Origin of the sequence: Mycobacterium sp. AMU20-3851 (genome assembly GCF_043974665.1) — a bacterium.
In the GTDB taxonomy this organism is placed as follows: domain Bacteria; phylum Actinomycetota; class Actinomycetes; order Mycobacteriales; family Mycobacteriaceae; genus Mycobacterium.
In genome coordinates this window covers 2,621,292-2,844,906 of record NZ_CP146371.1, presented here as the reverse complement: position 1 = coordinate 2,844,906, position 223,615 = coordinate 2,621,292, and the positions used below count along the sequence as shown (strand labels likewise).

237 protein-coding genes (2 of these 237 only partly in view) are annotated in these 223,615 nt (G+C 67.6%); 128 read left to right on the top strand and 109 right to left on the bottom strand.

The annotated features are described in order from the left end of the window. Together V4U86_RS13690 and V4U86_RS13685 are read left to right on the top strand one after the other, a co-directional pair. On the top strand, window positions 1-423 hold the end of the coding sequence (locus tag V4U86_RS13690) for a phosphotransferase (protein WP_395311732.1). Its footprint begins 1,584 nt before the window's first position; 423 of the gene's 2,007 nt are visible here — the last part of the coding sequence; its start codon lies beyond the left edge, outside the window; its stop codon occupies window positions 421-423. Window positions 424-521: 98 nt separating this feature from the next. Next, window positions 522-848 carry a YnfA family protein gene (locus V4U86_RS13685; RefSeq protein ID WP_395312038.1) on the top strand — a complete coding sequence of 109 codons (327 nt, stop codon included), beginning with the start codon at window positions 522-524 and terminating at the stop codon, window positions 846-848. Window positions 849-859: 11 nt separating this feature from the next. Here V4U86_RS13685 and V4U86_RS13680 read toward each other — a convergent pair whose 3' ends face one another. Next, window positions 860-1,738, bottom strand: coding sequence for an SCO6745 family protein (locus V4U86_RS13680; protein WP_395311731.1), 879 nt, complete (start codon window positions 1,736-1,738; stop codon window positions 860-862). Window positions 1,739-1,746: 8 nt separating this feature from the next. Continuing rightward, entirely contained in the window at window positions 1,747-2,460 is a 714-nt protein-coding gene (locus V4U86_RS13675; RefSeq protein ID WP_395311730.1) for a FadR/GntR family transcriptional regulator, read from the bottom strand. A 121-nt stretch (window positions 2,461-2,581) separates the two neighbouring features. Here V4U86_RS13675 and V4U86_RS13670 point away from each other — a divergent pair, with 121 nt between their 5' ends. After that, window positions 2,582-3,082, top strand: coding sequence for a gluconokinase (locus tag V4U86_RS13670; RefSeq protein WP_395311729.1), 501 nt, complete (start codon window positions 2,582-2,584; stop codon window positions 3,080-3,082). A 14-nt stretch (window positions 3,083-3,096) separates the two neighbouring features. Further along, window positions 3,097-4,494: a GntP family permease gene (locus V4U86_RS13665; protein ID WP_395312037.1), complete on the top strand. Its 1,398-nt coding sequence runs from the start codon at window positions 3,097-3,099 to the stop codon at window positions 4,492-4,494. On the opposite strand, the gene V4U86_RS13660 is transcribed toward V4U86_RS13665, so the two are convergent. The 3 genes from V4U86_RS13660 to V4U86_RS13650 all read right to left on the bottom strand — a co-directional run bounded on the left by V4U86_RS13660 (window position 4,487) and on the right by V4U86_RS13650 (window position 7,458). Beyond that, entirely contained in the window at window positions 4,487-4,951 is a 465-nt protein-coding gene (locus V4U86_RS13660; protein ID WP_395311728.1) for an RDD family protein, read from the bottom strand. The genes V4U86_RS13665 and V4U86_RS13660 overlap by 8 nt on opposite strands. 56 nt (window positions 4,952-5,007) lie before the next feature. After that, entirely contained in the window at window positions 5,008-6,264 is a 1,257-nt protein-coding gene (locus tag V4U86_RS13655) for a TetR/AcrR family transcriptional regulator (RefSeq protein WP_395311727.1), read from the bottom strand. Window positions 6,265-6,327: 63 nt separating this feature from the next. After that, window positions 6,328-7,458, bottom strand: a complete 1,131-nt coding sequence (locus tag V4U86_RS13650) for an NAD(P)H-dependent amine dehydrogenase family protein (protein WP_395311726.1) — start codon at window positions 7,456-7,458, stop codon at window positions 6,328-6,330. Window positions 7,459-7,772: 314 nt separating this feature from the next. Here V4U86_RS13650 and V4U86_RS13645 point away from each other — a divergent pair, with 314 nt between their 5' ends. The 7 genes from V4U86_RS13645 to V4U86_RS13615 are packed head-to-tail and all read left to right on the top strand — an operon-like array spanning window position 7,773 to window position 15,443. Next, window positions 7,773-8,963: an MCE family protein gene (locus tag V4U86_RS13645; RefSeq protein ID WP_395311725.1), complete on the top strand. Its 1,191-nt coding sequence runs from the start codon at window positions 7,773-7,775 to the stop codon at window positions 8,961-8,963. Further along, window positions 8,960-9,976: an MCE family protein gene (locus tag V4U86_RS13640; RefSeq protein WP_395311724.1), complete on the top strand. Its 1,017-nt coding sequence runs from the start codon at window positions 8,960-8,962 to the stop codon at window positions 9,974-9,976. Before V4U86_RS13645 ends, V4U86_RS13640 begins: the two co-directional genes overlap by 4 nt. Beyond that, the gene (locus V4U86_RS13635; protein ID WP_395311723.1) at window positions 9,976-11,061 is read left to right on the top strand and encodes an MCE family protein; all 1,086 of its coding nucleotides are present in this window, start codon (window positions 9,976-9,978) and stop codon (window positions 11,059-11,061) included. The genes V4U86_RS13640 and V4U86_RS13635 overlap by 1 nt, the downstream gene beginning before the upstream one ends. Further along, entirely contained in the window at window positions 11,058-12,341 is a 1,284-nt protein-coding gene (locus V4U86_RS13630) for an MCE family protein (protein WP_395311722.1), read from the top strand. The genes V4U86_RS13635 and V4U86_RS13630 overlap by 4 nt, the downstream gene beginning before the upstream one ends. Then, on the top strand, window positions 12,338-13,477 hold the full coding sequence (locus V4U86_RS13625; protein ID WP_395311721.1) for an MCE family protein: 1,140 nt from the start codon (window positions 12,338-12,340) through the stop codon (window positions 13,475-13,477). The genes V4U86_RS13630 and V4U86_RS13625 overlap by 4 nt, the downstream gene beginning before the upstream one ends. After that, window positions 13,477-14,955 carry an MCE family protein gene (locus V4U86_RS13620; RefSeq protein ID WP_395311720.1) on the top strand — a complete coding sequence of 493 codons (1,479 nt, stop codon included), beginning with the start codon at window positions 13,477-13,479 and terminating at the stop codon, window positions 14,953-14,955. Before V4U86_RS13625 ends, V4U86_RS13620 begins: the two co-directional genes overlap by 1 nt. A gap of 8 nt (window positions 14,956-14,963) precedes the next feature. Beyond that, window positions 14,964-15,443, top strand: coding sequence for a hypothetical protein (locus V4U86_RS13615; RefSeq protein ID WP_395311719.1), 480 nt, complete (start codon window positions 14,964-14,966; stop codon window positions 15,441-15,443). On the opposite strand, the gene V4U86_RS13610 is transcribed toward V4U86_RS13615, so the two are convergent. From V4U86_RS13610 to V4U86_RS13595, 4 genes are all read right to left on the bottom strand, one after another. Beyond that, window positions 15,440-16,699: a TetR/AcrR family transcriptional regulator gene (locus V4U86_RS13610; RefSeq protein ID WP_395311718.1), complete on the bottom strand. Its 1,260-nt coding sequence runs from the start codon at window positions 16,697-16,699 to the stop codon at window positions 15,440-15,442. The two genes, V4U86_RS13615 and V4U86_RS13610, sit on opposite strands and share 4 nt — an antisense overlap. A gap of 90 nt (window positions 16,700-16,789) precedes the next feature. Beyond that, on the bottom strand, window positions 16,790-17,896 hold the full coding sequence (locus V4U86_RS13605; protein ID WP_395311717.1) for an acyl-CoA dehydrogenase family protein: 1,107 nt from the start codon (window positions 17,894-17,896) through the stop codon (window positions 16,790-16,792). A gap of 13 nt (window positions 17,897-17,909) precedes the next feature. Beyond that, window positions 17,910-19,061, bottom strand: a complete 1,152-nt coding sequence (locus V4U86_RS13600) for an acyl-CoA dehydrogenase family protein (protein WP_395311716.1) — start codon at window positions 19,059-19,061, stop codon at window positions 17,910-17,912. Between the two features lie 89 nt (window positions 19,062-19,150). Beyond that, on the bottom strand, window positions 19,151-20,005 hold the full coding sequence (locus V4U86_RS13595; protein WP_395311715.1) for a helix-turn-helix domain-containing protein: 855 nt from the start codon (window positions 20,003-20,005) through the stop codon (window positions 19,151-19,153). A gap of 74 nt (window positions 20,006-20,079) precedes the next feature. Between V4U86_RS13595 and V4U86_RS13590 the strand changes: the two genes are divergently transcribed. The 4 genes from V4U86_RS13590 to V4U86_RS13575 are packed head-to-tail and all read left to right on the top strand — an operon-like array spanning window position 20,080 to window position 23,033. Further along, window positions 20,080-21,135: a zinc-binding dehydrogenase gene (locus tag V4U86_RS13590; protein WP_395311714.1), complete on the top strand. Its 1,056-nt coding sequence runs from the start codon at window positions 20,080-20,082 to the stop codon at window positions 21,133-21,135. Beyond that, on the top strand, window positions 21,132-21,551 hold the full coding sequence (locus V4U86_RS13585) for a nuclear transport factor 2 family protein (protein ID WP_395311713.1): 420 nt from the start codon (window positions 21,132-21,134) through the stop codon (window positions 21,549-21,551). The genes V4U86_RS13590 and V4U86_RS13585 overlap by 4 nt, the downstream gene beginning before the upstream one ends. Window position 21,552: 1 nt before the next feature. Continuing rightward, entirely contained in the window at window positions 21,553-22,359 is an 807-nt protein-coding gene (locus tag V4U86_RS13580) for an SDR family NAD(P)-dependent oxidoreductase (protein ID WP_395311712.1), read from the top strand. 20 nt (window positions 22,360-22,379) lie between these two features. Beyond that, window positions 22,380-23,033 carry a nitroreductase family protein gene (locus V4U86_RS13575; protein WP_395311711.1) on the top strand — a complete coding sequence of 218 codons (654 nt, stop codon included), beginning with the start codon at window positions 22,380-22,382 and terminating at the stop codon, window positions 23,031-23,033. Here V4U86_RS13575 and V4U86_RS13570 read toward each other — a convergent pair. Further along, window positions 22,950-25,829 carry an RND family transporter gene (locus V4U86_RS13570; RefSeq protein WP_395311710.1) on the bottom strand — a complete coding sequence of 960 codons (2,880 nt, stop codon included), beginning with the start codon at window positions 25,827-25,829 and terminating at the stop codon, window positions 22,950-22,952. The two genes, V4U86_RS13575 and V4U86_RS13570, sit on opposite strands and share 84 nt — an antisense overlap. Before the next feature lie 134 nt (window positions 25,830-25,963). Here V4U86_RS13570 and V4U86_RS13565 point away from each other — a divergent pair, with 134 nt between their 5' ends. The 4 genes from V4U86_RS13565 (at window position 25,964) to V4U86_RS13550 (ending at window position 29,651) form a co-directional block, all read left to right on the top strand. Beyond that, window positions 25,964-27,181 (top strand): sensor histidine kinase, encoded by a 1,218-nt coding sequence (locus V4U86_RS13565; protein WP_395311709.1) that lies wholly within the window; start codon window positions 25,964-25,966, stop codon window positions 27,179-27,181. Further along, on the top strand, window positions 27,178-27,867 hold the full coding sequence (locus V4U86_RS13560) for a response regulator (protein WP_395311708.1): 690 nt from the start codon (window positions 27,178-27,180) through the stop codon (window positions 27,865-27,867). Before V4U86_RS13565 ends, V4U86_RS13560 begins: the two co-directional genes overlap by 4 nt. Before the next feature lie 43 nt (window positions 27,868-27,910). Next, a complete protein-coding gene (locus V4U86_RS13555; protein WP_395311707.1) occupies window positions 27,911-28,723 on the top strand; it encodes an acyl-CoA thioesterase domain-containing protein in 813 nt (270 codons plus the stop codon). A 61-nt stretch (window positions 28,724-28,784) separates the two neighbouring features. Further along, entirely contained in the window at window positions 28,785-29,651 is an 867-nt protein-coding gene (locus V4U86_RS13550) for an EamA family transporter (RefSeq protein WP_395311706.1), read from the top strand. Between the two features lie 3 nt (window positions 29,652-29,654). On the opposite strand, the gene V4U86_RS13545 is transcribed toward V4U86_RS13550, so the two are convergent. From V4U86_RS13545 to V4U86_RS13530, 4 genes are read right to left on the bottom strand one after another with little or no spacing between them, the layout of a single operon-like run. Further along, a complete protein-coding gene (locus V4U86_RS13545) occupies window positions 29,655-30,500 on the bottom strand; it encodes an ABC transporter permease (protein ID WP_395311705.1) in 846 nt (281 codons plus the stop codon). After that, window positions 30,497-31,372: an ABC transporter permease gene (locus V4U86_RS13540; protein ID WP_395311704.1), complete on the bottom strand. Its 876-nt coding sequence runs from the start codon at window positions 31,370-31,372 to the stop codon at window positions 30,497-30,499. The genes V4U86_RS13545 and V4U86_RS13540 overlap by 4 nt, the downstream gene beginning before the upstream one ends. A 31-nt stretch (window positions 31,373-31,403) precedes the next feature. Beyond that, window positions 31,404-32,582, bottom strand: coding sequence for a polyamine ABC transporter substrate-binding protein (locus V4U86_RS13535; protein WP_395311703.1), 1,179 nt, complete (start codon window positions 32,580-32,582; stop codon window positions 31,404-31,406). Between the two features lie 54 nt (window positions 32,583-32,636). Continuing rightward, entirely contained in the window at window positions 32,637-33,770 is a 1,134-nt protein-coding gene (locus tag V4U86_RS13530; RefSeq protein WP_395312036.1) for an ABC transporter ATP-binding protein, read from the bottom strand. 338 nt (window positions 33,771-34,108) lie between these two features. Here V4U86_RS13530 and V4U86_RS13525 point away from each other — a divergent pair, with 338 nt between their 5' ends. Then, on the top strand, window positions 34,109-35,515 hold the full coding sequence (locus tag V4U86_RS13525; protein ID WP_395311702.1) for a purine-cytosine permease family protein: 1,407 nt from the start codon (window positions 34,109-34,111) through the stop codon (window positions 35,513-35,515). Here the strand turns inward: V4U86_RS13525 and V4U86_RS13520 are convergent. From V4U86_RS13520 to sigJ, 5 genes are read right to left on the bottom strand one after another with little or no spacing between them, the layout of a single operon-like run. Continuing rightward, window positions 35,512-36,663: an epoxide hydrolase family protein gene (locus V4U86_RS13520; protein ID WP_395311701.1), complete on the bottom strand. Its 1,152-nt coding sequence runs from the start codon at window positions 36,661-36,663 to the stop codon at window positions 35,512-35,514. The two genes, V4U86_RS13525 and V4U86_RS13520, sit on opposite strands and share 4 nt — an antisense overlap. Before the next feature lie 4 nt (window positions 36,664-36,667). Continuing rightward, on the bottom strand, window positions 36,668-38,131 hold the full coding sequence (locus V4U86_RS13515; RefSeq protein WP_395311700.1) for an adenylate/guanylate cyclase domain-containing protein: 1,464 nt from the start codon (window positions 38,129-38,131) through the stop codon (window positions 36,668-36,670). Continuing rightward, a complete protein-coding gene (locus V4U86_RS13510; protein ID WP_395311699.1) occupies window positions 38,118-38,735 on the bottom strand; it encodes a hypothetical protein in 618 nt (205 codons plus the stop codon). The genes V4U86_RS13515 and V4U86_RS13510 overlap by 14 nt, the downstream gene beginning before the upstream one ends. Before the next feature lie 36 nt (window positions 38,736-38,771). After that, window positions 38,772-39,227, bottom strand: coding sequence for an SRPBCC family protein (locus V4U86_RS13505; RefSeq protein ID WP_395311698.1), 456 nt, complete (start codon window positions 39,225-39,227; stop codon window positions 38,772-38,774). Between the two features lie 14 nt (window positions 39,228-39,241). Next, on the bottom strand, window positions 39,242-40,135 hold the full coding sequence (gene sigJ, locus V4U86_RS13500; protein ID WP_395311697.1) for an RNA polymerase sigma factor SigJ: 894 nt from the start codon (window positions 40,133-40,135) through the stop codon (window positions 39,242-39,244). A 162-nt stretch (window positions 40,136-40,297) separates the two neighbouring features. Here sigJ and V4U86_RS13495 point away from each other — a divergent pair, with 162 nt between their 5' ends. Then, window positions 40,298-41,749: an LLM class flavin-dependent oxidoreductase gene (locus V4U86_RS13495; protein WP_395311696.1), complete on the top strand. Its 1,452-nt coding sequence runs from the start codon at window positions 40,298-40,300 to the stop codon at window positions 41,747-41,749. Between the two features lie 4 nt (window positions 41,750-41,753). Beyond that, window positions 41,754-42,212: a GNAT family N-acetyltransferase gene (locus V4U86_RS13490; RefSeq protein ID WP_395311695.1), complete on the top strand. Its 459-nt coding sequence runs from the start codon at window positions 41,754-41,756 to the stop codon at window positions 42,210-42,212. An 89-nt stretch (window positions 42,213-42,301) separates the two neighbouring features. Here V4U86_RS13490 and V4U86_RS13485 read toward each other — a convergent pair whose 3' ends face one another. Further along, complete coding sequence (locus V4U86_RS13485) at window positions 42,302-42,727, bottom strand: tautomerase family protein (protein ID WP_395311694.1); 426 nt, start codon at window positions 42,725-42,727, stop codon at window positions 42,302-42,304. Window positions 42,728-42,753: 26 nt separating this feature from the next. Beyond that, entirely contained in the window at window positions 42,754-43,455 is a 702-nt protein-coding gene (locus V4U86_RS13480) for an SDR family oxidoreductase (RefSeq protein ID WP_395311693.1), read from the bottom strand. Window positions 43,456-43,550: 95 nt separating this feature from the next. Between V4U86_RS13480 and V4U86_RS13475 the strand changes: the two genes are divergently transcribed. Further along, a complete protein-coding gene (locus tag V4U86_RS13475) occupies window positions 43,551-44,018 on the top strand; it encodes a winged helix-turn-helix transcriptional regulator (RefSeq protein ID WP_395312035.1) in 468 nt (155 codons plus the stop codon). A 27-nt stretch (window positions 44,019-44,045) separates the two neighbouring features. Beyond that, window positions 44,046-45,614, top strand: a complete 1,569-nt coding sequence (locus V4U86_RS13470) for a hypothetical protein (protein WP_395311692.1) — start codon at window positions 44,046-44,048, stop codon at window positions 45,612-45,614. 1 nt (window position 45,615) lies between these two features. Here V4U86_RS13470 and V4U86_RS13465 read toward each other — a convergent pair whose 3' ends face one another. Continuing rightward, window positions 45,616-46,491: a universal stress protein gene (locus tag V4U86_RS13465; RefSeq protein WP_395311691.1), complete on the bottom strand. Its 876-nt coding sequence runs from the start codon at window positions 46,489-46,491 to the stop codon at window positions 45,616-45,618. 142 nt (window positions 46,492-46,633) lie between these two features. Continuing rightward, window positions 46,634-48,376 (bottom strand): GAF domain-containing protein, encoded by a 1,743-nt coding sequence (locus tag V4U86_RS13460; RefSeq protein ID WP_425590835.1) that lies wholly within the window; start codon window positions 48,374-48,376, stop codon window positions 46,634-46,636. Window positions 48,377-48,457: 81 nt separating this feature from the next. On the opposite strand from V4U86_RS13460, the gene V4U86_RS13455 reads away from it, so the two are divergent. After that, window positions 48,458-49,342: a universal stress protein gene (locus tag V4U86_RS13455; RefSeq protein WP_395311689.1), complete on the top strand. Its 885-nt coding sequence runs from the start codon at window positions 48,458-48,460 to the stop codon at window positions 49,340-49,342. Between the two features lies 1 nt (window position 49,343). Here V4U86_RS13455 and V4U86_RS13450 read toward each other — a convergent pair whose 3' ends face one another. Further along, on the bottom strand, window positions 49,344-50,585 hold the full coding sequence (locus V4U86_RS13450) for an MFS transporter (RefSeq protein ID WP_395311688.1): 1,242 nt from the start codon (window positions 50,583-50,585) through the stop codon (window positions 49,344-49,346). Window positions 50,586-50,699: 114 nt separating this feature from the next. On the opposite strand from V4U86_RS13450, the gene V4U86_RS13445 reads away from it, so the two are divergent. The 3 genes from V4U86_RS13445 (at window position 50,700) to V4U86_RS13435 (ending at window position 54,103) form a co-directional block, all read left to right on the top strand. Then, window positions 50,700-51,782, top strand: coding sequence for an NAD(P)H-dependent amine dehydrogenase family protein (locus V4U86_RS13445; RefSeq protein WP_395311687.1), 1,083 nt, complete (start codon window positions 50,700-50,702; stop codon window positions 51,780-51,782). Between the two features lie 171 nt (window positions 51,783-51,953). After that, on the top strand, window positions 51,954-53,228 hold the full coding sequence (locus tag V4U86_RS13440) for a cytochrome P450 (protein WP_395311686.1): 1,275 nt from the start codon (window positions 51,954-51,956) through the stop codon (window positions 53,226-53,228). Next, entirely contained in the window at window positions 53,225-54,103 is an 879-nt protein-coding gene (locus tag V4U86_RS13435) for a mycofactocin-coupled SDR family oxidoreductase (protein ID WP_395311685.1), read from the top strand. Before V4U86_RS13440 ends, V4U86_RS13435 begins: the two co-directional genes overlap by 4 nt. A gap of 24 nt (window positions 54,104-54,127) precedes the next feature. On the opposite strand, the gene V4U86_RS13430 is transcribed toward V4U86_RS13435, so the two are convergent. Further along, on the bottom strand, window positions 54,128-55,099 hold the full coding sequence (locus tag V4U86_RS13430) for an IS481 family transposase (RefSeq protein WP_395311684.1): 972 nt from the start codon (window positions 55,097-55,099) through the stop codon (window positions 54,128-54,130). A 100-nt stretch (window positions 55,100-55,199) separates the two neighbouring features. Further along, window positions 55,200-55,859: a TetR/AcrR family transcriptional regulator gene (locus V4U86_RS13425; protein WP_395311683.1), complete on the bottom strand. Its 660-nt coding sequence runs from the start codon at window positions 55,857-55,859 to the stop codon at window positions 55,200-55,202. 87 nt (window positions 55,860-55,946) lie between these two features. Here V4U86_RS13425 and V4U86_RS13420 point away from each other — a divergent pair, with 87 nt between their 5' ends. From V4U86_RS13420 to V4U86_RS13410, 3 genes are all read left to right on the top strand, one after another. After that, the gene (locus V4U86_RS13420) at window positions 55,947-56,072 is read left to right on the top strand and encodes a hypothetical protein (RefSeq protein ID WP_395311682.1); all 126 of its coding nucleotides are present in this window, start codon (window positions 55,947-55,949) and stop codon (window positions 56,070-56,072) included. Continuing rightward, window positions 56,069-56,857, top strand: coding sequence for a spirocyclase AveC family protein (locus V4U86_RS13415; RefSeq protein WP_395311681.1), 789 nt, complete (start codon window positions 56,069-56,071; stop codon window positions 56,855-56,857). The genes V4U86_RS13420 and V4U86_RS13415 overlap by 4 nt, the downstream gene beginning before the upstream one ends. Window positions 56,858-56,980: 123 nt before the next feature. Continuing rightward, a complete protein-coding gene (locus V4U86_RS13410) occupies window positions 56,981-58,090 on the top strand; it encodes a cytochrome P450 (protein WP_395312034.1) in 1,110 nt (369 codons plus the stop codon). On the opposite strand, the gene V4U86_RS13405 is transcribed toward V4U86_RS13410, so the two are convergent. Continuing rightward, on the bottom strand, window positions 58,070-58,531 hold the full coding sequence (locus tag V4U86_RS13405; protein WP_395311680.1) for an SRPBCC family protein: 462 nt from the start codon (window positions 58,529-58,531) through the stop codon (window positions 58,070-58,072). The genes V4U86_RS13410 and V4U86_RS13405 overlap by 21 nt on opposite strands. A gap of 69 nt (window positions 58,532-58,600) precedes the next feature. Next, window positions 58,601-59,950, bottom strand: a complete 1,350-nt coding sequence (locus V4U86_RS13400; protein ID WP_395311679.1) for a cryptochrome/photolyase family protein — start codon at window positions 59,948-59,950, stop codon at window positions 58,601-58,603. Window positions 59,951-60,092: 142 nt separating this feature from the next. Between V4U86_RS13400 and V4U86_RS13395 the strand changes: the two genes are divergently transcribed. After that, complete coding sequence (locus V4U86_RS13395) at window positions 60,093-61,778, top strand: DUF222 domain-containing protein (RefSeq protein WP_395311678.1); 1,686 nt, start codon at window positions 60,093-60,095, stop codon at window positions 61,776-61,778. On the opposite strand, the gene V4U86_RS13390 is transcribed toward V4U86_RS13395, so the two are convergent. Together V4U86_RS13390 and V4U86_RS13385 are read right to left on the bottom strand one after the other, a co-directional pair. After that, window positions 61,759-62,793: a nitronate monooxygenase gene (locus tag V4U86_RS13390; protein WP_395311677.1), complete on the bottom strand. Its 1,035-nt coding sequence runs from the start codon at window positions 62,791-62,793 to the stop codon at window positions 61,759-61,761. The two genes, V4U86_RS13395 and V4U86_RS13390, sit on opposite strands and share 20 nt — an antisense overlap. Window positions 62,794-62,910: 117 nt before the next feature. Beyond that, window positions 62,911-63,603, bottom strand: a complete 693-nt coding sequence (locus V4U86_RS13385; RefSeq protein ID WP_395312033.1) for a cutinase family protein — start codon at window positions 63,601-63,603, stop codon at window positions 62,911-62,913. A gap of 264 nt (window positions 63,604-63,867) precedes the next feature. On the opposite strand from V4U86_RS13385, the gene V4U86_RS13380 reads away from it, so the two are divergent. From V4U86_RS13380 to V4U86_RS13330, 11 genes are all read left to right on the top strand, one after another. After that, window positions 63,868-65,556, top strand: coding sequence for a nitric oxide reductase activation protein NorD (locus V4U86_RS13380; RefSeq protein ID WP_395311676.1), 1,689 nt, complete (start codon window positions 63,868-63,870; stop codon window positions 65,554-65,556). 78 nt (window positions 65,557-65,634) lie between these two features. After that, entirely contained in the window at window positions 65,635-66,456 is an 822-nt protein-coding gene (locus V4U86_RS13375) for a CbbQ/NirQ/NorQ/GpvN family protein (protein WP_395311675.1), read from the top strand. A gap of 105 nt (window positions 66,457-66,561) precedes the next feature. Then, window positions 66,562-67,683: an ABC transporter substrate-binding protein gene (locus tag V4U86_RS13370; RefSeq protein WP_395311674.1), complete on the top strand. Its 1,122-nt coding sequence runs from the start codon at window positions 66,562-66,564 to the stop codon at window positions 67,681-67,683. Then, on the top strand, window positions 67,680-68,828 hold the full coding sequence (locus V4U86_RS13365) for a spirocyclase AveC family protein (RefSeq protein WP_395311673.1): 1,149 nt from the start codon (window positions 67,680-67,682) through the stop codon (window positions 68,826-68,828). The genes V4U86_RS13370 and V4U86_RS13365 overlap by 4 nt, the downstream gene beginning before the upstream one ends. Next, complete coding sequence (locus V4U86_RS13360) at window positions 68,825-69,835, top strand: SDR family oxidoreductase (RefSeq protein WP_395311672.1); 1,011 nt, start codon at window positions 68,825-68,827, stop codon at window positions 69,833-69,835. Before V4U86_RS13365 ends, V4U86_RS13360 begins: the two co-directional genes overlap by 4 nt. Then, the gene (locus V4U86_RS13355) at window positions 69,828-71,312 is read left to right on the top strand and encodes an aldehyde dehydrogenase family protein (protein ID WP_395311671.1); all 1,485 of its coding nucleotides are present in this window, start codon (window positions 69,828-69,830) and stop codon (window positions 71,310-71,312) included. Before V4U86_RS13360 ends, V4U86_RS13355 begins: the two co-directional genes overlap by 8 nt. An 11-nt stretch (window positions 71,313-71,323) precedes the next feature. Next, window positions 71,324-72,538, top strand: coding sequence for a cytochrome P450 (locus V4U86_RS13350; protein ID WP_395311670.1), 1,215 nt, complete (start codon window positions 71,324-71,326; stop codon window positions 72,536-72,538). A 37-nt stretch (window positions 72,539-72,575) separates the two neighbouring features. Next, window positions 72,576-73,370: a bifunctional hydroxymethylpyrimidine kinase/phosphomethylpyrimidine kinase gene (gene thiD, locus V4U86_RS13345; RefSeq protein WP_395311669.1), complete on the top strand. Its 795-nt coding sequence runs from the start codon at window positions 72,576-72,578 to the stop codon at window positions 73,368-73,370. Window positions 73,371-73,470: 100 nt separating this feature from the next. Then, window positions 73,471-74,544: an alpha/beta fold hydrolase gene (locus V4U86_RS13340; protein WP_395311668.1), complete on the top strand. Its 1,074-nt coding sequence runs from the start codon at window positions 73,471-73,473 to the stop codon at window positions 74,542-74,544. Window positions 74,545-74,626: 82 nt separating this feature from the next. Next, window positions 74,627-75,928, top strand: a complete 1,302-nt coding sequence (locus V4U86_RS13335) for a TrpB-like pyridoxal phosphate-dependent enzyme (RefSeq protein WP_395311667.1) — start codon at window positions 74,627-74,629, stop codon at window positions 75,926-75,928. Between the two features lie 57 nt (window positions 75,929-75,985). Further along, on the top strand, window positions 75,986-76,525 hold the full coding sequence (locus tag V4U86_RS13330) for a hypothetical protein (RefSeq protein ID WP_395312032.1): 540 nt from the start codon (window positions 75,986-75,988) through the stop codon (window positions 76,523-76,525). Window positions 76,526-76,603: 78 nt separating this feature from the next. Here the strand turns inward: V4U86_RS13330 and allB are convergent, their stop codons facing one another. Then, a complete protein-coding gene (gene allB, locus V4U86_RS13325; RefSeq protein ID WP_395311666.1) occupies window positions 76,604-77,968 on the bottom strand; it encodes an allantoinase AllB in 1,365 nt (454 codons plus the stop codon). Window positions 77,969-78,190: 222 nt separating this feature from the next. Between allB and V4U86_RS13320 the strand changes: the two genes are divergently transcribed. Next, the gene (locus tag V4U86_RS13320) at window positions 78,191-79,699 is read left to right on the top strand and encodes an NCS1 family nucleobase:cation symporter-1 (RefSeq protein WP_395311665.1); all 1,509 of its coding nucleotides are present in this window, start codon (window positions 78,191-78,193) and stop codon (window positions 79,697-79,699) included. A gap of 7 nt (window positions 79,700-79,706) precedes the next feature. Beyond that, a complete protein-coding gene (locus V4U86_RS13315; RefSeq protein ID WP_395311664.1) occupies window positions 79,707-80,429 on the top strand; it encodes an aspartate/glutamate racemase family protein in 723 nt (240 codons plus the stop codon). A 55-nt stretch (window positions 80,430-80,484) separates the two neighbouring features. Here V4U86_RS13315 and V4U86_RS13310 read toward each other — a convergent pair whose 3' ends face one another. After that, a complete protein-coding gene (locus V4U86_RS13310) occupies window positions 80,485-81,300 on the bottom strand; it encodes a bifunctional allantoicase/(S)-ureidoglycine aminohydrolase (protein ID WP_395312031.1) in 816 nt (271 codons plus the stop codon). An 8-nt stretch (window positions 81,301-81,308) separates the two neighbouring features. Then, window positions 81,309-82,586 carry a DUF6986 family protein gene (locus tag V4U86_RS13305; protein ID WP_395311663.1) on the bottom strand — a complete coding sequence of 426 codons (1,278 nt, stop codon included), beginning with the start codon at window positions 82,584-82,586 and terminating at the stop codon, window positions 81,309-81,311. Window positions 82,587-82,762: 176 nt separating this feature from the next. Here V4U86_RS13305 and V4U86_RS13300 point away from each other — a divergent pair, with 176 nt between their 5' ends. Next, window positions 82,763-83,524: an IclR family transcriptional regulator gene (locus V4U86_RS13300; RefSeq protein ID WP_395311662.1), complete on the top strand. Its 762-nt coding sequence runs from the start codon at window positions 82,763-82,765 to the stop codon at window positions 83,522-83,524. A gap of 7 nt (window positions 83,525-83,531) precedes the next feature. Here V4U86_RS13300 and V4U86_RS13295 read toward each other — a convergent pair whose 3' ends face one another. Beyond that, window positions 83,532-84,164, bottom strand: coding sequence for a PepSY domain-containing protein (locus tag V4U86_RS13295; RefSeq protein ID WP_395311661.1), 633 nt, complete (start codon window positions 84,162-84,164; stop codon window positions 83,532-83,534). 663 nt (window positions 84,165-84,827) lie between these two features. Here V4U86_RS13295 and V4U86_RS13290 point away from each other — a divergent pair. After that, a complete protein-coding gene (locus V4U86_RS13290) occupies window positions 84,828-85,310 on the top strand; it encodes an endonuclease VII domain-containing protein (protein ID WP_395311660.1) in 483 nt (160 codons plus the stop codon). A 175-nt stretch (window positions 85,311-85,485) separates the two neighbouring features. Next, window positions 85,486-85,695, top strand: coding sequence for a hypothetical protein (locus V4U86_RS13285; RefSeq protein WP_395311659.1), 210 nt, complete (start codon window positions 85,486-85,488; stop codon window positions 85,693-85,695). A gap of 8 nt (window positions 85,696-85,703) precedes the next feature. On the opposite strand, the gene V4U86_RS13280 is transcribed toward V4U86_RS13285, so the two are convergent. Then, window positions 85,704-86,012, bottom strand: coding sequence for a hypothetical protein (locus V4U86_RS13280; protein ID WP_395311658.1), 309 nt, complete (start codon window positions 86,010-86,012; stop codon window positions 85,704-85,706). A 387-nt stretch (window positions 86,013-86,399) separates the two neighbouring features. Here V4U86_RS13280 and V4U86_RS13275 point away from each other — a divergent pair, with 387 nt between their 5' ends. Next, a complete protein-coding gene (locus V4U86_RS13275; RefSeq protein ID WP_395311657.1) occupies window positions 86,400-86,726 on the top strand; it encodes a hypothetical protein in 327 nt (108 codons plus the stop codon). Between the two features lie 86 nt (window positions 86,727-86,812). Then, the gene (locus V4U86_RS13270) at window positions 86,813-87,046 is read left to right on the top strand and encodes a hypothetical protein (protein WP_395311656.1); all 234 of its coding nucleotides are present in this window, start codon (window positions 86,813-86,815) and stop codon (window positions 87,044-87,046) included. 44 nt (window positions 87,047-87,090) lie between these two features. Here V4U86_RS13270 and V4U86_RS13265 read toward each other — a convergent pair whose 3' ends face one another. After that, window positions 87,091-87,741, bottom strand: a complete 651-nt coding sequence (locus V4U86_RS13265; protein WP_395311655.1) for a TIGR03086 family metal-binding protein — start codon at window positions 87,739-87,741, stop codon at window positions 87,091-87,093. A 107-nt stretch (window positions 87,742-87,848) separates the two neighbouring features. Beyond that, window positions 87,849-88,820 (bottom strand): IS481 family transposase, encoded by a 972-nt coding sequence (locus V4U86_RS13260; protein WP_395310371.1) that lies wholly within the window; start codon window positions 88,818-88,820, stop codon window positions 87,849-87,851. A gap of 109 nt (window positions 88,821-88,929) precedes the next feature. Between V4U86_RS13260 and V4U86_RS13255 the strand changes: the two genes are divergently transcribed. The 9 genes from V4U86_RS13255 to V4U86_RS13215 all read left to right on the top strand — a co-directional run bounded on the left by V4U86_RS13255 (window position 88,930) and on the right by V4U86_RS13215 (window position 96,011). Then, window positions 88,930-89,853: a helix-turn-helix transcriptional regulator gene (locus V4U86_RS13255; protein WP_395312030.1), complete on the top strand. Its 924-nt coding sequence runs from the start codon at window positions 88,930-88,932 to the stop codon at window positions 89,851-89,853. A gap of 88 nt (window positions 89,854-89,941) precedes the next feature. Beyond that, a complete protein-coding gene (locus V4U86_RS13250; protein ID WP_395311654.1) occupies window positions 89,942-90,751 on the top strand; it encodes an LLM class F420-dependent oxidoreductase in 810 nt (269 codons plus the stop codon). Between the two features lie 102 nt (window positions 90,752-90,853). After that, window positions 90,854-92,530, top strand: coding sequence for a GMC family oxidoreductase (locus tag V4U86_RS13245; RefSeq protein ID WP_425590834.1), 1,677 nt, complete (start codon window positions 90,854-90,856; stop codon window positions 92,528-92,530). Window positions 92,531-92,607: 77 nt separating this feature from the next. Continuing rightward, entirely contained in the window at window positions 92,608-93,018 is a 411-nt protein-coding gene (locus tag V4U86_RS13240) for a nuclear transport factor 2 family protein (RefSeq protein ID WP_395311652.1), read from the top strand. 201 nt (window positions 93,019-93,219) lie between these two features. Beyond that, entirely contained in the window at window positions 93,220-93,975 is a 756-nt protein-coding gene (locus V4U86_RS13235; RefSeq protein WP_395311651.1) for a cysteine hydrolase, read from the top strand. After that, a complete protein-coding gene (locus V4U86_RS13230; protein WP_395312029.1) occupies window positions 93,975-94,658 on the top strand; it encodes an AmiS/UreI family transporter in 684 nt (227 codons plus the stop codon). Before V4U86_RS13235 ends, V4U86_RS13230 begins: the two co-directional genes overlap by 1 nt. A 51-nt stretch (window positions 94,659-94,709) precedes the next feature. Then, entirely contained in the window at window positions 94,710-95,162 is a 453-nt protein-coding gene (locus V4U86_RS13225) for an MOSC domain-containing protein (protein ID WP_395311650.1), read from the top strand. A 39-nt stretch (window positions 95,163-95,201) separates the two neighbouring features. Next, complete coding sequence (locus tag V4U86_RS13220; protein WP_395311649.1) at window positions 95,202-95,531, top strand: ArsR/SmtB family transcription factor; 330 nt, start codon at window positions 95,202-95,204, stop codon at window positions 95,529-95,531. 6 nt (window positions 95,532-95,537) lie between these two features. After that, entirely contained in the window at window positions 95,538-96,011 is a 474-nt protein-coding gene (locus tag V4U86_RS13215; protein WP_395311648.1) for an SRPBCC domain-containing protein, read from the top strand. 59 nt (window positions 96,012-96,070) lie between these two features. On the opposite strand, the gene V4U86_RS13210 is transcribed toward V4U86_RS13215, so the two are convergent. Next, window positions 96,071-97,027 carry a TauD/TfdA dioxygenase family protein gene (locus V4U86_RS13210; RefSeq protein WP_395311647.1) on the bottom strand — a complete coding sequence of 319 codons (957 nt, stop codon included), beginning with the start codon at window positions 97,025-97,027 and terminating at the stop codon, window positions 96,071-96,073. 79 nt (window positions 97,028-97,106) lie between these two features. Here V4U86_RS13210 and V4U86_RS13205 point away from each other — a divergent pair, with 79 nt between their 5' ends. The 8 genes from V4U86_RS13205 to V4U86_RS13170 all read left to right on the top strand — a co-directional run bounded on the left by V4U86_RS13205 (window position 97,107) and on the right by V4U86_RS13170 (window position 103,927). Next, the gene (locus tag V4U86_RS13205) at window positions 97,107-97,829 is read left to right on the top strand and encodes an IclR family transcriptional regulator (RefSeq protein ID WP_395311646.1); all 723 of its coding nucleotides are present in this window, start codon (window positions 97,107-97,109) and stop codon (window positions 97,827-97,829) included. 254 nt (window positions 97,830-98,083) lie between these two features. After that, window positions 98,084-99,043, top strand: coding sequence for an ABC transporter substrate-binding protein (locus V4U86_RS13200; protein ID WP_395311645.1), 960 nt, complete (start codon window positions 98,084-98,086; stop codon window positions 99,041-99,043). Next, window positions 99,022-99,900: an ABC transporter permease gene (locus V4U86_RS13195; protein ID WP_395311644.1), complete on the top strand. Its 879-nt coding sequence runs from the start codon at window positions 99,022-99,024 to the stop codon at window positions 99,898-99,900. Before V4U86_RS13200 ends, V4U86_RS13195 begins: the two co-directional genes overlap by 22 nt. After that, window positions 99,897-100,634, top strand: a complete 738-nt coding sequence (locus V4U86_RS13190; RefSeq protein ID WP_395311643.1) for an ABC transporter ATP-binding protein — start codon at window positions 99,897-99,899, stop codon at window positions 100,632-100,634. The genes V4U86_RS13195 and V4U86_RS13190 overlap by 4 nt, the downstream gene beginning before the upstream one ends. Further along, complete coding sequence (locus tag V4U86_RS13185) at window positions 100,618-102,219, top strand: FAD-dependent oxidoreductase (RefSeq protein WP_395311642.1); 1,602 nt, start codon at window positions 100,618-100,620, stop codon at window positions 102,217-102,219. The genes V4U86_RS13190 and V4U86_RS13185 overlap by 17 nt, the downstream gene beginning before the upstream one ends. Further along, window positions 102,216-102,623, top strand: coding sequence for a 4Fe-4S dicluster domain-containing protein (locus tag V4U86_RS13180; RefSeq protein WP_395311641.1), 408 nt, complete (start codon window positions 102,216-102,218; stop codon window positions 102,621-102,623). Before V4U86_RS13185 ends, V4U86_RS13180 begins: the two co-directional genes overlap by 4 nt. A gap of 31 nt (window positions 102,624-102,654) precedes the next feature. Then, the gene (locus V4U86_RS13175) at window positions 102,655-103,053 is read left to right on the top strand and encodes a type II toxin-antitoxin system VapC family toxin (protein ID WP_395311640.1); all 399 of its coding nucleotides are present in this window, start codon (window positions 102,655-102,657) and stop codon (window positions 103,051-103,053) included. Between the two features lie 40 nt (window positions 103,054-103,093). Next, on the top strand, window positions 103,094-103,927 hold the full coding sequence (locus V4U86_RS13170; protein ID WP_395311639.1) for a lysophospholipid acyltransferase family protein: 834 nt from the start codon (window positions 103,094-103,096) through the stop codon (window positions 103,925-103,927). 17 nt (window positions 103,928-103,944) lie between these two features. Here V4U86_RS13170 and V4U86_RS13165 read toward each other — a convergent pair whose 3' ends face one another. Next, window positions 103,945-104,409, bottom strand: a complete 465-nt coding sequence (locus tag V4U86_RS13165; protein WP_395311638.1) for an SRPBCC family protein — start codon at window positions 104,407-104,409, stop codon at window positions 103,945-103,947. Between the two features lie 180 nt (window positions 104,410-104,589). On the opposite strand from V4U86_RS13165, the gene V4U86_RS13160 reads away from it, so the two are divergent. Continuing rightward, entirely contained in the window at window positions 104,590-104,889 is a 300-nt protein-coding gene (locus tag V4U86_RS13160; protein ID WP_395311637.1) for a thiamine-binding protein, read from the top strand. A gap of 4 nt (window positions 104,890-104,893) precedes the next feature. Here V4U86_RS13160 and V4U86_RS13155 read toward each other — a convergent pair whose 3' ends face one another. The 4 genes from V4U86_RS13155 to V4U86_RS13140 all read right to left on the bottom strand — a co-directional run bounded on the left by V4U86_RS13155 (window position 104,894) and on the right by V4U86_RS13140 (window position 110,679). Further along, the gene (locus V4U86_RS13155; protein WP_395311636.1) at window positions 104,894-106,255 is read right to left on the bottom strand and encodes an alpha/beta hydrolase-fold protein; all 1,362 of its coding nucleotides are present in this window, start codon (window positions 106,253-106,255) and stop codon (window positions 104,894-104,896) included. A gap of 74 nt (window positions 106,256-106,329) precedes the next feature. Then, window positions 106,330-107,214, bottom strand: a complete 885-nt coding sequence (locus tag V4U86_RS13150; protein WP_395311635.1) for a universal stress protein — start codon at window positions 107,212-107,214, stop codon at window positions 106,330-106,332. After that, window positions 107,211-109,043 (bottom strand): amino acid permease, encoded by a 1,833-nt coding sequence (locus V4U86_RS13145; RefSeq protein WP_395311634.1) that lies wholly within the window; start codon window positions 109,041-109,043, stop codon window positions 107,211-107,213. Before V4U86_RS13145 ends, V4U86_RS13150 begins: the two co-directional genes overlap by 4 nt. A gap of 403 nt (window positions 109,044-109,446) precedes the next feature. Further along, window positions 109,447-110,679, bottom strand: a complete 1,233-nt coding sequence (locus V4U86_RS13140; RefSeq protein ID WP_395311633.1) for an oxygenase MpaB family protein — start codon at window positions 110,677-110,679, stop codon at window positions 109,447-109,449. 96 nt (window positions 110,680-110,775) lie between these two features. On the opposite strand from V4U86_RS13140, the gene V4U86_RS13135 reads away from it, so the two are divergent. Then, complete coding sequence (locus V4U86_RS13135; protein WP_395311632.1) at window positions 110,776-111,657, top strand: sialate O-acetylesterase; 882 nt, start codon at window positions 110,776-110,778, stop codon at window positions 111,655-111,657. Between the two features lies 1 nt (window position 111,658). Here the strand turns inward: V4U86_RS13135 and V4U86_RS13130 are convergent, their stop codons facing one another. Together V4U86_RS13130 and V4U86_RS13125 are read right to left on the bottom strand one after the other, a co-directional pair. Further along, window positions 111,659-111,952: a hypothetical protein gene (locus V4U86_RS13130; protein ID WP_395311631.1), complete on the bottom strand. Its 294-nt coding sequence runs from the start codon at window positions 111,950-111,952 to the stop codon at window positions 111,659-111,661. A gap of 23 nt (window positions 111,953-111,975) precedes the next feature. Continuing rightward, window positions 111,976-112,818 (bottom strand): alpha/beta fold hydrolase, encoded by an 843-nt coding sequence (locus tag V4U86_RS13125; RefSeq protein ID WP_395311630.1) that lies wholly within the window; start codon window positions 112,816-112,818, stop codon window positions 111,976-111,978. 154 nt (window positions 112,819-112,972) lie between these two features. Here V4U86_RS13125 and V4U86_RS13120 point away from each other — a divergent pair, with 154 nt between their 5' ends. Then, the gene (locus V4U86_RS13120) at window positions 112,973-113,443 is read left to right on the top strand and encodes a hypothetical protein (RefSeq protein WP_395311629.1); all 471 of its coding nucleotides are present in this window, start codon (window positions 112,973-112,975) and stop codon (window positions 113,441-113,443) included. A gap of 79 nt (window positions 113,444-113,522) precedes the next feature. Here V4U86_RS13120 and katG read toward each other — a convergent pair whose 3' ends face one another. The 6 genes from katG to V4U86_RS13090 form a co-directional block, all read right to left on the bottom strand. Beyond that, window positions 113,523-115,763, bottom strand: a complete 2,241-nt coding sequence (gene katG / locus V4U86_RS13115) for a catalase/peroxidase HPI (protein WP_395311628.1) — start codon at window positions 115,761-115,763, stop codon at window positions 113,523-113,525. A 42-nt stretch (window positions 115,764-115,805) separates the two neighbouring features. Beyond that, the gene (locus tag V4U86_RS13110) at window positions 115,806-116,237 is read right to left on the bottom strand and encodes a Fur family transcriptional regulator (RefSeq protein ID WP_395311627.1); all 432 of its coding nucleotides are present in this window, start codon (window positions 116,235-116,237) and stop codon (window positions 115,806-115,808) included. A 216-nt stretch (window positions 116,238-116,453) separates the two neighbouring features. Beyond that, window positions 116,454-117,038, bottom strand: a complete 585-nt coding sequence (locus V4U86_RS13105) for a hemerythrin domain-containing protein (protein WP_395311626.1) — start codon at window positions 117,036-117,038, stop codon at window positions 116,454-116,456. 27 nt (window positions 117,039-117,065) lie between these two features. Continuing rightward, window positions 117,066-117,959, bottom strand: a complete 894-nt coding sequence (locus V4U86_RS13100; protein WP_395311625.1) for a manganese catalase family protein — start codon at window positions 117,957-117,959, stop codon at window positions 117,066-117,068. A gap of 223 nt (window positions 117,960-118,182) precedes the next feature. After that, complete coding sequence (locus tag V4U86_RS13095) at window positions 118,183-118,611, bottom strand: type II toxin-antitoxin system Rv0910 family toxin (RefSeq protein WP_395311624.1); 429 nt, start codon at window positions 118,609-118,611, stop codon at window positions 118,183-118,185. 113 nt (window positions 118,612-118,724) lie between these two features. Beyond that, on the bottom strand, window positions 118,725-119,474 hold the full coding sequence (locus tag V4U86_RS13090; RefSeq protein WP_395311623.1) for a TetR/AcrR family transcriptional regulator: 750 nt from the start codon (window positions 119,472-119,474) through the stop codon (window positions 118,725-118,727). Window positions 119,475-119,546: 72 nt separating this feature from the next. Here V4U86_RS13090 and V4U86_RS13085 point away from each other — a divergent pair, with 72 nt between their 5' ends. Continuing rightward, entirely contained in the window at window positions 119,547-120,164 is a 618-nt protein-coding gene (locus V4U86_RS13085) for a DUF5701 family protein (RefSeq protein ID WP_395311622.1), read from the top strand. On the opposite strand, the gene V4U86_RS13080 is transcribed toward V4U86_RS13085, so the two are convergent. After that, entirely contained in the window at window positions 120,157-120,372 is a 216-nt protein-coding gene (locus V4U86_RS13080) for a hypothetical protein (RefSeq protein ID WP_395311621.1), read from the bottom strand. The genes V4U86_RS13085 and V4U86_RS13080 overlap by 8 nt on opposite strands. Window positions 120,373-120,533: 161 nt before the next feature. On the opposite strand from V4U86_RS13080, the gene V4U86_RS13075 reads away from it, so the two are divergent. Beyond that, entirely contained in the window at window positions 120,534-121,166 is a 633-nt protein-coding gene (locus V4U86_RS13075) for an FKBP-type peptidyl-prolyl cis-trans isomerase (RefSeq protein ID WP_395311620.1), read from the top strand. Window positions 121,167-121,234: 68 nt separating this feature from the next. Here the strand turns inward: V4U86_RS13075 and V4U86_RS13070 are convergent, their stop codons facing one another. Beyond that, the gene (locus V4U86_RS13070) at window positions 121,235-121,909 is read right to left on the bottom strand and encodes a Crp/Fnr family transcriptional regulator (protein ID WP_395311619.1); all 675 of its coding nucleotides are present in this window, start codon (window positions 121,907-121,909) and stop codon (window positions 121,235-121,237) included. Between the two features lie 269 nt (window positions 121,910-122,178). Here V4U86_RS13070 and V4U86_RS13065 point away from each other — a divergent pair, with 269 nt between their 5' ends. From V4U86_RS13065 to V4U86_RS13055, 3 genes are all read left to right on the top strand, one after another. After that, on the top strand, window positions 122,179-122,859 hold the full coding sequence (locus tag V4U86_RS13065; protein ID WP_395311618.1) for a cutinase family protein: 681 nt from the start codon (window positions 122,179-122,181) through the stop codon (window positions 122,857-122,859). 77 nt (window positions 122,860-122,936) lie between these two features. Further along, a complete protein-coding gene (locus V4U86_RS13060) occupies window positions 122,937-123,608 on the top strand; it encodes a nitroreductase (protein ID WP_395311617.1) in 672 nt (223 codons plus the stop codon). A gap of 116 nt (window positions 123,609-123,724) precedes the next feature. Next, window positions 123,725-124,456 (top strand): cutinase family protein, encoded by a 732-nt coding sequence (locus V4U86_RS13055; RefSeq protein ID WP_395311616.1) that lies wholly within the window; start codon window positions 123,725-123,727, stop codon window positions 124,454-124,456. A gap of 11 nt (window positions 124,457-124,467) precedes the next feature. Here V4U86_RS13055 and V4U86_RS13050 read toward each other — a convergent pair whose 3' ends face one another. Next, the gene (locus V4U86_RS13050) at window positions 124,468-124,743 is read right to left on the bottom strand and encodes a putative quinol monooxygenase (RefSeq protein WP_395311615.1); all 276 of its coding nucleotides are present in this window, start codon (window positions 124,741-124,743) and stop codon (window positions 124,468-124,470) included. A gap of 172 nt (window positions 124,744-124,915) precedes the next feature. Here V4U86_RS13050 and V4U86_RS13045 point away from each other — a divergent pair, with 172 nt between their 5' ends. Together V4U86_RS13045 and V4U86_RS13040 are read left to right on the top strand one after the other, a co-directional pair. Beyond that, window positions 124,916-125,626: a cutinase family protein gene (locus V4U86_RS13045; protein ID WP_395311614.1), complete on the top strand. Its 711-nt coding sequence runs from the start codon at window positions 124,916-124,918 to the stop codon at window positions 125,624-125,626. 48 nt (window positions 125,627-125,674) lie between these two features. Beyond that, entirely contained in the window at window positions 125,675-126,040 is a 366-nt protein-coding gene (locus V4U86_RS13040) for an RNA-binding S4 domain-containing protein (protein ID WP_395311613.1), read from the top strand. Between the two features lie 18 nt (window positions 126,041-126,058). Here V4U86_RS13040 and V4U86_RS13035 read toward each other — a convergent pair whose 3' ends face one another. The 6 genes from V4U86_RS13035 to V4U86_RS13010 form a co-directional block, all read right to left on the bottom strand. Then, window positions 126,059-126,727 carry a hypothetical protein gene (locus tag V4U86_RS13035; RefSeq protein WP_395311612.1) on the bottom strand — a complete coding sequence of 223 codons (669 nt, stop codon included), beginning with the start codon at window positions 126,725-126,727 and terminating at the stop codon, window positions 126,059-126,061. A gap of 52 nt (window positions 126,728-126,779) precedes the next feature. Then, the gene (locus V4U86_RS13030; protein ID WP_395311611.1) at window positions 126,780-128,387 is read right to left on the bottom strand and encodes a threonine/serine ThrE exporter family protein; all 1,608 of its coding nucleotides are present in this window, start codon (window positions 128,385-128,387) and stop codon (window positions 126,780-126,782) included. A gap of 82 nt (window positions 128,388-128,469) precedes the next feature. Next, window positions 128,470-129,114 carry a dihydrofolate reductase family protein gene (locus V4U86_RS13025; RefSeq protein WP_395311610.1) on the bottom strand — a complete coding sequence of 215 codons (645 nt, stop codon included), beginning with the start codon at window positions 129,112-129,114 and terminating at the stop codon, window positions 128,470-128,472. Window positions 129,115-129,263: 149 nt separating this feature from the next. After that, window positions 129,264-129,467: a cold-shock protein gene (locus V4U86_RS13020; RefSeq protein WP_073855253.1), complete on the bottom strand. Its 204-nt coding sequence runs from the start codon at window positions 129,465-129,467 to the stop codon at window positions 129,264-129,266. 262 nt (window positions 129,468-129,729) lie between these two features. Beyond that, complete coding sequence (locus V4U86_RS13015; RefSeq protein ID WP_395311609.1) at window positions 129,730-130,179, bottom strand: SRPBCC family protein; 450 nt, start codon at window positions 130,177-130,179, stop codon at window positions 129,730-129,732. Next, window positions 130,169-130,507 (bottom strand): ArsR/SmtB family transcription factor, encoded by a 339-nt coding sequence (locus V4U86_RS13010; RefSeq protein ID WP_395311608.1) that lies wholly within the window; start codon window positions 130,505-130,507, stop codon window positions 130,169-130,171. The genes V4U86_RS13015 and V4U86_RS13010 overlap by 11 nt, the downstream gene beginning before the upstream one ends. Window positions 130,508-130,620: 113 nt before the next feature. Between V4U86_RS13010 and V4U86_RS13005 the strand changes: the two genes are divergently transcribed. Both V4U86_RS13005 and V4U86_RS13000 read left to right on the top strand, forming a co-directional pair. Further along, a complete protein-coding gene (locus tag V4U86_RS13005) occupies window positions 130,621-131,301 on the top strand; it encodes a DUF899 domain-containing protein (RefSeq protein ID WP_395311607.1) in 681 nt (226 codons plus the stop codon). 30 nt (window positions 131,302-131,331) lie between these two features. Next, window positions 131,332-132,900 carry a class I adenylate-forming enzyme family protein gene (locus V4U86_RS13000; RefSeq protein ID WP_395311606.1) on the top strand — a complete coding sequence of 523 codons (1,569 nt, stop codon included), beginning with the start codon at window positions 131,332-131,334 and terminating at the stop codon, window positions 132,898-132,900. 5 nt (window positions 132,901-132,905) lie between these two features. On the opposite strand, the gene V4U86_RS12995 is transcribed toward V4U86_RS13000, so the two are convergent. Then, window positions 132,906-133,274 (bottom strand): NYN domain-containing protein, encoded by a 369-nt coding sequence (locus V4U86_RS12995; protein ID WP_395311605.1) that lies wholly within the window; start codon window positions 133,272-133,274, stop codon window positions 132,906-132,908. Window positions 133,275-133,342: 68 nt separating this feature from the next. On the opposite strand from V4U86_RS12995, the gene V4U86_RS12990 reads away from it, so the two are divergent. Further along, entirely contained in the window at window positions 133,343-133,906 is a 564-nt protein-coding gene (locus V4U86_RS12990; protein ID WP_395311604.1) for a DUF4334 domain-containing protein, read from the top strand. Window positions 133,907-133,912: 6 nt separating this feature from the next. Here the strand turns inward: V4U86_RS12990 and V4U86_RS12985 are convergent, their stop codons facing one another. The 3 genes from V4U86_RS12985 to tpx form a co-directional block, all read right to left on the bottom strand. Further along, the gene (locus V4U86_RS12985; protein ID WP_395311603.1) at window positions 133,913-134,746 is read right to left on the bottom strand and encodes an SAM-dependent methyltransferase; all 834 of its coding nucleotides are present in this window, start codon (window positions 134,744-134,746) and stop codon (window positions 133,913-133,915) included. Window positions 134,747-134,758: 12 nt separating this feature from the next. Further along, window positions 134,759-135,385 (bottom strand): NlpC/P60 family peptidoglycan-binding protein RipD, encoded by a 627-nt coding sequence (ripD, locus tag V4U86_RS12980; RefSeq protein ID WP_395312028.1) that lies wholly within the window; start codon window positions 135,383-135,385, stop codon window positions 134,759-134,761. Between the two features lie 259 nt (window positions 135,386-135,644). Beyond that, a complete protein-coding gene (tpx, locus tag V4U86_RS12975; RefSeq protein ID WP_395311602.1) occupies window positions 135,645-136,139 on the bottom strand; it encodes a thiol peroxidase in 495 nt (164 codons plus the stop codon). A 74-nt stretch (window positions 136,140-136,213) separates the two neighbouring features. Here tpx and V4U86_RS12970 point away from each other — a divergent pair, with 74 nt between their 5' ends. Then, a complete protein-coding gene (locus V4U86_RS12970; protein ID WP_395311601.1) occupies window positions 136,214-137,107 on the top strand; it encodes an aminoglycoside phosphotransferase family protein in 894 nt (297 codons plus the stop codon). Window position 137,108: 1 nt separating this feature from the next. Here V4U86_RS12970 and V4U86_RS12965 read toward each other — a convergent pair whose 3' ends face one another. The 3 genes from V4U86_RS12965 to V4U86_RS12955 are packed head-to-tail and all read right to left on the bottom strand — an operon-like array spanning window position 137,109 to window position 140,509. After that, window positions 137,109-138,359, bottom strand: a complete 1,251-nt coding sequence (locus V4U86_RS12965; protein ID WP_395311600.1) for a cytochrome P450 — start codon at window positions 138,357-138,359, stop codon at window positions 137,109-137,111. 4 nt (window positions 138,360-138,363) lie between these two features. Further along, a complete protein-coding gene (locus V4U86_RS12960) occupies window positions 138,364-139,323 on the bottom strand; it encodes an o-succinylbenzoate synthase (protein WP_395311599.1) in 960 nt (319 codons plus the stop codon). Between the two features lie 43 nt (window positions 139,324-139,366). After that, entirely contained in the window at window positions 139,367-140,509 is a 1,143-nt protein-coding gene (locus V4U86_RS12955) for an alkaline phosphatase family protein (RefSeq protein WP_395311598.1), read from the bottom strand. A gap of 43 nt (window positions 140,510-140,552) precedes the next feature. On the opposite strand from V4U86_RS12955, the gene V4U86_RS12950 reads away from it, so the two are divergent. Then, a complete protein-coding gene (locus tag V4U86_RS12950; RefSeq protein ID WP_395311597.1) occupies window positions 140,553-141,212 on the top strand; it encodes an MOSC domain-containing protein in 660 nt (219 codons plus the stop codon). 2 nt (window positions 141,213-141,214) lie between these two features. Here the strand turns inward: V4U86_RS12950 and V4U86_RS12945 are convergent, their stop codons facing one another. The 3 genes from V4U86_RS12945 to V4U86_RS12935 all read right to left on the bottom strand — a co-directional run bounded on the left by V4U86_RS12945 (window position 141,215) and on the right by V4U86_RS12935 (window position 143,901). Then, a complete protein-coding gene (locus V4U86_RS12945; RefSeq protein ID WP_395311596.1) occupies window positions 141,215-141,898 on the bottom strand; it encodes an Rv0518 family GDSL lipase in 684 nt (227 codons plus the stop codon). A gap of 76 nt (window positions 141,899-141,974) precedes the next feature. After that, complete coding sequence (locus V4U86_RS12940) at window positions 141,975-143,162, bottom strand: acyltransferase family protein (RefSeq protein ID WP_395311595.1); 1,188 nt, start codon at window positions 143,160-143,162, stop codon at window positions 141,975-141,977. A 157-nt stretch (window positions 143,163-143,319) separates the two neighbouring features. Continuing rightward, window positions 143,320-143,901, bottom strand: coding sequence for a hypothetical protein (locus V4U86_RS12935; protein ID WP_395311594.1), 582 nt, complete (start codon window positions 143,899-143,901; stop codon window positions 143,320-143,322). A gap of 412 nt (window positions 143,902-144,313) precedes the next feature. On the opposite strand from V4U86_RS12935, the gene V4U86_RS12930 reads away from it, so the two are divergent. From V4U86_RS12930 to V4U86_RS12910, 5 genes are all read left to right on the top strand, one after another. Next, complete coding sequence (locus tag V4U86_RS12930) at window positions 144,314-144,745, top strand: MmpS family transport accessory protein (RefSeq protein ID WP_395311593.1); 432 nt, start codon at window positions 144,314-144,316, stop codon at window positions 144,743-144,745. A 61-nt stretch (window positions 144,746-144,806) separates the two neighbouring features. After that, on the top strand, window positions 144,807-147,713 hold the full coding sequence (locus V4U86_RS12925) for an RND family transporter (RefSeq protein WP_395311592.1): 2,907 nt from the start codon (window positions 144,807-144,809) through the stop codon (window positions 147,711-147,713). 7 nt (window positions 147,714-147,720) lie between these two features. Further along, entirely contained in the window at window positions 147,721-148,044 is a 324-nt protein-coding gene (locus V4U86_RS12920; RefSeq protein ID WP_395308833.1) for a DUF732 domain-containing protein, read from the top strand. An 11-nt stretch (window positions 148,045-148,055) separates the two neighbouring features. Beyond that, window positions 148,056-148,493: a DUF5078 domain-containing protein gene (locus V4U86_RS12915; protein ID WP_395311591.1), complete on the top strand. Its 438-nt coding sequence runs from the start codon at window positions 148,056-148,058 to the stop codon at window positions 148,491-148,493. A 403-nt stretch (window positions 148,494-148,896) separates the two neighbouring features. Continuing rightward, the gene (locus V4U86_RS12910) at window positions 148,897-149,502 is read left to right on the top strand and encodes a peptidoglycan endopeptidase (protein WP_395311590.1); all 606 of its coding nucleotides are present in this window, start codon (window positions 148,897-148,899) and stop codon (window positions 149,500-149,502) included. 3 nt (window positions 149,503-149,505) lie between these two features. Here the strand turns inward: V4U86_RS12910 and V4U86_RS12905 are convergent, their stop codons facing one another. Beyond that, window positions 149,506-150,744 (bottom strand): MFS transporter, encoded by a 1,239-nt coding sequence (locus tag V4U86_RS12905; RefSeq protein ID WP_395311589.1) that lies wholly within the window; start codon window positions 150,742-150,744, stop codon window positions 149,506-149,508. 46 nt (window positions 150,745-150,790) lie between these two features. On the opposite strand from V4U86_RS12905, the gene V4U86_RS12900 reads away from it, so the two are divergent. Further along, the gene (locus tag V4U86_RS12900; protein WP_395311588.1) at window positions 150,791-151,468 is read left to right on the top strand and encodes a FadR/GntR family transcriptional regulator; all 678 of its coding nucleotides are present in this window, start codon (window positions 150,791-150,793) and stop codon (window positions 151,466-151,468) included. Between the two features lie 5 nt (window positions 151,469-151,473). On the opposite strand, the gene V4U86_RS12895 is transcribed toward V4U86_RS12900, so the two are convergent. After that, complete coding sequence (locus V4U86_RS12895; RefSeq protein ID WP_395311587.1) at window positions 151,474-151,752, bottom strand: hypothetical protein; 279 nt, start codon at window positions 151,750-151,752, stop codon at window positions 151,474-151,476. A gap of 467 nt (window positions 151,753-152,219) precedes the next feature. Here V4U86_RS12895 and yaaA point away from each other — a divergent pair, with 467 nt between their 5' ends. From yaaA to V4U86_RS12875, 4 genes are all read left to right on the top strand, one after another. Beyond that, window positions 152,220-152,966, top strand: coding sequence for a peroxide stress protein YaaA (gene yaaA / locus V4U86_RS12890; RefSeq protein WP_395311586.1), 747 nt, complete (start codon window positions 152,220-152,222; stop codon window positions 152,964-152,966). Window positions 152,967-153,059: 93 nt separating this feature from the next. Next, window positions 153,060-154,202 carry an esterase family protein gene (locus tag V4U86_RS12885; RefSeq protein ID WP_395311585.1) on the top strand — a complete coding sequence of 381 codons (1,143 nt, stop codon included), beginning with the start codon at window positions 153,060-153,062 and terminating at the stop codon, window positions 154,200-154,202. Window positions 154,203-154,245: 43 nt separating this feature from the next. Next, window positions 154,246-155,616: a WS/DGAT/MGAT family O-acyltransferase gene (locus tag V4U86_RS12880; protein WP_395311584.1), complete on the top strand. Its 1,371-nt coding sequence runs from the start codon at window positions 154,246-154,248 to the stop codon at window positions 155,614-155,616. Window positions 155,617-155,941: 325 nt separating this feature from the next. Continuing rightward, the gene (locus tag V4U86_RS12875; RefSeq protein ID WP_395311583.1) at window positions 155,942-157,000 is read left to right on the top strand and encodes a hypothetical protein; all 1,059 of its coding nucleotides are present in this window, start codon (window positions 155,942-155,944) and stop codon (window positions 156,998-157,000) included. A gap of 6 nt (window positions 157,001-157,006) precedes the next feature. Here V4U86_RS12875 and V4U86_RS12870 read toward each other — a convergent pair whose 3' ends face one another. Further along, window positions 157,007-157,663: a GNAT family N-acetyltransferase gene (locus V4U86_RS12870; RefSeq protein ID WP_395311582.1), complete on the bottom strand. Its 657-nt coding sequence runs from the start codon at window positions 157,661-157,663 to the stop codon at window positions 157,007-157,009. A 56-nt stretch (window positions 157,664-157,719) separates the two neighbouring features. Next, a complete protein-coding gene (locus V4U86_RS12865; RefSeq protein ID WP_395311581.1) occupies window positions 157,720-158,982 on the bottom strand; it encodes an amidohydrolase family protein in 1,263 nt (420 codons plus the stop codon). Window positions 158,983-159,006: 24 nt separating this feature from the next. On the opposite strand from V4U86_RS12865, the gene V4U86_RS12860 reads away from it, so the two are divergent. Further along, on the top strand, window positions 159,007-159,864 hold the full coding sequence (locus tag V4U86_RS12860; RefSeq protein WP_395311580.1) for an AraC family transcriptional regulator: 858 nt from the start codon (window positions 159,007-159,009) through the stop codon (window positions 159,862-159,864). Here V4U86_RS12860 and V4U86_RS12855 read toward each other — a convergent pair whose 3' ends face one another. Beyond that, window positions 159,865-160,503, bottom strand: a complete 639-nt coding sequence (locus V4U86_RS12855; protein WP_395311579.1) for a TetR/AcrR family transcriptional regulator — start codon at window positions 160,501-160,503, stop codon at window positions 159,865-159,867. It lies immediately after the preceding gene. A gap of 110 nt (window positions 160,504-160,613) precedes the next feature. On the opposite strand from V4U86_RS12855, the gene V4U86_RS12850 reads away from it, so the two are divergent. Beyond that, complete coding sequence (locus V4U86_RS12850) at window positions 160,614-160,880, top strand: WhiB family transcriptional regulator (protein WP_395311578.1); 267 nt, start codon at window positions 160,614-160,616, stop codon at window positions 160,878-160,880. Window positions 160,881-160,921: 41 nt separating this feature from the next. On the opposite strand, the gene V4U86_RS12845 is transcribed toward V4U86_RS12850, so the two are convergent. Continuing rightward, on the bottom strand, window positions 160,922-161,302 hold the full coding sequence (locus V4U86_RS12845; RefSeq protein ID WP_395311577.1) for a nuclear transport factor 2 family protein: 381 nt from the start codon (window positions 161,300-161,302) through the stop codon (window positions 160,922-160,924). Window positions 161,303-161,427: 125 nt separating this feature from the next. On the opposite strand from V4U86_RS12845, the gene V4U86_RS12840 reads away from it, so the two are divergent. The 3 genes from V4U86_RS12840 to V4U86_RS12830 are packed head-to-tail and all read left to right on the top strand — an operon-like array spanning window position 161,428 to window position 164,212. Continuing rightward, window positions 161,428-162,348, top strand: coding sequence for an alpha/beta fold hydrolase (locus V4U86_RS12840; RefSeq protein WP_395311576.1), 921 nt, complete (start codon window positions 161,428-161,430; stop codon window positions 162,346-162,348). Between the two features lie 44 nt (window positions 162,349-162,392). Beyond that, complete coding sequence (locus tag V4U86_RS12835; RefSeq protein WP_395311575.1) at window positions 162,393-163,253, top strand: LLM class F420-dependent oxidoreductase; 861 nt, start codon at window positions 162,393-162,395, stop codon at window positions 163,251-163,253. Between the two features lie 20 nt (window positions 163,254-163,273). Next, entirely contained in the window at window positions 163,274-164,212 is a 939-nt protein-coding gene (locus V4U86_RS12830) for an LLM class flavin-dependent oxidoreductase (RefSeq protein ID WP_395311574.1), read from the top strand. Here the strand turns inward: V4U86_RS12830 and V4U86_RS12825 are convergent. From V4U86_RS12825 to V4U86_RS12815, 3 genes are all read right to left on the bottom strand, one after another. After that, a complete protein-coding gene (locus V4U86_RS12825) occupies window positions 164,209-165,495 on the bottom strand; it encodes a competence/damage-inducible protein A (protein WP_395311573.1) in 1,287 nt (428 codons plus the stop codon). The genes V4U86_RS12830 and V4U86_RS12825 overlap by 4 nt on opposite strands. A 25-nt stretch (window positions 165,496-165,520) precedes the next feature. Beyond that, entirely contained in the window at window positions 165,521-165,745 is a 225-nt protein-coding gene (locus V4U86_RS12820; protein WP_395311572.1) for a hypothetical protein, read from the bottom strand. A 93-nt stretch (window positions 165,746-165,838) separates the two neighbouring features. Continuing rightward, a complete protein-coding gene (locus tag V4U86_RS12815; RefSeq protein WP_395311571.1) occupies window positions 165,839-166,582 on the bottom strand; it encodes a glucose 1-dehydrogenase in 744 nt (247 codons plus the stop codon). A gap of 104 nt (window positions 166,583-166,686) precedes the next feature. On the opposite strand from V4U86_RS12815, the gene V4U86_RS12810 reads away from it, so the two are divergent. Then, the gene (locus V4U86_RS12810) at window positions 166,687-167,757 is read left to right on the top strand and encodes an NAD(P)H-dependent amine dehydrogenase family protein (protein WP_395311570.1); all 1,071 of its coding nucleotides are present in this window, start codon (window positions 166,687-166,689) and stop codon (window positions 167,755-167,757) included. On the opposite strand, the gene fmdA is transcribed toward V4U86_RS12810, so the two are convergent. Then, entirely contained in the window at window positions 167,750-169,006 is a 1,257-nt protein-coding gene (gene fmdA / locus V4U86_RS12805) for a formamidase (RefSeq protein ID WP_395311569.1), read from the bottom strand. The two genes, V4U86_RS12810 and fmdA, sit on opposite strands and share 8 nt — an antisense overlap. A 45-nt stretch (window positions 169,007-169,051) precedes the next feature. On the opposite strand from fmdA, the gene V4U86_RS12800 reads away from it, so the two are divergent. Then, a complete protein-coding gene (locus tag V4U86_RS12800) occupies window positions 169,052-169,207 on the top strand; it encodes a hypothetical protein (RefSeq protein WP_395311568.1) in 156 nt (51 codons plus the stop codon). Window positions 169,208-169,483: 276 nt separating this feature from the next. Here V4U86_RS12800 and V4U86_RS12795 read toward each other — a convergent pair whose 3' ends face one another. From V4U86_RS12795 to V4U86_RS12760, 8 genes are read right to left on the bottom strand one after another with little or no spacing between them, the layout of a single operon-like run. Further along, window positions 169,484-170,695 carry a PucR family transcriptional regulator gene (locus V4U86_RS12795; protein ID WP_395311567.1) on the bottom strand — a complete coding sequence of 404 codons (1,212 nt, stop codon included), beginning with the start codon at window positions 170,693-170,695 and terminating at the stop codon, window positions 169,484-169,486. Window positions 170,696-170,752: 57 nt separating this feature from the next. Next, window positions 170,753-171,703 (bottom strand): PDR/VanB family oxidoreductase, encoded by a 951-nt coding sequence (locus V4U86_RS12790; RefSeq protein ID WP_395311566.1) that lies wholly within the window; start codon window positions 171,701-171,703, stop codon window positions 170,753-170,755. Between the two features lie 4 nt (window positions 171,704-171,707). Then, the gene (locus tag V4U86_RS12785; protein WP_395311565.1) at window positions 171,708-172,757 is read right to left on the bottom strand and encodes a Rieske 2Fe-2S domain-containing protein; all 1,050 of its coding nucleotides are present in this window, start codon (window positions 172,755-172,757) and stop codon (window positions 171,708-171,710) included. Then, window positions 172,754-173,650 carry a polysaccharide deacetylase family protein gene (locus V4U86_RS12780; RefSeq protein WP_395311564.1) on the bottom strand — a complete coding sequence of 299 codons (897 nt, stop codon included), beginning with the start codon at window positions 173,648-173,650 and terminating at the stop codon, window positions 172,754-172,756. The genes V4U86_RS12785 and V4U86_RS12780 overlap by 4 nt, the downstream gene beginning before the upstream one ends. Continuing rightward, window positions 173,647-174,606, bottom strand: a complete 960-nt coding sequence (speB, locus tag V4U86_RS12775; protein WP_395311563.1) for an agmatinase — start codon at window positions 174,604-174,606, stop codon at window positions 173,647-173,649. The genes V4U86_RS12780 and speB overlap by 4 nt, the downstream gene beginning before the upstream one ends. A gap of 12 nt (window positions 174,607-174,618) precedes the next feature. Next, window positions 174,619-175,323 carry an SDR family NAD(P)-dependent oxidoreductase gene (locus tag V4U86_RS12770; protein WP_395311562.1) on the bottom strand — a complete coding sequence of 235 codons (705 nt, stop codon included), beginning with the start codon at window positions 175,321-175,323 and terminating at the stop codon, window positions 174,619-174,621. Beyond that, on the bottom strand, window positions 175,323-176,024 hold the full coding sequence (locus tag V4U86_RS12765; protein ID WP_395311561.1) for an SDR family NAD(P)-dependent oxidoreductase: 702 nt from the start codon (window positions 176,022-176,024) through the stop codon (window positions 175,323-175,325). The genes V4U86_RS12770 and V4U86_RS12765 overlap by 1 nt, the downstream gene beginning before the upstream one ends. Continuing rightward, complete coding sequence (locus tag V4U86_RS12760) at window positions 176,021-177,481, bottom strand: APC family permease (RefSeq protein ID WP_425590833.1); 1,461 nt, start codon at window positions 177,479-177,481, stop codon at window positions 176,021-176,023. The genes V4U86_RS12765 and V4U86_RS12760 overlap by 4 nt, the downstream gene beginning before the upstream one ends. A 218-nt stretch (window positions 177,482-177,699) precedes the next feature. Here V4U86_RS12760 and V4U86_RS12755 point away from each other — a divergent pair, with 218 nt between their 5' ends. Both V4U86_RS12755 and V4U86_RS12750 read left to right on the top strand, forming a co-directional pair. Continuing rightward, a complete protein-coding gene (locus V4U86_RS12755) occupies window positions 177,700-178,803 on the top strand; it encodes a polyprenyl synthetase family protein (RefSeq protein ID WP_395311559.1) in 1,104 nt (367 codons plus the stop codon). 31 nt (window positions 178,804-178,834) lie between these two features. Beyond that, complete coding sequence (locus V4U86_RS12750) at window positions 178,835-179,584, top strand: HAD family hydrolase (protein ID WP_395311558.1); 750 nt, start codon at window positions 178,835-178,837, stop codon at window positions 179,582-179,584. Here the strand turns inward: V4U86_RS12750 and V4U86_RS12745 are convergent. After that, window positions 179,526-179,726 (bottom strand): (2Fe-2S)-binding protein, encoded by a 201-nt coding sequence (locus tag V4U86_RS12745; RefSeq protein WP_395311557.1) that lies wholly within the window; start codon window positions 179,724-179,726, stop codon window positions 179,526-179,528. The genes V4U86_RS12750 and V4U86_RS12745 overlap by 59 nt on opposite strands. Then, the gene (locus V4U86_RS12740) at window positions 179,726-180,346 is read right to left on the bottom strand and encodes a fatty-acid--CoA ligase (RefSeq protein ID WP_395311556.1); all 621 of its coding nucleotides are present in this window, start codon (window positions 180,344-180,346) and stop codon (window positions 179,726-179,728) included. The genes V4U86_RS12745 and V4U86_RS12740 overlap by 1 nt, the downstream gene beginning before the upstream one ends. 195 nt (window positions 180,347-180,541) lie before the next feature. Between V4U86_RS12740 and V4U86_RS12735 the strand changes: the two genes are divergently transcribed. Then, the gene (locus V4U86_RS12735; protein WP_395311555.1) at window positions 180,542-181,675 is read left to right on the top strand and encodes a nitronate monooxygenase; all 1,134 of its coding nucleotides are present in this window, start codon (window positions 180,542-180,544) and stop codon (window positions 181,673-181,675) included. A 76-nt stretch (window positions 181,676-181,751) separates the two neighbouring features. Here V4U86_RS12735 and V4U86_RS12730 read toward each other — a convergent pair whose 3' ends face one another. After that, entirely contained in the window at window positions 181,752-182,243 is a 492-nt protein-coding gene (locus V4U86_RS12730) for a hypothetical protein (RefSeq protein WP_395311554.1), read from the bottom strand. A gap of 166 nt (window positions 182,244-182,409) precedes the next feature. Between V4U86_RS12730 and V4U86_RS12725 the strand changes: the two genes are divergently transcribed. Continuing rightward, window positions 182,410-183,666 carry a cytochrome P450 gene (locus V4U86_RS12725; protein ID WP_395311553.1) on the top strand — a complete coding sequence of 419 codons (1,257 nt, stop codon included), beginning with the start codon at window positions 182,410-182,412 and terminating at the stop codon, window positions 183,664-183,666. Here V4U86_RS12725 and V4U86_RS12720 read toward each other — a convergent pair. After that, a complete protein-coding gene (locus V4U86_RS12720; RefSeq protein WP_395311552.1) occupies window positions 183,611-183,967 on the bottom strand; it encodes a hypothetical protein in 357 nt (118 codons plus the stop codon). The genes V4U86_RS12725 and V4U86_RS12720 overlap by 56 nt on opposite strands. Window positions 183,968-184,094: 127 nt before the next feature. Between V4U86_RS12720 and V4U86_RS12715 the strand changes: the two genes are divergently transcribed. From V4U86_RS12715 to V4U86_RS12705, 3 genes are all read left to right on the top strand, one after another. After that, window positions 184,095-184,838, top strand: a complete 744-nt coding sequence (locus tag V4U86_RS12715; RefSeq protein ID WP_395312027.1) for a helix-turn-helix domain-containing protein — start codon at window positions 184,095-184,097, stop codon at window positions 184,836-184,838. Between the two features lie 55 nt (window positions 184,839-184,893). Next, on the top strand, window positions 184,894-185,514 hold the full coding sequence (locus V4U86_RS12710) for a peroxidase-related enzyme (RefSeq protein WP_395311551.1): 621 nt from the start codon (window positions 184,894-184,896) through the stop codon (window positions 185,512-185,514). A 498-nt stretch (window positions 185,515-186,012) separates the two neighbouring features. Continuing rightward, entirely contained in the window at window positions 186,013-188,622 is a 2,610-nt protein-coding gene (locus V4U86_RS12705) for a DUF4236 domain-containing protein (RefSeq protein WP_395311550.1), read from the top strand. A 394-nt stretch (window positions 188,623-189,016) separates the two neighbouring features. Here the strand turns inward: V4U86_RS12705 and V4U86_RS12700 are convergent, their stop codons facing one another. Continuing rightward, entirely contained in the window at window positions 189,017-189,235 is a 219-nt protein-coding gene (locus V4U86_RS12700) for a hypothetical protein (RefSeq protein WP_395311549.1), read from the bottom strand. Window positions 189,236-189,401: 166 nt separating this feature from the next. Here V4U86_RS12700 and V4U86_RS12695 point away from each other — a divergent pair, with 166 nt between their 5' ends. From V4U86_RS12695 to V4U86_RS12685, 3 genes are all read left to right on the top strand, one after another. Next, window positions 189,402-189,818 carry a hypothetical protein gene (locus V4U86_RS12695; protein ID WP_395311548.1) on the top strand — a complete coding sequence of 139 codons (417 nt, stop codon included), beginning with the start codon at window positions 189,402-189,404 and terminating at the stop codon, window positions 189,816-189,818. Between the two features lie 288 nt (window positions 189,819-190,106). Then, window positions 190,107-190,829, top strand: a complete 723-nt coding sequence (locus V4U86_RS12690) for a FadR/GntR family transcriptional regulator (protein WP_395311547.1) — start codon at window positions 190,107-190,109, stop codon at window positions 190,827-190,829. Next, window positions 190,826-191,473, top strand: a complete 648-nt coding sequence (locus tag V4U86_RS12685) for a sterol desaturase family protein (protein ID WP_395311546.1) — start codon at window positions 190,826-190,828, stop codon at window positions 191,471-191,473. The genes V4U86_RS12690 and V4U86_RS12685 overlap by 4 nt, the downstream gene beginning before the upstream one ends. Window positions 191,474-191,488: 15 nt before the next feature. On the opposite strand, the gene V4U86_RS12680 is transcribed toward V4U86_RS12685, so the two are convergent. After that, window positions 191,489-192,214, bottom strand: coding sequence for a L,D-transpeptidase (locus V4U86_RS12680; RefSeq protein WP_395312026.1), 726 nt, complete (start codon window positions 192,212-192,214; stop codon window positions 191,489-191,491). Window positions 192,215-192,340: 126 nt separating this feature from the next. Beyond that, the gene (locus V4U86_RS12675; protein ID WP_395311545.1) at window positions 192,341-193,618 is read right to left on the bottom strand and encodes a DUF7159 family protein; all 1,278 of its coding nucleotides are present in this window, start codon (window positions 193,616-193,618) and stop codon (window positions 192,341-192,343) included. 266 nt (window positions 193,619-193,884) lie between these two features. On the opposite strand from V4U86_RS12675, the gene V4U86_RS12670 reads away from it, so the two are divergent. Both V4U86_RS12670 and V4U86_RS12665 read left to right on the top strand, forming a co-directional pair. Then, entirely contained in the window at window positions 193,885-195,363 is a 1,479-nt protein-coding gene (locus V4U86_RS12670; protein WP_395311544.1) for a peptide MFS transporter, read from the top strand. A 154-nt stretch (window positions 195,364-195,517) separates the two neighbouring features. After that, complete coding sequence (locus V4U86_RS12665; RefSeq protein WP_395311543.1) at window positions 195,518-195,742, top strand: hypothetical protein; 225 nt, start codon at window positions 195,518-195,520, stop codon at window positions 195,740-195,742. Here V4U86_RS12665 and V4U86_RS12660 read toward each other — a convergent pair. Beyond that, window positions 195,707-196,696 (bottom strand): threonine ammonia-lyase, encoded by a 990-nt coding sequence (locus tag V4U86_RS12660; RefSeq protein WP_395311542.1) that lies wholly within the window; start codon window positions 196,694-196,696, stop codon window positions 195,707-195,709. The genes V4U86_RS12665 and V4U86_RS12660 overlap by 36 nt on opposite strands. Before the next feature lie 107 nt (window positions 196,697-196,803). Here V4U86_RS12660 and V4U86_RS12655 point away from each other — a divergent pair, with 107 nt between their 5' ends. Continuing rightward, complete coding sequence (locus tag V4U86_RS12655; protein WP_395312025.1) at window positions 196,804-197,211, top strand: acyl-CoA thioesterase; 408 nt, start codon at window positions 196,804-196,806, stop codon at window positions 197,209-197,211. 13 nt (window positions 197,212-197,224) lie between these two features. Here the strand turns inward: V4U86_RS12655 and V4U86_RS12650 are convergent, their stop codons facing one another. Next, on the bottom strand, window positions 197,225-198,115 hold the full coding sequence (locus V4U86_RS12650) for a cyclopropane mycolic acid synthase family methyltransferase (RefSeq protein ID WP_395311541.1): 891 nt from the start codon (window positions 198,113-198,115) through the stop codon (window positions 197,225-197,227). Window positions 198,116-198,374: 259 nt separating this feature from the next. Here V4U86_RS12650 and V4U86_RS12645 point away from each other — a divergent pair, with 259 nt between their 5' ends. After that, window positions 198,375-198,797 carry a DUF6188 family protein gene (locus V4U86_RS12645; RefSeq protein ID WP_395311540.1) on the top strand — a complete coding sequence of 141 codons (423 nt, stop codon included), beginning with the start codon at window positions 198,375-198,377 and terminating at the stop codon, window positions 198,795-198,797. A gap of 51 nt (window positions 198,798-198,848) precedes the next feature. Next, window positions 198,849-200,132 carry a cytochrome P450 gene (locus tag V4U86_RS12640; RefSeq protein ID WP_395311539.1) on the top strand — a complete coding sequence of 428 codons (1,284 nt, stop codon included), beginning with the start codon at window positions 198,849-198,851 and terminating at the stop codon, window positions 200,130-200,132. On the opposite strand, the gene V4U86_RS12635 is transcribed toward V4U86_RS12640, so the two are convergent. Further along, window positions 200,129-201,427: an FAD-dependent oxidoreductase gene (locus V4U86_RS12635; RefSeq protein WP_395311538.1), complete on the bottom strand. Its 1,299-nt coding sequence runs from the start codon at window positions 201,425-201,427 to the stop codon at window positions 200,129-200,131. The two genes, V4U86_RS12640 and V4U86_RS12635, sit on opposite strands and share 4 nt — an antisense overlap. 59 nt (window positions 201,428-201,486) lie before the next feature. Between V4U86_RS12635 and V4U86_RS12630 the strand changes: the two genes are divergently transcribed. Continuing rightward, complete coding sequence (locus V4U86_RS12630; RefSeq protein ID WP_395311537.1) at window positions 201,487-202,137, top strand: TetR/AcrR family transcriptional regulator; 651 nt, start codon at window positions 201,487-201,489, stop codon at window positions 202,135-202,137. Here the strand turns inward: V4U86_RS12630 and V4U86_RS12625 are convergent. Continuing rightward, window positions 202,128-203,567, bottom strand: a complete 1,440-nt coding sequence (locus V4U86_RS12625) for an APC family permease (RefSeq protein ID WP_395311536.1) — start codon at window positions 203,565-203,567, stop codon at window positions 202,128-202,130. The genes V4U86_RS12630 and V4U86_RS12625 overlap by 10 nt on opposite strands. 172 nt (window positions 203,568-203,739) lie before the next feature. Here V4U86_RS12625 and V4U86_RS12620 point away from each other — a divergent pair, with 172 nt between their 5' ends. Then, window positions 203,740-204,492: a MetQ/NlpA family ABC transporter substrate-binding protein gene (locus tag V4U86_RS12620; RefSeq protein WP_395311535.1), complete on the top strand. Its 753-nt coding sequence runs from the start codon at window positions 203,740-203,742 to the stop codon at window positions 204,490-204,492. A gap of 61 nt (window positions 204,493-204,553) precedes the next feature. Next, window positions 204,554-205,126 carry a winged helix-turn-helix domain-containing protein gene (locus V4U86_RS12615; protein ID WP_395311534.1) on the top strand — a complete coding sequence of 191 codons (573 nt, stop codon included), beginning with the start codon at window positions 204,554-204,556 and terminating at the stop codon, window positions 205,124-205,126. A 4-nt stretch (window positions 205,127-205,130) separates the two neighbouring features. Here V4U86_RS12615 and V4U86_RS12610 read toward each other — a convergent pair whose 3' ends face one another. Both V4U86_RS12610 and V4U86_RS12605 read right to left on the bottom strand, forming a co-directional pair. Then, complete coding sequence (locus V4U86_RS12610; protein WP_395311533.1) at window positions 205,131-205,526, bottom strand: hypothetical protein; 396 nt, start codon at window positions 205,524-205,526, stop codon at window positions 205,131-205,133. Between the two features lie 56 nt (window positions 205,527-205,582). After that, the gene (locus V4U86_RS12605) at window positions 205,583-206,689 is read right to left on the bottom strand and encodes a glycosyltransferase (RefSeq protein ID WP_395311532.1); all 1,107 of its coding nucleotides are present in this window, start codon (window positions 206,687-206,689) and stop codon (window positions 205,583-205,585) included. Between the two features lie 136 nt (window positions 206,690-206,825). Between V4U86_RS12605 and V4U86_RS12600 the strand changes: the two genes are divergently transcribed. Next, window positions 206,826-207,752 carry an SDR family oxidoreductase gene (locus V4U86_RS12600; RefSeq protein ID WP_395311531.1) on the top strand — a complete coding sequence of 309 codons (927 nt, stop codon included), beginning with the start codon at window positions 206,826-206,828 and terminating at the stop codon, window positions 207,750-207,752. Between the two features lie 6 nt (window positions 207,753-207,758). Here the strand turns inward: V4U86_RS12600 and V4U86_RS12595 are convergent, their stop codons facing one another. Then, window positions 207,759-208,676 (bottom strand): dienelactone hydrolase family protein, encoded by a 918-nt coding sequence (locus V4U86_RS12595; RefSeq protein ID WP_395311530.1) that lies wholly within the window; start codon window positions 208,674-208,676, stop codon window positions 207,759-207,761. A gap of 104 nt (window positions 208,677-208,780) precedes the next feature. On the opposite strand from V4U86_RS12595, the gene V4U86_RS12590 reads away from it, so the two are divergent. From V4U86_RS12590 to V4U86_RS12570, 5 genes are all read left to right on the top strand, one after another. Then, window positions 208,781-210,568, top strand: a complete 1,788-nt coding sequence (locus V4U86_RS12590) for an N-acyl-D-amino-acid deacylase family protein (RefSeq protein WP_395311529.1) — start codon at window positions 208,781-208,783, stop codon at window positions 210,566-210,568. After that, complete coding sequence (locus V4U86_RS12585) at window positions 210,558-211,001, top strand: nuclear transport factor 2 family protein (protein WP_395311528.1); 444 nt, start codon at window positions 210,558-210,560, stop codon at window positions 210,999-211,001. Before V4U86_RS12590 ends, V4U86_RS12585 begins: the two co-directional genes overlap by 11 nt. Window positions 211,002-211,044: 43 nt before the next feature. Beyond that, window positions 211,045-212,388, top strand: a complete 1,344-nt coding sequence (locus V4U86_RS12580; RefSeq protein ID WP_395311527.1) for a cytochrome P450 — start codon at window positions 211,045-211,047, stop codon at window positions 212,386-212,388. A gap of 86 nt (window positions 212,389-212,474) precedes the next feature. Next, window positions 212,475-212,981: a protein disulfide oxidoreductase gene (locus V4U86_RS12575; RefSeq protein WP_395311526.1), complete on the top strand. Its 507-nt coding sequence runs from the start codon at window positions 212,475-212,477 to the stop codon at window positions 212,979-212,981. Then, window positions 212,982-213,836, top strand: a complete 855-nt coding sequence (locus V4U86_RS12570; protein ID WP_395311525.1) for a cytochrome c biogenesis CcdA family protein — start codon at window positions 212,982-212,984, stop codon at window positions 213,834-213,836. Here V4U86_RS12570 and V4U86_RS12565 read toward each other — a convergent pair. The 4 genes from V4U86_RS12565 to bfr form a co-directional block, all read right to left on the bottom strand. Beyond that, complete coding sequence (locus V4U86_RS12565) at window positions 213,805-214,242, bottom strand: hypothetical protein (protein ID WP_395311524.1); 438 nt, start codon at window positions 214,240-214,242, stop codon at window positions 213,805-213,807. The genes V4U86_RS12570 and V4U86_RS12565 overlap by 32 nt on opposite strands. 10 nt (window positions 214,243-214,252) lie before the next feature. After that, entirely contained in the window at window positions 214,253-214,735 is a 483-nt protein-coding gene (locus tag V4U86_RS12560) for a carboxymuconolactone decarboxylase family protein (RefSeq protein ID WP_395311523.1), read from the bottom strand. A 41-nt stretch (window positions 214,736-214,776) separates the two neighbouring features. Next, window positions 214,777-216,825 (bottom strand): MDR family MFS transporter, encoded by a 2,049-nt coding sequence (locus tag V4U86_RS12555; protein ID WP_395312024.1) that lies wholly within the window; start codon window positions 216,823-216,825, stop codon window positions 214,777-214,779. Window positions 216,826-216,975: 150 nt separating this feature from the next. Further along, window positions 216,976-217,455 carry a bacterioferritin gene (gene bfr, locus V4U86_RS12550; protein WP_395311522.1) on the bottom strand — a complete coding sequence of 160 codons (480 nt, stop codon included), beginning with the start codon at window positions 217,453-217,455 and terminating at the stop codon, window positions 216,976-216,978. A 263-nt stretch (window positions 217,456-217,718) separates the two neighbouring features. On the opposite strand from bfr, the gene V4U86_RS12545 reads away from it, so the two are divergent. Together V4U86_RS12545 and V4U86_RS12540 are read left to right on the top strand one after the other, a co-directional pair. After that, entirely contained in the window at window positions 217,719-217,916 is a 198-nt protein-coding gene (locus V4U86_RS12545; protein ID WP_395311521.1) for a hypothetical protein, read from the top strand. A 4-nt stretch (window positions 217,917-217,920) separates the two neighbouring features. Then, window positions 217,921-218,112 (top strand): (2Fe-2S)-binding protein, encoded by a 192-nt coding sequence (locus V4U86_RS12540; protein WP_395311520.1) that lies wholly within the window; start codon window positions 217,921-217,923, stop codon window positions 218,110-218,112. Between the two features lie 4 nt (window positions 218,113-218,116). On the opposite strand, the gene V4U86_RS12535 is transcribed toward V4U86_RS12540, so the two are convergent. Together V4U86_RS12535 and V4U86_RS12530 are read right to left on the bottom strand one after the other, a co-directional pair. Then, window positions 218,117-218,872: an enoyl-CoA hydratase/isomerase family protein gene (locus V4U86_RS12535; protein ID WP_395311519.1), complete on the bottom strand. Its 756-nt coding sequence runs from the start codon at window positions 218,870-218,872 to the stop codon at window positions 218,117-218,119. Next, entirely contained in the window at window positions 218,869-219,579 is a 711-nt protein-coding gene (locus V4U86_RS12530) for a hypothetical protein (protein ID WP_395311518.1), read from the bottom strand. Before V4U86_RS12530 ends, V4U86_RS12535 begins: the two co-directional genes overlap by 4 nt. Before the next feature lie 96 nt (window positions 219,580-219,675). On the opposite strand from V4U86_RS12530, the gene V4U86_RS12525 reads away from it, so the two are divergent. Further along, the gene (locus V4U86_RS12525; RefSeq protein WP_395311517.1) at window positions 219,676-221,676 is read left to right on the top strand and encodes an FUSC family protein; all 2,001 of its coding nucleotides are present in this window, start codon (window positions 219,676-219,678) and stop codon (window positions 221,674-221,676) included. A gap of 3 nt (window positions 221,677-221,679) precedes the next feature. Here the strand turns inward: V4U86_RS12525 and V4U86_RS12520 are convergent, their stop codons facing one another. Next, complete coding sequence (locus tag V4U86_RS12520) at window positions 221,680-222,303, bottom strand: PaaI family thioesterase (protein WP_395311516.1); 624 nt, start codon at window positions 222,301-222,303, stop codon at window positions 221,680-221,682. A gap of 123 nt (window positions 222,304-222,426) precedes the next feature. On the opposite strand from V4U86_RS12520, the gene V4U86_RS12515 reads away from it, so the two are divergent. Then, window positions 222,427-223,038, top strand: coding sequence for a TetR/AcrR family transcriptional regulator (locus V4U86_RS12515; RefSeq protein WP_395311515.1), 612 nt, complete (start codon window positions 222,427-222,429; stop codon window positions 223,036-223,038). A 1-nt stretch (window position 223,039) separates the two neighbouring features. Further along, window positions 223,040-223,615 carry the 5' portion of a hypothetical protein gene (locus V4U86_RS12510; RefSeq protein WP_395311514.1) on the top strand. Its footprint extends 480 nt past the window's final position, so only the first 576 of its 1,056 coding nucleotides appear in the window; it begins with the start codon at window positions 223,040-223,042; the stop codon falls past the right edge of the window.

Below are 223,615 nucleotides of genomic sequence, written 5' to 3'. Positions count from 1 at the left end.
CCGCTCAACGCGGTGCCCGGTCAACGCGATCACTCCTGGGGCGTGCGGGACTGGTGGGCCATGGAGTGGACGTGGAGTGCGCTGCACCTCGATGACGGCACCCACCTGCACGGGGTGGACATCCGCATCCCCGGTGTGCCGCCGATCGGGATCGGTTACCTCCAGCAGGAGGGGCAGCCGCTGGTCGAGCTCACCGCGGTCACCGCGGAAAACGCCTTCGCCGCCGACGATCTGCCGGCCGCGGCCGCGCTGACGATGGCGCCCGTCGAGGTTCGGGTGGACACCACTGAGATCCTGGGACACGCGCCGGTGCTGCTCACCTCCATCGACGGCCGGGTCAGCCGGTTTCCCCGGGCCTGGGCGAAGGTCAGCACCGCCGACGGCCGTACCGGTGTCGGCTGGCTGGAGTGGAACCGCAACTAGCCGGCTCCCCTCCTTTCTCGGCGAGTGTGCGTGTCTGCGGGGGACACGCCGCACGCCTACCCGATTTCACGCACGCTCACGGCAGGCTGGTGCGCGTGATGGTGCTCAAGTCGACCTTGCTGTTCGTCCTCGCCGCGGTCCTGGAGATCGGGGGAGCCTGGCTGGTGTGGCAGGGAGTGCGCGAACACCGGGGCTGGCTGTTCGCGGGTGCGGGCGTGATCGCGCTCGGCGCATACGGTTTCGTCGCCGCGTTCCAGCCGGACGCGAACTTCGGCAGGGTGCTCGCCGCGTACGGCGGTGTCTTCGTGGCCGGTTCGCTGATCTGGGGCATGGTCGCCGACGGGTTCCGACCGGACCGCTGGGACATCTCCGGCGCACTGGTCTGCCTGCTGGGGGTGGCGCTGATCATGTACGCACCCCGGTAGCCGGGGATCGTTCAGCGGCGGTCGTTGTCCAGGTCGCTGCGGTCCAGGCCCATCGGGGTGCTCGCCGGGACGTCACCCGCCGCCACCACCAACCGGGTCAGCGGGGTGAGCGTGCCGAACAGGGTGTCCAGGTCCGCGTCGTCGAGCTCGTCGAACGCGGACAGCGCCAGTCGATCTGTGGCCTCCTCGATCTCCGCTTTGAGCGCGGCCCCGGCGGGGGTGAGCGCCCCGGCACCGTCGAGCAGGCCGCGGTCGGCAAGTTCGGCGACATGGCGCTGCCACTGTTCCTCGTCGTAGTCGCGGCTGCGCATGATCATCTCCCGGGGCACCCGGTCGGCGGCCGCATGCAGGACGTTGGATTGGCGGCCACTGATCCCGAACACGTTGAGTGCGGCGATGTGTCCGTCGCCGCGCTGCTCCCGCAGCAGGGTGCTGGCGTGCCACAGCCGGGCGAGCGGCTCATCCGGCCAGGGCAGGGCCAGGTTCGCGGCGAACAGGGGCCGGCCCTCGGCCGGGACGTTGCGCGCCGCCCGGGCCAGCAGTTCGGCCGCGGTGGCGATCGCGTCGGTGTCGGTGAACCCGTAGCGGCGCAGGGCGGCCACCGCGGAGTCCTCCCGAACCCGCAGGACGGTGTCCGGGGCGGCGATCTCCCAGGCCGCGGGCAGTGCCTTGGCGACGCGCCACGGCGCGAAGTTGTAGAACACCGCCGAGACCACTTCAGGCGCCACCGCCCCCAGCGGCGCGGACCGCGCGGCGAAATAGCCCATCCAGAATCCGCGGTAGCCCAGGTCGTCGAGGGCGCTGCGCGCCTCGGGCGCGAAATAGGTCACCGCGTGCACGGGCTCGAGCCGGTCGAAGAGGCGACGGGCAATGGATGTGGGTCGGCTCATGCCGACAGTCAATCACTGTCGCCGTCGTCGGCGACCGCCGAGGCGGCCTCGTCGATGATCGACCGCATGGCGCGCTCGGCGCCGTCTGCGTCACGCAGCCGGATGGCCCGGGCCACCTCGTCGTGCAGGGCGATGGCGGCCGGGTTGGGCGCGGCGGGCATCATCCCGTGATGAGTGCGGCCGGTGAGCACCTCGGCCACCACCGCGTAGAGCGCCCGGAACATCTCGTTGCCGCTGGCTTCCAGCAGCGTGCGGTGAAAGATCTTGTCCGCCTGTAGGTATGACTCCAGATCCCCGGAGCGTCCGTGCATCACCATGTCCGACACGGCCGCGGCCATGATGCGGCATTGGTGGGGGTCGGCCCGCCGGGCCGCCAATGCCGCCGCAGCAGGCTCGAATCCACGGCGCAGTTCGGAGAGCGAGACGAGTTGGGCGGCGCGATCTCCGGAATCCAATCGCCAGCGGATCAGCCTGGGATCGAAGACATTCCACTTATCGGATGGCTGGATGGTGATGCCCACCCGACGCCGCGAGGCCACCATGCCCATGGACTCCAGGACGCGCACGGCCTCGCGCGCGACGCTGCGGGAGACGTCGTGCTCGGCGCTGACGTGCTCCAGGTTTATCACCTGCCCGGCGGGGTACCTGCCCGACACCACGGCGGTGCCCAGCGCGGTCAGCACGTTCTCGTGCAGTGCGCTGACATTGGGCGTGGATGACACGGATACATCCTGTCATAGCTCGTCGCCACCACATATGAGCAGATTTTTTCGTGATCTGCTTGCAATAATATGACGATTGATGCACGCTATGTGAGGCCAGACACATGGAGGCGGTAGCAAGATGACGGCACCAATCGTGGTGATGGGCGTTTCCGGTTCCGGAAAATCGACCGTCGGGGCGGCACTTGCCCAACGGGTCCGGGTTCCGTTCGCCGACGCCGACGACTTCCACCCGCCGGCGAACATCGCGAAGATGACCGCCGGTGAGCCGCTCGACGACGACGACCGGCACCCCTGGCTGGAGGCGATCGGCGAGTGGCTGGCCGAGCGCTGCGCCACCGGCGGGGTGATGAGTTGCTCGGCACTCAAACACCGGTACCGCGATCAACTGCGCCGGCATTGCCCATCCGTGCGGTTCCTGCACCTGAGCGGCACCCCCGAGATCATCGGGGCCCGTCAAGCCAGCCGGCCCGGGCACTTCATGCCGGCCTCGCTGCTCGCCTCGCAGTTCGAAACCCTCGAACCGCTGGCCCCCGATGAGTCCGGACTGACGATCGATGTCGGCCAGAGCATCGATTCCATCGTCAACGAGTACGTCTCCCGCGCCGGACTGGAGTCCTGATGAGCAACCTCACGATGCCCACCGGCGTCACCCTGCTGGCCGAACCGCCGAAGCTGGTCGAGCCGGTCGCGTCCACGCCGCATCTGATGCTCGCCTTCCTCGCGGGCATCGCCGTGATCATCGTGCTGATCACCGTCGTGAAGCTGCACCCGTTCCTGGGACTGATCTTCGGGGCGGTCACCGTGGGGGCGGTGGCCGGCGAGGAGTTCGCGACCGTGCTGACCTCCTTCTCCAACGGCTTCGGCAAGACCGCCGCCAGCGTCGGCATACTCATCGCGCTGGGCGCCATGTTCGCCAAGTTGCTGGCCGATTCCGGGGGCGCCGACGAGATCGTGGACACCATCGTCGGGCGCGCCTCGCCGCGGATGCTGCCGTGGGCGATGGCGCTGGTCGGCGCCATCATCGGGCTGCCGATGTTCTTCGAGATCGGCCTGGTGCTGCTCATGCCCGTCATCTACCTGGTCGCGCGCCGGTCCGGACTGTCCCTGATCACCATCGGAATCCCGGCCCTGGCAGGCCTTTCCGCGATGCACGGTTTCGTCCCGCCGCATCCGGGCCCGCTCGCCGCCATCGGGTACCTCGGCGCGGACCTCGGGGTCACCCTGGCTCTCGGTGTCGCCGTGGCCATTCCGACCATCGTCGTCGCCGGTCCACTGTTCGGGAAGCTGGCCGGAAAGTGGGTGGTGGTCGGCGCACCGGACACCTTCGCCGCCGACGAATGGGCCGAGGGGGAGCAGCGCCGCCGGCCGTCGTTCGCTATCACGCTGTTCAGCGTGCTGCTGCCGGTCGTGCTCATGCTCGGCAAGGCGCTCGTCGACATCTTCATCGAGGACGAGGGGCAGTGGTTCCGGCTGATCTTCGACACCCTGGGCACACCGTTGATCGCTCTGCTCATCGCCGTGATCGTCGGCATGCTGACCCTCGGCCTCGGCGGCGGCATGAGCCGCGACGAGATCACCAAGTGCGTCGAGTCCGGCCTCCCTCCGGTGGCCGGGATCATCTTGATCGTGGCCGCCGGCGGTGGGTTCAAGGAGGTGCTGGTCGACACCGGTATCGGTACCGCACTCAAGAATCTGGCCGAAGGCACCAACATCTCGGTGCTGTTGCTGGCCTGGGGCCTCGCTGTGGCGATCAGGCTGGCCACCGGGTCGGCGACCGTCGCGACCATCACCGCCTCGTCGTTGATGATCGGCCTGATCGAGGGGATGAGTTCCGGCGAAGTGTCACTGGTGGTGCTGGCCGTCGGTGCGGGCTCGCTGTTCTTCTCTCACGTCAACGACGCCGGATTCTGGTTGGTCAAGGAGTACTTCAAGCTCACCGTCGGTCAGACCATCAAGACCTGGTCGATCATGGAGACCGTACTTTCGGTGTCCGGCCTCGTGGTGGTCCTGGTGCTCGATCTGTTCATCTGAGAACCTGGGTGCCGCCGGCGAGTTCATCGTGCTTGCCCTGTTTGCTCGCACTGCCGCTGATGGTCACCGCGATGACCAGGATGGCGATGACCCCGAGCAGGCCGCCGATCAACGGGACGATCGGCAGCAAGGTGAACACGTTGCGGATCGCCGACTCCCGCAGCGTGGGCTTCGCCCCGCCGGGACCGTGCACGGACAACCCGAGGATCTTCTTGCCCGGGGTCGAGCCCTGGGCGACCTCGAAGGCGACGAAGTAGACGAAGGTGAGCAGCCCGGTGAACAGGCCGGTCACCCAGATGTTGGACAACGTGTCGGTGAAGAACGCCAACACGAACGCGACGATGCCGACGAGGACGCCGTCGATGACACGGGCGAAGAAGCGGCGGGCGAGGCCACCGGGCTTCCCGCCGGTTGCGCTGTAGGTACTCGGGTACGGATCGAATCCACCGGTGCTCATGCCTGCGAACTTACCCGTGCGGCCAATGCCGGTATGGGGTGAAACCCGGGCGGATCTCAAATCCGCCGGGCGATTCCGCGCAGCACGGTGTCCCGTGCCAGCCTCAGTGCGGCAGCGGTGCCGATGCCGGCGATGATGTTGCCCGGCACCCAGAGCACGTCCATCACGCACCGGGCCAACACATCCAGCGGGGCGGCATCGATCCGCAGATCACCCGCCCGGGCACCGGCGGCCAACAGTTGTTCCAGTTGCTCCATCCGACTGGCGAACGCATAACCGGGATTCGGACTGTCCGGCGGCGACTGGCGCATCCAGGCCAGTTGGATCTTCCACTCATCCGGGAACTGTTCGACGGCATTGATGAAGATCCAGCTGATGGCGTCCAGCTTCTGCACCGCGGTGGACTCCGAGCCCATCACCGCGACCGAAGCCGTGACGGTCTTCTCGCCGAAATCCCGCATGATGGAGGCGAGCAGTTGGTCCTTCGATCCGATGATCCGGTAGACGGTGGCCGGATTCAGGCCCGCCTCGGTCGCGATATCGCGAATGGTGGCGACTTCGAACCCTTTGCGGCCGAAGACGGTACGTGCCGCGTTACGGACGTGGGCGGCCTTGTCGCCGCGCGCTGTCAGCCCGTCTGCGGACCAGCCGGCGATCACCTCGTCGGCCGCAGCCAGCGCCGGTGAGCCGTCGAGCTCGGCATCGCTGCCGCTTCGGGCCGCCAAGCCGGTCAACATGATGCCGCACAGTGCCTCGGCCACCTTGTCGGCCTCGGCGTCCCTGCGGATGACATCGAGGCCGACGTGCAACATGGACTGGCAGATGCGGTCGGCAACCACGGCCAGGTCCAGATCGGACCGCACGTAGCCGCTCCACCGTCCCGCGCGCAACGTCTGGACCATCGCGTCCTGCAGCGATTTCGGGGGATGGCGGAGCATCTCGACCAGGACCGGGCTTTCCGTCGGTGCCTCGTAGAACGACATCTGCAAGGCAGCCCGGTTGCGCACCGCGCAGCGCGCGATGTCGGCACCCAACTCGACGACCCGGTCCTTCACCGTGGCCGAATCATGCGCATCGAGCCGGGTCAGGCCGAGCTCGCCCGCGCGGGTCAGATCGGCGTGGTACCGCCGCACGAGTTCGGCCAGCAGATCGTCCCGAGATTCGAAATGGTGGTACAGACTACCGGTGAGAATGCCTGCGGCACTGGCAATCTCCTGCAGCGAGGTGCGCAGGCCCGAGGAGGCGATCAGCGTCTCTGCGGTCTGCAGGATCTCCGCGCGCCGGGAACTCTCGGCGGGCTGCTCAATCGCCACGCCACCTCCACGGCCATCGTCCCGTCGGCACCGACAGGCTGAACTTTGCGAACGCAAAGGTTATCAAATGTCGGATGCCGTCTCCTCCAGCGAGCAGCACGTTATTTCGAAGACATGCCGCGGCAGGGTGTTCGGCATGTCCAGGCAGGTGAGCAGCCCGGCCTTCGCCTCGATGACGTAGGGGACGGCGTTGACCACCCGCATGGCCGTCGCCGCCATCGCGGCGCGCCCGGCACCGTGTCCTTCGGCCTCGCCGAGGGTCATCTCGCAGTGGATGTCGGGATCACCGTCGATGTCGACGCGATAGGTGGCATCGGTCTGGGAGGCGGGCCAGTTCGGCGCCACATCGCGGGACATCCGGATGATGTGCACCAGCACAATGGCTTCCCGTCCGTCGATCACCCCGGCCGCACGGGTACGCACCGCGCCACACGTTCCCGCCTCGATGGTGCCGAACGCGACCTCGATATCGCGGTCGGTCGGCTCGCGGTCCAAGGTGCCCCGGATCTCCTCGATCTGGGCGCCAAGTCCCTCGGCGATCAACCGGATCGGTGCGTTCCAGGCCAGCTCGATGAATCCCGGGGTCTTCAGCATCGGTTCGAAATCGAGCCTGCGGCCGAAACCCATGCCGTCCATCATGACGTCGGCCACCGGGTAGTGATCGTTGAGCGAGATCTCGGTCGCGGTGACGGTGCGGATCTTCTTCGATTGGGTGGACAACAGCAGGGCCAGCTGGTCGGAGCCGAAACCGGGGAACACCCCGGACACGTACAGCGAGGCGTCGCCCTCGCGCGCGGCGGCATCCAGCCGGTCACGCCAGTCGGGCAGGAAATAGGACGGTGGGTACAGCAGACTGGTCGAGGTCGTCGACACCACGTTGATGCCGGCGGCGAGCAGCCGCTCGTAGTCCGGCAGGGCACCGGCGTCACGTTCCGGTCCGCTGGCGGCGTAGACGACGCAGTCCGGCCGCAGCGCGATGAGCGCGTCGGCGTCCCGCGTCGCCGCAAGCCCGACGGGCGGGCCGCCGGCCAACTCGCCCGCATCGCGGCCGTCCTTGTCCGGGTTGTGCACCCACACGCCGACCAGCTCGAGGTCGGGTCTGTTCAGCACCGCGTCGACGGCGATCGCGCCGACCCCGCCGGTCGACCACACCACCACCCGCTTCGGTACCGGCTGCACAGGCGTCACACCCACGCCAACTCCTCACGGTCGACCTCGGAGAGTCTCGCGACTATAACCTAACTTTTGTTGCACAACCCCCGAACCGCGCAGTAGCAGGACAGTCCGGCGGTCGGCCGTGAAAGTCGCTGACACTGTAGTCAAACCTATTCTTTCCGGCCGCCGGCTCTTGACCGTCGAACAATGCGGGCTGTAGCTTCCGAATCAAACATTAGGTTGTAGACCACGAGCTCCCCGGACGCCCGGGCGGCGGGGGGACTTTGTGCTCGGCGCGCGCTGGGCCGTGGCTGCACCTGCTGGCCTGACGTCGTTCACCGGGAGGGGTGGTCGTGGCGAACCTGACGGCGCGGTCGCTCGCCGGGCTGGGAACGATCGTCGCGTCGGCCGCGGTCGCCACGCTGGCAGGGATCGCGTTCCGCGGTGACTTCGAGGACTCGGTGCCGGTCACCGTGGTGTCCCCGCGGGCCGGCCTGGTGATGAATCCCGACGCCAAGGTGCAGTTCCACGGGGTTCAGGTGGGCACGGTGGCCGCCATCGAGGATCGGGCCGACGGACAGGCGGTGCTACACCTGGCCATGGATCCGGCGCGGCTGCCGGCCATTCCCGCCAATGCCATCGCCGACATCGCCGCCACCACCGTCTTCGGCGCCAAGTCGGTGCAACTGCGACTGCCGCCGGACCCATCGCAACAGTCCATGCGTCCGGGACAGGTACTCGATGCCCGGCAGGTGATGATCGAGATCAACACCGTGTTCGAACAATTGGTGTCGGTGCTCTCGACCATCCAACCGGAGAAACTGAACCAGACGCTGGGGGCGATCGCGGCGGCCACCGGCGGTAACGGCGGTCAGGTCGGACAGATGCTGGTGGATCTGAATTCCTTCCTGCACCAGATGAATCCACGCATCGACACGATCAACCGGCACTTGGAAACCCTGCCGCCGGTGTTGAGGTCCTACGCGGACGCGGCAACCGATCTGCTCACCGTCACCGATGACGCCACCGTGATCGGGCGGACCATGGTGGATGAGGAACAGAACCTCGACGCCATGCTGCTCGGCGCCATCGGCCTTGCCGACGTCGGTGATCAGGTACTGCGGGACAGCCGTCAACCCCTGACCGACACCGTGAAGTTCCTGGTGTCCACCACCGATCTGACCAACCGGTACAACGAAGCCCTGCGCTGCGCGCTCAAGGGCATCACGTTGATGTCGACGAATCCGCCCCTGAACGAACCGGGTGTGGACATCCTGGCCGGATTCATGTGGAGCCAGGAACGGTATCGATACCCGGAGAACATCCCGAAAGTGGCCGCCACCGGCGGACCGCAGTGCACCGACCTGCCCGATGTGCCGTACCAGAAGGTGCCGCCGTTCGTCGTCACCGATGTGGGGGCCAATCCGTGGAAGTACAACAATCCCGGGATCGTGCTCAACGCCGATGGGCTCAAACAGATCCTGTTCGGTGGCCCCAAGGACGGCCCGCCCCGTAACAGCGCACAGATCGGCCAGCCCGGATGATGCGGCTGGGCATCAAGTTCACGGTGTTCGCCGCGGTGATGACGCTGCTGACCGCTGCGCTGTTCTTCATCTTCGGTCAGTACCGGACAGGTTCCACCCATACCTACACCGCGGTGTTCGAGAACGTCTCGCACCTCAAACCCGGTGAATCCGTGCGCTTCTCCGGGGTCCGGGTAGGCACCGTCTCCGACGTGCGCATGCAGGCCGACAAGACGGTATTGGTGTCCTTCTCCACAGACCGCGACGTGGTGATGACCGACGGGACGCGCGCCGAGGTGCGCTATCTCAACCTGGTCGGCGACCGGTTCCTGGAGATCGTCGATGAACCCGGATCGACCAGGCTGCTGCCGCCCGGTGCCCGGATCCCCGTGCACCGCACATCCCCGGCGCTGGATCTCGACCTGCTGCTCGGCGGCCTCAAACCCGTTGTGCAGGGCCTTGATCCCGAAGACATCAATGCCCTCACCGGGTCACTCATCCAGGTCGTGCAGGGTCAGGGACCGACGATGGAGTCGTTGATGAGCAACTCCGCGACGTTCGTGCACACGATGGCCGACCGTAGCGCGACGATCCAGCAGTTGATCGACAGCCTGCGCCGCACCCTGGGCACCCTGACCGAGCAGGGCGCGGACTTCACCGCGGCCATCGACCGGCTGGAGCAGTTCATCAGCGGCTTGGCAGCCGAACGGGAGCCAGTGGGCGCCGCCATCGACGCCCTCAACGCCGGTACCGCCTCGCTGGCCGATCTGCTCGGACGGGCCCGCGGGCCGCTGGCCGGGACCCTCGACCAGGTCAACCGACTGGCACCCGCACTCGAGGGGCAGAAGGGTCTCCTCGACGACGCACTGCAGAAGGCACCTGAGAACTACCGAAAGCTGATCCGGATCGGCTCCTACGGAAGCTTCGTCAACTACTACATCTGCTCGTTGGCGGTCCGGGTCACCGACCTGCAGGGCCGGACCGCCGTCTTCCCGGTGTTCAAGCAGGAACAGGGCAGGTGTGTGGAGCCCTGATGCTGAAATACCGAGGTCCCAAGCTGATCCGCGCCGGCATCATGGGCGCGATCCTGATCGCACTGGTCGTCGCCGTGGGTCTGCAGCCGCAGCTACTCATCAACTGGGCGACCACCGTGCGCTATCAGGCCGTGTTCGCCGACGCGGCCGGACTGGTGGTCGGCAACGAGGTGGCGGTGTCCGGGATGGACGTCGGCACGGTCTCGGATATCGAACTGGGCACCGACGGCGCACTGGTCACCTTCAGCGCCGATGCGACAATGCAATTCGGCTCCGAAACCACCGCCCATATCCGGACCGGTACGCTGCTCGGGCAACGCGAACTCACGCTGACGTCCGCGGGGTCGGGGACCCTGCGCCCGATGTCGACGATTCCGCGATCACGGACATTCACCCCGTACACGCTGACCGAGGCCGTCGGGGAGTTGGCCACCAACACCGCCGGCACCGACACCGCCGCGGTCAACCAGTCACTGGACACGCTGTCGGCCACCATCGACCAGATCGCCCCGCAGCTGGGACCCACCTTCGACGGTCTGACCCGTATCTCCCAGACGATGAATCGACGCGACGAGGCATTGGGGGACCTGCTGCGCAGCGGCAACGCCGTCACCGAGATCCTGGCCGAGCGCAGCCAGCAGGTGAACACCATGATCCTCAACACCGACGACCTGGTCGAGGTGCTGGCCGAGCGGCGTTGGGCGATCGTGGAATTGCTGTCCCATGTATCGGCGGTGTCCCGGGAACTGGCCGGGGTGATCGCCGACAACGAGCAGGAGCTCGCGCCGTCGCTGGCCAAACTGAACGCCGTCAGCGCGGTGCTGGAAAAGAACCGGGACAACATCGCGCTGGCGTTGCCCCGGCTGGCGAAGTTCCAGATCACGCTGGGGGAGACCGTCGCCAACGGCCCGTATTACAGCGCCTACATCCCCAACCTGGATCTGCCGCCACTGCTGCAGCCGTTCCTGGACTACGCGTTCGGCTTCCGCCGCGGCGTGAACGCCGGGCAGCCACCCGACAATGCCGGGCCGCGTGCCGAGTTCCCCTTCCCGTACAACGGCATACCGGAGAAGCCACACCCATGACAGCCCAGCGACGCAATCGCCTCATCCTGGGCGGCATCGCCGTCCTGGCCGTGCTGCTGGCGGCTGCCGGTCATCTGCTCAGCCACAGCCACTTCGGGTCCAAGACCGTCAGTGCCATCTTCGAAACGGCCACCGGCATCTATCCCGGCGACCAGGTGCGGGTGGCGGGCGTCCCGGTCGGCACCATCACCTCGATGGAAGCCGAGGGTACCCAGGTCCGGATCGTGATGGCCGTCGACGACGATGTGGCGGTCCCGGCGGAGGCCGGCGCCATCGTGGTGGCCGAGAACCTGGTCTCGTCCCGCTTCGTGCAGCTCGCCCCGCTGTACACCAACGGGCCGACGCTGCAGGACGGCGCCGTCATCCCGCGCAGCCGCACGGCGGTGCCGGTGGAGTGGGACGAGGTCAAGACCCAGTTGAACCGGCTGGCCGCCGATCTGGGCCCGCAGGCCGACGTGTCCACCACATCGGTCGGCCGGTTCATCGACAGCGCAGCGGACGCGCTGGACGGCAACGGGGCGAAGCTGCGCCAGACGATCTCCGAGCTATCCGGAGCGGCAAAGATATTCGCCGACGGCAGCGGGGACCTGGTGGGTACGGTGCAGAATCTACAGGCCTTCGTCTCCGCGCTGCGCGACAGCAGCGAGCAGATCGTCGCGTTCGAGGACCGGTTGGCCACGCTGACCGCCGCCGTCGACGGCAGCCGCGGCGACCTCGACGCCGCACTGACCGACCTGTCCGAGGTGATCGACGATGTGCAGCGGTTCGTCCGGGACAGCAGCGACGAGACCGCCGAGCAGGTGCAGCGGCTGGCGAATGTCACCCAGAACCTGGTGGATCACCGGATGGACCTGGAACAGGTCCTGCACGTGACGCCCACCTCACTGGCCAACGCCTACAACATGTTCGACCCGCGCACCGGCGGTGCCAGCGGCGTGTTCGTGCTGAACAACATGTCCGATCCGGTGAGTTTCGTCTGCGGCATGACGGGTGCGCTGGAGAACGTCACCGCACCGGAGAGCGCCAAGTTGTGCTCGCAGACACTCGGGCCCGCGTTGCGGACGATGAACTTCAACTATCTGCCGTTCCCGTTCAGTCCCTTCCTCACCGCGGCGCCGTCGCCCGGCAAGCTGATCTACACCGAGCCCAAACTCGCACCGGGTGGCGATCTCGGCCCGCCCGCGGCACCGGTGCCCTCGGTGTCCGCCTACACTGGGGCGCCCGGGGACCCGCCGGCGACGTTGGAGGACCTGCTGTTCCCGGGGGTGCCCACACCATGAGACGACTGTGCGTGCTCGCCGTCACGGTGATGGTGGCCGTGCCCGGCTGTGCGTTCAGCGGGGTGAACTCGCTGCCGCTGCCCGGCACCGTCGGCCGCGGCGACAATGCGTTCAGGTACTCGGTCGACCTGGCCAACGTCGGTACCCTGGAATCCAATTCGCCGGTGATGATCGACGATGTGGTGGTCGGCACCGTCGACCGGATCAGGGTGCAGGACCGGCACGCCCAGGCCGACATCTCGGTGCGGCACGGTGTCGTCGTACCGGCCAACACCGTGGTCAGCGTGGGACAGACCAGCCTGCTGGGATCGATGCACCTGCAGTTGGGTGCCCCGGTGGGGCAGGACCCACAGGGACAGCTTCCCGACGGTGCGGTGATCCCGCTGGACCGGTCCCGGAGCTACCCGAGCACCGAACAGACCCTGGCCGCCCTGTCCGCGGTGGTCAACCCCGGCGGGCTCGGCCAGATCGGCTCCATCATCCACGATGTGAACAATCTGTTCGCCAACCGGCAGGGTGAGATCCGGGAACTCGTCGGCCAGATGGACACCTTCGTTGGCAACCTGAATATCCAGCGGGACAACATCATCACGACCATCACCGAACTCGACCGGTTCGCCGCGACATTGGCCGGAAACGACGAGGTCATCCGCCGGGCGCTACGCGAGATCCCGGTCGCACTCGACGTGCTGAACCGGCAGCGCCCCAATCTGGTGGGCGCCCTGACCCGCCTCGGGGTCTTCAGCGACACGGCCACCGCGGTGATCGCAGACACCAAGGACTACCTGGTGCGCAATCTGGAGAACCTCGGGCCGACGCTGGCAGCCATCGCCGATGTCGGTCCGGAACTGGGCCGCACGATAGCCTTCGCCACCGTCTTTCCCATGGGCCAGAACCTGATCGACCGTGGCATCCACGGCGACTACATGAACCTGTTCGTCACCGTCGACCTCACCCACAACCGGCTCAAGCGGGGTCTGTTCGCCGGCACCCGATTCGGTGACGAGAACGCGCCGCTGGTCCCCGCCCCCGGCGACCCCGGTTATGACGCCTTCTACACCAACAATCCGATGGGCTCGCCGGTGGGACAACCGCCCAATCCATCGCCGTGGCCGACGTCCGAAGGCGGTGGCTGATGCTCACCCGGTTCGTGCGCACCCAGCTGATCATCTTCACCATCGCCTCGGTGGTCGGGCTGTCGGTCATGCTGGTGCAGTACCTGCAGGCGCCGATGCTGCTCGGACTCAACCGCATCACGGTCACCCTCAAATTGCCCAGTTCCGGCGGGCTGTACCGGTTCGCCAACGTCACCTACCGCGGTATCCAGATCGGCAAGGTGACCGAGATGAACGTCGACCGCCATGGCGCGATCGCCACGCTGTCGCTGGACCGGGAGCCCCGGATCCCGGCCGATGTCCAGGCCCAGGTGCGCAGCGTGTCCGCCGTCGGCGAGCAGTATGTCGATCTCCGACCGCTCACGGACCAGGGGCCCTACCTGGGAGACGGGTCCGTCATCGACCGGCCCGACACCACGGTGCCGCAGCAGGTGGCGCCGATGATGGAGCGACTCGACGCACTGGTCGGCAGCATCCCCAAGGACAAACTCTCTGAATTGCTCGACGAATCGTTCGAGGCGTTCGACGGTGCCGGGCCACAGCTGCGATCCCTGCTGGATTCCTCGGCCCGGATCACCGGCGACCTCGACGGCGCCGGATCGGATATGGCCGGGCTGATCGACGACGCTGTGCCGCTGGTGGACAGCCAACGTCGGAGTACCGACTCGTTGAGCTCCTTGTCGCAGAGCCTGGCCGGCGTCACAGATGAACTCAGGGCCAACGACGCCGAGTTCCGCCGCATCGCGGCCAGTGCACCGCAGACCACCCGAGATGTCACGCATCTGCTCGAACAGGTCAAGCCGACGTTGCCGGTGCTGCTGGCCAACCTGTCCACCATCGGCCAGATCGGGGTGACCTACCGCCCGGGCCTGGAACAGATGCTGGTTCTGCTGCCGCCGCTGGTGGCCTACTACCAGGCCTCGGCGCCCGGACAGAACCCGACGGGCATCGCGATCGGCGACTTTCGGATCTCGGTCAGCGATCCTCCGGCCTGCACGGTGGGCTTCCTGCCGCCCACGGCGTGGCGCAGCCCGGCCGATACCACCACCGTCGATACGCCGGACGGCATGTACTGCAAGCTGCCGCAGGATTCGCCGATCGCGGTGCGCGGGGCGCGCAACACCCCGTGCATGGGTGTGCCCGGGAAATACGCTCCGACGGTGCAGGAGTGCTATAGCGACAAGCCCTTCACGCCGCTGGCCATGCGCCAGCACGCACTCGGGCCGTACCCGTTCGACCCGAATCTGATCGCCCAGGGCATCGCACCGGACGACCGCGCGACCGACGATGACCGTCTCTACGCCCCGGTGCAGGGCACCGCCCCGCCGCCGCCCGTGCCGCCCGCCCCGCCGCCACCGGTGGCGTTCGCGCACTACGATCCGGTCACCGGGCGGTTCGCCACACCGGACGGTCAGGTGTCCGCGCAGACCGATCTGGTGGCTCCGGTGCCGGCCGGGGACTGGAAGCAGCTGATTCTGCCCGGTGGAGGCGCACCGTGAAGTATGCGTTGAGTTCTTTCGCCACAGTCCTTTTCGCGGCGCTGGTGGCGGCGCCGCCGAGCATAGCCGACAACGAGGGGACCGCCGTCAACGGGCGTTTCACCGCGGTGTCAGACGGGAAATGGTCCAAGACCAACGAGACCTATCGTGATCAGACGACCCTGACGGAGACCTGGACGATCACGTCGACCTGCCATACCGCCTACGACTGCACCGGGCAGATCGTCAGTGATCGGGGTTGGACGGCCGAATTGCGTTACCTGAGCGGTCATTGGCGGGCCCGCCACACGGTGCCGAACTGGGTGCCCTGCGCCGACGGCACCTTCGCACCGGGACGCCAAGACCTCGCCTTCTGGCCGGCCCGCACCAACGACTACAACGCATCCGTGCTGACCGGCTGGAACGAGACCGTCGGACCGAGCGGGGCGTGCGGGATCAACAGGGCGGTGACGATCCGAATGCCGTTGCAGCTGACCAGGATCGACTAATCTCGCACGGCCACACCACGGATCACCGTGTCCCGGGAGTGGGTGAGCGCACGGTCGGGCCCCAGTTCCCGCAGGATGTTCTCCGGGATCCACTGCACACCGATGACACCGCGGGCCAGCAGTTCGGCGTTCGGGCTGTCCACCCGGATCTCCCCGGAACGGATCCCTTCGGAGAGCATCGTCTTCATCTGCCGCACCCGGGTCGAGAACGACCATCCAGGGTCGGCGACATCGGGTGGGGACTGCCGCATCCAGGCCAGCTGGATCCGGAACTCGTCCGGGAACTGGTCCAGCGCATTGATGTTGAGCCAGCTGAGCGCGTCCAGCTTCTCCAGCGGCGTGGAGTCCGTGCGCAACACCTCGCTCCAGCCACCGCCCACCTTGTGGCCGAAGGCGAGCATGATCGACATCAGCAGCTCATCCTTGGAGCCGATGATCCGGTATACGGTCCCGGTGCCCATTCCGGCCGCCGACGCAATGTCGCGAATGGTGGTCATCTCGTATCCACGCCTACCGAACTCGCTGCGCGCGACGGCGCGGACGTGAGCGGCCTTGTCGCTGCCGGCCGGCTCGGCGTTCTCCGACCAGCTCTTGACCACCTCATCGGCGGCGGCATAGGCGGCCGAACGATCCAGGTGCGCGTCGGTGAGCTCGTGGCTGGCCAAGCCATGCAGGTGGATGCGGCACAGGAGGCCGGCCACCTGATCGCTGCTGCCCTTGTGCCGGATCACGTCGAGCCCGACGTGCAGCATGCTCTGGCAGATCCGGTCGGCCAGCGTCGGTAGGTCCATCTCGGGCCGGATGAAACCGCTCCACCGGCCCGCGCGCAGCAGCTGCAGCATGGCGGACTGGATCCCGGCCGGCCGCTGCTTGGTCAGCTCGATCAGCTCGGGGTCCGAACTGGGGCCTTCGTAGAACGACATCTGCAACGCGGCGCGGTGGGCCACCGCGCACCGGGCGATGGCCCGGCCCAGGCCGACGATCTGTTCCTCGATCGGACGCGGATCGGGGGAATCGAGTCCACGCAGCGCCTGCTCGCCGACGAGGTCCAGCGCCGCGTGATAGCGCCGGATCAGTTCGACGAGGATGGCTTCCTTGGATTCGAAATGGTGGTACAGGCTGCCGGCGAGGATTCCTGCCGCATCCGCGATCTGCTGTAGCGACGTCCGCAGCCCCGATTCGGCGATGACGTCGTTGGCGGTGCGCAGAATCTCGATCCGGCGGGTGTCCGGGGAGTCTGACGATTGGTCGATCATCAACTCCCTGCTCTCGTGTCCGAACCCGATAGGAATACCGATTCTACGACCACGCCTCGCGGCGGCGGGGCATTGCGTATCCCAGGCGCGCTACCCGAGGGCCCCGCTCCTTTCCGTCCGGCAGCCGGCCACCAGCGCGGCACCGACCTGCTCGGCGTACGGCTCGCCGCTGCCGAGGAAACCCGAGAAGCCCAGCAGCCGCCTCAGGTACAGATGTGCATCGTGCTCCCAGGTGTAGCCGATCCCGCCGAACACCTGGATCGCGGTATCGCCCACACCGGCCAGCCGGGCACCGAAGGCTTTGATCCGGGCTGCCGCCATTCGCCGCCCGGTGTCATCGGCCTCGTCGGCCGCCCACAGCGCCCGCAGCACGCCACCGCGGCCCAGCTCGACGGTCTGGAACATGTCGACACACAGCTGCTGGACCGCCTGGAAACTGCCGATGGGCCGGCCGAATTGGCACCGGTTCTTGGCGTACTCGATGGTCATCTCCAGTAGGGCCTGCGCGGCACCGAGTGCGTCTGCGGCCGCCAGCGCCAGCACGTCGTCGCGCAACGCGGCCACGGCCTCGTCCCCGGCAGTGCCCAGTCGCTGCCCCGGGACGTCGTCGAAGTTCGCCCGGAAAGCCTTGCGGGTCAGGTCGATTGCCGGCACCGCTGAGAGCTGCAGGCGCGCTGCCGGCGTGGAATACAAATCCCAGCCGCAGGATTCGGGGGACAGAACAAGCACCACGTCCGCGGCGCCCGCATCGGTGAGCCCGTCGATCTCTCCCCGCAGCAGCACCTCCTGGCCGGCGCCGGTGGCCACCGGCCCGGGACCGGTCAGCGGCCCCACGGTCGCGATGGTCGATCCGCCGGCGATCCCGGCGAGTAGTTCGGCGGCGCGATCCTCAAGACCGAACCGGGCCAGCGCGCGGGCCGCGGCGGCGCAGGACAACCAGGGCCCGGGGTACACGGCGGATCCGAGTGCCTCTGCGACGATGCCGGCCTCGACCATCGTCGCACCCGTCCCGCCGTTCTCCGGCGCCACCAGCAGACCGGTCGCGCCGAGCCCGGCCAGCCCCTGCCACACCGGACCGGTGCCGCCCCGCGGGTCATCGAGGTACTGCCGCGCGTGATCGGCCCCGGCCTTGTCCGCCAGGAATCCCCGGACCGTCTCCGCCAATGCCGTCTGCTCGGCGCTGTATTCCAGGTTCACAGGTCGCTCCGGATCATCGGCGGGGGAGTCCGAGCAGTCGCGCGGTGATGTTGGTGTTGATCTGGGTGGTACCGCCGGCGATGCTCAGCGCATGGGAGGTCAGTCGGTAGTCGGCCCACCGTCCGTCGGCACCCGTGTCGCCGAGTAGGTCATAGCCGAGTGCCGCCAGATCCTGTCCGATCTGCGCCCACACCGTCTTCGCCAGGCTGGCGGTGCCGAATCCGTCCCGGCCGTGCCTGGTCGCCGAAATCGAACGCTGGCACAGGGTTTCCAGATAGCTGATACGCATCTCGAGGTCCCCCAGGCGGCGCAGGAGCGCGGGATCGGACAGGTCGTGGCCCGCGGCGTCCAGGTCTGCGACCAGGTCGGTGAGTCTGGTCTGCATCTCGGCGTACAGCCTTGCCGCCCCGGCACGTTCGTGCGACAACGTGGTGGTCGCCACCTGCCACCCTTCGTTGAGCCCGCCGAGCAGTGCGCTTGCCGGGACCCGGACGTCGGTGAAGAAGATCTCCGCGAAGTCGGCGTCACCGTTGAGGGTGACCAGGGGGCGGGCCTGCACTCCGGGTAGCGACAGGTCGACGATCAGGCAGGAGATGCCCTGATGCTTGGGAACATCCGGGTCCGTACGCACATACAGCTGACACCAGCGAGCGCGGTGGCCCAAGGATGTCCAGACCTTCTGGCCGTTGATGACGAAGTCGTCACCGTCGGCGACGGCGCGGGTCCGCAACGAAGCCAGATCCGAACCCGCCTCCGGTTCGGACATGCCCTGGCACCAGATGTCGTCGGCCCGGAGCATGCGGGGGAGCAGTTCGAGCTTCTGCCGCTCGGAACCGTACTGCATGAGTGCGGGCGCGATGTTGTTGATGCCGATCACGTTGAGCGGGTGCGGCACTCGCGCCCACGTGGTTTCCTCGGCGTAGACCAACTGTTCGAGGATCCCCGCGCCGCGCCCACCGTATTCTGTCGGCCACGAGACGGCCGCCCAGCGCGCGTCCGCCATCTGGGCGTTCCAGGCTCGCATGGTTTCGAAGGCATCGTCGGAGCGGCCGTAGTTCCGGGCCGCGGCCAGGATCTCCTCGGTCAGGTGACCGGCCAGCCACTCCCGCAGTTCCTTGCGGAGCTGCTCGGTGTGCGCCGGGTAGTTGAAACCGAATGAATCCAAGGGGCTTCCGTCTCGAACGTAGCTTCGCTTCCGGCTGGACTCTACGGTGGAACAGATATTTGGTCAACCGCGTCGGCCGGCGGGCCGGCTCAGCGACCCGCGGCCACGCCCGCCGCCTCCTCGACCAGGCGCGCGCCGATGCTCTGCAGCTCGGCGGTCGGCAGTGTGCGCAACGGATGCACGGCGATGATCAGCGAAACCCGCGTGCGCCGATCGAGCACAGGGGCGGAGATCGTTGCCACCGGCCGGGTCTCGCCTCCCGCCAGGGGCCCGATGGTGGTGAACTCGACCAGCAGGCGGTCCATCAGATGCCGCACCGAGTCGGGCAGATCCGTGGCACCGCCCATCAGTTTGGCCGCCTCCGCCAACGCCGGCGTCGTCGAATCGATGTCGAAGCCACGCGCACGGGTATCCGCGAGCACCCGGTGAAGTCGTCGGGTGAGTTCGGGATCCGATGCCGCGGCACGGGCGATCCAGGCCCGCTGCTCCTCGGCGGTGTCCCAGGCGGCGAAGGCCACGCCGAATGGCGGGGCGTAGGGGATGCGGTCGCCGGGCACGCTGGCCGCCCCACCGTCGAATGCGGTGATCACCAGACTGTCGCCGACCCGCTCGAGCACGGAGGCCGGGTAGCCGACGTCCGCGGACACCCGCCGTATCGCCGCCTTGGCCGCGGCGATCACCGGACGCGCCCCGTCGACGTGCGCCGCCACCAGCGTCAGCGACGGCCCCAGCGTGTAGGTCTTGTCGATCGGGTCCCGGCTGACCCAGCCGCGGTCGAAGAGCGTCTTGAGGATGGAATGCGCGGTGGCCTGCGTCAGCCCGAGTTCGCGGGTGATGTCGGAGAACCGCAGTGCGGACCCGCCGGGGCGGCCCAGCAGTTCGATGATGTCGAGCGCACGTGCCGTCGGCGCCGATGTCGATCCGCGAATGTGTTGACTCCTCACAGCGCTGCCGCCTACCGTGACGTCAGATACTCGAGAGTATCTCTCGAATATTCGATAACAGCAAGGAGGGGCCCATGCGCGCTGTACTGCTGAGGAACGGGCGGTTGGCGGTGGGGGAGATCGCCGAGCCGGTGCCCGGGCCCGGCGAACTGCTCCTGAAAACCCTGAGCACCGCCGTCTGCGCCTCCGACGTGCACTTCATGGACCACCCCGAACTCAGCCTGGACGATCCCACCGGCCGCTCGCTCTACGACGCCGACCGCGACATCGTGCTGGGCCACGAATTCGTCGGAGAGGTCATCGGGCACGGCCCGGGCTGCTCCGACCAGTACCCCGTGGGCAGCCGCGTCACCTCCATACCGATCCGACTGGTCGACGGCGGCGCCGCCGCCGGCGCCCGGATCATCGGCCAGCATCCGGACGCACAGGGCAGCTTCGCCGAACGCCTGGTCATCGCCGAGGCGCTGGCCAAACCGGCCGGCGAACAGACCCCGCCCGACGCCGCGGCCCTCACGGATGCGTTCGCCGTCGGCGAGTTCTATGTACGCGCCGCGAACGTGGCGCCCGGCGAGATCCCCGTGGTGATCGGGGCCGGCGCCATCGGACTCTCGGCCGTCGCCGCGCTCAGCGCTCGGGGCATCGAACCCATCGTGGTGTCCGATTTCCAGGCCGAGCGCCGCGATCTCGCCCGCGACCGTTTCGGGGCACACATCTGCGTCGACCCCGCCGAAACGTCGCCGTTCGAGGTTTTCCAGCAGATCCGTGCCAAGCGCCACTTGCCCGGTCCGGCAATCGTTTTCGAATGTGTCGGGGCGTCGGGGTTGATCCAGAGCATCGTCGAATCGGTCGAAATGGGAACCCGCATCTACTGCGCCGGCGGCTGGTATACCGGCGACACCCTGAATATCACCGACGCCACCCGCCAGGGCGTGACCATCCAGTTCGGTGGCGGGCCGATGCCCCAGGACTGGTACGGGACCCTCGACGCGATCAACGACGGACGCCTCGATCCACTGCCGAGCGTGGGCAAAGTCGTTGATCTCGAAGGTGTTCCGGAGGCCATCGAACTGGCCCGCAGCTCGGCCGGCCCGGCCCGCATCATCGTCCACCCGAACGGAGACCCACGATGACGGATTCTGTCCACCGACGCGACCGCGCCGACATCGCCGAGGTGCTGCTGCGGTACGCCACCGGTATCGACCGCCGGGACTGGGTGACGTTCCGCACCGTGTTCACCGACGACTGCGTACTCGACTACGGTGAGATCGGCAGCTTCACCGGGGCAGACGCCGTCACCGAGTTCATGGAGCAGTCCCATACGATGGCCGGCCACACCATGCACCGGCTGAGCAATATGGTCATCGAACCCGACGGCGACCGAGCCGTCGCACGTACCTATGTCGACGGCCTGATCATGGCCGCCGACAACGCCTCCGGGGTCAACGCAGTCGGCTTCTACGATGACGATCTGGTCCGCACCGATCTGGGTTGGCGGATCTCGCGACGCGCCTTCACCGCGGTGCGGATCACCACGATCGGGGCGTGAGGTGTTCGCTGACAAGTACGGACCGTGGGCGGTGGTGGCCGGGGCATCCGACGGGGTGGGCTCGGCCTTCGCCGAGGCCCTGGGCCGGCACGGCGTCAACGTGGTGCTGCTGGCCCGCCGGCAGCATGTCCTCGACGAGGTCGCCGACGGTATCCACAGCCGGACCGGGGTCCAGACCCGCACGCTGGCAATCGATCTCGCCGAGGAGTCCGCTGCCGCCCGGATCGCCGAGGCCACCGAGGACCTGGAGATCGGCACGCTGGTGTACTGCGCGGGCGCCGACCCGCACTACGCACCGTTTCTGAGCAGTCCACTCGCCGCCGCGGAAGCGATGGTGCAGCGCAATTGCGTTGCCCCGATGCGGTTGTGCCACCATTTCGCCACGCCGATGGTCGCCCGGGGTCGCGGCGCCATCGTGTTGTTCGGCTCCGGAGCGGGTTTCGCGGGCGCGCCCAACATGGTGGCCTACGGCGCGTCCAAGGCGTTCGACATGGTGTTCGCCGAGGCGCTCTGGGCCGAGTTGCATCCCGCCGGGGTAGACGTCATCGGCCTGATACTCGGCAAGACCGACACCCCGGCGCTGCGCACCCTCGAACACGCCCGCGGCGTGCTGCCGTCTCCGGAGACCAGGCCCGCGGATGCGGCGACGGCCGAGGAGGTCGTCGCCGAGGCACTGGACAACCTCGGCAACGGCCCGACCGTGTTGGTGGGCGAGGTGATGAAGGCCGCCGCACCGATGCTCGGGGCGATGCCCCGCAGGCAGGCCGTGGAACTGCTGACGGCGGCGGGCGCCGCCACGATGGGATGAGCGCACGCTAGGGTGCCGACATGGCGAGTGCGAGCAGTGACATCTGGGAGGTGCTGTCGACGGCGCGGACGATCCGCCGGTTCACCGATGAGCCTGTCGACGACGCAACCCTGTCCCGCTGCCTCCAGGCCGCCACCTGGGCGCCGTCCGGCGCGAACGCACAGGCCTGGCGGTTCGTCGTGCTGCGGTCACCCGAATTGCGCAAAGTGGTCGCCGCGGCCGCTCGGCTCGCGCTGGAGGCCATCGAGCCGGTCTACGGGATGAGCAGGCCCACCGAGCAGGAAACCGACCTCGTCGCCCGCAACAATCGGGCCACCTATGAGCTGCACGACCGGGCCGAGGAGTTCACCTCGGTGCTGTTCGTCCAGAAACGCTTCCCGACGGCCTCGGACCTGCTGCTCGGTGCCTCGATCTTCCCGGCGATGCAGAACTTCCTGCTGGCAGCCCGCGCACAGGGCCTGGGTGCCTGCCTGACCAGCTGGGCCTCCTACGGCGGGGAGGCGTTGTTACGCGAGGCGGTGGGCGTGCCCGAGGACTGGATGCTGGGCGGGCACATCGTCATCGGCTGGCCGAAGGGCCGGCACGGCCGGCTACGACGCCGCCCGCTCACCCACGCGGTCAGCCTGGACCACTGGGACCAGCCCGCCGACGAACTGCTTGCCGGCGTGCGCTGAGCGCAGCATGCCCGGCCACCAGAACCATCGACCGAGCAGCACCATCAGGGTTGGCAACAGGAATGTCCGCACCAGCATCGTGTCGATGAGCAGCCCGACACCGATGGTCAGGCCGATCTGGGCGATGCTGAGCACACTGCTGCCCAACAGCGCGAGCATCGTGATGCCGAAGACCACCCCCGCGGTGGTGACCACTCCACCCGTCGCGCCGAACGCGCGGATGATGCCGGTGCGCAGTGCGGCCGCACCCGGTGCGGCGGCGATCTCCTCCCGAATGCGCATGGCCAGCAACAGGTTGTAGTCGGCGCCCACCGCGATCAGGGCGATGAAGGCGATCGGCCCGACCGCCCAGTGCAACGGCAACCCCAGCAGGTGCTGCCAGATCAGCACGGCGGCACCCAGCGCAGCGGCATAGGAGAGCGCCACCGTACCGACCACCACCAGCCCGGCCACCGGGCTGCGCAGCAGGAGCGCCACGATCAGGAAGATCAGCGCCAGGGTGCTGATCGCGAGCAGCCGTGTGTCGTCGGCCACCATATGCGTCAGATCCCGGGTGGCGGGGCCGGCCCCGGACAGGTGAACGGCCAACGGCCGCAACGATCCTTCCTTGGTGGCCTCGGCCACCGCGGATTCGATCGACACTGCGCGGGCCACCCCGTCCGCGCCCCACTCCTGACCCTGTCCGTAGACCAGTAGGTAGAACGCCCGCCCGTCCGGCGCGATCAGCCGGTCCAGCGCGGCCGCCATCCGAGGGTCGGCCAGTGCCTGATGGGGCGCGTAGAACCCACCTGCAGCGCTGCCTTCGAACGCGGAGGCCGCCTCGCGCAGATACCCGGTGAACTCACCGAGTTGCGGCCCCACCGCAGCCAGTTGGCCCGTCGTCTCGGCCATCAGGTGCCGCGCCCGGCCGACGGCCGCCGTCATCGCGTCGATCCACGCCGGGATACCACCGAGCGCGTCGGTCGCGGCGCCGGTGCCGCCGGCCATCCGGTGCACGCCCGCGGTCAGCGCAGCGGTGCCCGAGACCACTTCGTCGACCGGCGTGACGATCTGCTGCAGGACCGAGCACACCGGGTCGGCCGGGCAGTTCGGTGACCGGGTGACGTAGCCCCGCAACGGATCCAACCGGCCCGCCGCTGCTACCGCGGTGGACTGCAGATCCGCTGTGCCGCGCTGCATATCGACCGCGGCCGCGCGTACCTCACCCAGTCCGGCGGCGCTACCCTGCAACCCCTGCCGCATCCCGGACAAGGCCGTTCCCATCCCGGCGAGCGTCCCGTCGAGATCGTCGAGGCCGCGCAGCTGATCGTCGAGGCTCCGCACGCCGCCCGCCAGTTCGTCTCCGATGCGGCCGATCTGGCCGGCCAGGGTGGTCTCCTCGGGCACCGTGCCCGACGGCCGGCTGGGGGACTGCACCAGCCGCACCCCGGGGATCTCCATCACCGCACGGGTGACCCGTTCCACCGCGATGAGACCGGACGGGGTCCGCACATTGTCGACGGTCTGGACCGCGACCACATCCGGCAACAGATGGTTCGGCGCGAAGTGCCGGTCAGCCGCCGCGTAGCCCCGACTGGACTCGCTGTCGGCCGGTGTCGCAGCCGGCTCGTTCCATCCGGCGCGAATCCCGCTGACGGGCAGTGCCAGCAGGACGAGAACGGCGAGCACGGTCACCAGTACCGGTGCGGGCCAACGCGATACCGTGGTCCCGATGCGCCGCCAGCGCCGTTGCGTCCTCATGGGCCTCGGGCGCAGCAGTGCGGACCCGCCGGCCAACCGGATCAGCGCCGGGGTCAGTGACAGCGAGGCGGCCATCACCACCAGAATGCCGATGGCAGAGGGGATTCCGGCACTGCGAAAGAAGCCGACCTGCGCGAAACCCAGACCGGCCAGTGCGGCGGCCACCGTCAGTGCGGACCCGGCCACCACCGGCGCGACCCCGCGGTAGGCCGCCGTGAGGGCCTGTTGGACATCCAGGCCGTGACGCAGACCTTCCTGATGGCGACCCATGAGGAAGATCGCATAGTCGGTTCCGGCGCCGAGCATCATGGCGGCCACCAACGCAACCGAGAACAGCGACACCTCGATCAGACCGGCACCACCCAACACCGCCGCGATGGTCCGCGCGACGGCCAGCGCCAGCCCGACCGACAACAACGGGATCAGCGCCGCGACCACCGAGCGGTACACCACCAGCAGCAGCGCCAGGATCAGCCCGACGGTCGCGGCCGTGATCAGTAGCATCTGCCGGTCGATCGCACTGAACTCGTCGGCGATGGTGGCGCCCGGCCCGGTGAGAAACACCTCCAGCCCGGCCGGCACACCCGCGGCCCCCGCGGCGGTCCGCACCGCGTGCACCGCGTCGGCCGCCTCGGTGGTGCCCAGCACCCCGGCCAGCCGCAGCATCACGGTGGCCGCCCGGCCGTCCGTGCTGACCGCGAAGGGTTCGGTCAGCGGGTCCGACCAGAGTTCGGTGACACCACGAACGTGATCGGTATCGGCCCTCAGCGCGGCGACGAGCCGGTCGTGGTAGGCGCGGTCCTCGTCTCCCAGCGCTCGGGCGGCGCGCTCCAGCACCAGGTAGGTCAGGTTGTTGTCGGTGTGCTCGCCGAACAACTCCGCGGATCGCACGGTGGCCAGCGAGCTGGGCGCATCCATCGGCAGGAACGCACGTGTGTGCTCGTGCACCACGGTCTCCAGTTGCGGCACGGCAACATTCATCGCACCCGCGAGCGCCAGCCACATCCCGACGGTCAGTGCCGCACCGCGCCGCGTCAGCGGCCGCATCCACCCCATGGCCCAAACGCTAGAAACCGGACAGGGGATGCGCGTCGTGCCGAGGGCCCAAACCGGGCCTCCTACCCTGGTAGGAGCGAGAATCCGCCCGCAGGACGATGGTCTTGTCGGGGTTGCGGACATACGATCGTCCGATGCGCCTGGCCGTGCCCGAATTCCTGCGTAGGCGTTTCGCGCGCCACAACGAGCTCAACGAGCTCGGCTGGAGTTGGACCTTCGTCATCACCACCGATCTCGCGCTGGCGTTGATCGCGGTGGTGTCGACACTGCAGCGCCCGGCTTCGGACTACCTGGTCGCGGTGCCGGTCGGCATCATGGTGGCGATGTGCCCGCTGGTCGTCTTCTTCGCCCGCGGCGCCTCGTTCAACCCGCTGCTGATCTGGGGGGCATGGTCCGGCGCGGCGGCGATCTTCCTGTTCGCCACCTCCACACCGATCCCGTTCGATTTCGCGCCGTTGATCCTCGTGCTGATGACGGGGGCGGTGACGGCGATGACCCCGCTGGCCGGCGGGCTCGCGGCGACGGCGTCGGCGGCCGCGATGCTGTCCGCCGCGGCGGCGGTCCACCGGCTGGACGGACTGTGGCTCTACCTCAGTGTGCTGGGCATGGGCTGGCTGGTCGGGTATCTGATGCGTATCCAGCAGCAGTTGATCGTCGCGCAGCGGGCCGCTCAGGAGGCGCTGGCCGAGCACGCCGCCGCCGACGAACGCCGCCGGATCGCGCGCGAAGTGCACGACGTCATCGCCCACTCGCTCTCGGTCACGCTGTTGCACCTCACCGGCGCCCGGCGGGCACTGCAGGAAGACCGCGATATCGATGACGCCGTCGACGCGCTGGAGGATGCCGAGAAGCTGGGCCGAGAGGCGATGGCCGATATCCGCCGCACCGTCGGTCTGCTGGACCAGGCACCGATGCGGATCGCTCCGGAACCCGGGATCGGCGACATCCCGCGGCTCATCGACGATTTCGCCCGGGCCGGGCTGGCCGTCACGCTACGCACCGAGGGTTCCACCACGCCGGTGTCACCGGCGGTCGGGCTGGCGCTCTACCGGATCGCGCAGGAATCCCTGGCTAATGTCGCCAAGCACGCACCGGATTCCCGGTCGACGGTTTGTCTGACGGTCACCGACGACCGCGCCGAACTCTCGGTGCGCAACGAGATGCCGGTGTCCGTGACGGTCGAGCGCCGGCGGGCCCCGGATGGTCGCGGCGTGCGCGGCATGCGGCAACGGGTCGAGATACTGGGCGGCGTCATCGATATCGGCCTGACCCGGGAAGGGTGGGCGGTGCACGCGGAGGTGCCGTTGGGGGACACCGGGACCGCCAGGAACGTCAGCCGGTGTGGGGGATGACCGTGGACTTCAGAGGTGAACGCGGTGACGGCAATTGGATCGACATCGCGGTTCTGCTCGTCGACGATCAGGCCCTGGTGCGCTCCGGGCTGCGGCGGATCCTGCGCCGCAAGGACGGTTTCGTGATCGTCGGGGAATGCTCGGACGGCGACGAGGTTCTCGATGCACTGGCCGAGCAGCCGGTCGACGTGGTGGTCATGGACCTGCGGATGAAGCGCGTCGACGGCATCGAGGCGACCCGGCGGCTGGCCGAGGCGGGCGGCCCGCCGGTGTTGGCGCTGACCACGTTCAACGAGGACGAATTGCTGTCCGGGGTGCTGCGGGCCGGGGCCGCCGGGTTCGTCCTCAAGGACTCCTCGGCCGAGGAACTCATCCGCGCGGTCCGGGCCGTGGCGCACGGCGACAGCTATCTGGATCCGGCGGTGACCGCCCGCGTGCTCAACACCTACCGTAAATCCGCCGCGGGTCCGCCACAGGTGGAGGTCAGCGAGCTCACCGGACGCGAGCTCGACGTGCTGACCCTGATCGGCAAGGGGCACACCAACGCCGAGATCGCCGAGCAGCTGTTCATCTCCGGAGTGACGGTGAAAAGTCACATCGGACGCATCTTCGACAAGCTGCGGTTGCGGGACCGGGCCGCGGCCATCGTGTACGCCTACGACCACGGCATCGTGGTACCGCAATAGCGGCGGCCGCCGGGCCTTGATGACCCTGTGCGACGATGCGCAAATGAGTGCGCGCCCGTTTCACTTCACCCAGACCGAGCAGGACACCTTCCTGCCCAGCGCCTACGCGCAGAGCCACTGGGGTCCCGACCACCTCAACGGCCCGGCTCTGGTCGGGCTGGTGGCCCGGTCTCTGGAGGAGAGCTTCGGCGATCCGCAGTTCCTGCCGTCCCGGCTGACCGTCGATCTGTTCAAGGCGGCCCGCGGGGTACCGACGCATACCAAGCTCGCCCTGGTCCGCGATGGCCGACGCGTCCGCAACGCGGAATGCGAGCTGGTGCAGGACGGCGTGACGGTGGTGCGGGCCACCCTGGTCCAGTACCGGCTCTCAGAGCCGCCCCGGGGGCAGGAGTGGGTGGCCCCGATGACGTTCGTCGGGCCGTCCGACCCTGACGAGAGCCGGGGGATCGGCATCGGCAGCGACGAGGTCGGCTGGACGGACGCCATCGCCGACCACCAGAACACCTCCCGGAAACGCTTCGTCAACCGCACCATCGATGTGGTCGACGGACACCGTAATTCGCCGTTCGTGCGCGCCGCGATGGCGGCCGAGGGCACCAGTCTGGTCACCAACCTCGGCACCGCCGGGGTCGGCTACATCAACGGCGATCTCACCGTGGCGTTGGCGCGGTTGCCCCGCGACGAATGGATCGGGGTGCAGGCCGACTCGCACTGGGCGGCCGACGGAATCGCGGTGGGCACCGCCACGCTGTTCGACAGTGCGGGCGCCATCGGTTCCGGGATGGTGACCGCGGTGAGCAACCCGGCCGCCCAGATCGACTTCAGCAACGACCCGTTCCCGGACCGCACCCGCTGAGGGCCGCACCGCCCGAGAAAACTCGTGGACAGCGCGGCGATGGGCACCGTTGAATGCAGTGATGACGGCCAATGGGGCAGGCAGCGGTGCGTTCATGGCCGTCGCGGCGATGTGTTCGGTACAGGTCGGCGCCGCCATCGCGGTCGGGTTGATCGACGATATCGGCGCCGCCGGGGCGGCCTGGCTGCGACTGTTCTGGGCGGCGATCCTGCTGCTGGTCATCGTCCGGCCACGCCCGTCCTCGTTCACCAGATCCTCGTTCCTGGCCGCGGTGCTGCTCGGCGTCGTCACGGCCGGCATCACGGTGCTGTTCATGATGGCCGTGGAACGCATCCCGCTGGGTACCGCCAGCGCGCTGGAATTCCTCGGGCCGCTCGGAGTGGCAGTGCTTCACGGCTCGGGCCGCAACCGGTATGTGTGGCCGGGGCTCGCCGCTGTAGGGGTTCTGCTGCTGACCGAGCCGTGGTCGGGCAGCTTCGACCCGATCGGGGTGGGCTGTGCACTGGCCGCCGGTTTCTGCTGGGGCGCATACATTCTGCTGACCCAGCGGGTCGGCGAGCAGGTCAGCGGTCTCAGCGGATTGGCGGTGTCGATGCCGGTGGCCGCGCTCGTGGCTTCGGTTGCGGCCGGCCCATCGGTGTTCACACGCATGACGCCTCAGCTGTGGCTGGTGGGGATCGGGCTGGCCATCCTGCTGCCGGTGGTGCCGTTCGCGCTGGAGTTGCTGGCGCTACGCCGGCTCACCGCCGCGGCGTTCGGCACCCTGATGAGCCTGGAGCCAGGATTCGCCATGTTGATGGGTTGGCTGATCCTGCACCAGGTTCCCGCGCTCGTCGGCGTCGTCGGTCTGTGCTTCGTCGTCGTCGCCGGCATCGGAGCCGCACGCCACGGTGCGCGGGAGCCGGTCGCCGCGCCGGTGACGCCCTGAAGATCAGGCGTCGATCTTCTTGCGCCGGTACAGCGTTCCGACCGCCAGCAGCAGCAGACTCACCACCAGGATCGCGGTCGCCAGCACGTTGATCTGCGGAGGCACGGCGGCCTTGACCGCCGCGTTCACATACAGCGGGTAGGTGACCGTGGAGCCGCTGACGAAGTAGGTGATGATGAAATCGTCGAGCGACAAGGCGAACGACAACATCGCGGCGGCGATGATGCCCGGCACGATCAGTGGCAGTGTGACCTTGAAGAAGGTCCGGGTCGGGCTGGCCCCGAGATCCAGTGACGCATCCTCCAGCGTCCAGTCGAAACCGCGGACCCTGGCCCGCACCGTCATCGCGATGAAGCTGACCTCGAACGCGACGTGTGCGATCACGATGGTGCTGTAGCCGGCTGCCCACCCCAGATCCAGGAACAGGGTCAGCAGTGAGGCACCCATCACCACCTCGGGCGCGGTCAACGGCAGCACCATGAAGGTGTCCACCGCCTTGTAGCCGCGGAACCGCTGGCGTACCAGGGCAATTGCCAACAGGGTGCCGAGCACCAGGGCGATCGCGGTGGAGACGAAGGCGATGTTGAGGCTGAGCTTCAGCGCTTCGGTGAGCGCCGGGTACTTGAACGGGTCCGCCCAGTTGTCCAGCGTGAAGCCCTGCCAGGTGTAGTTGAACTTGCCGGCGGGTTTGTTGAACGAGAACAGGACGATCACGAAGATCGGCAGAAACAGGTACAGCAGTACCAGTCCGGCGACGATCCGCAGCGAGTAGTCGCCCCACTTGGGCCGGGCCTTCACGGGTTTGGCGTCGGTCGGGTCGGGGGCCGGTCGGGCGGCGGTGGTCGTCATACCAGGTCCTCCGTGCCCAGTGCGCGGGTGTACATCAGCACGCCGACCAGGATCAGACCCATCAGCCCGAGGCTGAGTGCTGCGGCGGCCGGGTAGTCCTTGACTACGAGGAACTGTTTCTGGATGACGTTGCCGATCATCGTGGTCTGGGTGCTGCCCAGATAGTCGGCGTTGATGAAGTCACCGACGGCGGGGATGAACACCAGCATGCTGCCGGCCAGCACGCCCGGCATCGACAGCGGCAGGATCACCTTCCGGAAACTGCGTGTGCCACCGGAATACAGATCCCGGGAGGCCTCCAGCAGCCGGGGATCGATCTTCTCCAGGCTGACGTAGAGCGGCAGGATCATGAAGATGATCCAGTTGTAGGTCAATCCGCCGACCACCGCCCAACTCGTCGAGAGCAGGCGGCCCTCATCCGGCAGCAGGCCGATGGCGCCCAGCGCACTGACCACCCAGCCCTCGTCGGCCAGGATCGTCTTCCAGGCGATGGTCCGGATCAGGAACGTCACGAAGAAGGGCAGGATCACCAGACCCAGGATCAGGTTCTTGAACCGGCCCGCCTTGAACGCGATGACATAGGCCAGGGGATAGGCCAGCAACAGGCAGAGCGCGGTGGCCGAAAGGGCGTACCCGAACGACCGCAGGATCTGATCCTGGTACAGCACGAAGGCGTCGACGAAGTTGGAGAACTTCCAGTCAAAGGTCAGCGTCGGCAGATACACCGATCCACCCGACGTCGACAGTGAGGTCCGCGCCAATGAGATGAACGGCACCACAAAGAAAATGGCGAGATATGCCAGCGCGGGCAAGATCATCAGATACGGCGCGATCCTGCTCCGCTGCCGGCTGCTGGTTGCGACTCCAGCCATTCAGGCTCCCTGCGTTCGCTGTGCCATGGCCCTAGCCCCCGGTGACAGCGGCGAACATGGTGTTGAACTCCTGCGTCTGCTCGTCGGTCAGCGGAGCCCAGGACTTGAGCTGCGCCTGCACCTCCGGCGTCGGGTTGATCAACGGGTTCTCGGCGGCGGCCGCATCCACCTTGGCCAGTTCATCGGTCATGTCGGAGAGCACCGGCACGAACTGGGTGTAGGCCACCAGCTTGGCGTAGTTGGCCCGGTCGTACACATAGTCGATCCAGGCCTCGGCGCCCTTCTGGTTGCGGGAGGTGTACGGGATCACCATGGTGTCGATGAACCAGTCGCCGCCGGACTCGGGGATGATGAACTGCAGATCGGGGTTGTCGGCCTGCAGCTGCACCACATCACCCGAATATGCCTGTGCCACAGCGATGTTCCCCGCCGCCAGGTCGTCGGCGTAGTCGTTGCCGGTGAAGCGGCGGATCTGACCCTTCTCCTTCTGCTCCCGGACCAGGTCGACGGCCTTCTGGACCGACTCGGTGGTCGGATCCTCCGGCGAGTTGCCTTGGGCCTGCATGATCATGCCGAGCCCGTCCTGGACGTCGGAGAGCAGGCTGACCCGGCCCTTGAAGGCGGGATCCCACAGGTCGTCGATGGTCCGGATGTCGCGACCGGTCGCGGCCCGGTTGTAGGCCAGGCCGACCATGCCGGTCATATACGGGGCGGTGAACTTCCGGCCCGGATCGACCTTCGAATCGAGCAGGTCGGCACGCAGGTTCTTGCGGTTGGGCACACCGGATTCGCTGATCTCGTTGAGCCAGCCCAACCCCTTCACACGGGCCGCCATGAACTCGGTGGGCACCACCAGGTCGGTGCCGATGTCCTGCTTGCGCGACAGCGGTTCCTTCACCTTGGCGAACCACTGCTCGTTGTCGTTGAAATCTTCCTTGTAGTCCACGGTGATGCCGGAGGCCGTCTGGAAGGCCGCGACGAATCCGTCGGCCATGTACAGCGGCCAGTTCGAGATCCGCAGCATGCCTTCGTCCTGGGCCGGGGCCGAGGTGTCGGAGGACGTGCCACTGTCGGATCCGCAGGCGGCCAGGAACGAGGATCCGAAGATCGCCGCCGTGGCGGCCGCGGCGCTGCCGCCGAGGAACCGGCGCCGGCTGGTCCGGTTGGCGGCCAGGCGGGACAGCAGTCGGGGATCGATCTCGTTGGACATTCGGGGCCTTTCGTGAAGTTGTTGGCAGAGCAGCACAAACGTGGTGCGGGTCGGTCAGGACTCGTCGAGCATCTCCTCGAGATCCTCGGTGGTGGGGATGTCGGCGGCCGGCAGCACCAGGGATGCCTCCGGCGACCAGTGGGTGTACACCTCGTCTCCGGGGCGCAGCAGCGGCAGATCCTGTTCCGGCCCAACGTGCGCGACGATGATCGAGTCGTCGGGGGCGGCGACCGACAGTCGCACCACCGGCCCCTGGAAGGTCAGGTCGCGCACCGTGCCGCGGACCACGGCCAGGTCGCCGGTCGGCGCATCGGTGGACACCCGGACCCGTTCCGGCCGGATCATCAGGGTGGCGTGCCCGCCCGGTTCGATCGTCGTCTCACCCGGCCGCGACTTCAGTTTCGTACCGAGCACCTCGATCTCGACGAAGTCCCGGTTGGTGCGGCCGGTCTGCCTGCCGGGCCACAGATTGGCCTGACCGATGAAACCGGCGACGAACACCGTGGCGGGCCGGTCGTAGATGTCGGTGGGAGTGCCGATCTGTTCGACGTTGCCGGAGTTCATGACCGCGATGCGGTCACTCATCGTCAGCGCCTCTTCCTGATCGTGGGTCACGTAGATGAAGGTGATCCCCACTTCGCGCTGGATGCGTTTCAGTTCGAACTGCATCGCGTGGCGCAGCTTCAGGTCCAGCGCACCGAGGGGTTCATCGAGCAGCAGGGCGCTGGGGTAGTTGACCAGGGCGCGGGCCAGAGCGACACGCTGCTGTTGACCGCCGGAGAGCTGACCGGGCTTGCGCTTGGCGAAGTCGGTGAGCCGCACGATCTCGATGATCTCGTCGACCCGGCGCTTGACCTCGCCCTTGCCTTTGGTCTTGTCGATCTTCATGCTGCGCGGGCCGTAGGCGATGTTGTCCCAGACCGTCATGTGCGGGAACAGCGCGTAGTGCTGGAAGACGGTGTTGACGTTGCGCTTGTGGGGTGACACCCGGGACACGTCGACGCCCTCGAGCCGGATCGCGCCCTCGGTCGGGGTCTCGAAACCGGCGATCATGCGCAGCGTCGTCGTCTTGCCGCACCCCGAGGGACCGAGCATGGAGAAGAACTCGCCCGCAGCGATGGTGAAGTCCGCGTCGGCCACCGCGACGTAGTCGTCGAAGCGTTTGACCACATGGTCGATCTCGATCACGGGCGCACCCTTGCGGATGGTGCTCCCGTCCTCGCCGGTGGTGTGGTCTGCGGCGGTGGTGTTGGTGCCGGTCAGGGTCGGGCCTCCCTCGAGATTGCGGTCCGTGTGAATAAACAATCGCGGATCGGAGCGCCCCGCGCAAGCGATTCCGCAACGAATTTACATTCCGACAATGGAATCCATAGGTTTCTCCGCCCTCGGGGACAGAATCCGCTGCGCCGATGCGTGACATGCACGCCCATCGGAACGGGGGCCGGGTCGCACCCGGCGTGGCGTGATCGAATACTCGCATGACCGGCGGTACGACAAGGGCCTCTCAGCCATCCAATTCCAGCTCGATGAACCACCCGTTGACCTCGCCGTCCTTCAGCGGGCGGTCCCCGGCGGGGGCCGGCGATCTGTCCGTCGAGACGCACGGGATCGCGCCGGTGGGCCGGGAGAACCGGTACGGGACTCCGGCGCGGCTGTTCACCGTGTGGTTCGCCCCCCAGGTGAACATGACCGGGGTCTTCACCGGCACCCTGGCCATCCTGCTCGGTCTCGGGTTCTGGCTGGGTCTGGTGGCAATGGTGATCGGCACCGTGCTGGGCGCGCTGGTGGTCGCGTATCTGTCCACCTGGGGTCCGCGCACCGGGACCGCCCAGCTGCCCACCGCGCGGATGGCGTTCGGTCCGACGGTGGCGCTGCCCGCGGCCCTGCAGTGGCTGTCCTCCATCGCCTGGGACGCGCTGGTCGGCCTGTTCGGTGGGCAGGCGCTCGCACTGCTGCTCGACATACCGTTCTGGGTGGCGGTGCTGATCGTGCTGGCCGTGCAGGGCGCGGTCGGTTTCGTCGGCTACGAGCTCATCCACCGGCTGCAGGCAGTGTTGACCGTCGTGTTGTTCGCCACCTTCGTGGTGTTCGCGGTCAAGCTCGTCTCCGGCGGCGGTCACCCGGTCATCACACCGGCCCAACTCACCGGCGCGGATCTGGTGGGCGCCTTCGTCCTCGAAGTGACGGTCGCACTCAGCCTCACCATCTCCTGGGCCAGTTACGCCGCGGACTTCAGCCGTTACCTACCGGTCGAGTCGTCCAAGACCCGGGTCTTCGGGTACACGTTCGCCGGAATCGTGCTGGCCTACATCTTCGTCCAGGCCATCGGCATCGCCGCCGCCGAGGCGATCGGTGATCACACCGCAGAGGGCGTCCGCGACGTGATGGGCGGCGGCGCGCTGGGGGCGGTGGCATTGCTGATCATCGCGCTGGCCTCGGTCGGATCCGGGGTGATGAACGACTACAGCGGATCACTGGCCCTGCAGACCCTGGGGGTCCGGGTGCGCCGGCCGGTGTCCGCCGTCCTGGTCACCGTGCTGGCCTTCTTCCTCATTCTGTGGCTGCACGGCGCCGACACCGCCACCAGATTCCTCGACGTGCTGCTGCTGATCGGGTATTGGATCCCGGCGTTCGTCGCGATCATCGTCATCGACTGGGTGCTGCGGACCCGGGCGGGTGATCCGGCGGACCCGTTCGTCGACGTCGCGGCCGCCGTCACCCGGCGCCGGCACGCCGGTGCCGCGCTGGTGGTGTTCGTCGTCTCCTACGGTGCGGCGATGCCGTTCATGAACACCTCACTCATCCACGGGCCGGTGGCCACCGCCTGGCATGGCGCCGATATCGCGTACTTCGTGAATTTCGTTGTCGCTGCAGTGCTTTACGGCGGGCACCGGTTCATCAGCGACCGCCGGTCCACGCAGCGGCCCGGCTAGTCCCGCACGGTCGCGAAGAACGCCCGGACGTCCTCGACGAACAGTTCGGGTTGTTCGAACGCGGCGAAGTGCCCGCCCCGCGGCATGGTGGTCCACCGGGTGATGTTGTAGTTCGGCTCGCACCACGCGCGCGGGGACCGCAGGATCTCCTTCGGGAAGGCCGCGACACCGGTCGGCACACTCACCGGCTCGCCCTGCCCGAAGGCGCGGAAGCTCTCCCAGTACAGCCGGGCCGAGGACGCACCGGATCCGGTCAGCCAGTACAGCATCACGTTGTCCAGCAACTCGTCCCGGCTGAGCACGTTCTCCGGATGCCCGTCGCAGTCCGTCCAGGACCAGAATTTCTCCACGATCCAGGCGAGCTGGGCCACCGGGGAATCGACCAGACCGTAACCGAGGGTCTGCGGTCGGGTCGCTTGTTGTTTCGAGTACCCGGAGTCCCACTTGTTGTAGTGCTTCATGGCCGCAAAGGCCTGCCGGTCCTCTTCTGTCGGGTTCTTCAGGCTCTCGTCGGCGGGCCGGCCGAGTGGCATGTTGGTGTGGATGGCCATGCAGCCGTTGCCGCTGCCGTCAGGACCGGCGTTGCGTCCGATCTGGGTGGTGACGGCCGCACCCCAATCCCCGCCCTGGGCGCCGTACCGGAGGTAGCCCAGACGCTGCATGACGGTGTCCCAGGCGGTCGCGATCCGCTCGATGCCCCACCCGGTGCCGGTCGGTTTGCCGGAGAAGCCGTACCCGGGCAGGGACGGGCAGACGACGTGGAACGCGTCCTCGGCGCGACCGCCGTAGGAGGTGGGATCGGTGAGCGGACCGATCACCTTCTGGAACTCCACGATCGACCCCGGCCACCCGTGCGTGATGATCAACGGCAGCGCATCATCGTGCGGAGACCGCTGATGAATGAAGTGGATGTCCAGATCGTCTATCGCAGTGGTGAATTGCGGAAATCGATTGAGCTCGGCTTCCCGGGCTCGCCAGTCGTAGCGGTCAGCCCAGTAGCCGGCGAGCTCCTGCGTGTAGGCCAGTGGGATGCCCTGGCTCCAGTCGTCGACGCATTCGGCCTCGGGCCACCGCGTGCGCGCCAGCCGGTCACGCAGATCGGTGAGCGTGTCGTCGGCGATGTCGATACGGAACGGACGGACAGTCATTTCCTCATCGTGGCACGTAGACGTACGTGGGTTCGGAACGCCCACGCAATGTCATCGAGCCGTGTCCATCCCAATGCCCGACCTCGTCGGCGGCCCGCTGCACCGCCGCGCCGGAGCAGGCGATCCGTCCCGGGAGCGTTTTTGCGATGTCAGCCAGCCGGGCGGCCTCGTTCACCGGGTCCCCGATGACGGTGTACTCATAGCGGTTCTCCGCGCCGATGTTGCCGGCGAATGCGGGCCCGGCCGAGACACCGATGCCGTAGTCCAGTTCCTGCCGTCCCAGGGCCGCGGCCAACGTTCGGGCCGCGGCCAACGCGGAGGACGCTGCGGTCTCCGCGGCGATCGGAGCGCCGAACACCGCCAGCGCGGCATCACCCTGGAACTTGTTGATCAGGCCGTCGTGGGAGTCCACTGCGGCGACCACGATCCGGAAGAAGTCGTTGAACACGTCGGCCACCTCCGCCGGCGTCCGGGTCATCGCCAGCGCCGTGGAACCCGTCACGTCGACGAACAGGACGGCCACCTCCCGAACATCGCCGGACAGCACGTCGTCGGTCTGGACGGCCAGGCTCACCACCTCCGGACCCACGTGACGCCCGAACAGATCCCGCAGTCGGTCACGTTCGCGCAGACCGGTCACCATCCGGTTGAAGCCGCTCTGGAGGCGGCCGATCTCGGACCGTTCGTACACGTCGACCTGCTGGCCGATGCGGCCCTGTTCGACATCGGCCATCGCGTCGATGATCTCGCGCAGCGGGTCGGAGATCGAGATGGAGACCAGCATCAGGGTGCGCAGCCCGAGGAACACCGACACCAGGGACAGCAGCACGACCGGCACGTCCACCGACGCCGACTGCGGGATCAGCCAGCCGTTCGCCCGGCACACGACCAGTGCCGCGATGGTGATGCTCGGCAGCGCGGTGGTGAGGGTCCACATCAGCACCAGCCGCGCCTGCACACCTGGCGCGGTGACCCGGCCGTCGAAATCCCGGGACGCCGCCGCAACCAGCGGCCGGGTGACCCGCTGGGTGAACAGCAGGCTGCTGCTGGCGGTGGAGACGCCACCGAACAGCACCGCGACCTCGATCAGCAGGATCGGCAACCAGCCGGTGACGCCGCTGGTGACGATGAAGACGGCGCCGCTGAGCAGCCAGATCGCCATCAGCAGGATCGACTGATGCCGGATCATGTCGATCGCGGCGCGGCGCTGCCGGGCATCGGGTTCGGCGCCGGCTTCGAACCAGCGCAGCGACGGCGCGATGATGCGGTACCCGCCGATCGCCGCCAGCACCGTGCCCAGTGACACCACGGCCAACAGCCGCCCCAGATCGGCCTCGGGCAGCAGTATCTCGGCCTCGATGCGGTGTTGGCGCCCCAGGGACACCAGGACGATGACGACCTCGGCGGAGGTGAGCAGGTGGGCGAAGACGAGGCCGGCGGTGAAGCGAACCGCCCTATTGTGGGACATCGGTGTACACCGGGGTGTAGCCGTCGGCCGAGAATGTGAATCCCCTACCGCTCGATTCGCTGCCGCAGGACACCCCGGTGAGTTCCTGGACATTGCACCGGAATCCCGCGACCTGCAGGACCTTTCCGAACGGCAGGGTGGTGACGGGTGCATCGGCATCGGTGGCGTTGTCGGGGTCGACGACGGATTCGACGAAGCCGACGTCGGAGTCTCGATCGATGATGATCGTGTCCGGTGCGGTGGGTGCGCCGTCCGGCCCGGGTACCGATGTCGGGGCCCCGGCGATGGACAGCTGGGTGGACGACGCCGGCCGGCAGCCCGCCGACGCGTGCGGGACGATCACGCACTGCCAGCGGCCGCTGGGGGTGGCGAAGCGGTACACCTTCGGCGTCCCGGTGGCGACGTAGTATTCCGACGCGTCCGCCAGGGTGCGATTGGATGGGTGATCCGGTAATCGCGGTGGCGGTGCGGGGGTTTCGACCGGGGTCCAGGGTTGCCCGGTGTTGACGACGGTGGGGGAGCCACAGCCCGCGAGCAGCAGGCTCGCCAGCGCGGCGCTCAGCACACCGGCGCGCCCGCGATTCCTGTGGTCGGTGCGGCTCACCGACTCAGGGTACGGCCCGCAGTGCGCCCGGCGCGGTCAGCACGCGGCGGTTCCCTCCAGGTCGGTCTGCGCAGCATCGAGCACTTCGTTGAACACATGGGTGAGCACCGGTCTGGCGACCAATCTGGTCAACGCCGCGCCGACGAACGGAAACCGCAGCTCGACCGTCGTCGTCCACAGCACGTGCGTACCGCCCGGCACCTCGGTGAAACTGACGTGGCCTTCCTTGTGATCCGAGGGCGGGAAGCTGCGATCGACCCGGTAATCGAACCGATGGGGGCGGTCGTACCCGGTGATGACCTCGTGAAACCAGCCGACTACCCAGAGCAGGACACGGACGGCACCGAGCCCGTACGGCGCATCCGAGCCGGGTCGTTCCAATCGTTCCCGCAGTACCAGCCGGGACCGGGTGTAGTTGCTGGCCGTGGAGACATAATCGAAGACGTCGCCGATCGGCGCGCCGATCGTCCGCTCCACGGTGATGGTTTCCATGACGGCCTCTCCTCTCATCGCGCGAGCGCACGCAGGACGCGGGCCGCTCGTAGTTTCTCGGGATTTCTGATCGCGTACAGACCCGAGACCGCACTCCCGGTGACCTCGAACAGCAGCACGGTATGCAGGCGGTCGTTCGTGCTGAACAACACTGCTGGTGCGGTGTTATAGAAATCGAATTCGATTGCGGAGTGCCCGAGTTCACCGCCGGCAAGATGCATGATGAAGTGCGCCACCCGCTCCGGCCCGACCACCGGCGACTGCGCCGCGCGTACTTGCCCGCCGCCGTCCGAGATCTGTATGACGTCCGATGACAGCACCGCGAGCAGGCCATCCATATCGCCCGTCCGCGCCGCACGGAGAAACTTGTCGACGATGGCCTCGGACTTATCCCGGTCGGGTTCGAATCGTTTACGTCGTGCCTGAACATGCCTTCGCGCGCGGTGGATCGTCTGACGCACCGCCACTTCCGTCTTGCCGGTGATGGCCGCGATCTCCGGTCCGGCGAAGCCGAACACCTCACCCAACACGAACACCGCTCGTTCGGCAGGGGTGAGTGTCTGCAGGATCAGCATCATCGCCATCGAGACCGATTCGGCGAGCAGCGCGTCCGCACTGACATCGGGTCCGGTGAGGATCGGCTCCGGCAGCCAGTTTCCGACATAGTCCTCGCGACGGCGTGCGGTCGCACGCAGCGTGTTGACGGCTTGGCGGGTGACGGTCTGCACCAAGTACGCGCGCGGGTACTCGACGGCCGCGGTGTCGGCGTGGCGCCATCGTAGGTAGCTGTCCTGCACGACGTCCTCCGCGTCGACGGCACTACCCAGAATCTGATAGGCGACGGTGAACAACAACGACTGGTGCTCGGCGAAGACACGATCTGCTTCGGTTACATCGGTGTCGTCCACCGTGTCCCTCCCTTTCGGCCTCTCCATACTTAGACACCGTCACCCGCGGGATCGTGACATCCGTCGATATGACCTGGCTCACAACGGCACCACCATGCGCGGGATCCGATCCCGCTGAGTACAACCGGTGACGTTCGGAGCCGACTCCCGAAGACTTGCCGGGTGACCCGAGTGATCCGTTTCAACGCCTTCGACATGAACTGCGTCGCCCATCAGTCGCCCGGACTGTGGAAGCATCCCGAGGACCAGTCGTGGCGATACAAGGACATCCGCTACTGGACCGAGCTGGCCCAGCTGTTGGAGCGGGGCCGCTTCGACGGGTTGTTCATCGCCGATGTGCTGGGCACCTACGATGTCTACGGCGCCGACGACGAGGCCGCCATCCGGCAGGGCGCGCAGATCCCGGTGAACGACCCGATGCTGCTCGTGTCGGCGATGGCGCTGGTCACCGAACACCTCGGGTTCGGCATCACCACCGGCACGGGCTTCGAGCATCCGTATCCGTTTGCCCGCCGGATGTCCACACTGGACCATCTCACCAACGGCCGGATCGGCTGGAACGTCGTCACCGGCTATCTGCCCTCGGCCGCCCGCAACATGGGCCAGACCGACCAACCCGCCCACGATGCTCGCTACGACCACGCCGACGAATACCTCGAAGTGCTCTACAAGCTGTGGGAAGGCTCCTGGGAGGACGGCGCCGTCGTCCGCGACCGTGAGCGTGGGATTTTCACCGACCCGGACAAGGTGCACCACATCGGTCATTCCGGCACGCACTTCTCGGTGCCCGGGGTCCACCTGTCCGAACCGTCGGTGCAGCGCACCCCGGTCATCTACCAGGCCGGCGCATCACCGCGCGGGGTCCGCTTCGCCGCCGAGAACGCCGAGGCGATCTTCACCGGTGCACCCACCAAAGAGATTCTGCGCGAGACTGTTTCGACAATCCGCCGCGAACTCGAACTGGCCGGTCGGGACCCATACTCGGCGAAGATCTTCAACATGACCACGGTCATCACCGGCGCGACGGATGAAGAGGCGCACGCCAAGCATCTGGAGTACCTGGCCTACGGCGATCCCGAGGGCGCGCTGGTCTTCATGTCCGGCTGGATGGGCATCGATCTGGCCCGGTATGGCCTGGACGAGCCGATCGGCAACGTCGACTCCAACGCCATCCTGTCCGCGGTCAAGGCCTTCCAGTCCGCCGACCCGAAGGGCGGGGAGTGGACGGTCCGCGACATCGCCGAGTGGGGTGAGATCGGCGGCATGGGTCCGCGCATCGTCGGCTCCGCCGAGCGGGTGGCCGACACGCTGCAGGAGTGGGTCGAGGAGACCGAAGTGGACGGGTTCAACCTGGCCTACGCCATCACCCCGGGTTCGTTCGCCGACTTCGTCGACTATGTGGTGCCGGTGCTGACCGAGCGCGGGGCCTACCAGTCCGAGTACACGCCCGGGTCGCTGCGCAACAAGCTGACCGGCGTGGGGGACCGGTTGCCCGCCGAGCACCGCGGCGCGAGCTACCGGGTGGGCGGACCCAACTCGACGGTGATCGACCGTCCGTCGACGCTGCCGTCCTCCTCGGCGTCGCTGGCATCTCAGCCTGCCCGGGGCCGCTGACCGGGTGGACCCGTCACGACTCCGCCGCGCAGTCCCGGCCGACCGAATCGAACTGGAACGGCTGATCGGGGTGGCCTTCGCTCCGTATGTCGAACGGATCGGCAGGCCACCGGCCCCGATGACGGCGGATTATGGTGCAGCGCTGGCCGATTCCCGGGTCTGGGTGGCCGACGGCGACAACCGTCTGGAAGCGGCTCTGGTGCTCGACCCGCATGCCGGGTATCTACTGATCGAGGTGATCGCCGTCGATCCCGCGGCACAGGGCCGTGGGATCGGGGCGGCGCTGCTCGACCGGGCGGCCGAGCAGGCACGCGATCTCGGGCTCGCCGAGGTGCGGTTGTACACCAACGAAGCCATGACCGAGAACCTGGTCTACTACCCGCGGCGGGGTTTCATCGAGACCGGTCGCCGCGTCGAGGACGGTTACCGCCGGGTGTACTTCGCCAGGGCAGTGAGTCGCTAGCCGTTACCTCGCCGTCCGCGCCCGCAACTCCGTGGTCAGTGCTGAACCCGTCGGTCTGCCAAGGGGTCCGGCGACCGATCGGGAGTTGCTCAGTACGGCGAAGCCGCGTTCGACCGGGCCCACTCGTGTTCGGCTTCGGAGTTGGCCGGCGGTGGGATCAGCCCGTTGATCATCCACATCTCCGCGCTGGTCTCGTCGACGTGGAATTCCCAGTGCAACCCGGGATGCGGATCCAGGTAGGGCGACATGATCGACCTGATCCAGTGGCTGATGCGTTGCCGGCCGGTGGAATCGGCGCTGTGCCGGGCGATGTGGTCGATGACGATCCGCACGCCCACCGCGGTGGCCTCGCCGCCGACGTAGAAGTTCGACGGCTCGGTCTCGGTGAAGATGACCACGACATAGAACCGCGGTAACCCGGCCTTCTCGTAGTGGTCGGTGATCCGGGATGCGAGGTCGCGTTTGGTGTCGTCGGTGAAGATTCCGGGCGTGTGATGAATGGTCCAGAGCGGCATGCGGTGCGTCTCCTCGGGGTGGCAGGTCAGTGTCCGAGTGCGAAGACGAGGTCTTCGACGGGGCCGGACAGTTTGGCCTTCACGGCGGTGGTGACCTCGTCGGCCAGTACCTCGTGTTCGCCCGCTTCCAGGGCATCGAGGATGGTGGCGGCGACGGTGGCCGGCGCGGATTTGGCCAACCCGATCGCCGACACCATCTCGGTGTCGATGAAGCCGACGTGCACGCCGAGTACCTGAGTGCCCTGAGCACTGAGTTCCACCCGCAGCGAGTTGGTCAGTGACCAGATGGCGGCCTTGGACGCGCCGTATGCGCCGCTGCCGGCCAGCCAGGACAACACCGAATGGATGTTGACGAGCGCCCCGCCGCCACGGGCGGCCAGTACCGGCGCGAGCGCCCTGGTGACCCGCAGCGGGCCCAGCGTGTTGGTATCGAAGGTGGCGCTGATGTCGGCGAAGTCGCCGGTCAACAGCGGGCCGGGCAGCAGAGTGCCGGCATTGTTGACGACGATGTCGACGTCGGCAACCTGCGCGGCCATTGCGGCGACGGACTCCTCGTCGCGCACCTCGAGGGGGAGGCTGACGACGCCGGTGCGGATGTCCGCGTACGGCTCTCGGGCGGTCGAGTACACCTTCGCCGCTCCACGAGCGAGTACCTCGTCGACGAGTGCCGAACCGAGACCGCGTCTTCCTCCGGTGACCAACACCGTTGCGCCGTGTACCGCGACCATGACTGCCTCCTCCAACCTGAATAACGTTTACGTTACTGAGATCGAAGCACGCTCAGCTGACTAACGCAAGCATTAGTTACAATGGAGTGATGGCGATGACACTCGAGCGGCGATTGCGCGACCGCGAGACTTGGACCATCGGCGACGCCTGTTCGGCGGCCAAGGTGCTGGACCTGCTCAACACCAAGACCACATTTCTCACTGTCCGGGAATGTTTCTACGGCACAACCCGTTTCGAGGACTTCGTGGAGCGAGTCGGCTCCTCGGCGCCGGCGGTGTCACGCGCACTCAAGCAATTGGAGGGCGCCGGGGTGGTACACCGGGTGCCGTACCGGGAGCCCGGAAGCCGGGCGCGCGACGAGTACCACCTCACCTCGTCGGGGGAGGACCTGCTGCCACTGTTCCTGGCTCTGATGCAGTGGGGCGATGAGTATCTGCAGGACGGCAAACCGCCGCTGTCGTTCGTCGATCCCGACGGTCGCCAGGTCCGGGTGCGGGTCACCGCGGACACCGAATCGCCCGCCATCCGCTCGGAGGACCTCCAGATCCGCTACACCGGATGATCCCCGGCCCCCGGCTAAGCTGCGTCAATGGCGCCGGCGAGTGACAGAAATGGTGCTGCGCTGAGTTCGTTCTCGATCTTCGCGGTGCTGTACACCATCGCGATCACCGTGGAAGTCGGCGAACAGTGGCTCGATCCCTGGTTTGCCGGCGCGTTCATCCTGGCCGCCGGGGCCGCGATCGGCACCGGCATGACCCGTGGCAAGTTCCTGGCGCTGCTGGTCGCGTCGACAACCTACTTCGGGATCTTCCGTTTCCCGGATGTGGCCAATCACGTCAACCTGATGCTGTGCCTGAACCTCGCGATGATCATCGTGCTCGGGTATTCGACGATCCGGCGCAGCGACCCCGAGGCCGATTACACCGTCCTGCTGCCGGTACTCCGACTGGGTTTGATCCTGGTCTACGTCATCGCCGGCTTCGACAAACTCAATTCGGACTTCTTCGATACCGAGGCGTCCTGTGCGGCAGGGATGCTCGCGTCGATCGTCGCAGCCTTAAAGACCCCGATCCTGGGTGTGCCGGTGGTGCTGCCCCTCGCCGCGGCCGCGGTCTTCGCCGGATCCCGACTGCTGCGGCGTGGCCGGTTCGGCGCGCCGGGACACCGGGCGTTCACCGTGACGGTGGCCGGCCTGGGCGTCGCCGGCCTGGCCGCGGTGGCGCTGATCCTGTTCGGCGGATCTGCGGCCGAGGCCGGACTGCCAACGGCGATCGGGATGGTTGCCGCGCTGTCGGTGATCGGGTGGGAGTTGGGCGGTGGGCTACTGCTGAGCGTTCCCCGGTTGCAGGCCGGCATCCTGGCCTTCTCGCTGACCATGCACGCCGCCCTGGCCCTGATCGGGTTCGTGGATTTCGGGGCGCTCGCCGTCGCCCTGCTGTTCACCTTCGCGCCGGCCGACCACGTGCAGCGCCTGTCCGCGCCGCGACTGCTCGGCTATGCCGGGATCTGCATCTCGGTCACGCTGCTGAGCGGATGGAGCACGCACGTCCACCCGGTGCCCGACCTCGCCCTGCTCGCCGGCCTGCTGTTCGACGCCGGGGTGCTCATCGCGGTGTGGCCGCAGTTGGCGGCGGTGTTCTCCCCGGACCGCGACCCCCGCTGGCGAGGGGTGCGCATCCTGGACCGCCGGACCCCAGCCTGGCTCTACGCCGTCCCGGTGCTGCTGCTGTTCATCGGTCTGACGCCGTATCTGGGACTGCGCACCGCGGGCAACTTCTCCATGTTCAGCAATCTGCGTACCGAAGGGGAGACGTCCAATCATCTTCTGCTGGGCGCTAATCCGCTCAAGCTGTGGGGATACCAGGAGGACGTGGTGTGGATCCTCGACCTCGACGACCGCTTCGGCAGAACCATCTACCACTACGACGGCTCACCGCGGGGCTATGCGCTGCCGGTCGTGGAGTTCCGGAAGTGGATCTACGACTGGGGCCGGGCCGGATACCGGGTGCCGATGACCTACGCCTACGACGGCTACCGCCACACCACCGAGGACATCGTCACCGACCCGGTGTGGCGGACCGACAGTCGCAGCCCCGAGATGGCGCTGCTGGATTTCCGGTACATCCAGCCCGGGCAGCCCAACTACTGCCGGTGGTGAGCTACTTGCGCACCACCACGACCGGCGCGTGCGACAACTGCGCTACGGTCGAGGCCACCGAGCCGAGCAACAGGCCGGCGAATCCACCGCGGCCCCGGCTGCCGACCACGACGAGTTGGGCCTGCTGGGATTCCTCGATCAGCCAGTGTGCGGGCCGATCCCGGACCAGCCTGCGCTGGACCTGCACGCTGGGGAACTCCTGCTGCCAGCCCGCCAGCCGCTCGGCGAGTGCCACCTGGGCTTCCTCTTCGTAGACACGCCAGTCCAAACCGAACATCGGCACCGCCCCGATATCGCTCCAGGCGTGCACGGCCACCAGATCGACACCGCGCAGCGCGGCTTCCTCGAAGGCGAACCGGGTGGCCGCCTCCGCGGACGGTGAACCGTCAACACCCAGGATGACCGGCGCGGACGAATCGGCGACGTCGTTCTGGTGAATCACCACCACCGGGCAGTGCGCATGGTGCAACAGACCCGCCGCGACCGACCCCAGGGGCAGCCTCTTGTGACCACCGGTACCGCGGTTACCGACCACGAGCATCGTCGCCGACCGTGACGCCTCGGCCAGCGTACCGACCACCGGGGACGGCCGCGATTCGGTGCGGACCTCGACCGTGTCATTCTCGCCGAGCGCGGAGCGCAACGCCTTCTCCGCCTCCTCCAGCACCTTGTTCGACGAGTCTTCCTGCTGCTCAACGATACTCGGCTCCACCGGCAAGGCCGACCAGGTGGTGATCACCGGTGCGGTGACATGCAGCAAAGTCACGGTGGCCTTGCGGCGCAGACCCTCCCTGGCCGCCCACACGACCGCGGCCTCCGACGCCGGCGAACCATCGACGGCGACGGCGATTCCGAGCTGCTCTGCTGGGGATGACATGTGCTGCTCCTCTGTGGCGGTTGCCGTTGACGTTAGCCGAAAGCGAGTGGCCCCGGCAGGGTCCAAAGTCCTTCACCTTCGACTGTAACCGAGCCGGCCGGCGGCCCCCGTACCGATCGCGGGATCGTATGCACACCAACGACTATGGCAGCGGTACCGCCCAATGCAGCACCGTCCCACCGGTGCTGCCGGGAGTCAGGGTCAAAGTGCCGCCGCCCTGCTCGGCCCGGGTGCGCAGGTTCCGCAGTCCGCTTTCGGTGACGTCCTCGTCGATGCCGCACCCGTTGTCGGTCACGGTGATCCCCAGATCGTCGTCGACCTTGACCAGCAGCGCGAGTTCGGTTGCACCGGAATGACGCACCGCATTGCTGACCGCCTCGCGCACCACGGCTTCGGCATGATCGGCGAGCACAGAATCGATCACCGACAACGGCCCGACGAACTGGGTGCTGGTACGCAGACCGGAAGCCGAGAACTGATCCACGGCCTCCTGAAGACGCTGCCGCAACCGCACCGCACCCGACGTCCCGCCGTGCAGGTCGAAGATCGTGGTGCGGATTTCCTGGATCACCTCCTGCAGGTCGTCGACGGACGCCGACAGCCGTTCCTGCACCTCGCCGGATCGGGCGCGCGCCACGGTGCCCTGCAGTGACAGCCCCACCGCGAACAGTCGCTGGATGACATGGTCATGCAGATCCCGGGCGATCCGGTCCCGGTCGGTGAGGACGTCGAGTTCGCGCATCTGACGCTGGGTGAGCGCCAACTGCCAGGCCAGTGCGGCCTGGTCGGCGAACGAGGCCGCCATCTCCAACTGGTCTTCGGTGAAAGCACGAGCACCGGCCGGACGCAGCGCCACCAGCACCCCGGCGACCGAATCGGTGGCGCGCAGGGGCACCACCAGAGCCGGTCCGGCCTCGGCGAGCAAGTTCGTCGGCACGTCGAAAACGTCACGCCGTTGGGGGAGTGCCCGCTGCAGCGCCTCACCGAGAGAGTTCCCGACAACCGGCAACGGATGGGCCGCATGCACCGAAACCGGGCTGTCCCCGGCGATTTCAGTGATGAGCAGTTCGAGCGCATCGCTCGTGTCGGAGTCCGGGACCGCCACGAACGACACCCGCGCCCCGGTGAGTGTGAGCACTTCCTCGGCGATCAACCGGAACACCCGGCCGGGATCGGTGCCCGCCAGCAGTTCGGTGGCGATGTCGCGGGTCGCCTCGATCCAGGACTGCCGGGCGCGCGACTGCTCATAGAGTCGCGCGTTGTCGATGGCGATGCCGGCCGCCGCGGCGAGTGCCTGGGCGAGCACCTCGTCGTCCTCGCTGAACGGCTGCCCGGTGTTCTTCTCGGTCAGGTAGAGGTTGCCGTACACCTCGTCCCGGATGCGCACCGGAACACCGAGGAAGGTGCGCATCGGCGGATGGTTCGGCGGAAAGCCGACCGAGGCCGGATGGTCGGTGATGTTGTCCAGCCGGATCGGTGTCGGCTCGTCGATGAGCAGCCCGAGCACACCGTGCCCCTGGGGCAGCGGACCGATCGCGGCCCGGGTCTGGGCGTCGATGCCCTCGTAGACGAACTCCACGAGTTCGTGACCGTGCTCGTCACCGCGCACTCCGAGCGCGCCGTACCGGGCGTCCAGCAGCTCGATGGCGGTGTGCACGATCGTTCGCAGCGTGACTTCCAGGTCGAGCCCGGACGTCACGGCGAGCATCGCTTCGACCAGACCGTTGACGCGGTTGCCGCCCTCGACGATCTGCGCTACCCGGTCCTGCACCTCGCTCAGAAGTTCGCGCAGCCTCAGCTGCGACAGCGTCTCCCGGAGGGGTCGGACGCCGCCGTCACCGTCTGCTGCGACTCCGTCGGACACCGGGTCGGCCACACCGAGCATTGTGGCACCGGGGCCGGGGTCGGGGCCAACGTCCATACGGCAGGATGGACGGCGGGTGGGACCGCGCGAAAGGACGTCGATATGACCGAGGCCGCACAACCCGTCGTGGTCGGCGTGGACGGCTCGACGAGCGCAGTGGCAGCGGCCGGCTGGGCCGCAGGCATCGCCGCCCGGCTGGGCGCGCCGCTGCACATCGTGTATGCGATGCCCTACCTCGGTCACAACTTCAGCGACGCCGCTGCCGCCGTGCGTGCGGCCGCGATCGCCGGGCAGCACGAAGCCGCCGAGTCGATTCTCGGCGCAGCCGCGGACGCGGTACGGCGCAGCGAACCCGGGCTGGAGGTCACCACCAGCGCTCCGTCCGAGCCTGCCGACGAAGTGCTGCGGGCGTTGGGTGCGCAGTCGCGGCTGATCGTGCTGGGTTCGCAGGAGGTGTCGGCGGCCGCAGCGCTGCTGGTCGGTTCGCTGACGCTCAAGACGATCGGCAGCGCTGCCTGCCCGGTGGTGGCCTGGCGTGGCGAAGCCACCGCGCCGACAACGCAACCTGTCCTGGTCGGCGTCGACGACAAGAGCAGCGACACTGCGCTCGGGCTGGCGTTCGAGATCGCCGACGCGCTGAAGGTTCCGTTGCGGGCGGTGCGATCCTGGTCGTCGCGCCGGCCGCCCGGCGACGTCACGATCCCGTTCCTGGTCGACTGGGACGCGTTGGAGGCCATGGAATGGACCGCGCTGACCGCCGCCGTCGAACCGTGGGCGCAACGCTACCCGGACGTCGAGGTCGGCCTGTTCGTCGAGCCCGCCAAGCCCAGTCAGGCCCTACTCAAGCATCTCGACGACGCCCAACTGGTCGTGGTCGGCACCCGCGGGCACGGGGTGCTGACCAGCACCCTGATCGGATCGACGAGCCTGAACCTGCTGCACCATTCGCCGGTCCCGGTCGCGGTGTGCAGACCGGCGGCGGACTGACTCAGCCGCGGGACTGGGCCACCGGCTCAGCCGTCTGCGTCACGGCGGTCTGTCGGCCCAGAGCGAGGAACAGCGCACCGCCGGCGAACGCCGCGATGCCGGTGAACACCAAGAAACCGTTGAAGCTGTCACTGGACTGCAGGGTTCGGCTCAGGATGAACGCACCGAGCGCGGAGGAGACGCCGATGGCTGCGGACAGGATGCTCAACACGGTGCTGTACAGCGTCAGATCGAAACGCCGCGCCACCAGGTAGGCGATGACGTCACCCTCGGCTCCCCACGCGGCGCCCAGGCAACATACCGCCAGCACCAGTACCGCGAAGCTGTCCCACGGGGATGCGACGAGCAGACATCCCACCCCGGGCAGCGCCATCGCCACGGCCGCCACCAGTTGGGCGGGGAAGCGATCCAGCGCGACACCGCAGACGAAGCGGCCGACGATCACGGCGGTGGCGAAAACCGATATCAGCGCGGCGACCAAGCCTCCGTCGGCGCCGGCCCTGCTCAGTGAGTCACCCAGGACGACGCCGAGCTGACTGGTGGTGACCGTGTGGTACAGGTTGCACAGCAGCACGCCGCCCAGCAGGATCCAGAACACCCGGGCGCGACCGATCAGCCGATAATCGTTGCCGGTCTTACCTTCTCCACGGGTCCGGCGTACCGACGGGTCCTCGGCGGGGAGCAGCACCAGCGCCAGCGCGCCGACCACGCCGATGGTCGCCGCGATGGCCAGGCACCCGATGCGCCAGCCGTACGCGTTGTTGATCACCTCCAGCATGGGTGCGCCGACGGCGCCGAGCAGTGGCGGTCCCGATATGGCGATGGCCAGTGCGAGTCCGCGCGCCTTGTCGAAACAGGTCGCCACGATCCGGCTGTAGATGGCCGGGGTGGTGGCCACCCCCAGCCCGATCAGCACGACGTTGATCGCGAAGTACTGCCAGATCGGCCCGGACATCAGCGCGTAACCGGTCCAACAGAGCGGGAGGCCGACCACGCCGATCACGGCGATCCGGCGCACCCCGAACAGGTCGGTGAGCCGGCCGTAGATCGGCAGGAAGACGAAGGTCAGCAGCGTGATCGTTCCGGTGAGCACGAAATCGGCGCGGTCCCAGCCGAATTCTGCGAGGAACCGGGGGCCCATCGCGGCGTTGGTGTAGGCGCTCAGACTGAGCCCGGCGCTCAGGCCCGCTGTGGCCGCCGCCAGCGGCCGCCAGTTTGTCCTGAGCTCACCGAAGTAGGTCATGGCGGCCTTTCGCGGTACGGGCAGGAGTTACAAATCTACCGCGCCGTGTTGCCCTCACCGACGTGCCGTCATGGGTACCGTAAGTACTTCGGCAGACGGGCGAGGGAGCGACGCATGCGCAGAGTGGTCCAGGTTTCGACCGGCAACGTGGGACGCCACGCGCTGCGTGCCCTGATCGGGCGCCCGGATCTGAAGCTCGTCGGCGTGCATGCGTCCGGCCCGGACAAGATCGGTCGCGACGCCGCCGAGCTGTGCGGGCTGGACGGGCCGACCGGGGTCGTCGCGACCGGCGACATCGAAGCGCTGATAGAGCTCGCACCCGATTGCGTGGTCTACACCGCACTGGCCGAGACCCGGCCGATGGAGGCGATCGACGAGCTGTGCATGTTTCTGCGGGCCGGCATCACCGTGGTGGGCACATCGCTGGTCTGGATGGCTGCGCCGCGGCACGCCGAGGACTGGGTGCGTGAGCCGCTGGCGGCGGCCTGCGCGGCCGGCAACTCCTCGCTCTACATCAACGGCATCGATCCGGGCTATTCGGCGGACACCCTGGTGCACACGGCGGCCAGCCTGGTGACGCGGGTCGATTCCATCAGTGTTCAGGAGATCTTCGACTACGGCAACTATGACGATGCCGAGTTCACCGGCGCATCAATGGGTTTCGGCACCGAAGAGACGGCCGAGCTGCCGCCGTTGTTCCTGCCCGGCGTGGTGGAGTCGCTGTGGGGGCCGCAGGTACGCGCTCTGGCCGCGCATCTCGGCGTCACCCTCGACGAGGTCCGCCAACGAACCGAACGCTGGTTCACCCCGGATCCGATCGAGTGCACCATGATGGCGGTGGCGCCGGGGCAGATGGCGGCGGTGCGGTTCGCCACCGAGGGGGTGCGCAACGGGCGCGTGGTCATCACCCTGGAGCACGTCAACCGACTGACCACGGCGGCAGCGCCGGAATGGGACTTCCCGCCCGACGGGCACGTCGGAGTGCACCGGGTAGTGATCGAGGGGGAGCCTCGGGTCGAGGTGAACACCCATCTGTCCCATCCGGTCTTCGACCCCACCGATGCGGGTTGCATCTCGACGGCGGCCCGGGTGGTGAATGCGATCGACTGGGTGTGTGACGCGCCGGCCGGACTGGTCGCCGTCGAGGACATCCCGCCGTCCGCGCTCATGCGGGGCCTGCTCTGGGACGCGGGCTGACCACGCCGAAGCGGATCCGATGTTTGGTCGCCACGGGCGATCGACTCTGGCCACAACGGGCTCTGGCCCGGACAATCCTGACCGTTGACGACCCAGCGGAACAACCTTTAGGGTGGCGTGCAACAAACATTAGGTTTCATATCAGCTGGCGCGGACGATCAGGAGCGTGCGGTGACCGACTTCGAGACAGTGGACTACTTCACCGACGAATCGCTCGTCCCCGACCCGTATCCATACTTCGACCACCTGCGCGCCCGGTGCCCGGTCACGTCGGCGACCCCGTTCAACGTGCTGGCGGTCACCGGTTACGAGGAAGCCGTGGCCGTCTACAAGAACCCGGCGTTCTCGTCGTGCAACTCGGTCGCGGGCCCGTTCTCCGGCCTGCCGTTCGGCCCGGGCGAGAGCGACGACGTCGGCGACCTGATCGAGCAACACCGTGGACAGGTGCCGATGGCCGAGCACATCACGTCACAGGATCCGCCGCTACACACCCGGACCCGGAGTCTGTTGAGCCGCCTCATCACCCCCAAGCGGCTCAAGGAGAACGAAGACTTCATGTGGCGGCTGGCCGACCAGCAGCTGGACACCTTCATCGCAAACGGGCGGGCCGAGTTTCTGGCCGATTACGCAAAGCCGTTCTCGCTGCTGGTCATTGCCGATCTGCTCGGCGTTCCGGCCGAGGACCATCAGGAGTTCAAATCGGTCTTCGCCCTGGAAACGGTGGGGGAGTTGGGCAAGGAGGCGCCCACCACCCACAATCCGCTGCAGTGGCTCAACGAGAAGTTCCACGCCTATATCGAGGACCGCCGCCGCTCACCCCGTGAGGACGTGCTGACCGAACTGGCGCTGGCCAAACACGAGGACGGTTCGGTTCCCGACATCGAGGACGTCATGAACCTCTCGACGTTCCTGTTCGCCGCCGGCACCGATACCACGACGAAGCTGGTGAGCTCGGCGGTGCGTTTCATCGGTGACAATCCCGGATTCGAGCAGATGCTGCGAACTGATCGCAGCAAGATCCCGGCTTTCCTCGAGGAGACCCTGCGATTGGAGAGTCCGGTCAAGTCGCACTTCCGGCTGGCGAGCAAGAACACCACCATCGGTGACGTCGACGTGCCGGCCGGCACCACGGTGATGCTGTTGCCCGGCGCGTGTAACCGGGACGGACGAAAGTTTGCCGACCCGAACGATTTCCGCGTGGACCGGCCGAACGTCCGAGAACAGATCGCCTTCATCCGCGGCGCCCACTCCTGCCCGGGGGCTCCGCTGGCACGGGCAGAGGGCCGCATCTCCCTGGAACGCATCCTCGATCGGATGCAGGACATCACCATCTCCGACGAACACCACGGCCCGGCCGGGCAGCGTCGGTACGGCTACGAGCCCACCTTCATCATGCGCGGCCTGGCCGAGCTGCACATCACGTTCACGAGCAAGGAGAACCGATGACCGGGAAGCTGGCGGGCAAGGTCGCGTTCATCACCGGAGCCGCGCGCGGCCAGGGCCGGGCACACGCCATCGCGATGGCCCGGGAGGGCGCGGACATCATCGCCATCGACATCTGTCGCGACATCCCCTCCAACCCTTACCCGTTGGCCACCCCCGACGATCTCGCCGAGACCGAGCGTGCGGTCAAGGGGCTGGGCCGGCGGGTGCTGGCCCGGATTGCCGATGTGCGCGAGCGGCACGAACTTCGGGACGCGGTCGAGGCCGGAGTCGCCGACTTCGGCAAGGTCGACATCGTCGTCGCCAACGCCGGGATCCTGCCGATGGCCATGGGCAACCCGGACCCGATCGGTTTCGTCGACGCCTCCGACGTCGACCTGCTGGGTGTGATGAACACCGTGGCCGTGACCCTGCCGCATCTGCCCGACGGCGCCTCGATCATCGTCACCGGCTCCACCGCGGGAATGATCCGCGGCACCACGACCAGCCCCGACATGGGCCCCGGTGGCGCCGGGTACGGGTGGAGCAAGCGCATCGTCATCGAGTACGTCAATGAGATGTGTCTTCTGTTGGCGCCGCGGATGATTCGCATCAACGCGATCCACCCCACCAACTGCAACACCCATCTGCTGCAGAACGAGGGTATGTACGGGGTGTTCCGGCCCGACCTCAAGGCCGAGGGCAAGGTGCCCACCCGAGAGGACGCCGAACCTCTGTTCAATCTGTTCCAGGCCATGCCGATCCCGTACATCGAGCCGGAGGACATGGCCAATCTCGGGGTCTTCCTGGCCGGCGACGAGAGCCGGTACATCACCGGCCAACACATCCGGGTGGACGCCGGATCGCTTCTCAAGTGGCCCAACGGCCCCGGCGGCTAGCTGTTGTGACCTGACACGTTGTTGTCAGGCGGCGAGTCTGGTGATGGGTGGTTTCCCGCCGAGGGCGGAGTGGCCTCGTTGAGTGTTGTATCGGCGCAGGAATCGGTCAAGTGCTCGTTTGCGGACGCTGCTGGAGGTCCAGGGTCGGGCGTAGGCCCATTCATTGAGCAGGGTCCGGTTGAAACGCTCGGCTTTCCCGTTGGTCCAGGGGCAGCCGGGCTTGATGAACCTGCATCGCAGTCCCCAGGCCGTGCACACCCAGCCCCAATTGGTGCCGCGCCGGTAGACCAAAGCGTTGTCCGTCAGCAGCCGCCGCACCCGCACACCGTGGCCGGCGAACCACACCATCGCTCGGTGCAAGAATCCTGCGCACGTGAGGTCTTTCTCGTCGGGCAGTACTTCGCTGTATGCCAGCCTGGTGCGGTCATCGATCGCGGTGTGCACATAGTCATAGCCGATCTTGGTCTTCTTGTGCCGGTTGGCAACTGACACCTTCGCGTCGCGGCCGTGCAGGCGCCACCCTCCACCTTTGGGGATGCGTCCCAACTTTTTGACATCGACGTGGACCATTGCTCCTGGGGTGCGGTACTCATAGCGGTTGGGGCTGCGCCGCGACGAGCGCACCGGCTGCCCCGTGATCGGGTCGATCGCACTCAAGTGCGGCACCTGATGGCGCGCCAAGACACGGCCTACCGTCGAGGCGTGCATCCCGAGCTCGGCGGCCAGCACGACCGCGCCGCGCTTGCGGCGCTGCCGAGCTCTGAGCACTTTGCGCTCGACGTGTGCACTGGTGCGCGTCGGCATCCGGTGCGGACGCGAGGACCGGTCGGCCAACGCCTCCTCACCGCCCTCTCGATGGCGGCGCAGCCACTTATAGACCGTGGCCCGCGAAATGCCCAGTTGTTCAGCGACATGAGCTGGCGGCCAGCCCGCGGCGACACGCTCCACGATCAAGCGACGTGCGAACAGGTTGGTGCGAGCGTTAACGTGAGACACGAGGACCTCCTACGGATAGATGCCAGACACATCCACTCCGTCAGGAGGTCCTCCCCATTTCAAGCCGCCACGCCGTCAACAACCTCCAAGGTCACAACAGCTAGCCGCGGCCGCTGCCCGGGCGGTGCAGGAAACCGTGCAGGACGGCCTGCACCAGTTCTTCGACGATCGCCTCCCGCGGCGGGGGCCGATTGCCGAAGAAGCTGGAGCGCAACGCGACCATGCCCACGATCATCGCCACCGTCGAGTGCGCGGGCAGATCCGGTTGTGCCGACTGGATCCCACGCAGACTCATACCCTCGGCGCTGATCTGGCCGAGCACGCTCAGCGCGCGCCGGATATCGGCGATGCCCGATGCTTCGATGTCCTGCTCGCTGAGACCTTCGGATGCCACCAGGGTGAGCAACAGGCCGCGGTGTTCGATGAGCACATCGTAGAGCTGGCCGACGAACTCGCGGGTCAACTCCTGCTCGTCGGTCTGCTCGGGTACCACCGCTTGCCAGGTCTGCCGGAACTCGTCGAGGAAACTGGTGAACGGCACCACCAGTGCCTCCCGGAAAAGTCCTGCCTTGGAACCGAAATGACGAAAGAGCAGATACTCGGTGACTCCGGCGGCTTCGGCGATCTCGCGGGTGGTGGTGCTGCGGTAGTCGCGCCGGGCGAACAGGTCGCGGGCCGCCTCGAGCAGCAGACGACGAGCCTCGCCCGGTGGCCGACGCACACCGGCTCCGGCCTTCTTCGACGAATCATGCTGGGACACGGAATTTCACGATAGTCGTCCCTTGACCAGTCCAGAGTTAATAGTGTCCACTATTAAAGAGTGGTGTCGCGAGGAAGGGACTCGTCCGTGGGCCAATTCATCATGCTGGGAACGCTGCTGGGATTGATCATCCTGATCGTCGGGCTGGTCCTGTACTTCGATCCGGAAGCCCGCGGACCCCGGGGTGTCACCGGGGAGAAGGCCGACCGATGAACACCGAACTCACCACCCCGCTCATCATCGGGCTGTCCTTCGCCTACATCGGGGGAGCCCTGTTCCTGGCCTACGGTGTCTACCTCAGTTTCCGGCGCGGCCGGCTGCATCCGCTGCTGCTGGTGTCGATCTCGGCCATCTCGTTCTCCTGGATCGAGGCGCCCTATGACTGGGCGATGTACGCGCAGTTCCCGCCGGCCCTGCCGCGGATGCCGTCCTGGTGGCCGATGAACTTCACCTGGGGCGGCGGACTACCCTCGGCGGTACCCATCGGCTACATCGCCTACTTCACCTTGCCGGCCGTCATCGGCGCGGCGCTCGGGCGCGGACTGATCCGGAGGTTCGGCTGGCGCCGACCACAGACGCTGCTGATCGTCGGTCTGCTGGTCGGGTTCTGCTGGGCGTTGTTCTTCAACGCATTCTTCGGTCCCCGATTCGGAGTCTTCTACTACGGCTATGTGATTCCGGGCCTGGCGATATTCGAGGGCAGCAAGTTCCAATACCCCATCTACGACGCCATCGCGATGGCGCTGCAGATGATGGTGTTCACCTATCTGCTGGGCCGCACCGATGAGCAGGGCCGCAACGTGATCGAGATCTGGGCGGACAAACGGTCCAAGACCCGCGCCGGCTCGGCGCTGCTGTCGATCGGCGCCGTCGTCGTCGCCGGGCATCTGGTGTACGGAGCGGTCTTCGCGCCACACCTGGTCACCAAACTCGGCGGGTTCGTCACCGTGGGACCGACGGAGCAGTTGTTCCCCGGAGTACCCAACCAGCCCCGATGACCACGGACCAGAGAAGGAATCACAGTGACCAGCAACCCGGAGACCGGCCTGTCCCACGACGCACTCTATTACGACCCGTTCGACAACGACATCGATGACAACCCGTACCCGATCTGGAAGCGGATGCGCGAAGAGGCGCCGCTGTACTACAACGACAAGCACAACTTCTACGCGCTGACCCGATACGCCGACGTCGCACCGGCGCTGCCCGATTGGCAGACCTACCGCTCCGGGCGGGGAACCACCGCCGACATCCTGTTCAGCGGAATCGAGGTGCCCCCCGGCATCCTGCTGTTCGAGGACCCACCGCTGCACGATCTGCACCGCAAGTTGTTGTCGCGGGTGTTCACTCCGCGCCGGATGCTGGCTGTGGAGGAGCTGGTACGTGGATTCTGTTCGCGCGCACTGGATCCGCTGGTGGGCTCCGACAGTTTCGATATGGTGGTCGAGCTGGGCGCGATCATGCCGATGCGCACCATAGGCTATCTGCTGGGTATCCCCGAGGACGCACAGCAACGCATCCGCGATCACAACGACAAACGCATCACCGTCGAGGCCGGCGGCGACATCAGTCCGACGATCTTCCAGGACGCGATCGCCGAGTTCGCCGAGTACATCGAGTGGCGTGCCACCCACCCGTCCGACGATCTGATGACCGATCTGCTGAACGCCGAGATCGAGGAGGCCGACGGCACCCGGCGCAAGCTCGAGCGCACCGAGGTGCTCGCCTACACCGCGATGATCGCCGGGGCCGGCAACGAGACCACGGCACGATTGATCGGGTTCATGGGCCAATTGCTCGCCGAGCATCCCGAACAACGACACGAACTGGTCGCCGACCCGGCGCTCATCTCCGGGGCCATCGAGGAAACCCTGCGCTACGAGCCGCCGTCACCGGTACAGGCCCGCTACGTGGCGCGCGATGTCGAGTACTACGGGCAGACCGTGCGCGAGGGGTCCTACATGCTGTTGATCAACGGCGCGGCCGACCGTGACCCCGCTCGACATACCGATCCCGATCGCTTCGATATCCACCGCAAGGGTGCGCATCTCGGATTCGGCCAGGGTATCCACTTCTGTCTCGGCTCAGCGCTTGCACGCCTGGAGGCCCGGGTGGCCTTCGAGGAGGTACTCAAGCGGTGGACCGACTGGGAGGTCGACTACGACCGCGCCCGCCGGGCCCACACCTCCAGTGTGCGTGGGTGGGCGCAGCTACCGGTTCGGGTCGGCTGAACCGTTCTCCACGTAGTCCTTGACCCGCTCCAGGGTCTTGGTCATGTCCCGGATGTTGCGGCGCTTGCGGAGGAACATCGCGACGTCCAACAGTTTGGGCCCGGGCATTTGGAAGGACTCGGTGACGGCGGTGGACTGACCGCGGGCTTCGAATCGGTAATGCCAGTTGTTGAGCGCCCGGTTGCCGGCGAGCACCGCGAAGCCGAACTCCTTGCCGGGCGTGCAGGCGGTGACCCGGCACGTCGTCCAGTAGATCGGGCCGATCTCGTTGCGTTTGACATGCCCGCGGAACTTCGCGCCGAGCGCGGGTCCGGTCGCCCCGTCGAGCCATTCGGCCTCGAAGGTCTCCGGCGAGAACTTGCCGGTATTGCGGATATCGGACACCACGTTCCAGACGTCGATGGCCGGGGCGTTGATGACGACCGTGGCAGCACCATCCATTCCGCGACCGTAGCAGCCCGTGTCGCACCGCGACAGAATCAGCCTGAGTCACGCCGCGACCGAAACAACCTAGGGGTTGCTCATCGCCCGATACCGACGCAACGCCTCGGTGCGTTCCTGCGCATGGTCGACGATCGGTTCCGGATAGCCCTTCGGACGCGGCCCCTTCTTCAGGTGCGGATCGTCGGCGTCGGCGAGTTCGGGAACCCAGCGCCGCACGTAATCGCCTGCGGGATCGAACTTCTGGCCCTGGGCGGTGGGGTTGAACACCCGGAAGTACGGTGCGGCATCGGTCCCGCTGCCGGCACACCACTGCCAGCCGTGCTGATTGTTGGCCATGTCCCCGTCGACGAGTTGCTCCAGGAACCACCGCGCTCCCCACTGCCACGGCAGGTGCAGATCCTTGACCAGGAACGAGGCGGCGACCATCCGGACCCGGTTGTGCATGAAACCCGTCTGCGCGAGTTGCCGCATGCCGGCGTCCACGATGGGGAAGCCGGTCTGGCCGCGCTGCCACGCCCCGAACAGCTTGTCCGCATCGGCGCCACTGTCGGTTTCGATGGCGTCGAAGTCGGGGTTCCAGTTCCACCATGCGCTGCGCGGCCAATGGTTGAGCACATCGGCGTAGAAGTCGCGGAAGGCGAGCTCGCGCAGGTAGGCGGCATCGCCCTTGCGTCGGGTCGCAAGATCGGCGGCCATCGTGCGTGGGTGAATGGTGCCGAACTTCAGCGGGCCCGACATCCGGCTGGTGCCGGGGAGGTCGGGCCGGTTCCGGTCCTCGTTGTAGGTGTCCAGATCGTGCTCGACAAAATGCTGCCACTGCCGCCGGGCGGCGGTCTCACCGGCGGTGACGTCCATCTCGGCGGCCGGGTCGGGGATCGGCGCAGGCCGCAGCGATCGGTGTGTCAGGTCTGCGGGGTCAAGCCAGGTCGCCGATTTCACCGACGACGTCGCCGGGGCGCGCCAGCCGTGTTCCTGCCAGCGGCGAAAGAATGGCGTGAACACCTTGTAGGGACTGTCGTCGTCCTTGACGACGCGCCCGGGGGAGACCAGGTAGGGGGAGCCGGTCGCCACCAGCGGGATGTCGCCGAGCGCGTGGGCGACCCGTTCGTCGCGCCGGCGTCCGTACGGGGTGAAGTCCGCCGAGACGTGTACCGCATCCGCGCCGATTGTCTTGGCGATCAGCGGGATTCGGTTCTCGGCTGCACCCCGGACCACCAGCAGCCGACCGTCGAGCTGTCGCTGTAGATCGCGCAGACTGTCGCCGAGGAACTGCAGCCGACGAGGACCTGCGGACGCCACCAACTGCGGATCCAGGACGAAGCAGGCGAGCACGTCGGCGTCGCCCTCCGCCGCTGCCAGCAGGGCCGGCAGATCGGTCAACCGGAGATCGCGACGGAACCACAGCACACTCGGCATTCGTCCATTCTGCCTTGCCAGTCAAAGTACCCCTTGTACGCTTGGAATGGGTTGCTGTCCAGTATGTTTCGAGATCTGTGGATGGATCGGAGGTTGTGGATAGCCCCGTCTGCACGTCGGTGGCCGTCGATAGAATTCGAACATGGTTGCGAACGCGGTGTCGGATCGGGAGGCCATCATCACGGCCTTCGATGCCTATGACGCCGCCTGCGAGCAGCTGGCCGGATTGGACTTCACTCGGCTGACGCCGGCAGAGCTGTTCGAGCTGCAGAGCCGCCGCGAACACCGGTGCCGCACCACCGCGGTGGTCGATCACCGGATCCTGGCGGTCCTGCAGACGCAGGCCACTCCGAAGGACATCGGTGCCCGCACCTGGTCGCAGATCCTGATCACCCGGATGCAGATCTCCCAGGCTGAGGCGAGCCGGCGCCTATCCGATGCCCAGAATCTCGGCCCGCGCTACGGCATGGACGGTGAGCTGTTGGAGCCGGCGTTGTCGGCGTGTGCGGCCGCGCTTGCCGCGGGTGCCATCAACGATGGTCACGTCAAGGAGATCCGCTCCGCGCTATCGCAGGCAGCCAAGTATCAAGGACCGTCTGAGAACGCCGACTTGGAACGGATCTTGGTTCGCGCGGCTGCGGGAATCACGCCGCATGTCCTGCGTGAGGTCGCCGACCACGCCCTGCAATTGCTGAATCAGGATGGGGACGGGCCCGATCCGGCCGCGCACAAACGCGGGATCAGAATCGGCCGACAAGATCCCGACGGGCTGACCTACATCTCGGGCTGGCTCGATGCCGAGCCGACCGCCTACCTCAAGACCCTCGAACAGGTGTGGGCCGCACCCGGAATCAACAACCCGGACGACGCCGAGCCGGTCAACAACCCGGTACCCAACCCGCTGCTCGACGAGGACGGCCCGCCCGCCCCGGCACCGGAACCGGAACCGTCCGAGCCGGACTCACCGCCCGCGGCAGAGGAACCCGGCTCGTATCCGGCCGAAGACGACTATCCCGGCGCCAGCGTGCTGGCCGAGTTGACCGATCTCCCTCCGGAACCCTTCGCCGAACGCCGCGCCGAGTTGGATGCCGACGACCCACCCGACCGCGATGCCGCCGACGCTGACGCGGCTGGGCGCCGGGCCGAGTTCGACGCCGCTTGCGGTCGCGAGCTTGCCGATACGGCAGCGGCCCGCGACACCCGCACCAAACCACAACGCCTCCATGACGCGTTCAAGGCCGTGCTACGCAACACGATGATGTCCGGACAACTCGGCCGACACGCCGGGCTACCGGTCACCGTCGTCGTGTCCACCACCCTGGCCGGACTGCAGAACGCCGCCGGGCTGGCGCACACCTCGGCCGGGACCATGATGCCGATGCGCGACCTCATTCGGTTGGCCGCCCACGCCCATCATTACCTGCTGGTCTATCGCGAGCACACCGCGGAACCGCTCTATCTGGCCCGCTCCAAACGGCTGGCGTCCAGCGCGCAACGGCTGGTGATGATCTCCCGCGACCGGGGCTGCACCATGCCCGGCTGCCCGGTCGCCGGCGGCGACTGCCAGGGTATGCACGCCGAACAGGACTGCGAAGCCGGCGGACACACCGATATCACCGGCCTCGGGCTGGGCTGCGGCTGGGACAACCGGCTGGCCTATGAGACCGGCTGGGACACCAGCATCGGCGAAGACGGCCGCGTGCACTGGCACCCACCGCCACTGCTGGATGTCGGACAGCCCACGCTCAACTACTTCCACCACCCCGAAGAGCTGCTCGGCGCGTCCGACAAGGATCCCCGTCCCGGGTTCACCCCGCCAGGGACGTGAGGATTGCGGCCGTCGATTCGTCGCGGGCGTGGCGGTAACCCGTACCGGCCCACAGGTGCACCAGATCTGCTTCGCCGGCGGCCGCCGCGGCCTTGCGCAACGGGCTCGTCAGATGGTGCAGCGCCGGATAGCCCAGCGGAGCGATGCCCTCGTAGCGGTCGATGAAGCTGTTGCGCAGACCGCGTGCGGGGCGGCCGGTGAACGCGCGAGTCAGCACGGTTTCGGTGCGTGCCGGATCGATCAGGGCCGCCTTGTGGGTGGCTGAGGCGGCGCTCTCGTCGGCGCGCAGCAGGACGGTGCCGACAGCGGCCGCGATCGCACCGGCGTCCAAGACCCCGGCGACCGCCTCAGCCGTCGCCAGTCCGCCCGCCGCGATGACCGGGAGACCTACCTCGGCCCCGATCCGCGCGACGAGATCAGTGATCGGCACCGCTTCCGGTAGTCGGTCGGGGCTGAACGTTCCGGAGTGCCCGCCGGCCACATGGGCCTGGACGACCAGGATGTCCGCGCCGGCCTCGGCGGCGGCCCGGGCTTCCGGCACGGCGGTGACCGTCTGGGCCACGATCGTCCCGGCCTTGCGCAGGGCGGCGATGACGTTGCGAGGAGGCAGGCCGAAGGTGAAGCTGACGACAGGGACCGGGTCGGCCAGCAGTACGTCGATCTTGTCGCCGAATGCGTCATCCTCGTCGACCGGGTCGGCGGGAAGGGTGAGCCCGAACCGGTCTGCCTCGGGCCGCAAAGCGTCGGCGTAGGCGCGGTAGTCGGCGGTCGTGACCGGGACCGGGTTGGGTACGAACACGTTGACGCCGAACGGGATCGAGGCCTCCCGGACCGTGCCGATCTCGGTCCCCAGGCCCTGCGGGGTCTTGTATCCGGCGGCCAGGAAGCCCATGGCTCCGGCCTGGGCGGCCCCGATGACCATCGCCGGTGTGGTGGCGCCGCCGGCCATCGGTGCCGCCAGCACCGGCAGGCTCAGTCCGAGTCCGGTCAGTGCGGACCTCTTCGGTGACGTCATGGTGCTCCTCGCTGTCCGGGCGGTCGTCGTCCTTCGGTGAAACGATTGTGGCCGTCCGGTCATCCCCGGGGGTAGGACGGGCTGCCTCCCTCACAGGAGGCCTGGCCTCCCAGCCGCCTACATCAATCTGCTGACGGCGAACGCGGCCGCCTGCTCCACCATTCCGTTGACGCCGTACTGCTGGTGCGGAACGCTCGATCCGGAGGGGGCCGCCCCGGAACAGACCGTGTCGCCGGGCGCGCAGAACTCGAGCGACTTACCGAGGTAGGCCGGGCCGACATCGATGGCCGCCGCACCGTACTTCTCCGCGGACCAGCCCGCCGGGGTCCCGAACAACACCACCGCCGCCACATTGTCGGCGACGTCGGCGGGCAACGGCAGCGGAGCGGCAGCGGGGGCGATTCCGGCCGGCACCACCCCGGAGGTGGCCAGCGCCGTCACCACGGCTCCCTGCGAGTACCCGCCCAGCACCAGTTGGGTGCTCGGGCACACCGAGGCCACCCCCTGGACATGACTCGATTCGTCTCGCACACCCTCGACGACGTTCATCTTGAACATCGCGCCGCCGGTGAAGTCGGCACTGGCCGGATAGTTGACGCCGTGCACGCCCACTGTGCGCGGAAACGCCTGTGCTCGTAGAGAATCGACGAATCTCTGACCGACGCCGCCGACCCCGGGCGGCTCGGCGGTTCCCCGCGCGAAGACGACGCCGATGTCAGGGCACGATTGCGATCCGGCCGCCGGAACGATGACCGGCAGCGCCGCCACGGCCAACCCGGTCGCGACGAAGATCCGGCCCACGATTCGCATACCAACGGTCACTGATTCCCCCCGATATCCCGCTTGAACTATGGCAGAGCCAGGGGCTGTCGGCGGCGTTTCTCCCCGTCGAAACGCCGGCCCGGACACCTGACCCGCGACCGTTCATCGCGCTACCCCCGAAGGGTGTTACACGGCCGACCGACACGACGCGCCCGGCCTGATCATTGACGGGACGATCGCCCGAACCCTACGGTGGAACAGATATTTGGTTTCCGCCCAAGGGTCGTTTCGTCACGAGGGAAGTGGGACGGCATGACAGTTGACGCTGTGCCGAAACCAGAGGCCGGGCTGGACATGCTGGCCTCGGTGCTCGCGGGCCGCGCACTGACGGTCCGCGTGAGCGACCCGGGGGAGCCGGCCTGGTCGGACGGCCAGCTGATCCGGGTCGACGCGGCACTCCCACCCGCACAACGCCTGGCCAGTGTCGCGGTGCAGGCCTCGATGATCGGGGCGGGCAGCCTGCACCCCGACATCGTGCGCAAACTGGTCCGTCATCCCAAACTGGCGCGGCGATATCTTGCGGTGGAGGCCCACCGGGCGCTGGCCGCCAACGCCTACCTACTGCCGGAATCGTTGCGCAGCCTGATCGACACCGGCATCGCAACCCGTACCGGGTGTGCCGCGGACAGTTTGGAGATCGCCGGCGGCAAGGGTGTGCTGAGTGATCCGCCGGCGGTCTTCGGCGTCATCCGTGCCAAAGAACTGCTGGCGGCCGCCCGCCGCGCCGCCGATACCGTGGAACACGGCAAACCCGGCCACGTGCCGCGCCGGCCCGCCAAAGCCGACCTCGAGGAACTCGACGACGGCGAGGTCGACGACACCGATGATCCGGACCTGTTCGTCAGCCCCGTCGGCGGGGGAGGGGCCATCGGCAAGTGGCTCAAGAAGCTGCTGTCCGCGGCCCGCAAGTCCGGGGGCAACAGCGGCGGGCCGCCCGGCGCCGATTCGCCGACGCACCGCACCAACACCGCGAACCGCGGGGCGGCGGCGGTCTCCTCGACGGCGTCGATCTCCGGTGAACAGGTCATCGACGTCACACCGGGCGGATTCAGCTATCCCGAATGGGATCTCGCGCACAAGCGGTACCGGCCGGACTGGTGCACGGTTCACGAGGTCGAGGCAACGCTGAAACCCGAAGCAGCCCAGCAGATCAGCGACTCCATCGGAGTCCGCAGACCGCTGGCCCGCCTCGGTATGGGGTTGGACCGCCGGCACCGGCAGGCCCAGGGCGACGATATCGATGTCGACGCCGCCGTCGAGGCCCGCGTCGAGGTGATGGCCGGATCCGTTCCTGATGAAGCGGTCTACATCGACAGCCTCCGGTACCGCAGGGACCTGTCGGTGCTGCTGCTCCTGGACGTGTCGGGTTCGGCGGCCGAGCCGGGCAGCCTCGGCCGGACGGTGCACGAGCAGCAGCGCGAAGTGGCCGAGGCGCTCACCGTCGCGCTGCACGACCTCGGCGACCGGGTCGCGTTGTACGGCTACTACTCACAGGGACGCGACTCGGTGAACATGGTGCCCGTCAAGAGGTTCGACGACCATCTCGACACCGTGGTGATCAGGCGGCTGAACAGCCTGGAGCCGGGGGCCTACTCCCGGCTCGGCGCGGCCATCCGCCACGGCTCGGCGACGCTGGAGACGCATGGCGGGACCTCGCGGCGGCTCCTGGTGGTGCTGTCCGACGGACTCGCCTATGACCACGGTTACGAACGTGACTACGGGGCTGCGGATGCCCGCCGGGCACTGACCGAGGCACGACGGCGCGGCATCGGCTGCGTATGCCTGACCGTCGGGGCCACCACCGACGCGAACGAGCTCCGCAGGGTATTCGGCAGCACCGCTCATGCCGCGATCGGCCGGCCGGATCAACTCACCACTGTGGTGGGGCCGCTGTTCCGGTCGGCGATCCGGTCCGGCGAGGCCCGGCGGCGGGTGTCCTGATCCACCTCAGTAGTTGTCCCAGAAAGGAAATGCAATGTCAGTTGAGTCCCAACATGGAGGTCTGCCCTAATGCCCGCGGTGTCCGAAGTCGACTTCACCAGCCACGGAACGACTCCCGAGCCCGAACGCCCGTACTACGAGGCGGTCGGTAACGAGGAGACAGTCTTCAAGGCGGCATATCGGCAGGGGCTGTCGCTCGTCCTCAAGGGGCCGACCGGCTGCGGCAAGACGCGCTTCGTCGAGGCGATGGCGCACGACCTGAACCGGCCGCTGATCACCGTGGCCTGCCATGACGATCTCACCACCGCCGATCTGGTCGGCCGCTATCTGCTGCGCGGTGGCGAAACGGAGTGGGTCGACGGTCCGCTGACGCGCGCGGTTCGCGAGGGCGCGATCTGCTACCTCGATGAGGTCGTCGAGGCCCGCCAGGACACCACCGTCGTCCTGCATCCGCTGGCCGACCACCGGCGCCAACTCCCGATCGAGCGTCTCGGCGTGACCCTGGACGCGGCACCCGGGTTCGGTCTCGTCGTGTCGTACAACCCCGGCTACCAGAGCGTCCTCAAGGACTTGAAGGACTCCACCCGGCAGCGAATGGTGGCAATCGAGTTCGGCTATCCGACTCCGGAGACCGAGGTGGGCATCGTCGCGCATGAGGCCGGGGTCGATCGCAACGTGGCCGCCGAACTGGTGAAGTTCGGGCAGGCGATCCGCCGACTGGAGACCGGCGGACTGCGCGAGGTCGCGTCGACCCGGGTGCTGATCGCCGCCGGACGGCTGGTCGCCGAGGGGTTGTCCCTGCCCGAAGCCGCCCAGGCCGCCATCGCCGGCCCGCTCACCGATGACGCGACGGTCGGTCGCGGACTCACCGAAATGATCCAGGTCTATTTGGCCACATAGCGTGCTGGGCGAGCATTGACGCTGCTGGGCCACCCCGCTACTGTCTGAACAAATATTAGGTTTTGTACGGGACGGGTTGTTCTGAACGCTCCAGAGGAGGTCAGGTTGTCGTACGAAAGCACCGCCGAGCCGATCAAGGTCGGCTATCTGATGGACTTCAAGCTCCCGCCGGGATTCCCGGAGGAGCTGCTGGCGTCCTTCACCCGGACCTTTGATCTGGTGTTCGAAGAGGCGGTAGAGCAGGGACTGATGGACCGCCCGGTACAGATGATCTACCGCGAGGTGGAGGGACTACCGAAGGGATCGGTCAAGGCGGTCATCGATGCCTACGGAGAACTGGTCGACGAGGGCTGCCTGGTGGTGTTCGGACCGAACATCACCGACAACTGCGTGCCACTGCGCGAGGCCATCGAGGAACGCTTCAAGGTCCCCGCCATCAGCGTCACCGGTACCGACGACTGGCTGGGAGAGTGGACGTTCGCCTTCCCGCAGGGCTCGATGACCGATGAACCGATCTTCCTGATCGATCTGGTGGCCAAACGCGGCCTCAAAGAGATCGGCGTCCTCGCCGAGCAGAGCCTGATCGGCGAGAGCTACCTACGCAATCTGCGAAGTGCCGCTGCCCGCAAGGGGATTCGCATCGTCGCCGAAGCGGTGATCGCCCAGACCGCACAGGACATCAATGCCGCCGTTGCCAGCCTGCACGAAGCGAAGGCCGAGGCGATCGTGCACCTCGGGTTCGGGTTCGGGATCGTGTTCATCAATCCGGCGTTGCAGGCGGTCGACTGGGATCCGCCGCGCTTCACCACGACCGCGTTCCAGAACGCGTGGGTCAACCCGATCATGTGGAATGCGTTCCTCGGCTGGGTCGGCGTCGATCAGTACGACGAAGGAAACCCGGTCGGGCAGGCCTGGCTGGACCGGTACGCCGCACGCTACGACGGCAGCCGTCCCGAGTATTGCGTGACGGTCGTCAACCACGATGTCGCCGCCACCCTGGTACGCGCGTTCACCGACGCGCATCCGCTGAGTCCGCGTGGCGTCAAGGAGGCCCTCGAGCGCGTCAAGATGATGCCGGCGGCCTCCGGTGCGCCCGGCACCCGGGTGTCGCTGGGGAAGTGGACGCGCCGGGCCTGGATGGGGTCGGGCTATCTGGTGGCCCGCACGCTGGACGCCGACGGCATCAATTCCCACCTGGTCGATCGCTTCGGACAGGAAGCACGATGACTGTCAGTAAACCGACCGCCGAAGAATCCGCCCTGCCGACGACCGGACAAGACAACCCCACCCGCACCGGGCCCAACTGGGGACGCTGGGCCGGAGCCCTGGCGCTGATCTCCCTCTTCAGCCTCTTCGTCGCGTTCGCGCGCACCGAGGTCCACCCGCGGGTCGCCAACCCGAATGTCGAGGGCAGGCCGCGACCGGTCGAGTTCCTCTTCGGCTGGGACGGCTGGTTGTGGGTGCACCAGATCGGCTGTGTCATCCTGCTGGTCGTCCTGGTGGTGATCTTCGTCCGCGGGTGGCGCCGCGATCCGGGCAGCCCGATCATGCTGATGTTCCTGTGCACCACGCTGATCGTGTGGCAGGACCCGATCATGAACTGGGCGCCGTTCGCGGTCTACAACCCCGAACTACTGCACTGGCCGGAGAACTGGCCGCTGATCATGCTGTCCCCGACGGTCGAGCCGTTCATCGTGTTCGGCTACGTCGCCTTCTATTTCGCCCCGTTCTTCCCGGCGATCTGGATCCTGCGCAAGTGGCAGGCCAAGTACGGTCCCACCGCCTTCGTATCGCGCCACCCCTTGATCAGCCTGGGATCGATCACACTGGTCATCGGCTTCATCTTCGACGCAATCCTTGAGGTCAGCCTGGTTCGCACCGGGCTGTACATCTACTCACAGGCCATCCCGTTCGGAACGCTGTTCCCGGGCACCACCTTTCAGTTCCCCCTCATTTGGGAGTCGCTGGCGGTGACCTTCGTGATGGTGCCGGCCGCGGTGCTGTGTTACCGCGACGACACCGGTAAGTCGGTTGCCGAGAAGCTGGCCTCCAAGGCACGGCTGTTCCCGACCAAGCCGGCCCTGGGCACCTTCCTGGTGATGTTCGCGATCATCAACGTCGCCTATTTCGCGTACGGATCCTGGTTCGCCGCCATCAAGGCCAGCGGATTCGCCACGGCGGTGGCCTGTCCGTGGCCCTACCCGGAAGCCAAAGTGTATGACCCGCAGGGCTATTACGAACGAGAGGGTGCGCAGGGCCCGTTCTCGGTGGGGAAGTGGGCCACCTGGCCGAGCGGTCTGCCCAACGGACGCCCCGATGTCGAACCGCCCCCGCCCGGTGAAGGAGCCTGCGCGACGGAGGACACCCAGTGAGCGATAGCCGTAGCGTCGTGATCACCGGGGCCTCCCGGGGTCTGGGACTGGCCTCCGCAGCTCATCTGTACAAACACGGTTGGCAGGTTGTGGCGGCCATGCGCAACCCCGAGCGCGGGATGGCCGCGCTGCAGGAAGCCACCGGCGCCGCCGACGACGACGAGCGCCTGATCGGGGTCCAGCTCGATCTCGGTGACCGCGGTTCGATCGCCACCGCCGCCAAGGCCATCGAGGCGGCCGTAGGTGCGCCGTACGCGTTGGTACACAACGCGGGAATCTCCGCCGCCGGCATGGTCGAGGAGGCTCCCGTGGAGCTCTGGGAGAGCATGTTCCAGACCCATATTCTCGGTCCGGTGGCACTGACCCAGGCGCTGCTGCCGGGAATGCGGGCCGCCGGGCGGGGGCGCATCGTCATGGTATCCAGCCAGGGCGGAGTGCGTGGCCAGCCGGCCATCGCGGCGTACTCGGCGTCCAAGGGGGCGCTGGAGCGCTGGGCCGAATCCATGGCCGGGGAGATCGCCGCGTTCGGCATCGGGGTCACGGTGTTGGTCACCGGCACCTTCGACACCGACATCATCACCGACGCGGGAACGATCGACAACCGGGATCTCCACGGCCCCTACGCCCGTCACCACCGCACCATGGACAAACGGGGCCGGGCCGCCATGAAGAAGCTGGCCAACCCGCCGGAGAAGTTCGCCCGCGGCCTGGCCCGCGCGCTGGAGGACACCGCGCCCTACCGGCGCCAGCCGATCGGACCGGACGCCCGGATGCTGGTGGTGTCGAGCCGGTTGCTGCCCGCAGCCGCCATGCACCAGATGAGCCGGCTGGCGATGGGGCTACCGCGGACCGGGGCGCTGCGGCCCGGCACGGCCGACCTGACCGCGAGCCAGCGCGCCATGATCAAGGCCGCGCAGATCCTGCCGGAACCGGTCATGACCCGGATCGCCATGCTGGCCATGCGCTTTGCGCCCAAACACGAGGAACAGAAGGGGAGCGATGCCTGACACGATCAAGGTCCACTTCGAGTCCAGAATGCTGATCGACGGGAAACTCGTCGACGGCGAAGCCGGATCGTTCACCAACATCAACCCCGCCACCGAGGAAGTCCTCGGAGAGTGCACCGATGCCTCCAGCGCGGATATGCACCGCGCCATCGACGCCGCCCGACGCGCATTCGATGACACCACCTGGTCCCGGGACCGCGCGTTCCGGGCCCGCTGCCTGGAGCAGCTGCACGGGGCCATCGAGAGCGAAATCGACCAGCTGCGTGAGGAACTCATCCTGGAGGTGGGCTGCCCACGCGCGGTCACCCACGGACCGCAACTGGATGCGCCGTTCGCCGAAGGACTGAAGTATCCGGCCAAGCTGATCGAGTCCTATCCGTGGGAAACCGATCTGGGGGATTCCTTCGTCGCGCTCACCGGCCGGATGACCCGGCGAAAGGTGTGGCGTGAACCGGTCGGGGTCGTCGGCGCCATCGTGCCGTGGAACTTCCCGTTCGAGATCGCGATCAACAAACTCGGTCAGGCCCTGGCGACCGGCAACACGGTGGTGATGAAACCCGCGCCGCTGACCCCGTTCAACGCGACCCGGTTGGGCCGGCTGATCGCCGAGAAGACCGACATCCCGGCCGGAGTCGTCAACATCGTCACCGCCTCCGACCATTTCGTCGGTGAAGAACTGACCCTGTCACCGAAGGTCGACCTGATCTCGTTCACCGGGTCCACGGCGGTCGGCAAGCGGATCATGGAGAAGGGCGCCGCGACGATGAAGCGGCTGTTCCTGGAACTGGGCGGGAAGTCGGCGACCATCGTGCTCGAGGACGCCGACTTCAACACCGCGTGCCTGATCGGCATCGGACCGCTCATGCATGCCGGGCAAGGCTGCGCGGCCCCGACCCGGTTACTGCTGCCGCGATCCCGCTACGACGAGGGGGTGGCGATCCTGAAGACGATCTACGAGAACATCGCCGCCGGGGATCCGCAGGACCCCGGAACACTCTGCGGGCCGGTCATTTCGGACAAGCAGCGCTCCCGCATCCAGGGCTACATCCGCACAGGTGTCGACGAAGGCGCCACCCTGTTGGTGGGCGGACCCGAACAACCCGAGGGCTTCGACAAGGGGTTCTGGGTCAAACCCACCCTGTTCATCGATGTCGACAACTCCTCGACCATCGCCCAGGAAGAAATCTTCGGTCCCGTGCTGGCGGTAACTCCGTACGAGGACGAGGACGATGCCGTGCGGATCGCCAACGACAGCGTCTACGGACTGGCGGGCAATGTGATGTCGGGGTCGCTGGAGCGGTCCCTGGCGGTCGCCAGTCGGTTGCGTGCCGGGTTCATCGGGCTCAACGGTGCCGCAGGTTACGGTGCCGACGTGCCGTTCGGCGGCTACAAGTCCAGCGGTGTGGGGCGCCAGAACGGCACCGTCGGCTTCGACCAGTACACCGAAGTGAAGTCCGTTGCCTATCCGGTCGACTGAAGGAGCCTGCTGTGGAACAACTTTTCGATGACCTGGAGGATTTCGGCTCGTTCGACGACGTCGTGTCCGGCGATGTGCGTGACCCGTATCCGGAGCTGGCCCGCCTGCGCCGCGAGGACCCGATCCAGCGGATCGACGTGTCGGCGATGCCTGGTGAAGAGGGCAAGCCGGTCTTCATGGTCTACCGCTACGAGGAAGCCCAGCAGATGCTGCGCGACAACGAGACCTTCTCGTCCTCGGGCGTGATCGCGGCCTTCGGCCCGGTACTGGGCGAGGGCGTCATGCTGGGCATGGACGAACCGGTACACGGCCGGCTACGCGGTCTGGTGTCGAAGGCGTTCTCCCAGAAGGCATTGAGCCGCTGGGAGGACGAACTGGTCGGCCGGGTCGGCAACGATCTGATCGACAAGTTCGCCGCGGACGGCAAGGCCGACCTGGTCAAGCAGTTCACCTTCGACTATCCCAGCCAGATCATCGCAGGCCTGCTGGGTCTACCCGAGGAGGACTACCCGCAGTTCCAGCGGTGGTCGATCTCACTGCTGAGCTGGATACTGAACCCGGAACGCGGACTGGCGGCGTCGGCGGCGCTGTGTGAGTACTTCGCGCCGATCCTGGAAGCTCGGCGCGCCGAGCCCCGCGAGGACATGATCAGTCTGTTGGCGGCCGCCGACCTCGACGGCGAGAAGCTCACCGATGAGGAGATCTTCTCCTTCCTGCGGCTGCTGCTGCCCGCCGGTGTGGAGACCACCTACCGGGCACTGGGCAACCTGCTGTTCGCGCTGCTGTCGGATCCGGCCCAGCTGGACGCGGTCCGCGCCGACCGGTCGTTGTTGGGGCCCGCCATCGAGGAGGTGGTGCGCTGGAATCCGCCGCTGCTGACCATCACCAGGGTGGCCACCCGCGACACCGAGCTCGGGGGAGTGCCGATCCCGGAGGGCTCGTCGGTGATGCCGATGCTCGGGTCGGCCAACCGGCAGGAGGATCGGTGGGAGAATCCCGACGAGTTCGACATCTTCCGCACCGCCAAGGGCAACCTCGGCTGGGGTCACGGGGTGCACGTCTGCCTGGGCATGCACCTGGCCCGCATGGAGATGCGGACCGCGATGAACCTGCTGCTGGACCGGTTGCCCAACCTGCGGATGGATCCGGACGGGGACGATCCGCACATCCGCGGACAGGTGTTCCGCTCGGCAACCTCGGTGCCGGTGTTGTTCGACCCGGCCTGAAAGCTCATCGTTCGCCGGGCTCTGTAGCCTATTTACCGTGAATCACCTGGCCTACGTCATCGCCGGATCCGAGGCTACGGGCGGTGCCGGCCTGCAGGCGGACCTGCGTACCTTCCAGCAACTGGGCACCTACGGGCTGGGCACGGTGACCTGCATCGTGTCGTTCGACCCGAAGGCGTCCTGGACGCATCGCTTCGTCCCGGTCGACCCGCAGGTGGTGGCCGATCAGATCGAGGCGGCGACGTCCGCGTATGACCTCGACGTGGTCAAGATCGGGATGCTGGGGACCCCCGCCACGATCGACGTCGTGGCCGACGCCCTCGCCGGGCAATCGTGGCGGCATGTGGTCGTCGACCCCGTGCTGATCTGCAAAGGACAAGAACCGGGCGCCGCGCTGGACACCGACACCGCGCTGCGCGAGCGGATCCTGCCGCTGGCGACCGTCGTCACCCCGAACCTGTTCGAGGCCCGGGTGCTGGCCGGGATGGAGCGCATCGCGTCGGTGGACGACCTGGCAGAAGCCGCCCGGCGCATCGGTGACCTCGGGCCGCGCTACGTGGTGGCCAAGGGTGGCGTCGAGCTCCCGGGCGAAGAAGCCATCGACGTCCTCTACGACGGCAGCGATGTCGAGATTCTGCGGGCGCCCAAGGTGGGGCAGGAGCGGGTGGCCGGCGCGGGGTGCACGCTGGCGGCGGCCATCACCGCTGAACTCGCCAAGGGCACCGATGTCAGCGAAGCGGTCGGTCTCGCCAAACGGTTCACCACTGCCGGAATCAACGGCCGCATCTCCGGGAATGCGCCATTCGACACCGTCCGTCAGGGCGCGGAGTAGCGCCCTTCGCGGGACCAGTTCCCTTGCCCGCCATGACCTGTGGTGTTTGACCACGGCGAGCAGCGGGTAGCCCTCCTCAACCAACTGAGGAGCGGCGCCCATGGAAACTGCGACGTCCACACCTTCTGGACACAGAGTTCGGCTGAGCCACCACGAGATTGAACTCGATGACGGCCACCGGGTCGGCGTTTCCGTCGGTGGTCGGGGCGTACCGCTGGTGTTCCTCCACGGGCTCGGGCTGGGCCGCCGCACTTACCTCCGCATGCTGAGCCGGGTGGCCGGCCTGGGGTTCCTGGTTGTCGCGATAGACGCGCCAGGCCATGGCGATACCGGTGACCTACCGCAGGCGGGAGCGGGATTCCCCGATAGAGCCGATGTCATTCTGCGCACCCTTGATGCCCTCGGAGTGGACCGGGCGGTCCTGGCGGGCCACTCGATGGGCGGCCGGATGGCGGTCCAGATCGCAGCGCTTGCGCCCGAACGAGTTCTGGCGACTCTACTTTTCGACGCCGCGGCGGGGGCGCCCTTCGATGCGGCGGTCCAGACCGTGATGCGGTCACCCATCCAGATGTTGCACACGGTGGCCGGCGCGCTCTACGATCTGTCCCGCGATCCGCTGCGCATGCAGGTCGAAGCCGTGGGCCGCTACCTTCAGATGCTGCGCGTGGTTTTGATGGGAAAGATCATGGCGCCGAACGGTTTCTGCGGTGCCGCACAAGCTCTGATGGCATCCGGTGATTCGAGTTCGCTCCTGCGGACACTGCGGCACCGAGCCGTGCCGACGATCGTCATCCACGGTGCCGACGATGCGATCATCCCGTTCGAGAATGCCTGCGCGGTCGCCGAAGATGCCGACGCCGTCCTCTATAAGGTTCAGAATGCCTGCCATTCGTGGCTGATCGCTCAGCCACACCGCGGGGCCGGTGCGGTGCGCCAGTTGCTCGGCGGTGAACTGGGCCACATCCTGCGCACCGCAGCCGATACGTTGAACATCGTCGATTGGCAGGATGTCTCTCAATGGGAAGACGCGATGCTCGGATTGAATGCGCCGGTCACCCGGTTGCGAAACGACGATCCGATTTTCCACGACACCACCTGCGAGGTCGTCGAGATGGAGCGGGTGCGGCCCGGTGGGCTGGAGCCCGACGAGCTCGCCGCCGGTATGACTGCCTGAGCGTCGCCGTCTCGTCAGGCCGATGACCGCGGCCTCATCAGCACATTTCTACCCAGGAAGTCAGACGATTACAGTGTCCGGCATGACGGAACAGCTCGACACCGCCCACCCGGACCTGGTCGCCGTCGAGGTCCCGACGCACTGGTACAACCTGGCGGCCGAGCTTTCCGAGCCCATCCCGCCCCACCTGCATCCCGGGACCAAAGAACCGGTCGGTCCGGACGACCTCGCGCCGCTGTTCGCCAGCGGGCTGATCGCGCAGGAGGTGGCCACCGAGACCTACATCGAGATCCCGCAGGAGGTGCGAGAGATCTACGCGATGTGGCGTCCGTCTCCACTGCTACGCGCTCGTCGCTTCGAGAAGGCTCTGAACACCGGCGCGCACATCTACGTCAAGTACGAAGGTGTCAGCCCGGTGGGCAGCCACAAGACCAACTCGGCGGTGGCGCAGGTTTATTACAACCACCTCGACGGTGTGCGTAAGCTGACCACCGAGACCGGCGCCGGGCAGTGGGGAAGCGCGCTGTCGTTCGCCGGGGCCCAGTTCGGTCTGGAGATCGAGGTGTGGCAGGTCCGCGCCTCGTACGAGTCCAAGCCGTATCGCCGGCATCTGATGCAGACCTACGGTGGCAGGGTGCACTCCAGCCCGTCGACGCTCACCGAAGCGGGCCGCGCCATCCTGGCCAAGGATCCGGACACCACCGGCAGCCTGGGAATGGCGGTCAGCGAGGCGGTCGAGGTCGCCGCGTCCGACCCGGAGGCCCGCTACGCGCTGGGCAGTGTGCTCAACCATGTGGTCCTGCACCAAACCGTCATCGGCCAGGAGGCCGTCGAGCAGCTGGCACTGGTGGAGCCGAACGGCGCCGACCTCGTGTTCGGTTGCGCCGGAGGTGGTTCGAACCTCGCCGGACTGTCCTTCCCGTTCCTGCGGGAGAAGATCCACGGCCGGTCGAACCCGCGGATCGTGGCCGCCGAACCGGCCGCGTGCCCGTCGATCACCCAAGGTGAGTACCGCTACGACCACGGCGATGTGGCCGGGTTGACTCCGCTACTCAAGATGCACACGCTTGGAATGGATTTCGTGCCGGACCCGATCCACGCCGGCGGGCTGCGCTACCACGGGATGGCGCCGGCGCTCAGCCACACTGTCGAGCTCGGCCTGGTTGAGGGCGTGGCGATCTCGCAGCACGACGCGTTCGCCGCCGGGGTGCAGTTCGCACGCACGCAAGGCATCGTGCCGGCTCCGGAATCGACCCATGCCATCGCAGCCGCGGCCGCCCATGTCGCCGACGATCCACGGGAGCAGGTCGTGGTGATCGGCCTGTCCGGCCACGGCCAGCTGGATCTGCCGGCGTACGCGGAGTACCTCGACGGCAAGTTCTGAGCACGGCGGTTGCCGACGCGACTATCCTCGGCATGAGGCTTTGAGGAGGTGAGCCAGGTGTTCCGTCTGCGGTCGCGCGACCAGTCGCTCGAAGCGACCCTCAAGCAGATCGAGCACCGGGTGCTCGAAGATGTCCACCTGCCCCCGTGGGCACGTCGGGTGGCGTGGGTGGCGGCCACGGTGCTGATCGTGGCCGGAGTTATTGCGACGGCCGCGGGCGGGGGGATACCGCTGGCCGCGGCCGCGCTGGGCGCCGGGGCTGCGATCTGTTCGGTGGTCACGCTGCGGCGCCGCCGGTTCCGGTGGTGCGTGGCGGCGGCCTACCTGTCAGGGGTGTCGACGGTGGCCGGCGTCGGCGCCTTCTGGTGGTCGCGTACCAGCTCGGCGGACCCGATCCTGGCGGCCTCTACCGGTGTGTCCGCGGTGGCCGCGGCAACGCTCACCGCGGTGTGGATCTCGGTGGCGATCACCCCGGTGAAGGATTCACACCCGGACATACGGCAGCCCTCCAAACGCAAGTGGGGTGTCCGCGAGAGCGGAGACACGATCACCTGGCCACCGCCGTCCGCGGGGCCGCACCGTCCCGACGGCAAGTAGCTCGCCGGTCCACCCGATCCGGTGAGGCCGGCACGGCGCGTAGAGCCGATGCCGTGGACGCCTAATGTTGTCAGCGAGCTACACCCCGCCGCGACGCAGCATCCGGCCCCGCGGTGTCTGGAAGTCGATCTTCTTGCCGCGCAACCAGGTGCTGGCGACGACTCCGGCGAGGGCACGCCCGTCATACGGGCTGACGGGATTCTTGTGGTGCAGCTTGTGCACGTCGACGACCTGTGCGGAGTCGGGCTCGAAGATGGCGAAATCCGCGTCGTACCCGAGCGCGATCTTGCCCTTGGTGTTCAGTCCGGCGAGCGCCGCAGGTTTGGCCGCCATCCAGTCCAGCACCTGGGTCAGCTCGATACCGCGGCGCTTGGCCTCGGTCCAGATCAGCGACAGGCCCAGCTGCAGCGATGCCACCCCGCCCCACGCGATACCGAAGTCGCCGTTCTCGACGTCCTTCAGGTCGATCGTCGACGGCGAGTGGTCGGAGACGATGCAGTCGATCGTGCCGTCGAGCAGGCCCTGCCACAACAGTTCCCGGTTCGATGCCTCGCGGATCGGCGGGCAGCACTTGAAGGCGGTGGCGCCGTTCGGGATCTCCTCGGCCAGCAGGGTCAGATAGTGCGGGCAGGTCTCGACGGTGATCTTGACGCCGTCGCGTTTCGCGGTCGCGAGCATGGGCAGCGCGTCCGACGAGGACAGGTGCAGGATGTGCGCGCGCACGCCGGTCCAGCGGGCACGCTCGATGACCTCGGCGATCGCCACATTCTCTGCGCCGCGCGGACGTGAGGCGAGGAAGCGCTCGTACTTGTTGCCCTCGGCCGACGGGGCGCGGTCGATGGCGCGGGAGTCCTCGGCGTGCACGATCATCATGGAGTCGAAGCCGGCCAGCACGGCCATGTCCTTCTCCATCTCGTCGGCGTCGAGGTGGGGGAACTCGTCGACGCCGGAATGCAGCAGGAAGCACTTGAAGCCGAAGACGCCGTCGTCGTGCAGACCGCGCAGATCGTCGGTGTTGCCGGGGATCGCTCCGCCCCAGAAGCCGACGTCGATATGGGTCTTCCCGGAGGCGGCCGCCCGCTTGGCGTCGAGCGCCTCGACGTTGACCGTCGGTGGAATCGAGTTGAGCGGCATGTCGATCAGCGTGGTGACGCCGCCGGCGGCCGCGGCGCGGGTGGCCGAGTCGAAACCCTCCCACTCGGTGCGGCCCGGCTCGTTGACGTGCACATGCGTGTCGACCAGACCGGGAATCATGACCTGTTCGTCGGTGAGTTCGACGATCTCGGCGGCACGCAGGCCGCTGCCGAACGGCTCGATCGCGACGATGCGGCCGTCGCGGATACCGATCTCGCGCGCGACGATCCCGGCCGTCGTCAGCGTCCGTTGGCCGCGGACCACCAGGTCGTATTCGGGTCGATCCGACTGATCAGGGGCGTCGGTCATCGGCAGCTCTCCGTTAGTGCGAACACGATTCCTCATCGTGGAACTAAAACTCCAATATAGGGGAAGGGTAGATGTGAGCACTGACACAGTCAATTGGACCAGAGGGTTGACACGCGGTGTCCGCATGCGCGCTAATTGTCAAATCTGTGGAGAAATTCTTCCGCACAGTGGAATTCTGCGCCGGCGCCTCGCGTCGACGCTCCGACCGTGACAGGCGTATCCATGAGCACAGAGTCCACCGGGCTCATCGACGACTCCAATCGTAACGATGCAACCCCGTTCGACCAGGTGAGTCCGCACCTCTACAACGCCGACCTCGCGCCCACCAAGCGCGAAGGCCGCCGGTGGAGCGCCTACAACATCTTCACGTTGTGGGCCAACGATGTTCACAGTCTGGGCAACTATTCCTTTGCCATCGGGCTGTTCGCCCTGGGCCTGGGTGGCTGGCAGATCCTGCTCGCGCTCGGCCTCGGCGGCATCTTTCTCTTCCTGCTGCTGAACCTGTCCGGGTTCATGGGGGAGAAGACCGGGGTCCCGTTCCCGGTGATGAGCCGGATCGCGTTCGGCATCCGCGGCGCGCAGATCCCGGCACTCATCCGCGGCGCGGTCGCGATCGCCTGGTTCGGTATCCAGACCTACCTGGCGTCGGTGGTGCTGCGCATCATGATCATCGCGCTCGCACCGGCGGCGGCAACCCTGGACACCAACAGCTTCCTGGGCCTGTCGACGCTGGGCTGGATCTCGTTCGTCTCGCTGTGGGTGGTCCAGGTGATCATCGTCAGCTACGGCATGGAGATGATCCGCAAGTACGAGGCGTTCGCCGGCCCGGTCATCCTGTTCACGATGATCGCACTGGCGATCTGGGTGCTGGGCAATGCCGACTGGAGCATCGCGTGGACCACGCCCGACTCGCTGACCGGCGTCGACATGTGGTTGCAGATCATCGGTGGCGCCAGCCTGTGGGTCGCCATCTACGGCACGTTCGTGCTCAACTTCTGCGATTTCACCCGTAATGCGACGTCCAAGCGCGCCATCGTGCGCGGCAACTTCTGGGGCATCCCGCTGAACATGCTGGTGTTCGGGGCGATCGTGATCACCCTGGCCGGCGCGCAGTTCCGCATCGATGGGCGCATCATCGAGGCGCCCGCCGACATCGTCCAGGAGGTCCCGAACACCCTGCTGCTGGTGCTCGCTGCCCTCGCGCTGCTGATCCTGACCGTCGCGGTCAACCTGATGGCCAACTTCGTCGCACCGATCTACGCGCTGAACAATCTGTTCCCGAAGCACCTCAATTTCCGTCGGGCAGCCTTCATCTCGGCTGTCATCGGACTGGTGATCCTGCCGTGGAACCTGTACAACTCGCCGGCCGTCATCAACTACTTCCTCGGTGGCCTCGGCGCCATCCTCGGCCCGCTGTTCGGCATCATCATGGTGGACTACTGGTTGGTGCGTCGCTCGAAGATCAACGTGCTGGCCCTGTTCACCGTGGATCCCGACGGCGAGTACCACTACGCGAAGGGCGTCAACGTCCGCGCGGTGGCCGCCCTGGCCATCACGGCGGTCGCGGCCCTGCTGATGGCCTTCGTCCCGGCGTTCAAGGTCGTCTCGGAGTTCTCCTGGTTCATCGGCGCCGGGCTCGGCGCGGTCGTGTACTGGATGCTTGCCGACCGCCGGGGTCCGTTCAACGATGTCTCCGGCGAACCCATCGCCGTGACGAGCACGCACCACTAGGACCGGTATGAGAATTCTCGTAGCCAACGTCAACACGACCGCGTCGATGACCGATGCGATCGCCGAGTCGGCGCGCGGTGTCGCCTCACCGGGCACCGAGATCGTCGGCATCACACCGCGGTTCGGTGCGGACTCGTGTGAAGGCAACTTCGAGAGCTATCTCGCGGCCATCGCCGTCATGGACGCGATCACCTCCTACCCGGAGCCGTTCGACGCGGTGATCCAGGCCGGCTACGGCGAGCACGGCCGGGAGGGCCTGCAGGAGCTGCTCGACGTCCCGGTGGTCGACATCACCGAGGCGGCCGCGTCCACGGCCATGTATCTCGGCCACAAGTACTCGGTGGTCACCACCCTCGACCGCACCGTCCCGTTGATCGAGGACCGTCTCAAGCTCGCCGGACTCGACGCACGGTGCGCGTCGGTGCGGGCTTCGGGTCTCGGTGTGCTCGAACTCGAGGCGGATCCCGATCGTGCGGTCGAGGCGATCGTGCGCCAGGCGCGGGAGGCCGTCGAACGCGATCACGCCGAGGTGATCTGTCTGGGCTGCGGCGGCATGGCCGAACTCGAGGAGAAGGTATCGGCCGCGACCGGCGTGCCGATCGTCGACGGGGTCCGTTCGGCCGTCACCATCGCCGAGGGCCTGGTGCGGATGGGGCTGTCCACGTCGAAGGTTCGGACCTACGCGACTCCACGCCAGAAGAAGGTCATCGGCTGGCCGTTTCAGCTGTAGATCCGCGACATGAACAAGACCGGGCGCCCCATCCGAAGCGCCCGGTCTTGTTGTGTCAGAGCATGATCTGGCGGTTGACGTCCTTGTACAGCAGATACCGGAAGTTCGACGGCCCGCCCGCGTAGCACGCCTGCGGGCAGAAGGCGCGCAGCGCGAGGAAATCGCCCTCCTGCACCTCGACCCAGTCCCCGTTGAGGTGGTAGACAGCCTTGCCTTCGAGCATCAACAGCCCGTGCTCCATCACGTGGGTCTCGGCGAACGGGATCGTCGCACCGGGCTCGAACGTGACGATGTTGACATGCATGTCGTAGGCGAGGTCCTGCGGGTCGAGCATGCGCGTGGTGCGCCACTTGCCGTCGGTCCCGGGCATGGCCGACGGTGCGACGTCCTGCTCGTTGCCGAACTTCACCGACGGCGTGTGGCCCGCGATGGCCTCGTAGCGCTTGCGGATCCACACGAACGTCGCATCCTGGGCGCCGTCGTTGCGGGCCGACCAGTCGGTGCCCGCCGGCAGGTAGGCGAACCCGCCCTCGGACAGGGTCTGGGACTGACCTGCCGCGTCGACGGTCAACGCACCGGAGGTGACGAACAGGAAGCTCTGCACCTCGGACTGCGGTTCGGGTCGTTGCGCGCCGCCACCGGGCTTGACCTCGACGATCGCCTGGAAGTACGTCGTCGCGCCGCCGGCCACCGGTCGGTTGAGGATCCACGCGCGGGTATCGGTCCACTCCGGGAACACCGACGTGACGATGTCGGAGAGCACGCCACGCGGAATGACCGTGTAGGCCTCCGTGACGATGGCGCGGTCGGTCAGCAGGTCGGTCTGCGGGGGCAGGCCGCCCCGGGGCGTGTAGTACGACGCGGCGGTCACTGGCTGGGTCACGGGGTGCTCCTGGTTGTGCGGCCGAGCGCGATATCGCGCACGGTGGACGTGGGAAGGTCGGCGGCGCTTTCGATCTCGTCGGCGGTGAGGGCACCGCACACACTGCCGCGATGGATCACGCCGGCCAGCGCGCGGGCGGTGGCCGGCTCATCCATGACCGCCGAGTCGAGCCGGTGGACGTAGTTGCGCAGGCGCGTCGCGGCGGGTGCAAAGGCCCCGCGATAGAACGCGTAGGTCGCCAGGTACCGGGTGACCAGTTGCGCGGGGTGCATGTCCCAGCCCTGGTAGATGCCGCGCTCAAGGTGGCGTCGGACCAGCCGTGCGTGCAGCTTCCAGGCCATCGCGACGTTGTCCGGGTCGCCCACCGGCAGGATGTTCGTGGAGCCGTCGGACAGGTGCACGCCGGTGCCCGCGACGGCGAGTTGCATGACGTTCTTGGCATGGTCGGCCGCCGGATGCTCCATCGACTGGTAGGCCGCGGCGATACCGAGAGATGCCGAATAGTCGTAAGTTCCGTAGTGCAGCGAGCTGACGCGGCCCTGGCCGGCGTGGATGAACTGGGCGACCGTGGCGCGGCCGTCGGCACCCAGGATCGCCTGCGGGGTTTCGACCTGCACCTCGAACCGGATGCGCCCCACGGGCAGCCCGTTTGCCGTTTCGAGCGCGCTCGCGACCGAGACCATCGCCTCGACCTGCTCGACCGATGTCACCTTGGGCAGGGTGAGGGTCAGGCCGTCGGGGAGACCGCCCGATTCGACCAGGCCGCTGACGAACATGTCGAGCGTCCGCAGGCCGCGCTTCCTGGTGCCCGCCTCGAAGCACTTGAACCGGATGCCGACGAACGGGGTCGAGGTGCCCGCGTCGAGCGCGGTCCGCAACTCGGCGATGGCCCGGGCTACGTCGGCATCCTCGGTCTCGTCGTCGAAGGTGCCGTAACCGTCCTCGAAGTCGATCCGGAGGTCTTCGATGGGTTCGGTGCTCAGCTTGTGCTCGACCAGCGTCGCCAGAGTGTCCGGGGCGCAGTCGGTTCCGTCGCTCGCGCCGACGAGGCGAGCCACCGCGTCGAGTCCGCCCGCGTCCTTGGCGGCGGCAAGCGCGGTGGTTCCCCAGTCCGCGGGGATCGTCGCGGTGTACCGGTTGCCGGGGATGTAGACGGTGTGCACGGGCTGGCGGCGGCCGTCATCACCGGGGTACCGACTCGCGAGGTGTGCGTCGGCGGCCGAGAGGCGGCGGTCGACGTCGGCCAGCACGGCGTCGTCGAGTCGTCGAGTCACAGATGTTCCTTCCCGGCGCGGAGGGCCCCGTCGAGCCAGAATTCCACATTGTGGAGTTTAGCGTGCGGCACCGGTATTCACTAGGAGCGGATCTGGACTTTGCCTCAATTCCGTATTGCGGAATTATGATTGCGCGTGTTGGATGGAACACGAATCGTCTACCGAAAGTGGATCGCATGGCGGAGAAGTCGGGCGGTGTGCAGTCGGTGGAGCGCGCGTTCGAGCTGATGGAACTGATCGGACGGGCGGGAGGGGAGTGCTCGCTGACGGAGCTGTCGGCGGAATCTCCGTTGCCGCCGCCGACGATCCACCGCCTACTGCGCACGCTGGTCGGTATGGGCTATGTGCGCCAACTGCCGAATCGCCGTTACGCGCTGGGGCCCAGGTTGATACGGCTCGGCGAGGTGGCCAACCGTCAGTTGGGCGCGGTCGCCGGTCCGGTGCTGCAGTCGTTGGCCGACGAGCTGTCCGAGACCGCGAGCCTGGCGGTGCTCGATGGTGACATGGTGATCTACACCGGGCAGGTGCTCCCATCGAAGCTGATGCGGACCAACAACGAGGTCGGCAAGCGCGTCGGCCTGCACACCTCGGGCGTCGGCAAGGCCGTGCTGGGCGAACTCGATGATGCACGCATCCTCAAACTGGTTACCCAGTCCGGACTTCCGGCGCCGACCGAGAACAGCGCGTCGACGCTGTCCGCGGTGTTCGCGAAGGTCGAGCGTGTTCGTGCCGATGGTTACGCGGTCGACGACGAGGAATTCGAGGTCGGCGTCCGCTCCGTCGCGATGGCGGTCCCGGGCGCTCCCACGCCGATGGCGATCGGCATCTCCGGGCCAGCGGCGCGCGTCACCAAGGATCTGATCGCGCGAGCCGTCCCGGCACTGAAGACGGCGACCGGAGTGATCTCCGAGGCATTGATCGGCTGGCGCGAGCAGTAGCAACTTCCTAAGATCGGGTCGCCGCGCGTGTCTCGACATCGACGTCGACATCGGCATCATTGTCGACGCCTCCGGGCGTGCGGATGTCGACCGAGTACCGCTGGCGTCCGTCGTCGAACTCCAGCGCCCACGACTCGACGGAGCCGGGCACCAGCGCGGTTGCCAGGCCGAGTGCGTCCATGGGCGGCAACCTCCGCGGGTCGACGGCCACCGGATTCGACGATTCCTGGTCGCGCTCGTCGGCAAGCACCCGTGCGGACTGCGCGTCGATTTTGATCTCACGCTGCTCGGTGGCGTTCTGTGAGTCGATCTTCCACACCCAGGCATTGGTTGAGCGATCGAACTCGAGCTCGATCTTGGTGATCGTGCCACCGGGTGCCGCATCGCCGGCGACCGAGAGCGCCCGGTCGAGGTCCACCGGGAAGGTTGCCGTGGCGAGGTCCGCATCCGGGCCGAGCGCCGCGTCGGGAGCCTGGGTCGCGCTCGTCTGCGTGGTCGAGGCGACCTCCGAACTGGCCGCCGACGTGGCGCTCGACTGCGATGTCGCATCACCGTCTCCCGACGAGCATGCAGACAGCACCACGATGCCGGCTACGGCAAGAGCGGACAGCGGGATCACCGACGCGGCATGCTTGGTCATCCGAGGTCTATAGCCAGTCCGATGGCGGCACAAACCTTGCCCGGGTGACCATCGAAAGGTCCTGCACAGCAACAGATTACGAGCAGCCAGCCGCCCCCCATTTCGTCACAGTGACGTTTCGTCATGAGTGCCCGGCACACGTCTGCAGGGGGAGTTCTCCGGCGTCGGGTCCGCCATGCGTCGGGCGGAGGACGCCGGGTCAGGTCGTCCGTGAGCTGCAGCCGCAGCGGTCGGCGCGCCCGCGACGTTGGCCATGCGGCCACGAGCCGCACACCGCGGTGCGCAATGTCGTTGCGTCTCAGCAGTATTCGTCACAGTGACGTATTGCGGGTAGATGGGCCGGAGAGGGTGTGGACGCATGGGCGGGACTCGATGCCGGGCCTGGACCGCCGGCGGGCTGGCGTGCCATCGGCGATCGGGCCCGCGGGTTCGCCCGGTTCGAGAGCTGGACGTCGGACCCCGTCGATCCACAGGGTGCGCAGACTGCAGGGCAGCGGCATTCCTCGGTAGGTTCGCGTCGGCGTCAACAGCGGACGCTGAGGGTGCGGAAAATGCACGCCAGGTCTGCCGGCGCCGAATCTTCACCACCGACCAGCAGGCACTGCACTTCGCCGATAATCTACACTATGTCAACTTGTCGGTACGTCCTGGCACGCTAGGAACATGCTTACCCCCGCTGTCGCATCCGACGAAGCATTGACGCGTTGCGGTGGATGCGCCGAGTTGAAAACGCGAAAACAAATTGTGCGCGTCAAACCCGCTCCGTTATGCACGGCCTGCTACCAGCGGGCTCGTAGACTTCTTCAAGATCCCAAAGAGATTCGACGCGCGAATCTGTGGGCTAAGTATCGAATTACGCCCGAGGAATATGACTCGTTGCGGCAGGCACAAGACTGCCGTTGCGCCATCTGCGGACGCAGAGAATCCGCAATCGATCTTGATCGTGTCGGCGGCCGTCCCCGCGCTGATGGTAGACCGCTCGCAAAGATGCCCCTCGCCGTCGATCATGATCACGCCACCGGAGCAGTTCGTGGCTTGTTATGCCCGTCGTGTAACGCTGGGCTGGGAGCGTTCGGCGATGATCCAATCCGTTTGGCCGCAGCGATTTCCTACCTCCGCACACACCTATCCCCGGACCCGGCATAGGTCGTTCAACTCATAGTCAACCCGCTGGGGTCGCCGAGTGCATGCGGTGGTGCAGACCGCGCCCGGCCCCAACACGCCGAGTGAACAAGAGGTCAAGACTTAGCGCGGACGCGCCGGTTGTCGATCCCGCACACACAGCCCCGCCCCACGGGTGATCCGCCCGTAGGCTCACGACATGCACGACGTGACTCAGGCCAGCGCAGCGACGGCAGCAACGCTGACGGCGGCGCTCGCGGTCTATGCAGCGCTGATCCTCATCGGTATTGCGGTGGCACTCGCTGCCGCCCGCCAGCGGCGGCGCCGTCGGGCCATAGTCGCCGCGACGCTGGTTGGAGCGTTGACGGTGGGTGGTCTGGTCATCGCGATCATCAGCAGCATCTCCTGAATCGCCGCCTAGGTGGTGGCGGTGTTCCCAAGCCTGCCGACCTTCGCCTGGTTTACGAATCCCGTCGGGATGACCTCCAAAGCCGAATCGATCAGACGCTCCAGGTTCTCGAAGTCTCCCGCTCCCATCGTCAGCCAGATGTCGAGGGCGGTGAACATCGCCGAACTGATGATCTCCGCACGCAGCCGGTCGCCGAGCAGCGCCTGTAGGTCGTCGCCGTCGGCACCGCCTCGGCACGGGCTCAGGTGCTGGAAGAACCCGAACGAGACGTCTGCCTGAACACGCCGCAAGTGGGTGTTGATGACATCGACTTCCACTTCACGAGAACACAATTGCGCGATCTCCAGCAGCGCGGTGTCGTATGGAAAGGACTCCGGACCTACCCGAAATCCGCCTCAACGCGGTCGCTCGCGGTCCCCACGGCCGCCCACCCACCGTCCCTAAGGATCGGACATGAATGAGATCCGCTACGGCATGAGGCCCCGAAACGGCGCCACGCACGAACGCTGCTGCGTACAGTACGGTGGCGGCGGGCTCGATCAGCCTGCAATTCTGAAGTTAGGTCAACGCGATGGCCGTACTGCAGCACGCCGTCCCGGTCGCCACCCTGATCTTCGTCGTCTCGAGCATGTTGGCAATGGGACTGGGACTCACGTTCCGCGCAATCACCGCCCCACCGCCTGTCCAGCCTCGGTCTGATCGCCGTGGTGATACTGCTGGTGGTGGTCAACTTCCACAACGTGCTCTCGGTGCTCGGCACCCGCGCCATCCTGGCCGGCGTGCTATTCATCGGCATCGGCTACGCGCTGGGTTGGGCGCTGGGCGGCCCGGCCGCCACGACCCGGCCCGTGCTGGGTTTGGGCACCGCCCAACGCAACATCGCCGCCGCACTGGTGGTCGGCGGACAAAGCTTCACCGACCCCACCGTGGTGGTCATGGTCGTGGTCGTGGCCATCGTCAGCCTGCTGGTCCTGCTGCCGTTGTCGCGGCGGCTTGCGACCCGAACCCCGGCCGACGATAGGCCAGGTTAGTCCATTCGGGCGCCGACATCCGCCCCGCGGCGCCGATTTCGATCCAACGGGGTTTGCGGACGCACGGCCTCGGGCAAGATCAACTCATGCGCAATCTCTCACTTCGTTCGACCGCCGCCGTTCTTACGGCCGCCCCCATTGCTGCCCTGTCGTTGTTCGCCGCCGGGACAGCTTCGGCAGCACCCCTGAACTGCGTCAACGGCCAGTTCTGGGATCCGATCACCAACACCTGCCAGACGCCGCGTCCCGCGGAGAACTGTCCACCCGGCCAGTACTGGAACGCCTTGTCCAATGTCTGCCGACCGGTGGGTCTGCTGTAGCTCCCTTCTCCGCCTGGACAAGCTTGTGGCCCAGTGGTTTTGAGTCAGGCTCGGCCGAACGGATCCCGCCCGTTCCACGCGACGAGGCGCTCAATGGGCCGGGCGCCGTCGGAGATCGGAACTGCCTCGGCGAACGGGACGGCGACCGTGTCGAGGCCCCTCGCGGATGAGATCTCCGCGTAGAGAGCTCGGCGGTTCTCGGCCGGGAGGATCCGGCGGGCCGCCTCGAGCGCCGCGTCGACGACGGTGTCGTCCCAGTCCGGCTGCTGACCGGTTGCCGTCGCGAGATCCCACGTGTGCACGGTCAGCTCGGAGAAATAGGTCGCCAGCACCTCGGCGCCGCTGCCCTCGACCCAGGGCAGTGCCATGGATCGTTCGAGTACGAGGTCGTCGCTCCAGGCCTCTGCGGCTCGCCTCGCCGCCTCCCACCACGCATCCGACCAGCGGTCGTCGGCCACAGGAATCTCGGTCACAGCGAAGGGGTCTTGGCCGTTGCCGAGCGCAGCAACCCGGTCCAGAACGCCCACGAGGTGGGCGAGCAGCACTCGGACACTCATGTCTGTACATGGTGTCGGGGCCGTGAGTTGCTCGGTCCGGATACCGGCAATGACGACCCCGCAGGTGGCGATGGCACGGTCGAAGATTCGCCGGGGATCCTCGCGGTGGTCGGTGACGGAACTGGTCGGTGTGGTCATGGGCGCCATTGTGCCGACCTAAAGCGGTCACCTTATGGCCAGTTTGATGTGCGAGTGTGGTTGCATGCGAGCCGACCGGCTAGTTGTTGTGACCTGACAGGTTGTTGTCAGGCGGCGAGTCTGGTGATGGGTGGTTTCCCGCCGAGGGCGGAGTGGCCTCGTTGAGTGTTGTATCGGCGCAGGAATCGGTCAAGTGCTCGTTTGCGGACGCTGCTGGAGGTCCAGGGTCGGGCGTAGGCCCATTCATTGAGCAGGGTCCGGTTGAAACGCTCGGCTTTCCCGTTGGTCCAGGGGCAGCCGGGCTTGATGAACCTGCGTCGCAGTCCCCAGGCCGTGCACACCCAGCCCCAATTGGTGCCGCGCCGGTAGACCAAAGCGTTGTCCGTCAGCAGCCGCCGCACCCGCACACCGTGGCCGGCGAACCACACCATCGCTCGGTGCAAGAATCCTGCGCACGTGAGGTCTTTCTCGTCGGGCAGTACTTCGCTGTATGCCAGCCTGGTGCGGTCATCGATCGCGGTGTGCACATAGTCATAGCCGATCTTGGTCTTCTTGTGCCGGTTGGCAACTGACACCTTCGCGTCGCGGCCGTGCAGGCGCCACCCGCCACCTTTGGGGATGCGTCCCAACTTTTTGACATCGACGTGGACCATTGCTCCTGGGGTGCGGTACTCATAGCGGTTGGGGCTGCGCCGCGACGAGCGCACCGGCTGCCCCGTGATCGGGTCGATCGCACTCAAGTGCGGCACCTGATGGCGCGCCAAGATCCGGCCTACCGTCGAGGCGTGCATCCCGAGCTCGGCGGCCAGCACGACCGCGCCGCGCTTGCGGCGCTGCCGAGCTCTGAGCACTGTGCGCTCGACGTGTGCACTGGTGCGCGTCGGCATCCGGTGCGGACGCGAGGACCGGTCGGCCAACGCCTCCTCACCGCCCTCTCGATGGCGGCGCAGCCACTTATAGACCGTGGCCCGCGAAATGCCCAGTTGTTCAGCGACATGAGCTGGCGGCCAGCCCGCGGCGACACGCTCCACGATCAAGCGACGTGCGAACAGGTTGGTGCGGGCGTTAACGTGAGACACGAGGACCTCCTACGGATAGATGCCAGACACATCCACTCCGTCAGGAGGTCCTCCCCATTTCAAGCCGCCACGCCGTCAACAACCTCCAAGGTCACAACACCTAGTCGCCATCCTCCTGCTGCTGCAACAGCGCGCGCAGGTCACCGCAGCGGAGGTCGCGCTCGAGTTGGAGGTGTCCGAGCGCACCGCCCGCCGCGACCTCGAAGCGTTGAGTGCAGCCGGCGTGCCGGTGTACTCCGCGCCGGGCCGAGGGGGCGGGTGGCGCCTGCTGGGCGGCGCACGTACCGACCTGTCCGGGCTGACCGCAAGCGAGGCTCGCGCGCTGTTCCTGGTAGCCGGCCCGGCCTCGGCAGCAACCCCAGGTGTGAAGGCCGCTCTGCGCAAGCTCGTGCGCGCGCTGCCCGAACCCTTCCGGGAGCAGGCCGAGGCGGCCGCGGCGTCAGTCGTCATAGATCCACGACACTGGGGATCCAGCCCGGTCGAGCCGCGACCGCCCCGGTTTCTAGACGAACTTCAAGAGGCAGTGATCCGCGGCGTCCAGGCACGGCTCGGTTACGTCGACCGCAATGGCTCGCAGACCGCGCGGACCGTCCATCCACTCGGCATCGTCGCCAAGGGCCCGACGTGGTACCTGGTCTCCAGTACGGAAGCCGGTCCACGGACCTTCAGGATCGACCGTGTCTCCTCGGTCGAGTTGACCGACGAGCCCGTCCGACGCCCGCCGGGATTCGACCTTGCCGAGAGCTGGCGCGAGATCGCCGACGAGGTCGACCGGAAGCGCACTCCCCTCGAAGCCAAAGCGATGTGCGCCCCCGACGGGCTCGTCCTGCTCCGGAGAATGCTCGGTGGCCGTCTCGAAGTCGGCGGATCCGCGCCCGACGGCCGGATCGAGGTCGTGATCCGTGGCCGCGACGAATACGCCCTCGCGGGCGAACTTGCCTGGCTCAGTGCATGGCTCGAAGTCACTGGCCCGCAGGGCGTGCGCGACCACCTCGCGTCGATCGGGCGTGCGCTGGTAGCGCGCTACAGCTGAGCCGGGTGCCCCCAGCGGATCCGGAATAAACCAGGCAATCACAGGCTTGCCCCGAGGGTCGCCTCTCCCATGACCTAGGAGCATCTCCATGACCCGTCCCGTCCGCGTCGCCGTACAGATCCAGCCCGGCGGCACCCCCGACTACCGCACGTGGCGCGACGCCGTTCTGGCCGCGGACGACCTCGGCGTCGACGTCATCTTCGGTTACGACCACTTCCACCGCCCGGCGATGAAGGGCATCGTCGACGGCAAGCCCGTCATGTATGACGAGCAGCCCGACGTCTCCAACTTCGAGGGCTGGACCGCGCTCGCGTCGTGGGGCGAGATCACCTCACACGCCGAGATCGGGCTGCTCGTCACCGGCGTCGGCTACCGCAACCCGGACCTGCTCGCCGACATGGCGCGCACCGTCGACCACATCAGCGGCGGACGACTCATCCTGGGACTGGGCGCTGGCTGGTACGAAAAGGACTACACCACCTACGGTTACGACTTCGGGACCTTCGGCTCCCGCTTCGACCTGTTCGACGAGAGCCTGATCCGCATCGAGAACCGGCTCGCCGCGCTGATTCCCCCGCCTGTGCGCAAGCTACCGATCCTGATCGGTGGCACGGGACCCAAGCGCTCACTTCCCGCCGTCGCCAGACACGCCGACATCTGGCACGCATTCCAGGACCTCGACGCGTTCCGTCGATCCAGCGACCTTGTCGACGAGCTGGCTGCAGAGTTCGGCCGCAACGGTGCCGATATCGAACGCTCGACACTTTGGGAGAACGAAGACAGCGCCGCTGCTTTCCGCGAGGCCGGCGTGACGCTGTTCCAGACCGAGCTCGGCGCTGACAATGGGTATGACCTCACCTCGCTCAAGGAGGTAATTGCCTGGCGGGACAACGGGTGAGCTGGGACAGCACGCACGGGAATGCACCGGGCCGGACCGTCATCGCGCAAACTAGGACACGCAATGAAGCGCAATGGAGGTGCGGTGCCGGACATAAACCATGTGGCCGAATTCGACTACATCATCGTGGGCGCAGGCAGTGCGGGCTGCCTGCTCGCCAACCGGCTCAGTGCCAACCCTGACCATCGGGTGCTGCTGGTCGAGGCCGGTGGCAAGGACAACTGGTTCTGGATCAAGGTGCCGGTGGGTTACCTGTACACCATCGCCAACCCCCGCACCGACTGGTGCTTCACCACCGAACCCGATCCGGGCCTGGCCGGTCGCAGCATCCTCTACGCACGCGGCCGCGTGATCGGCGGCTGCTCGTCGATCAACGCCATGATCCACATGCGCGGACAGGCCAGCGATTACGAACTGTGGGCACAGGCCACCGGCGACGAACGATGGCTGTGGGACGGCGCCGACGGTCCAGGCGAGACGCTGGCCATCTACAAAGAGTTGGAACACTATTTCGGCGGCGCCGACGAATGGCACGGCACCGGCGGGGAGATCCGGGTCGAGCGGCCCCGCGTGCGGTGGAAGATTCTGGACGCCTGGCAGGCCGCGGCCGCCGAGCTGGGCATCGAGCCGAAAGAAGAATTCAACCGGGGTGACAACTCGGGCAGCGCGTATTTCCACGTCAACCAGAAGCGCGGCCGGCGCTGGTCGATGGCCGACGCATTCCTGCACCCGATCTCCCACCGCCCGAATCTCACTGTCTACACCCACACACAGGCCTTGCAGCTGTTGATGGACGACCAGGTCCGTGGCGATCAGCGCCACGGCGCCTGGACCACCGCGCGGCACCGCGCCACCGGTGTGCGGCTGCTCAAAGACGGGCAGACCGTCGACGTCCGCGCGCGCCGCGAGGTGATCCTGAGCGCCGGTGCCGTCGGCTCGCCGCATCTGATGCAGGTCTCGGGTCTGGGCCCGGCCGATCTGCTCGCCCAGCATCAGGTGCCGGTGGCCGTCGACCTGCCCGGCGTCGGCGAGAACCTGCAGGACCACCTCCAGATCCGCAGCGTCTACCGAATCCAGGGCGCCCGAACCGTCAACACGTTGTACCGGAACTGGATCACCCGGGCCGGCATGGGAATTCAGTATGCGCTGCTGCGCTCCGGGCCCATGACCATGCCGCCGTCCACACTCGGAGCATTCGCCAAGAGCGACCCCTCGTTGGCCAGCCCCGACATGGAATGGCACGTGCAACCGCTGTCCCTGCCGAAGTTCGGCGAAGCGCTGCACCCGTTTGCCGCCATCACGCCCTCGGTCTGCAATCTGCGCCCCACCTCGCGGGGCCATGTACGGATGGCCACCGCGGATCCGCTGACCAGCCCCAAGATCCTCTGCAACTACCTGTCCACCGACGCCGATCGCGAGATCGCCGTGCGCGGCCTCCGAATGACCCGGCAGATCATGGCGGCTCCGGCCCTGGCCCGCTACGCCCCGGAAGAGATGCTTCCCGGACCACAACTGGTGAGCGACGAAGACCTGCGGGCGGCAGCCGGTGAACTCGGTACGACGATCTTCCATCCGGTGGGCACCTGCGCGATGGGAGCCTTCGACAACCGCGGTCTGCCGCGGTCAGCAGGCACGGTACTCGACACCGACTGTCGGGTGTACCGCGTCGCGGGGCTCCGCGTGGTCGATGCGTCGGCGATGCCCACGATTACATCCGGGAACACCAACGCGCCGGTGATGCTGATCGCGGAGCGGGCGGCGCGGGCGATCCTGGCGTGAGTGGGGGTCACGCCCACTCCCCTTCGATTACCTGTCACGTAAAAGTCAAACTCCAGAACGTTTGTCATACTCCTGGCATGGACACCCGCGAGACGGTCACCGAGTTGCTGCGTCGGATCGCTGCCGGCGACCCGACGAAGATCGCGGAGCTGTATGCCGAACGGATCTCGTGGAAGCTGAACTGGCCGGCCGGTGACTACACGGACACCGTCCCCTGGATCCGACAACGATCGACGCGTGCCGGTGTCGCCGAACACTTCCGGCTCATCGCCGATCACCACATCGCGGATCAAAGCTCCGCCGACGTACATTCCGTGTTGGTCGACGGCGCGGATGCCATCGTGCTCGGAGACTTCCACAACACCGCCAAATCCACCGGCCGCAGTTACGATGCCGCCTTCGCACTGCACCTCACCGTTGAGAACGGGTTGATCACCCGCCACCACGTCTACGAGGACAGCCTTTCGGTGCTACGGGCGTTCGCTTAGACCGCCCTGTTCCGCACTTCCTCAACACTGAGCCCTTGCACCAATTCGCGTCGCTGTCTTGATCCGGCGGATTTTAAGTACTCGTTCGGCGGCCCCGCCATGCCAGTCTTTATCCGGGCGTGTATCACACACGTAACACGGCGTGTCGTCGGCTCCCCTGCCGCCCCACGCCTGGCCCCACGTCGACGAGAGAGCCGATCCATGACCGCCACCTTCGAAACCGCGCAACGACCCACTCCCCTGGATCCAGTCGAATTGGACTCCACCACAGCAGGATTCCCGTCGAGCAACATCGATTCGATCCCGCCCCTGGCCAAGCACTGGCAGGAACTCGACTTTCGCGAGATCCTCAGCCGGCCGGCCGCCTTCTTGTCGGTGAGCCAATCGAACTCGCTGTACAAACCAGGCGGGGTGCAGTACGGCGAGGGGCACGCCCTGCGCGGCAGTCTGGAGGCGACGGTGAAGTCAGTCCGGGCTGCCCGGAAGGCACCGAACTTCGTCTCTTTCAACTGGGTCGGCTTCTCGGTGTTCCGGGACAGTTATCCGCAGACCGACTTCGACCGCGTCCAATACCGTGGCTGGACGGGCCATATCGACGCCACGCCGGAACAGATCGCATGGGATGACGCGCTCGTCGGCGAACTGCGGGACCTGGTGGAGCCCGGTGACAACGAATTGTTCGAGAAGGCATTGCAGACCGCCTTCGTGGGCACCGATCTGCCCCTCACCCTGAGCCGACAGAAGGTCGAGGTGGTGGTGATCACCGGGATCCACCTCGACTGGTGCATCGAAGGGAACGCACGCGCCGCGCGCGATCACGGGTTGCTGCCGATCATCATCGGAGACGCCACGGGTGCAGTCCACCCCGACCAGGAACCAGATGCCTTCCGGCGCATCAACGACTTCTTCGCGCCGGTGATCACATCCGAGCAGTTCGTGCAGTGGGTGAGCCACTGATGGGGAACGTCGGACTTCTCCTGGTCGGCGTCGTCCTACTGGTCAACGGCCTGGTGTCCATCGGGATCGTCGCCCCGCGCAGCGCCGCACCGCTGAACTTCTTCGTCGGTGCAGCGCAGGTCATTCTGCCGACCTTGGTCATCCTGCAAGCGGACGGCGATGCGGTCGTCGTCGACGGGGCCTGGCCGAGCCTGCTGTTCGGCTTCACCTACCTGTGGTTCGGCCTGATCCAGGTCTACGATCTCGAGCCACAGGGGTTCGGCTGGTACAGCGCGTTCGTCGCGGCGATCGCCGCGTTCCACGCGGCGAAGAGCATCGGGACCGATCCGGTGTTCGCGGTGATCTGGGCGACCTGGGCCCTCATGTGGACGCTCTTCTTCGTCCTGCTCGGCCTGGGCGTGACCCGGATCCGCGCCTTCGATGTCGGCCGCTTCACCGGATGGGTGCTGATCCTGCTCGGGGTCCCGACATGCACGCTGCCGGCCATCTTCCTGCTCAACGGCGTCTGGACGGTGTCCCCGGCCGCCGGTGCGGTGGCGTTGATCGCTCTGGTTGCAGCACTGGGCATCTCGGCGATACTGACGGTGCGCCCGGACAACACCGCCCGGCCGCCCGTTTCCCCTCAGGCCGAGACCGAAGTGGAACTCGAGAAGGAAGAAGCACCCGTCCCCCAGCCCGTGTGACGATGTTCCAGCCCGAGAGGCGGCATCCGTCGAGACCTAGACTGGCTCACCGTGCAGATCGTCGCCATCCACATCGCCCCGGGCCGGAAGGTGCCGACGCGTTCGGTCGCGATGGTCGACGCCGAGGCCGGCAAGGGTCTGGTCGGCGACCGGTATCACGGCGCCAAGCACCGACACGTCACCCTGCAGTCGCGCGAACTCCTGGACCGAGCGGCGGCTGATCTCGGCCATCCCATCGACTCCGGAGCCACCCGGCGCAATCTGACCGTCGACGCCGGGGAGATTCCGACCAAGCCCGGGGACAGGGTTCGCATCGGTGACGTCGAACTCGAAGTGGTGCGCATCGCCGCACCGTGCCGACTGCTGGACGACTGGATCGCGCCCGGTGCCGCGGCGGCGATGCACCGGCGTGGCGGCACGGTCTTCCGGATCCTGACCTCCGGGCCGATCCGGGTCGGCGATGACGTGGACGTCCTGCGCACCTGCGACACCGGCAACACTTAGCCCTTGCGCTAAGTATTGAGGCGGTGAATACTTAGCCGCGTGGCACAGTTTTCGGCCGAACTCGACGACGTCTTCCAGGCACTGGCCGACCCGACCAGACGCGCCGTGATCCATCGACTCGGACGAGGACCGGCAAGTGTCGGCGATCTGGCCCGCGATGCCACCATCACACTCCCCTCGTTCATGAAGCACGTCCGCATCCTCGAGTCGACCGGGCTGATCCACACGTCCAAGACCGGCCGGGTACGCACCTGCAACCTCAACCGCGATCGACTCGCGATCCTCGAGGACTGGCTGGCTCAGCAGCGCCGCATCTGGCTGGACCGCACCGACCGCCTGCAGCACTTCGTCACCGACCCGGAGGAGTAGCACGACATGAACCCCGATCTGGACCTGAGCATCCATCGCATCATCCGCGCCCCCCGCAAGACGGTATGGGAAGCATGGACCGACCCCGCGAAGCTGGCACAGTGGTGGATTCCGTCACCGATGCTGTGCCGAGTCGAACGGCTGGAGGTCCGGCCGGGCGGCGCGTTCGTGACGCAGATGAGCGAGGACGACGGCCGAACCTTCCTCCCACACCTGGATGCGTGCTTCCTGCTGGTGGAGGAGTTCGAACGCCTGGTGCTCACCAACGCCGTCGACAGCACCTGGCGTCCGGCGTCCCCGGCTCCGATCGCGATGACGGCCGAGGTGAGCATGCGCGACCACGCCGAGGGCACCGACTACCGCATCGTCGCGCGTCACGCCGATCCCGCTGCCCGGGACAAGCATGCCGAACTCGGTTTCGCCGACGGGTGGGGCACCGTGGCCGACCAGCTCGCGCGCCTCGCGGAAAGCGGGAACTGACACTGAGCGAAACGCAACATGCCGTGGGGATTACGGCAGCTCTGGCAACAACGGCGCTGTCAGACCGTCATCTCCAGAATCTTGTGACCCCGTACGTTGCCTTCGAAGTAGCCCAGGCCGTAGTCACCCTGAATTGTGGTGCGGTGCATGACACGGGGCTCATCCGGGTCGTGGCCACTGACGGCGTGCAGCATCCGCAAGTTGTCCCAGATGATCATGTCGGTGGGGCGCCACGTGTGGAAGTAGGGCTTGATCACGGACAGCATCTCCGTGCAGACGGCTTCCAGCAGATCGTCCCCGCCCGATGTCTCGTCACCTTCGATCCCGGCCGCCATCCACGGTGAGACGTGCAGAACCTTCTCGCCGGTGTCCCGCGTCCATACCGCGGGATGCACGGCCCGTGGCAGATTCTTGCCGTAGTCGATCGTCTTCTGCAGCGCGGCGTGCGGCTGGATCTCACGGAACCCATCGGCAAGGCCGAACCGCATGTCCGCGAAGCGCAGATTCAGGGTGTACAGAATGTTGCGGCCCTCGATCTGCCGGCGTAGCTCCGCCGGGAGCAGCTTGTACAGCTCGATCCCGTCGGCGAATCCGGTCTCACCCCCTGCACTGACACCGGTCACGCAGCGCAGCACGCCGGCCAGGTTCAGTTCATTGTTGTAGCAGTGGTCGAAATGCCAGGGCAGCCACGACGTGACCGCCTTACCGTCGACCTCCACGATGTTTCCTTCACGCGGCGCCTGACCGATCTCGATCACTCCCGGATGCAGCGCTCCCCCGGCCCGCGGCACGGTCGGGACCGGGTGGTCCTTCAACGGACCGAAGACCTTGCTGATCTCGACCTGCAACCTGCCGTCGGGCACCACGTCCTCGAACAGGATCATCCCGCGCTCCCGGAAGATCCGGCGCAGACGCTCGCGAACCTGCTCATCCTCAAGCACCGCGAGCGTGACACCGGTGATGCGCACCCCGAACGAAAGGTCGTCGCGCAACGGTCGGACATGGATCGATGGCATGACAGGTTCCTCCCAGTCCGTCCAATTGTGTCATTATTTGATATGCTAGATCACTATCTAACGTTAGCGAGGTTTCCGGATGGCCGTCAAGGGCAGTTCCACCGCTGCGCGCGTACTGACCGTGTTCGAGGCCGTGGCGGCGAACCAGCCGGTCGGCGTCGCCGCGCTGTCACGCACGCTGGGAATCGACAAGAGCGCCGTGCAACGTGCCCTCGTGACGCTCGCGGACCAGGGCTGGATCCAGGAGCGCGATGAGCAGATGACCCGGTGGGAAATCACCCCGCGCATCCTGACCATCGCGCACAGCTCACGAGCCAAGGCCGACCTGAGGCACGCGATCCAGCTGACGCTCGACCGGCTCGCGGTAGAGACCGGCGAAACGGCGATCTTCAACGAGCCCGACGGCCCTCGGCTGGTGGTGTCGCAGGTCGCGGAGAGCCGCCAGGCCTTGCGGATGGTGCCGCGCATCGGATCCGACGTCCCCGCCCGCACCAGCGCCACCGGCCGGGTCTTGTTGCCCCACCTGAGCCCGGAGCGTCAAACCGAATTACTCGGCGACGCGCCCGACGCCGAGTTTCTGGAAGTGCTCGACGCGTGCCGCGTCCGCGGCTATGCGGCCAGCAGCGAAGTGGATGCCCCCTCGATGACCATCGCCGCCCCGGTGTTCGACGTCGACGGCCGCCCGATCGGCGCGGTGGCGATCAGCGGTCCGATCGAGCGGATGCCGCCCGACAGCCACCCGCAGCTGGCCCGAATGGTCTGCCAGGCAGCAAATGTGCTGTCACACAACGCCGCACGCTGAAGCCGGTCGCTGGTCAACGGCCGACGCCGGCACCGCGTCGGTATAGAACCGCATCCGTTCGCGCAGGGCTGCGGGTCTATTCCGAAGTCGCCGGCCTTGACATGGTGGGCAGCGTAGGTGAGTGGGGTGCCGCGGCGTGGTCAGCACACCGAAACGTTCGCGTCACGCTGATCGCAAGCGTGGTCTCGGGCGGCACAACCGCCTCTAATGGGATGCATCCGTGCTCATCGGTAAACCCTCCCGGAGGCCGACTCATGTTCCGCCACTTCGTGCGCACCGTTCTCGCGCTTGTCGTCCTGAGTTCTGCCGTCGCGTGCAGCAGCGGCGACGACGGTTCCGGCGGCATCACGCTGCGCATCGGCGCCACGTCTCCCACCGGTACCCCTGCCGGTTCCCTGGGTTGGGGCGACAAGGAGGGCATCCTCGCCGAGCAGCTCAAGGCGGCCGGTGTCGACAAGATCGAATACTCGTTCTTCCAGTCCGGCAGCGACGTCGTGTCGGCGTTGTTCGCCGGCGCCGTCGATGTCGCGGCCGTCGGCGACAACCCCGCCCTTCGGGCCCGCAGCAGAGATCCGAAAGTGGTTCTGCTTGCTCTTGATTCGATCAACAGTGACGTGTGGCTGGTGGGCGCCAAGGGCGGCCCGACCGACATCCAGGGGCTCGTCGGCAAGGTGGTGACCGCACCGCACGGTACGGTCCGCGACCGGTCCACCAGGCAGCTCATCAGCGCTGCCGGACTCGACGGCAAGATCGAGGTCCGCGACGTGCCGACGCCGGAGTCGATCGCGGGCCTGAGTTCGGGTGAGATCGCCGCCACCGCGGTCAGCGGGGCCAGCGCGATCGAACTGCAACACAAGGGCTTCCCGATCATCGACAGCCTGTCCCGGCACGACCTGGGGTACACCGGAACCACCATCTCGCTGGCTACGTTCACCGATTTGCACCCCGGGTTCGCCGATGCCTGGCGCAACGCCGTCACCGCGGTCAACCGCGACATCCAGGACAACTTCGACGAGTACGCGGCCTGGGTCGCCCAGACCGACGGCACAGAGGTCGAATTCGTCAAGGAGGCGATCCATCCCGACGAGTTCAACACCGAGCCCTTCCCGAAGCAGGGCGTCGACCAGCTTGCGGCCGCCTACGAATTCCTGCAGGACGACGGCTCCTTGGAGAACCGGTATGACGTACGTGAGTGGGCCGGAGCGAAGTCGTGACCGCGGTCGCCCCGCCCCGACGTCCCGCTCCGCAACTCGTCGACGTCGTCGCCGGTAACCGCCGCCGGCGCGGCGTATGGGCGCGTATCCCGCGCCCGGTGCGCCGGATGACCAGCCCGGTGTTGATCCTGGCCGCGTGGACCATCGGATCGACCAGTGGGCTGCTGAATCCGGATCTGTTCCCGCCACCGTCGGATGTGCTCGTCACCGGCTGGCATCTTCTGACCGAAGGCCAACTCGCGCTTCATATCGGCACCTCGACCACCCGCGTGCTGGTCGGCACCGTACTCGGGATCACGGTGGGCGTGCTGCTGGCGGTGCTCGCGGGGCTGACCCGCACCGGCGAGGACCTGCTCGACTGGAGCATGCAGATCCTCAAGGCGGTACCGAACTTCGCGCTCACCCCGCTGCTCATCATCTGGATGGGTATCGGCGAGGGGCCGAAGATCGTGCTCATCACCCTCGGTGTCGCGATTGCGATCTACATCAACACCTATTCCGGGATCCGCGGTGTCGATCAGCAACTGGTCGAGATGGCCACCACTTTGGAAGCCCGCCGCCCCACGATGATCGCCCAGGTGATATTGCCCGGCGCGATGCCGAACTTCCTCGTCGGTCTTCGACTCGGTCTCTCCAGTGCGTGGCTGAGTCTGATCTTCGCGGAGATGATCAACACCACCGAGGGCATCGGCTTCTTGATGTCGCGTGCTCAGACCAATCTGCAGTTCGAGGTCTCCCTGCTGGTGATCGTGATCTATGCGGTGCTCGGAATCGCCTCCTACGCGGTGGTCCGACTGCTGGAGCGCAGCCTGCTGTCCTGGCGTAACGGTTTCACCGGATTCGAAGGCACGGCATGAGCTCGCCGGTGGTCGCCGTGCGCGGACTGCATCGCGGGTTCGGGTCCCAGCAGGTCCTCGACGGCCTCGATCTCGACATCGCCGACGGGGAATTCGTCGCGATGCTGGGCCACTCCGGTTCGGGCAAGAGCACGCTGCTGCGCATTCTCGCCGGTCTCGACAGTCAGGCCGACGGGTCGGTGATCGTGCCGCGCTCACGTGCCGTCGTGTTCCAGAATCCGCGCCTCCTGCCCTGGCGTCGGGCGTTGGCCAATGTGACCTTCGCCCTGCCCGACCCCGGCCCGGACGCCCCGAGCAATCCCGCTCGTGGGCAGGCCGTACTGGACGAGGTCGGGCTGTCGGACAAGGGACGGTCATGGCCATTGTCGCTCTCCGGTGGTGAGGCCCAACGTGTTTCACTGGCGAGAGCGCTTGTCCGGGAACCCGATCTGCTGTTGCTCGACGAACCCTTCGGGGCGCTCGACGCGTTGACCCGACTCAAGATGTACCGCCTGCTGCACGATCTGTGGGCGCGGCGGCACATGGCTGTCCTGCACGTCACCCACGATGTCGACGAGGCGATCTTGCTCGCCGACCGCGTAGTGGTCCTTTCCGGAGGCAGGGTATCGCTGGACCGCCGCGTCGACCTACCGTTCCCGCGCACCCGCGGTGACGACGGTTTCGACGACCTGCGCCGCGTGCTGCTTGCCGAGTTGGGTGTGCAGGAAGAGGTCGGACATGACCACGGTCGATGACATCGACACCCACCACACCGATGTCCTGGTGATCGGCGGTGGCCCGGCCGCCACCTGGGCCGCGATTGCCGCCGCCGAGACCGGCAGCCGAGTCACGCTGGTGGACAAGGGCTATTGCGGGACCAGTGGAGCAACCGCGGCCGGCGGCAACAATCTGTGGCTGGTCCCACCCGGCCCACGACGCGACGAATCCATCCGGGAGCGCGAGGCGTCCGCCGGTGGGCTCACCGACGCCGATTGGATGGCGCGGGTGCTGTCCGCGTCCTGGGACCGGATCGACCAACTCGCCGAGTGGGGATACCCGTTCCCGGTCGATGACGACGGCCGGCAACTCCGCGTCAGCCTGCAGGGGCCGGAATACATGCGCCGGATGCGGCGCAAGGCCCACCGCAGCGGCGTACGGATCCTCGACCATCACCCGGCCATCGCGCTGACCACCCACGGTGACGGAGTCATCAACGGCGCCACCGGAATCGCACGTCAGGACGGTGGGCGGCGGTGGCGGATCAGCGCCGGCGCGGTGGTGCTGGCCACCGGCGGCACCGCGTTCCTGTCCGGCTCGTTCGGCACCAATGTCGACACCGGCGACGGATTACTGATGGCCGCCGAGTTGGGGGCCGAGTTGTCCGGCATGGAGTTCTGCACCGCCTACGCGCTGGCCCCGGAGTGGGGCACCCACACCAAAGGGCGCATGCTGCAGTGGGCCAGTTTCTACGACGAGCACGGCCACCCCTTCCCCACCGAGCGTGGTCTGGCCGGCCGCAAGGATGCGCAACACGCACTGGCACGGGGACAGCGGGTCTTCGCGAGGTTGGACCGGGCGCCGGAGCACATCCGGCAGACTATGCGTGACGCCCAACCGAACTACTTTCTGCCGCTCGACAAGGCCGGCATCGATCCGTTCGTCACCGCCTACCCGCTGCGCATGGTCTACGAGGGCTCCGTGCGTGGCACCGGCGGTCTGCGACTCACCGGATCCGATTGTGCCACCACCGTTCCCGGGCTCTTCGCCGCCGGCGACGCGGCAACCAGGGAGCTGATCACCGGTTCGATCAGCGGCGGCGGCAGCCACAACGGGTCATGGGCGATCGCATCAGGATCGTTCGCCGGACGTGGCGCCGCGGAGTACAGCCGTCGTCGCCATCCCGGCACATCCGCAGAGATCATCGATCGCCCGGGCCTGCGGCCGGGTCCCGGCGATGCACCGACCGTCGACGAGGTCGTGCGCACGGCGCAGGAGCACATCCTGCCGCCGATGCGCAGTCACCTGAAATCGCACGCCAGACTGACCGAGTCCGCAGGGGCCCTGGAGAAGCTGTGGGAGGACATATCTTTCGGGCTCGCCCCACTACCGGCGCGGGACGCATACAAGGCCCGCCAGGCGGTGGCCCTGGTCGCCGCAGCCAGATGGATCACCGCGGCCTCACTCGCGCGCACCGAGACCCGCGGACTTCACCGCCGCGAAGACCTGCCCGATGTCGACCACCGACTCAGCCACCGTCTCCTGGTCGGTGGACTCGACGAGGTATGGACGACCTCGGACCCGGTGCTGCCACAATTGATCTCGTCGGCGGCAGTGGCGTGATCGAGATCGTCAGCACCGCCGCGTGCATAGGCTGCGACGTCTGCATCAAAGTGTGCCCCACCGATGTGTTCGACCGTGGCGAGGACGGCATCCCGGTGGTCGCTCGACAGTCGGACTGCCAGACCTGCTTTCTCTGCGAGGCCTACTGTCCGGTCGATGCGCTGTACGTCTCCCCTGTCTCGGCACCGGTCGGAGCGGACAGTCCGCACGCAGATGAGGACGCCGTCACCGCCCACGGGCTGCTCGGCGGGTATCGCGCGATGGTCGGCTGGGGTCGGGGACGCACCGCCGGAGCACTGCGGGACCGCAACCCCCTGCTCAAAGCCGTCCCGGCGCTGCCCGAATCACGGCTTTCCACGCCGGCGACGCTCGCCGACTCACCCTGGAATCATGCCGCGAATTGACTTCGTTGCCGCAGTCCCACCAAGGTGAAGGATGACCACCTTCGTCATCGATGCGCCGCTGGCCATCGACCTGGCCGCCCGTGCCGTGCCCATCCCAGCTGCGCACAGCCTGGTGGCGCCAACGCTGTTGCGCTCGCAAGCACTGAATCTCGTTTACCAGGCGGTTCGCCGCGGCGAGACCGACGAGTCAACGGGCCGAACGATTCTCGACGGTATTCGTGGCCTGCGCATCCGACTGCTCGGCGACCGTGTGCTGCAGGCGCATGCCTGGCGAATCGCCGCCGAACTGGACTGGCCGGACACCCACCAGGCCGAGTACATCGCGCTGACGCGACTGCAGGCGGATGCACTGGCCACCGCGGACGAGCAGCTCGCCGCCGCGGCGCGCAGGTTCGTCGAAACCGCCACCCCGGCCGACATCCTGCCGTAGACCTGACGATTGAAGCTGCGCGGGAGGGGGCATCCCGCTGATGCTGGATCACAGCTTCGGCTGCAGAGGGGGCGCCGTGGACAACACCGACAGCGAGATCACCAAATGGGACCCGGCCGTGGCGCAGCGCATCAGCAGTCTGGTCGGACCCGTCGTGTCGCGCTACTTCCGCTCGGATGTCCGGGACATCGCGAATGTGCCGGCCACCGGCGGAGCGCTGGTGGTCGCCAATCATTCCGGCGGGGTACTCACCCCCGACGTGCTGATCTTCGCCCCCGCCTTCTACGACGCCTTCGGCTATGACCGGCCGCTGCACATCCTGGCGCACTACGGCGTGCTGATGGGCCCGTGGGGTTCGGTCCTGAGGCAAGCCGGCGCCATCGAGGCCTCACCGGAGAACGCCGAGGCCGCGCTGAGGTCCGACGCGGTGGTCTTGGTATTTCCCGGCGGGGATTACGACGCGTTCCGACCGTCGCAGTCCGCCAACGTCATCGACTTCGAAGGCCGCACCGGGTACGTCCGCACCGCGATACAGACCCGCGTGCCGATTGTGCCGATGGTGTCCATCGGCGGCCAGGAGACCCAGTGGTTCCTGGCGCGCGGCGACCAGATGGCCCGGCGTCTCGGATTGCACCGGATTCGGTTCAAGGCCCTCCCGCTGACCATCGGCCTGCCGTTCGGGCTCACCACGGTGCTGCCGGCCAACATCCCATTGCCCTCCAAGATCGTCATGCGCGTGCTGCCGCCGATCGATGTGACCGACCAGTTCGGCGACGACCCCGACATCGACGAGGTCGACGCGCACGTTCGGGCGGTGATGCAGACCGCTCTGGACCAGCTTGCCCGCCAACGCCGGTTCCCGATCCTGGGTTGATGCCTCGCGGCCGTGGCTCAGGACGACGTTTCGGCCGCGAGCCGGGCCAGGGTGTCTGCGAGTTGATCTTCGGTGACGAGCGGGAACTTCACCTTCTCCAGCAGCTTTTTGTCGGTGACCTTGGACCAGTCGTAGGTGTGGCGCACCAACGTCTCGCCGGGTCCCTGCGCTTCCAGCTCCCACACCCACTCCCAGCCGGGAGGCTCGGTCCCGGCAGGTGCGGTCTTCCACGCCAACAACTTGTCCTTCACGTAGCCGGACACGTGATTGTCGGTCTTGTATTCACCGCCCATGTGATCGCCCTGCATGTTCATCGTGAACACGTCGCCGACCTTCTGTATCCGGTCGGCGTGGTCGACACTGCGGATGAACCCCGACCCATCGAGCGTCGGGTGCCGGTTCGGGTTGGACAGGATGTCGAAGACCGCATCGACGGGCGCTGCGATGGTTCGTTCGACAGTAACCTTGGTGTCTTGGGTCATAAGTTCTCACTGCCCGTACTTGCCCGATCGGAAACGTTCACCGAGAGGATCCTCATGGTCGCCATTCCCGAAGGTTACGAATCGCTGCTGAAACGCCCGCTGTACGGGCACGCCGCCGACAAGTCCGACCGGGTGATCCGAGTCGTCCGCCCGACGGCCTTGCGCAAGCAGTAGCCGATCATGCTCGTGGCATTCAGCGTCAGCCCTTCCGGCGGCGACGAGGACGGCAGCGTCGGCGCCGCGGTCGCCGAGGCCGTCAGGGTGGTACGCGCGTCGGGCCTGCCCAACGAGACCAACGCCATGTTCACCAATATCGAAGGCGACTGGGATGAGGTGATGGCGGTGGTGAAGCAGGCCGTGGACGCCATCGCCGCCGCCTCCCCCAGGGTCAGCCTGGTTCTGAAGGCCGATATCCGTCCCGGACATGTCGGTCAGCTGACCGCCAAGGTGCAACGTATCGAGGACGCCCTGCGCGACTGAGCGGCTAAAGGCTTCCCGCCGCACCGCCACCGCCGGCCGGGCGCAGCCGGGCGAGGATCCCGTCGAGGTCGCGGCGGAACATCTCGGGGCGGAAGACGTGCCCGCCGGGCACCTCGTGGGCTTCGTGCGGAACCCCCGCAGCCCGCAACCGGTCACGGAACTCTCGCTGTCCCGCCAGCACCTGGGTCTCGTTGACACTGTCGAACCAGTTGAGCGGATCCGGGCTGGTGCCGGCCACCAGGAAGATCCGCTTGTTCTGGTAACTGGGTATCCGCTCGATCGGGTTGTCGGCGCTGACCCTGGCCTGATCCCAGTTCGGCGCACCGTAAACCGTGCCCCCGGCCAGATCCAGGACTGCCGAGGTGATGTTCGCCCAGTGCACCACCAGCCCGAAGTCCCGGCGCAAGCTCGCCGGACCGGAATGCGAACTGACCGAGGCGAAATGGCCGTAATACTTGGCGGCGTATTTCAACGCACCGAAACCACCCATGGAGAACCCTGCGACCGCGCGACCGTCGTACTCGTGGTAGGTCCGGAAGTTCGCCTCGATCCACGGCAGCAGCTGGGCGATGTGGAAGGTCTCCCAGTTCCGTGCGCCGACGAACGAAGCGACCGGATTCGAGTACCAACCCGCGTGCCCGCCGTCGGGCATCACCACGATGATCGGTTTCCCCGCGGTCAATCCGCGGATGCCGAGGAAGTCGAACTGGCGGAAATCCTCGTTGCCGCCGTGCAACAGGTACAGCACGGGATAGGTCCGCCCGCTGGTCCGGTAGTCCTCGGGCAGCAGCACATTGATGCCCGGATTCCAGCCGATCGCAGCGGTCTGGAACCGGTAGTACCACAGGCGGGGATCGTTCTCGTTGCGGTCCACGATCCGCAGCCCGAAGCCGTCACTGCGCCCGACGAAGATGACCAGTACCCGCCCGACGTTGATGGCGGAGGGGTCGGCGATACCGTTGACGGTGGCGATCAGTGGATAGAACGAGGCGTCGCCGTAGTATCGGGATGCCAATGCCGCCAAGGTATCTCCGCCAGCGACCCGATATCTGACGATGTCCGGGACGATGAGCCGTTGGCCCACACCCAGGCTGCTGGATTCGGGTATCCCACTGGCCCCCGCGATCAGCCAGCCCAGCTGAGCGTCACCGAAGAACCGCATCGCCAACGCCGCCAGCGTGTCCCCCGCGACCGCCGGGTAGCGGGTGTAGTCGGGGAAGACCAGCCGCTGGCCCACGCTGACCGCGTTGGGGTCGGGTACGCCGGAGGCGGTGGCGATCAATCGATAGAGTTCCTGGACGCCGTAGAAGCGCAGAGCCAGCGCCGACAACGTCTCCCCCGCCGCCACCGTATGAGTTCTGACCATGTCATGCCCCCTGGGCTGCATCCGCTGAGTTCAATTGTGCTCGTGGATAGGCCGGAAATGCGCGGCTTGTCCGGCTACGAAGCGTTCGCCTCCCGACTGCGCGGCACGATCATCGTCGGCACCGGGGCGTGGCGCAGGATGCGGGCTGCCGCCGAGCCGAGGAATACCTGCGCAGCGGGCCCCGCCGCACCCGAACCCAGCACCATGATGTCGCCCGGCCCCCACTCGATACCGTCGACCGCATCCCGCCATGTCGGTCCGGCCCCGACCACCATCTCGGCGCCACCCGATCGGATCTTGTGCAGCTGGGCCGCGATTTCGGCCTTGTTCCGCTCCGCCCACTGTCTGATCACGAGATCTTCGGCGGCAGGTTCGATGGCGCCGCTGAACATCGTCACCGGACGTACGGTGAACGACGCGATGCGTAGGCGCGTCCCCCACCGCCGCGCCAGTTCCGCGCTCGTCGCGATCAACCCCACCGCGTCGGCCTGGCCGCCGTAGGCCACCGTGAGTCGCTGAATCTGCCCGGCCTGTGCCGGGTACCCGCGGGGAGCGATGGCGACCGGCAGCGCGGCGGTGTGCACCAGCCGGTCGGTGACGCTGCCCAGCGCGATCCGGCCGAGCAGCCCCGCCGACGACGAGCCCACCACCACGATGTCCGCGTGCACCTCGGCGGCGAGCTCGGTCAACCCTTCCGGGATGGACCGGGCCTGGTGCACGATCCGCCACACATCCAGCCCGCCGAGGTACTGGCCGGTCAGCCGATTGAGCACGGTATCGGCCTGGGCGCTCAGGAAATGCAGGTACTCGTTCTCGACCGGGTCCGGCTTGGCCGGCCAGGGTCGTTCGACGATCGCCGCGGCCACGATCCGGGCGCCGGTGCAGCGGGCCAGTTGCGCCGCCAGATGAAGCGGCGCCGGACCCTGGCCGCTCGCACTGAACCCGGCCAGGATGGTCATTCCCGAACCTGGTTCACCGCAACGGACTCGGCGACCACATGGGTGACCGGCACCGTGAATTGGGTGCGGGCCCGGTCGACCACATCGAAGCGGTGCCACATCGAGAACTCCGGCGGGAACGTCGCGATCACGATCTGGTCGGGCCCGAATCTGGTGACCGCGTTCTCCAGCGCACGCAGCGGCCGGTAGTCACCCAGTTCGCCCTGCGCGTCCAGGTGTTCGCCGTGCAGCGTGGCCAGCACGGTGTCGAGCCGCTCCTGCGCAGCCTGCTCGGTGGCCTCGGTGACGTCATACGGGCCGTGGGTGGCGGCCGCCCCGGTGTCGACCGCACTCGCCGGCACCACGACCAGGAACCTGGATTCCCGATCCGCCCCCATCCGGCGGAGTTCGTCAAGCAGTTCGGTGGAGTCCACGGTTCGGTTGGCCAGCACCAGAACCCGGCGGGCGCTGCCGGCGGGGAACCCGGCCTCCGCGGCCTCGTCGCGCGGCCGTCGCTTCACAAACCACTTGTTGACCACGAAGAGCCCGATCACCACCGCCCACGACAACAGACTCAGCACCAACTGAGACCGCAACTCGCGGTCGATGAACATCTGCACCAGGATCGCCACGATGCCCAGGGCGGTCAGCACGGACAGCACCGGGAACAGCCACATCTTCACCCGCAGTTGCGAATCCGGGGTGCGGTAGCGCAACACGATCTGTGAGATCGCGATCAGCAGGTAGACGAACAGGATGATCGCGCCGCTGGAGTTGAGCAGGAACGCGAAGATGGTGTCGGGCGAGACGGCCGCGGCGATGACGCACAGGAACCCGACCACCGAGGACGCCAGGATGGCGTTGGCCGGGACACCCCGGCGGGTGACCTTGACCAGCGACGGCGGCGCCTCCCGGCGGGCGGCGAGTACGAACAACATCCGCGACGCGGTGTACATGCCCGAGTTCAGGCAGCTCAGCACGGCGGTCAGCACCACCGCGTTCATCACATGGTCGGCGTACGGGATGCCCATCTCGCTGAATGCCGCGACGAACGGTGAGGCGGCGACGCTCTCGTCGTTCCACGGGACGATGGTCACCAACACCAGCACCGCCCCCACGTAGAACACCAGGATGCGCAGAATCACCGAGTTGGCGGCCTTGGCCACGGCCCGTTCCGGATCCTTGGATTCCGCGGCGGCGATGGTGGCGATCTCGGCGCCCACCATGGAGAAGATGACCGTCACGATGCCCACGGTGATGACCCCGAAACCCATCGGCATGAAGCCGCCGTGACTGGTCAGGTTGGAGAAGTCGGCGGACTTGTCGGGCCACAGCCCGAAGATGTACGCCGCCCCCGCCGCGATGAAGGCGACGATGGCCGCGACCTTGATGCCCGCGAACCAGAATTCGAACTCGCCGTAGGAGGACACCGAGAACAGATTGGTCGCGGTCATCAGAACCATGAACACCAACGCGGACAGCCACAATGGGACGTCCATCCAGTACTGGATGATCTTGGCGCCGGCAATCGCCTCGAAGCCGACCACGATGACCCAGAAGTACCAGTACAGCCAGCCGACGGAGAACCCCGCCCAGTCACCCAGGGCGTTGCGGGAGTAGTCGGCGAACGAACCGGTGGACGGGTTGGCGACCGCCATCTCGGCCAGCATCCGCATCACCATGATGATCAGCACGCCGGCCATCCCGTAGGTGAGGAATGCCCCCGGGCCGGTGTCGCCGATGACGACGCCGGAGCCCACGAACAGGCCCGCGCCGATGACGCCTCCGATGGCGATCATGGTCAGCTGACGCTGACTCAACGCCTTCTTCAAAGTGGGTGCCGCGCTCATGGAAGCCTCCGCTCACGGTGGAATAACACCGTCGGGTACCCACATCAGCGCTGCGCCACTCCAATCGAGCCGTTTGCGGCAACCACACTCTCCGAGCCGGTCGTCCATGATGGAGGCGCCGCGTCGTTGGCTGCCACCCCGATCAGCCAAGACCTGATCGACGGCATCGTGGCGCGCGAACCGCGGATCGCCGGCCCTCACCGACGGGTTCAACCTGAAGAACCGTCTGTTCAGCTGGGTCCCGGATCAACGAGAACGTGCGGGCGGTCGCCACTGCGTGAGCAGCGCCATCGAGCACGGTGCGTACCGGGTTTCCGAAACCGCTCGCTGAGCCCACGGATCCGCCGTCAAATACACTGCGGCTCAAATCATCACATGGATCGTGGTGCAGCCACGCGCAACGCTATGCCACTCGGCTGACGTGCGCCGCGGATTCGCCGATGGCTGCGTGACTGTCGCCGATCATGGTGCGCAGCAAGGCTTGTTGCTCACGCTGACCGCGCCGCGCCGCGCGGTCCATGCCTCCGGGCACCGCCATGTCCACGGCACTGCGCACCACATTGATCGGCAGTCGCAGCAAGGGGTACCAGGGCGGCACGAACGCCGGTAGCCCCAGCATCCGCATCGCCCGCGGGCCCAGGAAAGCGCTCGTCACCGAAAGATGTTGCGCCCGTGCCATCCGGCGGCGCAACGCCCGCAGGCTGTCGTAGTGCCAGGACAGCGGATCGTCGGCCATCGGGCCGGCAAGTTGACGCGTCGTATCGTCGGGCGCCGACAGGGCGGTCAGCGTGTGATACAGCACCCGGATGCCGTCCCGGAAGTTGTGCGGCAACCACTCGTCCTCGACCCCGATGAGCCAGCCGACGTAGCGCGTCAGGTGTGCGACGGCATCCAGGTCCTCCGGGGAACTGAGGATCCCCATGCCCAGGCTGGCGGCCGGCGGGGCGATGAGCGCGCCGATCAGTGTGGCTGCCATGTCGGTCTGGTTGACCGGGACGCCCCATTCATCGGCGCGCCAATCCGGCATGGCACCCACATGCCTGCGGACGAAGGCGTGGATCAGGCGGACCCGGATCGTGGACTGATACCCGCCGCCGAGGGGTTCCAGCCCACCTTCGGCGATGACATCCATGGCCCACTGCATCGTCTCGGCGAAGCGCTTGTTCGAGCCCTTCTCCAGCGCACCCGTGCGCAGCAAGGTCTTGTTGAAACCGGAGAACTGGTAGCCGCCGAGCAGCGACACGTCGCGTGCGACGTACATCCCGTCGGCACCGCCGCGACGCATCACCAACTGCCCGCGCCGAATGATCTCCGGGTCCACCCAGGACGGTGTCGCCTCGATCCGAGCGAAGAAGTCCCGCAGCGGGTCCGGAGCCTCGGGCACATTGGCAATACCTTCGGCGAGCGCGCGGTCGAACAACGGTCGCGTCTGCGGCAGACCGGTGGCCACCATCCAATCCAACAACCGATCCATCGACTCGTCGCCTACGGTGAGGCGCTCCCCCAGCCGGCCCCACTCCCGCTCGGACGGCTTGCGGATACCCAGGCCGAGGGCCAGCAGCTTGATCATGCCGGGCACCGGACGCGGGCCGACGGGATGCCGACCGGGGACACCCGTGGAGACGACCATGGTCATCGACGCTCCTCTTCGAGCCTTCTGACAACGTATGTAGTCAGCAGGGTACGCGCCGCCGAATCGGTGTCAACGAACCGGGTCGGTACTGTGCTCGCCATGCGCACGCCCCGCAACCACGACGGCGACGCCCCGCTGTGGCGGCGGGCGGGATCGGAGCTCAAGAGTTCCGTCCGTCGCCGACTGGCGGCCAAGGGGGTCCCGGTGTCACCGCCGGACCGGCCCTATCTGATGGTGCCGATCCTGGGCCAGTCGAACGCTTTCGGTATGGGACTGCCACTGGACCGCGGCGGGGCCGACAAGCCGCACCCGATGGTGCACCAGTTCGCCAACAGCGGACCCTCCAAGAACACGGTGGTGCTCGGCGCCGACCCGCTCCTTCATGAAACACCCTCGTGGCGGGTCGGTTTCGGTGTCACGTTCGGTAAAGCCCTCACCGAGGCAAGCGACCGCGCGGTCCTGCTGGTGCCGTGTGCCCGCGGCGACACCTGCTTTCACCCGAAGAACGGATACACCTGGGACATCGCCGACACCCGGACCCGGCGCAACCTCTACCGGGAGGCGGTGCGCTCGATCGATGCCGCGCTGGCGTGCCACCCGGGCAGCACCGTGGCCGCGGTCCTGTGGCATCAGGGCGAATCCGACGTACCGCTGATGTCCGGCGTGGACTACCAGCGCAAACTGGACGCGCTGTTCGCCGATCTGCGTGCCCGCTACGGCGCCCGGACACCGATCATCCTGGGCGGCATGGTCCCCGAGGAGATGGAACTCAGCGGTAAGGACTACACCGCCGTCAACGCCGTGCATGAGGACACGCCGCGCCGCCTGCCGCGCACGGCCTTCGTCCCCGGCAATCGCGACGCGTACAACAGTGTGGTCGACCGGCATTACAACGCGGACGGCATCCGCGCGCTGGGCCGCGACATGTGGCTGGCCTACCGGGACATCGCCGCCGACGACCTGCGCGCATACCGCACCTGAGTCAGCCCGGCTCCGCCAGATGCGCCTGCCACCGGGTGCGGCGTTGCTCATCGGTCTGCTCCCACCACGGTGGCTGACCCCGCTCGCCCAGGGCCACCTTCGCGGCCTGCACGCCGGCACGGGCGGACCGCTCCTGCGGTGTTCCCTTGGCCCGCCGCACTTCTCGCCGCCACGCCATCAAATTGGCCACCAGCTCGGCTCGACGCTCCTCCGGTATCGCCGGATCGGTGGCCCGCCACCGGCGGCCGTCGATGACGAGATAGTGCCCATCCTCGGTGACCACCGGTTCGCCCATCAGCTCATGGTAGGCCGACCTCCTCAGAACAGCTCCGGTGTCACCGGCGGGACATCGTCGAGAAACGCATTCACCATGGGCACCAACACATCCTGCTGTCCCGACAGCCCGATATGCGACATCGCGGGCAGCACCACCAGGCGCGCTTCCGGCGCCCGTTGCAGCGCCCCGGTGGTCGCCGCCTCATCATCGCCTCCGCCCCGCAACCGGAACATTCTCACGGCGTGATCCAGATTCACCGAGTCCGCGTCACCCACGATGACCATCGTCTTGGCGGTGATGGCACGCATCTGGTCCTCGCTGATCTCCTGGTCCTCGATGTTGAGCACCTTCATCTTCTCGACATACGCCTCGAAGGCCGCCGGGTCCGGAGAGTGTGCTGTGAACGCCATCTGGACGGCGGTGCCGGCGAAGTCCGCGGCCCGCAGCTGCCCGATGGCCGCGCCGACCGACGGATGCCACCCCGCACGTTGGAACGTCGCCGACATCGCGACCAGCTTCCCGACCATCGCGGGGTGGCGGATGGCCAGTTGCAGCGCGACGCCGCCGCCCTGCGAGTAGCCCATGACGTCCGCGCGCTGTACCCCTGCCGCCCGCAGCAGCTCTGCGGCGTCATCGGCGAACTGTTCGTAGGACATCTGCCTCGCGGTGTCCGGAGTACGGCCGTGGCCCTGCTGGTCGAACACGACCACCGGGCGTTCCCGGGCAAAGGCCTGCACCCAGGCCGACATCGAATCGACCGCCATGAACGCGCCCGGGATCAGCAGCAGCGGCGGTACCGACCCGGCCAGGTCACCGTAAACCTCGTGGTACAGCTCCAATCCGTTGATCTTCCGGTGGCCCGCATGCACGCGCTTGGTCTCCATGCCAGGACAGACCGTGCAGGTGGCGAGAACTCATCGCCACCCCGTGCCGAACGAGGGTGCTTAAGGCTCGGGGTTTGCGGGTAACACACCGGAGTCGATCCTGCAGCGCAGTCTCGGTACTGCACGGCAGCCGTACTAGAGAATCGAGCCTCGCATGACCGTCGTTCACACCGTCCGTCGTCTGCCCATCGCGGCCGCCATCGCCGGCGTTGTCCTGGCCGGCGGTTTGACCGCCTGCAGTTCCGACAACGACAGCGGCACCTCGACCGAGACGTCGACGACCGAATCGACGATGACCACCATGATGACCGAACCGGAGACCACGACGATGGCCCCGACATCGCCGATGGCGCCCGCGCCCGCCCCGGGTGCCGGTGCCGGAGAAGGCGGCGCAACGGCGACCGCGCCCGGTGCCGGCGCCGGGGCCGGACCGGGTGGCGCCACCGCGAGCGTGCCGGGCGCAGGTGCCGGAGCCGGACCGGGTGGTGCCACCGCAGGCGTCCCGGGTGCCGGTGCCGGAGCCGGACCGGGTGGCGCCACCGCAGGCGTCCCGGGCGCAGGTGCCGGAGCCGGACCCGACGGAGCCGGCGCCTGCGTCGGGGACCTCTGCGTCGGCACGCCGTAGTCCGACACCCGTCCAGGGATACGAAGTGGCGGTGTTCGCTGAGCGAACACCGCCACTTGGTTTGTCTTTCGGCCGAGGGTCAGTCCAGGTCGAACCGATCGTTGTTCATCACCTTCACCCAGGCGCTGACGAAGTCCTCGACGAACTTGGCCTTGTTGTCGTCCTGTGCGTAGACCTCGGCGACCGCACGCAGCACCGAATTGGAACCGAAGACCAGATCATTGGCCGTGGCCGTCCACTTCACGTCGCCGGTACCCCGCACGTACCCGGTGTAGACGTTCTCGGCGGTCTCGGATCCCTTCCATTCGGTGCCCATATCGAGCAGATTCACGAAGAAGTCGTTCGTCAGAGCTCCCGGCCGGTCGGTGAATACCCCATGCTTGGTGCCGCCGTGATTGGCACCGATCACGCGTAGACCGCCCACCAACGCCGTCATTTCCGGGGCGGTGAGGTTGAGGAAGTACGCCTTGTCCACCAGGAGCTGCTCCAGTGCGGCCTTCTCCCCCGGTCGCGCGTAGTTGCGGAAGCCGTCCGCCTGGGTCTCCAGCACCGCGAAGGATTCCACGTCGGTGTCCTCCTGACTGGCGTCGGTCCGTCCCGGCACGAAGTGCACCTGGACGTCGAAGCCGCCGTCCTTGGCGGCCTTCTCCACCGCCGCCGACCCCGCCAGCACGATCAGATCGGCCAGCGAGATCTTCTTGCCGCCCGTGGCGGAACCGTTGAAGTCCTGCTGGATCTTTTCCAGCACCGGCAGCACCTTGTCCAGTTCGGAGGGCTCGTTGACCTCCCAGCTGCGCTGCGGCTCCAGGCGCAACCGCGCACCGTTGGCGCCGCCGCGCTTGTCGGTGCCGCGGAAGCTCGCCGCCGCTCCCCAGGCGGTTTTCACCAGCTGCGGAATCGACAGTCCGGATTCGAGCACCTTGCTCTTGAGGGTCGCGATGTCGGCCTCGTCGACGAGTGGGTGGTCGACCGCCGGGACCGGGTCCTGCCACAGTTGCGGCTCGGCGACCCACGGCCCGAGGTAGCGGCTGATCGGCCCCAGATCGCGGTGCATCAGCTTGTACCAGGCCTTGCGGAACGCCTCGTCCATCTCCTCGGGATGATCGAGCCAGCGGCGGGTGATCTCGCCGTAGATCGGATCCTCGCGCAGGGCGACGTCGGTGACCAGCATGGTGGGCTTGCGCGGAGGGCCGCCGAACGGGTCGGGCGTGGTGGCCTCGGCGTTCTTGGCCTCGAACTGCCAGGCGCCGCCCGGGCTCTTGGTCAACTCCCACTCGTTGCCGTAGAGGTTCTCCAGGAAGGCATTGCTCCACTCGCTGTTGGTGCCGGTCCAGATCACCTCCAGACCGCTGGTGACGGTGTCGTTGCCGTTACCGGTGCCGAACGGGCACTTCCAACCCAGGCCCTGCTGCTCGATCGGCGCAGCCTCCGGCTCCGGGCCGACGTTGACATCCGCGGCACCGTGGGTCTTGCCCAGGGTATGACCGCCGACGATCAACGCGGCGGTCTCCTCGTCGTCCATCGCCATCCGGCCGAAGGTCTCGCGGATGTCGTGCGCCGCGGCCAGCGGGTCCGGCTTTCCTTCCGGCCCTTCCGGATTGACGTAGATGAGGCCCATCGTCGTGGCGCCGAACGGCTCGGCCAGCTTGCGGTCGCTGTCGTTGGTCCCGCCGTAGCGCTTGTCGGTGCCCAGCCAGGTGTCCTCCTGGCCGTACAGGATCTCCTCGGGCTCCCAGATGTCCTCGCGGCCGAACCCGAAGCCCGCGGTCTGGAACCCGGACTGTTCGAGCGCGGCGTTGCCGGCGTACGCGAGCAGGTCGGCCCAGGAGATCTTGTTGCCGTACTTCTGCTTGATCGGCCAGAGCAACCGGCGTGCCTTGTCCAGGTTGGCGTTGTCCGGCCAGCTGTTGAGCGGGGCGAACCGCTGCGCCCCCTCGCCGGTACCTCCGCGGCCGTCGAAGATCCGGTACGTCCCGGCGGCGTGCCAGCTCATCCGGATGAACAGGCCGGCGTAATTGCCGTAGTCGGCGGGCCACCAGTCCTGGGAAGTCCGGATCAGGTCGATCAGATCCGCCTTGAACGCTTCGAGGTCGAGCTTGGCGAATTCGGCGGCATAGTCGAAGTCCTGACCGAGCGGGTTGCCCTTGGGGTTCTGCTTGTGCAGCACGGACACGTCGACCTGTTCGGGCCACCAGTCCTTGTTGGTCAGGGGTGCATGCGCCTTGGGTGTCGGCGAGTCGATCGCCGGATTTTCCGATTCGCTCTTGCTGTGTGTCTTGGTATCGGAATGCGGAGGCCGGGCATCGGAGGTGTCAGACATCTTCTCGCCTTTCATCGGTCGCGTGCGGGCTGCACAACGTTTTCAGGAGGTTCGCGCTTTCACACAGGCGGGGCACAGGCCCCAGTAGATGACCTCGGCTTCGTCGATGTCGAAGCCCAGGTCGTCGGAGGCTGTCAGGCAGGGCGCGTTGCCGACGCTGCAGTCGACGTCGGCAATGGTCCCGCACGATCGGCACACCACGTGGTGGTGGTTGTCCCCGACCCGGGATTCATAGCGGGCGGTCGCCCCCGCGGGTTGAATGCGGCGCGCCAAACCGACTGCGGTCAGAGCATTCAGGACGTCGTACACGGTTTGACGGGAGATGTCGGGCAGCTGGCGTCGAGCTGCAGTGAAGATGACATCTGTGTCGGCGTGCGGATTCTTTTCGACAGCATCCATGACGATGAGCCGCGGCCGGGTGACGCGCAGTCCGGCCGCCCGTAATGCCGTCGCACTCCCCGGGGCGTGAACCATCTTCTCGAGTGTGGCCTCTCTTCTGGAAGGTATCAAGTTTTTCGCGAAATTCGTTGCGGGTCACAATGATGCAGGCCGGGCAAACGGCGCGGTAGAACGCAGGAGGCGGGCGGCGAGCCAGCCTGGGCTGACTCGCCGCCCGCGGGGACAGCAGAATTATTGTCGGGTAACGATATTCGTCACGGTCCAAAAGTGCCGCGTCCGACGGCCGACGTCTCAGTGCACCTGCGGATCCGGTGGGTTGTCCGCCGCGCGCCCGCTCGCGGCGTCTCGAATGTGATCGACCGTCGCTGCGACCATGCCGACGGTCTTGAGCGCGGCGGGACTCGGCGGCGTATCCGGATGCGGCCGGGTCGGCGCAATCTTCTTGGCCCGCTCCAGCTTCTCCCCGAGTGTCGCCAACTCCTCCCGCGAGACCGCGGCCTCGAACTGGGGCCAGACCACCTCCTGCTCGAACGTGATGTGGTCACGGCCGAGTTGGACGAACTGCTGCAGAGCCTCATGATAATCGGGCTCGCCGGGCTCGCCGTCCTCCAGACGCTGCAGCAATTGTTTTCCGTGTTGCTCCTGCTCGACCGCTTTGTCGGCGAGAGCGTCCCCGTTCTCCAGCGCACTGCGCACCGCCGGCCAGAAGTACTGTTCCTCGATGGCTTCGTGCTGGGATTCGGCGATGACCAGGTTTGTCACCATGGTCCGCAGCCCGCTGCTGACCGCCCCGCCGCCGGCCGGTGCGCCGTCGAGCATCTCGAGCATTCCCAGGACGCTTTTGTGGTCCTCACGCAGGAATGTCAATGCATCCATGTCTCACTCCTTTCCGCAAACGGCAGATCAGCTGGTCGCGGTGTGGTGCTCGTGGGTGAACGGCTTATCGGCGTCGATTCCGGGCTGTCCCTCCGGGTTCTTCTCGGCGCCGGCATTGTTGCGCAGCGAAGTACCCAGCCACTGCTGTTCGGGCTTCTCGACGTACTCCCACTCGATACCCTCGGGCCACGGGCCCTGTCCCTCGTTCCACGGGCCGCGCACCGAACCCTCTCCGCTGCTCATGTTGAATGCGACATTCTGGAACCGCGGATCTCCCGGCAGCTGTCCGGGCGGGAAGTTGACCGGCAGTTCGTTCAGCGCGGCGGTGAACTGCTGGTAGTGCGCCACCTCGCGGGTCATCAGAAACGTCAAAGTGTCCTGCACAGCCGGATCGTCGGTGAACTGCTTGAGGTACTCGTAGACGACCTTGGCTCTCGACTCGGCGGCCAGGTTGTTGCGCAGATCGACGCTGGGGTCGCCGTTGGCGTCGATGAACGCACCGGTCCAGTTGTTGCCGGCCGAATCCTTGACGTCCGGGCCGCCGCCGCTGAGCACCAGGAACATCGGGTTGACCGCGACCTGGTGGATCGCCTGTTCCTTGCCGTTCTTCGAGGCGACGGCGGGCATCCAGTCGCAGCGCTGGTGTGCGATCTTGAGATCGTCGTTGAGACCGTCGAGGAGCATGGTGATCGTGCTGCCGACGATCTCGAGGTGGCTGAGTTCCTCGGTGGCGATATCCATGAACAGGTCGTACATCTTCGGGTTCTTCTGCCTGAGCACGAACGCCTGGGTGAAGTACTGCAACGCCGCGGTGAGTTCGCCGTTGGCGCCACCGAACTGCTCCATGAGCAACGAAGCGAAACGCGGGTCCGGCTCGCTGACCCGGACTTCGAACTGTAGATCTTTGTTGTGAGTGAACACGACGCCTCCCGGCACAGTCGATCAAGAGCGCCATCTCGTCCCCGAGACTGCTCGAATCAGTGGATTCCGGCGACCCAGTGGGCTGTAGACCGCGGCACCCGCCGTGTACCCCACACCCACCTCGCCAAACACCGGAAAGCGGTCGCTACCTCAACGCTCGTCGAAAAACATTGCTAAGCAACGAATTGCGGCGGTAACACCGATACGAGCAAAGACCACGAAATCAGCGCAGCGCGCCGAGGTTCTGCACAGACGTGCGCACATCGGAGGTGATCATCTTGGCGACCAATGCCCCGACCGGGCCACTGAGCAGCCCACCGGACAATTCGGCCACCAGATCGAAGGTCGACCCGGGTCGATCATCGGCCACCGTCATACTCAGCGCGATGCGCACGCCTCCCCGCCCGCTGCCCTGCAGCCTGATCCGAGTGGGTTCGTCGTATTCGGTGACCTGCCAATGGATGGTGTTGCGAAATCCCTTGACCTTGATGAGAGAGGACACCCGGGTGCCCTCGGCGATGACCGCGGGCGGCGGGCTGCGCCAGCCCGCGAAGATGGTCAGCCATTCGTCGAATCGCTGCAGATCCGATGCCAACTTCCACGCCTGACCGGGCGTCAGATCCGACGAGACCGAAACATCAACCTTGGCCATATCCCCCGCGCTTCCTCTCCTGATCGAGCGTTGTTCCGGCGTCTAATACCCCGATCAGCCGGTCCGGTCACGTGATGTGGCCCATTCGGCGATCAGATTCCTCCGACACCAGGTCAGCGCGCCGGGTCCAGCCCGTCCAGCAGCAACCCGGTGGTGTACCCCAGCGCCGCCCGCGGATCGGCCGCGGCGTCGGCGGCCACCGCGGCCGCCGTGCCCACCCGGGACGCGAGCGGAAACTCACGGCCCCGCATGGCCTCGGCAAGGGCCGGGGACACCTGCTGCCACCACTCATTGTCATCACGACTGCTGACCGCGCGGGCCCGTTCGAGCCCGACCTGGTTGCGCGCCAAGGCGGCTGCGAGCCCGAGCAGCCCGGACAACGCATGGTCCATCTGCACATCGGTGAGACCGATACCGTCGAAGGCGGCGAGCTCGGCCTCGTATTTGCCGGTCGCGCCCGGTCCCGGCACCGTTCGGTCGGCCGGAATGTCCAGCGTCCACGGTTCGCTCACCGCGGCGTCGTAGTTGCGTTGGGCGACGAACAGCGCCGCCGAGCGCCAATCCGGCTGTGTCGCAGGCAGGTTGCCGTCGGCATACAGACCACCGGCATGGGCGTCGACCATCAGCGCGAGCAGCTCGGCCTTACCGGGCACGTGCGAATAGAGGCTCATGGGGGCCACCTTCAGCTCCGCCGCGACCCGGCGCATGGCGACCGCTCCCGCCCCCTCGGCCCGGGCGACCGCCCTACCGGCGTCGACGATCGCGCTGAGCGACAGTCCGGAGCGTCCCGCGGGCCGGTCCTGAGCCCACAGCAGACGCAACAGCCGAACCGGGTCGCTCACCCCGTCCTTCGCACTGGACACCGCCACCTCCTTCCGTACACTGTACGGTGCCACGTACGGAAGTTCCCGGTCACCTCAGCCCCTTGGAGTCCCATGGCCCTGCAGCAGCAACTGGACCGACTATTGGCGGCCGGCGTCGCCGACGCGGCGGGAGTGAGCGCGGCTGAGCTGGCCGGGTACGCCTCCGACCTCCCGGAGGCGCCCGATACCGTCCTGGCGATCCATCCCCGGCTCGCGTCGGCGCATACGCTCGCGGCCCTACTGAGCCATGAGGGCCGGACCGGCTTCGTGGTCGATGACATGACCGATCTGGACCAGTTCGTGCCGACCGACGGCGTCTGCATCCCGAACCTGCCGCTGTACCTGGTCCACGACGTCAGCCGGGGCGACGACCTGCGCAATTGGAGCCCGGACGAATCGTTTCCCGCCCTTCAGCAGCGCGGACGGACGCCGCTGACCATCAACGAAGGGATCAGCTGGCTACTCCAGGAGCCCAAACAACTCGAACCCAACCACTGCTTCATGACCATCGGGTCCCGCAAGCCCAAACCTCGCGGGCTGGACGCCAGAACCCCGGCGATCTGGATCAGCGGCGGCACGGGCCGCGACGGGGCCGAGCGCCGTGGCGCCCCGAAGGTCGGCTGGTGCTGGGCAGGTAACCGGCACACCTGGCTGGGCATGGCCTCCGCGGCGGGCCGCAGCCCTAGCTGACGGACCCGGCCTCCACATCCCCGCGGCGGACGCGCACCTGGAAGCTCTTCTCACCCCAACCGTCGGAGAGCTCGAAATGCACCCGCTTCGGGCTCCCGAACAGCGTGGTCGTGGTGACGGTGCCGGTGGCACCCTCGGGTACCACCGGCACGTCGATCCCCTCGATCCGCCGGCGCGCGGTGACCACATCGCCTTTACGAAAACCCATTGTCGCTGTCCCCCTCGGCATCTGCTGACGCTGCGTACGGCCCCCGCCGCGCAGCCCTCCTTCTTCATGGTGGTCAGCTGACCGGTTGGGCGCAAACGGTTTTGTCGTCGAGGCCGCAGCCGGCCCCGGCCCTGCACAGCTACGCCGGTAGCGTGGCGGAGGTGAATTGTTCTCGCGTACCCTCCTCCATCGCGCTGCTGGCCGGCGCCGCAGCGATCGCCATGACCGTCTCCGCCTGCGGATCGGATACTCAGAGCGCCGCGTCGACGAGCTCGGCCACCACGACCGCGGACGCGTTCGACCTTCCGGCCAGCGACGTGGCACCGGTGGCGAGCCCGTGCCCGTCAGCCGCCCCGGAAGCACCGGGCGCACCTGAATGGACGCTGTCCGGCGCCACCGGCAGCGTCGCGGTCACCGGCTCCACCGACACCGCCGCACCGGTCGTGGACGTCGACGGACCGTTCAGCGTCACCGAGACCCAGGTGCAGACGCTCAAGGCCGGCGACGGGCCCGTCGTCCCGGAGACCGCGACGGTGTCGGTCTGCTACATGGGCGTGAACGGGCGCGACGGCAACGTCTTCGACAGCAGCTACCAGACCGGCGCCCCGGTCGACTTCCCGCTCGACGGCGTCATCCCCGGCTTCCAGAAGGCCATCGCCGGGCAGAAGGTCGGATCGACCGTCGCCGTCGCGATGACCTCCGAGGACGGCTACGCCGAGGGGCAGCCCGCCGCGGGCATCGAGAAGGGCGACACGCTGATCTTCGCGATCAAGATCCTCGAAGCCTCGAACTGAGCCGGTCCGCCGGCCGCAGCCTCCCGGGCGGGAACTGTGGCCGGCGAGACGGACATCCACCGGAGGGGTCAGCGGGCGCGGCGGGCCAGCTTCGCCGGCTCCAGCACGAACACCGTCTTGCCCTGCTGGCGAATCCATCCCCGGTTGGCGAATTCCGAGAGTGCCTTGTTGATGGTCTCGCGCGAGGAACCGACCAGCTGCGCGAGTTCGAGCTGGGTGAGCTCATGGTCGACCCGCAGCACATCGTCCTCGGGGCGGCCGAATCGTTTCGCGAGATCGAGGAGCTGTTTGGCCACCCGGCCCGGCACGTCGGTGAAGATCATGTCGCACACGTCATCGTTGGTGCGGCGCAGCCGGCGCGCGAGCACCCGCAACAGCTGCTCGGCGATCTCGGGACGCTCGGTGATCCAGCCCGACAGCGCCTGTCGCGCTACCGCGGCCACCCGCACCTGGGTCAGCGTGGTCACCGTCGCGGTGCGCGGCCCGGGATCGAACAGCGCGAGTTCACCGAACGTCTCGCCCGGACCCATGACGGCGATGAGGCTCTCACGTCCATCCACCGACCGCCGGCCGATCTTGACCTTGCCCTCGACGAGGACATACAGCCGGTCACCGGGCTCACCCTCGGTGAAGACGGTGTGGTTGCGCCGGAAGGTGATCCATTCCAGCTCGGATTCCAGCGCCACCATGGCGTCCGCATCGACATCCTGAAAAATGGCGGTGCGCGCCAAGACCGCGTTCAACGAGTTGCCTTTCCGGACCGGTAACCGACGACAGCTCCCCCTGCACGGCCGCCGGAAGCGGGCGCACGAGAAAACACATTACAGTTAAGCGATCACGCTTAAGTTACGAGGGGTTAAGCCCGGAGCAGCAATCCGACTGAGTCCGCGCATGCGCACGGATGTGCGCCACTTGAACAATAACGTGCGTCAATTCGTAGCCGGCGGGCCCTCCGACGGTCACTACCATCGGCGGACAGCAGCTGTCGGAGACCCTGAGGAGGGCACACACGATGCGAATTCGGTTCCGGTCCATCCCCGTTCTGCTGGCCTCGGCCACCCTGGCCGGCGCGGGCCTGCTGACCGGCCCTTCGCCCCAGGCGACGGCCGAGCCGTGTCCGGACATCGAGGTCGTCTTCGCCCGCGGGACCACCGAACGCCCCGGCGCGGGCAGCGTGGGCAACGCCTTCACCGAGGCCTTGCGCGGCCAGGTCGGTGAGAAGAGCGTCGAGCTCTACCCGGTCAACTACCCGGCCAGCCACAACTGGCCGACGGTGGTGGACGGAGTCAACGATGCCGGCGCCCGGATCCGCCAAGTCGCGACCACCTGCCCGGACACCAAGGTGGTGCTCGGCGGGTTCTCCCAGGGCGCCGCCGTGGCGCAGTTGGTCACCGCGGATCCACCGACGATCCCACCGAACTCGTTCGCCTTCGGCACCACCACCCCGCTCGCGCCCGAGGTCGCCGACCAGGTCGATGCCGTGGTGCTGTTCGGCAAGCCGAATGACCGCTTCCTGTTCCTCATCGGGCAGCCGAACGTGCCGGTGGGGCCGGCGTTCACGGCCAAGACCCTCGACCTGTGCGCCATCAACGACCCGGTGTGCTCGGGCGGCCTGGACCCGGTCGCCCATAACCTGTACACGCGCAACGGCATGGTGACCGATGCCGCCGCCTTCGTCGCCGCACGCGTCTGAGACCACGGGAATCCAAGGGTTCCAAATCGCGCCATCCCCGGCAGGCTTGAAGACGAGCAAAGGGAAGGCAGGCGGTTGTGAACGTCTACGAGGCGGTCGAAAGTCGCCGGGCGGTACGCGGATTCACCGACGAACCGGTGCCGATGGAGGTCTTGGAACGGGTCCTGAAGACGGCGTCCTGGGCGCCGTCGGGATCCAATCTGCAGCCCTGGCACAGCTACGTCGTCACCGGTGCGCCGCTGGCCCAACTGAAGAAGGTCGCGGTCGCCCGGGTCGCGGCGGGCGATCCTTGGGACGAGCGTGAGTTCCAGTTGTACCCGCCGGATCTGAAGGCCCCGTACAGCGAACGCCGGTCCCGGTTCGGCAAGGAGCGCTACTCCGCTCTGGGCATCGCCCGCGAGGATTGGGAGGCTCGTCAGCGCGCGGCCGTCGGCAACTGGAACTGTTTCGGCGCGCCCGCCGCGCTGTTCTGCTTCATCGACCGGGACATGGGCCGGCCGCAATGGGCGGACCTGGGAATGTACCTACAGACCGTGATGCTGCTGCTGCGCGCCGAGGGGCTGCACAGCTGCCCGCAGATGGCGTGGTCGCAGGTCCGCACCTCCGTGGAGGAAGCACTCGATCCCCCGGCTGAACTCATGCTGTTCTGCGGCATGTCCATCGGCTACGAGGATCCGGACGTCGAGTTCATCCGGACGCTGCGGGCGCCGCTGCACGAGACGGTGACCTTCGTCGGGGACATCGAATAGCCCCGAGGTGGTGCTGGCAGGAATACAACCAGTGGCGCTTGCGTCAATGTGCAGGTGAGTCGATCACGGGATGCTGATCACACACTCGTTCAAGATCACTCCGACGAAGGATCGACATGGCCACCCAGACGTCGCACACCGCCCGCTCGCACCGCATCGAGTACCTCGCCGCCATCGTGCTGTTCCTTGCCGCCACGATTGGGCCGCTGGCCACCGCCCGCGCATTCGCCGCACCTGGAAACCCGTGCCCGGACGTGGAAGTGGTGTTCGCTCGGGGCACTTTCGAAGCCCCGGGCGTAGGCGCGACCGGCCAGGCCTTCGTCGACGCGCTCAACAGCCGGGTCGGAGGCGACACCGTCGATGTGTACGGCGTGAATTACCCTGCATCGCTTGACTTTCAAGCAGCGACCCAGGGAATCGCCGATGCCACCAGCCGGATCCAGAACATCGCGTCGACGTGCCCGGACACCAAGATCGTCCTGGGCGGCTACTCGCAGGGCGCGGCGGTCGCCGGCTACAGCACCTTCGACACCGTGCCGGCCGGGCTGGCACTCCCTGCCGGCATCAGTGGGCCGATGCCGCCGTCGGTCGCCTCGCATGTGGCCGCGGTGGTGCTGTTCGGCACGCCCGACAACTGGTTCCTCGACCTCGTCGACCGCAACGCGCCACCGGTGACCGTCGGATCGCTGTACTCCGCCAAGACCGTCCAACTGTGCGCGCCGGGCGACCCGGTGTGCTCCCCGGGCGGCCTGGATCGCAGCGCGCACAGCGCCTACAAGATCAACGGCATGGCCGAGCAGGCCGCCGACTTCGCTGCCCGCGCCGTGTCGACTGCCACCGCGGCCTGAGACCCGACCGTTCAGCCCGTCCCGACGTCGAACTCGGTGACCGAAGCCGACCGGATCATGGCGGCCTGACCGTCGTCCGGCCCGCCGCCGCGGAATGCGTCGAGGGCCGACCGTGAATCCCATCGCTCATAGATGTTGATGCGGGCGGGATCCAGCAGATCGGCGGAGATCGCGAAATCCAGACAGCCCGGGGCGTCCCGCGCGCTGCGCACGACCCCACCGCACCCCTCCAGGTAGGACGCCCGTCCGGCAGCGTCCACCATGATGTGCCCGGCCACGATGACCATGTCCCACAGCTCCTCTCCTACGCTTCACACCGTCGGAGATATCGACCCGCCGCGACGGCACAACTCATCGAAGATCTCGGGGCGCGGTTTCGGCGGCAAAAGTGACGGGTACAGATCTACAGGCCTGTCGGCTGCCAGCAAAATGCCAGCGACGTCCCCAAAGGAGTTCACGATGAGTCTTCGTCAATCCGTACGGTTCCTGGGGGCGGGCGCCCTGATCGCCTCGGGGATGGCGGTGGGCACCACCGCTCCAGCCGCGACGGCGGAACCCTGTCCCGATGTGGAAATCGTGTTCGCCCGCGGCACCAGCGAAGCTCCCGGGGTCGGCGGCACCGGGCAGGCCTTCGTCGACGCCGTGCGCGCGCAGACTCCGGGCAAGTCGGTTGCCGTCTACCCGGTGAACTATCCCGCAAGCGACAACTTCGGTGATCGAATTGCGTTCGCGCAGACCGTAGTTGACGGCATCCGGGACGCCGGGGCGCGCGTCGAGTCCATGTCAAAGGCCTGCCCGGACACCAAGATGGTGCTCGGCGGCTTCTCCCAAGGCGCCGTCGTCGCCGGTTACGTGACCGCGGACGCCATCCCGGACGGCATCCCCGACGAATACCTCTCGCACATCCCCAACCCGCTGCCCGACGCCGTGGCCGATCACGTCGCGGCCGTCGTGCTGTTGGGCAACCCCTCCGATGCATTCCTGAGCCAGTTCGGCGCGCCGATCGGCAAAATCGGCCCGCTGTACGAGGCCAAAACGCTGGAACTGTGTGCCCCCGGCGACACCATCTGCGACGGCACGCCCGGTGGGATGCCGTCCATCGCCCACGTGATGTATCCGATGAACGGGATGGTCGCCGAGGCCGCCACCTTCGCCGCCAGCAAGGTGTAGTCCCGACCGAGCAACGCCCGCACTCCGTCGGTGCACGATGATGGGGCCATGGAGTCGACGCGGATAGATCGCTGGCTGTGGGCGGTCCGACTGACCAAGACCCGACCGGACGCCGCGGCGGCCTGCCGGGGCGGGCACGTACGGATCAACGACCGGGTAGCCAAACCGTCCACCACGGTCTCCCCCGGCGACCAGGTCCGCGCGCTGGTGGGCGACCGGACCCGGGTCGTGGAAGTGGTACGGGTGATTCAGAAGCGGGTGGGTGCCGCCGACGCGGTGACCTGCTACCTGGACCGCACGCCCGCACTTCCGCCGACGACCGCGGTCCCGGTGGCCGTCCGCGACCGGGGTGCCGGCCGGCCTACCAAGCGCGACCGGCGGGTGCTCGACAAGTGGCGGGCCGGACTGGGTTGACCCGCCCGGGCAGCGCCGTCAGTTCAGCGGACCCTGCTGAATGATGGTCGGGGGCAACGGTGCGGGGGCCGGGCCCGGCGGCGGTACCGGCGCGCCGGGCGCGGGCACATCGGCCGGCGCGGCACCAGGGGCGCCGATCGGGAGCACCTCCGGCGGCGGGTTGGGATCCGACAGCGAGACAAATCCCGGAGGCAGCGGCGGACCACCCACCTGCGGGGTTCCTTCGACCCGAAGCGACGGGGTCGACGAGGACGGGTCGGTCAACGAGGTGTAGCCCGGCGGCAACTTGGGTGCCGGTCCGGCACCCGGCGGCGGCCCGCCCGGAAGGCCGCCCTGCCCGGCTTCGGAGAACGCGGCCATCGGGTCCGGGGACTTCGCGGCATTCCACAGATCCCTGATGTAGCCGAACGTGCCACCGGACTGGCCGCCACCGTACGCCGGGTTGCTCATCTCCGGCACCGGGGGCGGTCCGGCCGGCGGCGGGGCGGGCGGCGCGGCGACCAGCTCGTCGGGGTTCATCACCACGGGCTGTCCGGGAGGCGGCGGCGCCCCCGGATCCACCGGCACCATCGGGACCGGTTCGGCGGTGGCAGGTCCGGCGCCGAACAGCGCGCCCCCGGCCAGCATGGTCGACGCCAGCGCGAGCCTGACGGTGGGGCGCGTCGCGGCACGCTGTCGAACGGTCATGGGTCAGAAGGCTAGCGCCTCGACGCCGACTGCGTCACCGATAGGCGCCCGTCTAGGGCCGGGGATCGCCGGGCCCGGCGTCGTCGGCGTTTGCCGGGCCGCCGCGGGGCGGCTCCACGCCGGCCTCGTCCTCGGAGACCGTCTCGGGCTCCAGCGCCACGCTCTGAGCTCGCGGCGTGACCGCCGCGGAGGCCGGCGGGTTCTCGGCCGGCTGCAGGCGCACCACGCGGCCGACGGCCCGGCGCAGGCCGGGCGGACCCTCGATCCGGACGAAATCGCCGACCCGGCCGGCCCGGTAGCGCAGGGGTGAGCCGAGCAACTCACCCATGACGACACCGCTACCGATGGCCAGCGCGATGGCCACCGCGGACATCAACTGCGCGATCCCGTCCAGCCAGCGTTCGTCGACCGCGAAATAGAAGACCGACCGGAACACCGGCATACCGGGCAGCATCGGGGTGATGCCCGCCGTCGCCGTCACCAGGGCCGGCGCCTGCCGCCGAATGGAGGTCACGGTGGCGAGCAGACCGACACCGACCGCCGCGATCCCGGTGGCGAACACCACCCCGAACTGGGCGTGGCCCAGCCCGATCAGCAGGCCCTGCGCGGCGCCGGCCGCGACGCCGGCCGTCACGACCGAGCGCATCGGGGCATAACTCGCCAGCGTCAGGCACACGCCGGCCAGGGCGGCCCCGAAAACCGCCACCCCGACCTGGCCGGGACCGGTGGGCAGGATGATCGACTGTGTCGCGTCGATGTGCAGTTCGATCTGGATGCCGGCCAGGTTGGCGATCTGCAGGCCACCGACGATGCCGGTGACGATGCCCGCGGTCAGGAACAGCGCGTCGCCGAGCCGGCCGACGGCGGTGACCATGTGACCGGTCAGCGCGTCCTGAACCGAACCGACAAGTGTCATGCCCGACAGCAGCATCACGATGCCGGTGGCGACCAGCGCTGTCGGGTTCTGACCGGCGAACCGGTAGGCGGCGACCGCCACCAGCGTGGCGATCGCCGCGCCCGCCGCGTGCTGGAAGAAGAACGGGGTGCCGAACCGGTTGAGCACCCGGCCGACCCGGTCGATGACGGCCGAGGTGACGGCGGCCAGCAGGCAGATCTGCCAGGTGCCGCCCAGCAGCATGGCGATCCCGAGCGCGAAACCCGCCCAGAACACGGTCGCCATCCACCGCGGGTAGGGGTGCGGCCGCTCGCTGAGTTCGTCCATCGCCTCGTGCGCCTGGTCGACGGTGACACCGCCGGAGGTGATGCGACGGACCAGTTTGTCGAGTTCGGCCAAGCGGGTGTAGTCGGTGGCGCGGTGGCGCACCGAGCGCACGATGGTCAGCGGCGGGCTGTCCGCGGTCGGCAGCGCCGAGACGATGATGGTGGAAAAGGTGATGTCGACGACGCAGTCGCCGAGCTGATAGGCGGCAGCGACGTCCTGCGCGGTGGCGAGGATGTCGGCGGTACCCGATCCGGAGGACAGCATCACCTCGGCCAGTCGGATCGTCAGGTCGAGGACCTTACGGGTGTGCACGTCTCCGACGTGGGTGGCGCTGCGTCTGCGCTGCCCGGCGATCGGCGCCGGATCCCGGCGTCCACGAAGCGCGCTGCGCAGGCTGCGCCGTGCGCGGGCGGTCTCTTCGGCTCGGTCGAAATCCATCACCGGTCACGATACTGATCGCCGCGCAGCCGCTGCCAGCATGGCATCTGCAGTGCCGCATCGTTTTCCGGCCGGACGACGGTCAGCGACGCCAGAACAGGTGGTGTGTCACTCCGCTGGGGCTCGGGACCACGTCGCAGTGGTAGCGGTCGCGCAGTTCGTCCGGCGATTCCCAGAGTCGCGATCCGCCGCCGAGTTCGATGGGGGCGACCGCCACGTGCAGGGTGTCGATCAGGTCGGCGTCGAGGAACTCACGGATGGTGTGCGCACCGCCGCCGAGCCGGACATCCCGGCCCTGGGCGGCCTCCGTGGCACGCGCCAGCGCGCTCTTCGGATCGGTGTTGAGGAAGTGGAAAGTGGTGTCCGACAGGCTGAATGACGGGCGATCATAATGGGTGAGCACGAAGACCGGGGTGTGGAAAGGCGGCTCGTCGCCCCACCAGCCCTGCCAGTCATGGTCCTCCCACGGGCCGCGGTGCGGGCTGAACTTGTTGCGGCCCATGATCTCCGCCCCGATATTGCGGGCGTAGTCCCGGGTGAAGTAATCATCGATCCCCCGACTGCCACCCGGGTCGGTGCGGTTGGGCCAACTCGCCGTCGCGCCGGCCCACGCCAGCATGGTCTGCGGATCCGCATGCCCGAACGGACGCTCGAAACTCTGGTCCCGGCCCGCACCGAACCCATCCTGCGAAACCGCGAAATTCTGCACCCTCAGCAACTGGACCACGTGCCCTCCTGGTTTTCCGACCGACACTGTGCAGACGGTCCGGGACCCGGAAAATCATCGCGGGGGTTTCCCGAGATGCACGAAACCCCGGATCCGGCCGCCGCTGCTCGGTGTGAGCACGGTTCCGGGTCCGGGGTTCGAGAGGAGTCTTAGAGAGCGGTGACGCCGACGGCCTGGGGCCCCTTGTTGCCCTGGGTGACCTCGAACTGCACGCGCTGGTTCTCCTCCAGATTGCGGAATCCGCCGGACTGGATCTCGGAGTAGTGCACGAACACGTCGGGCGCGCCGCCGTCAGGAGCGATGAAGCCGAAGCCCTTTTCGCTGTTGAACCACTTCACGGTTCCTTCTGCCATGTCTTACTTCTTTCTTCTCACACGGACCGAACGTGGTGCCGGCCGAGGTTTGGGTGGCGAACTCTGGTCGCCGAATCTGTTGCGGTTTCAGGGAAGTACGGGTGACGACGCAGAGCGCGATGAGAGGTCTTTCAGATACCGGCCGCATCTCGGCCGAACTCATACCCGGCCTCACGACTGCGACGTTCCAGTCCAGCCTACCAATGAAAAAGCCGCACCGCCTAATTTGACGACATTTCGCACGAGCACGGCGCCGGCCCCCTCACCGGCCGGCGAGGACAGCCGCGAACTGATCGGCGGTACGGATCCAGCCGGTATGAAAGCCGTCGTACTCCTCCGGGGGCAGCATGGTGTGTTCGATCGACATCAGCGTCTGGTCATCTTGCAGCGGCTCGAACGTCACCGCGACCACGCTGGCGGTCGTCGGATCCGCCCAGTCCGAATTGGCCCAGGTGAACTCCAGGCGGCGCGGGCGGTCGATCGTCACGAACCGTCCGGTGATGAGCACGCTGGCACCCTCGTCGTCGACATCGAATCGGAAAGCCCCGCCGACATTCGCGTCGACGTCCACGGTGACGCACCGAACCGGGCGCGGACACATCCACTCTCGCAGCGAGGCCGGGTCCAGCCATTCGTCGAAGACCTCTTCGGGACCGGCGGGCATGATCCGCTGAACCCGCACGACGGGCCGGTCGATGGGGTCATCGGTCATGGCGCGCCCGGTTCCGCCGGAGCCGGGCGGCCAGCGCGTCGGCGCGGGCGGACCAGAAGTCGGCCTGTTCGTCCATCCACTGGCTCGCCGGCTCGAGACCCTCCTCGCGCAGGGACAGCCAGTGTTCCCGGCCCCGCACCTCCCGGGTCACCAAACCGGCGTTCTCCAGCACCCCGATGTGGCGCGACACTCCGGCGAACGTCATCGGCATCGGCGCGGCCAGATCGCTGATGCGGGCCGCGCCGCCGCGCAACGCCTCCAGCAACCGGCGGCGCGTGGGATCCGCCAACGCCGCGTAGGCGCGGTCCAGCACCTGATCTTCAACCATGTTGTTGACTATATCGGCACTCCGTGGTCTGCTCGAGTACACGACGTTCAACAGATTCGTTGAATGTTTACTTTGGAACGGAGATCCGCCGTCGTGGGCGGGAGGGGGCTGTCATGCAGACACCGGCGATCGTGTCCGCCCAGGAATGGGCGGCCGCGCACGAACAGATGCTCGTCAAGGAAAAGGAGCTGACCCGGGCCCGGGATGCCCTGGCGGCGCTGCGCCGGCGCATGCCGTGGACGCCGGTCGCCGACGACTACGCCTTCGAGGGTCCACAGGGCCGGATGAGCCTGCTCGATCTCTTCGACGGTCGCCGACAGTTGATCGTCTACCGCGCGTTCGCTGATCCCGGCGTCACCGGCTGGCCCGAACATGGTTGTGTCGGTTGCTCCTTGATGGCCGACCATGTCGGCAATCTCAGCCACCTACATGCGCGCGACACCACGCTGGTGTACGTGTCGCGAGGTTCCCAGCACGACATCGCCCGGATTCAGGACAGGATGGGCTGGAATCTGCCGTGGTACACGATGGTCGACGAGTCCGGTCCGGCGTTCGACACCGATTTCGGGGTCGACCAATGGCACGGCACCAACGCGTTCATCCGGCAGGGTGATGACATCTTTCGGACGTACTTCATCAATGATCGCGGCGACGAGGCGTTCGTGAGTACCTGGAACTTCCTGGACATGACCGCACTCGGCCGCCAGGAGACCTGGGAGGACTCGCCGGCCGGCTACCCGCAGACTCCGCCCTATCAATGGTGGAGATGGCACGACACATACGGCGATCGCTGATTCGCCGACCCCATCGGCGATGATCGGTGCGTGACAGATCCACAGAAGATTGTTACGGCGCCGCTGACCGTGCCCGCGCTGCTGGCCGAACGGGTACGCGCCTGTGGACCGGATACCTACGTGGTCAGTCCTGCCGGGGCACTGACCTACGCCGAGGCCGAGGCCCGTTCCGCCGACATCGCGTGCCGACTGCTGGCGGCCGGTGTCGGGAAGGGCAGCCGGGTCGGGCTCTTCTTCCCCAACGACCTCGACTGGGTCACCTGGTGGCTGGCGCTGTCCCGGATCGGCGCGCTGGTGATCCCACTGAGCACGCTGTATGCGCCGGCCGAGATCGCGAAGGTGCTCCGCCTGGCCGATATCGGCACGTTGATCGCGCCAAGGCAGGTCCTCGACACCGACGTGGCACCGCGTTTGGAGGCGGCCCTGCCCGGTCTCGCCGGTCAGGTGCGCGACGCACTGGCGCTGCCGGGCGCACCCTATCTGCGCAGGATCGTGCTGACCGAGGACACCGAATCCCCTTGGGCCACCGGGTTCAGCGAGATGACCGCCCGGGTGTCCGGCGAGATCCTCGCGGCGGTGGAAGCCGAGGTCTCCCCCGCCGACCTGGCGGTCATGGTGCACACCTCGGGTTCCACCGCCGATCCCAAGGGCGTGCTGCACACCCACGGCACCCTGGTCCGGCAGACATCGACCTGGCCGGCCGCGATCCGCGCGGTGACCCGTTCGCAAGAGCGGCCCAGGATCCTGTGCGCCATGCCGTTCTTCTGGGTCGGCGGACTGCTGGCCGCGATGGGTGCGCTGCACGAGTCGATCACCTTGCTGGTGCTGCCGCGGCTGGATCCGGGCACGGCACTGGACCTGCTCGAACAGCACCGCGGCACGGGTGTGATCGGCTGGCCCGCGTTCACCCAACGGGTGCGTGATCACCACAGCTTCGCCGACCGGGACCTGTCCAGCGCGCCGATGCTGCGCGACGGTCCGCTGGATATCGCCATGACGGATGTGCCGGACGGATTTCCGGTGCACCGCACGATGTCCGAGACCGCCGGCGGATTCGCCTATACCGATATCGCCATCGTCGACGACGAAGGCGCCGCGGTCGCGGACGGTGTGGTCGGAGAACTGCTCATCCGCGGCATCGGGGTGATGGCCGGTTACAACAAGCGGGAGCGCGCCGAGATCTTCGACGCCGACGGTTGGTATCACACCGGCGACCGGGTCTACCGGCGCGCCGGGGATCCGCGGTTGTTCTATGTCGGCCGCAGCACCGATCTCATCAAGTCCGGCGGCGCGAACGTGTCCCCGCTGGAAGTCGAGGCGGTGATCTCCGCTCTACCGGGTGTCGCGCAGTGCGTGGTGATCGGCGTCGAGCATCCCGAGCGGGGTGAGGAGGTCTGCGCCGTCGTGGTACCGACCGCCGCGGACCCGGATATCGACGAGATCCGCCGGCTCACCCGGGAACAACTGTCGGTGTACAAGGTGCCCACCAGATGGGTGATCGCGACCGGTACCCCGATCCCTACCCTGGCGAGCGGAAAGTTCGACCGAAAAGCACTGTTGGGGATGGTGATCGACGGAGTGCTGCAGACGCAACGGTGATCCGCTCAGTCGAGCAGGTCCCGGAACCGGCCGGCCGGGAAGGTGGCCGCTCCGACCGCCCCAACCCGCGCGCTCAGCGCACCGTCGGAGGTCACCACCGTGATGTCGCCCGGCTCGCCGTCCGCCCGGACCAGCCGCACGATCTCGTCGTCGGCAGAGTTCGGCCCCGCCCGCGGCGCCTGCCGCACGGCGATCAGGTCGGACTGCAGCGCAGGCGACATCGGCTGCTCCAGCACCACCGTCACCTCGGCTCCGGTGGTGCGAGCCCACTGTTCCAGCCGCTCGATCAGGGAGCTCAACGCCCCGCGCCGGTCCTTCCACCAGCCGTCGGGGCGCGCACCGACGACGTTCATGGCGTCCACGATCCAGCGCACGTCCCGACTGTACGGCCGCACCGCCCACCACATTGAGTGCTTGACACCTGTCAAGTACGCTGGAATCCATGCTCGCCGAAGACGTCCTGCCCACCGTGCCCACCACCACCGCCGAGGCCACCGAATTCTTCGACGCCGCCGCGGCGGTGGAACCGGAGTTCATGATCGGCACCTGGCACGGCGCCGAACTGCCGACCGCGCATCCGATGGACGGGCTACTGGCCGCCAGCGGCTGGTGGGGCAAGCAGTTCGTCGACGCCGAAACCGTGCACCCACTGTTGTTCCCCAAGGACGGCGGGACCGCATTGTGGGCGCTGAACCCGATGCTGGCCTTCGGCGGGTTGGGGCTGGCGACGAAGATCCCGTTGGTGCGCAATCTGTCTCTCGTCCAACCGATCTCCACGCTGCGCCCGGCTCTGCGGACCAGGGCACCGAAGGCGCGACTGCGCACCACCCGCTACCGCGGCGTCGACAGCGCGACGATGATCTACGACAACCTGCCGATCAACGACGTGTTCCGCAGGGTGCCCGGCACCGCGGTGGACACCCTCATCGGCGCGATGGACTACCGCGGCGCGAAACGCCCCTACTTCTTCGTCCTGCAACGCGACGATTCGCTGCCGGTCCACTGATCCGGATCAGGGTTTGACGGCCTCGATGAAGTAGCCGCGCGGGACATTCGGCACATCCAGCGGGACCGCCGGGGTGAACCAACGCCGCCACGCGTTGCCGGGCTCGGCAATGTCGGTGACGGAGGCCGTCCAGCCGTGCCGGCCGGCCAACTCCCCCGGATCGTCGGTGCCGAACAACCACGGAGAGCCTTGTGCAGCCATCGATTCCAGCACCGGCACCATGAACGGTGACTCCAGCAGCGCGGTGCCGATGACCTCGTAGAGCAGTACCGACCCGGGCGCCGACAGCGCGTCGATACGCTTGAACAATGCCCGTACCTGCGTCTCGTGCAGGTACTGCAACAGACCCTCCATCAACCACACCGCCGGGGCGTGCGCGTCGAATCCCGCCGCGGGCAACGCATCCGACCAGTCCGCGGCCAGGTCGACCCCCAGCGTCACCCGGCGACAGCGCGGGGCGGCATCGGCCAGCAGATCGGCCTTCGCCGAGATCACCTCGGGCTGATCGAGTTCGAAGACGGTGGTGCCCGCCGGCCAGTCCAGCCGGAACGCGCGCGCATCCATTTCGGCCGCGATGACGACCACCTGGCGCACCGATCGGGTCGCCCTCAGCAGCGCCTCGTCCCAGAACCGGGTGCGCACCACGATCTGCACGGTGGACTGCTCACCCGAGGTCGCCAGCGCGGCCTCCAGGAAATCCCGGCCGATCTGCCCGGCGAGCACATCGGCGTACGGGTCCTCGAAGAGCCGGTCCGGGCGGGTGGACTCGCGGGCCCGGATGGCGGCAACCAGCAGGGCGGTGCGAGCCACGCCGTTCAGTGCGGGGTGTTCGTCGGCCATGCCGCCAGTCTGCTACGCGATGATGCGCACCAGATACGGGGTCATCGAGGCGGTGCGCACCGGCGAGACGGCGACACCGGAGTCGGTGGCCTCGACCATCTGGCCGTTGCCGACGAACAGCGCCACGCTCTGGGTGCCCTCCGGGCCATAGAAGATCAGATCACCGGGCAGCGCCTGCTCGGGGAGCACCTTCTGGCCGACCTTGTACATCTCGCCCGAGGAACGCGGCAGTTTCACCCCGACGCCGGCGAAGGCGTACACCACGATGCCCGAAGCGTCGAAGCCCACCACATCGGCGGCCGGGTCGGGAACCGTCGCGGCACTCGGGATCAGCGGTGCGGACACCGGGGCGGGCGGGGCCAATCCGGGAAAGTTGAGTCCGGGGATGCCGCCCGGGGTCGCAGCGGCGGCCGGATCGGCCACGACGGGGGCCTCACGCACGACACCGCGGGTGGGGCCGTTGGCGTCACCGCCGCCGTAGGCGAACGGCACGCCGCGCTGCGACAACGCACGCTTGATCACATAGTCGACAGCCTGCTGGTTACGCACCGGGCGGGTGTTGAACGGGTCCGCGGATGCGACGCCGGGACTCACCAACAGCAGAGCCAGGCCGAGTACCAAAGCACAGAAGCGTCTCATCGCCAGCGTCAACTCTTTCAATTCGGGTCGGTAACGTGGCAGCGCTAATTGACGCCACCACAAGTATTTGTACCGATCACGCCGAGAATTGCCCAATTCATTTGGGGCGCACCGTGAATGAGATACCCATTCGTGACCCTACGGTGATCTGACGGGCCGGCCGTGACCGAACCGGAACCGGATCGCGGCGTTTCCGCAAGCGCAAAGCAAACGGCACCGGGGGCGGCGTGCCCACCGGTGCCGTTGCGGCGAAACTGATTTACTGCAGCGCGGCCAGGGCTGCGTCGTAGTTCGGCTCCTGGGCGATCTCGGGAACCAGCTCGGCGTAGGCGACGTTGCCGTCCGCGCCGATCACCACGACGGCGCGGCCCAGCAGGCCCGCCATCGGGCCGTCGGAGATGGTGATGCCGTAATCCTCACCGAAGCTGTCCCGGAACGCCGAGGCCGTCACGACGTTCTCGATGCCCTCGGCACCGCAGAAGCGCTTCTGTGCGAACGGCAGGTCCTTGGACACGTTGAGCACCGCAGCGCCGGTGGCGGCGGCCCGCTCGTTGAAGGTCCGCACACTCGTGGCGCACACCGGGGTGTCCACCGACGGGAAGATGTTGAGCAGCACAGCCTTGCCGCTGAACTGGTCCGTGCCGACCGCACCGAGGTCGGTGCCGACGAGGCTGAAGGCCGGGGCCGGCGAGCCGACCGCGGGCAGCTCACCGACGGTGTTGATGGGGTTTCCCTTGAGTGTTATCTGTGCCATGACGACCAGTCTGTCAAAGATCCCGTCACCGGTGCGGCCCAGGGTCGATGACGGCCACGTGTCACGATGGTGCGGTGATCGAGCTGCCTGCCGCGGTCCACGCCATGAGCGCCCGCGGGCCGCAGTGGCAGCAGTGGGTGGACGAACTGCCGAAGTCGCTGGGCGGCCAACTCGACGACTGGGATCTGGTGCCCGACGGCACACCACTGCACGGGTTCTGCTCGGTCGTACTGCCGGTACGCACCGGCGACGGTGTACCCGCCGTGCTCAAGGTCGCGTTCCCCGACGACGAATCCGAACACGAGCATCTGGCCCTGCGGCGCTGGGACGGCAACGGCACGGTGCGCCTGCTGCGCGCCAATCCGTACCGGCGGGCGATGTTGCTGGAGCGGCTGCACGCCCGCACCCTCAACGAGGTCTGGGATCTGGAGGCCTGTGAGGTCGTCGCCGGCCTGTACCGCCGGATCCATGTACCCGCGTTGCCCCAACTGCGCCCGCTCGCCGGTTTCATCGAGTCGTGGAACGCCGACCTGGCCCGGCTGCCCCGAGACGCTCCGGTTCCGCACCGGCTGGTGGAGCAGGCGCTGTCATTGGGGGCCGATCTGGTGTCCGACTCCGCCCACCACGACAGCATGATCCACGGCGACCTGCACTACGAGAACGTGCTGGCCGCCGACCGCGAGCCCTGGCTGGTGATCGACCCGAAACCGATGCGGGGCGATCCGCACTGTGAAATCGCCCCCATGCTCACCAACCGGTTCGACGAACTCGACGGCTACGTCCGCGACGGGGTCCGGCGCCGGTTTCACACCCTCGTCGACGCCGCCGGCTTCGACGCCGACCGGGCCAGGGCCTGGGTGATCGTGCGGACGATGCACGATGCGATGTGGGAGATCACCGAGAACGAGCGGCCCGACCCGCGGTACCTGACGATGTGCGTGACGATCGCCAAGGCCGTGCAGGACTGAGTCAGACCCGGACCGGCAGGGACAGCATGCCGCGCAGCGTCACGTTGGGCTTGTACTTCGGCTCGCCGCCGAGTTCGGCGTTCGGGAATCGTCTGGTCACCGCGGTCAGCGCGATGGAAGCCTCCAGCCGGACCAGTGGTGCGCCCAGACAGAAGTGGGCGCCGTGCCCAAAACCCAGATGGCGGATGTTGGTCCGGTCCGGATCGAACACATCCGGGTTCGGGTTGGCCGCCGGATCCCGGTGCGCCGCCGCCAGCAACACGATCATGGTGTCGCCCTTGGGGATCACCGTCTCCCCGATGGTCATCTCCTCGCCCGCCACCCGGCCCAACAACTGGGCGGGCGGATCGAAACGCAGCGTCTCCTCGACGACGCGCAAGGCCCGCTCCGGATCGGCGCCCAGCGCCGCCCACTGCCGGCGGTCCCGCAGCATCGCCAGCACCGAGGTCGCCATCAGGCTCACGGTGGATTCGTGCCCGGCGATGAGCAACAGATTGCAGGTCGAGATGATCTCGTCCTCGGTGAGCTGGTCACCGGACTCCTCGACGGCGATCAGCGCCGAGAGCAGGTCATCGCCGGGGTTTCGGCGGCGCCGCTCGATCAGGTCCCGGAAGTAGACGCGCAGCCATTTGCCGGCCTCGATGCGGTCGGTGAACCCTTCGGGCACCTCGCCGGTCGCACTCAGGAACGGATCGACGGTCTGCGCGAGCAGTGTCGACGCGTGGCCGAACTTCGGTTCATCCTCGACGGGCACCCCGAGCAGGCGGCAGATCACCGCGACCGCCACCGGGTACGCCAGCCCGCTGACCGCGTCGAACTCGCCACGCTCCTCGGCGGTGTCGAGCAGCGCGTCGACCGTGGCGACGATCTCGTTGCGCAACTGGTTGATCACCCGCGGCGCGAAGGCCTTGGCCACCAGCTTGCGCAGCCGGGTGTGGTCGGGCGGGTCCAGGAACAGGAAGGCCGGCGTGCGGCGCTTGTCCACCAAGCCGGCCAACCCGAACGGCCGCGGCTGTTCCCCGGCGGCAATCTGACGCTGCGCGATGGCCGACTTCATCCGGTCACTCGCCGAGGCGGGGTGGCGCAGCGCGGCATCGCAGTCCGCGTAGGAGGACAGCACCGTCAGGCTGATCTCCGGGATCTGCAGCTGACCGTATTCGCGCAGTTCACGATAGGCCGGGTAGGGGTCGACACGGTTGGACGGAGCGAGTGCCTGCCCGAGCAGGACCGCCGGTTCGGACACCGAAGTCATGCCCTCATTGTGCAATCGCGCTCTTCAGCTGTGACCGCCACCATCGGATTCGGTCCCGATCGGTGACCGCGTACCGGGTCAGCAGCTCCGGTACCGGGGCCGGGGACATCGGCGCCACCGGCAGAAAACCGTCCACCGGCGCCAGTATCCGGGACTCCGCCACCAGGTCGGCGGCGAGCAGCGCGGTCGAACCGAGACTGCACGCGAAGGGCAGTTCGGGCAGCGCACCGGCCAGCGCCACGCCGACGGCCACGCCGATGCTGGTCTCGACCCCCGAGGTGACGGTGCACGGCAGCCCGCACGCTTCGGCGATCCGCAGGGCCCGGCGGGCACCGCCGAGCGTGCCGCAGTGCAGCACGGCGATATCGGCCGCGTCGGCCAGTGCGGGATCGTCCAGCGATGACTCCAGGGATTCGTGCACGGCGACCGGGGGCGCCACCTTCGCCCGCACCTGGGCCAGTTCCGCGGTGGTCCGGCACGGCTGCTGGACGAACTCCAGTCCCCCGGCGGCCCGGTCCAGCGCCGGGATCGCGGCCACCGCGGCGTCGGTGCTCCACCGGCCCTTGGCGTCGCAGCGGATGCTGCCCGCCGCGCCGAGCGCATCGCGCACCGCCTGAACCCGGGCCACGTCGTCGTCCAGGGTGTACGCCGGGTCGCCGACCTCGACCGCGGCGGTCCGGCATCCCGACCGGGCGACAATTTCGTGGGCGCGCTCCGGGTCCGTCGCCGGCACCGTCACCGCCACCGGCACCCGGCCGCGCCGGGCGTCCGGCCAGCCGACGGTACCCGCCTCCGTCGCCGCGGTCAGCCACCGCACCAGCAGCCGGTCGGCACATCCCGGGGGCGGGCTGAACTCCCCCCACCCCTGTGGGCCCTCGATGAGGATGCCCTCGTGCACGGTCACGCCGTCGCGCATCGGCACGGCGAACACCGGAGCGGTGTCCAGGTCGGTCAACGTCTGCACAAGCACAGCACGCTATCCGACGGCGCCGCCCGCAGTGTGCGGCTCAGCGAATCGTGTACAGCGGCACCAACATTTCAGCCGGTGTCAGCGAACCGTGATGGCCGACCAGCCGGGACTGCAGCGGTTCGGCAGCCGATCGGGTGATCGCCCGGTCCCCGTTGGCCACCGCGACGACGTCGCCGATGCGTGGCTGCACACGGGCGGACACCGTGGGCCCGAACCACCCGGCCGCCACGATCTCGGCGCGGGTCAACACGGTGAAGTCGCCGGCGAGCGCCTCCCGCCAGGCGGCCGCCACATCGGCCGCCGCACCCGCTTCGGTGTACACGTGTCGTGCCCGGGGCTCACCGCCCAGTCCCCGCACTCCGGCCTGCAATTCGGTGTGCCGGTCGAAGTCGACCGGGTCGGCGACGTGCACCATGCCGTGGTCGGCGGTGACGACCAGCGCCGAGCCGGCGGGCAGCCGTTCGGCGATCTGCCGGATGGTCAGGTCGATCTGCTGCAGCTCCAGCGCCCAGGATTCCGAACCCGGCCCGCGCACGTGCCCGGTCAGGTCCAGGTCGCCGTGATAGGCGTAGACCAGGCTGCGGTCACCGGCCTGCAGCGCACCGACCACACCGTCCACCAGGTCGCCCGACGAAAACGACGGCCGGAAGTCGCCGCCGCGCAACGCCGCCCGGGTCAGCCCCGACCCGGCCTGATACATGGGCGCCACCTGCGTCACCACCACACCGTCGGCGACGGCCCTCTCGAACGCCGTCGCGGTCGGCTGAAATTGTTCCGGGACAATCTCTTTGAGCAGATCGACCTTCGGCCCCTCGCCCATCAACCGCCACTTGAGCGGATTCATCAGCCGATCGTGATCGGGGACCGCCAGCAGGTAGCCGACCAGTCCGTGCTCCCCGGCAGGCAACCCGGTGCCCAGCGAGGCCAGGCTGGCCGCGGTGGTGCTGGGGAAGCCCGCCGTCAACGACCGCGACGGCCGGGCCGCCAGGAACGGCGCCACCTCGTGCCGCGCGGTCACCAGGTCCGCCCCCATACCGTCGATCAGCAGGACCGCGACCCGGCGCACCCCGTCCAGTCCCAGCCCCACCCGGTCGGTCTCCCCCGGCACCCCGAGCACGCCGAGGACCGACGGGACCAGATCGGCGAGGGCACCGTCGCCGTACCGCGGAGTGACGAACATGCAGACAGGCTATGCGGTGGCAGCTGCCATTAGGCTGGCCCGCATGCCGAGCGTGCTGACGGTCAACCTCGCCCACCCCTTCACCAACCCGGACACGTTGAAAAAGCCGACCGGAATCGACAAGCGCCCGACCGACGGCCCCGTCGAGGTTCGTCCCCCGGGCCCGATGCGCGGCGGCCTGGGTAGCGGACTGGTCGGGGATCTGGTCAGCGAGCAGAAATACCACGGCGGCGACGATCAGGCGGTCTACGCGTACGGCCGGGAGGATCTGGACTTCTGGGAGGGCGAACTCGGGCGACCCATCGGCAACGGTGTCTTCGGGGAGAACCTGACCACCGCGGGGATCGACGTCACCGGGGCGCGCATCGGTGAGCGCTGGAGAATCGGCGCCGACGGACTGGAGCTGGAGGTCACCCGGCCGCGCACCCCGTGCCGGACCTTCGCGGCGTGGCTGGAGATCAACGGCTGGATCAAGACGTTCACCGCACAGGCGATCCCGGGTGCCTACTTCCGCATCATCAGCCCCGGCACGGTGCGGGCCGGGGACACCATCGAGATCGTGCAACGGCCCGACCACGAGGTGACCATCGGTCTGGTGTTCCGCGCCATGACCACCCAACCGCGGCTGTGGCCGGAACTGCTGGCCGCCGACGCGTTGCCGGAACCGTTGAAGGAGAAGGCCCGCCGGCGCGCTGCGCGCTGAGCTCAGCGCGCCGTGGGCAGTTCGGCGGCGATCAGCGGTGCGATTCGCTGGGCCAGATAGCCGTGTCCGGCGTCGGTGGGGTGGACCCCGTCGACGGCGATCAGATCGGGCCGGTCGACGAACCAGCGTTCGGCGAGCGGGTCGACGAACCGGGCGCCGAACGCCCGTGCGACGGCGGCGAGGGCATCGCGGATCTGCAGGATCCGTACCGGGACATCGGCGGTCGGCCACGGCGGCCCGATCACCAGCAGCCGGGCGGTCGGCGCCGTGCGACGCGCGAGTTCGTAAGCGTTGCGCGCCAATCGGGCCACCTCGTACGGCTCGAGGGGCTGATCGTTGCGGGACCCGAAAAACACCACCAGCGCATCGTCGGGCCGGACCGCGCGTGCGGTGAGGTCACCGAAGGTGCTGTTCTGGTCACCCCGCACGCCGTAGCCGGCGCGGCCCTCGGCCGCCACGTCCGCAGCCACCGGTTTACCCTCGGCCGCCAGCAGTGGCCAGGCCAGCGCCGGCCAGCCGCGGGAGCCTTGGCCGCCCAGATCGGTGCCGTTGGTGTAGGAGTCGCTGATCACCGCGACCCGGCTGAGCGGGGACTCCCGGCCCGCCAACTGCACCGGAACCGGGGCGGGCGGTGCCGCGGCGAGCAGCAACGCCGCCGCGGCCACCAGCAGGGTCACACGGCGCACGGGACGTCCTCCTCGGTCAACGATCGGCGTCAGCCTACTCGACGGGCAGATACCGTGGCGCGCAGAACGATTCGTGTCAGGCTGAGAGTTTGGAATCGACCCGGTCGGCGTCGAGCCGTTTCATCTCCGGCACCGCGGACCGCACGTCGACCATCCGGCGCATCCAGTGCCGGGCCGGTTCTTCGACCAGGTGGTACAGCAGCGCCGAACAGGCCACGGTGACGGCCAGGATCGCCGCGAGCAGCCAGGGCCCGGACGGGCCCACCAGCGTGAGCTCGAACTGCTGAGCGGCCCAGATCCAGGCGGTGTGCACCAGTTCATGAACCATGTACAGGCTGAACGAGATCTGCCCGCCGTAGACCAGCACCCGGGCGGACAACAACCGCGGCAGCGTCCCGGTCCCGATGGCCAGGGTCACCACCAACGGCACGAACAGCAGATCGACCACACCGCCGCTGTCGATCACATCGGGAATGGGATGACCATCGAGCCAGTACAAGATGCCGACGATGGCACCGACCAGAAGGATTGCGGCCACCCCCGCCGCCGTTCTGGCGCGGTCGGTGGGATGGAGCCGACGTACCGCCGCGCAGGCGATGGCACCCGCGGTGAACTGCAGCAGGATGCGGGGCAACCAGCTCCACGGCGTGTAGAACTGGCCGCTGGCCAACAGAAAGATCACCGGAGGCAGGGTCGCGGCGAACGCCAGCAGCAGCAGGCTGCGGGCGCGGGTGGCCCGCGCCAGCCGGAAGATCACCAGCGCCAGGAAGCCGAATGTCAGGTACGCCAACCATTCGGCGCTGATCGACCAGGCCGGGCCGTCCCAGCTGGAGCCGTCGAAATACGGCTGGAACCACAGCTGGACCAGGAACAGCTGGCGGATATAGCTGGTTGCGGTCAGGGTGTCGGCGTTCTCGGCCGGCACGTGTCCGACGTTGAGGGTGAAGATGATCCACAATGCGGCCAGGTGCAGTGTCACCAGGTAGACCGGCCACACCCGGGCCAACCGCATCCACAGGAAATGCAGGGTGTCCCGGGTCGACCAGGCCGGGCCCATCCGGTCCAGATAGTTCCACGCCAGGACGAAACCGCTGAGGATGAAGAACAGGTCGACGCCCTGGGCACCGCTGTTCAGGACAGGCGCGAGCGCGGAACTGAGATTCGGTACCGCATCTTGGAGCAGCGGGCGGAAGTGGAACAGCACCACCCAGACCGCGGCGAAGAGTCGAAGACCGGTGAGGGCCTTGATTTCTCCACTTCGCACAACACTCTTTCCCGCGTTTCGATCGTTATCCGCGCTGACGCGCACTCACCGGGCGGACAGCTCCCCACGCCCAGACAGCCGGTGATCACCGAAGAATAACAGCGCGACCGGGTCTGGCGTGCGCGGCGAAAATCGCACGGTTGCTGGGAAACTCCGATCAGGGCGTGCCGGCCGGCGTGGGCGCAGGCTGGGGCGGGTTCGCCTGGTACTGCGCGGCGTTGCGGTTCAGCGTGTCGAGATAGAGCTTCCACTGCAACGCTGCGACCGCCGGGTGCGTACCCGGCCCGGGCGGCGGCTGATTGGTCAGCTGCCAGGTCTGGCAGCCGGTGGTCTTGAAGTAGCCGTCATCCGGCTTGATCTCGACGACCTGAGGCTGCTTGGTGAAGGCGCGGTCCAGCGTCTCGCCGGGCTCTCCCTCGGGGGTGAGCGGGGCGATGCGCCGCCACGAGCAGGTGCCCTCGGGCAGGGGTCCTCCCGAGCCGTACACGCCGGGAAGGATGTCGGTGCCGACCTTGTAGGTGCCGTCCTTGTCGATGACCGTGGCCGGAGCCGCCGGGGCCCCGGGATCGGCAGGAGCGGCCTGGTCGGTGGCGGGACCGCCGGGAGCGACGGGCGGCGCCTCGGGCGACGGACTGACCGGCGGGGCCGGCTCGGCGGGTTCGGCGACCGCAGGCCCCGCGGCGACCAGTCCGGCGAGCATCAACGCGGCGGCAGTGGTCATCGACAGTTTGAGCCCCATGGCAGTCCAGGGTAGGCGCGCATCGACGTGATGGGGAATTCGCGTGGGTGCCGTCACAACCGCTCGGTACCCGCCGGCCGGCCGGCCCGCGCTGCGTCCCGTGTGTCCCGCACGAGACGATTCCGCAACCGTACGACCGTGCCGGACCGCCTATCCGACCGACGCCGCCGCCACCGAGGAACCTGGAGAATCTGCAGGTGAGGGCGTTGCTGTGCGGTCGCCCAAAAGTGTTCGGCCGGACGCGCGATATGGGTATCACGTAACTCTGTTATATGGGCTAAGCTCTCCCTTGCCTCTGCCGGCGTGTGGCCGAGGTAACAATTTTTCCAAGGGCGCCGGCCTGACCGGCGGGGGACGGCTCCCGCCGATTCGCGACGGGGCGAGGACAAGGCAGCGGGGAACTCGATTCTCGATGACGATTCTGAAGCGGATCTGGATTCCACTGGTCATCGTCGCCGTGGTGCTGGTGGCAACGTTCACCGTGATGCGGGTGCGGACCTTCTTCGGTACCGGTCCGGGCTATATCTCCACCGAGAACAGCGCCTCCGATGACACCGAGCCGTTCGACCCGAAGGTGGTCAAGTACGAGGTCTGGGGTGAGCCCGGCGCGACGGCCAACGTGAACTACATGGATCTGGACGCCAAGCCGGTGCGTGCCGACAACGTCACCCTGCCCTGGGAGATCACCCTGAGCACCACCGCGCCCTCGGTGTTCCCGACCATCTCCGGTCAGGGTGACGGCAGCACGCTGTCCTGCCGGATCACCGTCGATGACGAGGTGAAGGACGAACGCACCGTCGACGGTGTCGGGGCGCACACCTACTGCCTGGTCAAGAGCGCATGAGCGAGCAACGCGAGCGAATCATCAACACCGCATGCGGCACCCGAGCCTGCGAGGTGGCCGCATGACGACGACAGACGAGGCGGACGAACTGCGCACCGACGCCATCCCGGTCACCCGGCCGCCTCGCCGGGGCGTCATACCCCGCGCCATCCGCATGCTCGCGCTTCCGGTCATCCTGGGCTGGATCGCGCTGCTGGTGGTGTTGAACAGCGTCGTCCCGCAGCTCGAAGAGGTCGGGCAGATGCGCGCGGTGTCGATGAGCCCGGACAACGCCCCGTCCATGATCGCGATGAAGCGGGTCGGCGCGGTCTTCGAGGAATTCAAGTCCGACAGTTCGGCGATGATCGTCCTCGAAGGCGAGGAACCGCTGGGCGAGGCGGCCCACGAGTTCTATGACGAGCTGATCGACAAACTGGAAGCCGACACCAAACACGTCGAGCACGTCCAGGACTTCTGGGGCGATCCGCTGACCGCAGCCGGCGCGCAGAGCCCCGACGGCAAGGCCGCCTACGTTCAGGTCTATCTGGCCGGCAACCAGGGCGAGGCGCTGGCCAACGAGTCGGTGGAGGCCGCCCAGGACATCGTCAACAGCGTCACTCCGCCGCCCGGGGTGAAGGCCTACGTCACCGGCCCCTCGGCGCTGGCCGCCGACCAGCACATCGCCAGCGACCGCAGCGTGCGGGTCATCGAGATGCTGACCTTCACGGTCATCATCGCGATGCTGCTCATCATCTACCGGTCGTTCGTCACCACCGTGCTCGTGTTGGCGATGGTGGTCGTCGCACTCGGCATCACCCGCGGGGTCATCGCGTTCCTGGGCTACCACGAGATCATCGGGCTCTCCATGTTCGCGGTGAACCTGTTGGTGACGCTGGCCATCGCCGCGTCCACCGATTACGCCATCTTCCTGATCGGTCGATATCAGGAAGCACGCGCCGAGGGCGAGGACCGCGAATCGGCGTACTACACGATGTTCCACGGCACGGCCCACGTGGTGCTCGGCTCCGGCTTGACCATCGCGGGGGCGACCTTCTGCCTGCACTTCACCAAGCTGCCGTACTTCGTCTCGCTGGGCATCCCGCTGTCGATCGGCATGACGGTCGCGGTCCTGGTGGCCTTGACCCTCGGGCCGGCAGTCATCTCGGTCGCCACCCGGTTCCGCAAGATCCTGGAACCCAAGCGCACCATGCGCACCCGCGGGTGGCGCAAGATCGGTGCCGTCATCGTGCGGTGGCCCGGGCCCGTGCTGGTGGCCACGATCGCATTGTCGATGGTCGGGCTGCTGGCGCTGCCGGGCTATCAGACCAACTACAACGACCGGAAGTACCTACCGCAGGACCTGCCCGCCAACGTCGGCTATGCCGCGGCGGACCGGCACTTCTCCCAGGCCCGGATGAACCCCGAGCTCCTGCTGGTGGAAAGCGATCACGATCTGCGCAACTCGGCAGACTTCCTGGTGATCGACAAGATCGCCAAGTCCGTGTTCCGGGTGCCCGGTGTCGGCCGGGTGCAGGCCATCACCCGCCCGCAGGGAACCCCGATCGAGCACACCTCGATCCCGTTCCAGATCAGCATGCAGGGCACCACGCAGAAAATGAACGAGAAGTACCAGCAGGACATGATGGCCAACATGCTCAAGCAGGCCGACGACATGCTGACGACCATCACCAACATGGAGAAGATGAGTTCGATCACCGTGCAGATGGCCGCGGTGACGAACTCGATGGTCACCAAGATGAAGGACATGACCCTCGATATCGCCGAATTGCGGGACAACATCTCGAATTTCGACGATTTCTTCCGGCCGATACGCAACTACTTCTACTGGGAACCGCACTGCTTCAACATTCCCGGCTGCTGGGCGCTGCGCTCGATCTTCGACACCCTCGACGGCATCGATGTGATGACCGACGACATCCAGGCCATCATCCCAGACATGGAGCGGCTCAACACGTTGATGCCGCAGATGGTCACGCTGATGCCGTCGATGATCGCGACGATGAAGAACATGCGCACCTACATGCTGACGATGTATCAGACCCAGAAGGGCATACAGGATCAGATGTCGGCGATGCAGGACAATTCGTCGGCCATGGGCGAGGCCTTCGACGCCGCCCAGAACGACGACTCCTTCTATCTACCGCCGGAGACCTTCGAGAACGAAGACTTCAAACGCGGCATGAAGAACTTCCTGTCCCCCAACGGGCATGCGGTGCGCTTCATCATCAGCCACGAGGGCGACCCGATGAGCCCGGAGGGCATCGCCCACATCGAGGCGATCAAGCAGGCCGCCAAGGAGGCCATCAAGGGCACCCCGCTGGAGGGCTCGAAGGTCTACCTGGCCGGAACCGCCTCGGTGTTCAAAGATATGGCCGAGGGATCCAAGTGGGATCTGATCATCGCCGGGATCGCGTCCATCGGGCTGATCTTCATCATCATGCTGATCATCACCCGCAGCGTCGTGGCCGCCGCGGTGATCGTCGGCACGGTCACCATCTCGCTGGGCTCGGCGTTCGGCCTCTCGGTACTCATCTGGCAGCACATCATCGGGATCCCGTTGCACTGGATGGTGTTGGCCATGGCGGTGATCGTGCTGCTCGCGGTCGGCGCGGACTACAACCTGCTGCTGGTCGCCCGGTTGAAGGAAGAGATACACGCCGGCCTGAACACCGGCATCATCCGCGCCATGGGCGGCACCGGTTCGGTGGTGACCTCGGCCGGCCTGGTGTTCGCGTTCACCATGATGTCGATGGCGGTCAGTGAACTGACCGTGATCGGCCAGGTCGGTACCACCATCGGCCTGGGCCTGCTGTTCGACACCCTGGTGATCCGGGCGTTCATGACGCCCTCGATCGCCGCGCTACTGGGTAAGTGGTTCTGGTGGCCGCAACGCGTACGGCAGCGCCCGGAACCGGCACCGTGGCCCGAACCCCAAGCCGTCGGGGCTGCCCGCTCCGCACAGGAATGAGTCGATGATGTTCAAGCCCCTGCTGGCGATCTTGACCGCCGGCGTCACGTCCGCACTCGTGCTGGCGGCGCCGGCGCAGGCCGACCCGGACACCGCGTTCGCCAAGGAACTGCAGAGCTACGGCATCTACGGGCAGAAGGACTACAACGCCTGGATCGGCAAGATCGCCTGCAAACGCCTGCACCGCGGCGTGGACGCCACCGCCCGCGACTCGGCCAAATTCGTCGCCGACCAACTGCAACGCGGCAGCAGCACCGAACAAGCCTGGCAATTCCTGGCCGCCGCGATGAACTACTACTGCCCCGACAAGCGCGTCCTGCTCACCCAGTAAGGGAGACACCGATGTTCACCAAGCTCTCACTGGCCACCCTGGCCGCCGCCGCCGCCCTGACCCTGGCCCCCACCGCAGCCGCCGACGCCACCGACAACTACCCCATCCCCAACAAGATCCTGCACACCCCATGCACCGCCGAGCAGATCCTGGCCGCCACCCGCGACACCAACCCGGTCTACTACGAGCGCTACATGATCGACTACAACAACAAATCCCCGGAAGTACACCGCGCCGTGCAGGACCGCATCCACTGGTTCTTCTCCATGGACTACGCCGGACGCCGCCAATACTCCGAGGACACCGCCACCAACGCCTTCTACGAACAATTGTCCTGGAACTGGCCCAACTGGGCCAAGATCTTCTTCAACAACAAAGGCGTCGTCGCCGCCTCCACCGACGTCTGCATGAACTACCCACCCGACGACATGTCGGTCTGGGTCTGGTGAACCCGGACCGTCGGTAGGCCTGCCCGCCACACCACGCTCGCTCAAGGTCCCCGGAACGCGTTGCACCGTTGCGGGGACCTTGTCGTTGCCGAAGGCACCGACTCGGGTTGCGTGAACTCTGAAAATGTTGCGCTGCAAGTATTTTCGACCGCAACAGCCGACGATCCAGGGTGCCAACACAATTCATGGCCTCCCCCACCGGACGTTGCTCGCGGGCCACCGGGTGCCGTGCCGCACAACATGTTTGCGAGAACTGCAGAGACGGTCACAGCAACACTTGAATCGCGGCCTCCAACAAGGGGGTTCAATCGCCATTTCTCCAGGTCGAGGACCCAAGATCGAAATGTGAAGGCAGTCACAGAATTTTGCCCGGACTCAAATCGCTCTGTTACCGTCCGTCGGCATGTTTGCTGTAGCTTCACTTCTGGCGCTTGTGAGCCAGGTGTCGGGAACGCCGTACGTCTCCGGTGGGGACACCCCCGCGGGGACCGACTGCTCCGGTCTGGCATCATGGGTCAGCAACGCCGCCACCAACCGCCCGATCTTCGGTGACCGGTTTCACACCGGAAACCAGGAAAGCGCCCTGCTGGCTCGCGGATTCCAGTACGGCACCCAGCCCGGCGCGCTGAACATCGGCTGGAACAGCGGCCACACCGCGGTCACACTGCCCGACGGCACGGCCGTCTCGTCCGGCGAGGGCGGCGGGGGTGTCAAGATCGGTGGCGGAGGGGCCTTCCAGCCTCAGTTCACCAAGCACATGCATCTTCCGATGGACACCGCCCCACCGCCGGCCCCCGAGGGCATGATTCCGCCGCCCCCGCCGGGCTTCCTTCCCCCGCCGCCGTCTCAGCTGCCGCCGCCCCCGCCCGTCGACGCCATGGCCCCGGCGCCACTGAACGTTCCCCCGCCACCGCCGGTCGACCCGATGGCACCTCCGCCACCGCCGCTGGACCCGATGGCTCCCCCGCCACCCGCCCCGGAGGGGTTGCCACCGACCTTCCCGGTGTAGCGGTTACACGTAGCGCGGCCGGCCCGCCAGTGCGCCCAGCACGATCTGGGTGATGTAGACCACCATCAGCATCAACCACGGCACCGTCCAGCCCCCGCTGATCTCGTGCAGCAGCCCGAACAGGAACGGTCCGACACCGGCCAGCAGGTAGCCGAGACCCTGCACCATCCCGGACAGCCTGGCGGTGTCCTCGGCGGTGCGGGCGCGCAGGGCGATGACCGCGAGCGCCAGGGAGAAGACGCTCATGCCCAGGCCGAGCAGGACCGTCCACAGCACCGGCGCGGCCGCCGGCGCGACGGTGAGGCCGACGACCCCGGCGAATCCGATCAGGCCCAGCCCGACGATCCAGCCGCTCTGACCGGGCTGCCGGGCGGCCATCGGTGCCACCACGATGCTGATCGGCACCGCGATCAGGGCGTTGAGGCCGAGCAGCAGGCCGGCGTCGCCCTTGCTCAATCCGTTGTCGATGAAGACCTGGGGCAGCCAACCCATCACCACGTAGGCCATCAGCGATTGGCAACCGAAGAAGCCGGTGATGATCCAGGCCAACCTGCTGCGCAACAGGGACCGTCCGCCCGCCGGGGCGGTCTGCGTCACCGACATGGACCGGCGTCGCGAGCGCATCACGACCAACCAGACGGCCAGGGCCACCAGGGCCAGCGCCGCCCAGGCACCCAGTGCGAACCGCCAGCCACCCAGGAGACCGTCCAGCGCAGGAGTCACAGCCGAACCGGCGGCACCGCCGCCCTGGAGCGCGGCGGTGTAGATACCGGTCATCAGCCCGATATGAGTCGGGAATGACCCCTTGATGACGACCGGGATGAGCACGTTCACCAGCGCGATACCCGCGGTGGCGACCAGCGTGCCGCCGATCACCACGGGTGGCCCATCGGTCACCCGCAGCAGCAGACCGACCGCCAGTGTCAGCAGGCCGCCCGCGATTGCCGTGCCGAGCCCGAAACGCCTGGCCAGCCATGGTGCACCGAGGCCGGCGGCGGCGAAACACAAGCCCGGCACGGTGGTCAGCACGCCGGCCCACAGCGCGGAGGTGCCCAACCCGTCCCTCATCTCCCCCAGCAGCGGGCCGACGCTGGTGATGGCCGGCCGCAGGTTGAGTGCGGTGAGCACGACCGCGACCACCAGGAGCGCGCCTCCGGCCACCCTCTCGGGCGGAGGCAACTGCACCGGGTCGGCAGACGGGACAGGACCGAGCACGGGCTCCTGCTGGCGGGTTCGACTCATCTGCACTAGCGTGCCATACATCCGATGATTGGATGAAAGGGTTTACATGCCGCTGGCCGCCACCCGCCGCACCGGACTGGTCGAGCAGGTCATCGATCAACTCCGCGCCTCGGTGCGCACCGGCGAATGGCCGGTGAACACCAAGATCCCCACCGAGCCCACCCTGGCCGAGACACTGGGGGTCGGCCGCAACACGGTGCGAGAGGCCGTACGCGCGCTGGCGCACAGTGGAATCCTGGAGGTCCGGCAAGGCGACGGGACCTATGTGCGAGCCACCAGCGAGGTCTCCGGTGCGCTGCACCGCCTGTGCGGCAACGAGTTCCGCGACGTCCTACAGGTCCGTCGCTGCCTGGAGGTCGAAGGCGCACGGCTGGCCGCGGCGGCCCGCACCGATACCGACCTGACCGACCTCTGGCAGCTGCTGGAACGCAGCGAGACTCTGAGAAACGGTGGTCCGGCCGCCGATTTCGCCCGCGCCGACGCCGACCTGCATTTCGCGGTGATGCGAAGTTCGCACAACCCCGTGCTGACCGAGCTCTACCGCGGACTCACCGAAGTCGTGTCTGCCAGCGTCATCACCACCACCGAGGACCCGCCGGCCGCCGGACTCGCCAGACACCGCGGGCTCATCGAAGCGATAGCCGCGCAGGACGTCGAACGAGCGGGCCGCGAAGCGGGCGGCTTCCTCGACGAACTCCTCAACCGGCTATCCGGCGAGGGCTGAACCGGCTATTCCGGCGCCAGCACGTCGCTGTTGACGAAGGTCAGCGAACCCGAATCGAGCAGCACCGCCCAGCGGCGCGCCGGATCAGCAATATGGTTGTCGCCGATGTCCACCGAATAGCCTGCGCTGTCGCCGAAGTCGTCGACGATCACGCCCACAACCTCGTCGTCGGTGCCGGCGTGCACGCGCACCCGTACATCGACGGCGAACTCGCTGTTGTCCGCCGGGTCCTGGTCGTGGTCGTCGCCGCCGGCCTCGGCGTCGACGGTCTCCTGAGCTGTCACCAGCGCTCCCCTGTCATCTTCGGCGACCACGGCTGGCGGTCGTCGTCCGAACTCATCATGGACACGAATGCGCGGAATGCATGTCATCTAGCCGACCGACAAACTCGTCAGCTAATGCACCGGGCCGTGCAACCGCGCATCGTCCGCCATCCATGATCGCAGACTTCTCCTGCCCCGACGCCACTACTCAATCCAAATGCACTCTATTGCGATCATTTCGCATTTCGGACGAGACATATCCGCCCGACGCCACCCTGGCACACACCGGCTGACCACACCCGATGCCGACGCGGCCGGCGGCATCGTCGATTGGACCACGGCGCCGGCCGAGCTGTTTCGATCCGATGTTCGAATTGCCACGGATGATCGAAGTGGTCGATGTCCCGACGATTCACACTCCCGGCAATCACATGGCCACCGCCGACGGCAGAGGCCGGTCACCGACCCTGCTCCGCTAACCTCTCAGCGTGATCGTGCTGCTGCCCCCGTCGGAAACCAAACGATCCGGCGGCGACGGTCCGCCGCTGCGTCTGGACCAACTCAGCTTCCCCGCCCTGAACTCCCTGCGCGCGGAGCTGGTCGATGAGCTGGGCGCCCTGTCCGCCGACGTGGCCGCCTCCCGGCGGGCGCTCGGTCTGACCGCCAAGCAGGACGCGGAGATCGAACGCAATGCCACCCTCACGAGCAGCCCGACGCTGCCCGCGATCGACCGCTACACCGGGGTGCTCTACGACGCACTCGACATCGACTCGTTGCGTGGTGCCGCCGCAGCCCGGGCCAGGGCCCGGCTCGCCGTCGGCTCGGCGCTGTTCGGATTGTTGCGGGCCGACGATCCGGTGCCCGCCTACCGGTTGTCTGCCGGGTCCAAGCTGCCCGGCCGTCCCACCCTGGCGGCCAGGTGGCGACCGGTCCTCGAGCCGGCCCTTGCCGAGATCGCGGCCGGCGAGTTGATCGTCGATCTGCGCTCCGGCTCGTATGCCGGGCTCGGACGGGTACCCGGCTCGGTCCGGGTCAACGTCCTGGCCGAGCACCCCGACGGACACCGCACCGTGGTCAGCCATTTCAACAAGGCGCACAAGGGAAAACTGGCCCGTGTCCTGGCCGGCAGCAAGGCCGAACCCGATGACGCCGCCAAGGTCGCGACGGTGGCGCGACGGGCGGGCATGCAGGTGGAACGTGACGGCGATGATCTGGTGATCGTCGTGCCGGCCTGAACGGGTCGCCGGAGTTAAACCGTTTCATAACAACGCGATCACGGCCCGCGTCGGGAGGCGGATCGGCGGTGTGCGGCTGTTAGCTTCGCCTGCATGACGCCTTCGACAACGATGCGGCGCTGGCTGCGCCGAGGCGCGTCCGCGGTCGTCTCGACGCTGGTGCTGGGCTCGCTGATCAGCGCACCGCCGGCCGCGGCGTTCTCCCGGCCCGGCCTGCCGGTCGAACAACTCGACATCCCGTCCGCGTCGATGGGTCGCAATATCCGCGTCACGTTCCAGGGCGGCGGGCCGCACGCGGTGTACCTGCTCGACGGGTTGCGCGCCCAGGATGACTTCAACGGTTGGGACATCAACACCGCCGCGTTCGAGTGGTACCACGATTCCGGCGTGTCGATGGTGATGCCGGTCGGCGGCCAATCCAGCTTCTACACCGACTGGTACCAGCCCGCGACCGGTGCCGGCGGAACCCTCACCTACAAGTGGGAAACCTTCCTCACCCAGGAACTACCGGCCTGGCTGGCCGCCAACCGCGGTGTCAGTCCGGTGGGCAATGCCGTTGTCGGCCTGTCGATGTCGGGCGGGTCGGCACTGACGCTGGCCATCTGGCACCCCACCCAGTTCATCTTCGCCGGATCGCTGTCCGGATTCGTCAATCCTTCGGCGGGGTTGTGGCCGACACTGATCGGCCTGGCGATGCGGGATGCGGGCGGTTACAACGCGACCTCGATGTGGGGCCAGAGCAACGATCCGGCCTGGCGCCGCAACGATCCCATGGTCAACATCGGCATGCTGGCCGCGAACCGGACCGCGATCTGGGTCTACTGCGGCGACGGCACCCCCTCCGAACTCGACACCGCGGGTGACTTCGGCGGCATGTTCAGCTCCCAGTTCCTGGAGAACATCACGTTGAACACCAACAAGACCTTCCAGCAGCGCTACGTGGCCGCCGGCGGCCGCAACGGGGTGTTCAACTTCCCCAAGGACGGAACGCACAGCTGGGGTTACTGGGGTTCTCAGTTGCAGGCGATGAAGCCCGATCTGCTGCGCGTGCTGGGAGTCACACCGGCCGCACCGCCGCCGGCCGTCCCGGTGCCGGGGGTTCCCGGGCCGGCCGCGGCCCTGCCCGCCGTACCGGCTCCCGCGGCACCGGTACCCGTGGCCCCGGCGCCGGCGGCGCAGGTACCGGTCGTTCCGGCGCCCGTCGGGCGGATACCGGTGGCCACCCGCCCGGCCTGAGTAATCGCCGACCCGGCGGGACCGCTGTCGGTAGCGTGACCCTATGAAGATGATCTCGCCGACCGACGCGATGTTCCTCGTCGGTGAGTCACGGGAGCACCCGATGCACGTCGGCGGACTACAGGTGTTCGAGGCGCCCGCCGATGCCGGGCCCGAATTCGTCGCCGATCTGTACGCGGCGATCGCCGAGCACGACAACTTCCAGCCCACATTTCGTAAGCACCCGGCACGGCTGTTCGGCGGAATCAGCAATGCCGCTTGGGCTTTCGATGATGAGGTGGATGTCGATTACCACTTGCGACGGTCGGCGCTGCCGCGCCCCGGCGGCGTCCGCCAACTGTTCGAGCTGACGTCGCGACTGCACGGCACGCTGCTCGACCGGCACCGCCCGCTGTGGGAGGCCTACTTCGTGGAGGGACTCGACGGGGGCCACTTCGCGGTGTACACCAAGATCCACCACTCGCTGATCGACGGGGTGTCCGCGCAACGTCTGATGATCCGCACCCTGACCCCCGACCCCGAGGACCGGGAAGTCCGGGTGCCCTGGACGCTGCAGACCAAAAAGCACCCCACTGCCGCCTCGGGTCAGGCATCGTCGTTGTTGCGTGCCGTCGGCGGCACCGCCGCAGCGGTCGCCGGCATCGCGCCGACAACCGTCTCGCTGGCCCGCGCGGCACTGGTCGAACAGCAGTTGACGCTACCCTTCCGGGCGCCGAAGACCATGTTCAACGTGCCCATCGGCGGTGCACGGCGGTGCGCGGCGCAATCCTGGAAGTTGGACCGGATCAGGTCCATCAAGACCGCGGCGCCGGGTTGCACCGTCAACGACGTGGTGCTGGCCATGTGTTCGGGAGCGCTGCGCTCCTACCTCGAAGAGCAGCGCGCGTTACCCGAAACACCCTTGGTGGCAATGGTTCCGGTGAGCCTCCGGGGGGAGCACGAGCAGGACGCCGGCGGCAACATGGTGGGTACGATCCTGTGCAATCTGGCAACCGACGAAGTCGATCCGCTGAAGCGGTTACACACCATCGGCGCGTCGATGCGGGAAAACAAGCGGATCTTCAGCGAGTTGCCCCGCACCCAGGCGCTCGCCCTGTCCGGCTTCCTGATGGCCGGCCTCGCCCTCAGCCTGGTACCCGGATTCGTGTCCTCGGCGCCGCCGCCCTTCAACATCGTCATCTCCAACGTGCCCGGCGCACATGAACCGATGTACTGGAACGGGGCCCGGTTGGGCGGCAACTACCCGCTGTCGATCGCGCTGGACGGACAGGCGCTGAACATCACCCTGACCAACAACGCCGACAATCTGGACTTCGGACTGGTCGGCTGCCGACGCAGCGTGCCGCACCTGCAGCGGTTGCTGGTGCACCTCGACGATTCGCTGGCCGCCCTGGAGCGGGCCGCCGGACTCTGAAGCGGCCGACCGACAGAAACGGGGCTTCGGTGGCACGCTTTTCGACGGTGTTGTGGTTGATTACCCGCATGGTCGGCCGCCGGAGTCACGGGACGGGCACCGCTTCATATCGGATCGGTGTCGGCCAAAAACTGCAGTTTGCGCAAATTCGGAACCGCGATAGGTTCGCCTCGTCGTCAGCCGAGGGGAAACCGCAAAGTTCATGTCACACACCGTGAATCGCCTTACGCTGACATCCGTTGCCACCGCAGGTCTGTATTGCGGCGCCCTCGTACTGACACCGCAGGCGTTTGCTGAGCCCAGCCCCGGGGTGCCGTGCCTGGAGATGGTTCAGGATCTGGCCGCCGCGCCGGAGATCATCCCCCAGTCCCTGGAGGGCGGTGCCGCGGCGCTGACCGAGGCCCTCACCCCCACCGCGCCCCCTGTCGAGGCGGCGCCGGCCGCGGTGGAGGCGGCAGCACCGCTGATCGAGGCAGCCGCCGTGCCGGCCCCACCCGCGGACGTCGCCCCACCGGCACCCGCGCCTCCCGCGCCACTCGCGGCGCCGGCGGACACGGCCGTGCCGATGGCCGCGGCCGCTCCGGTCGCAGAGGCTGTTTCGGTGCTCGACGCCGCCGTGGCCGCACCCGCACCCGTGCCGGCCGCCGCGCCGATCGCCGCCCCGGTGGTCCCGGTCGCGGCACCTCCGGTTCCCGTTGTGGCGCCCCCCGTGCCGGTCGTGGTGCCGCCCGCTCCCGTTGCGGTGCCGACCGCCGCACCGGCGGCACCCCTGGTACACGCGCCGGCGGTCCCGGCCGAGGCCGGCGCGCCGATCGCGGCTGCTCCTCCGCCGCCGGCACCGCCGGTCGAGGTGGTCGCGCCGCCGCCACCCGTCGAAGTCGCACCGGTCCCCGGTCCTCCGGTCGAAGCAGCACCGCCGGTCGTGGAAGCCGCACCGCCACCGCCGCCGGTCGAAGCTGCGCCGGCTCCCCCGCCGCCGGTCGAGGTCGCTGCGCCACCACCACCGCCGGAACCCGCACCGCCGGTGGACGTTCCGCCCGCCGCGCCCCTGGTCGAGGAGGCGCTGCCGCTCGCCGCCGTCACCCCGATCGATGCCGCCGTACCGGTGCCGGTGGCAGTGCCCCCCGCGCCTTCCGCGGCGGCATTGGTCAGCGATGCGGCGGGCAGCGTGCTGCCGGCGATCGCGAATGCGCCCTCCGTCCTCGCGGCGACGCCGCCACCCCCGTTGGCCCTGCCCTCGGTGCCCGGCCTGCCGACGTTGCCGACCGAGCTCCCGATACCCCGCGACTTCGTTTGTGAGGGCACCGCGTGGTCGGCTCAGACCGATGACGATGCGCAGACGCCCGGCGGTCCGCAGCGCGAAGCGGGCCGGGTCGACTGGTAACCCGCGTCAGGCTCCGGGCGCGCGCACCACGACCGGCACCGCCGGGAAGTAGATCGCCATCTCGGAACGGGATTTGCGCAGTGCCGCGGTGCCGTAGCCGCGCTTGCGCAGGTCCGGGCGGATCCAGATGCGCACCTCGACCTCGTGGCCGACGAGCTCCCCCAGAACCAGGCCCACCTTCTCCTCACCCTCGATGGCGACGAACCAGGCGGCCTCTTCGGCGTCCAGACGGCCCAGGGCAGAAGAGATCTCATCGTCGAGGCTGCCCGCCGGGACACCCGATCCGTCACCGGCGGTGTGCAGATCGTCGATCCGGGAAGCGAAGATGTCGCGGTCCTGGTCGCCCGAAAAGGCGCGCAGCACCAGTGTTTCCGCAGACGCCGCGGGACGCTCGTTGAGCGTGAAGGTGAGCTGGGAGTTGAGGTCTTCCAGCTCGGCGGCGATGAGCGCACGGGAGTCGCGGGTGAGCTGGGCGAAGGACAGCCCGATCACCGCTTCGCTGCCGGCGTGCGTGGTACCCAGCAGCTCGGCGATGGCGGCGACCGCCGAGTTCCGATCGGCGGCGTCGACGATGACGTCGAGCACTTCGTGCCGACGGTCAAGCGCCTTGACCAATGCGTCGGCGATCTCGCGGCGGGCGGCGGCACGGTCCAGATCGGTCATGGACCAAGCCTAGTTCGTGCCGCCGTCCGGTGCGCCGGAATCTGCCCCGGCCCACGTCAGACCTGAGCGAACCGCTTCTCGTCGTAGAGCCGGGCCCACTCCGCCCGCCGCCGGATGGAGGTGTCGACATCGGTCGCGGTGGCGCGCAGCGCGCCCACCGTGGCCTGTTCGCGGGGGGTCAGCTTGAACGGATCCCAGCCGAAGAACCGGCAGGAGTTCTCCCAGGTGATCTTGTTGATGTCGGAGTCGTCGGCGCCGGCCGCGTTGAGCTCGGCGAGCACCTGCTCGGGAGCGTCGGGCCAGAAGCAGTCCGAATGCGGGTAATCGCACTCCCAGGCGATGTTGTCGATGCCGATCTCGTGGCGCAGTTTCAGCGAGGTCTTGTCGGTGACGTAACAGGCCAGCGAATGCTCGCGGAAGACATCGCTGGGCATCTTGTCCCCGAAGTCGCGGCGCAGCCACTTCTGGTTCGTGTAGTGCCGGTCGCTGCGATCCAGATAGAACGGGATCCAACCGATACCGCCCTCGGAGAACGCGAACTTCAGGTCCGGGTAGTTACGCATCGCCGGTCCCCACAGCAGATCCTGGGCGCACATCGCCGAGACCTGGGTGGCCAGGATGATCAGGTTGTCGATCGGCGCATTGGGCGCCATGCTGATCGCCCCGAAACCGGTGCCGATGTGCAGACACATCACCACCTGCTCCTCGGACAGGGTACGGAACACCGGGCCCCAGTAGTCCTCGTCGTGGTAGCTCGGAAGTCCTTCCAGGTGCGGCAGTTCCGGCATCGTCACCGCCCGGCAGCCCTTGGCCGCGACCCGGCGGATCTCCTTGCACATGGCCTCGGGATTCCAGGTCGGCAGCACCGCGATCGGGATGAAGCGGTCCGGGTAGCTGCCGGCCCACTCATCGATGTGCCAGTCGTTGTAGGCCGACACCATCACGAGGGTGACGTCCTCGCGGTGCATGTTGAGGTGCCGGGCGGAGAATCCGGTGAAGGTCGGGAAGCACATCGAGGCCAGGATCCCGTTGCGGCTCATGTCCCGGACCCGCTCGTGCACGTCATAGACGCCCGGGCGCATCTCGGCGAAGCCCGCCGGGTCGCGGCCCCACTCCTCGGCGGGCCAGGACACCACCGCGTTGAGGCCACTGACGCCCTGCGGCCGGCCCTGGTACATCCACTGATCCACACCCTTCTCGTCGGTCACGACGATGGGGGCCTCGGACTTGTATTTGGCCGGTACGTGGTTGAGGAACATGTCCGGCGGCTCCACGACGTGGTCGTCGATGCTCACCAGAATCAGGTCGTCGGTCTGCATACCTAACTAGTACCCTCGGAATCCGTGACCGTCTCTGCGCGATCGGACAGAGGTTTGATGTTTTCGGCCAACCTGGATGACCCCGGTCGGCCGGTGATCGAATTGCGCCGCGGCGGCCGGGCACTGGCGGGCAGTTACCTCTACGAGGGCGACGGGTTGATCACCGGCTGGCACTCCCACGAGGTCCATCAGATCGAGTACGCGCTGCACGGCGTCGTCGAGGTGGAGACCGACGCCGGCCACTATCTGCTGCCGCCGCAGCAGGCCGCCTGGATCCCGGCCGGACTCGAACATCAGGCGGTGATGAATCCGGACGTCAAGACCATCGCGGTGATGTTCGACGCGCAGCTCATCGCCGACGGCGGCGATCGCGCACGGATCATCGCGGTGTCCGCGCTGATCCGCGAGATGATGATCTACGCACTGCGCTGGCCCATCGACCGACGCGGCGCGGCCGACGACGAGGGCGTCGCCGAGGACTTTTTCCGGACCATGGCACACCTGGTCAGCGAGGCGCTCGATCACGAGGCCCCGCTGAGCCTGCCCACCTCCGAGGATCCGATCGTGGCCGCGGCTCTGGCCTACACCAAGGAGAATCTCGCGTCGGTGACGGCCGAGGATGTGAGCCGTGCGGTCGCGGTGTCAGAACGCACACTGCGCAGGTTGTTCGCCGAAACCCTCGGGCTGTCCTGGCGGACCTATCTGCTGCATGCCCGGATGCTGCGGGCAATGGCCCTGCTCGCCGCGCCCGGCCAGTCTGTGCAGGCGACGTCCTCGGCGGTCGGCTTCGACAGCCTCAGCTCATTCACCCGCAGCTTCACCCAGTTCTGCGGTGAGACACCGTCGGCCTACCGCAAAAGGGTTGCCGGCGAGAAGAATTGATCACCCGGTTGCTCCGGGGTTGTCACCTCGACGGAACAGTCCGTCCCGCAGCAGGCCGTTGACGGACTCCTGCCAGCGCTGCAGTTGCTCCGGTGAGGTGAACGCCCCGGACATGTGCCGTTCGATGTGGCCGCGCATGCTGATCGTGCCCAGGGCCAGGATCATGCCGTTGATCACGGCCCACTGAAGGTCGATGTCGGGCCGGGTCTCGGCACGCTCGGCCCGGGTCTGCCAGCGCTGCGTGCCCGCCTCGTACAGGTTGTCGAAGATCGTCGCCCCCAGCTGACTGCCGTCAACCAGTGCCCGGCCGAGATACGCGGCGACATCGGGATGATCGGCGATCATCCGCTGGACTCGCTCCCCGACCTCGGAGACGGAGTCGGGCGCGAGGTCGGAGATCGGCTGGGCCATCGGGGTGATCACCACATCGAGCACGTAGCGGTCGACGGCCTCGATCAGACCGGCCTTGGTGGCGAAGTGATGCTGCACCAACCCCAGCGAGACTCCGGCCGCCGCCGCGACGCCGCGCAGCGTCGTCGCGGACGTGCCACACTCCGCAAAACTGCGCAGCGCCGCGGTACGGATCTTGTCGATGCTGCTCGGTTCCGTACCACCCGCCGCAGCGGCCTCAAGACTCACAGCTGCCACCGTAGTCAATCTCACTCCGTCGCGACTCGACGATACGGCTGTACCGTAAGTACGATACAGCCGTATGGTCCAACCGAGTAGGGAAGGGACGGTGGGAGGACGTGCATCCGATATCGATCGAAGACGGAGTGTGGACGGCGCCGTGCACGCAGAATCCCGACCGGTGGACGACCACGGCCGATGAGGGCGCCAAGGCCCTGTGCCGGGCCTGCCCCCGCCGCTGGCAGTGCGCCAAGGAAGCCTGCGTGACCCCGGGCGCGGAGGGATTGTGGGCCGGCATCGTGGTGCCGCCGTCCGGGCGCAGCAGGCAGTTCGCCCTCAAGCAGCTCCGTTCCCTGGCCGAGCGCCATGCGGGCACCCGACGATGACGGTCTGACCTCCGGAGCTGCATCACCATTCATTCGTCCCCTCAGCGCGGTTGCGCCCCCGAACAATCCGGGTCGACCTGCACGGCGTAGGAGGTGATGGCGCTGATCTTCGTCCCGGTGAACTCGAAGATGTCGCACCCGGCGACCGCCGTGACGCCGTCCGGGCCGGTGTAGCGGGCCATGGTGTCCACCGCGACCACGTCGTCCTGCGCCGCCACCACACACCGCGTCATTTCGGTATCGGTGTCGGCGAGGCTCTCGCGGGTCTCGCCGCACGTCCGGATCACCGCGTCGGCGCCCTCCAGCACCAGGTAGCCCACGATCGTCCAGCGCACGTCCTTCGCCAGATGCTGCAGCGACTCCTCGAAGCGGTGGGTGGAGAACGCCAACGCCACGGCGCCGCGGTCGATCGCATCGTCCATCGAGTCCTCCTCGATCACATGGGTTGCAACGAAACCGGCGTGCGGGACGAGCCTTGCATGTCGGCGCCCCGCCCATGGCCAAGGGCGCAATATTGCAGCCCTGTAATCCATGACACACTCAGCGGATGGTTCCTCCCATCGCGCGCCCCAAGCTTGAGGGCAATGTGGCCGTCGGCGCGGACCGGCGGCTCGGTTTCGCGGAGTTCGGCGATCCGCAGGGTCGGGCGATCTTCTGGCTGCACGGCACGCCAGGCGCCCGCAGGCAGATCCCGGCAGAGGCCAGAGCGTATGCCGAACTGGAGAAGATCCGGCTGATCGGGGTGGACCGACCGGGAATCGGATCGTCGACCCCGCACCAGTATCCGAACGTGCTGGCGTTCGCCGACGATCTGCGCGTCATCGCCGACACCCTGGGCATCGATGAGTTCGCCGTCATCGGACTGTCCGGCGGCGGGCCCTACACCCTGGCCGCGGCCGCGGCGATGCCGGAACGGGTGGTCGCCGCCGGCGTGCTCGGTGGCGTCGCGCCCTACGTCGGGCCCGACCGCATCAGCAGTGGCCTGATGAACCTCGGCTCGACGGTCGCCCCGGTCCTCGAGATCGCCGGGACGCCCATCCGGCTGGCCGCTGCCACGCTGATCAAGTTCATCGCGCCGGTCGGCTCCCCGGCGCTGGAGATCTACGCCCGGATCTCCCCCGAGGGTGACCGCCGGCTGCTGGCGCGCCCCGAGTTCAAGGCGATGTTCCTCGACGACCTGCTCAACGGCGGGCGCAAACAGCTGGCGGCGCCGTTCTACGACATCATCGACTTCGTCCGCGACTGGGGTTTCCGCCTCGACGAGGTGAAGGTCCCGGTCCGTTGGTGGCACGGCGACAAGGACCACATCGTTCCGTTCGCACACGGTGCGCACGCCGTGTCCCTGCTGCCGGACGCCGAGATGACCGTGCTGCCCGGCGAGAGCCACCTCGGGGGACTCGGCTGTGCGGAGGAGATCCTCCGCGCCATGCTGGACATCTGGGACCGTGAGGGTCGCGGATCTGACTGACATTGCTTGACAATCTCTGAAACCCTTCGAAAGGAGTTCGGCACGTGGAACTTTCGGGCACCGGAATCTGGAGCTCACACCTTCGGTACGGCGATGCGCAGCAGGCCGCCGAGGCTGCCGCCGAGCTGGAGGAACTCGGCTACACGGCGCTCTGGATCCCCGATGTCGGTGGGCCGGTTCTCGATTCGGTGGAGAACCTGCTCAGCGCGACCAAGTCCGTCGCGATCGCGACCGGCATCCTCAACCTGTGGATGCACGATCCTGCCGACGTCGCGGCCGCGCACGCCAGGTTGACCGCGACCCACGGCCGCCGCTTCCTGCTCGGCATCGGCGTGAGCCACGCGCCATTGATCGACTCCAAGAACCCAGGCACGTACCGCAAGCCACTGGCCGCCACCGCGGCATTCCTGGATGGACTCGACAACGCCGAGCAGCCGGTCTCCCCCGAGGATCGGGTGCTGGCCGCGCTGGGACCGAAGATGCTGCGGCTGGCCGCGGATCGCTCGCGCGGCGTGCACCCCTATCTCGTCACCCCCGACCACACCGCGATCGCCCGTGACGCACTCGGCCCCGGGTCGCTGGTGCTGCCCGAGCAGACCGTCATCCTCTCCGAGGATCCGGAGACGGCGCGCCCCATCGCCCGCAAGTGGCTGCAGAGCTACCTGGCGCTGCCCAACTACGCCAACAACCTGCTGCGCATCGGCTTCACCGAGGACGACGTGCACGATGTCAGCGACCGCCTACTCGACGCGATCGTGGTGTGGGGCAACGAGGATGCGATCCTGGCGCGGGTGGACGAACACAAGGCAGCCGGGGCCGATCACGTGTGTGTGCAGGTTCTCGACACCGACCTGTCGGCGCTCCCGCTTGAGCAGTGGCGCCGGCTGGCGCCCGTGCTGAACTGATCGGGCCGGTCCGCGCGGCCATGGCTGACCTGGATATCGGTGTCTACGTCCCGCAGATGGGTTTCTCGTATCAGGACGTGCTGCACCGTGCCTTGCGCTGCGAGGAACTCGGAATCGGATCCCTGTGGCTCTACGATCACCTCTGCGGCCCGGGGATGCCCGAGATCGACTCGCTGGAGGCCTGGACGCTGGCCACCGCGCTACTGACCAGGACCGAGCGACTGCGGGTCGGGCACATGGTGCTGTGCAACCAGTTCCGGCATCCGCTGCTGGTGGCCAAGATGGCGACCACGCTGGACCAGATCTCCGCGGGGCGGCTGCAACTGGGCATCGGGAGCGGTTCCATCGAGGATGAGCATCGCCGCGCCGGACTGGACTGGGGATCGTTCGCGACCCGGTCCGCCCGGCTCGGCGAGTCGCTGGAGATCCTGACCCAGGCCTTCGGCACGGGCACCGTCGACTTCGACGGTGAGCACTACACGGTGCGGGAGATGCCGATCCGGCCCGGCGCCGTGCAGCAGCCACGGCCACCGATCGTGGTCGGCGGCGTCGGCGAGAAGTACACCCTGCCCTTGGTGGCCCGCTACGCCGACGTCTGGAATGTCCCCACCTATGCGCTGGGCGAGCTGGCGCACAAACTGTCTGTGCTGCGGTCCATCTGCGCCGACATCGGACGCGACCCCGCGTCCATCGTCATGTCGGTCGAGGCGGTGATGGCGTTGGCCCCCGACGAGCGGTCACTGCCCGAGGTCCGCACATTCGCCGAAAAGCGGTTCGGTGGGCCGGGTTTCGGGCTGGCCGAAGGCGGGTTGATCGGCACCGCACCGATGATCGTCGAGCGCCTGCGGCAGTGGCAGGACCTGGGATTCGGCCAGGTGGTGCTGTTCACCCACGATCGCGCCTCCGACCGGACCCTCGAAGGTCTGGCCTCCGACGTCATCGCCGAGTTCGGGAGTTAACCCGAGCGCAGCGCCAGCAGTTCGCCGCGCAACAGGTGCAGGGCGACCGTCGTGGACCGTTCCCGCACATCGGTGCGATCTCCGGGCAGCCGCACGGTGCGGACCAGGGTGGGCCTGCCTGCCAGCGCCACCCCGAAACACACGGTGCCGACCGGCTTTTCGGCCGAGCCTCCGCCGGGGCCGGCGATCCCGGTGATCCCCACCGCGGTGTCGGCGCCGAACCGGGCCAGCGCGCCCTCGGCCATGGCGCGGGCGACCGGCTCGGATACCGCACCGTGCTGCGCGATCAGTGCGGCGTCGACCCCGAGCACGTCGACCTTGGCCTCGTTGGAATACGACACCACCCCGCCGGCCAGATAGGCAGACGAACCGGCCCGGTCGGCGAGCCGGGCCGCGAGCAGGCCGGCGGTGCACGATTCGGCGGTGGCGAACGTCCGGCCCGCCAGCAACGCGGCGACCTGATCGTCGATCAGTGCCCCGTCCTCGGAGAACAGTTCGGCCGGGTAGCGCTCGCGAAGAAGATCGATCAGTGCGGTGTAGGCATCCGCGGCGGGCGGCTCATAGCGCGTCACGATCTCCAACTCGCCGCGGCGCAGGCAGGTGGTGATCTCCAACGCGGCGAAACCTTCGATGCGAGATTCGGCTTCCCGCAACGTTTCCGCCAGACCCGATTCGGCCAACCCGAACATCCGCACGGTGTCCTGGCGGTAGACCGTGCGCCCCGCTATCGCCTGTTGCACGGCAGCGGTCTCGATCGCCCGCGCCCACATGGGCTGTAGCTCACGCGGCGGGCCGGGCAGCACGACGATCGCCGGCAGGCCCGGGCCCGGTTCGACCACCACACCCGGCGCGGTGCCCACCGGTTCCAGGATCTGCGCGCCGGCGGGCACCATGGCTTGCTTGCGATTGGCGGCCAGCACCGCCTCGAAGTCGGCGGCACCACCCCGGGCCGCCATCAGGTTGCGCAGGATCTCGGCGATCCGCTTCTCCAGGTCCGCGTCGAGCACCAACTCGCGGCCGGCGAAATGGGCCACCGTGGCGACCGTCAGATCGTCGGCCGTGGGCCCCAGCCCGCCGCTGGTGATGATGAGGTCCACACCCTGCGCGGCCAGGAACGTCAGCTCGGCCTCGATGTCGGCGGCCCGGTCACCGCATTGGGTGACGTAAGCCAGTTCGACCCCGAGCTCCAGCAACCGGTCGGCGATCCACGGCCCGTTCAGGTCCTGGACCCGCCCGGTCAATACCTCGGTCCCGGTCACCACGATGCCCGCGCGCGCACTCATGCGCTGAGCCTATGCAGCGCGCGCGTCAGCGCGACAACCAGCCCTTCACCGTCCCCAGATCGCGGGAGTACTGCTCCATGATGTCGTCCTGATGCCGTGAACTACCGCTCAGCGCGTCGTCGCCCGCCCAGATCACCCGGATGCGGGTGGCGTCACGCATGTAGATGTCCACCCGGTCCGCGACCCGCCGGTTCCAGCCGCACTCCTCGCCGGTGGCGGCAAGGCTCTGCCGTTGTGTTGCGTCGGCCATCGTGATCCTCCTGTGCTGGGCGCCCCGTTCAGAGACTGGCGCCCATTGTCCCCTGCCCCGGCTGCCGGGCCGGGACCACCCCACGGAGCATGCTCAGAAGGTGCCCTTGTGCGGCACGTCGGTGATGAGTCCGCCGTCCACCACGAACTCCCCGCCGGTGGCGAACGATGATTCGTCACTGGCCAGGAACACCACGAAGGTGGACACCTCCTCGGATGTGCCGGGGCGACCGAGCGGGGCGGTGACCATGTCGTCGGGGAAATACTTGGTCATCGGGGTACGGATGAACCCGGGGTGCAGCGAGTTGATCCGGATGTTGTGCACCCCGAGTTCGATGGCGGCCGATTTCGCCAGGCCGCGTACCGCCCATTTGGAGGCGACGTAGGGGTGCACCATCGTGGCCCCGCGCATGCCCTCGATGGAGGACACGTTGATGATGGAACCGCCACCGGCCGTCTTCATCGGTTCGACGACGGCCTGCATCCCGAGGAAGGTGCCGGTCAGGTTGACGTCGATCACCTTCTGCCACTTCGCCATGTCGAACTGGCCGATCTTGCCCAGCGCCACGATGCCGGCGTTGTTGACCAGGACGTTGAGCGTCCCGAACGCCTCCAGCGCGGTCGCGACGGCGGCCTCCCACTGGTCGGCCTGGGTGACGTCGAGGGGGACGTAACGAGCGGCATCACCGAGTTCTTCGGCGACCGCCTGCCCCTTCTCGTCGAGGATGTCACCGATGACCACCTTGCCGCCCTCGGCGACCAGTGCCCGGGCGTGCGCGGCTCCCATCCCCTGAGCGCCGCCACTGATGAGTGCCACTTTTCCGTCCACGCGTCCCATGGCCGGGAAGGCTACCGCAGCCGGCCGAAACTTAGAACCTGTTCCAATTTGTGCACCCCCGCCGCATACTGCGAGGACCACCCACTCTCCAGGAGGAGATCCGTATGCCCATTCGCGTGGCACTCGTCGGCACCGGAAACTGCGGTCAGCTGGCGCTGATCCAGCTGATCGAGGATCCGCGATTCGACCTGGTGGCGGTGGGCACCTCGACCGAGGCCAAGGTGGGCCTCGACGCGGGGGCACTCGCCGGTCTCGATGTGACCACCGGGGTCACCGCGACTCCGGGCATGGAGCAGGTGCTCGCCACGAAACCGGACTGCCTGGTGTACTGCGCCATGGGCGATACCCGCCCGATCGAGGCCACCCGCGATGTGACGGCGGCGCTGTCCGCCGGTATCAACGTCGTCGGCTCGGCGCCCGGCGGCCTGCAGTTCCCCTGGGGCGCCATGCCGCCCAAGGCCATCGCACGCGTTGAAGACGCCGCAGCGCAAGGCAATTCGAGCGTCTACATCACCGGGGTGGACCCCGGCTTCGCCACCGACCTGGTGCCGTTCGCGATCGCGAGCACCTGCCGGCGCATCGACCAGATCAAGACCATGGAGATCGCCGACTACGCCAGCTATGACGGCACCGAGGTGATGTCGATCGTGATGGGCTTCGGCAATCCGCCGGACCAGCCCGGGATGCTCTTCCTGCCCGGGGTGCTACGCGCCGCCTGGGGAACGGCGATCGCCATGCTCGCCACCGGCCTCGGCGTCGAGGTCGACGAGGTCACCGAGCACTACGAGCTCGAACCGGCGCCCGAGGACATCCCGGTCGCCACCGGTGTCATCGAGAAGGGCACGGTCGCCGCGATGCGCTTCGAGATCACCGGCGTGGTCGCCGGAAAGCCCCTCATCGTCGTCGAACACGTCACCCGGGTGCGCCCGGACCTGCGGCCGGACTGGGCCCAGCCGGCCCAGCCCGGTGGCTCCTACCGCGTCGAGATCACCGGGGAACCGTCCTACGTGGTCGACATCTGCCCGACCAGCACCCGCGGCGACCACAACTACGCGGCGATCCTGGCCGCGGCGGGCCGGATCGTCAACAGCATCCCCGCGGTGATCGCGGCGCCGCCGGGCATCCGCACCACCCTCGATCTGCCACTGGTCACCGGCACGGGCCTCGTCAGCTGAACGACGAGCGCGGCGCGCCGATACCCGGATCGATCTTGACCGGACCCGCGGCCGACGGGGCGACCGGGAAGTCGAAGATCGCGGTCGGGATGTACACGGTCGCACAGGCATTCGGGATATCCACCACGCCGGAGAGCCTGCCCTCGATCGGTGCGGCGCCGAGCAGCAGATAGGCCTGTTCCGGGCTGTAGCCGAACTTGGTCAGGTAGTCGATCGCATGCAGGCAGGCACGCTGGTAGGACAGGTGCGAATCCAGGTAGCGCTGTTCCCCGTCCAGGGTGACCGAGGTGCCGGAGAAGGCCAGCCACTCCGAGTACTGCGGATCGGTGTTGCCCGGCATGAAGATGGCGTTCTCGCTGACTCCGTAGGTCTCCATGCCACCGGGAATCACGTCGACGCGCAGATCGATGAAACCGCCCATCTCGATGGCCCCGCAGAAGGTGATCTCGCCGTCACCCTGCGAGAAGTGCAGATCGCCCACCGACAGATTGGCACCGTCGACGAACACCGGGTAGAAGATCCGGCTGCCCTTGGTGAGGTTCTTGATGTCCTGGTTGCCGCCGTTCTCCCGCGGCGGCGCGGTGCGCGCGGCTTCGGCGGCGGCCCGGGTGAACGCGTCCCCGGTCAGCCCGCCGAGAATCGCGTCCTGCGGCTCCGGTGGCAGCGCCAGCGGCGGCACCCGGTCGGGATCGGTGGCGATCAGCGCGGCCTCCCGGGTGTTCCAGGTGGACAGCAGTTGCGCCGACGGCGCGGTGCCCATCAATCCGGGGTGGACGATGCCGGTGAACTCGACCCCGGGGACGTGGCGCGAGGTCGCCTTCTGGCCGGAGAAGTCCCAGATCGCCTTGTAGGCATCGGGGAACTGCTCGGTGAGGAAGCCGCCACCGTTCTGGGTCGGGAAGATGCCGGTGTAGCCCCAGCCCTGTCCGGCCAGCGGCCCGGAGTCCTCCTGCGGGATCGGGCCGACGTCGAGGATGTCGACGATCAGCAGGTCGCCGGGTTTGGCGCCCTCCACGGCGATCGGGCCGGACAGCACGTGCACGGTGGTCAACGGGGCGTTGAGGATGTCGTCGGCCGAGTCGTCGTTGACGATCGCGCCGTCGAACCATTCGCGGCAATGCACCCGGAACGAGTCGCCCTTCTTCACCGTCACGGCCGCCGGGATGTCGGGATGCCAGCGATTGTGGCCCAGCTTCTCCTGGTCGGTGAACTTCTTGGTGGAATCGAGCGGGAATACGACGTCTGGCATGGAAACTCCTAGCTTCTCGGCAGTTTCTGATGGAGTGGATTGGTGGTGACCTTCTGTCGCCTGCCCGCCGACGGAAGCGAGGTGACCACCCCGGGCCGGTCCGCGGTCGCCCTGGTCGCATCCTGTAACGCCATGCCGGTCCCGACCCGCCCGATGTTCGGCGCCGAGATGACCCGGCCAGCGGGTCCGCCACAGTGCTGACACTCGATGGAATCCGGGCGGTCCTTCATCGGATACCGCCGCGCCATGTCACCACAATCGGCTTTGCATCGGAATACGTAGAGCACCAATAGATTTCCTCACGGCGAAGGAGCAGTGTGGTTTGGACCAACGCAACATTACCGCCGGCCGCCGATACCGGCAGGACAGTTGGAGAAGTCCACATTCCGGACGCGGCGGGGTGTACCCTCGCACAGACCGACCCTGCGCACCGCCGGACCGAAGCTCGATCCTGTTGTGCCGGTGCGCCTTAGCGGATCAGCGGGACTTGGGCCGGAGCGCCGGACCTGGGTCCGGGCTGACGGGGTCGGCCGTGCCGGCGCGGCCGCGCATGCCCATCTTCAGCGCTGCCCACAACGCGATCCGGAAGTTGATCCGGTCGGTCTCGTCGAAGGGATTCGCCCCGGTCAGTTCGGCGATCTTGGCCAGCCGGTTGCGCAGCGTGTTCACGTGGACGTACAGCTTGTTGGCTGCGGTGGCCAGATCGTGGCCGGGCGCCAGGAAGGCTTCCAGCGACGCCACCAGGTGCGAGCTGTTGCCCTTGTCGTGATCGACCAGCGGGACCAGCAGTCGCTGCACGAACGGCACCAACCGGACCTTGGGGACGGCCGCCAGCAGCCCGTCGAGGGTGGCGATCTCGTCGATGTGCACAGTGCGCTGCCAGCGACCTGCCTCTCGCAACGCCTCCAGTGCCTCCGGGATGGCATACGCCATGGACTGCGCGTCGGCTGCGATCGATACGCCACAGGCCAGTGCGCACGCCGACAATTCGGCGGTGAAGGCCTCGGTCTGCGGACACAGCGCCACGATGCGGTCTTCGAGTAACGCCACCGTGCCGCCGTGCGGGTCCACCAGCTGATGGACGTCGACGTGCGAATCCGGGCTGAACGCGCACACCACGACGGGTGCGGCGGCCAGCCCGTGCTCGGCCAACGCACTCTGCACCGGACCGACACCGAGCGTGCCGGCCAGGAACCAACGCAGGATCGATCCCAGTTCCCGCTCCCGGGCCCCGATCTCACGGTCGGCCACCCGCGTCGATTCGGCCCAGTCCACGATCCGCCGGAACGGCACCTCGGCGTGCAGCGCCAGCAACGGCAGACCCACGTCCAGGCAGGCCTTCAGCAGGGTCGCCGGGGGCTCGTCGAACAGGTCCCCCAGGCCGACCACCAACGCGCTGACATCCTGCTCGGCCAGCGTCGTGACGTAGCGCCGGACCGCCGCGTCCGGTTGGTCGACCACCGGGACGCCGACGCTGAGGATGAGTTCCCCGCCGGTGAGGTAGGGCGTCGGGTCGGCCAGCTCGGTGGGATAGACGTAGCGCACCGGCCGGTCCAGATCGGGGACCGCCGTGAGCACCTCGACCCGGAGCCCGGGCTCGGCGAGCAGATCGTTCAGCCGGACCGTGCCGTCGTGCGGAAACACCCAGGGGCTGGTCGGGTTCCGCTCCGCCGTCTGACCGGAGGTCATCGGAGGCTCCCAGCACGAACATTCATACCTGCGCAGTCTAGGGCGACCTGTCCACCGTCACAGATCGAGGCGCAGCTTGCCGGTCCCCTTCGACCGTGATACGCAAATCATCATGGTGCTGTTCTCGTGGCGCTCGCTCTCCGTCAGCAAGTCATCCCGGTGGTCCACCTCCCCGCCCAGCACCTTGGTTTCGCAAGTCCCGCAGAAGCCGGCGGTACACGAGTAGGGCGCATCGGGCACGGTCTCCAGGACGGCGTCGAGCACGCTGACACCGGCCGCCACGGTGACCGTCACCCCGGACCGGACCAGTTCCACCTCGAACGCCCCGTCCGCATCGGTATCGGCGTCTGCGGGCACCGGCGCTGCGGCGGCGAAGCGTTCGATGTGCAGTGTGACATCGGGGTGCTGTGCACTGACCTGTTGGACGGCGGCGATCATGCCCGGCGGTCCGCAGCAGTAGACGCGGGTCCCCGCGCCGCACTCGGCGAACAACCCGGCGATATCGGGCAGCCCGGACTCGTCCTCCGGCAACACGGTGGCCCCCGGGAGCGCGCCGACCCGATCCAGATAGGCCATCGCGGCACGACTCCGCCCGCCGTAGACCAGCCTGATCGGCGGTGGATCAGGTAGTGCCTGTAGCGATTCGGCCATCGCCAGGATGGGCGTGATACCGATGCCGCCCGCCAGGAACAGATACTCCGGCGCCGGGGTGAGCTCGAAGTTGTTGCGCGGCTCGCCGACTTCGAGCACCTCGCCGATACGCAGTTCCTGGTGGACCTCCCGGGACCCACCCCGGCCGTCGGCCACCAGCAGAACTGCGATGGTGTAGCTGTGCGGGTCCGCTGGGGACCCGCACAGCGAATACTGCCGCACCAGGCCCGAGCGCAACGTGAGTGCGATGTGGGCACCGGGAGCCCACTCGGGCAGGCGGTCGGCCACCGGGCTCCGCAACACCACCGAGACGACGCCGTCGGCTTCCAACCGTAATTGGGTGACCTGCAGCTTCATCGGGTCAGACCCGCAGGCGACCGTTGCCGGGCGCCGCCGCATCGGTGGAGGTGCGGGCCTCCTGGATGGTCTGCACCGCGAACTGGGTGGCACGGCGGTAATTCAAGGTGTAGACGTCCGCCGGGGCGGACACCTCGAAGGCCTGCCCGGCCAGCGGAACTTCCTTGGGCTCAAGTCCACCCAGTATCGGGGTGTCCTCGTTGAACACCTTGGTCTCGATCTCCAGGATCTCGTCCACGGTGCCGCCACGGAAGTCGCGGTCGGTGGCGACACCCCAGAAGATGATGCACTTGTCGTAGCTGACCGGGGACGGGAAATCGACCAGATAACGCTTGCCGGTCTCGGCACCGAAGTCGTACAGGATCGTCGCGATGCCCGGCGCATAGGAGTGATAGTGCATCCAGGCGTCGCCGATGTCGGAGAAGTCCGAGTCCGGCACCTGCCGGTAGAAGTAGGAGGCCCACACCTCGCGGCCCTCCCGTTTGACGTCGAGGTCGGAGACCACCGGGTTCACCTCCCCCATCGACTCCGCGTGCACGAACGGGAAGTGCGCCATATCGCGGAAGTTCTCGGTTGCCGCCATGAAACCGCAGTCCGCGTGGATCGGTTCGGCCGCACGCCATTCCAGATCCAGGTCGGCGATCTCCGGCGGGTTCGGCAGATCGAACACCGGGTCGCCCAGACAGGTCCACACGTGCTCGAACCGCTCGATCACCGGGTAGGCCTTGATCGCGGCCTTCGGCGGAATCCGGCCGCCCTCGGGCAGCGAGGGAATGGCCGTGCACTCACCGGACCGGCCGTCGAACTGCCACCCGTGGTAGGGGCAGGCGATGCTGTCCCCGTCGACGACGCCGTCGGCCAGGTTGCCGCCGCGGTGGATGCAACGGCGGTCGGTGACCCGGGCCGCCCCGGTGGAATCGCGGAACACCACCAGGTTGTGGTCGAGCAGACGCGCCGCCTGCGGGGTGTCGATATCCTGTGAGCGGGCCACCACGAACCACACGTGCTGATAGGCCTCGCGGAGCTTCTCCGGGGTGAGCGCTTCCTGTTTCATCGGTCGATACTCCTTACGGTGGGCGTGAATTCGGGTCGGGTCAAGGTGCGCGGAGTGAGCTGCTGAGCCCGCACATGCTCGGCGATCTGCGACATGCTCGCGATCCACACGTCGTCCATCGCGGCGACGTCGGCGATGAACTCCCGCAGCGCTGCCGCGCGGCCGGGACGTCCGGACAGGAACGGGTGATTGGTGAGGATCCAGGCACCACCGACGTCACGCATCGCGTCGAGTTCGCTTCGGTACAGCTCGATCGCCTTGGCCGGTGTCTCGATCAGCCCGGTACCGGAGAAGTCCGGCACGAAACAGTACTGCTGCCAGTCGTCGAGTGCCCAGCTGACCGGGAGTTCGACCAGCGACACGTCATCGGTGACGGCGAGTTCGTAGGGATGGTCGGAATCCATCAACGTGGAGTCATAGAGAAACCCGAACTCGGCAAGCAACTTCGGGGTGTGCCAGTTCATCTCCCACATGGGCGCGCGGTAGCCGACCGGCCGGACCCCGGCCACCTCTTCCAAGGCAGCGAGACCGCGCACGAGATAGTCACGCTCGGTGGCCTCGTCGACTCCGACCAGTGACTCGTGCAGGTAACCGTGATGGGCGATCTCATGGCCGCCCGCCACCACGGAACGGATGGGCTCGGGGTGGCGGTGAGCGGTGTAGCCGGGGACGAAGAACGTGGCCGGGATCTGCAGTTGATCCAGGATGTCGAGCAGTCGGGGTATTCCCACCAACGGCCCGTAGGCCTGGTGCGACATCGCACCCATCCGGTCGGCGAACGCCGGATCGGTGGTCAGCAGCGGAGATTCGGCGTCCACGTCGAAGGTGAAGGCCACGGCACAGGTCTTGCCGTCCGGCCAGGACACCGGACCGGCCGGGATCGGTGCGCTCATCGTTGAACCTTTCTCGCGAAGACGGACAGGAACTCCCACGTCACGTTGGCGGCTGCGATGGACGTGATCTCGGCGTGGTCGTAGGCCGGTGACACCTCGACCACGTCGGCGCCGACGAGGTTCACGGTGTCCAGTCCGCGGACGATGTCGAGCAATTCACGGCTGGACATGCCGCCGGCCTCGGGGGTCCCGGTGCCCGGCGCGTGGGCCGGGTCCAGAACGTCGATGTCGACGGAGACGTAGACCGGCGCGTCGCCGACCCGTTCCTGGATTTGTCGCAGCACGCCCTCGGCTCCCAGGCGGTCGATATCGCGGCAGGTGATCACGGAGAAACCGAAGTTGGCGTCCTCGACCAGATCCTGGCGGCTGTAGATCGATCCGCGGACCCCGACGTGCACATTGCTGTCGAGCAGTAGCCCTTCCTCGTAGGCCCGCCGGAACGGCGAGCCGTGCGTGATGTCGGCGCCGTAGTAGGTGTCCCAGGTGTCCAGGTGTGCGTCGAAGTGCACCAGGGCCATCGGGCCGTGCACCGAGTGTGCCGCTCGCAGGGAGGGCAACGCCACCGAGTGGTCACCGCCGAGAATCACCGCCCGCGCTCCCCCGGACAACAGTTCGGTCAGCCCGCCGGAGATCTGTTCCACCGCCTCACCGATGTCGAACGGGTTGCAGGCGATGTCACCGGCGTCGGCGACCTGGCAGACCTCGAACGGGCTGATGTCCAGTTCCGGGTTGTAGCCCCGGATCAGCCGGGAACCCTGCCGAATGGCGTTGGGCCCGAAGCGGGCACCGGGCCGGTAGGTGACGGCACTGTCGAACGGCACACCCACCAGCACCACGTCGGCGCGGGAGACATCCTCCAGCCGCGGCAGCCGGGCGAACGTCGTCCATCCCGCATAGCGGGGCTGTTGCTGGGGGTCGGCCGGTCCCACGATGGCGCGACCATTGTCGTTGTTCATCTACTGCCTTTCCTAGACACGATTTCGGGACAATCCGCCGTCGACATTCACGATCTGGCCGACCGCTGCGCCGAGCTGCGGCCGGCACAACAGACCGATCACCCGGGCCACCTGCTGCACCGAACCGGCCCGCCCGGTGGGTGGTGGGCCGGCGGCCGCATCACATATCGACCATTCCGAATCCAGTCCCCCCACGGCGACGGCGTTGACGCCCACCCCGAAACGGCCCAGATCCCGCGTCAGGGTCTTCGTCAGCGCGACGACTCCGCCGGCGGCAGCGGCCACCGCGGACAGACCGCTGCCACCGATGTGCCAGCGGGAGGTGGTCAACACCATGCGCCCACCGGATCCGTTGTCGCGCATCCATGTTGCGGCCGCCTGGGCGAACAGGAAACTACCGGTGAGTGCGGAGTCCACGTGCTGCCAGAAGTCCGTCATCGCCAACTCGGTCAGCGGCGCGACGCTGGGCAGTCCGTGCGCGAGCACCACTGCGTCGATACCGCCCATCGCCGCCACCGCCCGTTCGACCGCGTCCCGGGCGTGGTCCACGTCCCCGGGTCGGGCGTAAGTCTCGGGCGGGCCCTCGGGCTCCGGGACGTATCCCGGTGCCGCATAGGTCCCGAAGGTGGCTGCGCCACCCGCGGCGAAGTGCTCGCGCACCGCCGCACCGAGCCGGGTGTCCACACCGGTGATCAGCACCCGCGATCCGGCATCCATCAGATCACCGTTCCGCTGTTGACCGACAACACTTCTGCACACAGGAACATGTCCTCCTCCACCAGGGCGCGGACAAGCTCGGCCACCTCGCCCGGCAGCGCGATGCGTCCGGCCGGGACGCTGTCGAGGAAATCCTGCGCCCGCTCCCAGGAGTCGGCAGGCAGCAGCGGGGTATCGCACGGGCCCGGGGCCACCGCGTTGACCAGGACCCCGTCCGGGGCCACCTCGACGGCGATGCTTCGCAGCAGGCTCAACGCGGCGGCTTTCGCCGCGGCGTAGTGCGCGTCATTGCTGCCGCCGCCGATGGCGCGTTCGGAGGCGATGCCGACGATCCGTCCGCTGCCCCGTTCCCGCATCTCCGGCAGCACCGCCCGGCAGACGTGTGCCAGACCGCCGACGTGGACGCGCAGCATTCGCTCCCAGGCCGACGGGGAAATCTCCAGCGCGGGTGTCTCCTCGTAGTGTCCGGCACAGATCACCGCCGCGTCGATGCGGCCGAAACGTCCACGGATGTCGGCGATTCCGTCGGCTACGGCAGTCTCGTCGGCCACGTCGGCCACCAGCCACATATCGGTTTCGGGCGCCGGCTCCCGCGATATCGAGGTGACGATCCAGCCTCGCGACCGCAGCAACCGCGCGATCGCCGCACCGATGCCGCTGCCGGCGCCGGTGATCACGGCCACCTGTCCGCTGTCGCTCACACCGACTCCGTCACGGTCTCAGCGGCCGGTTCGGCGGTGCCGCCCGGAGTCGCCTGCCCGACGTTGCGCACCTTCACGATCACCACGCCCAGTGCCAGGATCGCGCCCATCGCGACGAAGAAGGCCCAGTTGATGAACCAGGATTCGGATACCGTGCGGGGCCAGACGATGTTGACGAAGGCGAAGCCCGCCCACAGCGTGGCCAGCGTGGTCACCGGCGTGCTCCACCGGCCCAGGCTCCACGGTCCGGGCTCCCATTTGCCGCGCAGCCGGGCCACCAGGCCGGTCACCAGGGGGAACAGGAAGGCCAGGTAGTAGCCGCCGGCGGTGAAGGTCACCAGCACCGAGTACACGTCGGTGGCCGAGATCAGGTAGACCACAGCACCGATCACCGTGGTGACCAGAATGGCGCTCACCGGCTGCGCCTCGGCCTTGGACAGTTTGGCCAGCACCCGGGAGCCCGGCAGCACCTTGTCGCGGGCGAAGGCCCAGATCACCCGGGACGCCGAGGCCTGCAGTGCGAGGAAGCTCGCCAGGAAGCCGACGACGAAGGTCAGCAGGATCGGTTTGACGGCGGACTCGCCGAGCGCGGCGCCCAGCACGTAAGTCACCGGGTCGCCGACCTCGCCCGAGGCGATCTTGTCGAAGTCCGGCACGGCCAGCGTGACCGCCAACGAGGCGTACGCGATGACGATGGCGATGAACGACACCGAGAACAGCATCGCCTTGGGCACATTGCGCTGCGGTTCCTTGACTTCTTCGGCGATCGCGCCGGCGCTCTCGAAGCCCAGGATCGACCAACTGGTGAAGGCCAGCGCGGCCAGGAACGGGCCGGAGATGTACGCCCAGGTCCAGCCGCTGCCGAAGTCGACGCCCTGCAGGATGACGTCGAGGCCGTGATGGCGGTGGAAGATCAGCAGGTAGGTGCTCAGGCCGACCGAGGCGATGATCTCGGCGATGATGCTGCCGACCATCAGCGTTTTCAGGAAGATCCGGCCCAGGATGTTCGCGCCGGTACCGGCGAGCAGGATCAGCAGCGCGATGATGCTCTGCTGCACCGCGGTTGGGCCGTGGATGCCGATCAGCTCGGCCAGGAACCCGGCGCCACCGTAGGCGACGGTGGCCATGATGATCACCAGCGCCCACATGTAGACCCAGCCGGCGAACCAGCCGGCCACTTCGCCGGCGAGCCGCTTGGTCCACTGGTAGATCGATCCTTCGAAGGGCCAGCGGGACACCAGTTCCGCGAAGGCCAACGCGATGATGAACTGGCCGGTGCCGACGATGACGAAGGTCCACCAGAAGCCGGGGCCGGCGGTGGACAGCGACAGCCCGTAGATGCCGTACATCGCCACGATCGGCGATATGAACGCGAAGGCGAACGCGAACGCCGACCATAGCGAGAACTCTCGCTTCAATTCCGCTGGCGCGGAGGTTATTTGACCGCTCGATGTCACTGAGTCACCCTTTCGCAAGCTCTCGGTTACGGAAGTATGGGCACGGATGATCCGGTGCGGCAGCGCGTTACCGCGATCCTGGGTGGCGCGCACAGTCCACGGATGCGGCACTGTAGGCCCGTACAGCGTCGCCGCGCTGAATCGGCACGGCGAATCGCCGGCCCATAGACTCGCGGCGCTCCCAACCCCACCGGACAGCCACGAATGGATGAGGTGTCGTGCCCGACAACCCTGAGATCGCCGAGTTCCTGCACGCCGTGGAACGGCGCTTGCACGCGTGCGTGACCGGCGCAGTGGCCGAACAGTTGCAGCTGATAGACCCCGAACTCGACACCTTCGCGCAGGTGAGTCTGTCGGCGGTGACCGCCGGCGGCAAGCGGCTGCGCCCGCGCTTCGCCTTCGGCGCGTGGCGGCTGGGCAGCACCGATCCGCAACGGATCGAGGCGATCGTGGCGCTGGCCGCGTCACTGGAACTGCTGCACGCGGCGATCCTTGTGCACGACGACATCATCGACCACTCCGATCTGCGCCGCGGCCGGCCGTCGGCGCGCGCCGCCCTGGCCGGCCATCACCGGGACCGGGACTGGTGGGGTGCCGCCCAGGAGTTCGGCGACGGCTCGGCGCTGCTGGTCGGCGACCTGCTCTGGTCGGCGGCGCACGACGAGTTCGACGATATGACCGCCACGCTGGCGCCCCCGCTGCGCAGGCAGGTCGCCAGATGCTTCCGGTCCATGCGGGTGGAGGTGATCTCGGGCCAGTTGTTGGAGCTGCGCGCCCAGGCCGCCCGGGACTACCGGCCCGACACCGCGGCGCAGATCCAGCGCTATAAGACCGGCTCCTACACCGTGGTGCGCCCGGTCGAGCTGGGCACGATCCTGACCGGGTCGCCCGCGCCCGCGGTCACGCAGCCGCTGCGCGACTACGCCGTGGCCGTCGGCCAGGCCTTCCAGCTGCGCGACGACCTCGCCGACCTGTTCAGCCCCACCGAATCCACCGGCAAGCAACCCGGCGACGACATTCGGACCGGGAAGCCGACCGAGTTGCTGGGCGCCACACTCGCGATGGCCACCGCCGCCGAGGCACTGAGCCTGGCACCGATCGTCGGCGACGCCGCGGCCGACGACGACCGGATCGCCGACACCCAGCGGATCGCACTGCGGTCCGGCGCGGTCGGCCGCACCCGCGGCCGCATCGACGGGCTGGTCGCCACCGCGGAGCAGGCGCTGTCCCGGCTGCCGGCGACCGTCGATCCCGCCGGACGCGCGGAGCTCGCGCGCCTGCTCACCGAGTGCACCGACCTGTGCTTTCTGCCCGCCGGGTGACCCCCGCTCTCGGGCACCGCACAATGGAGGAGTGACCGACCCGCTAGCGGCCATCGCCGTGAGTCCGCCGGGGCCCCAGATCGGCGCCTTCTTCGATCTCGACGGGACCCTGGTGCGCGGTTTCACCGCCACTGTGCATGCCGGCCATCGCATCCGCAGAGGCCAGTCCGGGTTCGGCGAACTGTCCGGGATCCTGGAGGCCTCGGTCCGCTACAAGCTCGGCCGGATGGAGTTCGCCCGGCTGCTGCAGCGGGCGGCGGGCTACCTGGCCGGCGACGCACTGGCCGACCTGGAGGCACTCGGCGAGGACCTGTTCAACGCGCGCATCATCGGGAGGCTGTTCCCGGTGATGACGGAGGTGGTCGCCGCCCACCAGCAGCGCGGTCACACGGTGGCGATGAGTTCCTCGGCACTGACGATGCACGCCGGCCCGGTCGCCCGGCATCTGGGGATCGAGCATGTGCTGTGCAACCACTTCGAGGTCGACGAGGCCGGAAAGCTGACCGGCAGGATCGTCCGGCCCATCATCTGGGGCAGTCAGAAGGCAAGAGCGGTAATGGAATTCAGCTCGGAACGGGAAATCGATCTGGCCGGGAGCTTCTGTTATGCCGACGGCACCGAGGATCTGCCGGTGCTCGATGCCGTCGGTCATCCGACCGCGGTGAACCCGCGGCCCGGTCTGGCCACCGCCGCGGCACGCAAGGGCTGGCCGATCCTTCGGGTCAGTCCCGAGGCCGACCGGCGGTGGTGGTCCCGCGACCAGCGCTCCGGGAGTCGATGATCGCGCGGACCGTGCGCCGGCACCGTCCACAGTCGGCGCCGGCGCCGCACGCGGTCGCCACCTGTTTGGTCGTGCAGGCGCCGCAATCCACCGCCTCGATCACCTGGTGGCTGGTGATGCCGTTGCACAGGCAGACGAACATCAGCCCTCGATGCGCATCATCTGCTGGAACTGGCCGATGAACACCGGCGGGTAGGCGCCCACCCCCGCCTCGGCCAGCCACTCGGCCGCGTCGTCGGAGTCGTGCAGCCAGCGGCGGGCTTTGGACTCGTCGTCGATCTGTTGCAGGATGAGCACCTCGTGCGCGTCGTCGAGGGCGCGAAAGCTCCAGAACCGCTGCACCCCGGAGGCGCGGAATCCGGCCGCCGCGGCGTGCACGTGCAGGCTGAGCGCGTTGACGTCCGCGACCGGTGTCACCATCGCCACCATCACCGGCGGGGCCGGATGCTCGTCGTGATCGAAGTCGATGCGCTCGAACAGTTCACCGGCGAACACCGCGGGCAGGTCCTGGACGCCGACGGCGTCGAACCAGTCGAAGAACACCCGGGACCGCAGCAGATCCAGGATGGGCTCGCGGGAGTGGATGCCGAGGATGACCAGAACCCGCTCGGGATCGGTCGTCGAGGTGTAGACCAGTACATGGTGCACGCCCATCTCGGCCAACGCCGTCCGCCGGCGTTGTAGCAATGGCCAGACCGCGTTCGGGTCGGGCACCCGATAGTCCGAAACCAGCACCAACGAGTTCGCCAGCCAGTCCTTCATATGGTGGGCACTCCCCCGGTCGAGAATACGGCAGCTGTTAATGGAACTTCCAAAAAACGGTAATGGCATTCTCGCACGCTGTCGAGGTCTGCGTCGACGAACAGGCCCGCCGCCCTTGCCAGAATCGGCGGCCGGGATACTAAACTAGAACACGTTTCAGTCGCGCGATTCGCGATCGCCCAATCAAGGAGCCGTATGCATACCGCCCTCTGTGACCAGCTCGGCATCGATCTGCCGATCTTCGCCTTCACCCATTGCCGCGACGTGGTGGTCGCCGTCAGCAAGGCCGGCGGATTCGGCGTGCTCGGCGCGGTCGGTTTCACCCCCGAGCAGCTTGAGATCGAGCTCAACTGGATCGACGAGCACATCGGCGACCACCCCTACGGTGTGGACATCGTCATCCCGAACAAGTACGAAGGCATGGACGCGACGGACCTGGATCCCGAGGTTCTCAAGAAGACACTCAACGACCTTGTGCCCCAGGAACACATCGACTTCGCCAAGAAGGTGCTGGCCGATCACGGTGTCCCGGTCGACCACAGCGACGACGACGCCCTGCAGCTGCTGGGCTGGACCGAGGCGACCGCCACCCCGCAGGTGGAGGTCGCCCTGCAGCACCCCAAGTGCACGCTGATCGCCAACGCGCTGGGCACCCCGCCGGCCGACATGATCAAGCACATCCACGATGAGGGCCGCAAGGTCGCCGCCCTGTGCGGATCGCCGTCGCAGGCGCGCAAGCACGCCGATGCCGGCGTGGACATCATCATCGCCCAGGGTGGCGAGGCCGGCGGGCACAGCGGCGAGGTCGGCTCCATCGTGCTGTGGCCGCAGGTCGTCAAGGAGGTCGCGCCGGTGCCGGTGCTGGCCGCGGGCGGTATCGGCAGCGGCCAGCAGATCGCCGCCGCGCTGGCGCTGGGCGCGCAGGGCGCCTGGACCGGCTCGCAGTGGGTGATGGTCGAGGAGTCCGAGAACACCCCGGTTCAGCACGAGGCCTATGTGAAGGCATCCAGCCGCGACACCGTGCGCAGCCGGTCCTTCACCGGTAAGCCGGCCCGGATGCTGCGCAACGACTGGACCGAGGCGTGGGAGAATCCGGAGAACCCGAAGCCGCTCGGCATGCCGTTGCAGTACATGGTGTCGGGCATGGCCGTCGCCGCCACGCACAAGTACCCCAACGAGTCCGTCGACGTCGCGTTCAACCCGATCGGCCAGGTGGTCGGGCAGTTCACCAAGGTCGAGAAGACCTCCGCCGTGATCGAGCGATGGGTGCAGGAGTACCTGGAGGCGACCAACACGCTGAACGATCTCAACGAGGCGGCGTCGGTCTGACCACCCGCCCCGAAACACGCGAAATGGCTGCTCCCGCACTTCGGGGAGCAGCCATTTCGTGTTGGTCGTGGACGGCTCAGCCGGCCGGGGCCGGCGGAACGGGTACCACCGGCACCGGAGCCGGTGGCGGGACGGGCGCGGGGACGGCCGGCGAGACCGGCACGTGCGGGCCGGGCGCCTGCGGCGGGATCGGCGTGTTCAGACTGCGCTGCGAGATACCGAGCAGCAGCGCTTCCTTGCCGCTGAGTTCCTGGTTCTGGACCGCGTGCCACAGATCGCGCAGGTAGCTGACGTTGGGCGATTCGGCACCGGCCATCACGCTGGGATCCATGGTCGCCCCCGGCGGCAGGGCGTCCGGGCTGGGCAGGTGCGGGACCCCCTCCGCGGGCGCGGCGACGGTTCCGGCGGGTGCGGCGACGGTCTCGCCCGGCGCGGCAACGGTCTCCTGGACCGGGGGCACCGGCGTGGGCGGCACCTCGGGTTCGGCCATTGCGGGCGCCGCGAACATCAGCGCCGAACAACCACCTGCAACCGCCACCAAGGCCTTTGCTGCGATATCGAACGTCACCGACGCTCCTTCCTTCGGATCATTGCCGATCGGCTCTCGTGAAGTTGTTCCGTTCCGGCGCGTGATTCGTTACAGGTGCGATTACCTTCACCGACTCGAGGACGCAGACTACGCCTCTGGTGTAGCAATGCGGTAGGAGAGCAATTCCTACCGCGGAGGTTGCGCAATGCCGACACCCGACCTTCCTGCCGGATTCGACTTCACGGATCCGGACATCTACGCCGAGCGACTTCCTGTGGACGAATTGGCCCAGATGCGCAAGGTTGCCCCGATCTGGTGGAACGCGCAACCGGAGGGCGTGGGCGGATTCGACGACGGCGGTTTCTGGGTGGTGACCAAACACCGGGACGTCAAGGAGGTCTCGCGGCGCAGTGACGTGTTCTCCAGCCTGGAGAAGACCGCGCTGCCCCGTTACAAGGACGGCACCGTCCGGTCCCAGATCGACTCCGGCAAGTTCGTACTACTGAACATGGACGCCCCGCACCACACCCACCTCCGCAAGATCATCTCGCGGGCCTTCACGCCGCGTGCCATCGAACAGTTGCGCTCCGACCTCGCCGAGCGGGCCCGCGAGATCGCCGCCGCGGCGGCCGCGACCGGACGCGGGGATTTCGTCGAGCAGGTGTCGTGCGAGTTGCCGCTACAGGCCATTGCGGGGTTGATGGGCGTACCGCAGCAGGACCGGATGAAGCTGTTCCACTGGTCCAACCAGATGGTGGGCGACCAGGATCCGGAGTTCGCGACGAACGACGCCGTCAGCGCGTCGGTCGAGCTCATCACCTACGGCATGCAGATGGCCGCCGAACGCAGCGCCAACCCCGGCGATGATCTGGTCACCAAACTGGTGCAGGCCGACGTGGACGGCCACAAGCTCTCCGAGGACGAGTTCGGATTCTTCGTCATCCTGCTGGCGGTGGCGGGCAACGAGACCACCCGCAACTCGATCACCCAGGGCATGATGGCGTTCACCGAGTTCGAAGACCAATGGGAGCTGTTCAAGCGCGAGCGTCCCGGCACCGCCGCCGACGAGATCGTGCGGTGGGCAACGCCGGTGACGTCGTTCCAGCGCACCGCAACCGAGGACACCGAACTGGGCGGGGTGTCGATCAAGAAGGGCCAGCGGGTGGTGATGTTCTACCGCTCGGCCAACTTCGACGAGGAGGTCTTCGAAGACCCGTTCCGGTTCGACATCCTGCGCGACCCCAATCCGCATGTGGGCTTCGGCGGCACCGGCGCGCACTACTGCATCGGGGCCAACCTGGCCCGGATGACGATCGACCTGATGTTCAATGCCATCGCCGACGCCATGCCCGACCTCACCCCGCTGGCCGCGCCCGAGCGGCTGCGCTCGGGCTGGCTAAACGGCATCAAACACTGGCGGGTCGACTACTCCGGCTCGACGAAACAGGCCGTGGCGCACTGATATCCGGAGGGCTGCGGTAATCCAGGAGGGAGCGCCAGTAGTCGTCGTCGATCTCCCCGTTGCGACGCAAGACCATTGCCAATCCCGTCGCCATCGCGATACCGAGCAGACCCAACCACAATCCGGCCAGCGCGATCACCACCCATGCCACAGCGGTCAGCGTCGGCCACGGCGACAGCACGGCCAGCACGGGGGCGAAGAAGAATCCGGTACCGATGTACCAGGATGATCCGGCGCGGTCACAGCGAAGGACCGTGCGCAGCCAGCGGGGTACCGGAGGTGTGGCGTCCGTGTTCGTCATACCGTCACGGTGCGCCGCCGAGGTCAGCGCCGCAATTACCCGGCAGGTAATGGTGCCGCTACCGGTTGTGGCCGACACTGGTCCGGTGACCGGTGTTCAACTGCAGAATCCGCCGTTCGGCTCGCTGATGCGGTCGTGGCGGCAGCGCCGCCGCCTCAGCCAGCTCGATCTCGCACTGGAGGCCGACGTGTCGGCCCGCCACGTCAGCTTCATCGAGACCGGGCGCTCGACCCCGAGCCGGGCCATGGTGCTGCGGCTGGCGGCCGCGCTGCAGGTGCCGGCCCGCGAGCAGAATCAGCTGCTGATCGCCGCCGGACTGGCGCCGGCCTATTCCGAACGCACACTCGACGATCCGGGGATGGCCGCCGTGCGCGCGGGTGTCGAACGAGTTCTCAACGCCTACAACCCGTTTCCGTGCCTGGCCATCGACCGGGATTGGAATGTGCTGCAGATCAACTCCGGCACCTCGGTGATGCTCGAGGATGTCGCCCCGCATCTGCTGGCGCAGCCGAACGCGTTGCGCATATCGCTGCACCCGGACGGGCTCGCGCCCCGCATCCGGAATCTGGCGCAGTGGCGGCACCACGTGATCGGGCGGCTGCGCCGCGAGGTCGCCGTCAGCGGATCGGCGGCATCGGCCGAGTTGCTGGCCGAGATCGAGTCCTACCCGGGCGGTCAGGCCGAGACCACCGATCTCGGCGGTGTCGTGGTGCCGCTGGAACTGCTCGGCACCGACGGGCAGGTGCTCACGTTCTTGAGCACCGTGACCACCTTCGGGACCGCGCTGGATCTGACCGCTGCCGAACTCAGCATCGAGGCGTTCCTGCCCGCCGACGACGCGACCGCGCGGGCGCTGCACGCCGGCAATTAATTCGCGCGGCGCAAAACCGTGGCCGCCGAACGCCGTTGCGAGCAGGGTCGTCCCCATGACCGCCACCGCTGATGTCCCGACCCTCACCCCGACCGCCGTCTCACGGCTGAAGGTGCCCGCGCTCGACGAGCTGGAACGTCCCGCCGTGAAGGGGTTCTTCGCCAAGCAGCAGCGCGACGAGGGCCTGACGTCCAACTGGTTTCGCGCCCTGTCGCTCAACGAGGGCGACCTGGAACGGCTCAACGGCTATCTGCTGCCGCTGCTGGGCACCGACGGGCGCGGCGGGCTCACCGAGCGGGAGCGCGAGGTCATCGCGACCGTGGTGTCCGGTGAGAACCGGTGCGCCTACTGCCACACCAACCACGCCAACAAGCTGGGCAAGGTCGCCGGCGACTGGTCCTTCGGCCAGCGGGTGGCCATCGACCACACCCAGGTCGCCGAACTCACCGAGCGCGAACGGGCGCTGGGCGACCTCGCCGTGCTGGTCAACAACCATCCCCAGCAGATCCGCGACGAGCATTTCGCCGGGCTGCGCGAGCTGGGCCTCGATGACCACCTGATCCTGGAGGCCATCTCGATCGCGGCGTTCATCGGCGCCACCAACCGCATCGGCATCGCGCTGGCGGTGCCGCCGAACCCGGAGTACACCGGGATTCCCGCGAGTCGTTTCCAGTAGGCGACTGGAAACGCCACTCCCCTGACCCGCACCGCTGCGGGTTTCCATCAGGTTCTGGAAACGGGCTCTTCTGTTCTCGACTGCAAAGGCGGAGACCGCACGGCGGTGCCGATCTCGAAATCCGGGTTCCTCTCAGTTCCTCGCGATGGCGAAGGCAGCTCGCCATTCAGACCCGAACAGGCTGATGGTGACTCTCATTCACCAGATTGGAGAGGTTTCGCCACACCTGCGTCCGAGTTCCGTCTTCGTCGGGGCCCATGTCGTCTGGAGGTTTTGCTCTACTTCCTCACATTCCCCGGTCGGCGGGGCATTGGCCTACGACGGTCTCCGCTCGGATGGTCGGTCTCCGCCAGTATTCGATCCGGCGGGAGCAGCCGAAGAAAACCAGGGCGAGGCGCAGCCTGCCGGCAAACTTTATTGACTTCTGCGAAGGATTTCACGTCCCCGGTGGCGCCGCTATGGCACGATCCTGCCGAGGTTACTTCGCAAGGGGATTCAGTGGGTTTTTACATCCGCAAGAGTTTGAGTGCCGGACCGTTCCGGTTCAATCTCAGCAAGTCCGGCATCGGAGTCAGCGTCGGCGTGCCAGGGTTCCGCGTCGGCACTGGGCCGCGGGGCAACTATGTGCACATGGGTCGAGGCGGCGTCTATTACCGCACCACGCTGAACGGACCGACGGCCCCGGCGTCCACACCGAGGCCTGTGCCGGGCACCTTCCAGCCCAGCGGCATCCTGATGGAGGATGTCACCGGCGCCACCGCCGTCGAGCTCGCCCCGACCGGTGGCGGCGACATTGTCGAGCAACTCAACACTGCCGCCTCCCGCACCCCGTGGGGATGGTGGGTCACTGCGGCCACGGTATTACTCGGTTTGATCAGCCTACCGTGGGGACTGATCGTGTGGGCGCTGCTCGCTCCCCTGTGCATCTGGATGGTGCTCAACGACCGCGCCCGCAAGACCGTCATCCTGTTCTACGACGTCGAAGACGAACACTTCACCTGGTTCGACACGCTCGTGCGCATGTGGCCCTGGCTCAGCGAATCGCAAAAACTGTGGCGGGTCCTGCAGGCAGGCAACGTAGCAACCACCCATCAGTTCAAAACGAACTCAGGTGCCAGCCGCATTATCAACCGCGTCGACGTCGCCGCGGCCACCACCGGCCCCAAGGCGCTCTCAACCAACATCGCCGTCCCGTCTATCACTGCCGGCAAAGCCGCACTGTACTTTCTTCCCGACCGCATCCTGGTGCGCGACGGTAACCGCTTCAGTGACATCAGCTACGCCCACCTGAAGGTGCAGGCAGGCGACACACGCTTCATCGAAAGCAATGCCACTCCGCGCGATGCTGTTCAAGTTGATCAGACCTGGCAATACGTCAACGTCAAAGGAGGCCCCGACCGCCGGTACAAGAACAACCGCGTGCTGCCGATCATGCGTTACGGCACCCTCGACCTCACGAGTTCGCACGGCCTGCAGTGGCAACTCCAGATCTCCCGCGCCGACGCCGTCGCCCCCGTCGGCCGAGCTATCGCTGACGCTCCCCCACTCCAAAGTCCGACAACGTCTCCAGCCGTGCAACATTCACCGGCACCCGCCAAGCGCACCCCTGCCCCGCCTGCACCTGTCGCACCGACAACCGCACGTCTACTTGCCTCGCCGGTCGCCGCCCCTACCGGTCGGTCGACGAAGTCGCCGATTACTCGCACCGTTCTCACCCGCCGCGCGACCGCCTACCCGGCGTCAGAGGCGACCTTCACTGCGATCGATCTGGAAACCACCGGACTCGATCCAGCCACAGACAGGGTCGTGGAGATCGGGCTGGTCAAGTTCAGCGCCGACGGCACCATCCTGGATGAATTTGCCACGCTGATCAACAGCCCGGGGTCGGACCCCGAGGCCCGCGCCATCCATCAGATCGACGACGACGATCTGGTCGGCGCGCCATCGATCGAGCAAGCCTTTCCCGAGGTACTCGCATTCATCGACGGCACCATTCTGGTTGCCCATAACTGTGAATTCGAGGAGGGATTCCTCGCGGCCGCAGCACGTCACGCCAAGGTCAAACTACCGAAAATTGTTGCCCTGTGCACACTTCAGACCTCACGGCGACAACTCGACGGCCGTGCCTTCAGCCTCACCGCGATGTACAAGACGGCCACCGGAGGCTGGTCTGATCAGAAACACACCGCACTCGGTGACGCTCGCGCAGTCCGGGAGGTACTGCTGTGGCTACTCAACAAAGCACCGACACCGCTCTACCTCACCGCAGGCCCGCTCACCCCGCAAGTGACAACATTCACCGAATGCCCCATCAGCTGTCGGCCGGTCCCACTATCACGTGGCTCCGTCACCGAACTACTCAACTCATTCCCCCAATCGCCCCATCCGCGCGCCGGGGATCCTGCGCAGGCCCAGCAATATGTCGCGCTGCTCACCAATGCCGTCGAAGACGGGCGACTGACCTACGAAGAAGCCGACGCGCTCACCCGCCAGGCACGAGCGACACGTCTGACCGGCCCACAGCTCAAGACACTGCACCACACTGCATGGCACGAGACCTATCCCGACAGCAAGGCGCACGATTGGCACCTCCTGTCGGCTGTCCAGCGCCGCGAAATGTACCTGCTCGCCGACGCACTCGGCCTATCCGAGCTGAGCACCCAAATCGACGACATCATCCAGCAATGCGCCGAACCATCTCCCCCGCCGGAAGCCCGCTACCTGAAAAGTCTTCGTATCGCGATCGTTGGTGACCACAATGAAGTCATCGACTTGCGAGAGCGCGCAGAAGGCTACGGCGCCAAACTCGCGGTCAACGTCACCAAAACTGTCCAATGGATGGTCAGCACAACTCCAGACGCCACCGACTCCCGGCACACCACAGCACGAAAACTCGGGATACCGATCATCACTCCCGCCGAAGGCGCCGCTCGCTTGGACGACGCCATCCGCGAAGCCGAACTCAAAGCCTACGAACGGCAACGCGAAGTCGACCGTCACGCCGCTCTACGACAGCAACGAGCAGACGAAGCCGACGCATACTGGCGACCAACCTGGCGATCTACCGAACTGGACCGCGACCCGGAACCACAACCCTGGTACGACTAGACGGCTCAGCGTCACCAACCGATCAGCGCCAGGTCACGGCGGCCCCGAGCCGACCAGCTGACGGGGGGTCGCGTGTGGTGTGGCTTCCCCGAGTTGTATGTCCATACTCGCACTGCTGAACTGCGGCGGATCGAACTAATCCATCTCATGTGTCATGGCGTCGTCCCACTCGGAACTGTTTGGTCCACGCTGTGATCATTTGACCGGTCGTTCTCTGGCAAATCCAGAACCGCGGGAAGGCTTGCATGCAGGGCTTGCGGGGACGTGATGCGTGGTATCGGCGCACAGTCTTTCTGAGATTCGTCGTCCTGGGCGAAACCGCTCCGCCACGCGTGCGCTGAACCGCACGGCTACACGGCTTCGCCGCCGCACGTTGCTTGTAGAGTAGTCAGTATCAGTTCGCGATGACGCGGGTGATTGATTCGATCCGCGAGGACTGCAGGTAACGCTCGGGGCACGTCGCGCCTGTCGGGTCATCGAAGAAGAACAGCGACGTTGCCAGACACTTTTCCTGCCAATCACTCTCAAGCTGCGTGCCGCCGGAAACTATGTGCAATGGCAATACAGACCGCGGCACCTCGATACCCTGACCCATACCCGATTCCTGTTGCATACCAGCCTGCCTCGCAGAACTCGTTACTGCACAGGGGTTCAGCATCTCCGGTGCCCAACACTGTCATCACAGTGTTCGTTCACACATGCGCTGAGGGAATACAGATGTATTGTCCCTCCATGGCGACTGAGAAGAACTCGCCATCACCATAACGGGGAAGCGAAGAGTGGCAACAGACAACATCATTCGGATAGTGCAAACCGTCCTAGCGGCCGCCGTTGCCGCGTTCGCGATATCCGTGGTGGTCGGCGGGCATTGGTGGGAGACTCCACCCCTGCCACCGCCCCCACCGCTAGCCACCAACGTCGAGGCAGTCTCCGACCAAGTGATCTCGCTCGTGCGTACGCAGCTATCTACGAATGAAGGGACGAAGGATCTCGGGCTCAGTCTCGGAGACGACTTGCAGCTCATCAATGTCGACCTCAATCAATACCGAGGTCTGCTCACCATCACTACGCAGCGGGGCACACAGAAGTTCGTGCAGGTCGACGTCACAGCGGACCCGACCGGCGCAATGTTCTACAACATGGACGGTGTTCATCTTTCGAACCTGGTCGATGCAGCCAACGAAGAACAGTCATGAGTTCAATGCGTTGATCATGAGGACGAGCTTTCCACCGTCGACCTGCGCGACCGTACACAAGCTACTTCGCCGGATAGACCCACCCCTACGCATACAGCCTGCCCAATACGCCAGACCGAAATCTGATCGACAGCATCGCCTCTTTGTTCACTTCTGCCGGCGGCAAATGCGGGTTAGCCGGTCAGCCAACGCAACACCCCGATGTGGCACACCGCCCGACATCGTGGATCCCAAGTCCCACTGGTCTGACCACTTGACCTCTTACCGATCATCTGCCAAGCTGGCCGCATGGCGTTGCAACCGGTCAACCGGCGCTCGGTCCCCGAGGAGGTGTTCGAGCAGATCGTCGCCGACGTGCTCAGCGGCGAGATGAAACCCGGCGATGCGCTGCCCAGCGAGCGCCGCCTCGCCGAGGTGCTGGGGGTGTCCCGGCCGGCGGTGCGGGAGGCCCTCAAACGGCTGACCGCCGCCGGTCTGGTCGAGATCCGGCAGGGCGACACCACCACGGTGCGCGACTTCCGCCGCCACGCCGGACTCGACCTGCTCCCCCGGCTGCTGTTCTCTGCCGGCGAGCTCGACACCGCGGTGGTCCGCTCCATCCTGGAGACCCGGCTGCACAACGGACCGAAGGTGGCCGAGCTGGCCGCGGCCCGGCGCAGTCCGGACATCGCCGCCCTGCTCGACACCACTATCGAGACACTGTGCAGCGCAACCGATCCCGTGGAGCGCCAACGGCACGCCCTGACCTTCTGGGACCACCTCGTCGACGCCGCGGACTCCATCGCGTTCCGGTTGATGTACAACACGCTGCGGGCCACCTACGAGCCGGCCCTGCCCGCGCTCGCCGCGATGATGGCCGCGGAGGTGGGCCGACCCGAGGCCTACCGCGCGATCGCCGCCGCGGTCGATGCCGGCGACCCCGCGGCGGCAGGTTCTGCTGCCCGCGCGCTGTTGGAGCCCGCCACCACCGCACTGCTCGATGCCCTCACCGAACTGGAGGCCGCACTATGAACGTGCGCCGTGGCCTCACCCTGGCCCAGGCGGGCCGGGAGTTTCTGCGACATCCCTCGCCGTGGATGCTGGCCGGCGCCCTGGCTGCGGCGTTGGGCACCCGGGTCGCGGTCGGCGACTGGCAACTCACCGATCTGGTGCTGCCGGTGGTGATGCTCGCCGTGTTCCCGTTCGCCGAGTGGGTGATCCACGTCGTCATCCTGCACTGGCGGCCACGCCGAATCGCCGGTGTGACAGTCGATCCGCTGCTGTCGCGCAAGCACCGCGCCCATCACGTCGAACCGCGCGACCTGCCGCTGGTGTTCATCCCGTGGCAGTCTCTGCTGTGGATCCTGCCGCTGGCCGTGGCCACCGCGCTGACGGTCTTCCCGAGCCTGGGCCGCGGTCTGACGTTCCTGGTGTTCCTCACCGTGCTCGGTATCGGCTACGAGTGGTGCCACTATCTGATCCACACCGACTACAAACCCAAAACCGCCGTCTACCGGTCGATCTGGCTCAATCACCGCCGGCACCACTTCAAGAACGAGCACTACTGGTTCACGGTGACCAGCAGTGGCACCGCCGATCGAGTGCTGGGGACCCATCCCGACGCGGGGGCCGTCGAGTCCTCACCGACCGCGCGCAACCTGCACGCCGATGCCTGACGGTTCGCGAAAACCTCAGGCCTGCACGATGATCGGGTCACCGATGCTGACGTTGTTGTAGTACCACTCGGCGTTGTCGGGGCTCAGGTTGATGCAGCCGTGGCTGACGTTGGCGTAGCCCTGCGATCCGACCGACCAGGGCGCGCCGTGCACGTACACACCGCCCCAGGTGACCCGCACCGCGTCGTAGACGGTGAGCTTGTAGCCCTCGGGGTCATCCAACGGAATGCCGATGGTGCGTGAATCCATCACCACCACGCTCTCTTTGCCCAGCGCGGTGAACCGGCCGACCGGAGTGGGGAACTTGGGCTTGCCCATCGATGCCGGCATTTCGCGGGCGACCTCACCGTCGATGCTGACGGTGAAGGTGTAGGCGCTGATGTCGGCGACACCGACGACCTGGGCGCCGGTCTCGAAGGACGTCTTCAAACCGTCGGCCTGCACGGTGATGGTCGAATGCGCCGGCCAGTACTCGGTCGGGGTGAATCGGACGGTCGAGTCGTCGAGCCATTCGTAGCTGCCGTCCGGGACGGTGGGCGCCGAGAACGAGATGCCCCGTTCGGCCGCCGCCCGGTCGACAACGGGTTCGCGATAGGTCACGGTCACCGGGTAGGCCACACCGACGACATCACCGGCTACCGGTGACACCGCAACGGCGGCCGACGGGGTGTGCACCGCGGCCGCGCCCATGGCCGTGGACGTCATCGACATGAGGGCGACAACACCCGTCGTGACCAGCAGAGACTGCATTACTTTGCGCAAGCTCGGTGAACCTCCCCTGATTCCGGACATCCGGACCTGGTGTGCTGACTACATGGTAGTTCGTACCGAGCCCGGGAAATGTTAGCCAGCGAACCGATCGGCCGGTCAGCCCATCGACGGCGGCCGGATGACCGCCGGCGGTCCCTGCTCGTTGCCTCCGAGCCGTAGCCGGTCCCGGATCCGCTGGAGCAGCGGCTTCTTGGGCGGTTCGTACACCGGCGACACCACCGGGGGCGGCGCCACCGGCGGCGGGGCCAGTACCGGTGGCGGAGGCGCCAGCACCGGCGGCGGAACCGGGGCCTGAGCCGGTGCCTCGTCGGGCAGCTGGGCGGGTGCGGTATCCAGAACCGGGACGACCTCGGCCGGAGGTGGCACCGCCTCGACGACGGGTTCGGCGACCGGGGCAACGGCTTCGGCCGGCTCGGCGATCACCGGCGCCTCGGCCGGCGGCGCCTCGACCAGGGGTGCCGGCACCCGGGACGGCGGGACCGGCGCGGAGATGCGCTCCGCGGTGGCGACCGGTTCGGGCGCGGCAGTCGGCTGGCGCGGCGACAGTTGCACCGCGACGGCGACCGACGCGGACACCACGAAAGTCAGCACACCGGCGGCCAGCAATCCGGTCAAGGCCTGCGACGGGGACGGACGACGCCCCCCGGCGCTGTGCCGGCCGCTGGCGGGCGCCGCCGTGAACGGCCCGGTGTCCAGCGGCAGATCGGCACTGTGGGTCGATGCGAGCGCGGCGCCCCGAGCGAGCGCCAGCGGAGCCTCCGCCGGGGCGAAAACCGGGACCGAGAGTGCCTCCTGCAGCCGCGGCAGGACCGCGTCGAAGCCGCCGGCGGACCCGACCAGCACCAGTGCCTCCGGTTGCCAGTCGGCTCGGGTGAAGACGGTGCTGAGCCAGCCGATCAGGCTCTCGTCAGAATCGATGGTGTGGTTGATGGCCGTCTGCACCGCACCGTCGTCGGTGTGCACGATCAAGGCGATGGCGGTATCGGGTTCCAGCACACAGACCGCACTGGTGCGGTAGCCGATGACATCGGCCATACCGCGCGCCAGTGCCTCGGTGGCCTCCGGCAGCCGGATCGGTACGACATTGCCGAAGCCGGATTCGGTCAACGACTCCATCAACAGGGACGCCTCGGCGTCCGCGTCGTCGCTCCAGGTGACGCCGATGGATGTCAGGCGCCGGCCGTGCGACGTCGCGATCGCCTCCACCGCGGCGGCGGCCTGCTCGGTGGCTGCCCGCACATCGGCGCCATCGACGGCCATCTCGAAGGTGTCCCGCGGACCGGCTGCGGAGTGGTTTTCGTCGTCGGGGGCACCGCCCACGACCACGACAGACAGCGATCGAGGCGTCATCGACAAGCCGAGCACCGCGCCCACATGAACCCCTTCGGACCCCTCGGTCGCACGCGCGCGACCCTCGAGACGTTGCAGTCATCGTCCCGTTACCGGGCTGACACTACCTCCGGAAGCACCCCGTTACCCACCCGTGCTCGACATTGATCCGAAGCAGGTTTGCCCCGTCGGCAGTCATACCTTGTCGTGCGCTCTTGAACAATTTGCTCGTCTGACAAGCATCGCACCGGAGCATTCGCGACTTCGGCTGAACGCATCCACATGCCGCCGGGGCCTGCGATGGTGAGGACATGACTGGGGAGGACGAAGCGGGAACCACTCGGACCGACCACCCGACATCGCGCACCATCTTCGGCCATCCGATCGGGCTGGCCAACCTGTTCGGCGTCGAACTCTGGGAGCGTTTCTCCTTCTACGGGATGCTGACCATCCTGGGTTACTACCTGTACTACTCGGCGACCGACGGCGGCCTGGAACTGTCGAAGGCGACGGCCACCGGCATCGTGGGGGCCTACGGCGGGCTGGTGTACCTGTCCACGGTGCTGGGCGGTTGGCTCGCCGACCGGGTGCTCGGCATGGAACGCACCGTGTTCTACGGCGGGGTGGTCGTGATGCTCGGCCATCTCGCGCTGGCGGTGTTGCCCGGAATCACCGGGGTGGCAACAGGTCTGGTGCTGGTGGCGTTGGGATCGGGGGCACTCAAGGCCAATGCGTCCTCGTTGCTGGGCACCCTCTACGACAAGGGCGACGCCCGCGCCGACGGCGGATTCACCCTGTTCTATCTCGGCATCAATCTGGGCGCCTTCATCGGCCCGCTGATCACCGGGCTGCTACAGACCCGGGTCGGGTTCCACTACGGATTCGGCGCCGCCGCAATCGGTATGGCGCTGGGCCTGGCTCAGTATGTGGTGTTCCGCCGCAACCTCGGCAACCACGGACGCGAGGTGCCCAATCCGCTGCCACGGTCCGGCGTGCTGCCCGCCGTCGGTGTCGCCGCCGGGGTGATCGTCGTGGTCGTGGCCGCGTTCGCCATCGGCCTGGTGACGCTGGCCAACCTGTCCCAGGTCACCACCGGCGTCATCGTGGTCGCGTCCGTCGGCTACTTCGTGCTGCTGTTGAAGAGCCCGAAAGTGTCTGCGCTGGAACGGACCCGCGTCAGCGCTTTCATCCCGTTGTTCATCGCCAACGCGGTGTTCTGGTCGCTGTTCCAGCAGATCTTCACCGTGCTCGCCGTGTATTCGGACGAGCGGATGAACTGGTCGATCTTCGGCTGGACGGCCCCGTCGAGCTGGATCGGTTCGATCGAGCCGGTCTGGATCATCCTGCTGTCGCCGGTGTTCGCCCTCATGTGGACCCGGCTCGGGCAGCGGGCACCGACCACACCCCGCAAATTCGCCTACGGTGTCATCGGTATGGGGGCGGCGTTTTTGCTGTTCCTGCCGATGGCCGGAACCACCGGGCGGGCCGTGCCTGCGCTGCTGGTGGTCGCCATCATGGCGGTCTTCGCGATTTCGGAGCTGATGATCTCGCCGATCGGCCTGGCGGTCACCACCCAACTTGCCCCCGACGCGTTCCGGGCGCAGATGATGGCGCTCTACTTCTTCTCGGTCGGCCTGGGAACCTCGATGTCCGGGGTGCTGGCCGGGTACTACGACCCAGCCCATGAGTTCGCCTATTTCGGCCTTCTCGGGCTGGTCGCCATCGCGGCGGGCCTGATCGTGTTGGCGTTGACCGGCCGCATCAGCCGGCTGATGGAGGGCGTGCACTAGGCGGGCGTCTGGGTGACCGCGGCTTGACCGGATCTGCGCCGACTCGTGATCTGCACATCCGGTCAAACGCAGCACGCTCGGCGGAGAATCGGGGTACGCGGAGCGCCGTACGTCCACTGACACCGAGGTCAGGTCGGCGAAGGAGAAGTGCCCGATGAGAACCGTGCTGTCCGAAGATCTGTTCACCGGCCCGACCGGGCGGGGCACGGTGTACGTGCTCAGCCGCGGTTGGGGTGATTCGACGGCGGGCTGCTCCTGCGGGTGGTCCGGACGTCGGCGCCGTCTCAAGGCGGCCGCCGAGCAGGACGCCTGGGCACACAGCGCGCACGGGGGCTGCGCGGTGTCAGTGCCCCTGGTCAACCCCGACCGCTGGTGCTGACCCGCCGACGATGTCGGCGAGCAGCGCCGGTTCGATGTTCCCGCCGGACAGCACCATCACGGTGGGACCGGCCGGGGTCGGGTGGCGCCGGTAGGCGGCCAGCGCCACCGCGCCGCTGGGCTCACTGACCAGCCGCGCGCGCACCGCGAGTTCCGCGACCGCGGAACGTATTTCGTCTTCGGATACGGTCAATACATCGGTCAGCACATGCTGCAGATGCGCGAAGGTCAGCTCGGACGGTTCTGATCGCAGACCGTCGGCGATGGTGCGGTTGCGCTCCTGGATGGACATCGCGAAGCGACTGCCGCGGCGTAGACCCTCGGCGGTGTCGGCGGCCAATTCCGGTTCCACACCGAAGATCTGGGCCTCGGGGCACAACGCCCGAATCGCGGTGCCGATACCGGAGGCCAGTCCACCCCCGCTCACCGGGACCAGCACGGTGGCGACGTCGGGCAGATCCTCGGCGATCTCCAGTCCGATGGTGCCCTGCCCGGCGATGATGTCCGGGTGGTCGAACGGGGGCACGAGCGTCGCGCCGGTTTCGGCGACCAGTTCGGCGGCCACCGCCTCACGCTCCCCCGCTCCGCACAACACGACCCGGGCGCCGTGACTGCGGGTGCGCACCACCTTGATCTCGGGGGTCTCCTCCGGCATCACGATGTGGGCCTCGATACCGAAGCGTGCCGCCGCGTAGGCGACGGCCTGGGCGTGATTGCCGCTGGAGTACGCGACGACGCCGCGCCCGCGAACCGCCGGGTCGATCCGGCTGATGGCGTTCAGCGCGCCGCGCACCTTGAATGCGCCGATCACCTGCAGACTTTCGGGTTTGATCCAGAGCGGGCGGGCAGGGTCCGCCCAGTCGGCCGGGATGAGCGGGGTACGCAGAATGCCGCCCCGCAGTCGTTCGGCGGCCGCCCGGACGTCGTCGATCGTGACGAGGGTGGGCGCGGTCATCGTGGGTACGCCGGGGAGCTGATCACACAGCGATGGTAGCCGCGCACCGCTGGGCGAGTGTTTGTGGTGCGGCGCGGTTGTGGTGCATCGTAATTGGGGTGACCTCACTGAAAGTGGTGCCTCGCTACGCCGAAATCGACCAGCAGGGCGTGGTCTTCAACGGCCACTACCTGACCTGGTTCGACGAGGCGTGCACCGCACTGCTGGACGAAGTGGCGGTGAGCTATCCCGAACTGATCTCGGCGGGCGTCGATTTCCAGGTGGTGCACAGCGAGATCGATTTCCTGGCGTCGGTCCGGTGGCGCGACGAGGTGCGCGTCGAGGCGGTCTGCGATCACGTCGGCACCACGAGCTTCGCCATCGCGTTCACGGTGCTGCGGTCCGCACCCGACACCGACGGTATCGAGCAGGTCGCCGTCCGCGGACGCAACGTGTACGTGGTGGTGTCCACCGACACCTGGGCGAAACGCCCCCTGCCCCAGCGGTTGCGTGACGCGCTGGAGGCAGGGCGCTAGGTCCGCCCGCTCATCACGGTTTGTAGAGGGTGAACTGACAGACATCGGTGTAGCCGTCCCGGAACAGCTCGGCACACCCGGTCAGGTACCGCATGTAGCGGTCGTAGACCTCTTCGGACTGAATCGCGATGGCCTCGTCGCGGCGCTCCCGTAGAGCGTCCGCCCAGATCGTCAGGGTCCGCGCGTAGTGCAGCCGCAGGGACTGCACCCGCTGCACCTCGAACCCGACCTTGACGGCGTGGTCCTGCACCACGGACACGAACGGCAGCTGACCGCCCGGGAAGATCTCGTCCATGATGAACTTGAAGAACTTGAGCTTCGTCATGGTCAGCGGCAGTCCGCGGGCGGCGAAGTCCTCGTCACTGGGTTTGACGATGGTATGCAGCAGCATCGTCCCGCCGGGCGGCAGCGCGGCGTATGCCATCGCGAAGAAGTCGTCGTACCGGCTGGCGCCGAAGTGTTCGAAGGCGCCGATCGAGACGATGCGGTCGACCGAACCGGAGAACTGCTCCCAACCCTGCAGCAGCACCTCGCGGGACCGCTCGGTGTCCAAACCGGCGAACAACTCCTGCACGTGCGCCTGCTGGTTGCGGCTCAGGGTCAGCCCGATGACATCGACGTCGTACCGCTCGATGGCACGGCACAGGGTGGCGCCCCACCCGCAGCCGATGTCCAGCAGTGTCATCCCGGGCTGCAGGCCGAGCTTGCCCAGGGACAGGTCGATCTTCGCGTACTGAGCCTCCTCCAGCGTCATATCGTCACGCTCGAAATATGCGCAGCTGTAGGTCTGAGTGGGATCCAGGAACAGCCGGAAGAAGTCGTCGGACAAGTCGTAGTGCGACTGGACGTCCTCGAAATGCGGCCTCAGGCCAGCCCCCGGGACCTGGTTTTCGGATACGGGCAAAACAGCCCTTTCATTAGTGCGCGAACTCGAACCGACTCGTCAGGTGACGAGCCCTCCCCCGTAGCGTGAAGTTTACGCCCGGGAATCGGCTCCCCGACCGTCAGCGAACAGTCTGACGCATCTGCCGGGTCCATGACACCCGTTCGACCAGCGTCGTTCACCAGCAATCTTGAGATATCACAATCTCGGGTGGGCCCGAACAGGAGCGAACCGGTGTGCGTCCCTTGAATTGGTAACAGCAACGGCCCACAGTGGAAACATGACCGAACAGTGGATCCAGGGGCACGTCCTGCAGCGGATCACCTTCCGCGACGGTCTGGTGCTCAACTTGGACGACTACAACGAACTCGTCATTTCCGTCCCGCTGGATCTGACGTTGCCGCAGATCGCGGGTGTCGCGGGCGCCGCGGAGCCGGAGGTGGTGACCATCGATCCGACCGCGGTGCGCAACGAGCAGAAGCCGCTCTTCGATTTCGCCGGGGCGACCTGCACGCACGCGGACTGGGATCCCGACGGCAGCCTGCACCTGCAGTTCTCCGGCGGCCAGCACATCGACGTGCGCAGCGACGATGCGCACACGTCCTGGGAGTTGTACGGCAAGCACCACGGCTATGTCGCCTGCCTGCCGCACGGCCGCGTCCGGGTCGTCCGCCATGACCTGCCCGAACCGGCCACCGATTGACGAGTGCCGGTTTCGCCGGTGCCCGGTGCGACGCGGATCTAAGCTACGGCCATGCCCATCGCGCAGCGGGTGAACGGAGCGCCGCCGCAGCCGGTGCCACTGGCCGATATCGACCTCGGGTCCTGGAAGTTCTGGCAACGGGACGACGACTTCCGTGACGGCGCCTTCGCCACGTTGCGGCGGGAGGCCCCGGTGTCCTTCCACCGGCCGATCACCATCGAAGGCGTGGACGCGGGCGCGGGGCACTGGGTGCTGGCCCGCTATGACGACGTCCACTACGCGAGCCGCCACCCCGAGTTGTTCAGTTCCAGCCCCAACATCACCATGGGCGATCAGACGCCGGAACTCGCCGAGTATTTCGGATCGATGATCGCGATGGACGATCCGCGGCACAGCCGGCTGCGCAACATCGTGCGCAGTGCATTCACGCCGCGGGTGTTGGCCCGAATCGAAGATTCGGTGCGCGCCCGCGCGCGGCATCTCGTCTCGACCATGGTGGCCGATCATCCGGACGGCCGCGCCGATGTGGTTGCGACGCTGGCCGGGCCCCTTCCGCTGCAGGTGATCTGCGACATGATGGGCATCGCCGAGTCCGATCACGACACGATCTTTCACTGGACGAACGTCATCCTCGGGTTCGGCGATCCCGACCTGACCGCCGACTTCGACGAGTTCGCGCAGGTCGCGATGGATATCGGCGCGTATGCGACGGCGTTGGCCGAGGATCGGCGGGCTCGGCCCGGCGATGATCTGACCACCGCCCTGGTCGCCGCCGAGGTGGACGGCGAACGGCTGACCTCCGCGGAGGTGGCATCCTTCTTCATCCTGCTCGTGGTGGCGGGAAACGAAACCACCCGCAACGCGATCAGCCACGGGGTGGCCGCACTGAGCCGATTCCCGGAGCAACGCGACCTGTGGTGGTCCGACTACGAGGCACTGGCGCCGACCGCGGTCGAGGAGATCATCCGCTGGGCGTCCCCGGTGGCCTACATGCGCCGCACGCTGACCCGCGACACCGAACTCGCCGGCGTGCCGATGGCGGCCGGTGACAAGGTGACCCTCTGGTACGGGTCGGCCAATCGCGACGAGACCCGATTCGCCGATCCCTGGCGCTTCGACGTGCAGCGCAACCCCAACCCGCATCTGGGGTTCGGCGGCGGCGGTGCGCACTTCTGCCTCGGCGCCAACCTGGCCCGCCGCGAGATCACCGTCGCTTTCGAAGAGCTGCATCGCCAGGTCCCCGATGTGCGCGCCGACGGTGAGCCGGACCGGTTGCTCTCGGCGTTCATCCACGGCATCAAGCGGCTGCCGGTGCGGTGGACGCCGTCCGGTTAGGCGATCCGTGCGGCGACGGCGCGGCAGGTGTCGGCGAGTTCCGCGCGCGATGGACCGTCCGGGATCGCCGGTCGCCACCCCGCGGCGAACGCCTCCCGCGCCAACGGCTCGGCGGCGGCCAGGACGACCGGTGACGAGTCCATTCGCTGATAGGGCTGCACCAGCGGGCCGAGACGCGAATCGTGTTCGGCAGCAGCCACTATCAAATCGCTGGGCAACCGCTGTGACAGGTCGACATCGACCCCCGACCAGCGGCGCAGCCGGTGTGTATCCGCGTACACCTGATCATCGAACCACGGCTTGATGTGGTCGGCGCACCAGCCGTCGAAGTCGGCCGTGACGCCCTCGACCTGCGCGGGCGTCAGCCGTTTCCCGCCGAGCAACCCGACGAGCGCGCGTGCCTGCATCAACGCCAGCGCAACCCCCCGCCCGGCCAGCGGCGTGGTGGTACACACCGCGTCGCCGACCGCGATGACGCCACGCGGCCGGCCCTGCTGTCCCCGGTAGCCGTTGTAGAGGCGGCCTCCGGCGAGCACCGGGGTGATCGGCTCGGAGCGGCCGGGAACCGTCCATCGACAGAGCGCGGGGATGGATGCAACCGCTCGTTCGAACACCACGTTCTCGCGCAGTTCCCGGAGCCGCCGGTCGGTGCCGTCGTGGATGATCGTCACCGAGAAGGTCCGGTCATCGTGCAGGAACGCGATGGCCGCGTAGCCATCCAGGCCGAGCGACAAGCCGATCGGTCCGTTGACCGGTGGCAGGCCCGGCCCCAGCAGCCGGTACTGGCGTGTCACGTAGACGGCACCGCAGTCCACCAGGGTGCCGGCCGGTGCTCGGGTGGTCCCGGCACCACGGCCGGACGCGTCGAGGACGAGATCGGCGGCTACCGGCGCGCCGTCGACGTGCAACCCGCTTCCGTCGGATGTCACCGGGCCGATGTGCCCGGTATGGACGGTGACGCCCGGAGTCCGCTCGGCCCGCCGGCGCAGTACGGAGTCGAAAGTCGCCCGTCGGCACAGCAGTGCGACGGCCCGGCCGGCGTCGTCGTAGGCGATCTCGGCGCGGCAGACTGCCAGGTCATCGAGAACGTCCGCCATCTCGGCGGCCAGCGCGTCCACCACCGGCCCCCGGAAGGTGTGGGCATGGTGCAGTTGCATCACCCCGCGGCGCCGCCACATCCCGTGCCGCGGCGGTCCGGGCTCCCGGTCCACGAGGTGGATGTCATGCCCGCGCCGCGCCAGCGCGATCGCGCTGTAGAGCCCCGACGGTCCGGCGCCGATAACCAGGATCCGCATCCCACCCTCCAATTGGCTACACTGACGATGTAATGAATACGTCAAGCGTGAGGTAAAAAGTGGACCCCGTCAAGCGTGATTACCACTCCACACTGCGCGCCGGCCAGGCCCGGCAGACGCGGCGCGCCATCGTCGCCGCAGCTACCGAGGTGTTCCTCGAGCACGGATTCGCGCGCGCCACCATCGATGCCGTTGCGGCGGCCGCCGCGGTGAGCCGCAAGACGGTATTCACCTCGGTGGGCGGCAAGCTCGAACTGCTCAAGACCGCCCTGGACTGGGCCATCACCGGTGACGACCAGGAGACGGCCCTCGCCGAGCGGGAAGAACTGGCCACGGCCCTCGCCCAGGACGACCCGGCAGACCTGCTGGACGGCTGGGTGAACGTCCTGGTCGACGTCGATCTGCGGGCCGGCCGACTGTTCCGGGCGTTGGAGGTCGCCGCGGATGCCGACGAGTCCGCCGCCGATCTGCTTCGCGCCTACGAGCAGCAGCGGTTGGACGGTGCCCGCACGGTCATCGCACGGTTGGCCGAACTGGGAGCCCTGACCGACCGGATACGCCGGTCCGATGCCATCGACATCGCCTGGCTCGCAGGCGATCCCGCGCTTTTCGCCCGGTTGGTCGGCACCCGCCGATGGTCACACCGGCGGTTCCGGCAGTGGTTGACCGAGCAGACCGGCGCACAACTGTTACGGGAGGCTCAGGACTGAACCCGCTTCCCCGGGCCGACCCGTGCCCCGACGACCGCGCCCGCGACGAACGCCGCGGCGAGCAGACTCACGATGACCCAGGCCAGCACGCTGGACCCGCCCACCAGGTCACGGAGATTGGACAGGATGAGCGTCAGCGCGGCCAGCAGACCGAACAGGCCGGCCGCAGGGGCGATCCGCACCCGCCACACCGAGTGACCACGCCGGTCCCGGGCGAAGAACACCAGCACCGCCACGCTCGTCGCGATCATCAGGACGACGACGCCGACCGTCGTCGCGCCGGCGAACCAGGTGTAGAACTGCCCGGCCGGGTCGAGGCCGAACAGCACCGCGAGCAACACACTGACCGCCACGAACCCGGAGATCCACAACGAGGCCCGGTGCGGTGAGCCATGTTCGGGGTGCGGGCGGCTCAGCGACTCCGGCAGGACGTTGCGCTGCGACAGCGCGAACACGTAGCGCGACACCACATTGTGGAAGGCCAGGATGCAGGCGAACAGGCTGGTGAAGTACAACACGGTGATCAGGTCGGCGCCGAACACCCCGATGTAGCGCGCGGCGGTGTCCCCGAGGAAGGTGCCCCCTTCGTCGGTGGCTTGGGCGACCGCGGCCTCGTCGCCCCAGGCCGAGATGAGCGCCCAGCTGGTCACCGTGTAGAACACGCCGATCAGCACCAGAGCCAGATATGTCGCGCGCGGGATCGTCCGTTCCGGGTCCCGTGCCTCGTCGCGGAAGATCGCGGTGACCTCGAAGCCGACGTAGCTGATGATGGCGAAAAGCAGTCCGATGCCCAAAGATCCGGAGAACACCGCATCGGGAGTGACGATTCCCGCGGACAGGCCGTGATCTCCCCCGCGCGCGACGATCACCGCGTCGAGCACCGCGACGATGGCGATCTCCGCGGTGAGCAGCACGGCCAGCACCTTGCTGGACAATTCGATGTTCCGGTACCCGAGATAGGTGGTGACCACGAAAGCGGCGGCGGCGAACAACCACCAGGGCAGCGTGGGCCCACCGAGCAACTCGACAACACCGGTACCGGCCGGGCCGATCAGTCCGTACACGCCGGCCTCGATCGCGACGTAGGTGACGACGGCGACGAACGCGATGCCGATGCCGGTCGGGAAACCCAGCGACTGCCGGACATACGAGAAGAAGGCGCCCGCCTCCGTGACGAACGGGGTCATCGCGGTGAACCCGACACTGAACAACAGCAGGATCAACGTGGCGATGACGAACGTCGCCGGGAAGCCGGCACCGTTGCCCGATGCCAGCCCCAACGGCACCACCCCGCCGATCACGCCGAGCGGTGCGGCAGCGGCCACCACCATGAACACGATCGATGCCACTCCGAGGCTGCCGCGCAGCTTGCGTGTCGGTTGGTCCGGTGAACTATTCAGTGGCTCAGGTACAGTCGTGATTTCAGACATGGGATGACCGTTCTTCCTGCCGAACCGGGACATTGCTTTTCGCAGACCGTAGGTCGGACACCGGTAACCGAACAGAGCTGCGGTCACCGTGCGTTAAAAGCCGTAACATTCCGTCACATTCGGTGCCGGCGTGCGCGTTGCGGTCAGCCGTGACATCGGTACCCTTCGGGTCATGACGAGCAGTGTGCGGTCGGTCAGCACGAAAGGCCTACGGCCCCTTCGGGTCGGCGCCACCCCCGTGCCGCACGCCGAGATCCTGGAACATGTCCGCCCCGGTCTGGCCTCGCTGGGAATCGATCTGCAGGTGATCGTCTTCGAGAGTTTCGACGAGCCCAACGAATGGCTGAACGCCGGACGGTTGCACGCCAACTACTTCCAGTACCTGCCGTTCCTGCAGGAGTTCAACCGGAGTCACGGCGCGGCACTGGTCCCGGTGGTTCCCGTGCACATCGAGCCCTTCGGGCTCTACTCCGCCCGGGTGTCCGAACTCGCGGCCCTGCCCGAGTACGCGGAAGTGGCGCTGCCGTCGGATCCGGTGAACGTCGACCGCTCGCTGCGGATGCTGGACCGGCTCGGGATGATCGGGTGCGCGCCCGTGCCGGGGCAACTGGCCGGCACCGCCGACATCCGGGCCAACCCGCGCAGGTTGGTGTTCAAGGAGCTGACCAGTTGGACGCTGAACTCGGCCCTCGACGACTTCGACGCGGTGTTCCTGTTCGGACCACAGGCCATGGACCGCAACGTGCGCACTCATGCCGCACTGCACTGCGACAAGGACAACCCGACCTACGCCGAGTACCTGGTGACCACTCCCGCCGGTCGTGACGACCGCGATATCGGCGCGCTGGCCGATCTGCTGACCGGGGACGCAACCCGGCGGTTCATCGAGACCACGTACGCCGGCCAGGTGACGCCCGCCTTCTGAATTGCACTCACGTCGCGGGAAACATTGGCCCGGTGTACCTCCGGTGCGGCATCATGGCGCGATGTACCAAGCAGGCCTGCCCCGGGCCACCGACTCCGCGCCTGCGGTGCAAGTGGTTCTGGTCTTCGATGTGCCGGCCGGGTTCACCGAGTTACCGGCACGCACCGCGCAGCTGGCCGACGAATTCGGCCGGGTGATCGCCGACACCGTGCCGGGCGTGCGGGTACGCCCCGCGGTCATCACCGCGGCCCGCCACGCTGCGACACCGGACCGCGTGCCGGTCGCGGAGCCGTTCGACGGGCTGTTGATCGACCGGGCCGGCCGGGAGGTCCGGGCCGGAGGGGCCCCGGTACGGCTGAGCTACCTGGAGTTCGAACTGCTGTGCTTCCTGGCCGACCATCAGCACCAGCCGGTGTCCCGTGCTCAGCTGATGCGCGAGGTGTGGGCCGGCACCGCGGGTGCGGACGACGCGGACCTGTCCGGCCGCACCGTCGACACCCACATCCGCAGGCTGCGGGTCAAACTCGGTGCGTACGCCGTGGTCATCACCACGATCAGGGGGCGCGGCTACCGCTTCGATCCGGGGCCGGGGGTGCGCTACCTACCCGCCGCGGCGGATCGCCGGCACGCCTGAGTCATCAGAGCGTGGCGGTGACCGGACCAGCGGCGCGGCAGAACGCGACCGCCGGGCTGCCCGAATTCGCACAGCTGCGGCCGGTGGCGACATAGGTGGCCCCGGGCACATACGGGCTCAGGGTCACCCGCGCGGTCGCGGGACCGCCGGCCTCCTCGCACATCGGCGCCAGCGGGCTGCCCACCCGTTGCAGGCAGGCGACCTGCAACTGCGGCTCTGCGCGGTTGCACGCCCCCGGGGAAACGGAGGCCGACACCATCGCGGTGCCGGACACGTCGATCAGCTGGGGTGCCGATACGGTCGTGGCACAGCCGGGCTCCGCAGGCGCCGCGACGGCGGGACCCGAGCCGTACAGCGCGCCGATCATCACGATCGGCAGGACCAGTCCGGGTGCTTTCATGTCCGGAATCGTATGGCACCTTGTCACCGCGCAGGTCGACCCGGCGTTTTTCGCCGTCAGCGCCCGCCCAACACATGGAGCATTCCCGCGGCGGTCCGTGGCCAGGTGAACTGCTCGGCGCGCAGCCGGGCAGCGGTCCGGCGGCGCTTCTCCGGCAGGCTGATCAGCGAGCCGACCGCCCGGGCGATCGCGGCCGGGTCGTTGTCGGCGGTGGCGCCACTGTCGGCGGTCAGGATCTCGGCCAGCGCCGACGTCCGAGAGGCCACCGCCGGGGTGCCGCACGCCAAGGCTTCCAGCGCCGCCAGGCCGAATGTCTCGTGCGGCCCGGGTGCCAACGCGACATCCGCGGACGCCAGGATGCCGGCCACGGTGTCACGGCAACCGATGAAACCGGTGAAGTGGACCGGCAGGCCCGCCGCCTGGCGTTGCAGCCGAGGTCGCAACGGCCCCTCACCGACCACCACCAGTCGGGCGTCGATACCCGAATCGCGCAGGGCGCCAACGGTATCGATGCTGCGGTGGGCGTGTTTCTCCACCGACAGGCGGCCACAGTGCACGAGCAGGGTCTGGCCGGGCTGGGCCCAGCGCCTGCGCAGCTGTGTGCTGTGGTGGCGCGGATGGAACTGGTCGAGGTCGACGCCGAGCGGGACGGTCACCACATTGTCCGCCCCGACGCGGTCGAATTCCTGTCGGGCGAAGTCCGTCGTGCACACCACCGCGTCATAGTTGTCGGCGGTGCGCCGGTTGGCGATGTCGGCGACCGCACGGGCCGCACGCGGCGGCAGGACCTGCCCCACGAGCCGGTCCAACCGTTCGTGGGAGATCATCACGGTGGCGACGCCGTTGCGCCGGCCCCATGACCCCAGCGAGCGCAGGGTCAGCCGATCGGAAACCTCGATGGCGTCGGGTTCCAGCGTCTCCAGGAGGGTGACGACGGGCCTGGGCAGAACCGCTCGATAACCGCCGGTGAAAGGGATCAGCCGGGCGGGTAACGCCATCCGGGTGACACCCGATTCGAGAAGGTGCCGCGAGGCCTGACGGCCGGGCACCACCAGGACGACCTCGTGGCCGGCGGCGCTGTATTCGGCGCCGAGGCGGTCGACGGCGGTGCGCAGCCCTCCGGAGCGCGGGCCGTAGAAGTTCGCCACCTGGACCACCCGCATGCTGCCATCACAGCGCGATCCCGTGTGCGCAGGGACACGGCCGGTCGACGGGCGTCTTAACTGCCGGTGAACGTGTGCCGGGCGCCTTCGTGTTGGAACACCCACGAACCGACACATCCGCGCGTACGTTGCGTCCATGGGGATTTCAGTGGGCCCCCACGCGCTACGCGGCCGGGTCGCGGTGGTGGCCGGTGCGACCCGCGGCGCGGGCCGCGGCATCGCCGCAGGGCTCGCCGAGGCCGGGGCCACTGTGATCTGCACCGGCCGCAGCAGCGTGAACGGATCCGGTGGTTCGGACTACGACCGGCCGGAAACCATCGAAGAGACTGCGGCACTGGTGAATACGTTGGGTGGATGCGGGGTCGCCGTCCAGGTCGATCACCTGGTGCCCGGACAGGTCCGCGCGCTGGCCGACCGGCTGCGGGCGGACTACGGCGCGATCGACATCCTGGTCAACGACATCTGGGGCGCGGAGATACTGAAGGGCCCGCCCTCGACCTGGGGACGCCCGATGTGGGAGCACGATCTCGATGCCGGCCTGCGGATCATCGATCTCGGGGTGCGCACCCACCTGATCACTGCACACTGCCTGTTACCGCTGATGATCACCCGCCCCGGTGGGCTGCTGGTCGAGATCACAGATGGAACAGCCGAATACAACGCCGAGACGTTTCGACTCTCGGTGTTCTATGACCTCGCCAAGACGGCAGACAACCGGCTCGCCTTCGGCTTCGGGCACGAACTGCGCCGGGTCGGCGCCACCGCCGTCGCCGTCAGCCCGGGCTGGCTGCGTTCGGAGATGATGCTGGACAACTACGGCGTCACCGAGGACAACTGGCGCGCCGCGCTGCGCGCCGGCCGCGACGACGGATATCCCAGCGCGCCGCCGGGATTCGCCGAATCGGAGACGCCCCGATTCGTCGGCCGGGGCGTGGCCGCGATCGCCGCCGACGCGCACCGCGCCCGATGGAATCAGCGGTCGGTCACCTCGGTCGCACTCGCCAGGGAGTACGGCTTCACCGACACCGACGGATCCTGCCCCGACGGGTGGGCTGCCGGCTGAACCCGGTCAGCCGACGTGCGTCGCGAGCCAGCCCAGCATCCGTTGCCAGGCATCGGCAGCCGCGCGGGGGTCGTAACGGTCGCCGGTGTCGTTGAAGAACGCGTGGTTGGCGCCGGGCTCGGTGACCAGCTCGTGCACCAGACCGGCCCGCTGCAGTGCCGCCCGGGCGGTCGGCTCGGTCGCGTTCACGCGCTGGTCGAGCTCGCCGTAGAAGCCCAGCACCGCGACGTCCTTGCTGCCGGCGAAATCCGGATCGTCGGGGGTCGGCCCGTAGAAAGGCACGGCCGCGGCCAACTCGGGTACACCCGCATCCAGCAGCCGCCACGCCAACCCGCCGCCCATGCAGAAGCCGACGACCGCCGCCTTCGCTCCGGGTGTGCGTGCCCGGACCTCGCTGATGCCCGACCGAAGATCGGCGACCATGTCCGCGGGCGCGCGGTTGCCCAGCGCGGCCGTGGCCTCGGCGGGATCGGCGAACGTGGCGGTGCCGCCGTCCGCGGACAGCAGGTCGATCGCCAGACTCGAATACCCGACGCCGGCCAGCCGGCCGGCGACCGACCGCACCCAGTCGTTGAGTCCCTTGTTCTCGTGGATCACCAGGATGGCGCCGCGCGGCTGGGCCGCCACGGCCCAGGCGCCCTGCAACTGGCCGCTCGGCCCGGCCCAGGTCACCGGCGCGGTCGGCACGGCGGTGTCCATGCCCGGCGGCGCTGTGTCGAGGGCCGGCGGGGGCGGTGCATCGGTCTCCGCCGGGCTCGCCGTGGAATCCGGGGTGCTCTTGCCACAGGCCGCGATGACCGCCGCGGCCGCCGTCGTCCCCAGGCCAAGTAACGCCAGCCGGCGCAGCGCTTCGCGCCGGGACAGCAGCCCGTCGGCATGGTCGGTGGCGATCTCTTCGGCGATGTAGCGCTGCAAGGGCGTCACGGCCTCAGTATGTGCCGGTCCGCCGCCCAGATCGAGTAGACACCTTTTTCGATCTGTTCACGATTTCCGTTGACACCCGTGCACGGCGCTGCTCTGATGGCTGAGTGACCTACGACACAATCATTCGGGGCGGCCGCTGGTTCGACGGCACCGGCGCACCGTCCACGGTCCGCGATATCGGCATCCGGGATGGCCACGTCGCCTCGATCAGCGCCGGCTCACTCGACGGCAGCGGGTGCCCGCAGATCCTGGACGCCCACGGCAAATGGGTACTGCCGGGCCTGCTCGACATCCACACCCACTACGACATCGAAGTGCTCGGCCTGCCGTCACTGCCCGAGTCGCTGCGCCACGGGGTCACCACGGTCATGCTCGGCTCCTGTTCGCTTTCCACCGTGCACGTCGACGGCGAGGATGCCGGTGATCTGTTCGGTCGGGTCGAGGCCATCCCCCGGCAGTTCGTGATCGACGCTGTCGACCGGCACAAGACCTGGACCGGCGCCGAGCAGTACGTGCAGGCATTGGACTCGTTGCCGTTGGGCCCCAACGTCGCGGCGTTCATCGGCCACTCCGACATCCGCACCAAGGTGATGGGCCTGGATCGCGCCACCCGCACACGGCAGCGTCCCACCCGCGGCGAGCAGGCCGAGATGGAACGGATGCTGGCCGAGGCGCTCGACGCGGGGTTCGTCGGAATGTCCTCACAGCAGCTGCTTTTCGACAAGATCGACGGCGACGTGTGCCGGTCCCGGACGTTACCCTCGACCTACGCCGGCCCCCGCGAACTGCGCCGGCTGAAATCGCTGCTGCGACGCTCGGGCCGGGTCCTGCAATCCGGACCGGACATCGCGAATCCGCTCAACCTCGGTTCTCAGCTCGCCCAGTCCCTGGGCGTTTTCCGCAATCCCCTCAAGACCAGCCTGCTCTCGGCCGCCGACATCAAGGCCAACCCGTACGCGGTCAAGGTGCTCGGCCCGGTGGCCCGGCTGATCAACGCACTGGGCGGCAACTTCCGCTGGCAGCATCTGCCGGTGCCGTTCGAGGTGTACGCCGACGGCATCGATCTGGTGGTGTTCGAGGAGTTCGGCGCCGGGGCCGCCGCACTGCACCTGCGCGATGAGGTGGAGCGCAACGAGCTGCTGCGGGATGAGGTGTACCGCAGGCGGTTCCGTGAGGATTACGAGAACCGGGCCGGTGTCCGGGTCTGGCAGCGCGACTTCCACGATGCCGAGATCGTCGGTTGCCCGGATGCCACGGTGGTCGGCAAGTCCTTCGGACAGGTCGCCCTGGACCGCGGCCTGCACCCGGTGGATGCGTTCCTGGACCTGGTGCTGGCATACGGTCGTGATCTGCGTTGGCGCACCACGATTTCCAACCACCGTCCCGAGGTTCTCAAGAAGCTGGCCCGCGATCCGGGTATCCAACTCGGATTCTCCGACGCCGGTGCGCATCTGCGGAACATGGCGTTCTACAACATGGGGTTGCGCCTGCTCCGACACGTGCGCGATGCGCAGCGGGCCGGCAAGCCGTTCATGACGATCGAGCATGCGGTGCACCGGCTGACCGGTGAACTCGCCGACTGGTATCGCCTCGACGCCGGGCACCTGCGCGTCGGGGACCGCGCCGATGTCGTGATCGTCGACCCGGAACGGCTCGATCATTCCCTGGAGGCCTACCACGAAGAACCGGTCGACTGTTACGGCGGACTGTCCCGAATGGTCAACCGCAACGACGACGCCGTCAACGCGGTGTTCGTGGGTGGGCGGGCGGTGTTCCTGGACGGCCGGCCCACCGATGCGCTCGGCAGGCAGCGCACCGGACGCTTCCTGAGGGCCGCCCATCGCTCCCCCGCATTATCCTCGGGCACAGGCGAATTGGCTCATGTCAACTGAGCAGACGGTTCTCGGCATGTGGCGTGCGCTCTCGGCACGCGACTGGGACCGGGTGAAGACCTACCTCGCGCCGGACTGCATCTACGCCGATATGCCGCTCGGCCCCGCCGCCGCCGCCCGCGGACCCGAAGACATCGTCAAACGCCTCAAGGTCGGGCTGGAACCGTTGGCGGGCTATGAGAATCACGACGGTGTACTGGTCATCGACGGCGCCGACGCCATGTACGAACACTCCGAGACCTGGACCTGGACCACCGGAGAGACCGCCGTCCTACCGTTCGTCACGGTGCACAGACTCGTCGACGGCAAGATCACCCTCTGGAAGGATTATTGGGACATGGGCTCGATGACCCGTCTCGCGCCGCCGAACTGGATCGCGGACTTCGCGACGGCCGACATGTCCTGGGTGTACGACGCGACCGGGCAGATCTGACGGGTCGGGCGCACGGCGGCGCGCATCCGCCTATGGTCGGGTGATGAGCACCTCCGCACTGCCGCCCGGGCCGCCGCTGCCGGCCACGGTGCAGGGCGTGCTGATGATGAACTTCTGGGCCCAGTATGTCTCCGCGTGCCGGCGCCGCTACGGCGATGTGTTCACGCTGCGGGTCTCCACCGTCGGCACCATGGTCTATCTGGCCGATCCGGCGGATATCAAGACGGTGTTCGGCGGTGATCCGTCGGTCTACCACGCCGGCGAGGCTAACGCCATGCTCACCGGCCTGCTGGGCCCGAGTTCGGTGTTGGTGATCGACGGCGATGTGCATCGCGACCGGCGCCGGCTGATGCTCGCGCCGTTCGGCCGGGAGGCGGTCGCCCGCCAGACCGCAGTGATGGCCGAGATCGCCGCGGACAGCGTCGCCGGCTGGCCGGTCGGCACCGAGTTCGCGGTGGCACCCTGGATGTCGGCGATCACGCTGGAGGTCATCCTGCGGACGGTCATCGGCACCACCGACGGTGACCGGCTGGCGCGGCTGCGTGCGGTGATGCCGAGACTGCTCAGCCTCGGCGCGTGGAACTCGCTGCCGGTGGCGGTCCCCCGGTTACAGCGATTCCGACCGTGGCGCGGGTTCCGGGACCGATTGGACGAGGCCGACCGCCTGCTGTACGCCGAGATCACCGAGCGCAGGGCCGATCCGGGCCTCGACGACCGTCCCGACGCACTGTCGATGATGGTGCGCTCGGGCATGTCCGACACCGAACTACGCGACCAACTCATGACCCTGCTGGTCGCCGGGCACGACACGACCGCGACCGGGCTGTCCTGGGCGTTGGAGCTGCTGACCAGACATCCCGCGATCCTGGAGAAGGCCACCCATGCGGCACGCACCGGTGGCCCGGACGCCGACGACTACCTCGACGCGGTGTGCAAGGAGGTGCTGCGGATCCGGCCGGTGGTCTTCGATGTCGGCCGTGTGCTGACCGAGCCCACCGAGGTCGCCGGCCATCTGTTGCCTGCCGGGGTGATGGTGGCCCCCGGTATCGGGTTGGTACACGCCGACGCCGCCCGGTACCCGCACCCCGACCGTTTCGACCCGGACCGGATGCTGGGTGCGACGTTGGGCCCGACCACCTATCTCCCGTTCGGCGGCGGTAACCGGCGTTGTCTGGGCGCGAACTTCGCCCAGGTCGAAATGGCCGTGGTGCTGCGCGAGGTGCTGCGCCGGGTGGATCTGGCCACCACCACCGCACCGGGGGAACGCCAGCGGATCAAGGGCGTCATCCTGGTGCCGCACCGCGGTGCCCGCATCCGGGTCCGGGCCGTGCGCGACGCACCGACGCCGGGCCGGGCGTCCTGCCCACACCTCGACGCCGGCCGATGATCGAACCGGGTGCCGAACGGGTACGTAGTAACGGCTGAGGCCCGACTCATCCAGTCCGCGGGCCCGGTTCGAACCGGAGGTCCCCCATGAGATTCCCGACTACCCGACGACTGCGCTCGTTGGCCCTGAGCCTGGCCACCGCGGCCCTGCTGTTCGGTCTGGTCAGCGCCCCCACCGCCCTGGCCGACGACCGCCTCGATTTCACCGGCACCACGCTGTCGGGTGCACCGTTCGACGGCGCCGGCCTGCAGGGCAAGCCCGCGGTGCTGTGGTTCTGGACGCCGTGGTGCCCGTTCTGCAATCAGGAGGCACCCAACGTCAGCAAGGTGGCCGCGGCCAACCCGGACGTGACGTTCGTCGGGGTGGCCGCCCGCGCCGACCTGCCCGCCATGCAGAACTTCGTGGCGCGCTACAACCTGGGCTTCACCAACCTCGACGACGCCGACGGATCGATCTGGGCACGGTTCAACGTGCCGTGGCAGCCGGCGTACCTGTTCGTGCGTGCCGATGGCACCTCGACCTTCGTGAACAACCCGACGTCGGCGATGTCGGAACAGGACCTGGCGAATCGGGTCGCCGCACTCACCGCCTAGATGGACGGCGATCTGCTCGGTCTTGCGTTCGGGGCCGGGCTGATCGCCGCGGTCAACCCGTGCGGGTTCGCCATGCTGCCCGGCTATCTGAGCCTGGTCGTGCAGGCAGACGCCGGTAGCGGACGGGCGGTGTGGCGAGCCCTGGGCGCCACCGCCGCGATGACCCTGGGTGTGGTGGGGGTGTTCGCCGCGTTCGGGGCATTGACCGCCTCGGTCGCGTCGACGGTGCAGAAGTACGTGCCGTTCGCCACCGTGCTGATCGGAGTCATCCTGGTGCTGCTCGGCGGTTGGTTGCTGCTCGGCAGGACGCTGTCGCTACCGGTGCGTGCGGGGTCGCGTTGGGCGCCGACCGCACGGATCGGATCCATGCTCGGCTACGGACTGGGATTTGCGCTGGCCTCGCTGTCCTGCACGGTCGGTCCCTTTCTGGCGGTGACCGCGAGTGCGGCCCGGGCACCGTCCTGGCGTGACACTGCGCTGGTCTATCTGGCCTACGCGGGCGGTTTCGCGCTGATCGTCGGGGCGCTGGCCGTCTCCACCGCCTTCGCCAGTTCCGCGCTGCTGGACCGGATCCGTCGAATCCTGCCCTATGTCAACAGGATCAGCGGAGCGCTGCTCGTCGCGGTCGGCGTGTACGTGACCTACTACGGCGTCTACGAGATACGGCTGTTCCACGCCGGCGGCGACCCGGCCGACCCGGTCGTCGGTGCGGCCGGACGGCTGCAGGGCGCGATCGCCGGCTGGGTCTACGACCACGGCGGGTGGCCCTGGCTGGCACTGCTGCTGGCCGTGCTGGTGGTGTCGGCCGCTGTCGCAATAGGTTTCAGCCGGCGAGCAAAACGGTCCCGGCCGTGATCAGCGCGATCACCTTGACCAACTCCAGGCCGACGTAGCCGAAGTGAGCTTGGGAGCGCGGCAGATTCTCGGCGTCCGGTCCGGCCGCCAACACGGCGTCGGAGCGCTTGGTCAGCGCCGGACGGACGGCCAGCAGTTGCACGGCCAAGGCCACCGCCGCGACCGTGAAGGCGATGAGCACCGCCGGGCCGGCGCCGGTCGCCGCCAGGGCGACGCCGATGACGAGCGCCAGCACCACCTCGACGCCATTGACGGCGCGGAACACCAGCCGGCCGATGCCCAGACCGATCGGCAACGTCACGCCGGGCGCGCGGAATTTCAGCGGCGCCTCGATGAACGAGATGGCCAGCACGATGCCGAGCCAGAGGAAGATCAGCGCGACCGCGAGCGCCGCAGTCGTGCTCACCGGGCTCCGATCACAGTGTGATCCTGCAGGATTGGCCGATGTCGAGGGTGCGCAGCATCCGACCCATACCCAGCCACATGGCACACGACAGCGCCAGGTCGGTCAGCAGTTCCTCGCTGAACTCCGCCCGGCAGCGTTCCCAGAAGTCCTCGTCGTCGCGCAGCCCGGTGTGGTCACCGGCGAAGCGCTCGGCGAACTCCGCCGCGATGCGTTCGGCGGGGCTGTAGCCCGGCCAGGTCCGCCACTGCGCGGCATGATCGTAGAGGTCCTCGTCGACCCCCGCCTCGATGCCCGCGGAGTCACGGGTGTTCTGGCAGACCACACATTCGTTGTCCAGGGCGATGACCATCCGGGCCAGTTCCCGGACCCGCATGGGCAGCCGGTTCTTGTTGTAGACGGCGTGGGTGAAACCCGCCATGGCGACACCGATGTCGGGTGACTTGGTCACCCAGGCCGCGGCATCGTCGTCTGCGAAATCTCCGATTCGGCTCATGTCCGGAGCGTACGCCCGACAGCCACAGATTGGAACGTGTTCTAGTTTGTCGGTGCCGTATCGACCAACTCACGACCCTCGGTCCACTCCCGCTGCAGCACCATCCGGTGCGCTATGCGTTCCAGCGCCGCTTCGACCTGGGCCTTGTCCGGCCTGCCCTGATAGTCCGGGGCCTCGGCCAACCGCTGCACCAGTTTGCCCACCAGCGCGCCGATGGCGACCTCCACCTGACGGGCCCCGGCCTGGGTCAGCCACAGTCGGTCGCCGGTGCGCAGCGCGTAGCCGGTCTCGACGAGCCGGTCGAAGGCCGGTTCGAGGATCTCCGGCGGGATCCGTCGAGTGTCGGCGATGGAGCCGATCGAGGCCCAGCCGTGCACCTGGTTGTGCCGGTAGATCTGCACCGCGGCCCACAGCCGGGCCACATCGAGTTCGCAGCCCGGATGGTCGACGAGCTTGCGCAACCGGATATCGGGTGAGTCGCGAAAGGTCCTGCCCACTGCGAGTTCGAGGATCTCGTCGGAGGTTTCCATCACCGGCATGCCGAAACCGTCGCCGAGGTCGGCGGCCGAGGCTGCCTCCATCTCGCGCAGCGGAACCTCTTTGAGGAACAGCGACACCACGAACCCGAGGAACGCGACCGGTGCGGCGCACAGGAAAACCAGGCCCAGCGAATCGGCGTAGGCGCCCACGATCGGCGCCGCCACCTCGGCGGGCAAGTCCAGCAACGCCTTCGGGGACTCCGCAGCCGCCGGGGGTGCCCCGCTGGAGACCAGCGCCGGCCCGATACGGCTGTTGAGGAAGTTCGCGAACAGCGAACCGAAGATGGCCGCGCCGAACGAACTGCCGATGGTCCGGAAGAAGGTGACGCCCGACGTCGCCACGCCCAGGTCGGTGAAGTCCGAAGTGCTCTGCACCACCAGGACCAGTACCTGCATGCACAGTCCGATTCCGGTGCCGAGCACCAGCAGGTACAGCGACTGCAGCCAGACCGAGGTCTGGGCGTCCATGGTGGACAGCAGCACGAACGCCAGGCACATGGTCGCGGTACCGAGTACCGGGAAGATCTTGTAGCGCCCGGTCCGCCCGACGATCGAGCCACTGCTGATGGAGGTGACGAGCATGCCCGCCACCATCGGAAGCGTGCGCAGGCCCGACTCCGTCGCCGACACCCCGTCCACGAACTGCATGAAGGTCGGCAGGAACGTCATGGCGCCCAGCATCGCGAAGCCGACGATGAACGCCAGCACGCAGCACACCGTGAACACCGGGCTGGCAAACAGCCGGATCGGCAGAATCGGTTCCGCCGCACGGGTTTCCACCCAGACGAAGGCGGACAGTGCCACGATCGAACCGAGGAACAGTCCGATGATGACCGGCGATGTCCACGGGTATTCCGCGCCTCCCCAGCTGGTGGCCAGGATCATCGCGGACGCACCCACCCCGACCAGCGCGATGCCCGCGTAGTCGATGACGGGACGGCCGTGCCGCGCCAGCGCCGGGATGGCGACGGTGGCCACGACCAACACCACCGCCGCGACCGGGACGTTGATCCAGAACGCCCACCGCCAGCTGAGGTGATCGGTGAAGAACCCGCCGAGCAGCGGACCGATGACGGTGGTGACGCCGAAGACCGCGCCGAGGGCGCCCTGGTAGCGCCCACGGTCCCGCAACGGGATGACCTCACCGATCACCGCGGTGGCGGTGACCATGATGGCACCGCCGCCGATCCCCTGCAGAGCCCGCGCGGCCACCAACATCGACATCGAGTCGGCCAGGCCACACAGCACCGAACCGATGAAGAAGAACACCACCGAGACCTGGAAGACGGCCTTGCGGCTGAAAAGGTCGCCGAGCTTGCCGACCACGGCGGTCGCGATCGTCGAGGCCAACAGGTAGCTGGTGACCACCCACGACTGATGCCCGGCACCGCCGAGGTCGGACACCACCGTCGGCAACGCAGTAGCGACGATGGTCTGGTCGAGTGCGGCCAGCAGCATCCCCAGCAGAACCGCGACGAAGATGATGTTCCGCCGTTGCACGCCGACCGGCGGGCTGTTCTCGGCGGCCTTCCCGGCCACTCCGGCTTCCATGGACGTCACTGATTCCCCCATAGGTCGCCCCCGACCCATCAATTGTTAGCTTGGCTATCGAATATACGCCGAGCCGATGGAACCGCGGAACGGGCGCCGGTTACGCAGTACCCGAGCGAACCGGTGGGGAAACCGTGACGGCGGACGCCGCTACTGCGGGGGTCGCGACACGCACTGCGCGGAGTAGAGCTCCTCGCCGAGGGTGTTCATCAACTGCAGTTGGGTTTCCAGGTAGTCGATGTGGCTCTCCTCGTCGGCCAGGATCGACTCCAGGATTCCCGCCGAGGTGGCGTCCTGCTTCTCCCGGCACATGATGATGCCCGGCTTCAGCCGCGCGACCACCTCGTACTCGATGGCGAGGTCCGATTCGAACTGCTCGCGCAGGGTCTGCCCGACCCGGAGGGAGAACAGTCGCTGATAGTTCGGCAGGCCGTCGAGAAGCAGAATGCGGTCGGTGATCGTCTCCGCATGACGCATTTCCTCGAATGACTCTTCCCGGGTGTGGCGAGCCAATTCGGTGAATCCCCAATTGTCTTGCATTTTCGAATGCAGAAAATACTGGTTGATCGCCGTGAGTTCACTCGTCAACTGCTCATTGAGCAATTTCAGAACTTCTGGATCGCCTTGCATGTCGCTCCTAAGCACCTTGAGGGCTGGTCAAGTGTCGCTAAAGCCGTGCATGTCTGAATCTAGTCGAGTCACGGTGTCGCGGCGAGAGCAGCAGCGGCGGTTCGGTGACCAATTTCGACCCGCGTCGGCGAGCCATAGGTGAGGCTAACCCTAGTCAGAGGCCTAGTTATGGACTGGCTTGCCTTAGTTAGGTTACACTGACCTAACTTCGGGACGGTCGCCGACGGCGCCCCCGCCCCGACCCGGACGGAGAGGCAGGAACGGTGACCGGCGACTATTCACATTCGTTTCTTCCAGCCGTTTTTCCAATTCACCGAATTGCCCGGGAACGGCATTCCGCGCCGGACCATTTCCGCTTTGCCGAGGCCCGTGATTTCCGCCGATCGTCCGACAATTGTTCAGCCGGGACGAAAGGCGACCCGTCGACGAATTCCGCGCGGGTGACGGGCGAGGTGGCCTGAGCACATGTTCGTGTGTCTGTGCACCGGAGCCACCACCCAGGCCGTCCACGACGCCGTGGCCGCCGGCGCCACCACCTCCCGGCAGGTCGCCGACGCGTGCGGCGCGGGTTCGGACTGCGGCCGGTGCCGACGCACGGTGCGCGCCATCCTGGCGGCCTCACGCACCGTCGAGTGCCCGGTGCACGCGATGCACTAGCGGCTCAGCCGCGTTTGTCCACGAACGAGGCCAGCGCATCGACATTGGCCGCCTGGCCCAACAGTTCGGCGAACAACGCGTTCTCGCGCTCACTCGCCGCGGCGATCCCGGGGCGGATCGCAGCCATCATCGTCTGCTTGACCGCGAGCAGGCTGTTCAGTGGCCGGGCCGCCAGCACCTCGGCGTGCCTGCGCGCCTCCGCCAGCAGGTCCTCGGGTTCGCACACCTTCCACACCAAGCCCATTCGCAGCGCCTCGGTGGCATCCACCCATTCCGAGGACAACAGCAGCCATGCCGCGTTCTGTCGACCGATCAACCGCGGCAACAGGTATGAGGACGCCGCCTCGGGTGGGACTCCCAGACTGGTGAACGGGCATTTGAGCCGGGCGGTGTTCGACATGAAGGCAAGGTCCGCGTAGCCGAGGATGGTGGTGCCGATGCCCAGCCCGATGCCGTTGACCGCACAGATCAGTGGTTTGGGGAAGGCGGCGAGCGCCTCGATCATTCCGCGGAATCCGTGCTTGCCGGGTTGATAGTCCGGGTCGGTGACCAGCTTCTGCATCTCGACCAGGTCGTTGCCCGCGCTGAACGCCCGCCCCGCGCCGGTCAGCAGCACCACCGACACGTCCGGGTCGTCGGCCGCCGTCAGCAGCGCCTCGGTGGTGGCGTCGTAGAGCTCCTCGCTGAAGGCGTTGAGTGCCTCCGGGCGATTGAGTGTCAGCGTGCGTACCCGATTCTCATCGGCGATCAACAGGGTCACGGTTGCAGCGTAAGGGTCGGTGTCCACAGCACGTAGCGACTGGTCGGCACCGTGTCGATATCGCGATCGGCGCCGAACCGCGCAACGCTGGCCGCCATCCGCCCCATCCGGTCGGCCAGGTCGGCGTCATCGGCTGCCCCGAAGAACGCGTGCAGATCCGACACCGCTTCGATCGGGAACAGTTCCTCGACGATGGCGTCCACCCGGGGCGCGTCCGGGGTGATCGCCCGCACCACGGTGTTCTGCGTGTAGCCGAACGTCGCCTGGGTGGCGATCGCCACCGGCGTGTGGTCGATGTGCCAGCGCCGCAACCAGATTGCTTCATCCAGATCGTCGGGGCGACGCAGCAACGCGATATTGGCCAATCCGGGGGTGCGTGCGCTCGGCGCGGCGTCCGGGCCCGGGAGCGGGACCGACTCGGTCACCAGATAGGCGGCCATCTCCTGACACTCGGCGGCCAGCAGTTCCAACGCCTCGGTGAGCGCCGCACCGTAATACTGCTGGGTCCATATACTCACCACCGCGTACGCCGGCGGATCCAGCGTGGTCAGTGTCATCAGCGACGCGCTGACCGCCTCATCGCGAACATTGACCGTCAGGCCCGCGATGTCGAGCTCGGACAGCTCGGTGGCGACCCTCGTCCGCAACCGGGTGCACCACTGTTCGCCTGGGTTCGTCGCGCGCAGCACGACCATCACCTTTTCCACCAGCAGAACCTAACAATCGGCGGCGAATCGATCACCGCCCGATCACACCTCTGCGATCGCGCCTGACATACCGGCCGATCGGGCCACAATGGCGTGATGATCTTCGGCCGTCAGCTGCGACTGACGTTGTACGACGGCGGCGCCGTCCTGCGCAGCCTGGCCGGTGTCCTGGGGGTGGTGCTGCTGGCCAACGCCCTACATTCCCCGGCGGCCGCGGTGAGCACCGGGGCCGCGGCCATCGTCGCCGGCGCCAGTGCACTGCAGGACAGCCCGCGCAGCCGCTTCCCCACCGTCGTGATCGTCTCGCTGGAGATGGCCCTGGCCGCACTGCTCGGCGCGGTGACCGAAGCCAACACATTCGCCTTCATCGCGGTCATCGCCCTGTGGTGTGTGTTCGCCGGTCTTCACTGGGCCATCAGCGCCAATGCCGGGCTGGTCGCTGCGGCCGGGGCGGCTGTGATGGTGACCTCGGTCCCTGCCGAGCACGACGTCGGGTCGGTGCTGGCGGTGGTGATTCTCGCCCTCATCGGTGGTCTTCTGCAGGCCGCCTTGATCGTCGTGTGGCCCCAACGCCGCTGGCGCACCCAGCGCGCCGCGCTGACCCGTGCCTATCTGTCCCTGGCCGCCGACGCCGACCGGGTCGCGGTGGATTCCGACACCACCGTCGACCGGGAGCCGCTCATCCGGTTGCGGGAAGCGTTCACGGTGAGCGAGGCGCTGGCCAAGCGACGTCCGCCGATCTACCGCGGCTGGTACAGCCTGCCCGAGCGGATCGCCGAGTCGCTGACCGCGCTGGGGACCCAGGACGGCAAGGACGAGGCCGTGGCGCGCGTGCTGCACAGCGCATCCGAACTGCTGGTGATCATCGCGCATGCCCGGCGCCGCGCACGCTCCGAGCTGGCGTACGCGACCGGCCAACTCGACGGCGCGGCCACCGTGGTCCAGGGCAGCGCGCGGGAGGCTGCCATGCTGCTGTCCGCCCAGCTGCGCGAGGCGGTGGAATTGCGGTTCGGACAGTTCGAACCCGACCAGGTGGCGCATCTGCGCCGCACCGGCGTACCCGACGCGCTCACCGCGGTGAGCGGCCTGATGCGGGCCCAGATGGTCGGCAGCTCCCCCATCCTGCGGCACACGGTGCGCCTCATCACGGCCACCGCGATCGGGGTGGCGCTGTGGAGGTTCGCCAATATGCCGCACGGCGTGTGGATTCCGCTGACCGTGCTGATGGTGTTGCGCCCGGAGACCGCCCACACCTACACCCGGTGTGTCGGGCGGATCGTGGGCACCGCAGCGGGTGTGGCCCTGGCTGCCCTGTTGACCTCGCTGACCGATCCCACCGGTGCGGCCTCCGCGGTGCTGGCGGTGGTGTTCCTCGCCTGCGGCTACCTCACCGCCGAGATCAGTTACCTCGGGGTGAACATCGCGATCGCCGGGACCCTGGTCTTCCTGATGAACATGGCCAACACATCCGGCGCGGGCGCCATCGGGGATCCGCTACTGGCGGTGGTGACCGGGGGCGGGCTGGCCGTCGCCGTCCACGTGCTCATCCCCGACAACGCACTGGTGCGGCTGCGGCAGCGCGCCGGCGAACTGCTGAAGACCGAGATCGACTATGCGGCAATGGTGGTCAGAGCTTTCGTACACGATCTGGACCATCCGAAGGAGCAACTGGAAACCGCGTGGGGCCGGGCGGTGAGCGCCCGCGCCGCATTCGAGGCCACCGCCGGCGCCACCGGCACCGAAACCCGCACGCTGCGCCGCTGGATGCGCGCCTACCGGGCCGCGCTGAACTCCGTCACCACCTCGTGTGCCGCCCTGGAAGCGCATCTGCCGACGCATCCGCCGCCCAACCTGAATCGCGAATTCGTCGCTGCGGTGGACGATTACGTCAAGGCGCTGTGCGGCGACCCGGCCACCCCGGCGGCCCCCTGGAGCGTGGACACCGACGCCCTGCTGACCGCCAGCGCGAGCGTGCGCGAGGCCGCGGCGCTGCTGACCGACGACCACGCCGCCGAACGGCTGCTGGTCGGCGAGATCGGCAACATCACCACCGTGGTGACCGGGATCGCCGCCGGCGACATCAAACTCGGCAGCTGAGATTCAGTCCCGCGCCCATTTGGGCCGGATGAACACTCCCTCGGCTTGCACCGTGGGCCCTTCGGCATCCGAGATGAAGCCGGTGGCATAGGTTTTCACGCCTTCGGTACGTTCGGCGGCAGCCTCCACCCGCAACGCCCCGAGTCGGGTGGGACGCAGATAACGGAGGCTGATCGTCCCGGTCAGTCGCGGACTGGTTGCCGGACTGGCCGCCTCGCCGAGCATGTGATCGAGGATCAGCGCGGCCACGCCCCCGTGCACGTGCCCCGGCGGCCCCTCGTAGGCGGCGCCGAGGACGAAATCCGCCGACACGCTGCCGTCGGGGTGGTGCTGTACCGATAACGGCGGTGCGACCGGGTTGCGCAGGCCGATGACGGCGTTGCCCCACGGCATCCGGTCGCCCTGCGCGGTGAATCGGACACCGAATGAGCCGTCGATCTGCTCGCTGCGCAGGGCGGCCGTCGCGGCATCGATCTGCGCCTTCGCGGCGGCCACCGTCTCGGCGGCAGCGGCCGTGCGAATGGTCGCGTCGATGAGTTCGCGCACCGATTCGGTGAGCGGTCGGTAGGTCTCGCGCAGTCGTTCGACGTCCTCGGCACTGAGTTCCTCGACGGTGAAGTCCAGCATGGAAGAACTAGAACACGTTCTATCGGCGCTGTCGAGGTGGCCGTCACAACTTGCCGTACGGGTGTCATAGATAACCTGAGTTTTCGTGGTCATCTGTCTACGAAATCGCCTACGCTCTCAACCATGGCTGCACGCACACACAGCGCCGACCCGCGCGCCGAACGGGTCCGCACGCTTCTGCACGAGGCGGCGTTCGCCCTCGCCCACGAACACCCGGTCGACGAGCTCACCGTCGCCGTCATAGTGGGCCGCGCGGGCGTCAGCCGGCAGGTGTTCTACCAACACTTCCGGGACCGGGACGATGCCGTCGCGGCCGCATTCTCGGTGGCGTTCGAACAGGCCGCCGCCGACATCGGCGGGGACCCACGGGTACGCATCATGCGACTGTTCGACTTTGCCGGTGAGCACCGCGCGATGTACCGCAATGTGGTGCCCAGTTCGGTCACCCAACGGGTGGTCAGCGCCTTCCGCGCCGAATTGGCGCCGGCCTGCGCCGAGATCGCCAAGGCCGGCACGGGCCCGGGAGGCACCGTCACGCCCATCGCCGGACTCACCGTCGAGGCCGTGACCCGATTCTTGGTCGGCGGGTTCATGGAAGTGCTGCGGGCCTGGATGGAGGAGCCCATCGAAGAACCGGGTGTCCGCGACACCGACCACTTGCGCGACCGGGTGGCCGCCGCCTTCGACACCGTCAACGCGCTGCTCACGCTGCCCGACGCCGCGGCACGGTGCTGAGATGGGTAAGCACAACGCACTTCCGACCGCACCGCTCGCCCCGGAGCCGGCCCCCCAAGGACACGGCATCACCCGCACCCAGGTCCGCCAGGTGGCGCTGGCGATGGTCACCTTCGCCCTGCTGGTGCTCGCGATGATCGCCAGCTACGCCGGTGCCTTCGCCAAACCGACGCTGCACCACCTCGGGGTCGCGGTCGCCGGGCCCACCCAGCTGGTCGACGCCGTGGACGACCGGGCCGAACTGGACATCACCCGGGTCGACGATGACGCGGCCGCCCGTACCGCGGTGCTGGAACGCAGAACCGATGCCGCCTTCGTCGTTCAACCGTCGGGCCGGTTGGACATCTATGCCGCCGGCGGGGGCGGCCACAGCGTCGCAGCGGCCGCCGAGACCGTCGGGCGCGCGGTGGCGGGCGAAGCCGGCCTGACTCCGGTGGTCACCGATATCGCCCCGACATCGGCCGGTAACCCCTCGGGCACGGTCGAGTTCTACGCGATCATCTTCGTCTCCCTGGGCGCCTCCATCGGCGCCGCAGCCTTCGGTTTTCTGGTCGGCGCGGTCCGGCGGCCGTGGACC

What these genes read in the sequence shown, in the direction of transcription:
- V4U86_RS13065 (WP_395311618.1), top strand. Translation starts at nt 122,179, where the DNA reads ATGCGAATTCGGTTCCGGTCCATCCCCGTTCTGCTGGCCTCGGCCACC.
- V4U86_RS13620 (WP_395311720.1), top strand. Translation starts at nt 13,477, where the DNA reads ATGCTCACCCGGTTCGTGCGCACCCAGCTGATCATCTTCACCATCGCC.
- V4U86_RS13030 (WP_395311611.1), bottom strand. Translation starts at nt 128,387, where the DNA reads ATGGATTTCGACCGAGCCGAAGAGACCGCCCGCGCACGGCGCAGCCTG.
- V4U86_RS13080 (WP_395311621.1), bottom strand. Translation starts at nt 120,372, where the DNA reads ATGGGTTTTCGTAAAGGCGATGTGGTCACCGCGCGCCGGCGGATCGAG.
- V4U86_RS13555 (WP_395311707.1), top strand. Translation starts at nt 27,911, where the DNA reads ATGAGTGCGCGCCCGTTTCACTTCACCCAGACCGAGCAGGACACCTTC.
- V4U86_RS12820 (WP_395311572.1), bottom strand. Translation starts at nt 165,745, where the DNA reads ATGGCCGACGCAACACAACGGCAGAGCCTTGCCGCCACCGGCGAGGAG.
- V4U86_RS12625 (WP_395311536.1), bottom strand. Translation starts at nt 203,567, where the DNA reads ATGTCTGAAATCACGACTGTACCTGAGCCACTGAATAGTTCACCGGAC.
- V4U86_RS12925 (WP_395311592.1), top strand. Translation starts at nt 144,807, where the DNA reads ATGACGACGACAGACGAGGCGGACGAACTGCGCACCGACGCCATCCCG.
- V4U86_RS13015 (WP_395311609.1), bottom strand. Translation starts at nt 130,179, where the DNA reads ATGACCGATGACCCCATCGACCGGCCCGTCGTGCGGGTTCAGCGGATC.
- speB (WP_395311563.1), bottom strand. Translation starts at nt 174,606, where the DNA reads ATGAACAACGACAATGGTCGCGCCATCGTGGGACCGGCCGACCCCCAG.
- V4U86_RS12610 (WP_395311533.1), bottom strand. Translation starts at nt 205,526, where the DNA reads ATGAAAGCACCCGGACTGGTCCTGCCGATCGTGATGATCGGCGCGCTG.
- V4U86_RS13295 (WP_395311661.1), bottom strand. Translation starts at nt 84,164, where the DNA reads ATGACCAAGCATGCCGCGTCGGTGATCCCGCTGTCCGCTCTTGCCGTA.
- V4U86_RS13215 (WP_395311648.1), top strand. Translation starts at nt 95,538, where the DNA reads ATGAACCCCGATCTGGACCTGAGCATCCATCGCATCATCCGCGCCCCC.
- V4U86_RS13125 (WP_395311630.1), bottom strand. Translation starts at nt 112,818, where the DNA reads ATGGAGACCAAGCGCGTGCATGCGGGCCACCGGAAGATCAACGGATTG.
- V4U86_RS12785 (WP_395311565.1), bottom strand. Translation starts at nt 172,757, where the DNA reads ATGAAACAGGAAGCGCTCACCCCGGAGAAGCTCCGCGAGGCCTATCAG.
- V4U86_RS12985 (WP_395311603.1), bottom strand. Translation starts at nt 134,746, where the DNA reads ATGGCCGACGAACACCCCGCACTGAACGGCGTGGCTCGCACCGCCCTG.
- V4U86_RS12710 (WP_395311551.1), top strand. Translation starts at nt 184,894, where the DNA reads ATGACCGCCACCGCTGATGTCCCGACCCTCACCCCGACCGCCGTCTCA.
- V4U86_RS13085 (WP_395311622.1), top strand. Translation starts at nt 119,547, where the DNA reads ATGGCCCTGCAGCAGCAACTGGACCGACTATTGGCGGCCGGCGTCGCC.
- V4U86_RS13270 (WP_395311656.1), top strand. Translation starts at nt 86,813, where the DNA reads ATGCGCAATCTCTCACTTCGTTCGACCGCCGCCGTTCTTACGGCCGCC.
- V4U86_RS12620 (WP_395311535.1), top strand. Translation starts at nt 203,740, where the DNA reads ATGACGAGCAGTGTGCGGTCGGTCAGCACGAAAGGCCTACGGCCCCTT.
- V4U86_RS13010 (WP_395311608.1), bottom strand. Translation starts at nt 130,507, where the DNA reads ATGGTTGAAGATCAGGTGCTGGACCGCGCCTACGCGGCGTTGGCGGAT.
- V4U86_RS12915 (WP_395311591.1), top strand. Translation starts at nt 148,056, where the DNA reads ATGTTCACCAAGCTCTCACTGGCCACCCTGGCCGCCGCCGCCGCCCTG.
- V4U86_RS12700 (WP_395311549.1), bottom strand. Translation starts at nt 189,235, where the DNA reads ATGCAACAGGAATCGGGTATGGGTCAGGGTATCGAGGTGCCGCGGTCT.
- V4U86_RS13210 (WP_395311647.1), bottom strand. Translation starts at nt 97,027, where the DNA reads ATGCCATCGATCCATGTCCGACCGTTGCGCGACGACCTTTCGTTCGGG.
- V4U86_RS12540 (WP_395311520.1), top strand. Translation starts at nt 217,921, where the DNA reads ATGTTCGTGTGTCTGTGCACCGGAGCCACCACCCAGGCCGTCCACGAC.
- V4U86_RS13550 (WP_395311706.1), top strand. Translation starts at nt 28,785, where the DNA reads ATGACGGCCAATGGGGCAGGCAGCGGTGCGTTCATGGCCGTCGCGGCG.
- V4U86_RS12660 (WP_395311542.1), bottom strand. Translation starts at nt 196,696, where the DNA reads ATGACCGCGCCCACCCTCGTCACGATCGACGACGTCCGGGCGGCCGCC.
- V4U86_RS12815 (WP_395311571.1), bottom strand. Translation starts at nt 166,582, where the DNA reads ATGGGACGCGTGGACGGAAAAGTGGCACTCATCAGTGGCGGCGCTCAG.
- V4U86_RS12955 (WP_395311598.1), bottom strand. Translation starts at nt 140,509, where the DNA reads ATGTTCGTCACTCCGCGGTACGGCGACGGTGCCCTCGCCGATCTGGTC.
- V4U86_RS13610 (WP_395311718.1), bottom strand. Translation starts at nt 16,699, where the DNA reads ATGATCGACCAATCGTCAGACTCCCCGGACACCCGCCGGATCGAGATT.
- V4U86_RS12910 (WP_395311590.1), top strand. Translation starts at nt 148,897, where the DNA reads ATGTTTGCTGTAGCTTCACTTCTGGCGCTTGTGAGCCAGGTGTCGGGA.
- V4U86_RS12845 (WP_395311577.1), bottom strand. Translation starts at nt 161,302, where the DNA reads ATGGACGATGCGATCGACCGCGGCGCCGTGGCGTTGGCGTTCTCCACC.
- V4U86_RS12520 (WP_395311516.1), bottom strand. Translation starts at nt 222,303, where the DNA reads ATGCTGGACTTCACCGTCGAGGAACTCAGTGCCGAGGACGTCGAACGA.
- V4U86_RS13540 (WP_395311704.1), bottom strand. Translation starts at nt 31,372, where the DNA reads ATGGCTGGAGTCGCAACCAGCAGCCGGCAGCGGAGCAGGATCGCGCCG.
- V4U86_RS13585 (WP_395311713.1), top strand. Translation starts at nt 21,132, where the DNA reads ATGACGGATTCTGTCCACCGACGCGACCGCGCCGACATCGCCGAGGTG.
- V4U86_RS13395 (WP_395311678.1), top strand. Translation starts at nt 60,093, where the DNA reads ATGGTTGCGAACGCGGTGTCGGATCGGGAGGCCATCATCACGGCCTTC.
- V4U86_RS13640 (WP_395311724.1), top strand. Translation starts at nt 8,960, where the DNA reads ATGATGCGGCTGGGCATCAAGTTCACGGTGTTCGCCGCGGTGATGACG.
- V4U86_RS13545 (WP_395311705.1), bottom strand. Translation starts at nt 30,500, where the DNA reads ATGACGACCACCGCCGCCCGACCGGCCCCCGACCCGACCGACGCCAAA.
- V4U86_RS13135 (WP_395311632.1), top strand. Translation starts at nt 110,776, where the DNA reads ATGCGCACGCCCCGCAACCACGACGGCGACGCCCCGCTGTGGCGGCGG.
- V4U86_RS13265 (WP_395311655.1), bottom strand. Translation starts at nt 87,741, where the DNA reads ATGACCACACCGACCAGTTCCGTCACCGACCACCGCGAGGATCCCCGG.
- V4U86_RS13355 (WP_395311671.1), top strand. Translation starts at nt 69,828, where the DNA reads ATGCCTGACACGATCAAGGTCCACTTCGAGTCCAGAATGCTGATCGAC.
- V4U86_RS13630 (WP_395311722.1), top strand. Translation starts at nt 11,058, where the DNA reads ATGACAGCCCAGCGACGCAATCGCCTCATCCTGGGCGGCATCGCCGTC.
- V4U86_RS13005 (WP_395311607.1), top strand. Translation starts at nt 130,621, where the DNA reads ATGCAGACACCGGCGATCGTGTCCGCCCAGGAATGGGCGGCCGCGCAC.
- V4U86_RS13400 (WP_395311679.1), bottom strand. Translation starts at nt 59,950, where the DNA reads ATGCCGAGTGTGCTGTGGTTCCGTCGCGATCTCCGGTTGACCGATCTG.
- V4U86_RS13435 (WP_395311685.1), top strand. Translation starts at nt 53,225, where the DNA reads ATGACCGGGAAGCTGGCGGGCAAGGTCGCGTTCATCACCGGAGCCGCG.
- V4U86_RS12515 (WP_395311515.1), top strand. Translation starts at nt 222,427, where the DNA reads ATGGCTGCACGCACACACAGCGCCGACCCGCGCGCCGAACGGGTCCGC.
- V4U86_RS13560 (WP_395311708.1), top strand. Translation starts at nt 27,178, where the DNA reads ATGACCGTGGACTTCAGAGGTGAACGCGGTGACGGCAATTGGATCGAC.
- V4U86_RS12560 (WP_395311523.1), bottom strand. Translation starts at nt 214,735, where the DNA reads ATGAGCCGAATCGGAGATTTCGCAGACGACGATGCCGCGGCCTGGGTG.
- V4U86_RS12690 (WP_395311547.1), top strand. Translation starts at nt 190,107, where the DNA reads ATGGCGTTGCAACCGGTCAACCGGCGCTCGGTCCCCGAGGAGGTGTTC.
- V4U86_RS13520 (WP_395311701.1), bottom strand. Translation starts at nt 36,663, where the DNA reads ATGACTGTCCGTCCGTTCCGTATCGACATCGCCGACGACACGCTCACC.
- V4U86_RS13120 (WP_395311629.1), top strand. Translation starts at nt 112,973, where the DNA reads ATGACCGTCGTTCACACCGTCCGTCGTCTGCCCATCGCGGCCGCCATC.
- V4U86_RS13320 (WP_395311665.1), top strand. Translation starts at nt 78,191, where the DNA reads ATGAGCACAGAGTCCACCGGGCTCATCGACGACTCCAATCGTAACGAT.
- V4U86_RS13670 (WP_395311729.1), top strand. Translation starts at nt 2,582, where the DNA reads ATGACGGCACCAATCGTGGTGATGGGCGTTTCCGGTTCCGGAAAATCG.
- V4U86_RS12635 (WP_395311538.1), bottom strand. Translation starts at nt 201,427, where the DNA reads ATGCGGATCCTGGTTATCGGCGCCGGACCGTCGGGGCTCTACAGCGCG.
- allB (WP_395311666.1), bottom strand. Translation starts at nt 77,968, where the DNA reads ATGACCGACGCCCCTGATCAGTCGGATCGACCCGAATACGACCTGGTG.
- V4U86_RS13535 (WP_395311703.1), bottom strand. Translation starts at nt 32,582, where the DNA reads ATGTCCAACGAGATCGATCCCCGACTGCTGTCCCGCCTGGCCGCCAAC.
- V4U86_RS13680 (WP_395311731.1), bottom strand. Translation starts at nt 1,738, where the DNA reads ATGAGCCGACCCACATCCATTGCCCGTCGCCTCTTCGACCGGCTCGAG.
- V4U86_RS13185 (WP_395311642.1), top strand. Translation starts at nt 100,618, where the DNA reads ATGACCACGGTCGATGACATCGACACCCACCACACCGATGTCCTGGTG.
- V4U86_RS12585 (WP_395311528.1), top strand. Translation starts at nt 210,558, where the DNA reads ATGTCAACTGAGCAGACGGTTCTCGGCATGTGGCGTGCGCTCTCGGCA.
- V4U86_RS12795 (WP_395311567.1), bottom strand. Translation starts at nt 170,695, where the DNA reads ATGACCTCCGGTCAGACGGCGGAGCGGAACCCGACCAGCCCCTGGGTG.
- V4U86_RS13480 (WP_395311693.1), bottom strand. Translation starts at nt 43,455, where the DNA reads ATGGTCGCGGTACACGGCGCAACGGTGTTGGTCACCGGAGGAAGACGC.
- V4U86_RS13565 (WP_395311709.1), top strand. Translation starts at nt 25,964, where the DNA reads ATGCGCCTGGCCGTGCCCGAATTCCTGCGTAGGCGTTTCGCGCGCCAC.
- V4U86_RS12580 (WP_395311527.1), top strand. Translation starts at nt 211,045, where the DNA reads ATGAGCACCTCCGCACTGCCGCCCGGGCCGCCGCTGCCGGCCACGGTG.
- V4U86_RS12665 (WP_395311543.1), top strand. Translation starts at nt 195,518, where the DNA reads ATGAGAACCGTGCTGTCCGAAGATCTGTTCACCGGCCCGACCGGGCGG.
- V4U86_RS13020 (WP_073855253.1), bottom strand. Translation starts at nt 129,467, where the DNA reads ATGGCAGAAGGAACCGTGAAGTGGTTCAACAGCGAAAAGGGCTTCGGC.
- V4U86_RS13175 (WP_395311640.1), top strand. Translation starts at nt 102,655, where the DNA reads ATGACCACCTTCGTCATCGATGCGCCGCTGGCCATCGACCTGGCCGCC.
- V4U86_RS13290 (WP_395311660.1), top strand. Translation starts at nt 84,828, where the DNA reads ATGCTTACCCCCGCTGTCGCATCCGACGAAGCATTGACGCGTTGCGGT.
- V4U86_RS12605 (WP_395311532.1), bottom strand. Translation starts at nt 206,689, where the DNA reads ATGCGGGTGGTCCAGGTGGCGAACTTCTACGGCCCGCGCTCCGGAGGG.
- V4U86_RS13405 (WP_395311680.1), bottom strand. Translation starts at nt 58,531, where the DNA reads ATGGATGGTGCTGCCACGGTCGTCATCAACGCCCCGGCCATCGACGTC.
- V4U86_RS13340 (WP_395311668.1), top strand. Translation starts at nt 73,471, where the DNA reads ATGGAAACTGCGACGTCCACACCTTCTGGACACAGAGTTCGGCTGAGC.
- V4U86_RS13240 (WP_395311652.1), top strand. Translation starts at nt 92,608, where the DNA reads ATGGACACCCGCGAGACGGTCACCGAGTTGCTGCGTCGGATCGCTGCC.
- V4U86_RS13590 (WP_395311714.1), top strand. Translation starts at nt 20,080, where the DNA reads ATGCGCGCTGTACTGCTGAGGAACGGGCGGTTGGCGGTGGGGGAGATC.
- V4U86_RS12575 (WP_395311526.1), top strand. Translation starts at nt 212,475, where the DNA reads ATGAGATTCCCGACTACCCGACGACTGCGCTCGTTGGCCCTGAGCCTG.
- V4U86_RS12840 (WP_395311576.1), top strand. Translation starts at nt 161,428, where the DNA reads ATGGTTCCTCCCATCGCGCGCCCCAAGCTTGAGGGCAATGTGGCCGTC.
- V4U86_RS12725 (WP_395311553.1), top strand. Translation starts at nt 182,410, where the DNA reads ATGCCGACACCCGACCTTCCTGCCGGATTCGACTTCACGGATCCGGAC.
- ripD (WP_395312028.1), bottom strand. Translation starts at nt 135,385, where the DNA reads ATGAGACGCTTCTGTGCTTTGGTACTCGGCCTGGCTCTGCTGTTGGTG.
- V4U86_RS12830 (WP_395311574.1), top strand. Translation starts at nt 163,274, where the DNA reads ATGGCTGACCTGGATATCGGTGTCTACGTCCCGCAGATGGGTTTCTCG.
- V4U86_RS12640 (WP_395311539.1), top strand. Translation starts at nt 198,849, where the DNA reads ATGCCCATCGCGCAGCGGGTGAACGGAGCGCCGCCGCAGCCGGTGCCA.
- V4U86_RS13105 (WP_395311626.1), bottom strand. Translation starts at nt 117,038, where the DNA reads ATGGATGCATTGACATTCCTGCGTGAGGACCACAAAAGCGTCCTGGGA.
- V4U86_RS12865 (WP_395311581.1), bottom strand. Translation starts at nt 158,982, where the DNA reads ATGCAGACCGACGACCTGATTCTGGTGAGCATCGACGACCACGTCGTG.
- V4U86_RS13685 (WP_395312038.1), top strand. Translation starts at nt 522, where the DNA reads ATGGTGCTCAAGTCGACCTTGCTGTTCGTCCTCGCCGCGGTCCTGGAG.
- V4U86_RS12600 (WP_395311531.1), top strand. Translation starts at nt 206,826, where the DNA reads ATGGGGATTTCAGTGGGCCCCCACGCGCTACGCGGCCGGGTCGCGGTG.
- V4U86_RS12875 (WP_395311583.1), top strand. Translation starts at nt 155,942, where the DNA reads ATGGTTCAGGATCTGGCCGCCGCGCCGGAGATCATCCCCCAGTCCCTG.
- V4U86_RS13130 (WP_395311631.1), bottom strand. Translation starts at nt 111,952, where the DNA reads ATGGGCGAACCGGTGGTCACCGAGGATGGGCACTATCTCGTCATCGAC.
- V4U86_RS13365 (WP_395311673.1), top strand. Translation starts at nt 67,680, where the DNA reads ATGACTGTCAGTAAACCGACCGCCGAAGAATCCGCCCTGCCGACGACC.
- V4U86_RS13230 (WP_395312029.1), top strand. Translation starts at nt 93,975, where the DNA reads ATGGGGAACGTCGGACTTCTCCTGGTCGGCGTCGTCCTACTGGTCAAC.
- V4U86_RS13570 (WP_395311710.1), bottom strand. Translation starts at nt 25,829, where the DNA reads ATGGGGTGGATGCGGCCGCTGACGCGGCGCGGTGCGGCACTGACCGTC.
- V4U86_RS12990 (WP_395311604.1), top strand. Translation starts at nt 133,343, where the DNA reads ATGCTCGCCGAAGACGTCCTGCCCACCGTGCCCACCACCACCGCCGAG.
- V4U86_RS12720 (WP_395311552.1), bottom strand. Translation starts at nt 183,967, where the DNA reads ATGACGAACACGGACGCCACACCTCCGGTACCCCGCTGGCTGCGCACG.
- V4U86_RS13170 (WP_395311639.1), top strand. Translation starts at nt 103,094, where the DNA reads ATGCTGGATCACAGCTTCGGCTGCAGAGGGGGCGCCGTGGACAACACC.
- fmdA (WP_395311569.1), bottom strand. Translation starts at nt 169,006, where the DNA reads ATGCCAGACGTCGTATTCCCGCTCGATTCCACCAAGAAGTTCACCGAC.
- V4U86_RS13165 (WP_395311638.1), bottom strand. Translation starts at nt 104,409, where the DNA reads ATGACCCAAGACACCAAGGTTACTGTCGAACGAACCATCGCAGCGCCC.
- V4U86_RS13300 (WP_395311662.1), top strand. Translation starts at nt 82,763, where the DNA reads ATGGCGGAGAAGTCGGGCGGTGTGCAGTCGGTGGAGCGCGCGTTCGAG.
- V4U86_RS12920 (WP_395308833.1), top strand. Translation starts at nt 147,721, where the DNA reads ATGTTCAAGCCCCTGCTGGCGATCTTGACCGCCGGCGTCACGTCCGCA.
- V4U86_RS13515 (WP_395311700.1), bottom strand. Translation starts at nt 38,131, where the DNA reads ATGTCCCACAATAGGGCGGTTCGCTTCACCGCCGGCCTCGTCTTCGCC.
- V4U86_RS13410 (WP_395312034.1), top strand. Translation starts at nt 56,981, where the DNA reads ATGCGCGAAGAGGCGCCGCTGTACTACAACGACAAGCACAACTTCTAC.
- V4U86_RS13390 (WP_395311677.1), bottom strand. Translation starts at nt 62,793, where the DNA reads ATGACGTCACCGAAGAGGTCCGCACTGACCGGACTCGGACTGAGCCTG.
- V4U86_RS12745 (WP_395311557.1), bottom strand. Translation starts at nt 179,726, where the DNA reads ATGTTCGTCTGCCTGTGCAACGGCATCACCAGCCACCAGGTGATCGAG.
- V4U86_RS12770 (WP_395311562.1), bottom strand. Translation starts at nt 175,323, where the DNA reads ATGGATGCCGGATCGCGGGTGCTGATCACCGGTGTGGACACCCGGCTC.
- V4U86_RS13095 (WP_395311624.1), bottom strand. Translation starts at nt 118,611, where the DNA reads ATGGCCAAGGTTGATGTTTCGGTCTCGTCGGATCTGACGCCCGGTCAG.
- V4U86_RS13285 (WP_395311659.1), top strand. Translation starts at nt 85,486, where the DNA reads ATGCACGACGTGACTCAGGCCAGCGCAGCGACGGCAGCAACGCTGACG.
- V4U86_RS13145 (WP_395311634.1), bottom strand. Translation starts at nt 109,043, where the DNA reads ATGAGCGCGGCACCCACTTTGAAGAAGGCGTTGAGTCAGCGTCAGCTG.
- V4U86_RS12570 (WP_395311525.1), top strand. Translation starts at nt 212,982, where the DNA reads ATGGACGGCGATCTGCTCGGTCTTGCGTTCGGGGCCGGGCTGATCGCC.
- V4U86_RS12645 (WP_395311540.1), top strand. Translation starts at nt 198,375, where the DNA reads ATGACCGAACAGTGGATCCAGGGGCACGTCCTGCAGCGGATCACCTTC.
- katG (WP_395311628.1), bottom strand. Translation starts at nt 115,763, where the DNA reads ATGTCTGACACCTCCGATGCCCGGCCTCCGCATTCCGATACCAAGACA.
- V4U86_RS13250 (WP_395311654.1), top strand. Translation starts at nt 89,942, where the DNA reads ATGACCCGTCCCGTCCGCGTCGCCGTACAGATCCAGCCCGGCGGCACC.
- V4U86_RS13200 (WP_395311645.1), top strand. Translation starts at nt 98,084, where the DNA reads ATGTTCCGCCACTTCGTGCGCACCGTTCTCGCGCTTGTCGTCCTGAGT.
- V4U86_RS13525 (WP_395311702.1), top strand. Translation starts at nt 34,109, where the DNA reads ATGAACCACCCGTTGACCTCGCCGTCCTTCAGCGGGCGGTCCCCGGCG.
- bfr (WP_395311522.1), bottom strand. Translation starts at nt 217,455, where the DNA reads ATGCAAGGCGATCCAGAAGTTCTGAAATTGCTCAATGAGCAGTTGACG.
- V4U86_RS13045 (WP_395311614.1), top strand. Translation starts at nt 124,916, where the DNA reads ATGAGTCTTCGTCAATCCGTACGGTTCCTGGGGGCGGGCGCCCTGATC.
- V4U86_RS13575 (WP_395311711.1), top strand. Translation starts at nt 22,380, where the DNA reads ATGGCGAGTGCGAGCAGTGACATCTGGGAGGTGCTGTCGACGGCGCGG.
- V4U86_RS12790 (WP_395311566.1), bottom strand. Translation starts at nt 171,703, where the DNA reads ATGAAGCTGCAGGTCACCCAATTACGGTTGGAAGCCGACGGCGTCGTC.
- V4U86_RS13415 (WP_395311681.1), top strand. Translation starts at nt 56,069, where the DNA reads ATGAACACCGAACTCACCACCCCGCTCATCATCGGGCTGTCCTTCGCC.
- V4U86_RS12965 (WP_395311600.1), bottom strand. Translation starts at nt 138,359, where the DNA reads ATGACTTCGGTGTCCGAACCGGCGGTCCTGCTCGGGCAGGCACTCGCT.
- V4U86_RS13385 (WP_395312033.1), bottom strand. Translation starts at nt 63,603, where the DNA reads ATGCGAATCGTGGGCCGGATCTTCGTCGCGACCGGGTTGGCCGTGGCG.
- V4U86_RS12685 (WP_395311546.1), top strand. Translation starts at nt 190,826, where the DNA reads ATGAACGTGCGCCGTGGCCTCACCCTGGCCCAGGCGGGCCGGGAGTTT.
- V4U86_RS13460 (WP_425590835.1), bottom strand. Translation starts at nt 48,376, where the DNA reads ATGCTCGGTGTGGCCGACCCGGTGTCCGACGGAGTCGCAGCAGACGGT.
- V4U86_RS13155 (WP_395311636.1), bottom strand. Translation starts at nt 106,255, where the DNA reads ATGGTCAGAACTCATACGGTGGCGGCGGGGGAGACGTTGTCGGCGCTG.
- V4U86_RS13050 (WP_395311615.1), bottom strand. Translation starts at nt 124,743, where the DNA reads ATGGTCATCGTGGCCGGGCACATCATGGTGGACGCTGCCGGACGGGCG.
- V4U86_RS13665 (WP_395312037.1), top strand. Translation starts at nt 3,097, where the DNA reads ATGCCCACCGGCGTCACCCTGCTGGCCGAACCGCCGAAGCTGGTCGAG.
- V4U86_RS12870 (WP_395311582.1), bottom strand. Translation starts at nt 157,663, where the DNA reads ATGACCGATCTGGACCGTGCCGCCGCCCGCCGCGAGATCGCCGACGCA.
- V4U86_RS13190 (WP_395311643.1), top strand. Translation starts at nt 99,897, where the DNA reads ATGAGCTCGCCGGTGGTCGCCGTGCGCGGACTGCATCGCGGGTTCGGG.
- V4U86_RS12900 (WP_395311588.1), top strand. Translation starts at nt 150,791, where the DNA reads ATGCCGCTGGCCGCCACCCGCCGCACCGGACTGGTCGAGCAGGTCATC.
- tpx (WP_395311602.1), bottom strand. Translation starts at nt 136,139, where the DNA reads ATGGCACAGATAACACTCAAGGGAAACCCCATCAACACCGTCGGTGAG.
- V4U86_RS12880 (WP_395311584.1), top strand. Translation starts at nt 154,246, where the DNA reads ATGAAGATGATCTCGCCGACCGACGCGATGTTCCTCGTCGGTGAGTCA.
- V4U86_RS12670 (WP_395311544.1), top strand. Translation starts at nt 193,885, where the DNA reads ATGACTGGGGAGGACGAAGCGGGAACCACTCGGACCGACCACCCGACA.
- V4U86_RS12810 (WP_395311570.1), top strand. Translation starts at nt 166,687, where the DNA reads ATGCCCATTCGCGTGGCACTCGTCGGCACCGGAAACTGCGGTCAGCTG.
- V4U86_RS12825 (WP_395311573.1), bottom strand. Translation starts at nt 165,495, where the DNA reads ATGAGTGCGCGCGCGGGCATCGTGGTGACCGGGACCGAGGTATTGACC.
- V4U86_RS13505 (WP_395311698.1), bottom strand. Translation starts at nt 39,227, where the DNA reads ATGGAAACCATCACCGTGGAGCGGACGATCGGCGCGCCGATCGGCGAC.
- V4U86_RS13635 (WP_395311723.1), top strand. Translation starts at nt 9,976, where the DNA reads ATGCTGAAATACCGAGGTCCCAAGCTGATCCGCGCCGGCATCATGGGC.
- V4U86_RS12555 (WP_395312024.1), bottom strand. Translation starts at nt 216,825, where the DNA reads ATGGAAGCCGGAGTGGCCGGGAAGGCCGCCGAGAACAGCCCGCCGGTC.
- V4U86_RS13315 (WP_395311664.1), top strand. Translation starts at nt 79,707, where the DNA reads ATGAGAATTCTCGTAGCCAACGTCAACACGACCGCGTCGATGACCGAT.
- V4U86_RS12780 (WP_395311564.1), bottom strand. Translation starts at nt 173,650, where the DNA reads ATGAGCGCACCGATCCCGGCCGGTCCGGTGTCCTGGCCGGACGGCAAG.
- V4U86_RS12930 (WP_395311593.1), top strand. Translation starts at nt 144,314, where the DNA reads ATGACGATTCTGAAGCGGATCTGGATTCCACTGGTCATCGTCGCCGTG.
- V4U86_RS13040 (WP_395311613.1), top strand. Translation starts at nt 125,675, where the DNA reads ATGGAGTCGACGCGGATAGATCGCTGGCTGTGGGCGGTCCGACTGACC.
- V4U86_RS13110 (WP_395311627.1), bottom strand. Translation starts at nt 116,237, where the DNA reads ATGGTTCACGCCCCGGGGAGTGCGACGGCATTACGGGCGGCCGGACTG.
- V4U86_RS12740 (WP_395311556.1), bottom strand. Translation starts at nt 180,346, where the DNA reads ATGAAGGACTGGCTGGCGAACTCGTTGGTGCTGGTTTCGGACTATCGG.
- V4U86_RS13625 (WP_395311721.1), top strand. Translation starts at nt 12,338, where the DNA reads ATGAGACGACTGTGCGTGCTCGCCGTCACGGTGATGGTGGCCGTGCCC.
- V4U86_RS13465 (WP_395311691.1), bottom strand. Translation starts at nt 46,491, where the DNA reads ATGTCATCCCCAGCAGAGCAGCTCGGAATCGCCGTCGCCGTCGATGGT.
- V4U86_RS13335 (WP_395311667.1), top strand. Translation starts at nt 74,627, where the DNA reads ATGACGGAACAGCTCGACACCGCCCACCCGGACCTGGTCGCCGTCGAG.
- V4U86_RS13035 (WP_395311612.1), bottom strand. Translation starts at nt 126,727, where the DNA reads ATGACCGTTCGACAGCGTGCCGCGACGCGCCCCACCGTCAGGCTCGCG.
- V4U86_RS13475 (WP_395312035.1), top strand. Translation starts at nt 43,551, where the DNA reads ATGACACTCGAGCGGCGATTGCGCGACCGCGAGACTTGGACCATCGGC.
- V4U86_RS12885 (WP_395311585.1), top strand. Translation starts at nt 153,060, where the DNA reads ATGACGCCTTCGACAACGATGCGGCGCTGGCTGCGCCGAGGCGCGTCC.
- V4U86_RS13380 (WP_395311676.1), top strand. Translation starts at nt 63,868, where the DNA reads ATGACAGTTGACGCTGTGCCGAAACCAGAGGCCGGGCTGGACATGCTG.
- V4U86_RS12615 (WP_395311534.1), top strand. Translation starts at nt 204,554, where the DNA reads ATGTACCAAGCAGGCCTGCCCCGGGCCACCGACTCCGCGCCTGCGGTG.
- V4U86_RS13150 (WP_395311635.1), bottom strand. Translation starts at nt 107,214, where the DNA reads ATGACCATCCTGGCCGGGTTCAGTGCGAGCGGCCAGGGTCCGGCGCCG.
- V4U86_RS13205 (WP_395311646.1), top strand. Translation starts at nt 97,107, where the DNA reads ATGGCCGTCAAGGGCAGTTCCACCGCTGCGCGCGTACTGACCGTGTTC.
- V4U86_RS13470 (WP_395311692.1), top strand. Translation starts at nt 44,046, where the DNA reads ATGGCGCCGGCGAGTGACAGAAATGGTGCTGCGCTGAGTTCGTTCTCG.
- V4U86_RS13160 (WP_395311637.1), top strand. Translation starts at nt 104,590, where the DNA reads ATGCTCGTGGCATTCAGCGTCAGCCCTTCCGGCGGCGACGAGGACGGC.
- V4U86_RS12950 (WP_395311597.1), top strand. Translation starts at nt 140,553, where the DNA reads ATGCCGAGCGTGCTGACGGTCAACCTCGCCCACCCCTTCACCAACCCG.
- V4U86_RS12735 (WP_395311555.1), top strand. Translation starts at nt 180,542, where the DNA reads ATGCATACCGCCCTCTGTGACCAGCTCGGCATCGATCTGCCGATCTTC.
- V4U86_RS12935 (WP_395311594.1), bottom strand. Translation starts at nt 143,901, where the DNA reads ATGGGGCTCAAACTGTCGATGACCACTGCCGCCGCGTTGATGCTCGCC.
- V4U86_RS12715 (WP_395312027.1), top strand. Translation starts at nt 184,095, where the DNA reads ATGCGGTCGTGGCGGCAGCGCCGCCGCCTCAGCCAGCTCGATCTCGCA.
- V4U86_RS13660 (WP_395311728.1), bottom strand. Translation starts at nt 4,951, where the DNA reads ATGAGCACCGGTGGATTCGATCCGTACCCGAGTACCTACAGCGCAACC.
- V4U86_RS13055 (WP_395311616.1), top strand. Translation starts at nt 123,725, where the DNA reads ATGGCCACCCAGACGTCGCACACCGCCCGCTCGCACCGCATCGAGTAC.
- V4U86_RS13235 (WP_395311651.1), top strand. Translation starts at nt 93,220, where the DNA reads ATGACCGCCACCTTCGAAACCGCGCAACGACCCACTCCCCTGGATCCA.
- V4U86_RS13450 (WP_395311688.1), bottom strand. Translation starts at nt 50,585, where the DNA reads ATGACCTACTTCGGTGAGCTCAGGACAAACTGGCGGCCGCTGGCGGCG.
- V4U86_RS13140 (WP_395311633.1), bottom strand. Translation starts at nt 110,679, where the DNA reads ATGACCATGGTCGTCTCCACGGGTGTCCCCGGTCGGCATCCCGTCGGC.
- V4U86_RS13445 (WP_395311687.1), top strand. Translation starts at nt 50,700, where the DNA reads ATGCGCAGAGTGGTCCAGGTTTCGACCGGCAACGTGGGACGCCACGCG.
- V4U86_RS12525 (WP_395311517.1), top strand. Translation starts at nt 219,676, where the DNA reads ATGATCTTCGGCCGTCAGCTGCGACTGACGTTGTACGACGGCGGCGCC.
- V4U86_RS13485 (WP_395311694.1), bottom strand. Translation starts at nt 42,727, where the DNA reads ATGCCGCTCTGGACCATTCATCACACGCCCGGAATCTTCACCGACGAC.
- V4U86_RS12905 (WP_395311589.1), bottom strand. Translation starts at nt 150,744, where the DNA reads ATGAGTCGAACCCGCCAGCAGGAGCCCGTGCTCGGTCCTGTCCCGTCT.
- V4U86_RS13455 (WP_395311689.1), top strand. Translation starts at nt 48,458, where the DNA reads ATGACCGAGGCCGCACAACCCGTCGTGGTCGGCGTGGACGGCTCGACG.